The following is a 179,595-nucleotide window of genomic DNA, read 5'->3' on the forward strand; positions in this document are numbered from 1 at the left end:
CCCTAACCCTCCCCTCAAAGGGGAGGGAATTTAAAAGCGATCACTGTAATCAGCACCTTTCGGCACCGAAACGAACGCTTTTAGTCCCTCACCCTTTTAGGGGGGAGGTTAGGAGGGGGTGTACGGAATTTAAAAGCGATCACTGAAATCAGCACATTTCAGCACCCAAAACGAACATGCTTTTAGTCTCTCCCCTTCAAGGTAGACGAGAGCGCTTTTAGTCCCTCCCCCTTCTAGGGGGAGGTTAGGAGGGGGTGTACTACAAACTCACGCCAATGTTGCTCACGCCTTCGTCGCGTAGCTCTTGGCGTAGGTCTTTAATCAAATCAATATCTCGCTCTACGGCTTCACGCAGAGGGCGGAAAATAGCCCACTGCACATCCCATTCAGCGCAGACCGCTTCATTTTGTTTTTGATTGTCGTTGGTGATCTCTTCGCCCGTTTGCGCTTCTTCTAACTGCGCCACTGTCAGCACCGACACCTGACTGATTTTTTGCATGTTTTCATACAGATAATCGCGATCAAGCAGGCCGTGAAGTAGGTGAGACAAAGCCACACACGCATCAATTGCTGGGTACACAGCGTAAACATCAAAATCTTCTGAGCTTGGAATGATCTCTTCCAACTTCTCCAATTGGTTCTCGAAATTGATTTTGGCACTTTTTACCGTGAGCAATTCCCAAACACTGTCGAGAATATCTCGATATACTCGCGTGTGAGCAAATTCAGTATTGTCGCAAAACATGGCATAGTTCGGGTACATACGTTCACACAAACACGCCATAAAAGTAATTTGTTGCCAAGGTTCAAATTTCTCAAGACGAACCTGCAGAGGGTTTTGTAGCATAATCACTCAATCGCAGCAGAAAAAGACAGCGGAAGTGTACTTGATAACCAACAGGGAAAAAAGCAAAGCCGATGAACAATTTCACTCATAAACTCTATATTCTGACCGAACACAACGATATTTATCGACAAGCGATTGAACAGGCGCAGTTGAGCGGCTTAGCCATCACTGACGATCGCAGCGAAGCAACCATTTTGCTGGCCGCGCCACCACTGGCAGCAAAGTATTTGGACGATTTTCCGCAACTAGAATGGTTGCACTCGGAATATGCAGGCGTCGACACCTTAATGTCGACGCAACTTCGTCAAGATTATGAGCTCACCAACGTTAAAGGCATCTTCGGCCAGCAAATTGCTGAATACGTTCTGGGCAACCTGATTGCACACTTTCGCCACTTTGCTTGCTACGCACAGCAACAAGCGGCCAAACAGTGGCAGACCCACCCTTATCAATCGATTAATGATAAAACCATGGTGATCCTCGGCACAGGCTCGATTGGCAGCCATTTAGCGAAAGTAGCCAAAGCCTTTGGTTTGCACGTGATTGGCGTCAACCGCACTGGCATCCCAGCCAAAAACGGGGGTTTTGATAAAACCTATCACATTAACGAGCTTGCTACTGCCCTCGCCCACGCGGAGGTTGTGGTCAGTACGTTACCCAACACGCCGCACACCAAAGGCTTGCTCAATCAAAGTACGTTGAGCCATTGCCACAATGCATTGCTGTTTAATGTCGGGCGCGGTAAAAACCTTGTTGAGAGTGATTTGATTGCACTGATTGAAGAGGGGCACATTCAACACGCCTACCTCGATGTATTTGAAAAAGAGCCATTAAGCGAAGATCACCCGTTCTGGACGCACCCTGCCATTAGCCTTACCCCGCACATCGCGGCGGTGAGTTTTCCTGAACAAGTGGTGGAGATTTTCACCCGTAATTACGGCTTGTGGCGCGATGGGTTCCAACTTGAAAACAGAATTGATTTTGAAAAAGGCTATTAGGTCAAATAGCGGTTAATAATCGTCACTAAGCCTAGGGAAACCTTAACTCAATGTTACTATAGAGACGCAAACCACTTGCCATTGCTGTCGAGAATATACTGCCGCATCGAACACGGGTTAATGCGGTAAAACAGGAACGGTATCGCCTAATGACACAAGGAGCAAATCATGCCTTCAGCCATCACTTCGTGGCTACAATCACTGAACATTAATTTAGAACAACTGCTGCCGATTGCTGAAGCACTTGGGCTTATCGCGCTTATTTCTATCGTTATCCATTTAGTGTTGCACCGAGGGGTGAGCCTATGGTTACAGCGGCGTACAACCAACGCACAAGTTTTACAAAACATTCTGTTTAGCAAAAAGCTTTTCAGCCGCTTTGCCTTGTTAATTCAAGGGATTGTCATTTCAATCCAAACTCAGTTATGGCTTAGCCACGCCAGTGCGACTTACGAACTGCTGCATACATTGACCTTACTGTGGATTATTCTCTTTGGCCTGTTAAGCAGTTACGCCCTGCTCAACGTGGTGGAAACGCTACTTTATCGCAGCGCAACTAGCCGTAATATTCCGCTCAAAGGCATTATTCAAAGCATCAAAATCATCGCGTTTGTTATCGCCGCACTGTTCGCGACGTCGATTTTAATTGGCAAATCACCAGTGCTACTGCTGAGCGGTTTAGGTGCGATGACCGCGGTCATCATGCTGGTATTTAAAGACCCGATTTTAGGATTAGTGGCGGGAATTCAGCTTTCAGCGAACCAAATGCTAAGCGTCGGTGACTGGCTCGAAATGCCCAAATATGGCGCAGACGGTAACGTCATCGACATTAGCCTGACCACAGTCAAAGTGCAAAACTGGGATAAAACCATCACCACGATTCCGACTTATGCCTTGATCTCTGATTCGTTTAAAAACTGGAAAGGGATGCAAGAATCAGGCGGTCGACGCATTAAACGCAGCGTATTAATTGATGCCAATAGCATTCACTTTCTGACGCCAGAAGAGCAAAGCTACCTACGCAAAGCACAACTTTTAGAGCCCTACTTGGCCGAGAAAGAACAAGAGCTCAACGCCTATAATCAGATGAGCCAACTCGATTTAGCCTGCCGCATCAATGGCCGCCGCTTAACCAACATTGGCAGTTTTCGTGCCTATCTAGAACGTTACTTGCGTAACCATCCCCAAATTCACCAAGGCATGACATTAATGGTACGCCAACTGGCCCCCACGCACGATGGCGTCGCGCTGGAGATCTATTGTTTCACCAATACGGTCGTGTGGGTCGAATATGAAGGTATTCAGTCCGATATTTTTGACCACATTTATGCCGTACTTCCTGACTTCGGACTACGCGTGTCGCAAGCGCCAACTGGGAGTGACTTTCAAGCACTCGCAAGGTAAACATGATATTGCCTGAATTTCCTCCCCCTAATGGGGGAGGTTTAATCGTAAAGTGATCGAGAAGGGTTACAGTTTAAAGCGGTTAATTTCTTGTTGAAGCTCTTTAGATAAGCTAGAAAGCAATTCAGCTTGTTGGGAAGCTTCTTGCGCTTCTTTTGCCAGTTCATCAGACACGTCGCGTATACCTTGGGTATTACGAGTAATTTCCTCTGTGACTGACGCCTGTTCTTCTGCAGCGGTTGCAATTTGGGTTGCCATATCGCTGATCGTGCCGACCGCTTCACCAATTTTCACTAAGCTTTGCGCGGCCACGTTGGCATCTTCCACGCTACTTTCGGAAAGCTTGCTACTCTCAGTCATGATGTTCACGGCCTGAGTCGTAGTTTTCTGCAAGGTTTCAATCGTCTGTTGAATCTCTTGCGTCGAACTGTGCGTCCGTTGGCTGAGTACCCGAACTTCATCCGCTACCACCGCGAATCCACGCCCTTGCTCACCCGCCCTTGCCGCTTCAATCGCCGCATTCAGTGCCAGTAAGTTGGTTTGCTCAGCAATGCCCTGAATCGCTGACAAGATCGTATTAATGTTTTGTGCGTGCTGGTTCAAGTTCTCAATGACTTCTTTGGCTACCGTCATCTCTTTCGACAACTCACTGATCGACTGTTGAGTATTTTTCACCTGCTCAACGCCGTGGTTAGAAATTTTCACCGTATCCAAAGACGTGGCCGCTGTATTATCTGCATTGCCTGCAATCTCTTGCGTGGCGGCTGCCATTTCGTTAATCGCAGTGGCCACCATGTTGATTTCATCTTGTTGCACCATAATGCGTCGGGTACGCTCATGGGCTTGCGCTGCGGTGTTTTCTGCTTGCAGTGTTAACCCTTGGGACACTTCATGGAAACGCTTGATCATGCCGTGCATATTACCGACGAACTGATTAAAGTTATTCGCCAGTGCGCCTACTTCATCTTGATAACGTGGTTCAATGCGCTGCGTAAGGTCAGCATCACCATCTGCAATTTCCGCTAATGCTTGGGAAACTCGGCCCAAGTCACGCAGTAAGAACCCAACCAATGCCGAAAACACGATCACGACCAAAATTGTAATGGCGACTGATATCGAGGTTAACTGCATAAAGAGCGCGCCGATATTGGTGTACTCAACCTCTTTATCGAGCTCAATGCCGAGCACCCAGTCCGTCGAAGGAACGGCGGTAAAGAATAATAATTTTTCGACATCACCAACCATCACGGTTTGTATTTTATTCTCAGTCATTGAGCGGTCGATGACTTGCTGCGTTAGGTTAGGGCTATAAGAAGCTAACGGTTTGAGAATTAAATCTTTATTGCGGTGGGCAATAATTAACCCCGTATCACGGTTGACCAGCATAGCATTTGATTTTGCTCCTGCATCAATCGCAATGACATCTTTAATCAGTTGATCAATCAACACATCGGCACCGATAACGCCCCAAAACTGTCCGTTTTTCTTAATCGGCTCAGCGAGCGTCACCATCAAAGCACCCGTGATCGCATCAGCATAAGCGGCCGTCAGTATCGGGCCAGAGCTATTTTTCGCTTCTTGATACCATCCTCTTGTCCGAGGATCATAGCTTGCGTTATTTGCGCCTCGAGACGGGATAGAACGGTGCATGGTGCCTTGCTCAGTGCCGAAATAGAGTAAATCAAACTGTGCGCCTTGCTGAGCTTGCTGCAAAAAAGGCAGTGAATCTTCCTTCATCGTGTGAGGGATCACCGCGCTAATAACTTTGCTACGAACATCCAGCCACTGGGTAATCGAACTCGTTGCCGATTTCGAGATACCATGCACCCTTTCCTTGATGCCACTCTCCGTTTCATCTTTCAATAAATTTGCCGACAGTAGCGTCAACACCACCGCCATCACAATAACAACAAGCAAACTTGTCATTATCAACTTACCTTTTAACGATAGATTCACAACTCACCCCCATTGGTGAAATAGATTAGGTTTTGTTTGTAAGAATCGCCCACTACACATGTACACTTTGCACTCACACCGCGTCGTAATTAACCGACAAAAAGTCCAAGCCACAATCTAAGCCACAAAGCGTTATCGTTTAGTTGCTAATGGATACAAATCTTTTACACCTATTAAAAGTAAGTTACTGCTATTAACAATGCAATTAACACGGCAAAACATTGCGCTCAATCTATCACCTCATAACCTAAACTGCGCAACGTAACCGCAAAAGCTTGCTTTGTGGTGGGCTCTCCATGAATCAAATGAATTTGCTTAGGCTTAGTCGCAATGCCCTCAATAAAGCGCAACAAATCGGCTTGGTCGGCATGGGCAGAATAGCCCGACATACTGTGAACCTGTGCATTCACAAGTACGTCGTCACCATCGATCATCACCGAGTGATCGCCTTGCGCAATTGCTCGGCCCAGAGTGCCTTGAGCTTGGAAGCCCGCAAAGATCACATCGGTTCTTTTATCAGGCAACAGCGCTTTTAAATAGGCCATCACTCGGCCACCTTCACACATGCCAGACGCTGCCACCACAATCGCCGCTTCCCCTGTTGAGGCTAAACGGTTGACCAATGCTTGATGGCTTCGATAATCTTGAACGGTAATACACTGTTCAAACGCAAGCGGATGCCTTTGTGCATCCAAACGCTTTTTCGCCTCTTTTCCCCACAATTTTTTAAACTTTCGGTAAGATTTCGTCACCTGTTGCGCCATGGGTGAATCTAAAATAATCGGAATATTGCCATCGATTTCACCGCTGAAGATCAATTGTTCAATATCAAACAACAGCTCTTGTGTTCGGCCCACACTGAATGCTGGAATTAAAATGGTGCCACCGTCTTGCAAAGAACGGTTGATGATGTCCTTTAAGCGCTGCGCCCGCAGCTGCACATTGTCGTGGGTTTTGTTCGCGTAGGTTGATTCAATCAGCAGATAATCGGCGCGAGGCGGAGAGACTGGGTCTGGCAATAACGGTGTGTTGCTGGGGCCTAAATCCCCTGAAAACAGTACAATTTCATTATTTGGCAGTTTCACTTCAATAAACGCTGACCCTAAAATATGGCCCGCAGGCGTAAAGCGAAAATAAGTATTGTCTAAATCACGAGAAATACGCTGCCACACACCATAATTCACCGGCTTTATTTGTTTATTGAGCCTTTCTAATATTCTTGTACGCTGTGTTTGCCCTAAGCCAAGTTGAAGCTTTAACCCATCTTCTAACATTAATGGGAGTAATTCTGCGGTAGCAGGTGTGCAATAAATAGGCTGATGAAAACCAGCCGCTAATAACCAAGGTATACGGCCGATGTGATCAATATGCGAGTGAGTTAACAACAACGCCTGCAGATGAGTTAATGGAAAATCAATCGCCATTGGTCGGCTATCACGCCCTTGGAATAAGTCGCAATCAACCAAAACCCCTTTCTTCCCGAGCCTCAGCTCATGACAAGAGCCCGTGACGGTCTCTTTTCCACCGTGGTGAATAATATCCATATTCTTCTCCTGAATTTATGTTTGCTCGCATATTTTTAGGTTAAATAAACAACATAAAGTGGTGAATATTTCGACATAATATTTTTAAGTCAAACTAAAAACACGACGCAACCGTTAAATAAAAACAAAACAAATTACAATACTATTATTAGAGATTGTTTTTTAATCAAATAAACACAAACCCCTTGATGAAATATTCTGGTAAAAACAATAAAAAATATTAATGCGCATGACATCAATTAAAAAGATCGTCTATAATGCCGTCCGGCATAAGAAAAACCCTACATCGTAGGAATCTTCTTTCAAGAAATTAAGAAAAATAGTGATAAAATGCACCAATCAATTGACTTTCAAATCATGAAAACCTTTTAAATAAGGTTATTTTAATGTTTTGATTATCAATAAGCATATCGATATTTAGGATTATCCTTATAAAACAACAATAACAGCCAATTGTGACCTAAAAGCAAACTAGATATAGGCCGCATAAAAAACGTCACCAAGTGACAATACAAACAATAAGAACCTAATAAGCACATTTAAATTGTGATTATCGAATTTTCACGCAAAAAATAAGTATAAAAAGCACCATTACATTAAACAAAATAGAATACTGATGTCGCTCTCTCTACATTAGCTATTCATAATTTATAAGTTGGCTAAATAATGGCGATAGAACTATCATTTATTTTCTTCTCGTCCTTCACTACGCTTTTTGTCATGAGAAAAGTGGCGAAAAAAGTAGGACTGGTTGATAAACCTAATGCTCGCAAACAGCATGAAGGGCTAGTGCCACTGGTTGGTGGGCTCTCGATCTGTATTGTTTTACTACAGTATTTTCTGTTTAGGCAAGACATCATGCCCCACAGTAACCTTTACCTTCTTTCGATATTAGTGCTTACCATAGTCGGCGCATTGGATGATCGATTCGATTTAAGTGTTAAAACTCGCATGATTATTCAAGCGTTATTATCGCTACTCATGATACACCAGACGGGTATTTCTCTCGATAATCTAGGGAATATATTGGGCACTGGCACCATTCACCTTGGTTATTTTGGTATCGCTTTGACTGTCGTTGCCGTAATTGGGGCTATTAATGCCTTTAATATGGTGGATGGAATTGATGGTTTATTAGGCGGGTTATCCGTGGTCACATTCGGCGGCTTAGCCATTTTGCTGCATGTCGATAGCCAGCATGGCCTTGCGTACTTATGCTTAGTGATCACAGTGGCGATGGTTCCTTATATTTTTATGAACTTAGGAATATTCGGCAGAAAGCGCAAAGTTTTTATGGGTGATGCGGGAAGCATGCTAATTGGCTTCACGGTTATCTGGTTATTATTAGGTGTAAGCCAAACAACCGCCAAACCCTTAATGCGCCCCGTTACAGGTTTATGGTTAATTGCCATTCCATTAATGGATATGGCCGCAATTATGATCAGAAGAATTCGCCGTGGATCCTCTCCGTTCAAACCAGATAGAGAACATTTACACCATATTTTCCAGCGTTTAGGCTTAACTTCTCGCCAAACCTTGTGTGTTATTTGTTCATTTGCCTCTCTATTTGCTGCATTTGGTATTTATGGTGAAGCAAATCAGTGGCCTGAAAGCATTATGTTCTTCTCGTTTATTGTTTGTTTTTGCATTTACAGCACACTACTGAACTACGTTTGGCGCATTACGACTTATTTCAGAAAATTGCGTGGCATGCCAGAAAAAGTCTTTGAAACTCAAAGTAGCATTAAGTGATGAAATACTGAGCAAATTACAAAAGAGGTAGCTCTTAGCTCATTCTCGTTGAAAGCAATTCACGTTGAAAAAAAGATAATAAAAAAGGCCTATATCGAATAGGCCTTTTTATTGCAAGGTCGGTAACATTCCGGCCGCATAAACATCTGCACAGTGCCAATAATTATCACGATGTAGACCGCGCAGTGCAAGATCCGACGAAATCATTTGTCGGATTGATATCATTTGTCGGATTGATAAAGAAGTCGCAGGGTATCGGCATAGATGAATATACCTAATTGCTAGCACAAATTTTTATTTTCTTTCAAATGTGATTGAAATCATAAAACAAAACTTCATAACTGAGTCGCCAGAATGTTCGGCAGGCGGATTGATTTTGATCATATCCCTAGCACATTATTCAGGTGAACATATGTGTCCTGTCCCACATGTGTAGGTAATGTTATGAAAAACCCTGTTCAAACCGAGCGCAAGGTTACGCTGGGGTGCTACGTTGCACTGGCGTTTGCGGTCGTGTTCTTTTCTGGCCTCATGCAATCGAACGAATGGTATGGCGTATTTGATTTCACCACGTTGAATGGATCTTTCGGCAAGGTGGCTTATGGTGTCACCGAAACGGCTGACGGTGTACAAGTGGCAACAACGTCGCTTCGTGGTACTGGTGGTAGCGGTGCTCGTGACGGTTTCATTTTTGCACTGACTTTGATTCCTACCGTTATGTTCGCACTGGGTATGATCAATGTACTTGAGCACTATGGCGCACTAGAAGCGGCACGCAAACTACTAACGCCACTTCTTCGCCCAATGATGGACATTCCGGGAAACGCTGGCTTGGCTCTTATCGCTTCGCTGCAAAGTACCGACGCGGGCGCGGCGATGACTCGTCAGCTTAAAGATGAAGGTCACCTCACCAAACGCGAAACCGATGTGTTCACTATGTTCCAGTTCACCGCTGGTGCCACCATTGTTAACTTTTTCTCCTCAGGTGCGGTGCTGTTTACGCTGACGATGGCGGATGGCTCTCTTGCCGTAACGTCTTCTATTGGTTTAGCGGTTGTGGTGATGTTCTTGTTTAAAATCGTGGGTGCGAACTTATTCCGTCTCTACCTAAACATCACAGAAGGTAAAGAAGACAAGCAAGAGCAAAACAAATCTGAGAACTTAAAAGAGGAGACGGCGTAATGAGTGACGTAAAAATAAGTAAGCCGATGGTCACGGATATCTTCGTTGAAGGCGCTAAAAAAGGCTGGGTTATTGCGACAACATCAACCGTACCTAACGTTCTTATGGCGTTTGTCATCATTAAAGCGTTGCAGATTACTGGCACCCTGGATTTGATGGGCTCGGTATTTTCTCCAGTAATGGCGGTGTTTGGTTTGCCAGGTGAAGCGGCAGCAGTGCTGATTGGTGCTTGGATGTCGATGGGCGGCGCAGTTGGCGTGGTTATCACATTGTTTGACCAAGGCATCTTGAATGGCACACACATCGCGATTCTTGCACCTGCCATTTACCTAATGGGCTCACAGGTTCAGTACATGGGTCGTATTATGGGGCCAATCGGTACTGAAGGTCGTTACATCCCAATCATGATTGCGATTTCCGTATTGAACGCATTTGGCGCAATGCTCGTCATGAACTTGTTTGTTTAAGGGGCTATCATGCAGTTTTCTCTCAATGGATATCTCGAAGAACTTCGTCCTCTCATTAATGTCGATTGTGGCACGTACACCACTGATGGCATTGAGTTCATCGCTTCTCAATTTGAAGGGAAGTACCAAGCGATGCCAGGTTGGAGCGTAAAACGCATCGACTGTGGCGGCGCGGGCATCGGTCTTGAAGTTCGAAACAAGCCCGAAGCTGAGCAAATTGACGTAATGCTGATTGGTCACATGGATACCGTGTTCCCTGTCGGTACCGCTGAGTTACGTCCTATGTCTCAAGATGCTGAAAAAGCCTACGGCCCCGGTGTCTCGGACATGAAATCTGGCTTGCTGAATATTGTGTACGCGCTGCGTAACCTCGACCAAGCAGTGTTAGATAAACTGTCGATTTGTATCTGTATGAACCCAGACGAAGAAACCGGATCGTTAGATTCGGTCGACTGGATTCAATCTGTTGCGAAGAACGCAAAGCACGTATTGGTGGCAGAAGCAGCACGCGCAGACGGCGGTTTAGTCAAAGCGCGCAAAGGCATGGCGCGTTACAAAATCACGTTTAACGGCGTGGCGGCACACGCTGGCAACGAGCCAGAAAATGGTCGCAGCGCAATCACTGAGATGGCGAATTGGATTCTGGCAGTCAATGCGATGACAAACTTTGAATCTGGTACCACGTTGAACGTCGGTATTGTGTCTGGCGGTAACGGTGCAAACATCGTCCCTGAACATGCAGAAGCGATTGTGGATGTGCGTTTTTGGCATAACAATAAGTACGATGAAGTGGATACTAAGTTGAACGGTTTAGTAGAAACACCATTTGTTGATGGCGTTAGCATCATGTTGGTTCGTGAAGCTTACAAACCTTCTATGGTTCCAAGTTCACAAACAGAGCGCTTAATGTCATTGGTGGAAGAAGCGGCAAATGAGCTGTCTATCGACATCAACTGGAAAGAAGTCGGCGGTGGCTCAGATGCTAATAATACCGCTATTCTGGGTATTCCTACGCTTGATGGTTTTGGCCCTATTGGTGCTGGCTTCCATAGCGATCAAGAGTACTTATTGCTTGAGTCTATCGAGCCACGTATAAAAATGCTGATGCGTGTACTCGAAAAGGTAGCTCAGTAGCGCACTCGACAACTTAGTTCCCTACATCACGATCCCCAAACTTCGGCTTGGGGATTTTTTATACCTGTTTAACTTGAAGATGCAGGTCTCAGAATCTGAACCATTATCCGTGTCAAAGACATGGGCATGTCAAACAAATACATGGGAACAAATACATGGTTGTTCTGTATTTTAATCTCGATTCCTCGAATTTGGTTGCGCTACACTTTTTCGGTTGCTGTTTTATCAATTTCGGCTTTATTGCCTTTCAAGTAGACGTTTTTATAACAATAGTTTGTCGCTTCGATGTAACCATCGACGCTTCCACAATCAAAACGCTTACCTTTAAACTTATACGCGATCACACAACCATTTTGGGCTTGTTGTAAAAGCGCATCTGTAATTTGGATTTCACCGCCTTTACCCGGCTGTGTTTGTTCTAGAATATCGAAAATATCTGGTGTTAATATATAACGCCCGATAATCGCAAGATTACTTGGTGCAGTACCTTGCTCGGGCTTTTCAACCATATCGGTAATGCGAATCAGGTCATCACTTAAGTGCTCACCGGCAATCACGCCGTACTTGTGCGTTTCAGATTCTGGTACTTCTTCTACCGCGACAATAGAGCAACGGAACTGGCGATACAAAGCGGCCATTTGTGCTAACACGCCTTTGTCATCATTAATGCAAAGGTCATCAGCCAGAACTACAGCAAATGGGTTATCACCTACCAGTTCTTTGCCTGTTAAAATAGCATGCCCTAACCCTTTCATTTCGCGTTGGCGAATAAACGTATACTGAGCCGAATCAATCAGAGAACGAATATCATCAAGTAAAGGCTCTTTGTTAGTATCTTGAATTTGATGCTCAAGTTCGTAGTTCTTATCAAAGTGATCCATTAATGAGCTTTTACCACGGCCAGTAACAACAGCCATGCTAGTCATGCCAGCTTGAATCGCCTCGTCTACACCGTATTCAATAAGTGGTTTATTCACGATAGGCATCATTTCTTTTGGCATGGATTTAGTCGCAGGTAAAAAGCGCGTGCCATAACCGGCTGCGGGGAATAAGCAGTGTTTAATCATGAGTAGTTTTCTTTATTAGTTTTAACTGACGAATATATAAAATATTGTGGATGATATTGAAGTGTTCATGCCGAAGAAAGGTGTCTCAAAAACTAAGATTAAGATGAGACACCATAGGCATCAGTGTGTAATTATTTATAGAGGCACTATGACTTATAGCAACCAAGTCGGTTCTATATTTGGACAGTAAAGCACTCTATTGGAGCTCTACTTGTTGTAAAACTCACGGTACCACTGAATAAACTCAGCGACACCTTCTTTCACCGATACTTTTGGCGTGTAGCCCGTAGCGGAAAATAAGTCTTGTGTGTCGGCATAGGTTTGATAAACGTCACCAGGTTGCATCTCGCGGAAGTTTTTCTTCGCTTCAATACCGAGTTCGTCTTCAATCGCCTTTACAAAATTCATCAGATTGATTGGCGAACCGTGACCTATGTTATACACCGCATAAGGCGCAGAGCTGGTTGCTGGTGAACCCGCTTCGACCGTCCAATCGTTATCACGCGTTGGTACTACATCTGCGATACGCACCACACCCTCAACAATGTCATTTACATGAGTAAAGTCACGCCACATATCACCATTGTTGTTGATATCAATGGTATCGCCATCAAGGATCTTTTTAGTGAAGATAAACGGAGCCATATCAGGGCGGCCCCACGAACCATACACCGTAAAGAAACGCAGGCCTGTGGTTGGAATGTCGTATAGGTGAGAGTAGCTGTGCGCCATCAATTCATTCGACTTTTTGGTCGCCGCATACAGTGAAACCGGGTGATCGACCGAATCTGACGTTGCAAATGGTGTTTTCGCATTCAACCCATAAACCGAACTTGAAGAGGCGTACACCAAGTGCTTCACTTTATTGTGACGACACCCTTCTAGAATGTTCAAATGACCAACTAAGTTCGAATCGGCGTAGGCATGTGGGTTTTCAATAGAATAACGAACCCCCGCTTGCGCAGCTAAGTGGATCACTTGGTCAAACTGCTCGGTTTCAAACAAGTTAGCCACACCATCGCGATCGGCAATGTCTAACTGAACCAATGTAAAGTTGTTATGTTGAATGCGCGCCAAACGCGCCTCTTTCAACGCCACATCGTAGTAGTCATTGAGGTTATCGACACCAACCACCGTGTGGCCTTTCGCCGTTAGCTGCTCTGCTACTGCACTGCCGATAAAACCCGCCGCGCCCGTTACTAAATACTTCATTTTTTGTTCCTTAATCTGAACCGAATAGATCGCGCGTGTACACTTTGTCTTTCACATCCGCCAGTTCTCGAGCCATGCGGTTTGAGACAATCACATCACAGCTTGATTTAAATTGATCAAAATCGGTGAGCACTAATGAACGGAAGAACTCTTTTTCTTTAAGTTCAGGCTCAAACACCACCACTTCAATGCCTTTCGCCTTCAAGCGCTTCATGATGCCTTGAATACTGGACGCACGAAAGTTATCAGAGCCTGACTTCATGACTAAACGATAAATACCCACACGCGTTGGGTTGCGCTTAATAATCGAGTCAGCAATAAAATCTTTACGTGTGGTATTCGAATCAACAATCGCACCGATAATATTGTTTGGCACATCAGAGTAGTTAGCACGCAACTGCTTGGTATCTTTTGGTAAGCAGTAACCGCCGTAACCAAACGAAGGGTTATTATAGTGCGAACCAATACGAGGGTCTAAGCAGACGCCATCAATGATTTGACGCGTATCTAACCCGTGTGACTCGGCGTAGGTGTCGAGTTCGTTAAAGTAAGCAACGCGCAGCGCTAAGTAAGTATTCGAGAACAGCTTAACCGCTTCGGCTTCGGTTGAATCGGTGTACAGGATTTCAACGTCTTTTTTTACCGCGCCTTGTAGCAACAGGTTGGCAAAGACTTGAGCACGTTCAGATCGCTCACCGACCACAATACGAGATGGGTGCAGGTTGTCGTATAACGCTTTGCCTTCACGCAAGAACTCTGGCGAGAACATCAGGTTTTCACACTCTAGTTCTTGTTTAATGCGCGCAGTATAGCCGACAGGCACGGTCGATTTGATCACCATCACTGCATTTGGGTTAATCGCCATTACGTCTTTAATTACCGCTTCAACGGATGAAGTATTGAAGTAATTGGTTTCAACATCGTAATCGGTCGGTGTGGCGATAATCACGAATTCCGCGTCTTGATACGCCGCTTTTTTATCTAAAGTTGCGGTGAAGTTTAACGGCTTATTTGCCAAGAAATCTTCAATTTCAGCATCGACGATAGGAGATACTCTGTCATTAAGTAATCTCACTTTCTCTTCGATAATATCGACCGCGATAACGTCATGATGCTGTGATAACAACATCGCATTTGATAAGCCTACATAGCCGGTACCGGCAATTGCAATTTTCATAAAATAAGCCAACTGTATAAGTAAAAATTTGATGTAATAGAATAGAAAGTATCAACAAACTATGTGTTCATATTAACCACACAAACCATGGAAACCGCATGAACATCACCGCCCGGTAAGGCTTTCGAGAACCTTACTTAGGTAGTTTTCGTCCATTGCGCAGTTCATCCGTTGGCGTTTAATGCCACCTTTAAAGGTGGTTTCACTCTTTAATAGGTTCAAACACATCTGCCTGATCCTTGCTAAAGCCTCTGCGCGATCATCGGCTCTAATACGAGAGTTGTCCTCACTAAATGCGGTATCAAGGGACCAATGCATGGCCTCTACGCCCCAATGAGAACGCGTCGCTTCAAGCAGCGTTTGGGCTTCTAATTCTTTAGAACATATATAGTAACGAATACTCACATCTTGCTCTGTTGCTACAGCCGATTCTTGGCGAATCGAAGCGACGATGCCCATTGATTTTAGCTCGGGCCATTCATGCTCAATATCACCTAAAACCGACAAATCACGGTTCACTAAAGCCACTCTCGTTTCCGTTCTTCCGTGACTTTTTTCTTGTGTACTGTAAGAACTGCCGTCAAAGTCTTGAAGCATGTCCATTCGAAAATAATCATCAAAGGCTTGCTCAAGCATTCCCTGATTACCTTTCACTGCTAACAAATAATCCGCTTCTTTATCGAGAATTTTTTGCTCTATTTTCTTTTGGCATCCCATTGCATCAATCGTAACCAAGCAGCCTTTTACCTCGAGCAAGTCAAGTAGCTTGGGGATCGCGGTAATTTCATTACTTTTACTATCAACCTTCTGTTGGCCGATACTCATTCCGTTTTCAGTAGCAAAAGCATTCACCATGTGAATCGTTCCTTTACCCTTCGAGCGGTCATAAGAGCCACGTAATGTTTTACCGTCGATAGCGATGACTTCTCCATCCGTCAGTGTATGGCAGTCCTTCATCCAAGCTATAAAGCTTCTTTGCAACGCTGCCGGATTCATCATGCCCATCACACGAGACAAAGTATCTGCCGATGAAATGCCTGCCTCAAAATGACCATATCGTTTTAGGAAATCTAAGCGAGCATTGCCAAAGTCAATAATGCCATCCCAACCGTCATGACCCGACAAGACGCCACAAATTGTCAGCAAAATAATGTCTGATAATTTGTGTGCTATTTTATTTTCCTGTCGATAATCTTTAATGATTTGAAAGTGCATAAATGGGTTGGTTAACTCGCTCATATTTAGGCTCCTATATTGTCTAGGAGCAATTAGAAAACAACGAAAATGATCTACAAGCAGATCTTTATTTTCATGTGGTTACATTCAATAGTTGGGATTAGTGATAGGTTTAAAGCGGAATCTTCGCATCTTTGCAGCGCTTATATATCAACGACTTTCATGCGGTTTCCCTGGTGTCCTGTATTTATTTTACTGTATTTATTTCTTATACATCATTACGAGTATTCTTCCTGAATAGATATAAAGCAAATACTAAAAACACGGTCAATGCTAACACCAAATATTCAAGCCTAACCACTCCCCTCAAATTATATTGCATGCCTCTAATTACTGGCATCAAATATATAAGATCAATAATTACTAAAGATGATAGTATTAATCTACTTTTACCAAAAGTTCTAATAACCCTATCTTTCAACAAACCACAGGATAACCCATGAAAGAAAAAAACAAACATCGTAGCAACAAAACCAATATGACCATATAACTGTGAAACAGCCGAATGCGGAATGGCTTTTCTAAATCGAGCCCATTGGTCAATCCCATCGATATCTAGCATAAAACCTGGCAAAGGGCTTATTGACATGGAAAAATATTTATAACTTAGCTCGTGAAAATATAAATATTCAGAAAACAATAGACTAGAATATGAAGATAAATAGTTAATTAAAAACAATGATATTGAGAATTCAATATTCCAATTTATAATATTTTCAAAAATTGGAATTATTCCTCTATGCTCTTCGAATCGAATTCCCATAACCGCAATAGAAACAATTGTGGCAATTACTATATTTAAAGCCACCATAAGTTTACTAGTGCCATTAATGAAATAATTAAACAACGGGTATGACAGAGCAACAACCATTGCAGATCTCGAACCTAAACCTACAAATACTAGAAGCAGTACTACGTGACTCAATAACATCAATGGCTTACTTTTAATGAACGGAATTGCAATAATTGCAATCCAAACTGTGATATCTGCAAACTTCCTAAAAGTTAAGTTTGCATCATCAACCACATAAGACGAGCGAAATAATAAATTATCAACGCCTATCGACATGACTACCAGAGAAGCTGCTAGGATTGGAAAAAGCACAAACATATTAGATTTATTACGAATCCAATCATTTTCATTGATATTTTTAAATTGATATTTTGATGGGCGAAATAATAAAGTTTGACCAAGAGAAAATGAAATAGCACAGGAGGAAAAAACAAAGATCGGCATTATTATCCACTTCTCATCTAAGCCTTGTCCTAAATCGAATGGTACTATATATCCAAAATCGAATATAACCATACTGACATATGAATAAATGGCACAAAATAGTATAAAGTAAGAAACTAGGGTTCTTTCTGAAAAATAAACGAATAAGAAAGATACAAATAAGTATAATCCTAGAAAATCGACCAAAATAAAACCCTAATTATTTATTACTTATTAGAAGAAACGATCGAAGATACTAATTCGATATATTTATTGAAAATTTCTTTTTGCTTTTCTTTGTTATTAAAAGAGTAATATCCATCTTTCTCATCTAATAATTCAGACGATTGTTCCAAAAATACTTTAGTTTTATCATTTCCATAAACACTTTTGAAACCCACACCAAATGAACACGCAGCAACGCCGACATGCAACTTGGTAGATGTTACACTTTTAGCTTTAGAAAGTTCAAAACTACTAAGAATAGGATCTTTATTTTCAAAGAATTGTATAAATGGTATGTGGGCTTCTGATTTAATTCCAGAATCTGAGTCGTGAGACTTAAAATAAATAGATTTAGCTAGTAAAGGCCAAAGCTTGATGTTTAACAATGACTTTAAAAAGTTCTTTTTTGAAAAGTTTATTACACTTCTATTATCAAGCATATTACTAGCATGTTCAATACTAAGGTCTAAATACTCTAGCATTAGTGGCGTAGTCAATATAATATCTTCTAAAAATATCACATCCTTAAAATCAAACTTTTTCAAATCAGTTTTAATTCTTACACTACCGCCAGAGAAATTACTACTTTCCATTATTTCTCTTCTTGGGGAAAACAATTGCTCGCTTGAGGCAACATTGTCCGAGCCGACAGAGATACAATACAATTTTTTATTATGTTTTTTAAGCTCTACACTTAATTCTCTGATATCACTATTTATCATAGGGTGAGTTTCATGTTCTTGCTTAAAAAACGCCCCCCCACCAATAACAATTATATCGCACCAATCTAATGCTTCTTTAACAGAATTAGTAGTTTTTATATTATACTTTTTACTTAAAGCTTCTGATAATCTATAACACTGAACTTTACAGCCCTGATTCTGAAATAACTTTGAAAACATGATCCCCATAAGATCATCGCCAAAGTTACCTTGGTTGTAACAACCCCAGACAAAAACATTCATAATTAATCTCCAAACTATATTGCTACTATACCACTTTTCTTCTTAAGAAAAAATACTAAAAGTATTCTTTGCATAAGAATATAAAGAGCACATGTAACAATAAATAAATTTCCATAAAAAAAACACAAAGCAAATATAGAGGGGATTAATAAGGCTAATCTTATCCTAATTAATTCTTTCTCATAGCCTAACGTTGCCATATACATGTTTACGGGACCAGATGAAATATTAAACGAGCAACATATCAAATAGAACAAAAAAGCTATTATATAATTCAACTCAAATAAGTCAGGGAAAACAGACCAGAGCGAGAATCCGGATGCAATGAGTAAACAAACTAGACTAACGTAATTATAGATAAATCTAGTCTTCTTTATATAAACATTTACTTTAGTACTACCACCTTCCGAGAAGTTCTTTATAACTTGAGGAATCGTATAAGAGGCGATTGGTGACAGTACAGCATTGAATATATATGAAGCTCTAATTATCAAGATGAATGAACTACTGTATCTTATATCTAAACTGATAGTAGCTAGATAAATAACACCCCATTGTTGCAAGTAATTAAGTATACTATTTATAAACAAGCTTGGTAAAGGAAACAAAAATCTTGAAACCAAATCTTTAACGTCATCAAGTTCTTTCATTTCGCACTCTTTACATATGATATAAACAACATAAACTAAAGAAATTAATGCAATAATAGTCCATAAGTAGCCAAGTATAATAATGGTATTTAACTCAATAAATACTAATACTGGCAGCGCCAATATCATTATCATTCCAGTATCACCCAAAAATGAGTAGTTTACTCTTTCGAAAGCTTTGAAGAATGACATTAAGCACAACGTGAAACTGATACTAAAAGAAATTAAAATACCAGATTTTACACTCAGAGTTTCAAAGGAAAAAAAACTACTGGCTAAAAGATAAAAAATTATTGAGCTTACTGCACACAGAATTGTAGAAAATGCTAAAAGATATAATAATTTTACTCTATCCTTCTCTTTGTATGAGATTGTTGCCAGCTTAAGAATTACAGCATCAGATCCAAATCTTATTAATATGGAAATGCCAATGAGAGATGATAGGTCTTTCATTAGCATCACATGATCATTATCTCCTAAACTATTAATTAGAAACCAGCTAAAAATAAAGCCACCGGATGTTTTTAATAGAACCAGCACTATGCTTATTAGATAAGTCAGGTTTATTTTTTTTACGACTTCTAGGTATAAAGAACTATTCATATCCTTGATTTCACATTTATTCCTTTGCTAATATATTTCACTTTCAAGAATCTTAACGCACTCTTCAGATGCCAATAGAAATGCTTGCTAAATATACGTCGATTCGAGTGGCGAGCTAAGTGTACAGCGGTTACCGAAGGAATATAGTTAAGGGCCACACCTAAAGTTGAAGAACGGTAACATATATCTATATCTTCACAGTACATGAAATACCCCTCATCGAACCCTCTTAAACTATGATACCACCCAGCCCTAAAGCAAAGAAAAGAGCCCGCAGCCCAATCTACAGTTGTGATTTTATTTAAATTAGACTTATCTATGACACTTGCATTTCCGAAGCCAAGAAAAGAAGATACAAAGTTTATCAAACTAGGAAACTTGCGTATTGACTGATCAAACTCTTTTGATTTGTCGTCTAGGAATAAATTGATGGTTGATAGATAAAATTTTTCAGAGGCTACAATATTTATGAAATTAAGTAGTTCTTCAGTATCAATCTTAACATCTGGGTTTAATACTAAGAATAGATCATTATCACTCATACCGATAGATCTACAGTACAAATAATTTACATTATTATTCTCGCCAAACCCTAAATTATATTCATGATCGATTAAATCTATCCTATTGACTCTGCAATAATTAATTAAAGAATTATCTTCAATGTTGTTTTTAACAACTACAGTGGAAACTTCATTAAGAAACCTTAAACAATCAATTTCGTTTATTAAATTTCCATGACCATGTGAAACTACAGATATATAAATTTTTCTCATAATTCTTCTACTATTTTTTTATAGTAATTACACCTAATCTCATGTAACCTTTCATAATGAAAATCTTCAGCTCTTTGGATATTTATTTCACTTAATTTTTTTAACAAGCCTTCATTACTAATAAACTCTCTCATTTTATCGGCAAGCTCTACTTTAGAGCTTACACTAACTAAGTTTTCATTATCTAATATTTCAACAAACCCAGGAAGATTGGTTGCAATTACTGGCAGACCTCTTGACATGGCCTCTATAGTTGCCCTAGGAATACCTTCAGTTATACTTGGCTGAATATAAACATCACTTTCATCTAATATTTTCACGATCTCATGTTTACTAAGAAGCCCATGAAATATAATATTATTTGAAATTTCTAATTCTTTTGCAATGAAGTTCCAGTCCCTATCCGCATGCCCACCAATAATGTTAACCACAAAGTTACCATTATATTTTTCTTTTAGTATCTTAACGGACTCGAATAATGTTTTTAGCCCTTTTCTTTTATTTAGACCGCCAATAAAAGTAATTTTAATGCCATTGCTAATATTAATAACTTTATTTTTAACCACAAAGTCAATATTTACATTACTAGATACTATTACTTTATTTTTGCAGATATATTTCTTTTTTAAATAATTAGATACATATGTCGCGCCTTTCGCTTTTTTAATAAAGTACTTCATTAAAGGATCCATTGTATAACTAATTAAAAAACCGAATTTTTTTGATGAAAATTGGTCATAATCTGCGGCAACTTCAACTGAGTATGGTGTTTTTGATATATCATTAATAAGCAAGCCAAACATCCCTAAAATACTTGGTATGTTTGCAACTAATAAATCATACTCTTTAAAAGCAATAATTAATCTCCACAATTTAATTGGGGAAAACATATCTAAATACCGACTAGGCGACAAGTTTGATATTTTTATTCGTTTGTTTTCAATTTCATGATAGCCTTGTGGCAATTCACTTTTGCATGACAAGTTTATTAATCGGCTAAATATAAAGACCTCGCAATCGGCTGCATCGAAGAATCTATCAAAATAAACATCTGGCATATTAGATGATGTATAATATGTCTCACCGTGACAGTAAAAATGCAAGTCATGAATATATAGTATTTTTTTCATTTCTACATTCTATTTATAAATTGTTTAAAAGTTAAAGCATTTGTATCTTTCATCGATGTAATAGGGCTGACTGTACTAGGCCATTGGATATTCAAAGATATGTCATTCCAATAAATCGATATTTCTGCCTTTGGGTTATAATAATCTGTACATTTGTAAACGAACTCCGCCTCGTCACTCGTCACATAAAAGCCATGAGCAAAACCTTCCGGTATCCACAATTGACATTTGTTTTCAGCAGACAGATATTCACCAACCCACTGACCAAAGGTCGGGGAGCCTTTACGAATATCGACTGCCACATCAAACACTTCACCAGAAACTACACGTACCAGTTTGCCTTGGGTGTTTTCAGTTTGGTAATGCAGGCCGCGTAAGATACCTTTTTTAGACTTAGAGTGGTTATCTTGCACAAATTGAGTCGGCTTTCCTGTTACTAGCTCTTCAAATTGCTTTTGATTCCAGGTTTCCATAAAGAAACCACGCTCATCACCAAATACACTTGGCTCTATGATTTTTACATCAGGAATACGAGTATCGATTACTTTCATTTTATTATTCCGTATACGCTTGAATATTATTTAGTGCAGCCTTCCAATCACTCGCTTTCACAGAAAAACCTTGAGTGATTTTCTCGGTACTTAATCGAGAATTACTTGGGCGCTTAGCTGGTGTTGGATATTGGTCAGTGGTAATACTCGTTAAGCTTGGCTTATTTGCAAGAACTCCTTGTTCAACCGCAACATCAAAAATGGCATCAGCAAAGTCAAACCAACTGACGTGAGGCAAACCCGAGTAATGGTAAACACCGTACTCAACTGCATCACCTTTGGTGATGCGCTGCGCGATTTGAATCAGTGTATTAGCAATATCACCGGCATAGGTAGGCCCACCAAATTGGTCTCCAACGATACTTAGTTCATTTCGAGTTGCACCTAAACGCAACATGGTTTTCACGAAGTTATTTCCGTTTTCACCAAACACCCAAGCAGTACGAAGGATAATGTGTTTATCACACGCCTCGGCAACGGCGATTTCACCAGCGAGCTTACTTTTACCGTAAACCCCTTGCGGGTTTGTAGCATCCGTTTCTGCATACTCCCCCATTTTATTGCCTTCAAAGACATAATCGGTCGAGATATGTAAAATTGCCGCGCCAACACTTTGTGCTGCTTGTGCTAAGTAATTTGGACCGTCGCGGTTTATCGCGTAAGAAAGTTCAACTTCCTCTTCAGCCTTATCAACAGCTGTGTGAGCTGCGGCATTGATAATGATAGTAGGTTGAAATTCAGCAACCGCAGCATTGACGGCATCTTGATTAGTAATATCAAGGTGCTCTCTATCAAGCGCTAATACTTCAGCATTCTCATCGTTAGCGAGTTGTTCAGTTAAACTTGAACCCACTTGACCATAGCAACCCGTAATTAAGATACGCATTAAGCCTCTGCCTTCTTTTGGTTTTCATTAACTAAACGGGTCAAATACTGGCCGTATTCGTTTTTCATCATTGGTTTCGCTAGTGCCAGAACTTGTTCGTTACTTAACCAACCATTACGCCACGCAATTTCTTCTAAACAAGCGACTTTCAAGCCCTGTACGTTCTCAATCGTTTGAACAAAAGAAGAGGCTTCGTGCAAACTTTCATGCGTGCCGGTATCTAGCCATGCAAAACCACGGCCTAATAACTCCACATTCAGCGAGCCATCATTAAGGTACATTTCATTAAGCGTGGTAATTTCTAGCTCACCACGATGAGATGGCTTCACTTGCTTGGCCATTTCCACCACTCGGTTATCGTAGAAATACAAACCCGTCACCGCATAGTTAGATTTTGGCGTTTCAGGCTTTTCTTCAATCGAAATAGCCTTCATCTCTTTATCAAACTCAACTACACCAAAGCGCTCCGGGTCTTTCACTTGATAGCCAAATACCGTCGCGCCAGATTCTCTTGAAGCCGCACTTTGTAACATTTTAGAAAAAGACTGACCATAAAATATGTTATCACCCAGCACCAAGCACACGCTGTCATCGCCAATGAACTCTTCACCAATGATGAAGGCCTGAGCTAGGCCATCTGGGCTTGGCTGAATTGCATATTCAATATTGATACCAAAATCAGAACCATCACCCAGCAGGCGTTGAAAACCTGCATTATCTTCCGGTGTGGTGATAATCAGTATATCTTTAATGCCCGCCAACATTAACGTCGAAATTGGGTAAAACACCATCGGCTTATCATAGATAGGCAGTAGCTGTTTTGACACGCCACGAGTCAATGGATATAAGCGTGTTCCGGAGCCACCCGCAAGAACAATACCTTTCATTCTTTAGTTACCTTTTCGTTTTTGTAGCAAGCTCAGAAGACACACCTAAACGCTCACCCGTATAAGAGCCATCTAATACGCGGGACCACCATTGTTTGTTATCTAAATACCATTCAAGCGTCTTACGAATACCAGATTCAAAAGTTTCTTGTGGCTTCCAGCCCAGCTCACGTTCAATTTTTGCTGCATCAATCGCGTAGCGAACATCATGCCCAGGGCGATCAGTGACATAGGTAATCAAATCAAGATATTGATTTACACCTTTCGGCTTATTAGGAACCAACTCTTCTAGCAATGAACAAATGGTTTTTACGACATCAATGTTTGCTTTTTCATTGTGACCACCGATGTTATAGGTTTCACCCACAACCCCTTCCGTAACCACTTTGTACAAAGCACGTGCATGATCTTCGACAAACAACCAATCACGAATTTGCATACCATTGCCATAAACAGGTAATGGTTTACCGTCTAAGGCATTCAAAATCATCAGTGGGATAAGTTTTTCTGGGAAATGGTAAGGACCGTAGTTATTCGAACAGTTGGTCACTATGGTTGGTAAACCATAGGTGCGTAACCATGCGCGGACTAGGTGGTCAGAAGATGCTTTTGAAGCTGAATATGGGCTTGAAGGTTCATACGACGTGGTTTCTGTGAATAAGTCATCCGTACCTTCTAAATCACCATACACTTCATCGGTAGAGATATGGTGGAAACGAAAAACTGCTTTATCAGTTTCAGGTAATTCATTCCAATAAGACCGAGTGGCTTCAAGCAGTGTGTAAGTACCGACGATGTTGGTTTCAATAAAGGCCGCAGGGCCATCGATTGAACGGTCTACATGAGACTCCGCTGCAAGGTGCATTACCGCATCTGGTTTGTGCTCAGCAAAAACACGATCAAGCTCTGCTCGGTTGCAGATATCCACTGGTTCAAATGCATAGCGTTCGCTTGAATCCACTTCAACAAGAGATTCTAAATTGCCTGCGTAAGTGAGTTTATCAAGGTTGACGACGCTATCCGAGGTATTATTGATAATATGACGAATGACTGCTGAGCCGATAAAGCCAGCACCGCCTGTGACGAGGATTTTCATAATTTTCTCTATTCTTTTTGAACACACTCACGAACGTGAAGATGCATTAAATTTTTAGGAACCTATTTTAACAAAAAAATCTCAATCCGTTCTTTGGTATTGAGGCTCTTTTCATTGAGTTTGAAACAGCCAATGCTCAAATAGCTTGTTAACTATTTTTTATCGCTTGAATAAGCATAGTTATAATACCCATACCCGTATGAACTAGATGCTTTCTTCTCTACCGCATTAAAGATCACACCTTTCACTTCAATACCCGCTTGTTCAAAACGGTTTCTGGCGACATCAATCTCTTTGGCGGTATTTAGGCCAAAGCGTGCCACCATTAACGTCGTGCCAGCGTGGGCACCCACAATGCTTGGGTCAGTCACCGCAAGTACCGGTGGGGTATCAATAATCACTAGGTCATAATTTTGTGAAGCCCACTCAACCAAAGCTTTAAAACGTTGGTGCATAAGCAGTTCTGAAGGATTGGGTGGCACTTGGCCGCGCGTCATAATGTCTAAGTTATCGAGTTGGGTGGTTTTGATCGCTTGCGCGTAATCAATTTTGCCACTGAGCAGGTCTGAAAGGCCGTTTTCCCAGGTTACGCCGAAAGGTTGCTGTAAGTAGCCTTTGCGCATGTCGGCATCAATCAGCAGCACTTTTTGCCCAGTTTTGGCTACAACCGCAGCAAAGTTGGTGGAAACAAACGATTTACCAATGCCCGGCGCAGGGCCAGAAATCATCACCACGTTGTTTTTGGCTTCTAACATTGCGAAGTGCAAACTGGTCCGCAGGCCACGTAGTGCTTCAATAGAAAGGTCCGCCGGGTTACTTTCCGCCAGCAACATCATCTCTTGCAGGGATTTACGCTTTTTATTGATTTTTTCTGCAAATTCCAACTGCAGAATCGACTTAGGTACACTGGCGTAAACCGAAAGGCCAAGCTGTTCAATATCGTCTGGGTTTTCTACGCCGCGGTGCAGCGCCGCTTTCACCAATACTCCGCCAACGCTGAGCATGCCGCCAAGCAGTGTCGCTAACACGACTATCAGTGATTTTTTCGGTTTCACAGTTTGAGCATAGGTGGCTGCGCTGTCTAAAATGCGCACATTGCCGACCGTTCCGGCTTTAATGATGTTCAGCTCTTGCACTTTGTTCAGTAATTGAATGTAAATTTGCTGGTTCACTTGCACGTCACGCGTCATGCGTAAAATTTCGCGCTGAGTTTTAGGCAGCTTTTGTACTTGTTGATTTAAGCGCTCTTTTTCACCAAGCAAGATTTGGCGTTTATCCAATAGTGATTTGTACGCTGGGTGGTCAGTGGTGAAACGCTGGCTCACTTCACTCTCTTTAAACGTGAGTTCGTTAAGCTGCGCTTCTAGCTTCACCATCACTTCTAAGGTGGATTTCGCTTCTAAGCTTAAATCAATCGAATCATTGGCTTGGCGGTAGCGGTTTAATACATCTTCCGCGCTATCTAATTCGGTTTTAATGGTTGGCAGGTGGCCTTTTAAGAAAGCTAAACTTTTTTCAGCTTCTGCCGAATTGCGCTGCACGTTCTGCAAAAAGTAGTTTTGGCTTATATCATCCAAAATGGCTTGAATTTGGCTAGGGTTTTCGCCGGTAAAAGAGAGCTCAACAATGCCGGTTTGTTTACCGCGTTCAGTCACTGATAAGTTATCTTTCAGCCATTTGATCGCATCTAACTCGCTTTGTTTACTGATGTTAAATGCAAAACCGCTATTGGCATCTAAATCGGCGACAAACAGTTGGTAATCATCACTTTTTGCCAGCTCGCCTACTTTACCGCTGAGCATTACGCGGCCATCTTCACGCACTAACTGGTAGGTTTTTTGTTCTGCATCCTGCACCACTATTTGGTGGCCCGTTTGCAATGCGTAACTTGGCATTTCAAAGCGGCTAACCTGAATGCGGTTTATTTGCCCGCGAAGGCGCGCAATGCCTTTACCAATAACGGGAAAGTAATCCGGCTCAACTAAGGTTGTTAGGTTAAATTTATGAACGGTGTCGCCTAAAATCATCCGTGATTTGATGATTTCAATTTCAGTGGTGGCGGATGATTCAGAAGAGAAGAGATCGCTCATTTCCCCGCCGACTAATGATGAAATACCGCCAGAGCCTTTTTGTTCGATTTGAATCAAAGCATCGGCTTTGTATATCGGTGTTGAGAGCAAGGCAAAGGCAATGCCAAAGATAGCAAAGAAAGTCGTCGTCGCGAGTATGATCCATTTGCCATCCAGCAGAAGGCCAAACAATTTACCGAGATCGATTTCGTCAGAAGTGGTGTCGACGCGTTGTTTAATCTGTTGTGCTGTCATTGTATTTAAAGTCCTAACGGCCTGTTTTGGCTTATGGTGATTACAGCTTTTTGGCCCAAGCTTGCGCGGCTTGGTCAATTAACTGGTAGGCATGGTCAAATGCTTCTTTGCTTTGGCGATATGGATCGGGGATGTCTTGCTGGCCTATCCATTGCCCAAATAACATGGCTTTGCCGCGTGCTTCAGGGGCTATCTCACTTAATACACTAATGTGCCCCTTTTCCATCACGAGAATTAAATCATACTGGCTGCAAAGCGCTGACGTGAGCTGCTGTGATGCATGACCAGCTAAATCAATGCCATGTTCGGCAGCAACTTGGCTAGCCATGGCATCGGCGGGTTTACCCTCAAGATGGCTTTTGGCGCTAGCAATACCAGCTGAAGCCACTTCTTTATTTGGCAATAGCTTTTGTAATACTCGCTCGCCTGTTGGTGAACGGCAGATGTTACCGACACACACCACTAATATTTTAGAAAACACGTTTTTTCTCTTATTTACTGTTCAGTTATGGCCAATTTTTCACCCGTAACGCACCTTCAGACAGCTCATTAAAGCCGTTGATGGTTGGCAACAATTGCCTGATCAAACGGTTCCAGCGCCCAACGGGCGTGGTGGTGACATACACCACATCATAAGGTTGCAGTTCAAACTCTGTGCCCATGACTAACGCCGTGGCATCTTGCATATTGAGCTGGTAAATATTGGCGATAGGGTCATCTTGGTTGGGCGCTGCGTGACTTAACACGGCTTGCTGTTGTTGCGCGCCGCGAATCACAAAAATACCCGTAGCATCGGCTTCGTATTCATTAATGCCGCCGACTGTGCTCAAGGCTTCGGTCAGGCTCATACCTGTACGGTCAATTTTCAGCATTTGTGGCTGTTTGACTTCGCCCATCACAAACACTTTTTGCCCGTCGTTACGTGGCACATGCACGATATCGCTATCGCGCAGTAAGCGGTTTTGCGTTAAATCGCCTTTCTGGATCAAAGCATAAAGAGAAAGAAGTTCCTCTTTACCATTACGAGTCAGCGTCACATTGCGCCAATCTGCATCCGTGGTAATACCACCAGCACGGTTAATGGCATCTAATAATGTTAAGGGAATATTTGAGATGGCTTGCTGACCCGGCGTTTTAACTTCACCAGTAATGTAGGATTTTTGCGAGCGAAAAGAAGCGACGTTGACATCTACCTGAGGCGATTCAATGTACTTAGCTAACTTTTCTGAAATCACTTGGCGGATTTCCGTTACGGTTTTGTCAGCCACACTCACTTCACCAATGTAAGGGTAAAAGATGGTGCCATCCGCATGGACCCAGTTACCCGCTTCTGCCGAACTGCGGTATGAACCGGCAGGAATGGTTAACTCCGGGTGATCCCAAATGGTGATATTAAGCACATCACCAGGGCCGATATAATATTCGTAGCGAGCAATTTCTTGTTCTAACGGAGCATTGGGTTGGGTAATAGGCTGATTTTTATATTTTTTCAGCTCTTTAATAAAAGCAGGAGTAAGGGGGTAGACATTCACTTGAGAAGATAAGGATTCGTTGCTTTCTGCTTCCCATGCGGCATTTTTTTCACCCGTAGGTAGGTGTGAACCCGGAATGGTGCACCCCGTTAAAACTACTGAGGCGATGATCAAAGGCAAATACTTTTTTGACACGCGAACGTTCCTGCTATTTCAATCACAGCCATGACCAAGGTGCTTATATGAAGCCAAGGCACATGAGTAATGTGTTTATATATCAATGTGCTAGAAGTCATACATAAAAAACTTGCTGGCACGCTACCGCCCTAGGGCGCTCCCTATGACGGTGTTAAATACGTTTAAGCCGATGATAATTGAAAATAGGTTATTCATTAAAATGCAGCACAGCACCCACTAATCAGACTTTCAAATTACAATATAATCAATAAAGGAGTAATGAAAATAAAATTTGATTTATCAATTTTTTGTACTATCAAAGGCTGCGGAATGATACATAGGTTACTATTGAATGTGAAGTAAGTATTTTCCTACCCTGTAAGTATTTTCCTTATTGATTTCGCTTTATTTACTATTAAGTTAGTTAATAGCTGATTATTTTTTAATCTCAATTAAAATAGTCGATTCGCCTAGAGTGCAACTTGTTTACATTGACATCAATAATGTTTATTGTTGCGACGCCCAATCTATATTGGGCATACATCGATGTAATTAAACTTCATGGGGAATACTATGAAAAAAACAGCAATCGCACTATTAGCATCTTTTGCTTTTGGTGGCGTAGCGATGGCTGCTGTTGAAGAGACAACAGCAGCGTCAACCACTGGCGGAGCCGCTGGCGGTACAGCAGCGACAACGGCAGCAGTAGGTACAGTAACGGCAACGTCTGTAGCTATCGGTGGCGCACTTGTAGCGGGTGTAGTAGTTGCAGCAAGCAATTCAGGTACTTCTACTACCACTACAGTAACCGCAGCGCAATAAGCGCCTGCTTAATTCACAACCGCCATTGGCGGTTGTTTTTTAAATATTCAAATGACGAATTTTTATTATTAAGCCCCTATTATGAAGTTTGCTATTCACTCGTTATTTATTTGTTGCGGTTTTTTAATTACAGGCTGTACACAAAACACTCAATATTTTACTGATTCTTTAAATCTTGCTCTATTTGGCCCTGAATCATTAAGTATCTCGCAAAATAAAATTAATGAGTTGCCCTACGCTAGTATTTATGTAAAGCAAGGTGATAACCCTCAAGCATTAATGATATTGGCTTGGGCCGAAAAAGAGTCTAGCCAATTTCAATCCAACCCGCTGGCTTTAAAATATTTATCCGCAAATCATGAGATGATCGTTACCTCTGCAGGGCGAATCACTAAAACCGTGAATTTGCTGGATGCGAATTTATCCAATATTCGATCGCAGCAGCCTGATCCTCTAGCGATTGGTTTGCATGACTCCAGCACCCCGCGCTACTGGGAATATGAGATCAGTTGGCAACCGGGCTATCACACCCAATATCACGCTCAATCTCGCTTTGTTGTACAAGGTGAGGAGCAAAAGCTATTGCCACAGGGCGCTAGAAATTTATTACATGTGGTGGAAAATGTGACGATTTTAGCGATTGACCAACATTACACGAATCACTATTGGCTTGAGCCAAGCAGTGGCGAAGTCGTCGCCAGCGAACAAACGCCAGCTCCCGGTATGGCGCGCTTTGAACTGATTGTTGCTAAACCTTTCTCAGGAGCGAATAAGTCATGATTCTATGGCCTAACTTAATACGCTACGTTTGGCTAGAAAAACGCACGTTACTGAGCGCATCAGTGCCAAAAGCTACATTAATAAAACCTACATTAATGAAGCATTTTCTGCTGGGCGTATTATGCGCACTGTCACCGGCGGCCTATAGTGCACCGGCTAGTGTGGTTGAAGTGAGAAGCGCAGAGAAACCTGCCCTCTCCCTCTCTTTTGCATCTGTGCCAAGAGTGGATGAGTTAGTCATCAATGCGCTAAATGCCAGTGCGCAGTTACCTGCCGATATCGATTGGTTAAGCAGCGCCTTGTTTGATGTGACCAGCCCGTATCAAAAAAAGCAGCAGGTTCTGCTTGCGATCACCCATCAAGAAAGTTTGGCCGCATCGGCTCACAAAAAGCGCTGGCGTCAGCTGAAAGAGCAGCTACGCGCGAATGCTTTTGCACTGCGTATTTTTACTCCACTTGATCCCGACATCACGCGCATCACGGCCAGTCAGAACCCGAAATTACAAGGTCAATGGCTGCTGTCACTCAATACGTTACCCACCACAGTATCAGTTTTGGGGAATGTTAAACAAGCTGGTGACATGGCTTGGAAACCACGCACCGATGCGGGTCATTATGTTCGCTCGGCAGGCCTTGCTGAGGCGGATATCTCGCAAGTATGGGTGATTCAACCCGATGGTCACGCCTCACTGCATGATATCGCCTATTGGAATCACGACTTTCAAGATATCGCGCCCGGAGCGACACTTTACGTGCCTTTCCCTATCGAAACGACGTCACTTTATCCTCAATATTCACTACACAATGTGAACGACATTGTCGTTGAACTGCTGCGAAATCAATTGCCATGATGAAACTGAGTTATCTTTCGTCTTCGACGATTCAACCACCTCGCGTCACTTGCATGGCGTGCTGCATTGCGTTTAGTTTGGCGTTACCGAGCCAAGCTGACGAATTCAGCTACCCAGCGCTGGTGCATTCTCAAACTGATTTTGGTGGTACAGGCTTAATACAGATGCCCAGTGCCCGCATGATGCCAGAAGGCCAATTCAGTTTAAGCGTCACAAACAACGATGATTACATTCATTACGTCAGTTCACTCCAACTCTTCCCATGGCTAGAAGCGACAATTCGTTACACGCAAGTGCATGAGCTACTTTACAGCGGCGATACCAGCTTTAGCGGTGATACGAAATACACGGATAAATCGATTGATGCCAAACTGCGTTTGCTAGAAGAGGGATATTGGCTGCCGGAAGTGTCGGTAGGGTTACGTGATGTTGGCGGTACAGGTTTGTTTGATGGCGAATTTATTGCAGCCAGTAAACGTTTTGGTCCATTGGATGTCACACTCGGTGTTGGCTGGGGTTATTTGGGTAACAACGCGAACTTAACGGGTGATAAATCCTCAACACCAGATTGCGGTCGCGATGGTAGTTACAGTGGTAAAGGCGGCCAATTTGATATTGGACGGATGTTCACGGGTTGTACGTCGCTGTTTGGTGGGGTTGAATACCAAACACCTTGGCAACCACTGCGTCTAAAAGTGGAATACGATGGCAATGATTACCGCAGTGATTTTCCCGTCACCCGTGGTGATGCAGTAATGCCCGTTTCAACACCGTGGAACTTTGGTGTGGTATACGCTCTTGCTGATTGGGCCGATTTACGCCTTAGCTATGAACGCGGTAATACCTTTACCGCAGGCATTACCTTGGGTACGAACTTGGCGACCATGCAACCAGTGTGGGTTGATGAACCCAAACCCAGTTATGCTCCGAAAGCGAAATCACATGAGTTAGACGATGCTGAATGGCAAACGTTACTTCATGACCTTGATGTAATCGCCGGTTATAAACAAGCGACTTTGTACCAAGATGATGCCACCCTCACGATTGAAGCTGAACAATATAAGTATCGCGATCGCAAAGAAGCGCATGAACGCGCCGCATTGCTGCTGGCAAATCAAGGCATTGATGCACAGACGTATCGCATCATCGAGACGGCCAATAATCAGCCTCTCACTGAAACCAGAATAAAAGCGAATGCGTTTGCCCGCGTTGCTGACCGTGATTACCCTAACGCTCACATCACCGATGCCAGTGCGCGTGGTAACCCTGTCGCGATCAATGGCGAAGTAAAAGCGCAGCAGTATGATGCGTGGCAATTTGGTTTAGCGCCTGTGTTGCAGCAGTCTTTTGGCGGCTCTGAAGACTTTTATTTGTACGCACTTGGTGTCAGTGCCAATGCCAGCGTACAAACACGAGATCATTGGCTACTCTCTGGCAGCCTTTATGGCAACCTTGCCGATAACTACGACAAATACAAGTACACCGTACCGCCAGATGGTACTGATTTGAAACGGGTTCGTACCTTGTCTCGACAATATTATGAAGATGCCGTTCGCCTTGATAGCCTGCAACTGACCTACTTTGATACATTCGGCCAAAGTTGGTTTGGTCAAAGCTACGCAGGGTATCTCGAAACCATGTTTGCTGGTGTCGGCGGTGAAATACTCTATCGTCCATTAGGCAAAAATTGGGCGGTTGGGATTGATGGGAACTATGTAAAACAGCGCGACCCTGACACCACTTTCGGTCTGTATAAAGAAGAAGTGCATTCTGATCCACAAACGGGTCGAAACTATCGAGTACAGACGGGCACAGTAACAGGCCATGCAACGCTCTATTGGCAGCCTAAGTTTTGGTCATTGATCGACAATACGTTACTCAAGGTCAGTGCGGGGCGTTACTTAACCGACGATATCGGTATGTCGGTCGATTTTTCTAAGCAGTTTGATAGTGGTGTGATTGCCGGGGCGTTTATTTCTAAAACGAACCTTTCTGCAGAAGAGTTTGGTGAAGGCAGTTTTACCAAGGGATTTTATGTTTCAATTCCTATGGACTTGATGACCATTCGGCCGAGTACACAGCGCGTGACCGTATCTTGGTTACCGATTCAACGTGATGGTGGGCAAATGCTGAACCGACAATATCGCTTGTACGATATGACGGATGCACGCTCCCCTTGGTATGGTCGCCCTATCACAAGCAACTAGCTTAGACTATTGTTACTAATAAAAAGAGAGCTCATTTATGGGCTCTCTTTTTAATGCCTGCCTAAAGAATATCCCTACTTTTCAACAAGAAACAGCCAACCCACTATTGATTAAAACATCCACTATAACTATTTTTTATGTGACACATGGCAATGTAATCCATTGCATCTATACTTCATTAGGTAAACACATTTGATCTAGATGCGCATCAAGATCTCGGTATTGTTGGCTTTGAATAGGAGGTTCTTATGTTCCTTCAGCCTGTTATCGGATCTCATTTCTGTCGGTTATCTCGTTACTCAATGTTAGTACTTGCTTTCATTTTAGTGGGTTGCGCAGGCTCTAACGGGCGAACCATGAAAGCGCAAAATCCCCCAGCGATTAATTATGAATTCACTGGCATTCCATTGCTGTATTTTGGTTATGGATCGAGTGTGCCCTTAACTCCAAATTTAAGCTTAACTGCAGCTCATGTGGCAAAAATGAATTATGCCAAAGTGGTGGCTTACCATCCCACTTGTGATGTGGCTTTGATCGAGTCAGACAACCAACATGTTGTACTTCCAGAATTAGGGCTAGTTTATCAAGGAGAAAAAATAGAGGCGTTTGGTGTGAGTGGCAGTGGTGATGTGGTGATGGGAAAAGGGACGTACCATTTGGATTTAAACTTCGTCAATAGCCGTTACTTCAGCCAATGCCCAGCCAGCATTACCGACGCCCCCATACGTTCGGGCATGAGTGGCGGTGGTGCATTCAATGCACAAGGCGAATTGGTCGGTATATTAGCGGCGATTGCCAATAAAGCAGATACGAGGCTTGTGAACGGAGAAGAATTAGATATCGAACGCTTAAGCATTTTTGTTTCGATCAATTTCATCCAACCGTGGTTGAAAACACAAGTGAACACTTACCACCACGGAGAATATCAATGGCCAAATGTAGAAACGAACGAAACAAGGTTAGCGCGAGCAGAGTAACATTGATAAAAAAGATAATTGCCAAGAATTTCATTGCGTCACAGTAAGGTCAAAAGATCTTTTGTGACGCAAACAGATTAAACCCTATCACCTGCGCCTTTGCCTAAGACGGTTTGAATAATACAGGTAAAATATAGCGTGAGTGACATGTTTTGAATCATCTTCAGATCCCAATCTGCCAACAGTTCAGGAGTTGACATATCGATCTCATTTACCTGTGCCAGACCGGTGATCCCTGGGCGAACATCAAACACTCCTTTCTCATCTCGGATCTGAATTAACTCTTGTTGGTTAAATAAGCATGGCCGAGGTCCAACTAAACTCATCTCACCTTTAACGACGTTAATCAGTTGAGGAAGCTCATCTAACTTCGTTTTACGCAAGATACTACCCAGCTTAGTTACTGAACTCGCACCCACCAAGTGAGTTGCAACCGATTGAGTATCGACTGGCATGGTTCGAAACTTGATTAATGTAAATGGCTTCTTGTGACGCCCAACTCGAGTTTGCATAAACACCGGTGAGCCAGTATCAAAATACCCTAATACGTAAACGATCAATAAAATCGGCCAAAGAATACATAACCCTAGCAAGGCAAAGACAAAATCTAAAATACGCAACATTAATGGTTCTCTACTTTTTATTGTGTAAGTAAGCACTTACGGTTTTTTGGATACCTTGTTGAAAGGTGTATAGCGGTGACCAGTTCAGAGTACGCTTAGTCTCACTGATATCGACGTGAAGATCACAACATAAACGTTGAGCCATCGATTTTTTGCCAGTAATGATGAATAACGTCTTAAGCACACGCTCAGGAATAGGCAATAAACGACTAGGTACAGCAAGCGAATTTGCGATGGTTTTTAGTATCTCAGTTGTTGATACATCAAGATCATCTGAGACAAGAAAAGTGTTACCTGGCGCGTTAGTGTGAGTACAGCAATTCATGATTAAATCCACTAAGTTCCCAAGATACACCAAACTGCGTTTGTTATGTATGAGTCCTAAGGGTAGAGGTATACCTTTTTCAACCCACTGGATCATGCTGAGGAAATTCGCTTTTACACCTTCACCATACACTAAGGGTGGCCGAATAATGACCACTTCCAAGCCCGTTTCATCGGCTAATTTCTTTAACCCTTGCTCGGCTTCATATTTACTTAGGCCATAAGGATCGTCAGGAATGAACGAAGTTTCAGGCCGAAAAGGCTGATCAGTTTTTGAATACTCACCATTCACTTTGATTGAACTGATGAAAATAAATCGTTTCACGCCCGCTTCCACCGCCTGACGAGCTAAATTCAAGGTACCCGCAGTATTAACATCACGATAAAGCGTCAGTGCATCCTGAGCTGAATCTTGCATTTGATGTACTCTAGCGGCGCAATGGATGACACAGTCCACACCATTGAGCGCTAAACGCCAATCCGTATTCGCCTCCAAAGAGGTAACAAAATCATGTTGAGAGTGGTTAGTGCGATTCAACGTGCGACGCTGCCCAATACACTCCCAACCGATACGTGATGCCTGTTCCATCACTTTAGAACCAACAAACCCAGAACTGCCTGTAACCAATATTTTCAAAATATGACCTTTAATTTAAAGCTAAGTGCATGCAAACTGTGCTCAGGGTTAAACTCCACCACTGAAAGAAATATTTGAACAATAATCGATATTCCAAGTTAGGGTAAAGGGTAGCCAATTTGCCTCAAGCAAACTACAATTCGAGCGATAACAATAATATCCATATCAACATCGTACGTACACCGCCGATGTGACTCATAAAGGCTTAGTAGCAAGTAATGTTCACACCTATTGAATTTCTTCTCAATGCACAAAGACAAAACAAACGCCTAATTACGATTTGCTATGACATTCTAGCGATTATTTGTTCTCTTTACCTCGCGATTGCACTGCGACTAGACACCTTTAGTTTTTATATGGGAGCAAAAGAGCTCGCCTGCTTAGCAACCACACTAGGTGTAACTATTTTTTGCTTTGTCCGGCTTGGAATGTACCGAGCGGTTCTACGTTATATGATGATGCCTGCAATCGGCTATATCTTCCTTTCCGTTTTCTTATCAGCACTTACGCTTGCCTTAAGTGGCTTCTTCTTTCAGGCCTTTATTCCTAGAAGTGTGCCCTTTATTTACGCTGGACTTGCTATTCTTAGCTTAGGTGGCCCAAGAATCCTTATCAGAACCATTTATTATCACTATTACAAAAGACAAAAACCAAACGTCTTTATCTACGGTGCTGGATCCACTGGGAGAGATCTAGCCTACGCCCTTATCCAAGGTGATGAATATCACCCTGTCATACTGCTTGATGATGATCCGATTAAAGCTGGCCAAATCATGTTTGGTATTCGTGTACATCACAGCGACCAATTTGAACGACTACAGTCACTTTATCAGCCAGTCAAATTGCTGCTCGCAATTAACAATATGAATAAAGGTGAGCGATTAAGACTGCTTGAAAGGCTCTCTCATTGGCCAATTGAAGTTCAATCTGTCCCTTCAGTGGAGGATATTGCCGCTGGTAGAGCGCAAGCCACAGATGTTCAGGACTTAGATATTTCAGATTTACTGGGTAGAGCACCAATAGCGCCGGATAAGGCGCTATTGAGCAGAAATATTACTGGGAAAAGTGTGATGGTGACAGGGGCTGGTGGCTCCATTGGTTCTGAACTGTGCCGTCAAATTATTGCCCAAAACCCCACAACGCTCGTTTTATTTGAACTCAATGAATACAATCTATATTCCATCGATCAAGAACTGCAAGCCATAAAACAAAATCTAAAATTAGAGACCAAAATTGTCGCGGCTCTTGGTTCAGTGCAAAAGGAAAACCGTTTACATAAACTAATGGTCGCTCATAAAGTTAACACTATTTACCATGCAGCGGCGTATAAGCATGTACCACTAGTAGAAGATAACGTCATCGAAGGTATTCGCAACAATGTATTTGGTACCCTAGCATGTGCTACGGCGGCTATCGAGGCTGGTGTCGAAAGTTTCACACTCATCTCAACCGATAAAGCGGTACGTCCTACGAATATTATGGGCACCAGTAAACGGATGGCAGAATTAGTTCTACAGGCACTGTCTGATAAAGGAACCAAAACTATTTTTACTATGGTGCGTTTTGGTAATGTGCTTGGTTCTTCAGGTTCTGTTGTACCCCTCTTTAAAAAACAGATAAAAGCGGGCGGCCCTGTTACCGTTACTCACCCTGACATTATCCGCTACTTTATGCTAATACCAGAAGCAGCCCAGTTGGTTATTCAGGCTGGAGCAATGGGGCATAATGGACAAGTCTTTGTGTTAGATATGGGCGAGCCAGTTAAAATTGTCGACCTAGCAAAACGGATGATCCACCTGATGGGTATGAAAGAGTACTTTGATGGCAATAGCAATGAGGGAGATATTGAAATTAAATTCACTGGTTTGAGACCCGGTGAAAAGCTCTACGAGGAATTATTGATTGGTGACAATGTCGAGGGCACAAGCCACCAAAAGATAATGACGGCTTGTGAAGATAAGCTCACTTGGAAAGAGATGCATCCCCTACTCCAAGAATTGGATATATGCTGCCATAACTTCGATGTAGAATGCATTAAGCGCCTTCTTTTGGAAGCGCCAACTGGTTATTCGCCTAAGAGCTCATGATATACCTGCAGAGTTTTCTCAAATACTATTTCTTGAGAAAACTCTTGTTCTACTTTTTTACGACCTTGAAGGCCAAACTCAAGAGCCTTTTTATCATTATCGAGTAAATAATCTAAGCAATTGGCAAGTGAAACAACATTTCCAGGTTGTGCTAACAAACCGTTGATATTATGAGATACGATTTCCCGACAACCAACAACATCGGTTGTGATGATTGCCCTTTGACAAGAAGCCGCCTCAATCAAGATACGAGGAACACCTTCACCGTATGTTGTAGGCAAACACACTATATCACTCTCTTTTATTAGAGTTGGCATATCTTTTATATTACCTAACCAATTAATATCACCGTTTTTTGCCCAATACTCTACCTGCTTTAGTGGAATAGCTGATGAAACATCATCATCAATAATCCCAGCAACATTTAATGTAAATACTATTCCTCGACTTTCTAGAAGCTGCTTGGCTTCGATTAAACAACTCAGTCCCTTATCCTTTAAAAGTCTAGCAGCAAATAACACAATTTTCTTTCCCGGTGGTAGGGAAGGCGAAAATCGTGTCAAATCGATTCCCGCCCCCTTAATTGTAATCCCATTATGATTTAAAATGCCCAAATGAGTAAATGTTTCAAGATCTTCTCCATTCTCAAATATAAACCTACAATTGGGTAGTGAGATAATATTGTAAAGTGAAACTACAATTTTTTTCAAAAAATAGAATTTATTTTTCTTGGATGAAAAGACCGCGCCCAAGCCAGTGATGCTATAAACTATTGGTTGATTAAGAAAAAATTTATTGATTAGACCAGAATAAATATTAGGCTTAATCGTAACTGCGTGAATTAAATCTGGCTTGATTTCTTTTAAAGCACTAAACAGAGAAACAATATAACCAAGTTCAAAAAATATATTTATAGAACTTCTAGCCATTGGAATTGACGTACAATGAAAACCAAAGCCCGACATTTTATCAATTAATCCAGACGTTTTAAAATCGGAGATAATGTAAACATGGTATCCATTTCTCTTAAAAAAAAGAGCTCTATCTAACCAATGTAAATTAAAATACCAATCAACGTTTATAACAAAGACAATTTTTTTCATAAACATACACTATAGCTTAGCTTGAGGTGTCATTTTTTAACATCATAACGAGAAAACACGCAAGCAAGTAACTTCATAATCACATTAAAATTACCTTTAATTGGACTAATTTTAGTTGGAGTTTTACCTGTTGCTGGATATTCTCTTGTTACGGGAATTTCTGTACAATTGAAACCAAATCTTGCAGCTTTTATAGCCAAGTAGTAATGCAACTCATAACCAGTAAAGATGTCTCGGAAAAGAGCGACTCTAGAATCAAGTAAAAACCTCTTACTATAAGCTCTAAACCCATTTGTTGTATCGGTATAAGAAAAACCAGATGCAAGCCTCATAACTGGCACATGTAATAACTTCAACCCTAAAAGCCTAGATTTTGGTGTGTTTATCGCGTGCCCACCAGGAATAAATCTAGAACCTTGGACATGATCTTTCCCTTGTTCTAACTGTTTTACAAATTCGGGGATATCTGACACGCTGTCTTTATTGTTACCATCAATTACAATGACGCCTTTATAACCTCTTTCTAAAGCCCAACCGTAAGCCATCCTCATTTGAGAACCCAATTTACCTTCTCCAGTCTTGACTAAAAGTGTGTTCACGCCTAGTGAAGAAAGTAACTCTTTTTCAGTACTACCATCACTGCTGCCACCATCAGCTACAACAATATCTGCATTTAGAGTAACCTGAGTCATTCTATTCAATTGTTTTATTAGTTTTTCACCTTCATTAATAACAAACAACACTACACAATATTCATACTTTTTGCTTTCAAATACAGTTTCAATAAATGTAGGAACTTGATTATACTCTAAATCTCTGAGAATCATTTGTTTCTCCCTGTTTTTACAGCGTTGAGATCTTGCGTTTCAGAATCATATAATACATTAAATCGTTCTTCTTCTAACATTACATTACTATTTTTTTCGTAAACAACACTATAACTACGGTGTTCACTACGGTCATTTAGCAACCTGGCCAAATACTCACCAAAAAACGCCAGCATTGTAAATAGAAGGAAAAACAAAACAGATGAAAACAATACAAGCGTAGTCCAACCTGGAGATATATTGTTATTAAATAAATTAACCAACAAGCTATATAATGCAAATGCAAATGCTAGCAAACTACCAAACACACCCAAACCACTCATCCAACGTAGTGGCTTAGTCGAATTAAATATCGTAAACTGAAGCGCATCTCGAATACCAGCCGTAACTGTTTTTCTATTCTCAATACATTTAGAATCATATCTATACTCTGTCATTTTATATCCAGTCCTAGCAATTCTAATATAGAGCTTATGATAGAATCGACCAGACTCTGTAACTGAGTTCACAGTTCTTCGGCTCAGGCACATAGTACCAGAAAAGTTTCGAGGAAAATCATAACCAACAGAATGAAGGATTTTACTAATGAAGGGCCTTACGAAACTATACAAGTAAGTCGATTTTTGTTCAGAAACACCTAAAACAATATCGTTTCCTGTGCGACACTCGTTAACTAGTGGGTCAATGATATCTATAGGATCCGAAGAAATATCTAAGTTGATAACAAAATCACCAATAGCATTTTCTATACCGGCGGCAACGGCAACATCTTTACTCACCTCATATGATAAGTATATATATCTAATAGATGGGTATTCTTTAAGTAAATCATCAATCTTATCGCTTGATATACTGCTAGATGATTGATCAATGATTACTATTTCATAATCGCTGTACCTTTGATGCAAGTAAGATGATAACTCTTTTACGTATTGTTCGAGAATGCTAAATTTGTCATTCACTTCAAGAATCACTGATACAAAGCTGTCCTGTTTTTTCATTATTTATCTAAACCTAAATTAATAATAACTTCAATTGCGTCATAAACATTATCTATTTTTCCACCCATAATACAATGAAATCCTTTCAAACCATAATTTGGCTTGAATAGTATTGGTCGAGAGTCATCAGATTCACTTCTTGGAAGCACTGTCTTAACTTCCCAAATTGATTCTTTATATTGGCATTCAGATAAAGATGGAATATACCTCTGAGCATCTTTTACCATTTTTACCCATTCACTTTTTTTATCAACATTTTGATAGTGCTTGTGAGCATTCCTATAAGAGTTTCTACAAGTATCATACCATTCATGATGAGGTGTATATCTTACATGGCTGAATGAATGAGCCCCCTTTGAAGGAAATGGCATCACAGAAAAGAAAGGCCCGCACATTACTGTTAGTCCAGTCTTTTTAAAATGATCTGGAACATCAACAATACACATTTCTGTCATTTCGTGTTTGAGAGGAATAAGCTCTAAACCTGATTTTTCCAAGACATTATTGATCATAGAATAAGTACAATTGAATACTTGGTTAGCACATTCAAAGAACACTCCATTATATCCACTAATTTCGACACTTAACGTTTCGGGATCTTTTTCACTAACTGATAATACTTCATGATCTATTAATATCTTGACGCCAAGGTTTTTAACGCGATCCCTCATGATAGTTTTCAACTTAACAGAGTCAAATGCATACTCTCTAGTACTAAACACTTTATCTATTAAGTTAGGATTAACCAACTTACGAATTGATTCAGGAGCTGGTTCACATGATGCTCCGATTCTATCACAAAATTTCTTGAACTGATGTCCGGTCACTTTGCCCAAAACATTCGCTGTAAGATAGTACTTATCAAAGTCACTAACAACGCAATCATGGAACTCGTCAACAAAACGCGGAAATGAAATGCGAGATCTAAGAGCAGTCAGAACACTACGAGGATAATGATAACCATTATGAACTCTAGCTTGGTTTACATACGATGCACGCTGCATTAAATCACTATCTTTTTCTACTATGACTACGTCCTTTCCAGACTTAGCCATAAACTCAGCAATGTAGAGACCAAAAAATCCACCACCAATAATAACTATTTTGTTTTTTAACACATCAATTCCTAACAGTTTTATATAATGACTCGCAACGAGTTTCTACAAAGCCAATATTATTAGCTTCTATACTCCCGCTATAGTCCAAGAAAAACAAGTGGGTGATATTATACATATCAATTAGTTCATTTACATTTACATCAGATAAATTTGTTGGCTGCATTACAGTTTTAGAACCGGATACTACAGATAATTCAGCCGATAGTACTCTGCTTAAATTTGCATGATCACTAATAATCAACAATGTATCAGTGCTTGAAATGCACTCCCCAATTAATTTAGTAAAATCTTCTTTCGGATTCACATAATTTACGTAAATTCTTGCCAGAGATAGCAACAACAGTAACGATGATGATAAATACAATGCCCAACGAGAAATCAACGAAGCAGTGTCTGAATTAATGTAATACTTTAAAAAATGTAAAATTAAAAAAAACAAAAATATTGTAAAATATCTTAGATCTTTATATCCGGTCATCATAATTAAAATCATTGACACATAAAGGAAAAAGCAAAATAAAAGAGAGAGCATTTCATTATCTTTATTTTTACGGCTTTTGTATAATAAAAATAAAACAATAGAAAAAGAAAAACTAATGACTCCCAATCTATTAAATATAGTAAATATAATTCCATAAACAGAATCAAAATCAGGCGCATCAAAATAAAGGACATCGACCACTGGAAGATTTTGGCTAAAAATAACAGAATTTTCCGTAATAAATAGATCACCAAAAAATGAAAAGCTGTATATAGGCCAAATTGAAGACAATAAAAGAAATGGTATATATTGAATTAACTGCTTATAACCACAATAAAAGAAAACAAATAGGACTAAGAGGAAAACAAATGGATAAGCGTCAAAACGATTTAGGCACAACAATCCCATAAAAAGTAATGTGAAGTTATATTTTGAACGAGTCAATGTTATATAAACACAGATTGTAAGAAATAATGCCAGAGGAATTGAACGACCTGAGATTACTTCATATAAAAAATCATAGTTAATAACTAAAACAAGAGACAATATGCCAAAATACTTCCTATCACCGAAATAATTATAAATAATGTAGAAAGACGAAAATAAAATCAATGTATTAACAATTAGTCCAGTATAAATCCCTAGGCCTAAAAAAGAAAAAATTAACAGGATGCCAGGATATAAAAATGGAAATGAGATGCTTCTATCAGAATCAACTGAATATTGCCTTATGATATTAGTATTATAATTACCATCACTTAATGATATCGAAAGCTCATGATATCCCCATGAGTCTGTACTGAAGCTAGGGTATATAATACCAACAACAACAAAAAAAACCATACATAATAAAAATGTAACAATGTTATTGTTTTCTATTTTTTTTGTTCGAAACATCATAAAACACGTTTTATCCAAAATAAAAATTCTAACATTTAATTTTAAGCTCGCTTAAAAAGAGAGTACTTATCAAAAAATAATTACCTCATTGAGCCATAATCCAAGAACATTTTGATAATACTATCTTGAGGTACATCTTCTTCTTGAAGAGTTATAGACTCAATACTTATATCAGAACTATTCAAAAAGTCTGAAGTTTCTAATAAGTCGAAAGTAACTTGTTCACGTCCTTTTACGACAACAGGAAACTGCCATACTTCCTCTGACCAAGGAATACTTGCAGGTAATGTTGTAACGCTAGCGGTACTTACCACAAAATAACGTGCTGATTTCCCCAATAAAGGTAACTTAAGAAGTGGATTATCTGTCTTGTATTTAAGTGTTGCTGTATAAAGCTTATACATATCGCTAGCTTCACTTCCCAAAGTCACTGTATATGGTAGGTTATTTGAATAAAATGGCTGGCTTTTATCCGAATACGTCGATTCCATTGATTTCATTCGCTTCCATAGAGCAAACTCATCTAAGTCAACTACAGATTCATAATTATGAATTATCTCTTTGAAAAATGTCCAATGCCAATTTAGCAACCAAGGGGTAAAACGCTCCGGCTTAGCAAATGAAACATAATCGGGTTTCGTTTTTTTAAACGAATCATAATAATTAGCACGCGTTTCTTTACCTAAAACATGAATTAACATTTCAACTGGTGCTGGGTTTTGCTTTCCATAATATAGATTGAGAATTGAACCAGGATAGATTTCCCAAATATTAAAATCATCAAAACTATCACGTTTTGTTGTATATTCATCTAGGGTTTCAACTTGGTCTTGCTGATTTTCATATGCTATCCTAGCATTCCCTCCATCTATCCATTCTTTAAATGGGGATATTTTTATCGTAGAATATACTTCGTTATAAACATCTTTCAACAATTCCAAGTTATCTTTTGATATAAAGTCTCGTGAAAAAATATTACATTCAGTTTTTTCGTCTAAAGATTCACATCTAGATGATTCTGATACATGCCTTTTGATTAAATCTAACAAATCGAATGTAACAACATTACCTTCAACACTTTTTGCAGATAACAACCACGGAGATTGCTCTACATTCAATTTACCATTATTCAAGAAACCATCAATATCTTTAACCTTGATACTATATAATCGATCTAGCCCAAATACATATTTCTTATCAGTCAAATTTGAAATTTTTAAAGAAAGAGTCCTTTCGGAAAAATTATTAGAAACATTGATAACGACAATGTTTTTCCTAGAATCAACATAGGGCTGATAATTTTCAGACCCAGTAATAGAAATCAAAAAGTCCTGCATTCCTAACGGTATAATATCATCAATATTAAATAACTTTCCGTTAATATTAATAGTTGCTTCACCTTGAATAAAATCACGAGAATCTTTTGCTGAAAAGGTTCTAACATATATATACGTACCTGAGTTTCCAGTAAACTGATTAACAAGCCCTCCTCTAACAAGACCCATTCGCTCAGAGTCAAGCAATGCTTCAAATGATTTAACACCTTTCTTTGCCGGAGGCAGCTGAATAGATTTGATGATTTCCCCCATAGGTAATGGCGCTCGAACTTCTACATACTGCTCTGTTACCTTTGAAACAAGTCCAACATAGTCGCTATTCGTACCTTTCAAGACTGCATAACGGCCGGCAAAGTATTGAAGGTAATCATGAGATACTGAAGATGATATCTTAAATCTAAATGTATGCTGAAGGCCTAGTATAAATTGGTTATCTATTTTAGAATCAAGGCTAGATACTTTAAAATCGCTCGAATTTACATTCGATAAGCTCGCTGTAAAATTATCACTTTCAAAAAATCGGGTGCCATGATCTAATGAAATAGATTTAGTAGCCGCCTCTAAATATGGTGCATACTGATGTTGGATGTTCCAGCTTCCCTCCACACCTTTATAACTGTGATATTTATTAAGTCTAACCGAATCAAATGTACTTTCTGAGTATAAACTTTTATCTAAATTAGACGACGCATATTGATAATAATTCAACCAATATAATGATGTTATTGTAGACAAGATAAAAACAAAAACTTCTTTATTGAAAATTTTTTTTATGGGTTTCATTTACTACTCTTCCAGTCTGTGCATATAAGTACAGCGAAAAAACCTATCAGAATATATATATATCTTACATTTAAAGCTGCTTGATGAGCCCCTATATAACCAACATTGGAAGCCCACGATAATAGAGAGCCAAAAAACAAAACTAACAATGATGTTAGAAAAACCACATGGCTATTATCTATTTTCTTTGTAATAACAAGAAGGAATGTCACAAATGTCACACCCAATGAAACTATTGCGGTGACTTGACTTGGAACACCATCAATTATATTAAAGCTAAAAACTTCCGACAAAGTATCATAAAACCTATTAGGATATACACCAAAAACCCAAGATTGGTCATTTGATATTGATTGGATTGCACTGATTGTAGCCAAGCTTCCAAATGCCATATAGTTAGACGCAATAAAACAAAATATAAAACTTGCGAAACACACTATTGATTTTGCAGCTGCACCTTTAAATGACTTAAATAATTCGTACATAAATATTGTAATAAGTGCACCACCTACAGCATAGAAACCTTGCTCAGCAGCCAGTAACACACACAAAGACCCAACAATTCCGAAGTATAAATAACACTTGTAGATTGGTTCTTTTGAAATAAATTGGTAAACTACCAATGCCATTATCAAATGAGGGCTAAAACGAACTCCCATTGGAGCTCCAAGAAAAAATGGCGATAAATATCCACCTATATATGGTATATAATTACTCAATGCTAAGAAAAACACTGTTAAAACTGAAGAAACTTGCTTATCAAATGCTTTCCGTAACAGTAAGTATAATGGGAATATTAAAAAAACCGTATTAATTATAAATGTTGATGTTAATGCAGACATCATTGTCGACATATTAAACACACTGTTAAAAATATAGTATAACGGGTAAATTATATACGGGATTCCATTCCCATGAAAATAAAAGTAGTCTCGACCTGGATAAAGTCCATTATCCATTTTCAATAATGGAAATAACGTTTGAAATGTTCCATCCCAAGGGGTGCGATTAAAGTAATATACTGATTGATAATAAAGTAAAGATATAACTACTAATGTAACCAACCAAGATAGTATTAATAGTGATTTATTGAAATTATTCATAACTAACTCTTACTCAAAGTAAATACACCAAGACAGATGATTAAACACCCTAATAATTTCGTGGTATTCACTGGCTCATTATATATAACATTCCCCATGACAACAACAAAAACAAAGCCAATTGAAATAAACGGATATGCATAACTAACATCAACTTTCCTAAGTACATATATCCATACTAGTAAAGCTATAACTTGAAAAATAACACCTAAAACTAAATAAAAATTACTTGCCATTTCAATTGTTAATTGGAAAACATCTTTTATAGTTATATCACTAGGGATTATCAGTGACTCGGCCCCCTTCTTTAAAAGTAACTGTGATGATGATGAAAAAAAAACGCTTAATATAATAATAAATGTAAACATCATCGGTATATCTCATATAATAAATCGACTGATTTAGCAAGGTCTTGGATAGGTTGATTACTTCGTTTCATTTCAAGAGACGCAACTTTATCATACCCATTATTGTACAGTGTTTTTGCGATCGTTTTATGATCAATATGCTCTAAAGATAAAGGTAGAAGATCTTGCTCGCTAATATGGAAATGAGATATCAAATCTTTGTTTAATTCTATAGAGTCTGCATAATGTTCTTTGGATAAAAACATTCCACCAGTATCGAAATGGGCACCTAATCCATTAAAGTTTGCAAATCTAACAAATTCACAAACCTCTTTTGTAGACGTCAAAAAGTCAGCACCATAGTAAGTTGGGTTGTTTTCTATACATATTATAGAACCACTCTCAGTAGCACGAAGCGCGAGAGGTTTAAAAAATTCAGCAGCGGCTTCAAATGCCAAGTCGTTACTAAGCTCTCCTCTTAATCTATTCTTAGGTGAGCCAAAAACCAGCTTTGAAACACCTAAATCAGCTCCCATGTCTAGCACTCTTAAAAGGTGACTTTGCAACAATGACTTTTCTTCATTACTTCCAAATAAATTACAGTTCGGGCCTCCAAACAATAACGCCTGCATAGAGTAAATAGAAAAACCATGCCGCTCACAATATTTTCTATACAATTTAACATCAGAAGATGAAAAATCATTCAAATCTTCAACAACTCTAGCTGGAGCAACTTCTAGTTTTGATATGCTATATCGACTCAATACTTCAAATGCTTGATATTCTTTCTCTTGGGGCCAGGCAATATTAGATACAGCAAAATCAAACATTTCTGTCAACTCCGGCTACAAAATCTCTCAGCATAGATAAACAGTCAGCTTTATTATAAAGGTAGCCTAGTTTTCCACTTTCCCAATGTTTAGAATAAATTGATTTAAAATCATACCTCACCAACGGTTTATTGATAACATTATCAAACCCAGGGATTCCACAACACTCAGCGACTTCCTTTACAGATAGAGCTTCAACTGAAACATTTAGTAATTTAATATTATTTTTTTTTGCCAATTCAATATCTTTAGACAATGTATTCAAACAATAAAATTGGAAAAAATTTCTAGATTCAATCGAATCAACCATATTTTTGTTAATAAAATCGAAAATTATGTTCTTTTTTAAACCATTTCCGAAAAGACCTGGTAATCTTAAAATATGAACATGAGAAAAATTATTTTCCACAAAACCTTCGAAATATAACCTATGTTTACCATAAGGTTGACATTCATTTATATCTATTAATGTTGATTCATCGACATTAATAGGGCTTGGGTATACGTCTACTGTAGATATCAATATCACTCTTTTTGCTTTAACTTCTCTAAGATTAGCAATCAAACTGTCAATATTGGATAAGTCTTTCTCTGGTTCTTTATTTGCCAGCCATTTGACAGCTGAAACGCCAGATATGAACAACTCATCAAACTCCATCCCTCTGATATCATTAATGTTTTTACTATTATAAAAATGATCAAACTTCATTTGCTCGCATAAATTACCACCAACAAATCCTGTATATCCTATAATACCTCTACTCACAACGCCCTCCTTAAATATGTTTCAATTTTTGATCTAGCAATAACTTCTTCCCAACATGGGACATTAATCTCTTGCTTAATGACACACTCGACATTTGTATTGAAAGTATCCATATTAAAATAAGAAAATGACACTTTGTTATTTTTTTGATATTTATCACACCAGCTATTTTTTGTTGTATAAACACCTAAACCACAAGCTAAGTACTCCAGAATCTTTGTCGATGTTTGAAAATTATATGGATATTTATCCTCAACAATATTAATTCCTATTCTAGCCTGTTTTAGATAATTAGGAACATCATCATATTTAACCTTACCTAAAAGGTTTATGTTACGTTGATTATACTTGTCATAATAATGATCAGGAATCGAACCCAAAACCAGTATTGTTTTATCCCCATCTATTAAAAACTTATCTAAAATCAGGTCCAGTCTTCGCTCTTTATCTATGGCACCGCAATATACAAAATCATACGTTTTTATTACTTCTTTATCAAAAAAGAATTTTTCTGATACTGCCATATCACGATACAGTGATGGAATATCATCATTAAAGCGCATTTCTTTTTCAACATCTATATTTTGAAATATTCTAACATCTGGTTTACAATTTAAAATCTTCTTCATATGGTTTTTCAGTCTAGCGAATCTTCCAACCGAAAGTGATGTATATTCATGAATGATTATTTCATCTTTTTTTCTGAATAAATTGAAACCCATAAAATACCAAACAATAATATTTTTATTATTTTTTATTTTTTTCGAAAGCCCACTTTCACAGATAAAACCTTTTGAAGAAAAATAATTTTTATAAGCTTTTATTTCTGGAAGAAGTGCTTTTTCGGACTCAACAAAAAATATGTGCATTTTTCTTATAACTCCCAAAGAAAACTATTAATGCAAATATTGAAGTTACTATTGATGAAATAAACATAACATCTAGAGTAGAAAAATTAATCTCATACAAGATAATAACCATTACCAACCTCAATGAGTTCTTAAAAAATTCTAGTTTTATTAAATTTATCTCTAACCCTCTCTTTATATATATACAAGTTAACGGTATAAGAATAACCTGAATAAAAGCCCAAGGTAGCAAAGACTGTAAGTATTGAAATGATATAGCCCAAGACTTTGAGAATATCAGTGTAAATACACTTTTAGGTATAGTCAGTATAATTGCACCTAAAAAAAATGAAAGAATCAATAGCTTGATTACCCAATACTTAAAAACAAGGCGAGGTGAAATAATACTATTTAGATCATTATATATAAGTCTAGCCACAACATTGTTCATGATAACAATTAATGTTAACACAAGCTTATCTGCTAATGAAAACAATCCAGCATCTAAAGGTGATGCATAGTTATAAACCAATATGAGTGGTATACTAGAGCCACTGCTACTAATTAAAGATATTAGAGTGTTCTTTAGCATAAATTTTCCATCTAAATTCTTAAATTTAATCTTCCTTGGAATAAAATTAAATGAATATATTACGACTTGACTAATCACAAGTCCGAAAATAAAACCAATAAAAAGACCATATTCAAGTTTATACAAGATTATTTGTATAATAACAACAATGACAACCCTTAATATATTAGACTTTGCTATTTCCTTATACTTTCCTTTCGATGATGAGTAATCCATATTTATTTCGAATATATTTAAAAACAACACGCTAAGAAAGTATAAAATGCTCAATTTGATGTTATTGTAAATAATTAGTGTTGAAGAAAAAACAACTATGGAAAAAATAAATGCTAACAGATAGCACGTGTTTTTTATCTCTTCGTTGCTCTCTACTAACTGTAGTTTTAGATTAAGTCTAAAACTTGCAATATAACCTAGAAAACTCAAAATCGCCATATGGTATGAATATATACCAAAAGCTTTCGGATCATAGAGATTTGTAATAACTGGCAATGCAAGCATAGTTATAATTTGAGAACCACCAAAACCAAAAAGTAATAGATATTTATTATTTATAGTCACTATTTTATCTGATTTATTTATGTTTAATTAGTATTCACACGGAAACCACGGAAAAATCATGAACACCCTCATTAATAAAGGCTCGAAAACACCTTTAAAAGGTACTCAGGATCCATCGCACACATTGCTCTTTTGTGTTTAATACTTGCTTTTAAAGTCGTTTCACTCTTCAGCATGTTTAAGCACATTTGTCTGATCCTTGCGAAGTTCTCTGCACTTTCTTCAGCCCTTTTTCGGCAAGCATCTTCGCCAAATTCAGTATCGAGTGTCCAATGCATCGACTCAACTAACCAGTGTGAACGCGTTGCATTTAACAATTCCTTAGCATTTAAATCTTTCGAGCTAATATAGTATCTCACCGTCACTTCCGACTCTTTCGCTACGGCTTCTTCTTGTCTCACAGAAACGACGATACCCATTGTTTTTAGCTCGGGCCAATCAAATTCTAAGTCACCTAAAACTCTCAAATCTGTGTTGGTTAAGGCCAACCTAGTCTCTTGTCTGCCTCGCGATTTTTCTTGCGTGCTATAAGAATCACCGTCGTGTTTTTGCAGCATACTCATATCAAAATAGTTATCGAACGCTTGCTCCAAACGACCTTGATTTCCTTTCACCGCTAGTAGGTAATCCGCGTTTTTGTTTAGTACTTTTTGAGCAATTTTCTTTTGGCATCCCATCGCATCAATACTGACCAAGCAACCAGATATATCAAGCAGTTCCAGCAACTCTGGGATGGCCGTAATCTCGTTACTTTTTTCGTAGACTTTATGCTGTCCAAGACTCACGCCATTTTCGGTCGCAAAAGCATTAACCATATGGATGGCGCCAAGCCCTCGAGAGTTATCATAAGAGCCCCTAACGGTTTTTCCATCAATAGCAATGACTTCACCTTTCGTTAGCTCACAGCAATCTTTCATCCATTCGATAAAGCATTTTTGTAGGCGAGTCGCATTAATCATGCCCATCGCCCTGGCTATCGTCGAGGTAGAGGGAACGCCATGACTAAAATCACCAAATCGCCTCAAGAAATCCAACCGAGCTTCGCCGTATAGGCTAATCGCTTTCCAGTCATCTTGACCAGAAAGCACAGCACAAATTGTTAACAAAATGATATCCGTTAACTTGTGTTCGACTTTACCTTTTTGGCGGTAATCTGGAATGACATCGAAATGCATAAATGGGTGCTGGTTACTCATCGTTGGACCTCCAATTTGTTTATGGAGGTATTAGAAAACACTGAAAATGATCGTCAAATTGATCATTGGTTAATTGTTTGTTGTGTGATGCCGCTATCCATCAGAACAAGAAAACTGTTAGCTCACCATGCTAAAAATCCTTTAAACATGGGCATGTTCATGATTTTCCCCTGGGTACGCTACCGCCCTTAGGTCTAACTCCTACAAGCGGCTATTCCATATAAACGAACTCATCCCTTATGAAATCGGTGCGATCTTATTGGGCAGAAATACTACATCAAAACCATAGATAGAGCGAGACTGTCGCTAGCCTAGATTAGATTTTGTGATTACAGCCACTAGCTAAGCCGCTATAATGCGCATAATTGTTCGTATTATAACCATAGGAATTTTGTATGATCATCGTAACGGGTGGCGCTGGCATGATTGGTAGCAACATTATCAAAGCGCTAAATGAACAAGGCATTACTGATATTCTTGTTGTCGATAATTTAAAAAATGGACGTAAATTCAAAAACCTAGTTGATCTGGACATTGCCGATTATATGGACCGAGATGATTTCTTGGTGCAGATCATGTCTGGTGAGGATTTTGGTCCTATCGAAGCCGTATTTCATGAGGGCGCTTGCTCTGCCACCACCGAATGGGATGGCAAGTATGTGATGCTTAATAACTATGAGTATTCTAAAGAGCTACTGCACTACTGTTTAGAGCGCGACATTCCATTTTTGTATGCTTCATCAGCCGCAACCTATGGCGATACTGATACCTTCATTGAAGAAAAAGAGTATGAAGGTGCGCTGAATGTATACGGCTTTTCCAAGCAGCAATTTGATAACTATGTGCGCCGCATTTGGCAAGAAGCACAAACACACGGTGAAACTCTTTCCCAAATTACCGGTTTTCGTTATTTCAATGTCTATGGCCCGCGTGAACAGCACAAAGGCTCAATGGCTTCTGTTGCTTTTCATTTAAATAATCAAATGAATGCGGGTGAAAACCCGAAACTGTTTGCAGGTAGTGAAACCTTCCAGCGTGATTTCGTTTATGTGGGTGACGTTGCGGCTGTGAATTTATGGTTTATGAACAGCGGAGTATCCGGTATTTATAACTTGGGTACTGGCAATGCAGAATCTTTCCAAGAAGTGGCCAAAGCCGTTATCAAGCACCATGGTAAAGGTGACGTTGAAACCATTCCATTCCCAGATCACTTAAAAGGTGCTTACCAAGAGTTCACCGAGGCCGATTTAACGAAATTGCGCGCCGCAGGTTGCCAGCATCAATTTAAGACGGTGGCTGAAGGTGTGGCTGAGTATATGGCGTTGATTAATAAGTAGTGATGGCTGTAATCACCCCTCCTAACCTCCCCCTAAAAGGGGGAGGAACTAGTAAACACCTCTCCCTAAAAGGCAGTAACGAATAGATCTCTCCTCTCAATGGAAGACTAATATGGAGTGACGATTGGAAGAGGGAGGAATGAAAAATTGAGCATGTTTCTTAGACATATAAAAAGCATTGGCTGCTAACTCGTGGAGTATTAATGAATATATTAATGGCCTTATCTCAACTTGAGGTCACTGGGGCGGAGGTGTACGCCACTACTGTTGGTGATGAACTGACAAAGCGTGGGCATAAAGTATTTTATGTTTCCGATACTCTAACAAAACCTCACCAAGGGCTATTTTATAAACTCCGTTTTAATAAACGCAGTATTCCTCGCCGCTTTTGGCATGTGGGTTATCTTATTTATCTGATTAAGAAACACCATATCCAACTAGTGCATGCTCACTCTCGCGCCTCCAGTTGGAGTTGTCACATTGCTTGCAAATTAACAAATACGCCTATGGTCACCACAGTACATGGTCGTCAGCCTGTACACGCATCTCGTAAAAAATTTCACGCCATGGGTGACAAAGCACTACCGGTTTGTGAGGCCATTGAACAACAACTCATGACTGAATTGAATGTTCCACAAAGCTCGCTCGTCGTAAGCCGAAACGGCATTGAAACGCAAGAATTCACTTGGCAAAACGCTCCTCAAAATAGCAAACCCGTGGTCAGTATTATTGGTAGGTTAACCGGCCCCAAAGGGGATCTTTGCTATCGGTTGCTCGATGAGTGTTTAGACTCAGCAAAATACCAGATTCAGGTCATATCTGGCTCTAAAATTGAAGCGCGTTTTGATAAGTTTACTTCTGACGTTCACTTTCTTGGTTATTCACAAGATGTCGTCTCGATACTTGCTCAATCAGATTTAGTCATTGGGGCTGGCAGAGTAGCAATGGAATCTTTGCTGTGTGGACGGCCTACACTGGCAATCGGTGAGGCAAGTGCAATTGGTATTGTCGATAACGATAATATCGCTGCGGCCATGGCAAGCAACTTCGGTGACATCGGGCCTAAAGATCTCGATATTGATTTTGCAAAAATTAGTCAATATGTAGAACAAGGGTTAAAAACGCCGTACTGTTCACCACAAGTCAGTGAGATAATTCAGCACAGCTACAGCTTAACTAATGTGGTCGATCAAATAGAAGATATTTATCAAACGGTTTATGTTGAAAAGCTGCGTAAAGAAATGCCGATTATTATGTATCATCGCTTTATTAAGGATGAAAGTGAAAAAGGCATACATGGAACCTATCTGCATATAGACATGCTTGAAAAGCACTTCAACCTGCTAAAAAAAATGGGGTTTGAAACGCTAACCTTTAAAGATTTAGCAGATAAAGGGCTTATTCACCGCCTTGAATCAGGCAAGCGCTATATCATCTTAACGGTTGATGACGGCTATCAAGATAACTACGAATTGATGTTGCCGCTATTACGAAAATACGGTTTTAAAGCGGTTGTCTATGTAGTAACCGGGGAGGATTTTAACCGTTGGGATGTTGAAGTACCGAGCAACCCAGAAAAACCAGTGCCTTTAATGTCTCGTCAGCAAGTCAAAGCATTACACGATTCAGGGCTAGTTGAAATTGGCGGCCATACAATGACTCATCCATTTCTCAGCAAACTCAGCGAATCTGGACAGCATAAAGAGATCTCACGCAATAAGCTTGAACTCGAAGAGCTACTAGGCGAACAACTGGTTTCTTTTGCATACCCCTATGGCGATCATGATGTGCTCTCAAAACAGATCGTGCATCAATGTGGCTATCAATTTGCGGTTGCTACTAACAGCGGCCCATTATTAATGCATCAAGATCCATATCAAATACGACGTATTGCTATATTCCCTAAAACCGATGTATTTGGCCTATGGCGTAAAGTGCGCGGTAATTATACATTCAGAAAATCGGCGAAATAATAAGAATGGAATCACGAATGAACAAACTTATTAACATGAATAGTTTTGCGCTATCATCATTATTCTTAGTTCCAGCACTACTTCTATCGACTAATAATTTTAGTGTTGTCATTGTCGCATTTATCGTTTTATTCTCCATTCACCACCTAGTTAAGAATAGAACTCATTGTGATTTTAATAAATATGACTTACTGATCACTTGCTGTCTTGGCGCCTATTTTTTCGCCAATTTACCAATCACAATAGCCGATGGTAGTACCTTCAGGTACTTTCAAGGCGGTAGTCGTTTATTGTTATGTATTCCTATTTATTTAATGTTCAGAAAAGCTTTCATCCTCCGCTCGGCACAAGCCTATAAATGGTTATCTCTTGGCGTCATAGTTGGTTCTTTTGGTGCGCTGGTTCTTGCTCTTTATCAGTTTGTTATACTCCATATGCCCCGTGTCGACGGTTTTCTCTTTAGTATCAACTTTGGTTATTTAGCCTGTTCATTGGCTTTTCTCGCCCTGTGCTTAAGTATAAAGTCTAAATATAAACACTTGTTATTGATCGCATTTATAGCATCAATTATTTCAACAGTATTAACTTTAACTCGTGGTGCTATTTTTTCTATTCCTATACTTCTAATATTTTGTGCCTTACTAAATTGGAAAAAATTAAACCTAAAATTAACATCAACATTCATTGTAGGTTTTATCGCTCTATCGTTAGGAACTTATTGGAATTCCGATTCAGTAAAACAGCGAATAGATTATACAGCTTATGAGGTGTCTCATATTATTTCCGGAGATGTAGAAGCGGCAACATCTACAGGCACTCGATTCTATTTATGGAGAGCTGCAACAGAAGCGTTTAAACAAAACCCATTCATTGGTTTACCTTATGATGAACGGGAAACTCTCAATAAGCAGCTTTATGCAGAAGGTAAAGTAAATGAATATACGCGGGATCTTAATCGCGGCCATGCCCATAGCCAATATTTCGAAATGCTGGCGAGTAATGGAATATTAGGTATCGTTGCCATTATTATGATGCTTGTAGTGCCTTTTGCGGTCTTTACTCAACACTACAGGAAAACCAGTAGCCTCTGGGGTTACACAGGTGCGGTATTTGTCGCTGGATTTATGCTCTTTTGCTTAACAGAAGCACCATTACAAGCTAACTTAATCAGCGCATTCTATGGCTTTATGCTTGCAACCTTCTTTGCTCTTATCCGTATAGAAAAGTACAATGCCGTTCAACAGCCAAACTGATGAGCAGCAGAACATGAAGATTCTGATTATCGGCCCTTCTTGGGTTGGCGACATGGTAATGTCGCAAAGCTTCTATACCACATTGAAGCGAAACTACCCCGTTGCGACGATTGATGTTTTCGCACCTGCGTGGTGTAAACCGATTTTAGAACGAATGCCAGAGATCAACTGTGCGATTGAAATGCCAATAGGGCACGGCGCATTCAACCTTGCAGGTCGATGGGCACTGGCTAAAGAATTAAAGCGCAATGGCTATACGCACGCATACGTTTTACCTAACTCGGCTAAGTCAGCTTTAATTCCTCTGTTTGCTGGCATTCCATCTCGTACGGGCTGGAAAGGTGAATTTCGTTATGGTTTGCTCAATGATCTTCGCCCAAATCGCAAAGTTTTTCAGTTTATGGTGGAGCGTTATGTGGCTCTTGCTTATTCTAAGGAAAGCATGCTTAGTGAAGTTCAGCTAGAAACCTGCCCTCGCCCTTCTCTATTAATCGATAACAAAGCTCAACAGTATGCAATGTCAAGATTAGGCTTATCGACCCTAAAACCGATTATCGGTTTATGCCCAGGAGCAGAATTTGGCCCAGCTAAAAGATGGCCAGATAAATACTATGCTGAAGTTGCGAAAGCTTTGATTGAAAAAGGCCAACAAATTTGGTTATTTGGTTCAGCCAAAGATAAAGTGGTGACAAGCGCTATCCGCAATGCGCTTCCGAAAGAATTACAAAATTCATGCTTTGATCTAGCCGGTGAAACCTCCTTAATTGAGGCAGTTGATTTGCTTGCAGCTTGCCATACTGTCGTCTGCAACGATTCTGGGCTGATGCATGTATCAGCCGCTGTTGGGTGTAATATTGTTGCAATATATGGCTCAAGCTCACCAAAATACACACCACCATTGGCAGATAATGTCGAAATTATACACACTGACATAGAATGCCGCCCTTGCTTTAAACGCGAGTGTCCACTTAAACACCTTGACTGTTTGAACAAGCTATCACCAGACTTAGTAATGGCTGCCGTAAACAAATTTATTGGATAAACTTGATGCAACATCTTTGGTTTGAACGCGGTGCTTATGCATCCAAGCAAGCAAAAAAATACTTAATTCATGAGTTTTCACCCGAGAAAGTGAAAAAAATTGCAATTTTTCGTCACGCTGCATTAGGTGATCAGGTCATTGTTCGACCCTTTCTTATTGAAGCGAGAAAATTTTTTCCGAACGCGAAAATCACGCTAGTGGGTGTCTCTAACTATCAATATGGAACACCTTCAGATCTCGCTGATGAAACCATTTTTATGATTGGTCGACACCGCAAGCATGAACTGAACTGGAAGCAGAAGATCCAGCAATTTACGCAATTAGAAGAGCAAGACATCATCTTTGATGTCGCAGGTACCAGCCGCTCTTACTGGATGACGTTGCTCAGCAAAGCCAAGCTGAAATTTGGTTTCCCATACAAACCTTATTTATGTGGAAGCTTGTACAATATTGCGGTATTTCGATCTGATTTTCAGCCAGAGCTTGAATGCATGCTCGATATGCTGAAAATGCTTGGACATAACCCACAAAGACCATTAGATTTTGGGTACCCAAGTCACCTGGAACTCTACGATAAAGAGCAAAGCAAACCTAACATTCTTTATTTTAATGGCGCATCAACTCAATCAAAAATTCTGACTCGAGAACAAATGAAGAGTTTCATTGAGCTCGCAATTACAACTTTTCCAAACCATCAACATGTCTATCTAGAAGGAAAAAATGATTTTGAAAAAGGTGATTTTCTTCGTCATTTGGAAGTTAACCATAATTTCACGATTCAGCCTTGTCTGTCATTAGATGAACTAGTCGAATACATTGCCAAGGCGCGCTTAGTGGTGGCTCCTGATACGGGAGTGAGAAATATTGCGGTGTCAACTCATACACCGACCGTTGGTATTTTCTACTCAACCGTGCCATTTAGATACACTCCATTAGAAGGTGATCACCGCATTGTCATGAATGCGAACGGTGAGATTCCTAGTAACGAACAAATTATTGCAGAGATGGCTACTGCATTAGAACAAAATAAAGAGACAGTATGAATAACTTCCCTATTATGGTTGCAAACCGCACCATCAAGTTGATTGGTAATATTTTTAAAGTGCTTTCATACCCATTCCACTTTGTTTTTCCTAAAGTACGATTCACTATTCCTGAATATTCTCCAGCCAAAATTCAAACAAAAAATAGCAGCGGTATACCTAAAGTTATTTGGCAAACCAACTATTCAAACCGTAGTAGTCTGCCTATCTATTTGAATTATCTATTCAATCGTCTAATGTCACTAAACTACGATTATCGCTATGTCACCACCGAAGCACGAGAAGAATATTTACGCGAAAATGCATCACAAGAAGTTTATGATGCGTATATGAAGCTGACCGATGGTGCTGCTCAAGCCGATTTATGGCGTGTGACAACTTTATATCAACAAGGCGGTGTCTATATGGATATTGATGCCACATTGGTTTGGCCGCTTAGTCGACTACTAAAAGGTATCAATGACGCGTTATATATCAAGATCAAAAATGGGACCGAAATTACTAATTATTTTTTAGCGACATCGCCACAAAACCCTCATTTCCAGAAAGTGATGGATACGATTGTGCATAACATCCAGAACTATGATGTTAAAAAAGGAGTTTACGGGACAACTGGGCCTGCGGTATTCAATGATGTTTTAAAAGATGAATCCATTCAATATCGTCGTCGCCGTCATGTTTGTATCCAAGGCACATTTACCAATGAGTATTTTCAATATTTAGACAAGCCTCGTGGTAAATGGACTCACCAGAAACCTGAAGATCTAATCAAGAAATAAACGAGGTCATTGTGCTCATTCGTTGGCTGTATACGCTCCTACTCACTATTGTTTCTCCATTTTTGATGTGGAGTCTGTACAGAAGACGAGATGGCAAGCCATCCGTGGGTGCTCGCTGGAAAGAACATTTTGGTTTCACACCGCCACTTGAAACTAATAAATCACCGATTTGGATCCATGCGGTATCGGTTGGAGAAACACTTTCCGTTTCTCCACTGATAAAAAAACTCAAATCACAATATCCTGATCAGCCGATCGTTATTACCACCACAACGCCTACTGGCGCAGAACAAGCGGCTAAATTACAAGGCATCGCCGAACATCGCTATATGCCATTTGACTTCTCTTTTGCCATTCGTGGTTTTTTAAATGCTATCAAGCCTAGCCAACTACTCATCATGGAAACTGAGCTTTGGCCGAATACGCTACATACTGTCGCAAGATCGGGTATTCCGATCACTGTTATTAATGCTCGTTTATCTGAGCGTTCATGCCAACGGTACGCAAAAGTTCGGCCAATATTTGACATGCTAGCGAAAAATTTAACTCGAGTACTATGTCAATATCCCGACGATGCACAGCGCTTTATGCGATTGGGTGTGGCAAAAGAAAAAATTTTTGTCACCGGATCAATTAAATTTGATATCGATATAGACCAAACAACCATACAAAAAGGCCAGCAGCTAAGATCTGATCTGGGGAGAAATCGTCCAGTTTGGATTGCGGCAAGCACCCATAAAGGTGAGGATGAACAGGTATTAGCAGCCCATGCTGAAATACTTAAAGAGCATCCTAACGCATTGCTTATTCTTGTCCCACGCCATCCAGAGCGATTTAATGCTGTTTTTGAGTTGTGTAAAACACAATTTATTAGTGTGCGACGAACTGAAACAGAGGCTGAACTTGATCCAGAAGTGCAGGTGTATCTAGGTGATACAATGGGGGAAATGCTGGTACTAATGGGTGCTGCTGACATTTGTTTTATGGGTGGAAGCTTGCTAGGGGACAAAGTTGGAGGACATAACGTTTTAGAACCAGCAGTATTAGGTAAACCAATACTAACTGGGCCAAGTTATTATAACTTCATGGATATTGTACAATTCATGCTAGAAAAAAAAGCCATAATAGTTACTGACTCAGCAACTAATATATCATTAAATATTAAAAATTTATTTAACAATAAGAAACACCGGAGAATCGTTCTAACTAATCAATTGGTAAATAACAATAAAGGTGCATTAAAAAAAACAATAGCACTATTATTACATAACACTTAAATTATAATTTAAGAACTTCTGGGTTATATTTTGAGATGGATAGCTGATTAATTTCAAAAAAATCAATAACATCTTTAATGTCAGCCTTAACATTTAAATTTTGAAACGTATTAATGTCATATTTCCACCATTGTAAAGATAATAGTTTTTTAATAATTTCGTCTGTAAAACGATACCGTATAATTTTAGCCGGACAACCTCCAACTATTGCATATGGTGGCACATCTTTTGTTACCAAAGCATTTGCTCCAATAACTGAACCATCCCCAATAACAACACCAGGTTTAATGCATACGCCCTCTCCTATCCATACGTCATTACCAATACACACTGGTTTTTTTGAATTATTAAATGGTTGACTAAATTTAAATTCCCAATAATTATTTTGATAAGTAACTAGAGAGCTAGTGAATCGATCTAAAGGATGATCAACTTCAATAATATGCACATTATGAGCGATCGAACAATATCTCCCAACAATAGTTGTTTCTGGTAACTCGCTATTACTATATGAGAATGAGCCCATACTCCATAATCTATAACCCTTAGGAAACACAGTAAATGGTTCTATACTAATAGTAGTATCAGGTAATCTAACACTTGAGTTCCATCTGACTTTCTCATAAGTAATATGGAACTTTCTCAGAAGTGATTGGCGAATCTGTTTTTTCCTACCCATCGGAATTAGTCTCTATCTAACATTAATAAATTCTTAACCCAAAAATCTAATCTATATTCTTTCTTTATATCATCAGGAACAGGAGAATAAGATGAATTTAGAAAACAATCATCAATTAAAAAATCATCAGACAATAATAAAATATTATTTTCATCATAAAAATCAGCATTCGTTATGTGAGGATTTGTAGTTATTAGTTTTTTATTCCACGCTAATGTTTCGAAAACTCTAAATGAAAACCCATTTTGACATCTATAACCAATGTCTAGCACACTTTTAGATTCAGAAATTATAGCTCTTAACTTATCATTTAATATAGGCTTTGTGATTACGTCTATCTTTTCATTTTTAATATATTTTCTCTTCCTCTCATTATCTATATAAATCATTATCTTATGGTTTACATTAGGATTGGCATTAATGAAACGATCTACTAATGGATATCTTTCTTTGCAAAAAGTCATAATTGAAAAAGTATCGTATTTATAATTTTCTTTATCATCCATTATTGGTTCGTTTCGATGGAAATAATTTGTTGTAGGTATGAAACCAAAATTTCCACAGTCAATAGGATCGAAACTTCTAACTATATCGAAAAATTTTATTTTTTGTTTATTCTTTGGCATCCGTTCTAAACTATCCCAAAGATTTAATATAAGTTTTCTGGCACCTTTTCGGAAAAGAGAAAAATGCACATCGTTAAATATGTCAGGATTTGTAAAAATGGCCAAATCATATTTATCCTTGCAATGTAAAAACCCCCTCAGAGAGAATTCTATTTGTTCCTCTGTTCTTAGGTGCTTATATTTTTTATTTGATAAAAAATTGAATGCCTTGGACTGAATTCGATCAATTTTATTGAAATATTTAAAGTCTGATAATACTGAGTGGTCTAAATAATCAACTTCATGTCCTTGCCTCTTTATTTCGTCAATAATGGGAGAAATAAGACCTGACCAATCTGTACTTACTATTAATATTCTCATAATATAATTCTCAAAATCTTAACTTTCAAATCACTCTCTTCAAATTGATTAACATCTCTTGGAGATATAATCACATTTGCAAAAACTGAATTAGGGTTCCAGTTTGAAAAATTCAATTTATCACTACTGTATATAGATAATTGTGGTTTATCCATTCCACTAGCAATATGTACAATCGAAGTATCTACAGAAACGACTAATTTAGCCTTTGCAACTATAGCAATGGCATCATAAATAGACTCGCTCTGATCAAAGTGATGAATAGTAGTAGTCGTAAGGGACATAGACTCTAAAAGCTCTCTTGTATCAGGGGAAGATAATAGAATGATTCTCAAGAACTTATCCCGCTCTTTGATTGCACTAATGATTTTATTTATCGAGTCCTTGTTCAGCTTCCTTTCGTTACCACTTCCAAATGGATTAATCAGAATAAATTCATTGATATTATTTTCACTCAAAAATTTTTGAGCTTTTTCTATAGAGGAGGGAACAAGAGGAACTATATAATTTTCAGCCGGCTCATCAATCCCTAACAGGCTTGAAATATAATCAAACTTATCTGCATAGTGCTTACATTCAATCTGTTTGGATATGTTGAGATTAACTAATGCTAAATCAGAGTCTAACCCAATGTTCACTTTTGACTTTAGCTGCTTGAGTAAATAAATATCCTTCATTTTCATATCAAGATTTAAAGATACTACTACATCGACCAATCCGACTTGCTCACAAACTTTCTTCATTTCACTGTATGACGGTCGCTTACTTAGATGCACGACTTGATCAACACCAAAATGTTCTTCGAACAGAGGGGCCATCGTAGAGGTAGTCAGCACTTTAATTTTTATTTCTGGACGGTACTTTTTAAGTTTCTTGAGCACCCCAGAAGAAACAATAGCATCGCCCAGTTTTGCATCATTACGAATAAATAGAATGCTTTTAGCATTAACCAAATCAAAATTGGTTACTTTCTTTTTATCAAATAGCCAAACACCTAGCTGTCTTCTAGCGACATCACGGAAGCGCTGCAAACGGCTAATAACAAATCTCATATCTGTCCTTTATATGTTGAAAATAAGGTAAGAAAATCACTCTGAGACCGATTAATCCCTCGCTTACGGAATTCTTTCTCAAACGATCGCTTCAATCTATCTAAATTTCCTTTCTTCCAGCTCTCGCCTTGTTGTTGTCTGCACTTATCAAAATCAATAATCCATACCTTCTCTTGGCCATCAATCAAGATGTTATGGATATTGAGATCGGTATGATTGACTTGTGCATCATGCATTTTGCGGATTTCTCGACCTATTTTTTCATACATTTCAGTCGGTAATGGACGTTCTTGTAAAATAGACACCAGATCGCGGGCATTCGGGATTTTTTCGCTGAGTAAATCGGCCTGATAACAAAAAGTGCGCTTTACTGCTCGCGCTGCAATCGGGCGTGGAACATTTACCCCAGACTCTCTCAGAGTATTGAGCAATTCAAATTCTTGGAAACTGCGCGTTTTCTGCCAACCAGAAAAAAAGTAGTGATCACTTACTAACTTACCGAACAATCCACCACGCTTATAGTGGCGTAGTGCTGCTTCTATTTTTTCAGCTTTTACAAACCATGTCGTGCCGCGTCCCGTTGCACTACCTGTGACGCTACCAGCCTGCAGCCAAAACTCAGGGTTAAAACAGCGGAGCGGATCTTCAACTAGTAAATGCTCGTCATACCAAATTGTTTGATTCTCTTTTTTCAGCGTTTTCATCGTTTCACTTTTTAATGACGAGATTGAATGTGCTTCATCATGCTTGTTTGGTATTTTACATTTATCGGCGCTATCTGCATAATTCTTACTAACTTTCTCTATACCGATGTCACTTATGGCTCTCTTTTCTTCTGCTCCACGCTCAATTTGTGTGTTGCGTCTGTCGGCGATTGGCGATGTGTGCAATGCAGTGGCCGCCGTGCAAGCAATTCAACACCAATGGCCTGAAACTCATATCACGTGGATCACTGGAAAACTGGAAGCGCAGTTACTCACTGATTTGCCTAATGTAAACGTGGTTATATTCGACAAAAAACAGGGATGGAAAGCATATCAAAAACTGTGGGCAGAACTTAAAGGGCAATCCTTCGATGCGCTTTTGCATATGCAGTATGCCTTTCGTGCCAGTATTGCCACACTGGGTATTAAGGCTAAATATAAACTCGGTTTTGATGCCGCCCGCAGCCAAGATTTCCAGCACCTATTTACCAATGTAAAAGTGATATCGCCTCAAGCACCTCATGTATTAGATGGCTTACTCGCGTTCGCAGAGTGCCTTGGAGTCAAAAAACAAGAACCTAAGTGGTCACTCACTTATTCAGATTCCGATCATCAATGGGCCAAGCAGCAGATTGCACATTCAAAGCGTAATTTAGTCGTGGTTCCTGCCGCGAGTAAAGCTTATAAAAATTGGACCGTTGAAGGTTATGTCGAAGTGATAACGCATGCTCAACAACTTGGTTGGCATATCATTTTGGCCGGTAGCCCTGCGCAAATTGAAGTTGATCTAGCAGCCGAAATAGCGAGTAAACTTACTCAGCCGGTACTCAATGTCGTTGGTAAAAGCCAGCTTAAAGAGATGTTGGCACTGCTCGACTTAGCCGATTTAGTGATAGCGCCAGATACAGGCCCAGCGCACATGGCCAATGCAATGAATACTCCCGTTATCGGTTTATACGCTCACCATAATCCGCAGCGCACAGGGCCTTATCAGTATCGTGATTATGTGGTGTCGGCTTATGAAGAAGCACTGTTTGCCGAAACAGGAAAAACGAAAGAGCAAGTCAGTTGGCGTACTCGCGTCAAAGATGAACAAGCGATGCAGCGCATTCAAGCAAGCCATGTTATCCAAATGTTTGATAAGATAACGGCTGATTTTCAGCTAAACCCAATATCCGAGGAATGAATGTGAGCAAACCTACTTTAGCCGTTGCGCTGATCGTTAAAAATGAAGCGCAACATCTGCAAGCTTGCTTGGAAACCGTTCACCAATGGGTCGATGAAATCGTCGTCTTAGATTCAGGTAGCAGTGATAATACCGAAGAGATTGCGCGCCGTTATACTGACAAGTTTTTTGTTAATTCGCAGTGGCCTGGGTTTGGCCCACAGCGCCGCTTAGCGCAGTCGTATGTCGAGTCTGATTATGTGTTGTGGCTAGATGCCGATGAACGCGTGACCAAAGAGTTAAAAGATAGCATTCAGCAAGCGGTCGCCGCTAATAAACCCAATACACTGTATCAATTTGCCCGTTTAAGTTGGGTTTTTGGCCGCTATATTCGCCACTGTGGTTGGTATCCTGATCGCGTGTTGCGCCTCTACCCAACTCAATTAACGCAATATAACGAGGCTTTGGTGCATGAAAAAGTCGAAGTCGCAGATGGCATGAAAGTCGAGAATCTTGCAGGTGATGCGATTCACTACACCTATAACGATATTCATCATTATTTAGTTAAATCCGCAGGTTATGCCAAGGCATGGGCAGAGCAACGAGAAAAACGTGGTAAAAAAAGCAGCATTAGCCAAGGTATTTTGCATGCGTTTGGCTGCTTTTTGAAAATGTACGTTTTAAAAGCAGGCTTTTTAGATGGTAAGCAAGGCTTCTTGCTTTCTTTATTATCGGCGCACTCAACCTTTGTTAAATACGCCGATTTATGGGTTAGAACCAGTACTGAGCCGCCCAAGGGTTAAGTTCAGCTAACACCGCATTAATATCAATGCGACTCATATCGGCCTGAGTTTCTTTGTCTTTTGCTTGTGGTGGACAAAAAGCGATATGGCGACCTTGTGAATTCAATGGTCGCCAACGCAGTGGCGTGGCTGAACGTTTGGCGGGGAAAAATCCAACTGTGGGCACATCAATCGCAGCGGCAATATGCAAAGGCCCGGTTGAACCTGCGATAAAAATATCAGCACAAGCAATCGAGCGTGAGAAATCAATAAGCCCTTCATTTTTATCATACAGTGCCGCTCGCCCGCCCTTTTCTTCAATCAAAGCTTTTAACTGCGCGGCTTTCACCTCTTCTCCCGGCCCAGCGGTGAGGATAATTTCTTGCTTGCTATCAATCCCCATCACTAACTGCGTGTATTGCTCTAGCGACAAATTATTCGCTGAGCCGCCGCTTCCGGCATGAACAAACACCCACGGTTTACTTGTATCGAGATGAAGTTGCGTAGCCAGTTTGCTTTTTTGTTCAACAAGCTTCGCTTGATCAAATTGTAGATAAGGTGCGCTCGGCTCGACAACCTCTTTGCCAATATCATGCAAAAAAGCGCGTACCAAATCTAAGTTATACTCATATTCTGGTTTGGCTGATTGAGAGCGTTTTTGCTTAATTCGTTTGTTGTAAAAAATTTGAGCGAATTTAGTCGCCGGCGCTAAACGATAAGGAATACGAGATTTCCAAACTAATAGTGCATTGTAAGTGGTCGAGAAGAGGTTGATCGAAGCATCAAAGTGTTGCTGTTTAATCGCTTGAATACATTGATTTTTCTTCGCAGAGGACGCGTTTTCCGTTGGGTCGACCATCACCGCATCAATCCACGGGCAAAGCTCGGCCAGCGCGACGGTATAGCTGGGGACTAACGCGGTAATATGGCAATCTGGCAACGAGGCTTTTAGCATCGCAAAACTTGGCCAAGCTAGCATGAAATCACCAATTTTATCGTTACGGATCACCAACAACTTCTTCATCGTCTCTTCTCTCACTCGCTAAGTGTCACAGTTTAATGCGGGCTACATCATACCGAGTTCAATAGGTAATTTTGAGTCTTTTTGTTAATATCAGTGCCAGTTAACCAATATGAGCCTTCCACTGTGAGCCAAAAAAGAATTTCGCGTGTGATTTATCCCGGCACTTTTGATCCCATCACCAATGGTCATTTGGATCTGATCGAACGCGCCGCCAATATGTTTGATGAAGTGATCATCGCCGTCGCCGCCAGCCCAAGCAAAAACACCATGTTTACTCTGCAAGAACGGGTCGCCTTTGCCAGCGCCGTCACTCAACATTTAGAGAATGTCACTGCCAAAGGATTTGCTGGGTTAATGGTCGATTTTGCGCGTGATGAAAAAGCCAATGTGCTGATCCGCGGTTTGCGTACTACGGTTGACTTCGAGTATGAATTTGGTTTGACCAACATGTACCGCCGTTTGATGCCGGGGCTGGAAAGTGTGTTTCTTACACCATCAGAGGAGCATGCATTTATCTCCTCCACCATTGTGCGTGAAGTGGCGATTCATGGTGGAGAAGTTGATCAATTTGTTCCTGACATTGTCGCTAACGCCTTGTATGGCAAGAAAATATAGCCTTTAGGACGTACCTTATTTTTGGCAAGCAGAGCAGAAAAAGGTGTTACGCTGACCAATTTTCAGCGCTTCAATCGCTTGCCCACACGCTGGGCAAGGCTGCTGTGCTTTGCCATACACATTAAGCTCTTGAGCAAAATATCCCGGTTTGCCATCCGCTTGTGCAAAATCTTTTAAGGTTGTGCCACCTTGTTGAATCGCCGTTGCTAAGACTGATTTGATTTCTCGCACGAGGCCATTCCACTCAGGCAGTGTCAGCGAATGAGCGGGCCGAGTGGGGAGAATTCGCGCATTAAACAGTGATTCACTCGCGTAGATATTGCCTACGCCAACCACCACTTTATTTTCCATAATAAACTGCTTAACGGCTATACGTTTGTTGCTCGCTTTTTGCGCAATGTAATCTGCATCAAAATCATCGGTTAATGGCTCAGGACCGATATTACTCAACACCGAGTGGCTTTCTCCTTGCTCGCACCATAACCAAGCACCAAATCGACGTGGATCGTGGTAGCGCAACACCTTGCCATTGGTTAATCGCAGATCAACGTGATCATGCTTACCTGCCGGAAAATCACACTCCAATACTCGCAATGAACCTGACATTCCCAAGTGAACAATCGCACTGCCAATATCGGTCTCTATCAATAAATATTTGGCTCGACGGGCAATATTGCGGATCACTTGCCCTTCTAACTGTTTCAGCTCTTGAGGGATGGCCCAACGTAATTTGGGCGTGCGAAATGTCAGTTGTTGGATCGTTTGCCCAACTAAATGCGGGCTAATCCCCATTTTACTTACTTCAACTTCGGGTAACTCAGGCATGATACATCTCGATTCTTCGTTCGTCGTTATTGGGTATTGGTTATTCGTTCTTGGTTTGTTCAACGCTCACGAGAAATAAAGGCTCAGTTCGGAAAAAGAAAAGCTTCTTCTACCGAAAGTGCCACCCATTTCTCTTGCCAATTTTTCAATAACCAAAACTGGGGGGTTTGGTAGTAGGTGATCCTTTGCGGCTCTTCGCGATCCTGATACCACACCTCCACGGTTTGTGGGTTGCGTAGTAGAGACGCAAGTGACTCGTAAGTGGCATCATCTACTTCTGTACCAACTAAACTCTGCCAGCGTTGTGCTAATATTTCAGGAGCAACTGAAATTGCTTTGCTTGATCGCCAACGGTTTTGATTCAGTTCAAGTGACCAGTCAGTAAAATGCAGTGCTTGCAGCTGTGCATTTGGATTAATCACATAAGGATAAGGGCTAGCAGGCGGTTCAATAAGATAAGTTTTGATGACTGTGGGTAAATTCAAAATGGCAATAAAAGCAATAACAGCCAAGATAAGAATATTATTCCAACGGCGGCGATTGATACGCATAAGTGATCCCTAAGAGTTTATCTTTGAGTAACTTAGCACATTATAGTGAGAGCTGACATTGCAGGGTACAAATTCCAGACAATAAAAAACCCAGCCAAAGCTGGGTCTTTCAATGCTTACAAAGCGTAAAATCAATTACTTGATTTTGCCTTCTTTGTAAAGAACGTGCTGGCGAACTACTGGATCAAATTTCTTGATCTCAAATTTGCCTGGCATGTTGCGTTTGTTCTTGTCAGTTGTGTAGAAGTGACCAGTACCTGCAGAAGATATTAGTCGAATTTTCTCACGAATGCCTTTAGCCATTGCTCAATTCCTCTTAAACGTTTTCGCCACGTGCACGGATATCAACAAGAACAGCATCAATGCCTTTCTTATCGATGATACGCATGCCTTTAGCAGTTAGACGTAGTTTAACAAAACGTTTTTCGCTCTCTACCCAGAAACGATGAGTTTGTAGGTTCGGCAGAAAACGACGCTTAGTAGCATTTCGTGCGTGTGAACGGTTGTTACCCGTTATTGGACGCTTACCAGTTACTTGGCATACTCGGGACATGAATGTCTTCTCCAAATCGTTTCAGCTCGATATCAACCTTGGTGGCCGAACCTCGTTCTCGATGTATTAAGAAGTTTGAGGTTAAAAACCGTTATGGAAAATCCATACAAGGCTATCAAAGGTCGCGTATTATACTAACTTGACATGCATTGCTCAAGACCCGAACAGATCCTTTTTACGGATTTGGCGATCTTTTTTTAAGCAGAGCTGATTTAGGTTGATAATTTAGTGCGCGAATCATACCAGAATAATCTTAAGTCACAACCTAAAATGTGATTCAAATCCACCCTCTTTCTGCAAAAGAAATTACCTCGCCGTCGCCCACCACAAAATGGTCCAAAATACGGATGTCCACTAACGCAAGCGCATCGGTTAATCGACGTGTGATTCTGCGATCGGCTTGGCTAGGCTCAGCAACGCCTGACGGATGATTATGGGCCAATATTAATGCCGCTGCATTATGGTGGAGTGCTCTTTTAACCACCTCACGAGGGTAAACGCTGGCCGCGTCAATCGTCCCCTCAAACAGCACTTCATCGCTGATCACTCGGTGTTGATTATCCAAAAACAGAATATAGAAGGCTTCTCGATGGCGATCGCGTAGCACACTCGATAAATAAAGCTTGGTTTGCTCTGGGCTAGTCAAAGCGCCACCTCGTTTGAGCGTTTCGGCCAAATAGCGCTGCGTCATTTCAAGCACCGCCTGCAATTGAACGTATTTGGCTTCGCCCAACCCTTTATGGCGGCAAAACTCTTGCTGGTTGGCCGAAAAAAGCGCTCGAAGTGATCCAAACTCGCGCAGCAGCAGATCCGAGAGAGCGAGCACATTCATTCCTTGAGTACCAGTACGAAGAAAAATCGCCAGCAGTTCAGCATCAGATAATGCCTGAGGACCGCGAGCAAGCAATTTTTCGCGTGGCATTGATTCTGTGGGCAGTGATTTGAGGCTCATTAAGCACTCCTAGGGCTAAAGGTACTCAGACAACATAGAGAAATAGCCAAGCCTGCAACTTTGCTTCTCTTTATTTAGGCTTGATTCATGGTTTTTTGTAATTGATAAGTGATGAAAGACGCAGAAACACTCGTCCAATATGAAAGGATTGAGCGGATCATAAGGTCACTCGATGCGAGAGTTGTGCTAACATAATGCGCAGAATTTTTGAGGAAAAGACAATGCAAACACTGGCAGGAAAAAAGATTCTGCTCGGCATTAGCGGCGGTATTGCTGCGTATAAATGTGCTGAGCTAACGCGTCGCTTGATTGAACGAGGCGCTCAAGTACAAGTGGTGATGACCCACGCGGCAAAAGAGTTTATAACGCCACTGACCATGCAAGCCGTCTCTGGCAGGCCAGTTTCAGATAGCTTATTAGACCCAGCCGCCGAAGCGTCTATGGGCCATATTGAACTTGCCAAATGGGCAGACTTAGTCCTACTGGCTCCCGCGACTGCGGATCTCATCGCGCGCGTCGCCGCAGGGATGGGTAATGATTTACTCACCACTTTGATTTTAGCCACCAATGCGCCAGTGGCCGTCTCGCCGGCAATGAATCAGCAGATGTATCGCAATATCGCCACACAAGAGAATATTGCCACGCTTAAACGTCGAAGCATGATGATTTGGGGCCCTGCAGCTGGTGAACAGGCGTGTGGCGATGTTGGCCCAGGCCGCATGCTTGAGCCAATGCAATTGGTTGAGCGCTGCGAGTTTTTTTTCCAAACAGAGGTGGCAAACAACACACTGCTCGCCGGTAAGTCACTGTTGATTAGCGCAGGCCCAACCCGTGAAGCACTCGATCCAGTCCGCTATATCAGTAACCACAGTTCAGGCAAAATGGGCTATGCGATTGCGCAGGCCGCCGCTCAATTGGGCGCGAAAGTGACTCTGATCAGTGGCCCGGTCAATTTGCTCACACCGCCACAAGTACAACGTATTGATGTGGAAAGTGCCTGCGATATGCATCAGCAAGTGATGGCGCAAGCGCAATCACATGATGTGTTCATCAGTTGCGCCGCCGTAGCCGACTATCGCCCTGAGATCGTCGCCGATCAAAAGATCAAAAAAACCGATGCGAGCGATCACATGCTCATCACCATGGTCAAAAATCCCGACATCGTCGCCAGCGTAGCTGCACTGAAAGAAAACCGCCCGTTCACGGTAGGCTTTGCTGCTGAAACGCAGCAAGTTGCAAAATATGCCCGCGCTAAACTGCTCAACAAAAAACTGGATATGATCTGCGCCAATGATGTTTCTGTTGCAGGCCAAGGCTTTAATAGTAACGACAATGCGCTGACCGTTTATTGGCAAGGCGGAGAGCAAGCATTACCTTTGAGTTCAAAATCTGCATTAGCTCACGCGCTGATGCAACTGATCGCGAGTCAACTGTAGGCTACAAACAGACGTTCTAAGCTTCTTTTAGGGTTCATAGCGTTTATTGGGTGGTAAAATCACCACCCAGTTCAATCATTTTCATTTTTACGCTACGCAGTCCGAAAACTGTCCGTTAAACTACTGCGCTTAATGGACAATACCCAAACCATCTGAAGGGTATAAATATTTGCTCACAAGCATGTGGTAACTAAAAGGAAATCGAGTCATGGCCGTCAATAAGAAAATCAATCGTCGTGAAGAGATTCTACAAGCACTCGCTGAAATGCTGGAATCTAACGATGGCGCATCACGCATCACCACAGCAAAGCTTGCTAAGCAAGTGGGCGTTTCTGAAGCGGCTTTGTACCGTCATTTTCCGAGTAAAGCACGGATGTTTGAAGGCTTGATTGAGTTTATTGAAGAGTCTTTAATGTCGCGGATTAATCGCATTTTGGATGAAGAGAAAGATACACTCAACCGCATCCGCTTAGTGCTACAACTTATCTTGGCTTTTTCGGAACGTAACCCGGGCTTGACACGAATTTTATCCGGCCATGCTCTAATGTTTGAAAATGAGCGACTGCGTGAACGGATCAACCAACTGTTCGAACGCATAGAAACGTCACTACGCCAGATCCTTCGCGAACGTAAACTGCGTGAAGGTAAATCCTTCCCCGTCGACGAAAGCATTTTAGCCGCTCAACTGCTTGGCCAAGTGGAAGGAAGCCTAAATCGCTTTGTGCGATCTGACTTTAAATACCAACCGACGGCAAATTTTGAAGAGTATTGGGCATTATTAAGCGCTCAGATTCAGTAAAAACAAACCACCACCGTCGTGACAAAGAATCATCATCAGTGAAAGAATCAAGAGTAATGAGCAAAGAAAAATACGGTAAACCTGAGTTTTCCCTCTCGCTACTGCACCCTAAATATTGGGGCGTGTGGCTTAGCTTTGGACTACTCGCTCTAATGGTCAACCTGCTTCCTTATTCTGCGTTACTAAAAATAGGACGCAGCATGGGCGCGTTTGGAATGCGCTTTGCTAACAAGCGAGTACACATTGCCACGCGTAATCTACAGCTATCTTTTCCAGAGAAAAGTGCAGGTGAGATTGAGCATATTGTTAACGAAAACTTTAAAAACACTGGCATGGCGCTGATAGAAACCGGAATTACTTGGTTTTGGCCGACTTGGCGTTTTGCTCGCCTGCTTGATGTGAAAGATGTCAGTGCCCTTTTGCAACTCAAACAAGAAAAACGTGGCGCACTGCTTTGTTGCGTACATGCGTTAAATTTAGAGATCACCGCTCGCGCTTTTGGTGTGATTGGTTTAGCTGGTTATGGCGCTTACCGCCCACACAGCAACCCTGCGTATGAATTTATTCAATATCGTGGTCGCACCCGCAATGGCAATAAACTTATCTACCGCACCGACATTAAACAGATGATCCGCGTACTCAAACAGGGCGAGCGCCTATTTTATCTACCCGATCAAGATTACGGCCATAACAAATCGGTGTTTGTTCCCTTCTTCGCAGTAGAGGATACTTGTACAACGACTGGCACCAGTATTCTTGCTTATACCAGTCAATGTGCGATTGTCCCAGGATCAGGGTTTAGAAACGCCAACGGAAAATACGAAATCATCGCCGATAAAACCATTGATGGCGACTATCCAAAAGATGACATGACCGCCGCCGCCGCTTACATGAATAAATACGTCGAAGAAGTGATTCTGCGCGCGCCGGAACAGTGGATGTGGCTGCATAAGCGTTTTAAATCTTTGCCAGATGAAACGTTAACTAACTCTCGCTATTTATAACTAGAAAAAGGTTTTGCTTGCCATGAGCAACAACGAAAACAGCACAGACAAACACTTGCACAACCCCACATTCCAATGGTCTTTTTTACACCCAAAACATTGGACAACTTGGATTGGGATCTTCTTTGCCGCTCTGTTCGCCTTTATGCCACCGGTATCGCGAGATAGGCTAGCGCGCAAATTATCCACCTTTGCGGTGCGTAAAAATGGCCGAGTAGTGCGACGAGCTCGCGTCAACTTAGCAAAATGTTTCCCCGAAAAATCAACACAAGAGCGCCAAGCTATTTTGGAAGAAACCTTTGCAACGGCGGCGCAATACATGCTTGGCTATTCTGAGCTTCTGGTTCGCTCAACCCAACATAACTTACAGCGTGGTAAGCTGATTGGTGAACATCATTTGCTGCCACTGCTCGACCAAGGTGAGCGGGTTATCTTGCTAGTACCTCACTCTTGGGCCATCGACTATGCTGCTGTTATGCTGGCTGCGCGAGGCTATAAAGTGGCCAACATCATGAAACCGCAGCGCAATCCAATCGGCGATTGGTTAATGCATGTACAACGAATGCAATATGGCGGACGCATTTTTACTCGTGAGGCGGGTATTAAACCGTTCCTACGTTCAGTGCAAAATGGTTATGTGGGATATTGGGTTCCAGACGAAGATCATGGTGCACCAAATTCAGTTTTTGTCCCTTTTTTTGGTACAGAAAAAGCCACACTGAAAGGCTTTGGGAAAATGGCAACATTATGTAAGGCGCATGTCGTACCATTGATGTCGGTATATAACAACACGACTCACCAGTACGAAGTGCATATCCTGCCTGCCTTAGAGAACTTTCCAACCGGCGATGAAGAACAAGATGCACGGGCGATGAATAAAGCGATTGAAGATTTAGTCACCCCACGTCCAGAACAGTACATGTGGAATTTATCACTGTTGAAAACCCAGCGTGATGGCTCGGAAATTTACGATAACTCGCATCATGGCGATCAAAGTTAATCGCTAGAATAACTAAACTAATAACAAATAAGCCCCGAGCGACAAACTCGGGGCTTTTACTTTTCAACAAGTGGCTCTACGATTCGCAAATAAGTTGATGCTTAAATTCCGTACTGCGCACGATACACTTTTACCGCCTCAAGGTGCTTAGCATCCGTCCCTTTCTCTTCAAGATAAGTAACCAGATCGGTCAGGCTAACAATTGAGATGATCGCGCAACCAAAATCACGCTCCACTTCTTGAATGGCAGAAAGCTCTCCTTTGCCTTTTTCTTGGCGATCAATTGCTACCAAAACACCGGCAAGATCCGCACCGTTAGCTTGAATGATTTCCATCGACTCACGAATGGCAGTACCCGCCGTAATGACATCATCCACCAGCATAATGCGCCCTTCTAATGCGCTACCGACCAAGTTACCGCCTTCACCGTGGTCTTTCGCTTCTTTACGGTTAAAGCAATACGGCGTATCAACATCATGATGATCAGCCAACGCTACTGCCGTTGTCGTCGCAATTGGGATCCCTTTGTACGCAGGTCCAAATAGCACATCAAACTCAATCCCAGAATCGACCAAAGCAGCGGCATAAAAACGCCCTAAGCGCGCTAAATCACGGCCAGTATTAAACAAGCCAGCGTTAAAGAAATAAGGGCTTTTTCGGCCAGACTTCAAAGTAAACTCGCCAAACTTCAACACTTCTTTTTCTAGTGCAAATTCAATAAATTCACGCTGGTATGCTTTCATGATTTTCTCTCTCTTAACTCATACACTTTGGTTTATTTCTCTTTCTCAACAAGAACAACCCCCTCCTAGCCTCCCCCTAAAAGGGGGAGGTACTAAAGTGGTGCTCACCTCCCCCGAAAAAGGAGAGGTGCTAAGATGCTGCTCGCCTCCCCGAAAAAAGAGAGGTACTAAGATAATGCTCGCCTCCCCTAAAAGGGGAAGTACTAAGATGATGAATTCCCTCCCCTCAAGGGCGATATTAGGAACACTTCCTTCATTCCCTCCCCTTATAGGGGAGGGTTAGGGTGGGGTCATCACGTACAACAATACAATGAATAAAACGGGCAAAAAAATAGCCCCCAACTGGGAGCTACTTGATCAATCTAATAACGATGCTTTCTGCGCTTCAACAATATCAGCGATGCCTTTCTTGGCAACGGCCAGTAAATCCATCAGCTCTTCATGGCTAAACGGTTCACCTTCTGCGGTGCCTTGAATTTCAATCATCTTACCGTTTTCAGTCATCACCACATTCATATCAGTATCAGCGGCAGAATCTTCCACGTATTCCAAATCACATAAAATGTTTTCACCCAAGATGCCTACTGAGACAGCAGCAACATGGCCTTTCATTGGATTCTTCTTCAATTTACCGCTAGCAACCAGATGAGCAAACGCATCCGCTAGTGCCACACTTGCGCCCGTAATTGATGCAGTGCGAGTACCGCCGTCTGCTTGAATAACGTCACAATCAACCGTGATCATCACCTCTGGCATTGCCTCTAAATCCACCACAGCACGTAAGCTGCGAGCGATGAGACGTTGGATCTCCATGGTGCGGCCACCTTGTTTACCGTTGGTCGCTTCACGACGAGTCCGTGAATGGGTTGCACGTGGCAGCATGCCGTATTCGGCAGTAACCCAACCTTTACCCTGACCTTTCAACCAGCGAGGAACACCCTCTTCGACAGTGGCATTACACAATACTTTGGTATTACCAAATTCCACCAATACTGACCCTTCAGCATAAGCAGTGTAGTTGCGAGTGATTTTAATTGGGCGAATTTGATCGGCCGCGCGGTCATTTGGACGCATAGTGCATCTACCTTTTATCGGGTGAGACGGAATCGATTGGGGCGAGATTATAGCGGATTAGCCGCCTTGACGCTAGGTTGGTCACCCTTTGCATTGGCGTGAACCTAGTACACGCGTGAAGCTAGTGCTAACATACCTCTCGTTTGATATTTCATCTTCGTGAGCAAAGGACAAATCAATGATTTACAGCATGACCGCGTACGCGCGTAAAGAAGTTAAAGGTGATTGGGGTACCGCGGTATGGGAAATTCGCTCGGTAAACCAACGTTATCTTGAAACCTACTTCCGCCTGCCGGAACAATTTCGTGGTCTTGAGCCTGTACTGCGTGAACGCTTTCGCCAACGTTTAGCGCGCGGCAAAGTAGAATGTCACTTACGTTATGAAGCAAACCCTGCGGCTAAAAGTGAGCTGAATATCAATGAAGCACTCGCCAATCAAGTGATTAAAGCCGCCAACCAAGTAATGCACATGACGGGCGAGCTAAGCCGCATTAATCCATTTCAAATCATGCAGTGGCCCGGCGTAATGGAAACGCCAGAACAAGACATGGACAGCATTAATAAAGCCTTATTAGCAGGCTTTGATGACGCAATCATTGAATTCATTGACGCACGTGGCCGTGAAGGTGACAACATGAAGGCGTTAATCGAACAACGCCTGACGGCGATCAGTGAAGAAGTGGTAAAAGTGCGCGCACGCATGCCAGAAATCCTGCAATGGCAACGTGAACGTCTACTAACTAAGTTTGAAGAAGCAAAGATTGAGCTTGATGCGACACGCGTCGAGCAAGAGCTGATTTTACTTGCACAAAAATCAGACGTTGCCGAAGAGTTAGACCGCCTCGATTCGCATGTCAAAGAAGCACGTAATGTGCTCAAAAAAGGCAGCTCATGCGGCCGTAAGCTCGATTTCATGATGCAAGAATTTAACCGCGAATCGAACACGTTAGCCTCGAAATCAATCAGCACCGACATCACGGCCTCCGGCGTCGAACTTAAGGTTCTGATTGAGCAAATGAGAGAGCAGATCCAAAATATCGAATAGTTTTTCAGCTTCGGCGATTCAGATTAAGTGGATGACGATGGATAAAAACACGGAAGGCACCATGGCCTTCCGTTATCTAGTTAACTCACAAAGTAACCATGCAGGCTACTTACTGACACTGATCATTTCGTTGAAGTACTCGACTTGCTGTTCCATGCTCAGACTTTGATTATTTGAACCCAACGCCCAGATAAAGAAACCACCGTAACCATTCTCTTTTTGCCACTTGGCACGGTTGAGGTTGTTTTCACGGCTCTCCACAAAATTGCCGTTTGGCCCCCACTGGCTATTGATCGTATTGCCCAAAACAATTTTCGACTTATCTCCAATGTATTGAGCGTAATTGGCCATCGCGACATCGTAGAGGAAGTTTTGGCCAGCGTCATAGGTCATGACGTTGAAGAAGTCGAAATCGTTCTTGGTTGCTTGTAACAGATCGATCACTTCACCATGGTGAGACGAGCGACCTGATGGCTCAACGTAAGAACAATTTTCAAACACACTTGAATCCATGCATGCCACAGGATCGGCACCGACATGGTATGTGGTTAGCGACAACACTTTATTGTCTCCCACTTTTTGGCGTATCAGCTTAATCAATGCAGTTAAGTCTTGGTTCTCTTTATCGGTAATGCGCGCTGCTTTCTCGAAGTCAAAGTCAAGACCATCGATTTGCACATAACCCGCTAATTGGTACTTGCTGTAATCACATTGGCCATCACCCCCCGTCGCAAGGCAGTCACCCACCACCTCTTCTGGTTTTAGGTTCTTCTTATAGACAGGGAAGGGTTTGTTGACCAATTCAACGAGGCCATTGGCCACCGCCTCCCGATTTGCATCGCTATCAATCGCAGACCAAATACTTTCATAAGTTTGACCACCAAACGCGACCATCATGGTGACATTGCTATTATCGTGTTTTAAGGTTGACCACGCTAAGTACTGAGATGGCATCCAATCTGGGTTGTAACTTGGTGGGGTTACCATGTCATCAGAAATCGTAATGTTGCCGCTAGCATCCCATTTACCGAACGATAATAAATAACCGTCACCTTCAGAATTAAACAGTTTTTCATAATCGTTTAATCCCCAAGAAGTGAGATAACTAATGGCACGGTCTGGGTTATCGGCAAGGCCACCACCACCGGTACTCTCTTTCACTGTAATATTCGATGGGGCTGACATTTGCTCTTGATTGGCACTGTTGAGCGCCTTTGCGTAAATAGCGTAGTTGCCTGCTTGCGCTCCAATCCACTCATATTCATAAGGTGCTTCGGTGTCTTGATTCAGTACCTTGCCGTTGGCAATAAACGTCACGGACGTCACCTCACCTTCATAGCTATTAGCATCAGCTTTGATTGAGATCGCTCGGCCTTCAAAGAAGCTTGAACCGTCTACAGGGGAAGAGAGTGACACCAGCAGATCTTTATCAGTAATGGCAATCGAAATCGGTGCAGTTTGAGCACTTGCACCTTGATCGTCATACGCGGCAACCGTGAGTGTGTATTGTCCTTCAACTTGAGCAGGCACAGTGATGGTGTAGAGGTCGCCCGAAGAAGAGGTGGATGTTGCAACGACTTCGCCATTCAATTGAACATCGACACGCGCCACTTGGGTATCGTCGGTCGCCTCAACGACCACCTCAAATGGCTGATTGGGTGCTATTTTTTGTCCATTTTCTGGCGATTGAACATGCACTTCAGGAACAGGGTTAGGATCGCACTCACCAACGTCATTCCATGCATCTTTCCATGCATCTGGATAATTTGGATGCCCAGTACCCGGTGTCCATACTGGGTTACCACACCAACCTGCGGTTTTACATGCGTAGATATGGCCAATATTGGTTACTTCATCTCCCACTTGATAGCTCACGCCATCTTGGTACTGTGCAACGTCACCGCAACTACCACTCACATCAGTAACCGTAATCGTCAGATTTTTTTGTGTTACATGCCGTTCATCATCTTGCGCTTCAACACGTAATGCAGCGCTTCCGGCCGTTTGAGGGGTCCAGTCACAAGAGAACACTTGCTCTGTTTTGGCATCGATACTGCAAACTTCGGTGTCATTAGCAAAAAATTTAACGGTAGCCAGATCATTATCAGCATCGGTCACTTCAGCAGAGATCGTCAAACTTGTGCCTTGTGGGTGGGATGATCCCACTTCTGGGGAAATGAACTCAACGACCGGAGGATTAGGCGCCGTCGATTCTGACTCGACAGAAACAGGCACGCTTTGCTCAGAGAGCTTATCGCCTTCCTCATTGAACGCGATAACTGAAATGGAAGCGGCTCCTATTTCTTTCGGTTGCCACACTTGCTGATACTCGGTGACACCTTGCTTCAATGATTGTTGAGCAATTTTGTCTTGGTTAGCCCAAAACTCAAGCTTACCGGCACTCTCACCATCAATACGAGCCATAATGCTGACGTCTGTGCCCGTGTATACCACTGAATTTGGCGCTGGAGAGAGAATATCTAGCGAAAAATCGGGCGGTGGTGTGATGCCCCCTTCCATTTTCACAATAACAGAATCTTCAAAAGCACTCAGGTTTTCCAATGAACCAGCAAAAGCGATCGTCAAGGAGAGTGATTCTGAGGCATTCAGAACGCTGTCAACCCAAGCACCTTCAGGGAATTTAAGCGCCACTGAATGGAGAATACCGCCCGCTTGAGCGGTATGAGATAGACTCCACGTAGGATGGGATAGCGCCGATGATTGCCAACCTATATCGTTAATCGCAACGGGTAATACAAATTCGATGACCGCATCGCGCATATCCGCTGACTCTGCTCCTGTATTTTTAATCGCTAAGGTGTAAGTGCTCCACCACTGCCCCTCTGACTCAGCTACCGCATCCGCGCTAAACTCAACAGCAATAGCCTGAGATATTGGGTTTAGCAATAGACCCGAAAAAAGCATGGTTAGGCCTAAGACCCGGTAATAGTTTTTGTCGGCCATTGAGACTGGCGTGTTTTTTTGATTAAACATTATTTTATACCCTCATATTAAATTTATAATATTCAGTATATTTATTAGCACCACCGTTAATAATTAACATCAACAATTTTAGTTTAAAATAATTTTTGGAATGACAATCAATATTTATTTAAAATCTAAATGATCGGCATGAATGCATTAAATTATATTGATTACATTTTAAGATAAATTAAAAACATGAAAAACCTGAAAAACCTGATTTTTTATTCTAATTAAATGTAAAAAAAATATTATATTATCTATATTTAAATAAGTGACATTAATCCAATAAAAATATAACAAAGTGATAAGTTTCATCATGAAAATGAGCCCCCAATAGGAGGCTCATTTTATTTTTAGATTGCAGAGGTAGTGCTGGGTAATATCTTAACACTCAGTCGTTTGTCTGCTTGTAAATATTGATTAGCAACATGACGCAGATCATTCGTACTCACCTGATTGATGGCGTGACGAACCTCCTGCCAACGACTATAGCGATGCGGATAAGTTTGAGTTAACGATGCGACATCAAGCCAAAATGCATTCTTTTCTGGCAGACTATCTAACCATTGTAGAAGCGGTTGTTTCGCTCGTTGCAACATATCAGCATCAATGCCATGATCAGCTTTCACTCGAGACAATACCGCATCGAAACTCTCTTCCACTAATTTAAGTTGCGTTGTGTCTGTCACACTGAACAGCCCCAAATAACCAAATCCTGTGGGAAGAAAATCATTGCTGCTAAATGGGTAAGGTGAGTAACTCGCGCCAGCCTTTTCTCTCACTTCTTCCGTCAACAAAATACTGAGAACCTCTTCAAGCAGCATCAGTTTTGCGTAGTGTTCGGCATTCACCTTATCAGTCGTTGGCCACAGCCAAGCCAATGCCGCGGCATTGGCTGAACCTTGATGCTCAACAATATGTGATGCAGGCACTGGTGGAAACTCAACGCGCTCAACTTGCAGCTCTTTTTCTGGATGACGCGGCAAAGCGCCCAGCGTTTTAGCAACCGATTGAATCGTTTTCTCTTCGTCAAGATCACCCACAATGGCAATTTCTAAAAGGCCTTTATCTACCGCCGAGGCAAACACTGGAACTAATTCTGAAAAATGACGCTTTAACAGTTCCTCGTCATGGCTACGAAATCGTGGGTCGTCAGGGTGCAATAATTCAGGTAACACCGACCAAAATGCCTCTTCTGGCGTCGTGTTCTGGCTGTTACTCGCTGCCAGTACTCGTTGACGAAATTGGTTCATCCCCTCTTCTCGCCAGCCCGGGCTCGTTAAAAATGCCGTTTGCAGTGCTAACTGTTGGTCAAGCGACGCTTGATTGGTGAAATCCTGACTCGCAAAACCAAGCGTTCCGACATTGAACCCCGTCGTCACATTGGCAGCAGAAAAGAGATGAATTAACTGCTGAAACGAATGCTGCTCTAACCCACCAGCAACAAAGCCATCATTAAACAGTGCCTGAATGCCCTCTTTTCTAGGTAACGGATATTCGCCAAAACCTAATGCAAGATTGAGGTAGATGACGTTTTTCTCTAACTCGGTTGGCTTGATGTTGAGCTTAACGCCATTGGCAAATTTCAACATCCGAATCCCCGTTTCGGGATCTCGCTTGTCGTGAACGAGCGTGCCCGCCTCACCAAATTCACGGTAGGCAAATGCCTCGACCGATGATATTTGATAAGGCTCTACTGGCTGTTTTTGGCTTTGTTCATATACATCGAGTAGCGTTTGATTGATTTTCTCAACCTTGTATGGCCCAGAAAGATAAATCCACGGCTTACCTTGCCAACATTCTGTAAGCAGGTCGTGCAATCGAGCTGCGGTGATTTGAGGTTGATAAGCTTCAAAAAGAGCAAGCGCGAACGTCGGTTCAATCGGGACAAATTGCTGAGCATCACTTGTCACTAGGCCTTGCGCAATCGAAAAACTATGCAAAGTATCGCTACTTGCTGCTCTTTGCTGATAATCAGCATGCATTGCCTTGATCGCTTGATCAATTTCGCTCTGATTAAAGCCGTATCGAATCGCTTGTCGCACCGTCTGTTCAAGTAATGTCAGCCCATGCCGCCACTGCTCGGGCAAGGTTACCAGTGACAATTCCATCCGTGATGCGATACCGAAATCTTGTTCAATATGAACAAAAGCATTCGTTATCCCCTCTTGGTCTATCAGATGGGGAAGTAACCGTTGGTAGAGTAAGTTAGACAATATTGATTCAAGGATCATTTCATGGCGACTTTCAACGCTATCTGCTTGTCGCTCTTGTGGTGCAATCACACCAAGCGAAATTTGGGTCGGCAAACGAGCATCAAAGAAAGCATCAGCTTGCAAGTATGTCCTTACTGCAGGCAACATCAAATGGTCAGCCCGTAGCGGTACTGCATCCCGGTGAGGTACCCAGTTAGAAAAAAGTCGTTTGATCTGCTCTTCGGCCTGAGCAACATCAAGGTCTCCCACCACAATGATCGTGGTACGTTCTGGCGTATAAAAACGTTGATAGAGTGAACGTAACTGCTCTGAACTAGCATGTTTTACTACATCGAGATCACCAATTGGCAAACGTTTTGACAAAGGGCTCCTCGGATATAAGAAACTAAGTTGTTGACGATAATTCTCAACATCAGCGGAATTTCTCTCTTTCCATTCCGCCACAACAACCGGTTTTTCTTGCTCCAACGCCTTTGGCTCAAGCTTAAGGCGATCCGCAATCTCTCTCATAAGCCACAAACCAGTTGCTACTTTTTGTGAGTCTCCTTGAGCAATATTGAACTCATACACGGTTTGATTGAATTGAGTCACCGCATTGGTATCGGATCCAAAACTTAGTCCTAAGCGTTCAAGTTGGCGAATCATCTCCCCTTCGGCTACAGAGTCCGAACCTTTAAACGCCATGTGTTCTAAAAGATGCATCAAGCCTTGTTCTTGATCTGACTCGACTAAAGAACCACCCGCAATGCGCATACGCATAATGACAGCATGAGCAGGTGTCGTGTTATGGACTAATTGGTACCTTAAGCCGTTTTCAAGCTGACCTTCGTGAATGCGATGACTTTTAGGTAACTCCGTCGATAGCGAACTGGCCGATATGACAAGCAGCAATAATAAGCTCAATGGGTGAAAAAATAGAATATTACGCAAATTAAGATTCTCAGTATGTATGGAACGACACTCATTCGAATTGAGCGCTTATTATCACCCATTTATTGAATTTATAAATACATCAAGACAATTCCATACAAAACAGTACAATATTTTCAACATCATGCAATGGTGATAAAACGCGTACCACGCCCCCTTGAATATCAGCTTGGCTGGCTTATATTGCTCTACAAAAACTTTGTGCAATAACGTAGCCAAATCACAAGAAAACACAGTATCATCACCCCTTATTCCACATACTTCGTGGAGATCATAAACGGAATAATTATGGAAAATATCGTCGAAAAACTACTCTATTCAGCACGCTGGATTATGGCCCCTATCTATTTGGGGTTAAGTTTAGTGCTGCTGGCATTAGGCATTAAATTTTTCCAAGAAGTGTTTCATCTGCTACCTAACATCTTGAGCACCGATGAAGTCAGCCTGATTTTAGTGACACTTTCTTTGATTGATATTTCATTGGTTGGTGGGTTGATTGTGATGGTAATGTTTTCAGGCTATGAGAATTTTGTCTCTAAAATTGATATCGCCGAAGAGGATGATAAGCTCGGCTGGCTCGGAAAATTAGACACAGGATCGTTGAAAAATAAGGTTTCGGCATCGATTGTCGCCATCTCCTCAATTCATTTGCTGAAAGTCTTCATGAACACTGAAAATATCGACAGTGAAAAAATCAAGTGGTACTTACTGCTGCACATTACCTTTGTCTTATCGGCCTTTGCGATGGGTTATTTAGATAAAATCACCAAAAAATAGCCGCAAGCCCTGTATTCACAGGGCTATTCGTTAACACTATCGATGCCAATGGTAAATAGACTGAGCTTATTTTGAACGATTGACCAACAGTAACAGCAAGAAATAGCTCCCACCGAGAATCGCCACGAGCGTGCCAGCCGCAATTTGCATCGGATAAACGATCACCTGTCCGAGCCAATCTGCCCACAACATTAATGATGCACCGACTAAACTTGCCACCAGCAGTTGGGTTTTACTTTGCTGTGCGCCTAGCATCATCGCCATGTGCGGCGCGATCAAACCCACAAACGACACTGGCCCCATCGTCGCCGTCACCAGCGCACATAACAGCGCCACAATGGTCAATAAAATCAAACTGGTGCTTTGCGCATTAACGCCGCGCGCACTGGCAAAACGACGACCAATGGAGATTAAAGTCAGCCAACGCGACAGTGCGATGGTGGCCGCGGCCAGCAACAGCACCAAAACGGCCAGCAATAGCGCTTGGTCAGGCGTAACGCGATAGGTTGAGCCTGCCAACCACTGTAAAATTCGATAGCTGTCTTCTGACCCTTTAGCCAAACAAAATTGCACTAAGGATTCAAGCAGTGCGGTGATGGCTATCCCGGTTAAAATCAAACTCGACGCGGCGTATTGATGGCGCTTACCCAGCACAACTAATGCCGCCAACACCAGCAAACTACCCAACAACGCTGTCACCCAATGGGCGGCTAACAAGCTTTGACCTAAAAAGAGATTGGCAAACACCAACGCAAACGTCGCCCCTGACGAGACCCCTAAAATATCTGGGCTGGCTAACGGGTTGTATATCAAACGTTGCAAAATGCTACCTGCTAGGGCAAGACCAATACCGGCACACAATGCGGTGAGCATGCGCGGCCAGCGTAATGACCACTGATAGCTGCTTGGCAGCGCCAATTGCCAACTGAGTTCGTTCATTTGAAACAACGTATGCAACCCAAGTGCTGCCAGCATCATTAGCAACAACCCCAATAGTGCGACACGGCTTAATGATGCGCGCGACTGAGGCAGTGAGATAGTCAAGGTATCTTGCGCCTTGAGCTGACGGCGACTAAACCAGATCAATGCGGGCGCGCCAATCGCCGCGGCTGTGATACCGCTGGCGATGACTTGCGTAGTCCATAGGCTCAAGCACATTGCGAGCATATCGGTTAATAAAAGCAGTAACGCGCCAAGCAGTAAGCTCGAATAGAGCTCTTGTTTGGGCGTTCTTGCCCCCATAGCACGCGCGATGTTTGGCGTGAGTAGCCCGATAAAACTGATGACACCCACCGCTGTAATCGAGGCTGAAACCAACCAAATCCCGAGCACCATTAAGATTAAAAATGCAGGAATAACAGGCAGACCACGAGCCGCAGCACCTTGATGACCTAAACGCAATAACGTCAGAACCCTTGGCGCAAACAGTAAAATCAATAAGGAGACCGATAACCGCGGCAGCAACCACTGCACCCAATCCCAGCCATTTTGCGCCAGATCGCCCGCGCCCCACATGAAGACGTTTTTGGCGTATTGTTCATTGAGTAGAATCAGTGCCGTCGCAATCGCGCCAAGTAGCAGGTTCACCACCATGCCTGCCACAATTAACGGCAAGCCCGTCATGTTACGCACACCAGCAATCACCACGATCAACGCAAATGCGAGCAAAGCACCACTCATTGCCGCCAACGCGCTGTAACTGGCAACTAGGCTTGGAAAACCAATGTTGAGAATAATCAGCGCCAGCCAAGCTCCAGATGAGGTGCCCAGCGTCAATGGTGAAGTGAGGTTATTCTGCGTCAGTTGTTGCATCACACTGCCGACCAAACCCAACATCGCGCCCACCAGCAACGTCATCACCAAACGGGGCAATTGACCATATAGGAAATTGAACTCCGCAAAAGAGCTCGCTTCACGTTGCGCCCACAACAGTTGCCATTGCGTGACTAGATCAACGCCATTGCCAATTTGCACACTGAGCATTGCCACAAGCAGCAGCGCACTACTCAGTGCGAGAAACAGTTTTCCGTTCATGACTTAGGCGCAACCTCAAGCAAACTGCGTGTCAGCGCTTCTGCAATGTATTGTAGTGACATCGCGCCGCCGTAGTTCCAGACACTCTCAACCGAGTTCACTCGCGCTTGACGCACAAACGGCATCGCTTGCCAAAGCATTGATTTTTCTAGCTGTGCTTGCTGGGCAAATGGCAAGAAATAGAGCACATAACCTTGCTCAACATACTGCAGATCCGTTAACCGATGTTGCACAATACCCCACTCTTTGGCGGGCTGAGGCAGCGCTTCATGCAAGCCCAATTGCTTCAGCACATAATGCGTGGTGGAGTTTTCACCGTAAAGGAACACCGAGGTTGGATTAGCAAAACGCATCGCCACCACCGCGGGTGTTTGATGAGAAAACGCGATGTCAATTTGTGCTTTTAACTGCGCAAAACGTTCCGTCATTGTGGTCAGTTTTTGCTCGGCGAGCGCTTGCTTGTCAAAGAGCTGCGCTAATTGGCGAAAATGGTCAATCGCGACTGCGCCACTGTCATCACTGGCTTGAAAATTAGAGAAATAGAGCACCGGAGCAATGCGCTCTAACGGTGTGATTAAATCTTGCTGCGGCGCAGCAGCGAGAATGAGATCTGGTTGCAGTGCAGCAATTTTTTCCAAATTGGGTTCAACGCGCGTGCCGATATCTTCAACCCCTTGCGGCACTTGCGGTTTGACAACCCAATCTTGATAACTGGCAAGCTCTGGCGCGCCAACGGGTATGATACCCAGTTCAATCACTTGCTCAAGTAAATCCCAATTGAGCACCACCACACGTTGTGGCCGCTGCTGTAGAGTTTGCTCTCCGCGGCTGTCGTGTACGGTCAATGGCGCGCTAAAAGCGACACTCGAAAAAACAGAGAGTAAGCCAGCAACCAGCCAGCGCTTTACAAGGTTTAAGCACATACAATCGCGACCTTATGCGTGTGAGAATCTGAATTGGACATTGGGTGATCCAGCAGTTGGATCGGCGTTTGATAAAGCGCCGATAAACGCGCTTCATCGGCCAATAAAGAGGCATCGCCTTCAAAAGCAACCTTGCCCTGCTTGAGCGCGACAATGTGGGTCGCGTAACGTAGCGCAAGGTTCAGATCATGCAAAATGACGATAATTCCACAGCCTTGTGTCTGGTTTAATTGCGCAAGCAGAGCCATTAACTGATATTGGTGCTGCACATCTAACGCTGAAGTTGGCTCATCTAAAATCAGCACCGGAGACTGCTGCGCCAACAGCATCGCCACCCAAGCGCGTTGCCTTTCACCGCCAGACAATTCATCTGCCAAGGTATAGGCAAATTCAGTGACGCCGGTTTGGGCGATCGCTTGATCGATGATCACTTCATCCTGATTTTGCCAGCGACCAAAAGGACCACGCCACGGAAAACGCCCAAGGCGCACTAACTCTCGTACCGTTAACCCCGCTGAAGTTGGCAATTTTTGTGGCAAAAACGCCACCGCTTTAGCCAGCGCTCTGGCGCTGAGCTCGGCAATCGGCTGCTGGTTAAGTAACACGTCGCCACGGTCAGGTGCTTGCTGACCAGAAATCAAACTCACCAGCGTGGATTTACCAGAGCCATTATGGCCGAGTACCACAGTTAACTCTGTGGTGGGAATATTCAGTGATTCAATGGATAAAATGCTTCGCCCACCGCGTACCACTTGAACATTTGATAAGGTAAACATCACTCTCCCCCAAAAATCGAACCACCTAAAACACACATCCCCGCCGGCGCGGGAATGTTCAAAAACCGTCAAACTCACCTTCAACGAAGGTGAGTTCATGCTGACTTACCAGCGGTAATTCACGCTTGCCACCATACGGCGTGATTCGCCGTAATAGCAGGTTCCGAAATCACAACCAGCAAGGGACTCGTCATCCAAAATATTATTGAGGTTAACCTGCACATCCCACTGTGTATTGATGGCGTAGCTTGCCATTGCATCCCACAGCATATAGGCAGGCACCTTTTTATCGAGCGAGGCATCCACAGACGTTCCGGTATAACGCACGCCAGAGCCCAACGTCAGCCCCTCAATCCCAAGGCCTGCAAAATCATAGCTCGCCCAACCTGTCGCTAAGTGGCGCGGAATCATCGACTTACGCTTCTGGCTCGTTCCTTCACCCGTATGAGCATCGAGATAGGTGTAGCTAGCATTCAGCATCAGATTTTCTGTCACAGCCATGCGAGCTTCCATTTCGAACCCTTGCGTATTGGTTTTTGTGCCCGATTGACTGGTGGTTAACGCGCCATTGCTGCCGACGGTAGAGGCGGTTGCGTTTTTCTGGTCGATATCAAACCACGCCAGATTGACATAGCCATCGAGCCAGCTTGGCATGTATTTCACACCCACCTCGGTTTGGTTGCTCTCAACGGGTTTGTAGAGTTTGTTGGTGGTGAAATCTAAGCTGCTGATCACATAGAAAGATTCAGAGTAGCTCACATAAGGTGACAAACCATTATCGGCTAAATAGATCAAACTGCTGTTTAATGACAGTTGGCCATCATCAAGCTCATCTTTATTCAAACCTTTACTTTCAACATCAATTTTGTCGTAGCGGCCACCTAAATTCAGAACCCATTTCTGTTGCCACTTCGTTTGATATTGCGCGTACACACCCAGTTGCTGTTTGACAATCTCATTGTCATACAAGCTGCTTGAGAGATCAGGCACATTGCCGTAGGTCGGATTAAGGCTGTTGATCACGCCCACCTGTGAACCAGTGCCATTACCCAGCCATTTATTTTGGTGATACTGAATGTCAAACCCGGTCAGTAAGCGGTGCTCAAATTGGCTACTTTGCCACTGTGCTTGGGCGTTGTTATCTAAGGTTACGCTGTGTGCATCACCATCATTGATCAAGGTATAACGTGCCAATGTGTATGGGTCGCTGTCTTGCCAAGCATTTTGATAGGCCGAAGAGCTTCGCAGGTACAGATCAACATAGGCGTAGTTGAAGTTTTGCTTGAAGCTCCAAGTGTCGTTCAGTTGATGAGAGAGTTGGTAGCCAAACGACAATTGTGTTTTATCGAAATCATCGTGATCCGGCTCGCCAAAGTTGCGGTTAGGCGCAATCGTCTCGCCATTGGGCAGCGCCACTAATGTGCCATCGCTTGGGAAGAAACCGTTTTGTGGCACGCCGTTATCTTTCAAGAAAGTGGCCATCAGCGTTAGCGTGGTTTGATCTGATAAATCGATAGCGTAGCTTGGCGCAACATAAACGCGCTGGCTCTCAATGCCATCCAATTCTCCCTCTTTTTGATTAACCATCGCCACGAGGCGGTAGCGCTGGCTGCCATCTTGGTTGGCCCAATCGGCAATATCGACACCCAACTGCTGGTAATTTTTATTCCCCACCGACAGAGATACGGAATGCTGCGCGCCATTAGTCGGCTTTTTCTGCACCACGTTGGCAATACCGCCCGGCATGGACTCACCATACAGCACCGAAGACGGGCCTTTCACCAATTCAACTCGCTCTAAACCAAAGGGGTCAACCGTCCAAGCAAAGAAACCTTCTTTATAAAGACGGTTACCATCGAGATAGACACTCGGTTCAAAACCACGCACAAACATCCATTCGGCGTCGTTATCCGCGCCATAAGGTGAGGTGTATCCCGGCGTATAGCGCAATGCTTCATCCAGTTTTTGTACGTTATGCTGGTCCAGTTCATCACGTTCAATGACAGTGACCGACTTTGCGGTTTCTTGTGTCGGGGTATCGACTTTCAATGCCGATGCCGTTACCACGATCGTGTCTAAAACTGGTGGCGGTGTTTGCTCAGCTTGCGCCGTAGCCGAAACCATGAACAGACAAGGTAATGCGCTGATTTTTAATATGTTGTGAATTGCTGTCCCCAGCAAGCTTGGGCGAATGAGATCCATTAAAGGATACCTCCTGCTTTAATTAGTTTGAGAAACGTTTTTATTATCATTATTATTGCTCATCATTTTACTGATAAATTCAATATTTAACAGATAAAAATAAGAATGAATCTCACTCGCACATCACCATAAGTTGATCACCTATGTTTCAATGGTTTGAAAATCTCACGGCGGCGTTTCCTAAAGAAGAGCCGCAACAACCGCCTAACACCTTATTGGCATTCTGCCGTCATTACACACGGGGCTTTGAAATACCGTTACTGGTCATGTCACTGCTCAGTGCTTGCGTGGCGATTGCCGAAGTCACCCTCATTCGCTATATGGGTGAATTGGTTGATATTCTTAGCGGCCAACAACGTGCCACATTCTGGGCCGATCAAAGTGACCGCTTGTGGGTAATGGCCGCGCTGGTGGTGGTCATTATGCCGCTGCTGGCTTTCTTCCACTCCATGATCATGCACCAAACGCTACTGGGTAATTACCCGATGTCGATACGTTGGATGATCCACCGCTACTTACTCAAACAGAGCGTCAGTTTTTTCCAACGCGATTTCGCGGGGCGAATTGCCACCAAAGTGATGCAAAGTTCACTGGCGGTGCGAGAAACAGTGATGAAACTGGTCGATGTACTGGTTTACATCGCGGTCTACTTCGTCTCGATGATTTGGATGATGGGCGAATCTGACCGCATCTTGATGATCCCAATTCTGATTTGGCTCGTGGCCTACATCATCATTCAGTTGTATTTCATTCCCAAGATGAAAAAAGTGGCGACCGATCAAGCGGATGCTCGCTCAACCATGACGGGCAGCATAGTCGACAGTTACACCAACATTGCCACCGTGAAACTGTTTTCCCATTCGCAGCGAGAAATGCAGTACGCCAAAAGCAGCATGAAACGGTTTTTGAACACCGTGTACCAACAGATGCGCATGGTAACGTGCTTGTTGTGGAGTGTTGATGCCATCAACTATTTACTGCTGTTTTCTATCGCCGCTTTATCGATCAATTTGTGGCTCGATGCCTCAGTGACTGTCGGTGTCATTGCGATTGCGATTAGCATTGCGCTGCGCGTACAAGGCATGTCGAAATGGATCATGTGGGAAGTGAGCGCGCTATTTGAAAATATCGGTACTGTGGTGGATGGAATGAATACCTTGTCGCAACCAGTGACCGTAACGGATGTAGCCAATGCGCCGCCGCTGCAAGTAACGCAAGGGCAAATCAGCTTCCATAACGTTCACTTTCACTATGGACAAGAGAACACTGTGTTCGAAGCGCTTAACTTTGAGTTAAAAGCAGGCGAAAAAGTGGGGTTAGTGGGTCGTTCGGGCGCGGGTAAATCAACACTGGTTAACTTGCTGCTGCGATTTTACGATTTGAATGGCGGCAAAATCTGCATTGATGGGCAAGATATTTCGCAGGTTAGCCAAGATTCACTGCGCCAACACATTGGTATGATCACGCAAGATACTTCTCTGTTGCACCGCTCAATCCGCGACAACATTCTGTATGGCAACCCAGATGCCGGGGAAGAGGCGCTGATAGAAGCAAGCCGTCAAGCGCATGCTCATGATTTTATCGCGCAGTTGCAGGATGAGAATGGCAACCTCGGCTACGATGTTCAAGTGGGAGAACGCGGTGTCAAACTCTCTGGCGGCCAACGCCAACGCATTGCGATTGCCAGAGTGCTATTAAAAAATGCGCCTATTCTGATCATGGATGAAGCCACCTCGGCCCTAGATTCAGAAGTGGAAACGGCTATTCAAGAAAATTTTGAAACGCTGATGGAAAACAAAACCGTGATCGCCATTGCGCACCGTTTATCAACCATTGCCGCTATGGATCGCTTAATTGTGCTGGATGAAGGACGAATCATTGAGCAAGGCTCACACCAAGAGTTGCTGCAACAACAAGGCGTTTATGCTCAGCTATGGGCACATCAAACGGGTGGGTTTATAGGCGAACTTGCGTAGTGGATGCTCTTTAGGCAAATAAAAGGCCTTTAGACACATCCAACAGAGAAAGAAGATGTGCTAAAGGCCGCGCTATTTCACCCAATACCCTCACTTCCGAGTTTAGGTATTTTGCATACTATTTTGCATACATAGGGGGGTGGTGAATTAGCTTAAATCGACATCTTTGCAGCCAAAAAAGTAGGTCGCGAGAAAGCCAACAGTGTAGGAGATTAAAAGACCGCCAACAAACACCATCATCCCAGCAAAAATTCCTTGCTCGGAAGTCATCAATGGAATGGCGACAATGCCTGACGGGCCAAACACCGTATTTAATCCTACTGGCAAACCAAGGTAAGAAACTAAGCCGACAAAGAAACCGCCCGCCGCCCCACCAATGCAAGCGGTGACAAACGGTTTAACCCGCGGCAAGGTCACGCCATAAATCAGTGGTTCGCCAATTCCCAAAATACCGGGAATGATCGCCCCTTTCACTTGCGTGCGCAGCAACGCATCTTTATTCGCTTTGAAATAGAGTGCCAGTGACGCACCCACTTGGCCGCCGCCCGCCATCGCCAAAATAGGAAATAGAGAGTTAAACCCTTGTACATCCATCAGCGCAAAATAGACTGGCACAAACCCTTGGTGAATACCAAACACCACCGAAATTAAGAACAAACCCGACAGTAACGCCGCGCCCAACGGGTTATCATTGAGGTTCAAAAACAACCATGACATACCTTTAAACAGCTCACCACCAATCGGCATGATCACCAAGAAAGTCACCGCGCCCATGATGAGTAACGTCACCACAGAGGTTAAGATCATATCCAAATCATCAGGCATGTATTGGCGCACTTTACGTTCTACTTGCGCGCCCAAAATAGAGGCCAATAGTACCCCGATGATGTTGCCGCGTGGGTCAATGGCGAAGCCAAAGAATTCACTCATACCCGAGTAGATACCCGTTGTCGCCTCTGGGTTATACCCCAGCACAAACAGCGAAGCTAAAATGGCACCATTAACACCCGAGCCACCGAAAGCTTGCTGCGCGTTATAACCAATTAAAATACTCAAGAAGGCAAATAGCCCTTTACCAAACACTTTCATATAAGTAATGAGATCGAGCATAAACTGGCTAGGCGATTGATCGATAACGAACATTTGCTCCAGCAAAGTGGCAAAACCAAGCAACAAACCCGCAGCAATGAAACCGGGGATCAGCGGCGTAAAAATGGTCGCAAATTTGCTTAAAAAACGTTGTACACCGCTGGTCTGCTTGCTCTTCATCTGCTTTTTCTGCTCAGCAGCAATCGCGGATAGATCGGCAGTTACGGCCACATCCGTCTCAGCACCGTCACCGTTGGCGATCATCTCATTCATCATATCGGCCGCCGTTTGCGCTTTGCCCGGGCCTAAAATGATCTGCAGTTGTTGGTCACTCTCCACCACGCCCATTACGCCGGGAAGGGTTTTCAGCAGAGCCTGATCGGCCAATGCCGTATTATTTAATGTTAAACGTAAGCGCGTCATGCAGTTGCCACACTTACCGATATTGCCACTACCACCGACTGCACTAAGCAGCTTGGCGATCATATTTGAGGTTATTTTTGCCATTGGGACATCCTTGGATAGATCCAGTCGGGTTATTGATCATTCAGTGCCGCGCGAATAAAACCATTATGCTTGGCCAGTTTTTGCGTCGCTTGCTCGGCGCTTAGCCCCGCAAGAATCATTACAATGGCGGTTTTACAGTGACGATGGCAGGCGCTCAGTGCTTGTTCTGCTTCCTCTTTGCTGCAACCTGTCGCTTCGACCACGATGTTATTTTGGCGCTGAATCAACTTAGCGTTGGTCGCCTCGACATCGACCATGAGGTTGCCAAACACTTTACCGAAACAAATCATCGCGCCGCTGGTTAACATGTTAAGCACCAGTTTTTGCGCCGTGCCCGCTTTCATACGTGAAGAGCCCGTGACTACTTCCGCGCCCACCACAGGCACAATGGCAATGTCAGCCGCGTGCTGCATCGCGCAATCTGGGTTGCACACTACTGCCACAACCGTTGCACCCAGTGATTTAGCGTAAGCCATGCCGCCTAGCGCATAGGGTGTGCGACCACTGGCGGCGATACCAACCACCACATCGTTGCGGGTCAAATTAATATTTTTCAGATCGCTTTGCCCAAGCTCAACATTGTCTTCGGCATTTTCAACCGCTTTAAGAATCGCTGGGTGTCCGCCCGCAATAAGCCCAACCACTTGTTTAGGATCAGAGCCGTAGGTGGGTGGGCACTCGCTAGCATCTAAAATCCCCAAGCGACCGGAGGTTCCCGCTCCCATGTAGATCAAACGTCCACCCGCTTGAAATGCCAAGGTAATGGCATCCACCGCTTGCGCTATCTGCGGTAAGGTTTTTTCAACCGCCAACGCGACCAGTTGATCTTCATGGTTAATGACTTGCAACATCTCTAAGGTGGAAAGAGTGTCAATGTCAGCACTGGCAGGGTTGCGGCTTTCGGTAACCAACTGGGTTAGGTCTAGGTTCATCGTCTATTTCTCGGTTTGAATTCGGAACTGAGGGCGATTCTATGGAATAAAATATTCCACTTTAGTGACAAAAATCACAACAAAGGTTATTCTTTGACCAGTCACTACATGGAATAATGGCCTACAATGCACCGATATCTTTTAAGTCTCCGAACAAAAGGCCAGTTAATACAAGCCACTACACTAATGTTCGTTATTTTAAATTTGGAATAATTTATTCTAAAAAATACAAGGATCGCGCATGTCTGTGATGCATAAAATCGTCAGCCGCCGCACTCAACTCTCTCGCAGTGAATTACAAATCGCCGATTGGATCATCGCTCATCCAGAAAAAGCCGCGCTCGCCACCAGCCAAGCATTGGCCGAACACGCAAAAGTCAGCCAGTCGAGCATTGTCAAATTTACCCAGAAAATTGGCTTTAGGGGCTACAGTGAGTTTAAGTTAGCGCTGGCCGAAGAGCTTGGCCGTAAATTGGCGTTTCAGACCACGCCACTGCACAGCAATATTCTGGCTGACGACCCACTGGCGGTGATCGCACAAAAATTGGTGCAAGCGAAAACAGAGGCGATGTTTCACACCACCAACGCGCTTTCATTTCCCCATTTCAACCAAGCAGTACAGTGGATAAACCTCGCCAACCGCGTGCAAATTATCGGTATCGGCGGCTCGGCGCTCACCGCAAAAGATTTGGCTTTTAAGCTCCTGAAATTAGGCATCACAGCGCTCACAGAACAAGATAGCCACGTACAAATCGCCACCGCACGCACGCTGGGTGCGCAAGATGTTCAAATTGTGATTTCATTTTCAGGAGAGAGAAAAGAGATTTTGATTGCCGCCGAAGCGGCCAAGCAGCAAGGAGCAAGCGTTATCGCGCTCACCTCTCCGAAGAAAAATCGATTACGCGAATTAGCCGATCTCTCTTTTGATACGATTGCCGATGAAAGTGAACATCGCAGCTCATCCATCGCCTCTCGCACCGCGCAGAACGTTCTAACCGACCTGTTGTTTATTACTCTTGTACAGCAAAGAGACGAGTCGGCACGTCAATTGATCCAAGACATTTCATCTGATATTCGTCAAATCTTTTAACGGAATTAATCGCTCTCTTCAATGCAGTGCATGCGATGAAAAACGCGATGAATGATCGGCGCAAATAGGGTGGCCAATGAAACAAAAAAGACCGTTTCGATAAATAAGCTGTAAAAGGCTAAAAAGAGATGCAAGCTCGGCGCAAGATGCAGATTGATTATCGGGTAGGGAAGCTCGAGACCACTGACCATCGAAAGCGCATTCAACCACGCTTGCGCCGCTGGGAGATCAGCTAGGTAGACAAAACCCACCACTCCGGGAATGAGGCCAGTCAACAGCAGTAACGCAGCGATCGCCGCATAGCGTAAGCAGCGCCATGTAAAACGCTCAACGGAGATAACTTCTTGATGAATCGATTCAAATTTCACGCCAGCCTCCTTGATGTTTGCCTCATCATAAGCAATGGCAGCTTAATAATGAAGGACCAAAAGGCGGATATGCAGAGTTGATCTACACGCTTAGAAACCTCGCGCGAATAATTGCGCGAGAAACGCCAACTCTTCTTGGCTCTCTTTGATGGCAAGTGCTTCAAGCCAAACCGACTCGCTGTAATGCTCGGCTTTGAGAAAAAGTAAGCAACCTTCAAAATCAATCAACCATGAGTGAATGTCCGCATCCCACTGTTTTTCTATCACTGTAGCCGAAAGCTGCTTGACCAAACGTTCGCCTAGTGCAGGAAAAGTATCGACATCAAAACGCGCTGTACTCAAGACGAGTCGCCCTTCATCTTGTAAATTGTGTGCTAAACCGAACTCAGCCATGGTGGGTTAAGTGCTCCTGAATCAGGTCTAAAAATGGGTCGGCGTATTTTTCAAGCTTGCGTTGCCCAACGCCGTTAACGGCCAGCATTTCTCCGTACGAAGTGGGCAATATTTCCGCCATATCAATTAGGGTCGCATCACTAAAGACCACGTAAGGCGGCAGGCCATCTTCATCAGCAATCGATTTACGCAATTTACGCAATTTGGCAAACAGTGGTTTGTCGTAGTTTTTGTTGGATAACTTATCTGATTTCGCCGCACGAGCGGCTGTGTCTAAGCGTGGAATAGCTAACTCTAATGGCATTTCTCCACGCAGCAGCGGCCGCGCCTCTTCCGTCAACTGCAAGGTCGAATTGCGAGTAATGTTTTGCTGCAATAACCCTTTATGGATCAACTGACGGAAAATACTCACCCAATAATCATGGCTATGATCGCGACCAATGCCGTAAGTCGTGAGCTTGTCGTGGCCATTTTCACGAATACGGATATTTTGCATACCGCGCATCACTTCCACCACATAACCAATACCGAAACTTTGGTTGACGCGATAAACGCACGATAATGCTTTTTGCGCCTCTTGCGTGGCATCGAAATGCTTGGGCGGATCAAGGCAGATATCGCAGTTGCCGCAAGGTTTGTCTCGATATTCACCAAAATAATTGAGCAACACTTGGCGGCGACAAGTTTGTGCTTCAGCAAAAGCGCTCATCGCGCCCAACTTATGGCTTTCCACCTGCTTTTGTGGCCCTTCCGGCTTCTCATCTAACATTCGACGCAGCCAACTGATGTCGGCCGGATCATAGAGCATCATCGCTTCGGCTGGCAAACCGTCTCGCCCTGCGCGCCCGGTCTCTTGATAGTAAGATTCAATGTTGCGCGGAATATCAAAATGCACCACAAAACGCACATTGGGTTTATTAATCCCCATTCCAAATGCGACGGTAGCAACCACTATCTGAATGTCATCACGCTGAAATGCTTCTTGCACATAAGCGCGCTCATCGGCGTCCATACCCGCATGGTAACTGGCTGCTCGTAAATGGTTGTTGCACAGTTTTTCTGTCAGCATTTCTACTTTTTTGCGACTGCCACAGTAAATGATACCGCAATGCCCTCTTTGCGTATCAAGATAGCGGATCACCTGTGAAACCGGTTTGTGCTTTTCGACCAAGGTATAGCGGATATTAGGGCGATCAAAGCTACCCAGATAGACATGCGGTTCTTGCAACTGCAAACGGTGCAAAATATCCACGCGCGTGGCGTCATCGGCCGTTGCCGTCAGTGCCATAAAAGGCACGTGTGAAAAATGCTGTTTGAGCTGGCCTAACGCCGCATACTCAGGGCGAAAATCGTGCCCCCATTGAGAAATACAGTGTGCTTCATCCACGGCAATCATCGCCAATGGCAACTGCTGCAAGCGTTCGATGAAATCGGGCATCAAAACGCGCTCAGGCGACGCGTAAATCAGCTTCAGTTGCCCTGCATTCATCCGGTTATACACCGACATCAGCATCTCACGTGACATACTTGAATTAATACACTCAGCCGCGACACCGTTGGCTTTGAGCTGATCCACTTGGTCTTTCATCAATGAAATGAGCGGCGATATGACTAAAGTGATGCCCTCTTTGACTAACGCAGGGATCTGATAACAGAGCGATTTCCCCCCACCCGTTGGCATGATAACTAAGCTATCTTGCCCCGCTAACGAAGCGTCAATCACCTCTTGCTGGCCGACACGAAACGACTGATAACCGAACACAGTCTGTAAAATACTGTGCGGTGTCTCAGGTTGAGGATCGGTTTGTTGAGCCATTAACGTTGCGGTCATGAAATTTCCAAGGGTGAACAAAAGGGGTAGAGCAACCGCTATACCGCAAAGCGTCTTATTGTAGTGGGGTTCGATGGTGAATAAAACCGCAAAATGTAGCTGTAAAGCGAATCACTTGATTCTCGGCCATTATTCGCCACTAAAACTCCCGAGTAGGCGGTTGATTAACAAAGCTGCAACTTACTTGAGGAACAGTATATACTGTCGAATCGTTTCGCTGGCTCAGCACTTCACTCCTTTGAGAATTCATCATGACCGCAGAAGAACAACAACGCTCCAGACAAGGCGTTTTACTCGCTATTGGTGCTTACACTATGTGGGGCATCGCACCGATCTATTTTAAAGCAATCAACAATGTTCCTGCACTTGAGATCCTCACTCACCGCGTAGTGTGGTCGTTTTTCTTGTTAGCAGCACTACTTCATTTTGGCCGCAACTGGCGTAGTGTACGCAGTGTGATTACTCATAAATCAAAGATGATCTATCTAATGACCACCGCTTGTCTGGTTGCGGTGAACTGGTTAATTTTCATCTGGGCAATCAATGCTAATCATATGTTAGATGCCAGTTTAGGTTATTACATTAACCCACTGCTCAATGTGGTGCTCGGCATGCTTTTTCTTGGTGAGCGATTACGCAAACTGCAGTGGGTCGCGGTGGCGCTAGCCACCATTGGTGTGGCCATTCAGTTAATTGTGTTTGGTTCGATTCCTGTGGTCGCCATCGCTTTGGCTACCACTTTTGGCTTGTATGGCTTACTGCGTAAAAAAGTGGCGGTTGATGCCCAAACAGGTTTGTTTATCGAAACCTTGGTAATGTTGCCCGCGGCGTTGATTTATCTGTTGTTTATCGCCAGCTCGCCAACTTCAGATATGGCGCTCAATCCGCTTAACCTCAACCTACTGCTGATCGCAGCTGGTGTCATCACGACCTTGCCTTTGCTTTGTTTCACAGGAGCAGCAACGCGTTTAAAACTTTCAACGCTGGGTTTCTTCCAATACATCGGCCCAAGCTTGATGTTTTTGCTCGCGGTCTTGGTTTACGGTGAAGCCTTCTCTAGTGATAAAGCCATTACTTTTGCCTTTATTTGGGCTGCATTGTTGCTGTTCAGTTTTGATGGTTTAAAAACAGGCCGAACCGCGCGACGCGCTCAACGGGCATCCGTTTAATTAGGATTGTTTATTCCCCTCGTTCGTCAAAGCGATCGAGGGCGCTGTGATCATTTTTTACAAGACAGTGGCGACATGGCTGGCTAAGCTTGCATTATTCAACCCTAAATTTTGGTCTCTATGGATAAAGTGAGCTACAGCCAAACGGCCTATCCTGCGATTGGTCTGATTGATGCAGACTATCGTCAGTTTGCGTTTGATCGCCACTACCATCTTGATATTCATATTGGCCTTATCACTCAAGGAACGCAGCGCTTCTACCACCAAGGCGCTTGGCATCAGGTACAACGGGGCGGCGTAGTTCTGATGTCGCCAGATGAACTGCACGATGGGCAAGCGCACAATAGCTCTGGCTACCAAGTGCAAGTGTTTGCTATTGAACCTACTTGGCTACAGCAAACCTTAGAAGCCAAGCAGATTGAACAAGTGCTGGGTTTTGAGCAGTTAATAGTCGATGACGCGCCACTTTTTTGCTCACTGCTGCAACTTCATCACACCATGAAGCAGGATAAGCTCAGTCAACTCGCTAAAGATTGCTTACCCTACCAAGGGTTCACACCTTTACTTGAACGCTATAGCCACTTGAAACTGCCGGAGGTTAAACCGCTTGGCCAGCGCAACCTCGCTACGCTGAAAGAGTGGGTACTCAGTCAACTCGACCAACCGATCCGCCTTGAACAACTCGCTCAGCTTTGCCAGCTTTCACCCACTCAGTTTCAGCGCCATTTCAAGGCGCAAACGGGCATCACACCTTATGCGTGGTTATTGCGTTTACGTTTAGAGCAAGCGATGAAATTGTTGAAAACCGGAGCCTCTAGCACTGAAGTCGCCTATCAAGTCGGTTTTTATGATCAAGCCCATTTCAGTAAGGCGTTCAAAGCAACCTTTGGCCTGTCACCCTCCGCCATCAATCGCACACTTTACTAACCAAACTGTCAGAAATTTACAAGGCAAGCACGTTTTCTCCACGCATACTCACCGTCAAACATGAGGAGAATACATGAACGAACTTTCCATATTGGCCACATTGGCTGGCGTACATTTTATGGCTTTATTAAGCCCGGGCCCAGATGTGGCGCTAGTGGTACAAAATGCTACCCGTTACGGCCGCAAAACCGGGGTTTTTATTGCTCTTGGGTTATCATGTGGCATTGTCATTCACTCACTGCTTAGCCTCACAGGGATAAGCTATTTGGTGCATCAACAACCCGCACTGTTTGCGATGGTGCAACTGGCCGGCGGGGGGTATTTATTCTATTTAGGCTTGGGCGCACTCAAATCCATCTACACCACCTGGCGATCGCCACAAGCTGTCGGAGTCAACAATGAGCGCGACAAGCTGATCGAAAATCAACGCCAAGCCTTTTCCCGCGGTTTTATCACCAATATTTTTAATCCAAAAGCTTTGGTCTTTTTTATCAGCTTAATGTCGAGTTTAGTGCCTGTGGGGATGTCCTTTTCAGGTAAAGGTATCGCCTTGCTGATTCTTTGGGGGCTCTCTTTTATGTGGTTCTCAACCTTGGCGTGGATGCTCTCCACCGCCCGCCTACAAAAACGTTTACAATCACTCACTGTGTATATTGATGCGGTATGTGGCATCATTTTTACGCTCATCGGTGGACTTATTTTATTGCAAGCGCTGCTTAGCCTTAGCCATTGATGCAGCGATTCGCGCCCATTTTTGTGCGAGATCTCTTACAAGCGAGTGAGCAAATATCGCTTTTTGAGTAGGAAAATCAACACCAAAAAACTTAACTGATTGATTTTAAATAAAATAATAACCAGATAGAGAAACCCTTTGCGAAAAAAGCGTTTCTCTAGCATTGCCGATAAATTAGAGATGGGTAATATGAACCTTGTCGGAAGGATTCTGACACGGAACAGGAAAGCACCACGGATTGGTCATCTTCAGGATGAAGAGACGACTGCTCAGGATGAATGGTCGGCACGGAAAGCAAATTGGACATTGAATGGACGCAATAGTAGCTAGGATGGTTACTACTAAGGAAAGACGATGGACACCTCTGGACGAGGCAAGGACTGAACATCAGGATGATGTAAAGGACACCGCTCAAGGAACAAGTGAAGCGCGCTAACGTGGATGGTTAGCAGACTAGGAAGTCACCAAGGACACCGCTAGGAAGGCGAAGAACGGATTAAGCTGACGGAATTCAGCCACTATCATGGATTTGATGCATGGAGCACTTTCGTAGCTGGATTGCTGCAAGTAAGACTATAACCCCGCAGGGCGCAAGCCCTCGGGGTTTTTCTTTTGGATCGGATAAGCATATGAGTTATCCAGCTTTCATATCTTGAACGGCTAGGTTAGGTTAGGTATTTGGTTTAAACAACGCCATAAACACCCCTCCCTGCCTCCCCCTCAAAGAGGGAGGAGAACAATCCAACCATCTCAGCAAAGAAAAGTACCCTTTCTTTGTACAAGGAAGATCATAGTTTCTCTAGCTTGGCATAAGCAGTCACTAGCCATTTAATGCCTTCACCGTTAAAAGCGACTTGCACTCGACTTTGCGGGCCACTGCCTTCGAAATTAATGATGGTGCCTTCACCAAAAATAGGGTGTTTTACGCGTGCGCCCAAGCTAAAACCCGTCTCGTTAAAGTTCTCTTTGACCGCTGTTTGACTAAAACGCCCGGCACTGCTTGGTCGGCTCACTTGCGCTTTCATACGCACTTCATCAAGGCAGTTTTCTGGCAGCTCACGGATAAAGCGTGACGGCTTATGGTATTTATCCTGACCGTATAAACGGCGAATTTCAGCGTAAGTAATGTAGAGCTTTTGCATGGCGCGCGTCATTCCGACGTAACACAAACGGCGCTCCTCTTCCAATCGCCCCGCTTCTTCGGCCGACATTTGGCTGGGGAACATACCCTCTTCAACGCCAACCATAAACACCAACGGGAACTCTAACCCTTTCGCGCTGTGCAGTGTCATTAACTGTACGGCATCATCAAACTCGTCAGCCTGCCCTTCGCCCGCTTCCAGCGCTGCGTGGGTTAAAAAGGCCGTCAACATGCTCATCTCATCCGCTTCTTCTGGCTTTTCAAATTGGCGTGTTGCGGTGACTAGCTCTTCCAAGTTTTCAATTCTGGCTTTAGACTTTTCACCCTTTTCAAGCTGATACATCTCAAACAAGCCAGAGGTTTTGATTACATGGTCGGTTTGACTGTGTAACGGCATCTCAGCGCTATCATCTTCAAGGGCATTGACCAGCTCAATAAACCGGCTTAATGCGCTTGCCGCACGTCCTGTGAGCACTTTTTCTTCCAACAGCACAAGGCTCGCTTGCCACAAGGTACAGCCGCGATCTCGCGCCGCAAAACGAATGGTTTCCAGCGTTTTATCACCCAAGCCACGCGGTGGCGTATTTACGACTCGCTCAAAGGCCGAATCATCATTGCGGTTAGACATCAAACGCAAGTAACTTAACGCATCTTTGATCTCTTGGCGCTCGAAGAAGCGCATGCCGCCGTAGATACGGTAGGGCAAGCCTGCTTGAATCAAGGCTTCTTCCAAAACACGAGATTGGGCGTTGTTGCGATAAAGCATCGCACAATCCTCTAATGCACCACCTTTATCTCGCCACTCTTTGATTTTATTGACGGTAAAACGCGCCTCATCAAGATCGTTGTAGGCCGAATAGATAGAAATTGGCTCGCCTTCGCTGCCATCTGTCCAGAGCTCTTTACCCATTCGCTCGGTGTTGTTCGCTATCAGTGCGTTCGAGGCTTGCAAAATGGTTTTGGTTGAACGGTAGTTTTGCTCTAAACGAATGGTATTAACGCTCGGAAATTCCTGCGTGAATTTTTCGAGATTTTCAATTTTGGCACCACGCCAGCCATAAATGGACTGATCATCATCACCGACGATCATCACGTGGCAATCGCGCCCAGCCATCATGCGCAGCCACGCGTATTGGATGTTATTGGTGTCTTGAAATTCGTCGACCAAGATGTGTTTAAAGCGCGCTTGATAATGTTCACGAATGTGCTGCTTATCACGCAACATCTCGTGGCAACGCAGCAAAATTTCGGCAAAATCAACCAAACCTGCGCGATCGCACGCCTCTTGGTACGCGGAATAAAGCTGCAAATAGGTTTGAGTCACGGGATCGCGGTACGCATCAATGTGCTTCGGACGAAGACCTTCATCTTTTTTACCGTTAATCCACCAGCACACTTGGCGCGTTGGCCACTGCTTCTCATCTAGGTTTTGTGCTTTGATTAAGCGACGCAGCAAACGCAGTTGATCTTCAGAATCGAGGATCTGAAAATCCTCAGGCAGGCGAGCGTCAAGATAGTGAGCGCGTAAAATACGGTGGCAAATACCGTGGAAGGTACCATTCCACATGCCCGATGCACTGCCCATCATCAACTCTTCAATTCGGCCACGCATTTCCGCCGCCGCTTTGTTGGTAAAAGTCACCGACATGACTGAAAAAGGCGAGGCGTTTTCAACCGAGATAAGCCAAGCAATGCGATGCACCAATACTCGGGTTTTACCACTCCCCGCTCCGGCAAGCACCAGCAAGTTTTCTAAAGGCGCGGCAACCGCTTCGCGCTGTTTATCGTTGAGACCGTCGAGTAAGAGAGAAGGATCCATCATGGCTAAGCTACTGGTTATTTATACATAATTGCCCAGATTATAACCTCAAATCGCGGCAAGATGCTCGTCTCTATCACATTTTTCTGGGCATTCAAAAATGAAAAGCCCACCGCAAAGGTGGGCTAATTCGAGCTTCATCGCATTTTAAGCGCGTGACTACGCGGCGATCCCCGCATGACGCAGCAACGCATCAATTTGCGGCTCGCGGCCTCTAAAGCGTTTAAATAGCTCCATCGGCTCTTCACTACCACCCATTTCAAGGATGTTATTCAAGAAACTTTGCCCAGTCTGTGGGTTAAAAATCCCCTCTTCCTCAAAGCGAGAAAACGCATCAGCCGAAAGCACTTCCGCCCATAAGTAGCTGTAATAACCTGCGCTGTAACCGCCAGCAAAGATGTGGCTAAAGCTGTGTGAGAAACGGTTCCACTCAAGGCTTGGTAACACGGCCACTTTCTTTTTCACTTGGGCGAGAGTTTCCAACACTTGCGGGCCTACTTCGGGATCGTAAGTGGTGTGCAAGGTGAAATCGAACAAACCAAATTCAAGTTGGCGCAAAATAAACATCGCTGACTGGAAGTTTTTCGCCGCGAGCATTTTATCGAGCATTTCTTTCGGTAGCGGTTCACCCGTTTCGTAATGACCTGAAATAAACGCTAACGCCTCTTCTTCCCAGCACCAATTTTCAAGGAACTGACTTGGCAGTTCAACCGCATCCCACGGTACACCATTGATGCCAGATACCGCACCCACTTCAACTTGAGTCAACATGTGGTGGATCCCGTGTCCAAACTCATGGAACAAAGTGACCACTTCATCATGAGTAAATAACGCAGGTTTATCACCGATTGGGCGATTAAAGTTACAGGTCAAATAAGCCACTGGGGTTTGTAGCTCGCCATTTTGAGTGATACGACGGCCACGGCAATCATCCATCCACGCGCCGCCACGCTTATGTTCGCGTGCATACAGGTCGAGATAGAAGCTGCCACGCAGTGATCCTTTCGCATCAAAAATATCGAAAAAACGCACCGATGGATGCCAAGTATCAACCCCAGAGCGCTCTTTGACGCTCATGCCAAATACGCGGTTGAGCACTTCAAATAGGCCGCTCACCACTTTCGACTCTGGGAAATAAGGGCGCAGCTCTTCATCTGAAATATCAAACAAGTGCTGTTTCTGTTTTTCGCTGTAGTAAGCGATATCCCACAACTCTAGCGTGGTCACGCCAAACTCTTGCTGCGCAAATTGACGCAACTCTTCTACTTCACGCTCACCTTGCGGTTTCACTTTAGTGGCTAAATCATTTAAAAACCCTAACACTTGATCGGGCGTTTGCGCCATTTTAGTCGCCAGTGATTTTTCACTGTAGGTATTAAAACCGAGCATACGGGCTATTTCATGACGTAGTTTGAGCTTCTCAGCGATGATTTCGCTGTTATCCCACTTGCCCGCATTTGGCCCGCGATCCGAGGCACGCGTGACATACGCTTCATAGAGCTCTTTGCGCAGAGCTTGGTTATCACAATAAGTCATCACTGGCAGATAAGAAGGAATGTCGAGCGTTAATAAATAACCATCGAGCTCTTTGGCTTGCGCCGCCGCTTGTGCAGCTGCTAACGCCGATTCTGGCATGCCCGCTAATTGATTGGCGTCGGTAATGTGCTTGGTCCAGCCCATCGTGGCATCCAGTACATTGTTAGAGAACTTAGAACCCAACTCAGATTGACGTTTACTGATCTCGCCGTACCGTTTTTGCTCTGCCAATGGCAAGCCGATACCCGATAGCTCAAAATCACGCAGTGCATCATTGATGGTTTTTTGCTGCGCTTGAGAGAGCGAGGAAAAAGTATCGCTGGCTTTCATGCTCTTATAGGCTTCAAACAGGCCTTTATGTTGCCCAACCCAAGTGCCGTATTCAGACAGCAGCGGCAAACAGCTTTCGTACGCATCACGCAGTTCCTCGCTATTGAGCACGGAATTAAGGTGGCTCACTGGCGACCAAATGCGGCTTAAGCGATCATCCACCTCTTCAATGGGTGCAATCAAGTTTTCCCATGTTGGGGTGCTATTGCCAGCAAGACGTTTTTCAATTTCGGTGCGGCAATCTTCTATCGCTTTCTCAACCGCAGGCTTCACATGCTCTGGCTTAATGGCGGAAAACGGCGGTAAATCCGTGAAAGTGAGAAGTGGATTAGACATAAAACATTCCTTTTAAGTTAAGACGCGCCTGCACGTTGATGCATTTCTCTGCAACAGTCACTGATTGTTTCACGGCAACCGTCGATTTTGTTTATCTGAAATAGTAAATATAGGTAGGTTCAGCAATTTTCAATAGTGGCGTATAATCAGCCAATACGTTTGATTGATGAAACACACTCCATTTGGGGTGTTTTGAGAGCCTATTTTGCTAAGTTATCGCCACAGTTTTCACGCGGGCAACCACGCGGATGTATTAAAGCATATCGTACAAAGCCTTATCCTCAATGCATTACAGCAAAAAGAGAAGCCTTTTGTTTATCATGACACCCACTCTGGCGTGGGCCGTTATGACTTGACCCATGAATGGTCAGAAAAAACCGGTGAATATAAACAAGGGATTGCTCGTATTTGGCAACAAAATGTAACGCCACCAGCCATTCAAAGCTACCTTGAGGCAGTAAAAGCACTCAATGAAAGCGAAGAGTTACGCTACTACCCCGGCTCACCGCGCGTAGCGCGTGCTCATCTACGCGCGCAGGATCGTATGGTGCTCACTGAATTGCATCCGAGCGATTACCCTTTGCTCGAGCAAGAGTTCCACCGAGATCGTCAGGTATCGATTTACAAAGAAGATGGTTTCCAACGCTTAATCGGTAGCCTGCCACCGAAAGAGCGTCGCGGCTTAGTGTTGATCGATCCCCCTTACGAATTGGCCAAAGAATACAGCGATGTCGTAAGAGCCATTGCCCAAAGTTATAAGCGCTGGGCGACGGGTATCTACGCCATTTGGTATCCCGTAGTGAATCGCGACACTATTGATGACTTGCTTGAAGGGCTGGCAAGCCTCGGTATTCGCAAAATCTTACAAATTGAATTGGGCGTATCGCCAGACACCCATGAACGTGGCATGACCGCTTCAGGCATGATAGTGATTAACCCACCGTGGACACTGGAAGGGCAAATGCAGGAAATTTTACCGTTTCTTCAGCAAGCGATTGCCCCGGTAACCGGTCATTTTAAAGTCGAATGGGTTGTACCAGAATAAACTGACCCAATCTATCAAAGAAGTAGAGAACCTTTTTCGCCTTGCTATGGTTGCCAACACCGTACAAAACCAAGGTCAAATAGGATGAAAAAAGAATAATGGAGAAAGTAATGACAACGCATTTTGATTATATCTGTATCGGTGGTGGCTCTGGTGGTATCGCTTCAGCGAACCGCGCGGCAATGTATGGTGCGAAAGTCGCACTGATTGAAGCCAAAGACCTTGGCGGCACTTGTGTCAACGTCGGTTGTGTTCCGAAAAAAGTGATGTGGCATGGCGCGCAAATTGCTGAAGCAATGCACCTTTATGCCAAAGATTACGGCTTCGATGTCGATGTCAAAGGATTAGATTGGTCAAAACTGATTGAGAGCCGCCAAGCGTATATTGGCCGTATTCATCAATCATACGACCGCGTATTGGGCAATAATAAAGTGGAAGTGATCCGCGGTTTCGCACGCTTTGTTGATGCAAAAACCGTAGAAGTAAACGGTAAACACTACACGGCAGATCATATCCTGATTGCCGTTGGCGGACGCCCAACGATTCCGGCGATCCCAGGGGCACAATACGGCATTGATTCCAATGGTTTCTTTGACTTGACCGAACAGCCTAAACGCGTCGCGGTTGTGGGCGCAGGTTATATTGCGGTTGAAATCGCGGGCGTACTCAACGCACTCGGCACTGAAACGCACCTTTACGTGCGCAAAGAATCACCACTGCGCAGCTTTGATCCCATGATCATCGAAACACTCACTGAAGTCATGGCAGCGGAAGGTCCAACATTACATACTCATTCAGTGCCAAAAGAAGTGATCAAAGAAGCCGATGGCAGCCTGACTCTACACCTTGAAAATGGCCAAAGCCAAAACGTTGATACGCTCATTTGGGCAATCGGCCGCCACCCAGCAACCGATGCGATAAACCTAGCAGCAACGGGTGTGGCAACTAATGCACAAGGCTATATTAAGGTTGATGAGTACCAGCAAACCAACGTCGCGGGCATCTACTGTGTCGGCGATATCATGGAAGGCGGTATCGAGCTCACACCAGTTGCCGTCAAAGCAGGCCGTCAACTTTCAGAGCGCCTGTTTAATGGCAAAACCAATGCGAAGATGGATTACAAACTGGTCCCGACCGTGGTCTTTAGCCATCCGCCAATCGGCACAATTGGCCTCACAACGCAAGAAGCCCAAGCGCAATATGGCGAAGATAACGTCAAAGTGTATACCTCTAGCTTCACGGCCATGTACACCGCCGTCACCTCTCACCGTCAACCATGCAAAATGAAACTAGTATGCGCTGGCCTTGAAGAAACCGTTGTTGGCCTACACGGCATCGGTTTTGCAGTTGATGAAATGATTCAAGGCTTTGGCGTAGCCATGAAAATGGGCGCAACCAAAGCCGATTTTGATTCAGTTGTGGCAATACACCCAACGGGTAGTGAAGAGTTTGTTACCATGCGATAGTCACCACCAAGTCAATTTATCTACAAAAAAAGGTCGACACATGTCGACCTTTTTTGTTTTAAATCAATATATTGAATGCAAAACAATCAAACAGTCTGTCATTTTATATAAATCCCACAAATAAGACAGTAGAATTCGCCAGCAAAGTTGCATAGAAACAGAACCAATATCACAATAACAATGAGATTTAAGATGAAAAGACTAAGTTTAATCGCAATGGCAGTGGCTACTGCGTTAGTAGGCTGTGGTGGTGATGACTCATCATCCAGTAGTAACACCAACAGTAACACAGCTCAAAAAGCAGAAAAACCAGTGATTGCGATTCCTGCACAAGGGAAATTTATCGATGCCACCATTGAAGGCCTTCACTATACCTCTGGCTCAAAACAGGGTTTTACCGATGCTTACGGTCAATACAAGATTGACACTAATATTGCTAATGTCACCTTTATTCTTGGTGGCGAAATTGATGGTGATGTCGACGGCTTAGTGATTGGTAATGTGTCATCACGCCACATCACCACGCCATTTGAAGCAGCGGGCACTTTCCAACGTTCAGTTAACCTAGCCCGACTCCTGCTGACCATTAATGACAATGCCAATGATCAATTGATCGTGATCCCAGATGCGATCAAATCTCCAGATGCCGCTATGGTTTCCGCACTGAAACGTATCACGTTGGACGATATCGATAATTCCTCAGCAACTTTGCTTGGGCTACTAGGAAAAACTGGAGCACTAGTCAGTGCAGAAAAAGCGCAACAGCATTTAGGCGAATCACTGAGCGAACTCAAGCGCGGTTCTACTGACAAACTGACCCACTGGTCAAAAGGCTCGAATTGGGCATTTGTTGAACGCTCAGCGGATCAACGCGTTAGAAATACAGCAGGTAGTGAGTTTCAATGGGTGATTCATGCAGATCGTACTTTAGGTGATGAAGTATTTACTAAGACGGTCGGTTTAGCCGCAACCACATTTACTGCAGCGAATAATCACCTGTTAGTACACAAAGGTTCAAACGATAGTGGAATTTCAGGTGCTTTTGCTGCCCAATACCTCACTTGTGTGAAAGAGAACGGAACATTCTCTTGGTCTGGGAGCGAAGATAACAAGAAGCCGCTATGTAATGATACCGAGATCGCAGTTGCTCCAGAGCTCAACGATGTAGCATCTGGAAGTGGCCATTATCAACTATCTGTTACCGACCCCTTAGAAGCATCAACTGTAGATAAGACTTGGCCTTGGACCGAAATGAAAGAAATGGGCGGCGCTTATGCCTGTATGGCAGACGCTAGCTGTAGTGAGCAAACGCTAACCAAGTTTGAAGTGGTTACACGTGATGACTCCGATGCACAAGATGGCTCACAAATGCAAAAAGAGACCATTTCAGGCAGTTATGACCCGATCACGGATGTGTATGTACAAACGCGCAGTAAAGAATACCTCAATGGGGAGTATATAGGCCGAGTCGAGGAAGCGATCAACTTCATCTACCCTGTTGAAGCAGTGGGCCAAGATCGCTATGTGGACTTTATTGGTACTTGGCGCTCAGTGATGACTCAACCAGGCTGTTCTGAAGTAGCCGTAGCGACTTATACCTTCGATGCCAAGGGTTTAACCACGACGGGTAAAGAGCTCAATGGCAATGGTAGTGGTTGCTCTCTTGCTGATTTGAATGAAACCGTTAGCTACCAAGAGCTCGCGAATATGGATTACTGGTGGTTTACCACCAAAGCAGTGGGCGCGTCAAAAGCAACATTGGATCAGCTCAACACCACCATCCGTTGGAATGACCGTGATGAAGGCGACACGGTAGATAACTTTAAGATCAACCGCTTTAGCTACATTCCAGCTGGCACAAACTGGGATCGCGGCGTATTAGTACGTGACACTCTAAATCGTGATGGCGATAAAGTGCATACTCAGACACTCAGAAAAATCAAGTAATAGTGTTTATTAGAAGTAGATCTATCGGACAAAAATACAATCCATTGATAAATTAATAATCAAGGGAAAATCCTATTACCTATAAATAAATAGAAGGTTTTGAGCTCACTCAAAACCTTCTATTTTCTAAAATCCCACTAAAGTAATTTTCCCTTGGGCTAACGCCCCCATTTGGCAGGAAAAATCGACCCGTTTATCCGCTTCTTTGGCAAATAGGGTTTCGAGCTTTTCAAACGATTGAGGGATAAAACTGATATTTTTTAACTTCAAGCTTTTGCGGGTTTGATTATCAAGAAACGCTAATGCGGAAGCACTTAATACTTTCTGGCAAGTATCGAGAATATCTTTACTGACCATTTTGCTGTGTACCGCTTGTTGTAGTTGCTCTTTGGTAATGCTGGGGTTGCCTTTAGCAAAGACACAAACGGCGTAGATATCAAGCAGTGCCACCGCGCGCGGCTTTTGCGTTTCGCCATCTTCATAGACTGCCATCAAACAGGGAATTTTGCTCTCATCAAACGATTGGCGACGAATATTATTCAGCACGATTTCAGCACCCACCGTTCTTTTTAGCAGCTTTTCTAGTTGCGAAAGCTTTGGTAAAGCCAACTCATCTTGCAGATCGATCATCTCATCTAATTCAATGCAGCTCTCTTCCGCTCCTTGCACTAAAGGAAGCAACTTTTGGTGTAGTTCACCATCGTCAAACGGTTTCGATAACACAAACGACGCTCCAGCTTCAAGCGCCTGTTTGATTTGTTGCTCATCGGCCACCGTGGTGAGCATCGCCACCTTTATCCCGAGCTTACGTTTGGTGATCGCTTGTGTTAGCTCCAACCCTGTCATGCCGGGCATATGCCAATCTGTTAAGACAATATCTGGCTGCCAACTGCCAATCAGCTTGAGTGCGGCTTTACCATTGTCTGCCTTTTGAATGGACAAACGTCGGTAACCAAACGCCTCTAAGGCTCGTCTGACTATTTCAAGTGTCGCTTTACTGTCATCAACAATGAGAATCTTCACAGCGCATTTTTCTATGACCTAACTTGTTCAAAGTATAGGCACATTTTTTTACAACAACTAAACTTACCTGAAAATACAGCAACAAAAGTGGGTTTATGTGATGCCAATACAAGAGTTCCTCACCGAAAAGGTTTTATCGCTCTTAGCGATCGATCTCGGGCTTATTATCTTGTTGGCTTGGTTTTTTATCCTACTGCTGATCCTGCGTGAATTTAGGAAATTTGCGCATGGTTTTACTCGTAATAAAAGTGATAGCGATGAAGACACACTTCATCTATGCCAACAATCGGTTGAAAATGCGTTGAACTACACCGCCGAGCATAGCTCGACTCTGAATGATTTAATCATCATTCAAAAAGCGCTCGAGCAACAGGTTTCTCTCATCAAAAATTCCTCTTCTCAGGGCATTAGTGCAGAAGATCAGGCTTCAATTGATGATCTCAATGAAAAATTGAGTAAATCACATAAGTTGATCCGCAAGCTGAAAGGCGATCTCGATAAAAGCGTGAAAGGGTTACGAATGACGCGTAAAAAACTCTTTGCTCAAACTGATACCGTTGACAGTTTGAAAGAAGAAAAAGCCACCATCGAAAAAGAGTTTGAACAGTTAGAAGCGGAATACATTAAGATCAGTAAAGCGGGTGATTTCTACGAAATAGCAAAAAATTATCAAGCCGAGAAAAAAGAGCTTCTAGAGACCATTGAGAAATACAAAGAGCAAGCCAAACAAGGAGGTACTTCTGCCGATGTCGAAGCGATAAAAAAACAATTGTATCACATCAGTAAAGAGAAAGATTTTATCGAACAACGCTATCTACAGTTACTTGAAGAGGGAAAGAAAGAGTAGCGCTGCCGCCATTTCTGACGGCAAACTGAGAGACTTATTTAACGCAAATCACATTGAGTAATGAGGAACCTTTCAGTTGGCTGACTTTGCCGTTGGTAAAAAGCCCTTTTTGCGACCATCCCCAATAAGGTAAGTGCATTGGCCATTGGTTACTGTCCATCTGTTTTGAATCCAAAAGGCGTTGCCACTCTTCTTCCGTTACCAAGCGCATCGCCATTTTTTGGCAGGTTTTTTCTGCCACCTCATAATTTAGGCGGCTCCATGCTAGACCATGTTCCATATAGAACTGTTCATCACTCGAACGTAAATGAGGCACCACAAACTGCAAACCGTTTGCGGTGGTGCTCAAACGAATTTCAACCGCTGGCGGAACATTAAGAGCTGGCGCTTTGGTTGATGGTTTCGTTGATAATGGCGAACTCGCCATTTCCACTGGTGGTTTCGGTAAAGACTTTTTGGTGATTTGTTTTGCGGCAGACGTTGCTTGAGCGGAAGTTGTCTTTTTTATCGGCGAGCTAGACTGTGGGCGCCCTTTGACAACCTCACGAATGAAAGCTTCTTTGTAACCGGGGATTTGCTGGATAAGAGGCAGTTCTTTTTTTACTTGCTCATAATCAGTATAAGGACCGATTAAGCAACGATACGTGTTCGCTTCTGGTTTTAGCCATACATCGGTAGAAATATGGGTATAAAACGCTTTGGCTTTCAGCAAAGATAATGGCTTATTTAACACACCACACTGAATCCAAAAAGTGGATGATTGCCCTTTGGGCTTTTTCTTTCCCCATAAACCTTGCCCTATTGGGCATGCTTTATCAAGAATGGGCAGCTGATCGACAGAAGCTTGAGTCGCATCACAAAGAAAATCGTCCGCCCAAGCGGGTTGAAATAAAGCCAGCGACGCCAACACCGTTAGGCTTGATGTCACACACAGGGTCGTTTTCCGCATCAGGGTCATCATATTGAGTCCATATACTTGCTTAATAGTAGTGACAACATTACCGATTCAATGTTCCCTAGTTCAATGGATTTGGATTGGGTATAACAAAAATACTAGCAAAAAAAGAGCCGCATTTGACGGCGGCTTTTAGTTTAGGGATTTTCTTTAGCAAAAATCAATTGCCACATCACCCTTTGTAAATTTTTGGGTTAAAAACATCGCGTAGCCAGTCACCCAACAGATTGATCACCAACACTAATGTGACGAGTACAAAACCAGGGAAAGCCGTAATCCACCAAGCGCCAGAGAAGATGTAGTTAAAGCCCATGCTAATCAAAGCACCCAATGATGGCTGATCGACTGGCAAACCTAAGCCTAGGAAAGAGAGTGCCGCTTCAGACATGATCGCATTGGCAATTTGTACAGTTGAGATAACCAAAATAGGCGATAAACAGTTAGGTAAAATATGGCGAAACATGATGCGTGGCGATTTAAAACCCATCACACGAGCCGCTTCCACATACTCTTTTTTCTTCTCGGCGAGCACTGACGCACGAATTGTCCGCGCGTATTGTGGCCACTCAGCCACGCCAATAATCACCACCAGCATCACAACCGCATACTGACTATAAAATTCACTCCCAAAACTGGCTTTGAAAATTGCCGAAACAATGATCGCCACCATCATGGTTGAAAACGATAGCTGTACATCGGCAAAGCGCATCAAAAAGCTATCAATACGCCCACCAAAGTAGCCAGCGGAAAGGCCAATCACGATACCAAGTAGCAACTGTAAACCGACCGCCAAAAAGCCAATCGTCAGTGATAGACGCGAACCATACAGTATGGTCGACAAAATATCGCGCCCTTGCTCATCCGTGCCGAGAACAAAGCGCTCATCAGCTCCGTCCATCCAAGAGGGAGGTAATTCTGCATCCATCAGATCAATCGATGATAGGTCGTACGGGTTACTGGGGGCAATGAGTGGCGCAGCGACAGACAAAGTTAAGAATACCAAAAAGATGACGAAGCTGGTCATCGCCACTTTATCACGCAAGAAATAGTACAAAAAATCAGACTGTTTAAAACGCTCCCAACGAGATGGAGCAGCAGCAAATTGGCTCATGATTAAGCTCCTTTTCCAGTAAGGTTCACAGTCGGGTTAATCAGACCGTATAACAGATCGACAATGGTGTTGGTGACAACGAAAATCAGGCCAACGAATATGACGTAAGCGGTGATCAGCGGAGTATCAACTCGGTTGATCGCTTCAAGGAAAAGAAAGCCCGTACCCGGCCACTGAAAAACAGTCTCGGTTAAGATGGTGTAGGCCACCATAGTCCCAATTTGTACACCGCCGACGGTTAGCACCGGTAACATGGTATTTTTAAGTGCATGTTGGTAGTAAATTTTGTTCAATGCCAAGCCCTTAGCTTTAGCAAATTTGATGTATTCCGAGCTCAGCACTTCCAACATTTCAGAACGCACTAAACGAATAAACAGCGGCAGCATGATCGACGCCAATGAAACACAAGGCAGCACCAAGTGTGCTAATCCATCAGCCGTGAAAAAGCCAGATTCCCAACCCAACCAATTGGCGGTTTCCCCTCGTCCATACGACGGTAACCAACCTAACGTGATCGAGAAAACGTACATCAACATAATCGCAGTTAAGAACACTGGGATAGAAATACCAATACTGCTGCCCGCCATCACCACTTTGGTAAAGAAGCTTTTGGGATGAATGGCTGTGTAAACCCCTAATGGAATGGAACAGACAATGATGATTACGGTCGCACCGAGCACAAGCTCTAACGTTGCGATTAATTTATCGAGAATAACGTCTACCGCAGGACGTTTGAAAAAGTAGGACGTGCCTAAATCACCCTGCACTGCGGCCGTAATAAAACGAGTATATTTGGCAATGAAAGGATCATTCAGTCCAAGTTCATCGCGCAGCGCTTGGCGCTCGCTTTCTGAAACAGACTGCCCAACAAGCTCACGCAATGGGTCGCCTAAGTTATCCTGAATGGCAAACGCCACTAGACTGATCACAAACATCACTATCAGTGCCTGAAACAGGCGCTTGACCAGAAACGAAAACATTCCTTGCCCCTTAAACTATCCATGATGGTTCTTTTTAAAATTGAATTAACTTTAATAGGAACGAAAAAATTCAGCCTAAAAAATGACACTCGACCCGACTGAAATAAAGCAAAGTGCAGAGATCTTAATAAGGCATCCAAGCGGATGCCTTGAGTGACTTAAGCGCCGCCCACATTACATGAGCGGCCAACTTAAGTAATTACTCGCTAACGACTAGGTCGCCGAAATAAGGGAATTCCATCGCGTTAACAATCGGTTTGATATCTAAAGTAGATTTCGCCCCCCACGCTAGGTTTTGCCAATGCAGTGGAACAAATGCTGCGTCGTTGTACAAAGTCACTTCGACTTTTTGCAGCATCTGTGCACGTTTCGCAGGATCGGTTTCTACGTTTGCCGCTTCAACCAACTTATCCACTTCTGGATTTGAGTAGTGACCACAGTTGTACTGGCCTTTACCACTCTCTTCGTTACGTGTCATGGTTAAGAACTCGGTGAAGTTTGCTGAGTCTTCAGTATCTGAGTGCCAGCCAATCATTAACAGATCCGCGGCGCACTTATCAAACTCAGGCCAATATTGCGCTTTTGGCATGGTTTTAAGATCAACCTTAATACCAATTTTCGACAACATCGCCGCTGCAGCTTGTGCAACTTTCGCATCGTTCACATAACGGTTGTTTGGCGCGATCATGGTGAGCGTCAGCCCTTTCTCATAACCAGCCTCTTTCATCAGCTCTTTCGCTTTTTTCAAATCAAAACGAGGCACAAGGTTCGCGTCATAACCAGAATAACCCGCTGGGCCTTGTTGGCCAGCTGCTGTCGCAAAACCTTTCATGATTTTGTCAACGATACCTTGGTTGTTGATGGCATGAACAATGGCTTGACGCACGCGAACATCTTTCAGTGCTTCATTGCTGTTTTGGTTCATTTGGAAAGTGATGATGCGCGTACCCGGCAAGGTCACAAGATCAATACCTTTGGCTTCTTCCACACGTTTATGATCGTTTGGCGCAACAGGTGCAATCATATCCACATCACCCGAAAGGAGCGCCGCAACACGAGTGGCATCTTCTTTAATCGGCACTAGGGTTAGTTTGTCTACGTTGCCTTTTGATGCGCTATCCCAATAATCTTTAAAGCGTTCAAATTCCACTTTTACGCCTTGTTCGCGGAAAGTCACTCTAAATGGGCCAGTACCAGAAACGTTGGTCGAAGCAAACGAGTTACCGTGCTTCACAATTTCAGATTTCTCTTTACCATCAGCCGCTTTGCCCGAATAGAACTTGCTGTCCATAGGGAAGATGTAGGTTGCGGTTTGCAGAACCAGCGGATAAGCGCCTTTGGATACGATCTCGACGGTGTAATCATCCACTTTGACCATCTTTTCATACGGTTCAAAAATAGCTTTGAAATCAGGAGAATCTTGTAAACGATCGAACGTCCAGACCACATCGTCTGCCGTCATTTCGTTACCTGAATGGAATTTCACCCCTTTACGCAGCGTAAAACGGAACGTTGTATCATTGACACGTTCCCATTTCTCAGCAAGGCGAGGTTCAAAATCAAATGTCTGGGTGTAACGAACGAGAGGATCAAACACCATGTGAGACATTTGTAGCGTACCACCAGATAGCTGCTCATGCGGGTCAAGTGACACTGGGTCAGCATCATAAGCGACGGTAATATTGGCCGCGCTAGCTGCAAAGCTTAAGCCTGCCGCCATCAAAGCTACTGTTAGTTTGCTTTTCATGGTTTTCATTGCATAACTCCTTATGCGGGAATCCAAATCCCTAGTTGTTGTAATTGCTTCTGTTTATTCATTCCAAGCACGCTTGGTCATGATATCTCTATCTGTAACTTTTTTGGCTTACGCCGTTACTACATCTTCTCTTAAGCCCGTAAACTCAGGCATTAAAGAAATCAAATGCTGGCTGTATTGGTGTTGAGGTGACTTAAACAACTGCTCTGTAGGGGCGACCTCCAGTAAGGTCCCCATTTGCATGACCCCGACACGATCGCACATTTGGCGGATCACAGGTAAATCATGGCTGATGAACAGCATGGTCAAATTGAGCTCATCTTGCAGATCTTTCAATAGGTTTAAGATCTGCGCTTGCACAGACACGTCGAGTGCGGACGTAGGTTCATCACAAATCAATAAGCGAGGACGCGTGGCGAGTGCGCGAGCAATCGAAATACGTTGACGTTGACCGCCGGAAAACTCGTGCGGATATTTCACTCCCGCCATCTTACCTAGGCCTACGTGCTCTAAAAGATCATGCACAATTTGCCGTGTTTCCGCTTCGCTACGGGTTAATTTATGAAAACGAATCGGCTCGGCAATGATATCGAAAATCTTCATTCTCGGATTCATTGAGGTATAAGGGTTTTGAAACACCATCTGCATCTGGCGGCGCATCGGACGGCGCTCGTTTTCCGATTTCAGCGCAGTAAGATCAATCCCTTCAAAACAGACTTTGCCTGAGTTTGGAGCGTACAGACCCGCAATCACGCGTGCGATGGTTGATTTACCGGAACCTGATTCCCCAACCAAACCAAAAGTTTCCCCTTCAAACACCTCAAAACTGACGTCATTTGAAGCTTGGACATATTCACGGCGACTTTCAAACAATGAGTCTTTGGTCGTAAAGCGTAAATTCACGTTTTCTACTGTCAGCAGTGGGCCTGTGTATTGGCGATTATCTTGGCTCTGACCTAACCAATGGTTTTTAACATCCAGTGGTTTTAACTCACTTGCCTCTTCGATATAGCTCACCAGCGGAAAGCGATCGAGTTTTTTATCTGAGCGAGGAACGGCGGAAATCAAACTGCGCGTATAGGAGTGATCCGGAGCGCCCAACACTTTAGCTGTCGGTCCAAATTCAACCAAGTCACCGCGATACATCACCGCGACGCGATCCGTCACATTCGAGACCACACCCATATCATGGGTGACCAGCATACAACCAACATTGTTTTTAATGCATAGCTCGCGGATGAGGCTCAAGATTTGATCTTGAATAGAAACGTCTAATGCAGTGGTCGGTTCATCGGCAATAATAAGATCAGGTTCACCCGCCAGCGCAATGGCAATCACAACACGTTGACGCATGCCACCAGAGAATTGGTGTGGGTACTGCTTCAAACGGTTTTCAGGCTGAGGAATACCCACTTGCTTCATCAAAGAAAGTGCACGCTGATACGCTTCTTCCTCAGTCACTTTCATATTGGCGTGGATGGTTTCTGTCAGTTGATGTTCAACCGTAAATAGTGGATTAAGCGACGTCATTGGGTCTTGAAAAATAAAACCAATTTTAGAGCCGCGAACTTGGCGCATCTGCTCAGGCGATAGGCCTGAAATCTTCTCACCATCTAAGAACACATCACCACTGGCAATGAGACCGGGTGGGCTCAATAAATCGATAACCGCATTACCTACGGTCGATTTTCCGGCGCCTGATTCTCCCACAACCCCAACAATTTCACCCCGCTCGATATTAAACGAAAGCGATTTCACAGCAACGTGAACACCATGACGCGATGGGTATTCAATACGCAGGTTTTTTACTTCTAAAAGTGACATCCCAGACCTCTACGACTTGGGCAGTGTTGTGCCCTGTCTGTAACTACCTTTGAACAACAAAGCGTTCAAAGCCAGTAAAAATGAATCCATTCATACCAGTACAATATTCTGGTAATTAACAAGGCCATCAATTTGGCAAATATTTCACAGAAAAGCAACATCGATAGGATAAAAAGTCGATATCAAATCAAACCAAAGCAGTAACATCGTATTTTTATGCACCAAATATGCATTAATCATTGGTATGACCAATATTCTAGCACGCAGTAATACACCCCAAAACATAGACGTTAAGCCTAAGAAAACGCCAATTTACCATGCATTCTAAAAAAGAATGCAGAATAAAATTTCAAATTATATTTCGGCATATCACGTAACACATTAGAAACAAAAACCAGAATAACCAACAAAATGCCAGACTAAAAACTAATGATAAAGCAGAAAAGCAGTGAATTCATCTGAACAGAAAATTTAGGGTTTAGCCTTTAAACATGATAATTCACTGACTTAATGAAATAGGAGTCAATAAGGGATCGAACATTGAATAGAGAGAATGGTCTTTCAACTGAGGCTTATTAAGATGGCCGGTGAAGAGCCCGGTTTTGAAGATCAGGCGAACCCTACTTTGGCTCTCATTACCTTGATTAAGGCTCCAAACATCAGATATTAAAAAGCCCCAGTCTTTCGACTGAGGCTTATTAAGGTGGTCGGTGAAGAGGGATTCGAACCCCCGACCCTCTGGTCCCAAACCAGATGCGCTACCAAGCTGCGCTATTCACCGATACAAATTCATTTTTTGGAATTAACGAGAGGAAACCCTCTGGTCCGCTATTCCTAACATCAGGATGCACTATCAAACTAGGTCATTCACCGATGTATCTTTCTTCTCGATTTTCACCAAGAACGGAAACCGAAGTTACCGAATAATGGGGTGGCTAACGAGACTTGAACTCGCGACAACCGGAATCACAATCCGGGGCTCTACCAACTGAGCTATAGCCACCATCAAACTTTGCAATAACCGCTTGCTTGCCGTTATTTTTCTTTTCATTTTTAACCAATGAGAAGAAAAGAAAAGTGGTCGGTGAAGAGGGATTCGAACCCCCGACCCTCTGGTCCCAAACCAGATGCGCTACCAAGCTGCGCTATTCACCGATACAAATTCATTTTTTGGAATAAACGAGAGAGAACTCTCTGCTCCGCTATTCCTAACATTATGATGCACTATCAAACTAGTCTATTCATCGATGTAAATCTTTTTTCTCGACTTTCACCAAGAAAGGAAACCGAAGTTACCAAATAATGGGGTGGCTAACGAGACTTGAACTCGCGACAACCGGAATCACAATCCGGGGCTCTACCAACTGAGCTATAGCCACCACTGTTTTGCCAATTTGCTACTTATTTACATAAGCATCCGGATGGCGCGCCCGAAAGGATTCGAACCTTCGACCTTTGGCTCCGGAGGCCAACGCTCTATCCAGCTGAGCTACGGGCGCATGCCCTATCGGCGGAGTGGAATAATACGGAGTTCACACTAGGGCGTCTAGTACTTTTTCAACTTTTTTTATCGTTTGACGCCTTTTTCATCAGATAACCATTATTACCTCTATAATAAGGATGTGACTCACCCCTTGAAGATCGCAACTTGTTGTTTATTGCAACAACTTATCGGGATATAATCACCCAATATTTACATTGATTTAACAGCTTGAATGGCTTTTAAATCAGCCACACTCTAAATCTAAGTATAAATAGGTAAGCATGAACTTACCTTTGGAATATAAAGTGAGTTTAATGGATATGTCTCGACGAATCATAAGCGTGTTATTCGCTGCTTTAACCTTTTCTAGTGTTGCATTGGCAACCAGCCAAGCTGAATACGATGCCATTGCTGATCGCATTAAACCTGTAGGTGATGTTTACTTAGCGGGTAGTGAACCCGTTGCGGCAGAGCCGACAGGCCCTCGTGATGGCGCGCAAGTTTATGGTACATTCTGTATCGCTTGCCACTCTACAGGCATCAGTGGCGCACCTAAAATTGGCAATGCCGAAGAGTGGGCTCCACGTATCGCCCAAGGTAAAGATGTATTGAAAAATCATGCACTGCAAGGCTTTAATGCCATGCCAGCTAAAGGAACCTGTATGGATTGCTCTGACGACGAAATCGTTGCCGCCATTGAGCATATGATTGCAGGTCTTTAATACATTAACCCCTATAAAACAAAGGATTGGCTTTAATTCCAAACCTTTGTTTTTATTATCTTTTAAGCACTATTTCTTAAACATGGCAGCGCGCAAATTAGCAATATGACTTTGTCCTTTCGCCATTCGCTCTTCTTGACTTACTGGCTTTTTACTCTGTTCCCACTCAACATCGTCAAAGGGTAATTCATCCAAAAAGCGACTTTGTGTGGGTTTAAGCAGTTCCCCGTATTGACGACGTTCTTTACACATAGTGAAAGTCAGTTCTCGCTGCGCGCGAGTTATCCCGACATACATCAAACGACGTTCTTCTTCGACGTTGTCCTCATCGATACTGGTTTGATGAGGAAGAATACCCTCTTCAGTGCCAATCAAATAAACGTAAGGAAATTCAAGGCCTTTCGATGCATGCAGTGTCATCAACTGAACGGCATCACTCTCATCCTCTTCTTCACTTCGCTCCATCATGTCGCGTAGGGTTAAGCGCTGTACAACTTCTTTGAGCGATTTTTCTTGTTGGTCATAGTTGTCACCTTCAAGGTCGGCCACAATCCAAGAATAGAGATCAGAGACGTTTTTCATACGCATTTCGGCCGCTTTGGGGCTGGAAGAGGTTTCATACAGCCAATCTTCATAATGAATATCTCGGACTAACGATCGCACTGCTTCAACGGTATTGCCTCGTTCAGCTTGATCTGAGATAGCTACTAACCATTGCGTAAACTGACGCAAGTTGTCGAGCCCTCTTCCAGACAAATGATGCTCTAAGCCAAGTTCAAAACTGGCCGAAAACAAGCTTTTGCCACGCATATTGGCGTAACTACCCAATTTCTCTAACGTGACTGGGCCAATTTCTCGTTTTGGCGTGTTCACAATGCGTAAAAAAGCATTGTCATCGTCAGGGTTCACCAACACTTTGAGGTAAGCCATGATGTCTTTAATTTCGGCTCTGGCAAAAAATGACGTTCCACCGGATAACTTATAAGGCACGCGGTTTTGCAGCAGCGATTTTTCAATTAAGCGTGACTGATGATTACCGCGGTACAATATCGCGTAATCACGATATTCGGTGCGATTGAGAAATTTATGCGCAATCAGTTCACCAGTGACCCGCTCCGCTTCATGATCTTCATTTTTCGCTAGCAAAACTTTGAGTTTTTCACCCTCAGGGATCTCAGAAAAAAGCGTTTTCTCATACACGTGTGGGTTGTTAGCAATCAGAATATTGGCCGCTCTCAAAATACGGCTGGTTGAACGGTAGTTCTGCTCAAGCTTAATCAGTTTAAGATTTGGGTAATCTTGCCCCAACAACACGAGGTTTTGCGGTTTCGCCCCTCGCCAAGAATAGATGGATTGATCATCATCACCCACCACGGTTAAACGGCCACGTTCTCCAACCAACAATTTCACTAACTCGTATTGACTAGTATTGGTATCTTGATATTCATCCACCAGCAAGTAGCGAATGCGGTTTTGCCAACGCTGACGAACTTCGGCGTTGTTTTGCAATAACAGCACCGGCATTAAAATAAGATCATCAAAATCGAGCGCGTTATACGCTTTCATTTGCTTTTGATAAAGATCGAAGCAGTAAGCGAACTGCTGTTGTTGTTCACCTTGAGCAAAACCTTTCACTTGCTCTGGCGTCAACATGTCGTTCTTCCAGTTGGAGATGGTGCTGAGCAATTGGCGCAGCAGATCTTTATCGCCCTCAAGCTGTTTCTCTGTCAACTCTTTGAGCAGCGCAAGCTGATCTTGGTCGTCAAACAGAGAGAACCCCGCTTTCAAGCCCAAAAATTTATATTCCCGACGGATAATATTGAGGCCTAAAGTATGAAATGTGGAAACGAGCAGCCCTTTTGACTCAGCTTTTCCAAGCGTTTGTGCTACCCGCGCCTTCATTTCTCGAGCGGCTTTGTTAGTAAATGTAACGGCAGCAATGTTGCGCGCTTTATAATCACACTGTTGAACCAAGTAAGCGATCTTGTTGGTAATTACGCGCGTTTTACCCGAGCCAGCCCCCGCCAATACTAGACATGGGCCCGATACATATTTGACGGCTTCGTCTTGTCTTGGATTCAGCTTCATGAGGTACTCGTATCACTTTTATTTGGGCCGTCTATGATAATGCCGCGCTTTACTGATTACTACGTCATTCACCATAAGATTTTTGTCATTTTACTACACTAGTGTATTGCATAAGGGGCTATAGTTTGGTCTATAATGAATGAACGTTCATTCACTGTGGGATGTCAGCATGTCTAACTGTATTCACGTGGATAAGTACCAGCAGATATTGGTGGCCGCTGAAAAGCTGATCGCTGAATCTGGATTTCAAGGCTTATCGATGCACAAATTAGCCAAAGAAGCCGGTGTCGCAACGGGAACAATTTACCGTTACTTTGATGACAAAGATCATCTTCTCGTGACCGTTCGCTTACACGTTTGTCAGCACATTGCTGACGCGGTGCAAGCCAATATTGATGATGAGATGCCTTTGAAAGAACGCTTTAAAATGATGTGGCTTAATATCTGGGAATTAGCACAATCAAGCAGTGCAACACTCAGCAACCGAGTTCAATATGAATCATTGCCAACAACAATCAGTTGCAATGTTAAGGAACTTGAGCGAAAAATGTTTGCCAAAGTGGATTTACTATTTGATCAAGGTAAAGAGCAGGGATTATTCAAGCCGTTGGATAACCAGATTTTGTCTGCTTTAAGCTTCGAAACAACGGTCGCCCTTGCCCGTAAAAAAGCGATGGAATGTTATCAACTGGATGACAGCGCACTCAGTGCCGTGATTGACGCCAGTTGGGATGCAATTACTCAACACTAACTTGGAGTTCTGACTAGAATGAAAAAGTGGACATTCTTTATGTTACTTATCGCCTTCCTACTGTTTGGTAGCGTGATAGGTTTTAATCTGTTTAAACAACAAAAAATTGCCGAGTTTATGGCCAACCGTCCTGAACCTGAATTTCCAGTGACAGTGACCGATGTAACTCCTGTTGATTGGATCCCAGTGATTGAAGCGATTGGTTTTATTGAACCCAATCAAGGCGTGACACTGACATCTGAAACCAGCGGCGTGATCGATAAGATTTCATTTGAATCAGGGACACAAGTTGAGGAAGACCAACCTTTAGTTTTGCTTGATTCTGCGGTTGAGAAAGCGAATTTAAAAAGCTCACAAGCTCGCCTACCTGCTGCAAAAGCGAAATACGAACGCTATAAAGGTCTATTTGCTAAAGGGTCGATTTCAAAAGAAGCTTATGATGAAGCCGAAGCAAACTACTACTCTTTGTCTGCAGATATTGAAAGTTTAAAAGCTTCCATTGATCGTCGTGAAATCAAAGCGCCCTTTGCTGGTGTGGTGGGTATCCGTAATGTGTATTTAGGCCAATACCTACAGCCAGGCACCGATATTGTTCGCTTGGAAGATACCAGTGTAATGCGTCTGCGCTTTACCGTTCCACAAACGGATATTTCACGTATTTCATTAGGCCAGCAAGTGGATATTTTTATCGATGCTTATCCTAATGCAGCGTTTACAGGATCCATCACTGCGATTGAGCCTGCCGTTAGCGTTCAAAGTGGTTTAATCCAAGTGCAAGCCGATATTCCAAATAGTGACGGTAAACTACGCAGCGGTATGTTTGCTCGTGCCAACATCATCCTGCCGAAATTAGAAAACCAAGTCACGCTTCCTCAAACCGCCATTACCTTCACCCTGTATGGTGATAATGTTTACGTGTTGAAAGAAGAAGATGGCGTTAAACGAGTAGAGCAGCGCGTTGTAAAAGTAGGTGAACGCAAAGGTGCTGTGGCGCATATTTTAGAGGGTGTACAAGATGGAGACATCGTGGTCACTTCAGGTCAAGTGCGCTTAAGTAACCATTCGAAAGTTCGGGTAGTCGAAAGTAATGCGACTACACCACCTGCTGAAACACCGATGCTGTAATTGGAGGAATCATGCGTTTTACTGATGTTTTTATAAAACGTCCAGTGCTCGCGGTATCGATCAGCTTTTTGATAGCTCTGCTTGGTTTTCAAGCTATTTTCAAAATGCAGGTTCGTGAATACCCTGAAATGACGAATACCGTTGTTACAGTGAGTACAGGCTATTACGGTGCAAGTGCCGACTTAATCCAAGGTTTTATCACTCAACCTTTGGAACAAGCAGTCGCACAAGCCGACAACATTGATTATATGACTTCTTCTTCGGTATTGGGTAAATCAACGATTACCGTAACGATGAAGCTCAATACCGATCCCAACGCTGCACTTTCAGATGTGTTAGCAAAAACGAACTCGGTACGCTCACAGCTTCCTAAAGAGGCCGAAGATCCGACGGTAACTATGTCTACCGGCTCAACCACCGCGGTGCTGTATATTGGTTTCACTAGTGATGAACTTAGTTCAAGCCAAATTACTGACTATCTTGAGCGTGTATTTAACCCTCAAATATTCACCGTCAACGGCGTCTCTAAGATTGACTTGTATGGTGGCATGAAATACGCCCTTCGTATTTGGCTTGATCCAGCAAAAATGGCAGGACTACAGCTCACTGCGGGCGATGTGATGAACGTGCTGAATGCCAACAACTATCAATCAGCAACAGGACAAGCCACTGGCGAATTCGTGCTGTATAACGGTAGTGCCGATACGCAAGTGTCAAATGTCGATGAGCTGAAAAACCTGGTGGTTAAAACGGGCGACGGCAATGTTATTCGCCTAGGTGATATTGCAAACGTCACGCTAGAAAAAAGCCATGATGTTTACCGCGCAAGTGCAAACGGCCGAGAAGCGGTTGTAGCAGCCATCAACGCAGCACCTAGCGCAAACCCAATCAACATTGCTCAAGATGTGCTGGATCTGTTACCGCAGTTAAAGCGTAATCTACCAAGTAACATCGAAATGAACGTGATGTATGACTCCACGGTGGCGATCAATGAATCGATCCACGAGGTCATAAAAACCATCGCTGAAGCCGCCTTGATCGTACTTGTCGTCATTACCCTATTCCTAGGCTCTTTACGGGCCGTTATCATCCCGATTGTTACCATTCCACTCTCCTTAGTTGGTGTTGCTATGGTAATGCAGGGAATGGGCTTCTCATGGAACTTGATGACACTGCTAGCGATGGTATTGGCTATCGGCCTTGTGGTGGATGATGCAATCGTTGTACTAGAAAACGTTGACCGCCACATTAAGCTGGGTGAATCACCATTTCGTGCCGCGATTATTGGTACTCGTGAAATCGCCGTTCCGGTAATTGCGATGACGCTGACACTGGGCGCCGTTTATGCACCGATAGCGATGATGGGTGGCATAACAGGCTCACTCTTTAAAGAGTTTGCACTCACACTGGCTGGTGCTGTATTTGTTTCAGGTATTGTTGCACTGACACTTTCACCCATGATGTGCTCTAAAATGCTTAAAGCGCACGAAGAGCCCAACAAGTTTGAACAAAAAGTGCATGGATTGCTTGATTCAATGAGTAACCGCTACGCGAAATTACTCGAGAAAGTAATGCAGCGCCGTCCTGTCGTGATTGCCTTTGCGGTGATCGTGTTTGCCAGCCTGCCTATGCTGTTCAAATTCATTCCAAGTGAGCTTGCCCCTTCTGAAGATAAAGGCGTGGTCATGTTAATTGGTACGGGTTCTTCGAATGCGAACTTGGACTATTTACAAAACACCATGAATGACGTGAATACGATTCTGTCTGAACAGCCAGAAGTTCAGTTTGCTCAAGTCTTTACCGGTGTTCCAAGCTCCAACCAAGCGTTTGGTATTGCCTCTATGGTGCCTTGGAGTGAACGCCAGGCAAGCCAAGCTGAGGTTGCCACTCGAGTCGGCACCTTAGTGCAAGATATCCCAGGCATGGCCGTGACGGCCTTCCAAATGCCTGAACTTCCCGGCGCAGGCTCTGGATTGCCAATTCAATTTGTCATCACTACACCCAATAGCTTTGAAAGTTTGTTTGCTATTGCCACTGAAGTGCTAACAGAAGTGAAAGCAAGCCCGATGTTTGTGTACTCCGATTTAGACCTCAATTACGATTCTGCGACGATGAAAATTAATATCGACAAAGATAAAGCTGGGGTTTATGGCATCACGATGAAGGATATTGGCACGACATTAGGGACCATGATGGCGGATGGCTATGTCAACCGCATCGATCTCAATGGCCGCTCTTATGAAGTGATCCCGCAGGTTGAACGTAAATATCGCCTCAACCCTGAATCGATGAATCACTACTTTGTGCGTGCCGTTGACGGAAAAATGATCCCATTAGGGAGCCTAATTACCATTGATGTGATTGCAGAGCCGCGCTCACTGCCGCACTTTAACCAGCTAAACTCGGCAACCGTCGGAAGTGTACCGGGCCCAGGAGTTGCAATGGGTGATGCGATTACGTGGTTTGAGGATGTTGCCGCGACTAAACTGCCCGCTGGCTACAACCACGATTATATGGGTGAAGCACGTCAATACGTGACTGAGGGAAGCGCACTCTACGCAACCTTTGGTTTGGCACTCGCCATCATCTTCTTGGTACTGGCGATTCAATTTGAGTCGTTAAAAGATCCATTGGTTATCATGGTATCTGTTCCTCTCGCCATTTGCGGAGCATTAATTGCACTAGCTTGGGGCGCAGCAACCATGAACATCTACTCGCAAGTAGGGTTGATTACACTGGTTGGTCTTATCACCAAGCACGGTATTCTTATTTGTGAAGTAGCGAAAGAAGAGCAGCTACACCATAACAAGTCTCGCATCGAAGCGGTGATGGAGGCAGCCAAAGTGCGTCTTCGCCCAATTCTAATGACGACAGCAGCGATGATTGCAGGTTTGATCCCGTTGATGTACGCAACGGGTGCAGGTGCAGCTCAGCGCTTTAGTATTGGTATTGTGATTGTGGCAGGTCTTGCGATTGGTACACTATTTACGCTATTCGTACTGCCTGTGATTTACAGCTATCTAGCCGAAAAACATAAGCCACTGCCTGTGTTTGTTGAGGATAAAGACCTCGAAAAGCTAGCCAGAGTTGACGAGGCCAAAGCAGCACAACGCCGACTCGCTGAAAATAAATAACACAATATAATTAAGACTGCTTCAAAAAAGGCCACCTCAGTGGCCTTTTTCTTACCTTGAATAACGACATTCTCAGCTCAATTGCTTAGAATGGAAACAAACTGACAGGAGTGTAAGCCGCTATGTTTGACCCTAAAAAACTTGAGCAAATTGCCAAACAAATTCACGATTCAATGCCTCAACCCGTAAAAGATTTGGGTGCCGACGTTGATCAAAAAATCCGCCAAGTGATCCAAGGCCAATTAAATAAATTGGACGTGGTAAGCCGTGAAGAATTTGATGTACAGACTCAAGTATTGATGCGTACTCGCCAAAAGCTCACTGAAATGGAGCAAAAATTGGCCGAGCTAGAAGCGAAAATCACCGCCAAATAATATTGCCCGGTTGAGATAAAAATTTCCCAGTAAAAAAGGCTTGGTCAACGGCGACCAAGCCTTTTGTTTTATATTGTGTTTGCTTTTGTATTTATTCTCTCCAGTTAGTCTGGAGCTTTACATCATCATTCTCGTCATTGAAAAGGGGCGAACTCTCGACCCCTTCTTAACCACCGGAAGGTGAATTAGCCTTTAGCCACCGACAGCAATGCGTTTCATATCTGTCATGTAACCGCGCAACTCTTCACCGATGTACTCAACCGGATGGTTGCGAAGAATTTCGTTAACTTCAATCAAGGTCGCGTTATCAACGAAATTCGAGCTTTCACCAAGGCCTTTACCAATCACATCAGTAGATACTTTTGGCATGAACTTTTCGCGCAGTAACGGTGTTGCGACATTGGCAAACAGGTAATTACCATACTCTGCCGTATCAGAAATAACCACGTTCATTTCATACAAACGCTTACGTGCTACTGTGTTGGCAATCAGTGGCAGCTCATGCAGGGATTCATAGTAAGCTGACTCTTCAACAATACCGGAAGCCGTCATAGCTTCAAATGCCAGCTCAACCCCAGCGCGAACCATGGCAATCATCAAAATACCTTTGTCGAAGTACTCTTGCTCAGTGATCTGTACATCAGACTGTGGGTAGTTTTCAAACGCAGTTTCACCGGTTTCAGCACGCCAGCCCAGCAAATCAGCATCATCGTTGGCCCAGTCAGCCATCATAGTGCTAGAGAAATGACCAGAAATAATGTCATCCATATGTTTGTTGTACAGTGGGCGCATCAAGTCTTTAAGCTCTTCAGATAACTCAAACGCTTTGATTTTTGCTGGGTTTGATAGGCGATCCATCATGTGAGTGATGCCACCAAATTTCAGCGCTTCAGTTACCGTTTCCCAACCGTATTGCAGTAGTTTACCTGCGTAACCTGGGTCAATACCTTCTGCTACCATCTTCTCATAGCACACAATCGAACCCGCTTGTAGCATGCCACACAAGATGGTTTGCTCGCCCATAAGGTCCGATTTTACTTCGGCAACGAAAGAGGATTCCAAACAGCCAGCACGATGACCGCCCGTTCCCGCCGCCCAAGCTTTTGCGATATCCCAACCTTCACCTTGAGGGTCATTTTCTGGGTGAACGGCAAGCAAAGTCGGCACGCCGAAACCACGCTTATACTCTTCACGCACTTCGGTTCCCGGGCACTTAGGCGCCACCATCACAACCGTGATGTCTTTACGGATCTGCATCCCCTCTTCAACCACGTTGAAGCCGTGAGAATACCCCAATGCTGCACCTTTTTTCATCAGCGGCATGATGGTTTCGACAACATTGCTGTGCTGTTTATCTGGCGTTAGGTTAATGACCAAGTCTGCTTGAGGGATGAGCGTTTCATAGCTACCTACTTCAAAACCGTTCTCTTTAGCATTTTTATAGGACTGACGCTGTTCGTCGATCGCCGCTTGACGCAATGCATAAGAGACATCAAGGCCAGAGTCTCGTAAATTTAGACCTTGGTTTAAACCTTGTGCACCACAACCGACAATCACCACTTTCTTACCTTTGAGGTACTCGGCTTCGCTTTCAAACTCAGAGCGATCCATAAAGCGGCAACGACCAAGTTGGTCAAGTTGTTGGCGTAGATTTAGGGTATTGAAATAGTTAGCCATGTTAGCGCTCTCCTTTAAAGATTCTTTCCATCAGGTCGGTTTCTAGAACCGAATAAACTGATACTAAAGCAGACATCAAGTTGCTTAAAGTGATATATTCACAATTAGTTATTGCAATTTATGCAACATGATGTGATTAACTTATGAACATTAAAAACCTGCAGATGTTTATCCATCTGTGTGAGAGTAAAAACTTCAGTAAGACCGCCGCCGCGATGCACATCAGCCCATCCGCGCTCAGCCGGCAGATCCAGAAGCTGGAAGAAGAAACTAGCCAAAGCTTATTTGTGCGTGATAATCGTAGCGTTGAGCTAACGCCAGCAGGCAGTAAACTGGTTCCTGTTGCACTCAAAATCATTACAGAGTGGCAGCAATATAACGTACAAATGAAAAACCAAAACAGCGTATTACAAGGGGAAATTCGCTTGTTTTGCTCAGTCACCGCCAGCTACAGCCACCTGCCTCAGTTACTGTCCGATTTTCGAGTTCGCCATCCGTATATTGAGTTCAAACTCTTGACTGGCGATCCTGCTCAAGCGATTGATAAGATTTTGAATGATGAAGCGGATATTGCCATTTCAGCCATGCCCGAACAGCTACCAGCTCGCGTTGAATTTGAAACGATTGGTGAAATACCCTTATCGGTGATCGCGCCGCTCGGGATCAGTAGCTTTATCGAACAACTGCAAAATGACACACCCGATTGGTCAGTTGTCCCTTTTATTGTTCCTGAAGCGGGAACGGCAAGAGATAGAGCCAATGCATGGTTTAAAAAAATGAAGATCAAACCCAATATTTACGCGCAGAGCTCAGGGCATGAAGCGATTGTCAGCATGGTCGCGCTCGGTTGCGGTATCGGCATTGCGCCGGATGTAGTGATCAACAATAGCCCGGTGAGAGATAAGATCCAGCGCCTTAAATTAGCGCCCGTGAAACCATTTCAGCTCGGTGTGTGCTGCAAACGCTCGCAGCTTGATAACCCATTAATCAAAGCATTGTGGGATGTTGCAGCGAATAAATACCTTACGCCATAACTCATCCCTCTTTTCAAAGAAAAAGCCACTGACAAGCAGTGGCTTTATGATTCATGGTAAGGGCGTTAAATTACCCGCGAAAATTGTTGCTGACGAGCACGAACACGTAAGTATTTATCAAAGCACATGCAGATGTTGCGGATCAACAACCGCCCGCGCAAAGTAACGCGGATCTCTTTTTCATCGACTTCCACTAACTCATCATCAATAAAAGTTTGTAGCAACTCAAGATCTTGCTTGAAGTAGTGATTAAACGTCACGTTAAACTGTGCTTCAATTTGGCTTTTATCCAGTTTGAAATTGCAGATAAGCTGCTTGATCACTTCGCGACGAAGTAAGTCATCACTATCCAGTGCTACCCCTTTCCAGAGTGCATGACGTAACTCATTAACTTGCTCATAGTATTTTTTCAGCTCTTTTTGGTTCTGCGCATACGCATCCCCAATCATTGAAATGGCTGAGACACCAAAGCCAACTAAGTCGCAGTTACCTTGCGTGGTATAACCTTGAAAGTTGCGATGTAAAATGCCTTCACGCTGCGCGACGGCCAACTCATCATTGGGCAGAGCAAAATGGTCCATGCCAATGAACTGATAACCAGCACCCGTTAAGGTCGCGATCGTGTCTTGTAATATGGCCAGTTTTTCTTCCGCCGTAGGTAGATCTTCATCTTTAATCTTACGCTGCGCAGCAAACAGCTGCGGCATGTGCGCGTAGTTAAATACCGACAATCGACCCGGCTTCATCTCCAACACTTGCGCTAATGTTTTAGCAAAAGAGCCTTTAGTCTGCTTAGGCAAGCCGTATATGAGATCAAGGTTGGTTGAGCGAAAACCCAGTTGTTTAGCTCGTTCCGCCATAGCAAAAATAAAGGTTTCATCTTGCTCGCGGTTCACCAGCTTTTGCACTTCTTTGTTGAAATCTTGTACGCCGATGCTCAGGCGGTTAAATCCTTCGCTGCGCAGGTGATCAAGCATCTCTAACTCGATTTCACGCGGATCAACTTCAATACTGATTTCTGCGTCATTTTCAAAGCGGAACTCACCACGCAAAATGGCCATTAAACGGCTAATTTGCAATTGAGTTAAAAAGGTTGGTGTGCCACCACCGAAATGCAGTTGTGTGACTCTACGGCCATGCAGCAAAGAGGCTCGTTGGCGAATCTCATGTTCGAGCACATCTAAATAGTCGTCAGCTTTATGCGAATGACGGGTAATCACCTTATTACAACCACAGTAGTAACAAAGTTTGTGACAAAACGGGATATGAATATAAAGCGAAAGTGGCCTGTCAGAGTATTGGGCACACGCCATATCATAATCGGCAATAGTAAATGCTTCATGGAATTCAAGTGCTGTAGGATAAGAGGTATAACGCGGGCCTGAATAGTTATACTTATCTAAAACAGCTTGATCCCATACGATCTGTTGGCTGGGTACGACTTGCGAAGACATGCTGTGCTTTCCGTTCGAAACTTTGACGGGCTATTTTGCCACATGACAATGATGGACGTCGGGTGACAAAACGAAATTTGTGTATAAATGTTCTAAACTGCTAACGCGATCACTCACTCGAAAGAGGCAGTCGAGCCATTACATCATTTGAATCGGAATTTGACTATTCAAAGGGGCAATGCGTTTTTGCAGAACTTTTAACTCTTCAACAATCGCATCCATTAAACGGGCCTCCGCCTTTTGGCGCACTAAGTTATGCTTCATTCGCTCTTGTTTAGCGAGTTGGCTGCGCTCTTCGCCACGCGGCATATCCTTCACTATATAATACAGTTCGGAAATAGCGGGATACGAACTATCAAAGTCGATTCTCTGTTCGCCTTGAACATAATCCATAATGCAGTAGACACGGATGCTGATCTCGGAGAGATCACATTGGCCTTGAATCCCAGCCATGCAAAGCGTATTTACGCTATCAAAAATATTTGCATTGCGTTTTTCAATGGCCAATGTTTGATGTTGAAGCTGCAAATCCTTTTGCTTTTTCAGTTGCAGCAGAAGGTAACCAGCGTAAGACGCTAAGCCGAGAATAATGATTCCACCAGCAATGGCTAACAAGGTTACATTCATGGCACTTTCTATCCTTTTAAATCATTTAGGTCGAAGCCTTCAAAATCTGATAATAAATCATCATCTGAACGTGATTTTTTGGCACTACCGCCAGTCACGATTGGCTCGAAAACATCTTCTTGCTCTTCAGCATACAGACCAAGTTGCTTCATCAGTGCTTCAATACGATCGAGTTTCTCATCAACGTATTTTTGTAAGCCGGCACCTAGGTTTTCGCCATTATCAATACGATCGAGCAACACGTTCAATTGCGCATCATTTTCTAGCATTTCGAGCTCTTGCTCAGCCGACAAACGACGCTCTTGCTTGGTCATTTTCTTCGCTGGCTCAACCACCAACGGAATTTTTTTCTTGCTGCCTAAACGCGGATCGCGCGCTTTAGCGGCTTCTCGTTGCTGGTGATCTGAACCATCGGAATGGCGGCTACCCGCTTTCAGACCTTTCTGTTTTTTAACTCGCTTACGCAAACGGCCTTCAACATCTGCCTCACTGCGATTACGCGTGACAATCACGTCGCCTTCACCGGCTGAACCCGGCTTTCTCGATTTTTTACTACGGCTCATTACTGGGGTTTCCTCAGTAAAATTACATCATTACCAATAAATTCAAGTTCAAGCTCATCCCGCTTGGCCAAGTACTGGAAGGTTTCACGACTAAAAAAGATCACATGTGTGAGATCATTTTTGTAGTGCCACCCAGCAAACGCCTCCACGTCTTTGACTAGTTTGGTCATTAACCCAATCCAGCCTCCTGGCTTAACTAAATTTAACCATTGCTGCCAAACTTGGTGCGGCTTATGTAAATGCTCAATCACTTCAGTGGCAGTCATAAAATCATAGGTCGCCTGCAACACCTTTTCATCTGGATGAAAAAAGATATCGTATAACGACATTGTGTGCCCAGCCTCTTCCAACATAATGGATAAGGTTGGCCCCGGCCCACAACCAAAATCTAACCCGTTAGATGCCGGAGAAAGCCTCTCCAACATCGGCGCACAAACGCGTGACAAAAACTGGCGATAACCCTTATCCTGCGGGTTATTTTCATGCAAATCATAAAATGCTTTTTCCGCTTTTTCGTCAAGACGATGTTCAGGGCTAACAAACACAAGTGCACAGTGTTGGCACTGCAGATAAGAGCGAACTTTATCGGCAAAATAAGGAACTATTTGTTCACTAAAACATAATGGGCAAATGTGCATGTAACATCCTCAAACAGGGATGCGCAACATACCAGAAAGTGGCATTAGAGTGGAGAGTCAGCGCGTATTTTTTCACCAGCTAGGCAAAAAAAGATAAAAAAAGCGATAGGTAAGCCGATCATTGAGCAAAAAATTACGTTTTCTTCAGCACAAAAGAAAACGCCCTAGCTCAGTGCTAAGGCGTTTTCAAACAACAGTGCTCGAACGGTGTAGGATTTAGTGAAGGCCGCCAACGTATTTAGAAAGTATTTCGATGTCAGTGTCGCTGAGCTTTTTCGCGACATCACGCATCATGGCATTCATATCATTATTACGAGCGTCATCGCGGAATTTTTGTAGTTGAGCTTTGATGTAGTCAGCATGCTGACCAGAAATTTTAGGGAAACCTGAAAGCTCAGTACCATTACCACGCGGGCCATGACACGCAATACAAGCGGTTAAACCACGCTCTGCATCACCTGCGCTATAAAGTGCTTTTCCTTTCACTGCAACGTCTTCAGGCGTTGAGTTCGCTGAAATAGTTTGTGATGCAAAATACGCTGCAAGATCAGCTATATCTTCGTCGCTAAGAGGCATCGCCATGGCACTCATTACGGGATCGTAACGACCTTGTTTGCCACCGCTTGTCATTCCCAGCTTGAGATCATGCAATTGCTTCTCTATGTATTTCTCATGCTGACCAGCAATTTTAGGATAAATTGTAAGTAGACTATTGCCATCAGCACTGTGACAGGCAACACACGTTTGGGATTTTGCTTTACCAGCTTCAATGCTGCCTTGGGCCCACACTGAGCAGCTGGCTAAAAGACTCAAGATTAGCGCTAATTTCTTCATGACATTCCATTTATAATTATCAAGCTTCCAGTACCACTTTGCAGTTGCTACTCACTCTCAGTGGCGACTCATGGTACAATAGGCGACCTTATGCCGAGCACGGTTATTTTACACAATTTCACAAAAAAGTAATCAATCGACTACACAAAGTCGAGATGGAGTTAACAGTGAGCGTAAAAATTCATTATCAAAACACGCATTTCATTACCAGTGCGCCTGACATTCGTCATCTACCTGATGATGAAGGGATCGAAATTGCGTTTGCAGGACGCTCCAATGCAGGTAAGTCGAGTTCGTTGAATCGCTTAACGAATCAGAAGAGCTTGGCTAAAACCAGTAAAACTCCGGGTCGAACCCAACTGATCAACCTATTTAAAGTCACTGAAGGTTGTCATATTGTGGATTTACCGGGCTATGGTTTTGCTCAAGTTCCTTTGGAACTGAAGAAAAAATGGCAAAAATCATTAGGTGAATACCTACAAAAGCGTAAGAGCTTAAAAGGGCTGGTTGTGCTAATGGACATTCGCCATCCGATGAAAGATCTCGACCAACAATTGATTTCTTGGGCTGTCGATTGCTACATCCCAGTACTAGTACTACTGACTAAAGCGGACAAGCTAAAAAGTGGCGCACGTAAAGCTCAAGTGTTAAAAATTCGTGAAGAGGCACGCTCTTTTGGCGGCGATGTCACTGTCGATGCTTTTTCATCATTGAAAGGCTTAGGCGTCGATGTGCTGCGTAATAAATTGGATACGTGGTTTGCACCCGCACTCGCACATTTAGCCGAGCAAGAAACAGTGGAAGAGATGGATGAGAGTGATTCAACTCACTTAGAAGAGATAGAAGAGAATCCAGACCATTCTGAAGAACACTAAACATCGTGACTCCAACAGAGCCCTACCTAATCGTGGGGCTTTTTTATAGGCTTTAAATCCAAATGCGAACGGCAAAGAGAAAAATCCCCACCATCCTGGTGGGGCAACGGGAGAGAAGTAGGAGGTAATTTATTATTGTTTTGCTAAGCATTCCTTAATCCCTCCAACTTTTCAATAGGTCAAAGAGTCATCAATTCACTCACCCACAGAACACTCCTCTGGCTCACCGCAATAAAATCAACATAACATAATGAATATTAATGAGATTTAAACATATTCATTGTGTTTGAGGCGAACTTGATTTCTCATTAGAAATAATCAAAGTGTGACTGTTAGCCAGTTACAGAATTGGGTGTTTATAAAAGAAACAAAGTAACTACTCAGCAATAGAATAGTGTGTTTTTATCACCTAAATTCTCGTAAAAAACAGTGATGAATATTTTCTTTGGCCCAATAAAAAACGCCCCAGTCAAATACTGACTGGGGCGGCTGAATCAGCCTAATCCAATAACGTGAAACAAAAGGTCTGAAAGATAGAACATCTTACCTCTGTACCCTACGAGAGTTAATGTATAACAAATGGTCAGAAATGAAAACTATTTTTGTAGTTTTTTTTCATGAAAATTTTATTAAACAACATAAAGTTTAAAATCAAGAACACTTGTTTCTAGGCCATAAAAAAGCCGACATTTGTGCGTCGGCTCATATAAATTAGCTAATTCTGCTCAAAAAACAACTAATGCGCCTGATCCCAGTTGTCTCCATGACCAGTATCCGCGACCAATGGCACCGCTAGTGTTGCTGCTGACTCCATCAATTGTTGTACTTTAATTTCAATTTCGGCTAAAGCCGTCTCTTGCACCTCAAACACCAGTTCATCGTGCACTTGCATCAAGAGTTTAACGCGTCCCTGTCCATGCTCCTCAATCCAAGCATCGACTAATAGCATCGCTTTTTTGATGATATCCGCAGCCGTACCTTGCATTGGAGCATTGATCGCAGCACGTTCAGCGGCTTTGCGGCGCATCCCATTACGCGATTTAATTTCAGGCAGATGCAAACGGCGACCAAATAAAGTTTCAACATAGCCAAGTTCACTAGCCGTAGAGCGTGTATCTTCCATGTATTGCATCACGCCAGGATAACGCTCAAAGTATTTATCCATATATTCTTGGGCTTCATAACGAGGAATACCGAGCTGCTTGGCTAAACCAAAGGCGCTCATCCCGTAAATCAAACCAAAGTTAACCGCTTTCGCACGGCGACGCTGCTCACTGCTGACTTGCTCAATACTCACTCCAAGAATTTCAGCCGCGGTCGCTGCATGGATATCTTTCCCTTGCTGGAATGCTTCAAGCAGCGCTTTATCGCCGGACAAGTGCGCCATAATGCGTAACTCAATTTGCGAGTAATCGATGGCCAGAATTTTCCAGCCATGAGGAGCGATAAAGGCTTGACGGATCCGGCGTCCTTCTTCGTTACGGATCGGAATGTTTTGCAAATTTGGATCGGTTGAAGACAAACGACCAGTGGCGGTTACAGCTTGGTGATACGAGGTATGCACTCGCCCTGTGGTTGGGTTGATCATTTTAGGCAGTTTATCGGTATAGGTTGATTTCAACTTAGCTAAACCACGATGTTCAATGATCACTTTAGGCAGAGGATAACCGTCGAGTGCCAACTCTTGCAGTACTTCTTCATTGGTGGAAGGTGTACCTGTTGGCGTTTTCTTAATCACCGGTAGCCCCATCTGTTCAAACAAAATGGTTTGCAGCTGTTTTGGTGAGCTTAGGTTGAAAGGTTGACTCGCGATATCAAACGCTTGTTGTTCTAGTTGCTCTAAACGAGCAGCGATTTCATGCGATTGCGCGCCAAGCAACATATCATCAATCATCACGCCAGTGCGTTCCATACGTGACAACACGGGAACAAGAGGTACTTCTATCTCTTGGTAGATGCGATTGAGCTTCTCATCTTGCTCAATATGACTCATCAAACGGTGATGAAGTCGCAAAGTCACATCAGCATCTTCCGCAGCGTACGGTGCCGCTTGCTCAAGTTCAATTTGGTTGAAGGTCAGCTGGTTTTTACCTTTGCCCGCCACCTGTTCAAATGAAATACAGCTGTGTTGCAAGAATCGTAGCGCCAAACTGTCCATATCATGTTTGCCACCGACGCTGTTGTACACATAAGATGCGAGCATCGTATCGTGCTTGATGCCTTTCATATTGATACCGTAACGCGCAACAATGCTGGCATCGTATTTTAGGTTCTGCCCCACTTTGGCTTGGCTTTCATCTTCTAAAATGGGTTTAAGTTGGGCGAGTACCCAATCACGGTCCAGTTGCTTTGGTGCATCAAGATAGTCATGCGCAACAGGTACATACGCTGCAACGCCCTCTTCGGTCGCAAAAGAGAGGCCAACTAAATTCGCTACCATATAATCGAGGCTGTCGGTTTCCGTATCAAACGCAAACACTTCTGCCGCTTTCAGTTTTTCTAACCAAGCATTAAATGTCTCTTCATCTAAAATGGTTTGATATTGGCTGCGATCAATCGTGGCGGCGGTTGTATCCATCTCCCTTGCTTGTGAAGAAGAAGTGTTTACCGCACCCACTTTTTCATCAGCGTCAATCACCCCATTACCACCATCCAGCAATTCTGTTAACCAAGATTTAAACGTGAGCTGACCATAAAGTTTAATCAACTCATCAATATTGGGCTGGGTTTTGCACAAGGTTTCTGGTTTCTCTTCCAAAGCGACATCCAGCTTGATGGTAGCTAATTGGTAAGAGAGAAAAGCGTTTTCACGGTTATCCGCCAGTTTTTGCGCCATGGTTTTAGAGCCGCGAAAACCCAATTGCGCAATTTTATCGAGGTTATCGTAAATTTGCTCTAGGCTGCCAATGCCTTGTAGTAACGCAATCGCTGTTTTCTCACCGACACCCGGTACACCAGGAATGTTATCGACTTTATCGCCCATCAAGGCCAGATAATCGATGATAAGCTCAGGAGGGATACCGAATTTTTCAATCACCCCTTCACGGTCAAGTACCACATTCGTCATGGTATTGATCAAGGTGACATTCTCGTCCACTAGCTGTGCCATGTCTTTATCACCAGTGCTGATCAGCACTGGCATGCCGGCTTGTGATGCTTGAGAGGCTAGCGTACCAATCACGTCATCGGCTTCGACACCTTCAATCGATATCAGCGGTAGCCCCATCGCACGGATGACATTGTGCAACGGCTCAATCTGACAACGTAGATCATCAGGCATTGGTGGACGGTTAGCTTTGTATTGTGGGTACATATCATCGCGGAAGGTTTTTCCTTTCGCGTCAAAAATAACCACCATACGCTCAGCGGAAAACTGGCGCATCATGCTACGGAGCATATTGACCACGCCATAGACAGCATTAGTTGGAATTTCGCCATTACTCATGGTGCCTGGGTAGGCATGAAATGCACGGTAAAGGTAAGAAGAGCCATCAATCAGAATGAACGGGTTGTCAGGTATGCGAGCCATAGTCTTTTGCAATCCAAAGCGAGTACGAAATGTAATGACTAAGGATGCCATGACTGTCTTGAGGATTCCACGCCAATGCACCTTGAGCAACGAAACATTTTGCTGATTTGTCCACCACCGCAAATGACATTCTGTGGATAACTCTGTTCATAGTTTTTATCCACTGGTTATTAAACAGTGATTAACGAGGAAAACAATGGTATTAACTTATTGTTTATAAATGAATAAAACAAAGATCGAACATTCCTATCATGATCTTTTTACGATCATTGATTGTGGAAAAGACTATCGATGGCCTTTTATTCACAACAAAAGCATCCTCTTGAAAATGAGCGATAAAAAAAGCGACACCCGAGGATGTCGCCTAGCAAAAACAGGTAAAACTAAGTGAAGTGATTCATTCAGCCTTACGATAAAGCTATAAATTACACTGGAAGCAATGTGAGCAATGTCGTGTCAAAAAGAACTTGCGCAAGTTCGTCGCCAATTTGTCTTGTTACTTTTAACACCTAGCAATTCGTTAATCGTAAACTCGACGTCCTTGTGAACTTCGCCATTCCCTAAGACACGGTTAATAATAATGATTCTCATTTAATTATCAACCCCTAAATGAGAAAAAATCTCATTTATTTTCTAATCATGCTAAAAACACCTACCCATCTATTTCATGAAATCTTTTTTTGATTTATTTTCAAATAGATAGAAAAATTCGCTCCCCTGTCTAAATTCACAACTTAGTTGTCTTGATGTAAATATTGTGCCGTTTTGGCGTTATCTTCTGCCAGCCACTGCGCAACGTCTTTAGCAAAATAGGTTAAAATGCCGTCTGCCCCAGCGCGTTTAAAGCACAATAATGACTCCATTACGGTTTCACGTTCTTTGAGCCAACCATTTAAAATGGCCGCTTTATGCATCGCATATTCGCCAGACACTTGATACGCAAACGTAGGAACTTGTAATTCAGATTTCACGCGGCGCACCACATCAAGGTATGGCATGCCGGGCTTCACCATCACCATGTCAGCCCCTTCATTGATATCCATCGCCACTTCGTGAATGGCTTCATCGCTGTTGGCCGGATCCATCTGATAGTTTTTCTTGTCTCCCCCTTTCAGGTTCGAAGAGGAACCAACCGCATCGCGGAATGGGCCGTAATAACATGACGCGTATTTCGCAGAGTAAGCCATGATCTGTGTATGAATAAAACCCGCCTCTTCAAGCGCTTCGCGGATCTTACCAATTCGTCCATCCATCATATCGGAAGGGGCAACCACATCGGCACCGGCTGCAGCGTGAGACAGCGCTTGTTTGATCAACACCTCGGTGGTCTCATCATTCATCACATAGCCACTTTCATCGATGATGCCATCTTGGCCATGGGTCGTGAAAGGATCCAGCGCGACGTCGGTAATGACACCCATTTGTGGTATATGCTCTTTTAATAATTTCACCGCACGTTGCACTAAGCCGTCAGGATTATGTGCTTCAGCAGCACACAAGCTTTTAGCATCTTGATTAACCACTGGAAAAAGTGCGATGGCTGGCACGCCGAGATTAGCCAAATACAGCGCTTCTTCGAGCATTAAGTCGATAGAGAGACGCTCAATACCGGGCATAGACTCCACTGGCTCGCGGCGATCTTTACCCATCAAAATAAACATGGGATAAATTAAATCATTAACCGATAACTGATTCTCAGCCATCAAACGGCGGCTAAAATCATGCTTGCGTAAGCGACGCATGCGACGCCCTGGGAACTGACCTTGAATGGATACTGACACTCTCTTCTCCTTGTTTATACGCGGTGTGAGAAAGCATTCTTTCTTCACTACCGCTATCGCTCAAGTGTGGCGAAATCATATCACTCTCGCTTTTTGACGCTAGCGCCAATCGACAAAAATCAGAAAAATGACCTCAGGCTCACACTTCCGTATACTGTTCTCCCATTCTCTGTTTATCGAGATACACCATGATTGACACTCACGCTCACATTTATGCCACTGAATTTGATCACGATCGAGATGAGGTCGTGCAACGCGCTAAGGCGCAAGGCATTGAGGCTATTTTGTTGCCCAATATCGATCTTGCCTCCATTGAGCCTATGCTTAAAACAGAAGCGGCTTACCCTGAACTTTGCCGATCGATGATGGGGCTGCACCCATGCTATGTAGATGGCAATGTGAAGCAAACGCTAGCGGTTATAGAATCTTGGCTCGATAAACACCCCTTTATCGCCATTGGTGAAATTGGCATTGATCTATATTGGGACAAAACCTTTCAGGCCGAACAAGAGATGGCTTTCGTCACTCAACTTAATTGGGCCAAAGAGCGCGATTTGCCTGTTGTCATCCACACCCGTGATTCCATCACTCAAACTCTACAACTGCTGGAAAAAGAGCAAGATGGCTCACTTAGCGGTGTATTCCACTGTTTTGGCGGCACGCTTGAAGAAGCTAAAGCAATTAATGAGCTAGGGTTTCATCTTGGGATTGGTGGTGTATCAACGTTTAAAAATGGCGGCATGGATAAAGTATTACCGCATCTCGATATGAACTTTGTTCTGCTAGAAACAGATTGTCCCTATTTAGCCCCTGTCCCTCACAGAGGTAAGCGCAACGAACCAGCTTACACAACGCTAGTTGCCAAACGCATCGCAGAACTCACCGAACTCTCGTTGGTTGAAGTGAATAACATTACAAACACTAATGCTAACTCACTGTTTAAATTATAATTTATAGAACTATAGATAGAATGATATACACATCAACATGATCTATATCACAAAAATAGTTATACAAACACTATAGTATGCGGCAAAATTTTAATACATAAACGTGGCTAATATGTGTGAACATGGTAATCACTTACAACGTCAACATCGAACCTTCTGGCAAAAACTTCTGGGCATCAAGGAAGTCTATCGATGCTCTCAGTGCGGTTATCTTTTGAAGATTAAATAGTCCACTATCATAGGTACAAAAAAGCGGCTATTCGCCGCTTTTTTCATGTATTAATGACTTTCATCTTCCGGTTCTTCCTCATCTTTGCGCACATAAAAACGAGCAAAGAAAAGTCCAACCTCAAACAATAAACACATCGGAATGGCGAGCAAGGTTTGCGACACCATATCAGGCGGCGTCAGTAACATACCCACCACAAATGCCCCAACCACGATATAAGGCCTTTTCTCACTCAAGGTTTTCGGCGTCGTCGCCCCCGTCCAACACAGTAAAATGATGGCGACGGGAACCTCAAAGGCGATACCAAAAGCGAAAAAGAGCGCAAGCACAAAATCGAGATAACTGGCAATGTCCGTTGCAAACTCAACACCGCCTAAAGAGATGGCCGTAAAAAAGCCAAACACCAGTGGAAATACCACAAAGTACGCAAACGCCACACCGCAATAGAACAACAATGAGCTTGAAAACATCAATGGCATGACTAAACGGCGTTCATGCTTATACAAACCTGGAGCGACAAAGGCCCAGATTTGATAAAGGATAAAAGGCACCGCGAGAAAAGCGGACGCGATTAAAGTAAGTTTGAGTGGCGTGAAAAAGGGCGAGGCAACATCGGTCGCAATCATCGTCGCCCCTTCAGGCAAACGCTCAACCAATGGTTTGGAGACAAAATCGTAGATGTCGCTAGAGAAATAGACTAAGCCGATAAAAATCACGATCACCGCAGCTATTGAACGCAATAAACGATCGCGTAGCTCTAGCAAGTGACTGATTAAAGGCTGTGTCTGCTCAACGGAAGACATATCGAACCTCGTATAAATAGAGCATAAGAGGAGGAGTTACAGTGGTAGCAATAACTCCTCCTACAGAGATGAGTCGGCTTTCTTATCGGCCGTTTCAGGCGACGAAATCGTTGTAGCGGGAATCACTTCAACGCTTTGTCCATCGTGCTCTGTTTTTGTTTCAGAGGGCGATGAGTTCGCATAAGGGCGTTGTACATCTTGCGCAGCCTGCTTGAGCTGATCCACAGAAGATTTCAGCTCTGGAGATAAATTTTCCATTCCCATTTGCTCTGCTTTACGCAAGTTTTCTTGCAGCTCTTGAATTTTGAGCTCATGTGCTAATTCATCTTTGACACTGTTCGCCATGTTCTTTGCTGTGCTAACAAATTTTGCCACACTGCGAATAGCATGAGGTAAACGCTCAGGGCCAAGAACGACCAACGCGACAACCGATATTAATACCAGCTCCCAAAAACCGATATCAAACACGTGTTAGGCCTGCTCTTTATCTTTTTTAGTCTCAGCAGTCGCTTCTGTCTTCTGCTGCTCTATATTTTTAGGTTCAAAATCTGCGTCTTTCTTGGCTGGCTCTTCATCGCTCATCGCCTTTTTGAACCCCTTAACCGCACCACCGAGATCGCTACCGATACCACGCAGTTTCTTGGTTCCAAATAGTAATACAACAATCACGGCAATAATTAGAAGTTGCCAAATACTGATACCACCCATTCTCTACACCTCAGGAATTTCTCAACAAATTGATTTCAAATAAAAGACCGCTTAACGACGGTAAGCACTCCAACTGAGTAGCCAAAATACAACACCTGCAATCGCACTGGTTATTGCAAACGGCTGATAAGCACTGGTCACTAATATCGCCGAGCATACGACCAAAGTGGCGCCAATACCAAATAAAAACTTTCCTGTTGCCTGTTGACGCTTACTGGCTCGATAACCTTGGTACAACTGATCCAACCTTTGGTTCATTGCTTTACCTTGTTTGAGGCTATCGTAAAGCAGCTCTGGCAATTCAGGTAATTTTTCAGCCCAAAGCGGAGCTCGCTCTTTCACTGCACGGATAAACGCTTGTGGCCCAACTTGGTTCATCATCCATTTTTCTAAAAATGGTTTAGCGGTTTGCCACAGGTCCAATTGAGGATAAAGCTGACGCCCTAACCCTTCGACATACAATAGCGTTTTTTGCAACAAGACCAATTGCGGCTGCACTTCCATATTGAAGCGACGAGCCGTGTTAAACAAGTTTAGCAACACATGACCAAATGAAATTTCGCACAATGGCTTGGCAAAAATTGGCTCACAGACCACGCGAATAGCAAACTCAAATTCATCGATGTTGGTTTCACGTGGAACCCAACCAGAATCAACGTGCAATTGTGCCACTCGGCGGTAATCTCGGTTGAAAAAAGCTAAGAAGTTTTCGGCTAAATAACGTTTATCTTCACTGTTTAAGGTACCGACAATACCACAATCTAAGCCAATCCATTGTGGATTGTCAGGATGCGCGGGATTAACAAAGACATTACCCGGGTGCATATCGGCATGGAAAAAACTGTCGCGGAACACTTGGGTAAAGAATACGCTCACCCCGCGTTCAGCAAGCAACTTCATATTAGTACCGTTGGCCGCTAAACCTTCAATATCAGAAACTTGAATGCCGTATATTCGCTCAGAAACCATGACCGTTTCATTACTAAAGTCAGGAATTATCTCTGGAATGTATAACTCTTCACTATTTTCAAAGTTACGACGCAGTTGAATGGCGTTGGCTGCTTCTCGGCGTAGATCGAGTTCAGCAAGCAGAGTTTTTTCGTATTCACGCACCACTTCAACGGGCTTCAGTCGCCTTGCTTCAGGTAATGCTTTGGCAACAATTTTCGCCATGCGATACATGAGTTTGATATCGGCATCAATCACTGGCCGAATATCTGGCCGAATCACCTTGAGTACGATTTCCCGGCCAGATGATTTGAGTTTGGCGGTATGGACTTGAGCAATCGATGCAGAAGCAAGTGGTTCAATATCAAATTCATCAAACCAAGTTTCTAAAGCGCCGCCCAACGCTTTTTCCATCTGAGTTTTAGCAAGTACACCATCAAACGGAGCGACTTTATCTTGCAGTAACGCAAGTTGGTCTGCGATGTGCGGTGGAAACAGGTCACGCCGCGTTGACATCATCTGACCAAACTTAATCCACACTGGACCAAGCTCTTGCAAGGCTAAGCGCAAGCGCTCACCTAATGGTTTGTCCGCATGCTGATTTTTAATCCAAAACAATCCTTTGCGCGCTAATATTGGCGCTTTAGTAAGTTGATGTTCTGGCAACAATTCATCTAGACCATATTCCAATTGTACCTTGATAATTCGGTACAACCGCTTGAGTTCAGTTGGCGTCATGCTTGCTCCAACAAGTGTTGAATTTTGGCTTCGATACGCGCCGCTTGGCTATTGAGATCATCCACTTGGTCACAAAAATAAGCCACCTCGAGCGAGCTGGGCAATAAACGCCACTCTTCCGTTAACACTTGGCTAAGATGGTTTTGATGCTTGCTTCGTTGTGATTGCAGCGCTTGGCCTATGTCTTTCACACCCTGCACTAAAGCGTGAGCCAGCACATCGCCCGTCAGGCGTGACAGCCACTCTTCAACATCCGGCTTGCAATCGGTGATCAACTGGGCAAATTTTTGAGCCAGTTGAATATCGCCCTCCAGCACCAACTTATCTTGTTTGATCAGTTGGGTGATGTTCGCTTGCTCGCGTAGCTCGGGCAAAATGGAAACATTGAGCGACAGGTAGCAATTCGACTCGCCTTCGTAAGCCGCTAACACATCAATTTGCTGGCTAAAAATGAAGGTCAGCATTTTATTGAACTCTTTGAGATGCACTTGGATGACTTGCCCTTTCAGGCGCGATAATCGGCGCACCAATTCAGGGTCGTCTTGAATTAAGGTGTTGAGTGTGGTCTCAATCGCGGCGGTAACTAAAGGCTCAAACGGCATGCTTAATCCTTAGAATTTGTAACCACGGTGCAGCGCAACAATACCGCCCGTTAAGTTGTAGTAACTCGTTTGCTCAAAACCAACCTGATCCATCATCCCTTTTAAGGTTTCTTGATCGGGATGCATGCGGATAGATTCCGCAAGATAGCGATAGCTGTCGGCATCATTGGCAATGATTTGGCCCATTTTCGGCAATAGATGGAACGAATACGCATCGTATACTTTGGATAATGGCTCAAGCACTGGCTTGGAGAACTCAAGCACCAACAAACGGCCACCCGGCTTTAAAACGCGGAACATCGAGCTCAGCGCTTTATCTTTGTCCGTCACATTACGCAGGCAAAAACTGATGGTGATGCAGTCGAAATAGTTATCTGGAAAAGGCAGCTCTTCGGCATTGGCTTGCACGTAATGTACGTTGCCAACCACACCCTTATCACGCAATTTATCGCGTCCGACATTGAGCATCGAGTTGTTGATATCAGCCAGAATAACATGACCTTTTTCGCCCACAATGCGTGAAAATTTGGCGGTTAGATCGCCCGTACCACCACCAAGATCCAAAATACGTTGGCCCGGGCGAGCGCCACTGCAATCAATGGTAAAACGCTTCCATAAGCGATGAATGCCACCAGACATCAGGTCATTCATCATGTCGTATTTGGCCGCAACCGAGTGAAAAACTTGCGCGACTTTGGCGACTTTTTCTTCTTTCGCTACGGTTTCAAAACCAAAGTGAGTGGTATTTTGTGTCTCTAATGCTGTTTTTGATTGCACGCTGGTATCCGTCATGAAGGTTCCTCTTGGGCAGCACTGTTTTGTTAAAGGCGACTGCGAGCGATCAGTTTACTTTATCCTCAGCGTGATGTCTTTCTACTAAAGGTGCATTTTCCACCGCACTGTCTGCCCATGCCTCATTTTGTGCTTGTTCGACCCATTCACTGTTTATGGAACGTTTTATCTCGACGCCAAGTTGTTTAAAACTTTCGGCTTGACGCAGTGCGTTGCCACGCCCTGTCGCGAGCTTATTCATCGCCCCTTGATAGTTTTGGTTTGCACGGTCTAACGCGCCGCCAAGCCCTTCCATATCCTCCATAAACAAGCGTAATTTATCGTACAATTTGCTTGCCCGCTCAGCGATCAACTTCGCGTTCTGGTTTTGTCGATCATTGCGCCATAAATTATCGATCGTACGCAGCGCAACCAACAAGGTGGTTGGGCTAACCAGCAAAATATTTTGCTCCATCGCCTCTTTTACCAAGCTGGGATCAGCTTGAATCGCCACTTGGAATGCAGGTTCGACGGGAATAAACATCAGCACGTAATCCAAACTTTGTAGCCCTTTGAGCTGATGATAATCTTTCTGACCGAGTCCTTTTATATGGGCGCGCAACGCAAGTAAATGCTCACTTAATGCGCGAGCACGTTCACTTTCAGTTTGAGCATGGAAATAACGCTCATAAGCCACCAGCGCCATTTTAGAGTCAATCACCACCTGTTTGTCGTGTGGCAAATTGACGATCACATCCGGTTGATAGCGCTTACCAGCCTCGTTTTGCAAACTGACTTGAGTGTGATATTCGTGCCCTTCACGCAGGCCCGATTCGGTCAGCACCCGCGCGAGAACCACTTCGCCCCAATTGCCTTGCTGTTTATTGTCGCCTTTCAGCGCTTGGGTCAAATTGAGTGCCTCTTGCGCCATCTGTTCATTGAGGCGTTGTAAGTTTTTCAATTCATGAACCAACGTATGGCGCTCTTTCGCTTCATGATTGAAGCTGTCATTGACCTGCTTTTTAAACCCTTCGAGCTGCTCTTTCAGTGGAGAAAGTAGCCCTTCCAAACTTTGACGGTTCTGCTGATCCACTTTCGCAGTTTTGACTTCAAATAACTGATTGGCTAGCTGCTCAAACTGCTGCTTTAGGCGTTCCTCAGCGTGTTCAAGTAACTGTAGTTTTTCTTGGCTCGATTGAATTTGCTGTTCATGCCGCGCTTCTTGCTCACGCAGTTGAGCCTCAAGTTGCGATTTCTGCTCACGCAGAGCGTGCGCATCTTCCATGCTCTGTTGCCGCTCTTGCTTAACCACTTCGAAATAGCGCAACTTTTCCATCGCGGCCATGAATTTCCCGTGCGATTGCTTAAGCTCAAATGCGGCTTTATCTCGTTCTTCATCCAGCTCATCCAACTCTTGTCGCGCCTGCTGCAAGGCTTGTTTGAGTTCGATTATCTGCTGCTGATGATGGGCTTGATAAGTCTCTAACTGCTGTTGTAATAGCTCACTTTTCAAATTGAGCTTCTGCTTAACCCACCAGCCAGCCACTGAGCCGCTCAGCACGGCGCTGCCTAACGTTGAAAGCACTAACGCTTGATTTTCGATAATCCATTGCATGATAACGGGTTAACTCATTTTATCAGTCATGGACAAATGGTATTTCGATACTGGATAAATGTCCAGTTTGTACAAGTTAACAGCAAACTATAGACTTGCGCCGCTGAACACTATTTCAACAATTATTCTAACGAGGATTCATGGAAGAACGACGCGCACTCGGCTTTGGCTTATCTGCCGTATTATTGTGGTCAACGGTTGCCACGGCTTTCAAACTTACGCTGGCTGAATTTACGCCGATCCAGATGCTGACGGTTGCGAGTACTGTCTCTGGGTGCGTACTGCTGGGCATTTGCGCGCTGCAAGGCAAGCTCAACCAAGTGGTGAGTACCTTTCTCGCTAACCCTTGGTATTACTTATTATTGGGCTTAATTAACCCTCTCGCATACTACCTCATTCTGTTTAAGGCCTACTCACTGCTGCCCGCCTCTCAAGCGCAAGCAATCAACTACAGTTGGGCCATCACCCTGACACTGATGGCCGCTGTATTTTTAGGACAAACCATCCGTAAACAAGATTGGATAGCGTGTGCACTGAGCTATTTTGGTGTAGTGGTTATCGCGACTAAGGGTGATATTTTAGCCATGCAGTTTGATAGCCCGCTGGGTGTTGGGCTGGCACTACTATCAACGCTTCTTTGGGCTGGCTACTGGATTCTTAATACCAAAAACACCGCCGACCCCGTGATTGGCGTTTTACTGGGGTTTTTGATCGCCATCCCTTTTGCGATTGGTTTAAGTTGTTATGAAGGTGCAAGCTGGCATCAGATTACGATTAAAGGATGGAGCGCGGTAACTTATGTCGGCTTGTTTGAAATGGGGATCACCTTCGTGCTGTGGTTGAGTGCATTAAAACTCACGGCCAACACCGCAAGGATCAGCAATCTCATTTTTGCTTCACCTTTCATCTCACTGCTGTTGCTGGCTACTATTATTGGCGAAACTATTCACCCCACCACTCTGATTGGTTTAGTGCTGATCATCACAGGGCTTGTCGTGCAGCAGTTTAAAACGCCTAAAACGATCACTCAATGACAGCGACCCAAATTGACGAAAAGCCCAAACGGACAGATTGCATAGGTTTACAAAGTAATTTGATCGCGGTAAATCTTAGGGCTCACACCGGCCTTACGTTTAAAAACACGAGAAAAATAGAGTGGGTCTGAATAGCCCACAATTCGACCAATGTGATTGACCGAGTAGTTAGACGTGACCAGTAATTGTTTGGCTCGGCTGATCCTTTGGTCGTCGCGCCATTGGGTTATGGTCATCTCCATTTCAGAACGAAATAGATGGCCTAAACGCGATGGTGATAAACAGATATGGGCCGAAACATCCTCGATAGTGAAGTCTTGATTGAGGTTTTGCGTCATATAATTCATCGCTTCCACCACCCTAGGGTCAAGCGGTTTGCTGACAACGTCCGGTTGCAGTGTCTTACATCTAATCAATAATTGTTCGAGCAAGTTAATCGACAAATCATTTCGATAAGGGACATCTTGTTTTGAAGTGTATTCAATATCGATAAACAGGTTTTCAATATATCGAATGGTATTCTCATCCAACCCTTGCGTTAAGTAGACGCCATTTTTTTGCTGTTGCCATGTTAGCCAGTCATGCCAAAAGGCTCGTGGCCGAAAATAAACCCAACGGTGAAACCAAGAAGCACAATCTTTTTTTCGATGATAATAGTGAGCCGCTGTTGGAGGGAAAAGAAGTAAGTCTCCAGGTTTCACGTGAAACTCATCTTCGCCATAAAAAATGGTTCCCTCGCCTTTGCTCGTAAAATTGACAATAAAACCTTTCATGCCATTAGGTCGATCAATCGTAAAATCCAGTTCATCTCCCTCAATAATTGGCGTTAGTCCAGCCACTAAATGAGCATTAAAGTTATATCCAGGTTTTAGAGGGTTATTCTGCATGGGGGCAATATTCACTGTAATTTACGTGTAGTGTAAGCAACCTCTTCGTTAAGTACGATTTTTCAGTTCACACTTTTCATCTAAGACTATCCATTGGGTCGCAGAAAAAGCCTCACAGAAGCCATGTCCTACGGGTTCGATTAAGTATTCACTGGGTTGGTCATTACGTTTTCTTTGCCAACCTTTAATCGAAGAGATGATGTCTTCAGGTTGCGTGGCCAGTTGGTGGCTAACGTCTGTTTGAGTAATGTGATGTCGAATATCAAGCCGAGTTGGGATGCTGTTTCGCGCAAGATAATCAATCACCAATGCACCTTGAAAAAAGGTGTAAGTCATACTCAATGAGAGTGTTTCGTTAAGCTGAATGTTGCACCACTGCTCTAAATGGTTTTGCTTAGATCTGAAATGCCAAACCACAGAGCGCATATCAATGATAAGCCCATTGTTGATCAGCTCAAGCTGCCCAACGAATACAGGTTTATCCTCACAACACAGCTGAAATTGATCGGGTGTATCGGCTTTTAATTCCAAATACCACTCTTTATAACGCAGTAATGGTAAGCCAGTGGATAAAGGAAGAGCATTCATGTTCACACCATAGCTTAATGAACACTCCCTCAGATGAGGGAGTGTTCAGCGAGTCTAAATACCTGAAGATAAACGGTAATAAACGCTGTTTGTTTTGAGTGCGGACTTGAATGGATACAAGGAGGTTTGGTTATCGATTAATACCATTTCGATCCCCGCCATTTCGGCATAATCAGCTAACATCTCAACGCTCACCGCTTGGCTGTATACGGTATGATGCGCGCCACCCGCATGGATCCATGCTGCGGCTGCCGTTTCAAGGTTGGGTTGCGGCGTCCATAACGCATGCGCCACGGGTAATTTAGGTAGCGATTGTGGTGGAGTTTGAGTATCGACCGTATTGACTATCATGCGAAAGCGATTTCCAAGATCAATCAAGGATACGTTTACCGCAGGCCCCGCTTTTCCGCTGAACATCATACGAGCAATATCGCATTTGCAGCCAATAGTGTGACGATGAATTTCAATCTTTGGCTTGTCTTGAGCAATAGAAGGGCAAACTTCCAGCATATGAGCGCCGAGCACTTGGCTTTGCTGACCAAAGTTGTAGGTGTAGTCTTCCATGAACGATGTTCCGCCCACTCGGCCTTGCCCCATCACTTTCATAATGCGAGTCATCGCTGCGGTCTTCCAATCCCCCTCACCGCCGTACCCGAAGCCTTTTTCCATCAAGCGTTGTGTGGCCAAGCCCGGCAGGTTCGAAATACCCGATAAATTTTCAAAGGTGTTGGTGAATGCCTTCGCACCCACGGAATCCAAGAAACGCAGCATACCCAATTCCAACTTCGCTTCTTGGGTTAGAATATTGATACTTGCGCTGTCTTTGAAAAGTTCAGGGCTCATGGTGTAGCAAGAAGCGTATTCATCCATTAAAGCCTTAGCATCACTGTCTGAAACTTGATTGACGCTCTCGCTCAGCTCACCCAAACCATAGCCATGAACTTCATAACCAAATTGAATTTGCGCAGAGACTTTGTTTCCTTCCGTCACCGCGACTTGACGCATGTTGTCGCCAAAACGCGCTACTTTAAGCGACTTCCCTTCATGAATAGCAATCGCTGCACGGCACCAATCATCCACCTGTTGGTGAACAATCGGGCTCTCCCAATGCCCCACGACTACTTTTCGATCAATCCCCAGTCGCGTGCCAATAAAACCAAACTCACGACAACCATGGGCACTTTGATTTAGGTTCATAAAGCCCATATCAATTTCATCCCAAGGCAGGGCCGCATTGAATTGAGTATGAAGATGCAAGAACGGCTTATTGAGCTGGCTTAACCCCGCAATCCACATTTTTGCAGGCGAGAATGTGTGCATCCAAAGCACGAGACCAATACATGAATCATCATTATTGGCTTGGCGACAAACCTCTAATATCTCATCTGGCGTCTTCACTGTACCTTTGTTCACCAAAGGAACTGAAATGGCTGGAGAGTGATTTAAACCATGGATAATTTCTTGGCTATTTTGCGCGACATTTTGTAATACTTGAGGTCCGTAAAGGTGCTGCGACCCAGTGACAAACCACACTTGTTGATTGGTAAACGTGTTCATTGTTATCCCTTATTTATTTTTTACATTACTTTGACCGTAATAAGCATTAGCTCCGTGTTTACGTAAGTAATGTTTATCCAGTAGGGCTTGATTGATGAATGTCACTTGAGGGTTGATCTGCAAAGTTTGCAGTGCCATTTTGGCGACAACCTCCATGACAACTGAGTTATGAACGGCGTGATCAGCATCCTTACCCCAGCTGAATGGGCCGTGTTCATTAACAATAACCCCAGGAATGGCCAACACTTCACCACCACTGATCGTTTCAATGATGACCTTGCCTGTATGGTGTTCGTAGTCGGTTGCGATTTCGGCATTGGTCAAGGGGCGAGTACAGGGAATGCTGCCGTAGAAATAGTCAGCATGAGTAGTACCCAATGCTGGAATGGCTTTACCTGCTTGAGCCCAAGAGGTGGCATGAGGAGAATGCGTGTGCACAATGCCGCCAAGTTCTGGGTAAGCGCGATATAAGGCCAAATGGGTAGCCGTGTCAGAAGAGGGTTTAAGATCGCCCTCGACAACTAAGCCATTCAGATCAACCACCACCATATTGCCGGCATTGAGTGCTTCGTATTCGACGCCACTTGGCTTAATCACAACTAACCCTGTTAAGCGGTCAATGCCTGATACATTGCCCCAAGTAAAGGTAACTAAACCGTGGGTCTGTAGCGCCATATTGGCTTGCCATACTTGCTGCCGAAGCTCACTCAGACGTTGCTTTGCTTGTGGGTCGCTTGCTAAATTGAAGCCTAGAGAAGTCTTAACACTCATCAGTACACTCCTGTGCCAACAAGAATTCAGAAAATTGTTCGATCTGCCGCCCTAACTGGCGATAAGCATGATAACGCCATTCGCTGGTCCCTTTGGTATCAGCATCTGGGTAGTAAACATCGCAGATTGGGCTCGCCATTTGAGTTTGAGCTTGCTCGGCATCGCTATAAACCCCGGCCGCAATAGCTGCAAAAATGGCCGCACCTAATGCACAACACTGCTCTGAAGCAACAACGGCGATTTCTCGCCCAATGACATTGGCACAGGTTTGCATCACAAATGGTGACTTCTGAGAAATTCCGCCAATGGCGATGACACGTTTCACTTCGACACCTTGCTCAACGAAACAATCGACGATTGATTTCGCGCCATGAGCCGTTGATTCCACCAGTGATGCAAAGATATCTGGTGCACTAGAGCCTAAATTCAGCCCCGTAATTGCGCCTTTGAGACGCTGATTGGCATAAGGCGTTCGCCGCCCGTTATGCCAATCTAAGGCAAGAGGCGTTTCCAGTTGCAGACGTTTTGACTGTGCTTCCGCCGTAAGTTGAGGAATTAACAAGGCCTCAGCGGCGTCCAGATCAACTCCTAATTGTGGGTTTTGCTTAGCCAGTTGTGCGATTGGCCACAACATCACACGTTTGTACCAAGCATAAATATCACCAAATGCTGATTGCCCAGCCTCCAGTGCCATTAAGTCTGGCATCGCACTACCCGCAACTTGGCCACATATTCCATGAATGGTTCGATCACCGATACTTTGTGCATCCACCATCAAAATATCGCATGTTGACGTACCAATAACTTTCACTAAATCATGTTCGCCAGCGCCAGCGCCCACCGCGCCCATATGGCAATCAAAAGCACCAATGGCAATGGCAATTCCCTCTGGTAAGCCTAACCGCTGCGCCCACTCCGCACTCAGATGCCCAGCTAATTGGTCTGAGGTGTATACCTCAGTAAACATTCGATCTCGCATGTCATCGAGCGTGGGAGAAATGGCCGATAAAAAATCTTGCGAAGGTAAACCGCCCCAGCTTTCATGCCACATCGCCTTATGCCCTGCAGCACAAATACCGCGGCGTAAATTTGTAGGATGCTGACACCCTGCAAGGAGAGCTGGAACCCAATCACACAACTCAACCCAGCTATGGATATAAGGAACAAGCCCTGCATCTTGTTCCGCTACCCACGCGGCTTTCGCCCAAAACCACTCCGATGAATACAATCCCCCGATGTATTTGGTGTAGTCTGGAAAAGTGTGTGAATGGGCCAGCTCATTAATGCGTTCCGCTTTGGTCACGGAAGTATGATCTTTCCATAAGATAAACATGGCGTTGGGGTTATGCTCAAACTCAGGAAGCAACGCCAACACATTGCCCTCTTTATCGATAGGGGCTGGAGTTGAACCCGTACTGTCCACGCCAATGCCAACAACAGATTGTGCGATCTCTGTGGAAACCTGCGCCAACGTTTCTCGGACAGCAATGGTCAGAGACTCAATATAATCAAGAGGATGATGACGAAATTGAGATTGGTTCGAGTCGCTGTATTGTCCTTTTACCCACCTTGGGTAGTTAGCCACGCCAGACGCAACCTCTTCACCATTGCGAGCATTCACCAATAAAGCTCGTACAGAATCAGAGCCAAAATCTAAGCCGATCACGTAAGGTGAATCTATATTCAAATTATTCATGGTCACTCCACATCAGACCGATTAACTGCCTATTTTTATAACGGTCTTACGTCAATATCACCATGAACCCAATAGCTAAAAATATGGATAAATTAGTCGACACACTCATTCTGTGCTAATGGTTTTAAAATCATCACTTCAGCTTTTCTCCAGAAAAAAAAGCGCATAAAAACGCCAAATAGCCGATGTACATATAAAATCAAACACATAAAACCATAAAAAGTGAGAGGTACTTCATGCCCTACCTCGCTACATGAATGGACAAAAACGCTACATTTTTCTGCTGTGATTTTCATCACTTCAAAGCTCGTCAACTTCCTTAAGTATGGAGATGAAACAACCCTACCAGTGGACGGACAAATAAGATGAAAAGCATAAAAACCACACTCGCTGCCGCAATACTCACCGGAACCGCATTATTCAGTATTTCTGCTAATGCCTTTTTCGGTAGCAACGATGAACTCAAATTAGGTTATTTGGTAAAACAACCTGAAGAGCCTTGGTTCCAAACAGAATGGAATTTTGCTGAGCAAGCAGGTAAGCAATATAACTTTGAAGTGATCAAAATGGCGGTGCCTGATGGAGAAAAAACACTGAACGCTATCGATACGCTAGCGGCAAGTGGCGCCAAAGGCTTTGTCATCTGCACACCTGACCCTAAGCTTGGGCCTGCAATTATGGCTAAAGCAAAAAGCTACGATTTGAAAGTCATCACGGTTGATGACCAGTTCCTTAATGCGAAAGGCGAACCGATGACAAACGTGCCTTTGGTGATGATGGCTGCCAGTGAAATTGGTTATCGCCAAGGTTCTGAACTGTACAAAGAGATGACAAAACGTAGCTGGGATACCGCAACAACGGGCGTTATGGCCATAACCGCAGACGAGCTGGATACCGCGCGTCGTCGTGTCGATGGTTCGATTAAGGCACTGAAAGAAGCGGGTTTCCCATCCAACCAGATTTACCGCGTACCAACCAAAGCAAATGACATCCCTGGCGCTCTGGATGCAGCAAACTCGCTACTGGTGCAATACCCAATGGTCAAGCAGTGGCTTATCGTCGGTATGAACGACAATACCGTTCTCGGCGGAGTTCGTGCGACAGAAGGACAAGGGTTTAACGCAAGTAATGTGATTGGTGTTGGCATTAATGGCGTCGATGCTGTCAGTGAATTAGCTAAATCGAAACCAACAGGGTTCTATGGTTCTCTTTTACCGAGCCCAGATGTACACGGCTTCAAAAGCATCGAATCACTTTATAAATGGGTGAAAGACGGTGTTGAACCACAAAAATTCGTTGAAGTGACGGACGTTGTCTTAATTACTCGCGACAACTACGAAGCAGAACTGGCGAAGAAAGGCCTGTAAGGCGTTCGTCGTCAATGGCTAAAAGCGGTACAGCTTCTTCGTACCGCTTTCGCGAAGTAAACAGGAGTACAGACTATGGCAGCTTCACACTCTTGCTTAGAGTTTTGCCAAATATCAAAACACTTTACGGGTGTTAAGGCACTGACCGACATTAGCTTTCGCGTTAACAGCGGTAGTGTTCATGCCTTAATGGGAGAGAATGGGGCCGGGAAATCGACTCTATTGAAAACGCTAAGCGGGCTGCATCAACCCACCCACGGCAAGCTGCTCATTGATGGGCATCCAGTAACATTTCAATCAACGGTTGACGCATTAGAGCAAGGTATCGCCATTATTTATCAAGAGCTTAATTTGGTTCCTGAACTCAGCGTGGCAGAAAACATTTTCTTAGGGCAACTTCCCACTAAACATGGCCGAGTCGATACCGAAACTCTCAATCGCAACGCACGTAAACAGTTATTGCGCTTGGGGGAAAATTTTGACCCCTCTCGCCCATTAAAAGAGTTTTCTATTGGCCAGTGGCAAATGGTTGAAATTGCCAAAGCGCTAAGTCGCAATGCACACATCATCGCTTTTGACGAACCAACCAGCAGCTTGTCTCAACGTGAAATTGAAAACCTATTTAAAGTGATCCGCGAATTGCGCGACGACGGCAAAATCATTCTTTACGTTTCTCATCGTATGGAAGAAATATTCGCTCTGTGTGATGCAATCACCATCTTCAAAGATGGTACTCATGTGCAAACCTGTTATGACCTTTCGACTCTCACTCATGACCGTTTGGTTGAGTTAATGGTTGGCCGGGAAATCAATGACATTTACAACTACCGCTCTCGTCCTCTTGGTCAAAGTGGATTAGCGATTAAAAACCTGATGGGCAGAGGGCTCACCGCTCCTCTATAGCTAGAAATAAAACAGGGAGAAATATTAGGTTTGTTTGGTCTGGTCGGTGCGGGCAGAACAGAACTTACCCGTTTGATTTTCGGAGCAGAAAAAGCCACCGCGGGCGATGTTTATCTTCACGGACAAAAAATACGGATTACTAAACCTGAAGATGCCATTCGGGCGGGCATTACCTTATGCCCTGAAGATCGCAAAGCAGACGGTATCGTGCCTATTTTATCGGTGCAAGAAAACACCAACATTAGCGCTCGTCCATGGCATCTAAAGCTTGGCGGGTTAATCAACTTCCAGTGGGAGTCGAGCAATGCCCTCAAACAAAACCTGTCATTAAACGTCAAAACCGCTTCGTTAGATCAACCCATTGGCGAGCTCTCCGGTGGCAATCAACAAAAAGTGATCCTTGGTCGTTGGTTATCTACCGATATGAGCGTCATTTTGCTAGATGAGCCGACGCGCGGCATTGATGTTGGCGCTAAGTCTGAGATATACGAGTTGATCTTCAAATTGGCAGAAAATGGCGTGACTGTCTTAGTTGTCTCTAGTGACATGCCTGAAGTGCTTGGTATCGCTGACCGATTACTGGTTATGAAAGATGGCAAAGTAACTGGTGAATTAACACGAACTGAATTTAACGAACAATCTGCGTTGCGTCTTGCCATGATTGGCAACGACGTCGCTGCGTAAAAAGGAATATCCTAATGGCTGTAACGAGTTCAACCAAAATAGACAATACCGAGAGCCCGACTCGCTCTTTTAAGTTCTCTTCCATCTGGGATAAGTTCGGCATGCTGATGGTCTTTGCTGGCCTATTTTTGCTTTGCAGTTTATTTGTCCCTTATTTTGCTACATTCATTAATATGAAAGGGCTCGGTCTGGCTATTTCCATGAGCGGCATGGTTGCGTGCGCAATGCTCTTTTGCCTAGCCTGCGGGGATTTAGATCTCTCGATTGCTTCGGTTATTGCCTGCTCTGGCGTAGTCACGGCGGTAGCGATTAACGCAACCAGCAGTGTGGTATTGGGTATCGGCGCAGGCTTACTTTCAGGTGTACTCTTTGGTTTGCTAAATGGCTTCGTTATTGCCAAATTGCAGATCAATGCGCTGATAACGACTCTCGCAACGATGCAAATAGCTCGTGGTCTTGGTTATATCATCTCTGACGGTAAGGCGGTTGGGATCACTGAAGAACATTTCTTCACCCTAGGTAACTCCTCTTTACTTGGTATCCCAACGCCAATTTGGTTAACCATAGTCACCTTCGCTATTTTTGCCTTTTTACTAAATCGTACGGTTTATGGGCGCAATACATTAGCGATTGGCGGTAATGAAGAAGCCGCACCATTAGCGGGTGTTAACGTCGTAAAAACTAAAATCATCATTTTCACTATCTCTGGCTTTATCTCTGCGCTCGCTGGGGTTATTTTAGCCGCGCGTATGACCAGCGGTCAGCCGATGACTTCCGTCGGTTTTGAGTTAGTGGTCATCTCTGCTTGTGTGCTCGGTGGGGTATCGCTCAAAGGCGGGATAGGTAAAGTATCTTACGTTATTGCGGGTGTGCTCATCCTCGGTACGGTAGAGAATGCGATGAATCTACTGAATATGTCACCTTTTTCTCAATACGTAGTGCGAGGAACTATTTTGCTCGCGGCGGTTATCTTTGACCGCTATAAACAAAATAAATCCAGCTAGAAGCAACTCATTGCCACACAACAAAAAAGAAGGGCTAACCTGTGCAGCTCTTCTTTTTTCTAAAAAACTATCCATTGGTTTGACAGTGCTCTTCAGTGGCATTTATCGTTGAGGATGGCTTTTTATCTCGAAACAGCTTACACCCATTGTCCGGCGACATAGCCGCTTGACCAACACCATTGGAAATTATAGCCGCCAAGCCAGCCCGTCACATCCATTACCTCACCAATAAAATAGAGGCCCGGAACCGATTTGCATTCCATGGTTTTCGATGAGAGGCAATCGGTGTCTACGCCACCTAATGTGACTTCGGCTGTGCGATAACCTTCAGTACCATTGGGAAGAATCGGCCAATGTTGTAAGTCGTGTGCGATAGCGGTTATTTCGTGTGGGTTTAACTGTTTGAGCGGTTTATCGACAAAAGCTTTGCGCTCAATCAGCACTTCAACCAAACGCTTAGGCAGTACTTTCGCGAGTGTGTTTTTTACACTTTGATTCGGGTGCGCTTCACGTGATTCATTTAATAGCCGCTCGATGTCTACTTCCGGCACTAAGTTGATACTGACCTTCTGCCCCGCTTTCCAGTAAGAAGAAATTTGCAACACCGCCGGCCCAGATAAACCACGATGAGTAAACAGCAGTGCTTCTTTAAACACTGTGCCATCTTCAGTAGTGATTTCAGTTGGAATGGCAATGCCGGCTAGTTCGGCGAAATCTTCTTTATCTTGTTTATGCAGTGTAAAAGGCACGAGCCCGGCCGTGGTTGGGATCACCGCCAGTCCAAACTGCTCTGCAATTTTGTAACCAAAAGGAGTCGCACCAAGCTTGGGCATCGACAAGCCACCCGTTGCGACCACCAGTGACTGGCACTCGATCGGCCCGTCATTGGTGGTGAGCTGAAAGCCGTTTGGCACCTTATCTATCGATTGAATCTCGACTTGATAACGCTGCTTGACCGTCGGTAAATCGCACTCTTTTAGCAACATATTGACGATGTCCTTCGCCGAATCAAGGCAAAAGAGCTGGCCATGATCGCGCTCTTCAAACGCAATATTGTATTTACTGACCAGCGAGATAAAGTCCCACTGGCTGTACTGCGATAACGCTGATTTAACGAAATGGGGATTGCGGCATAAGTAGTTAGCGGCCGATAGTTCATAATTGGTGAAATTACAGCGACCGCCACCTGAGATCAAAATTTTACGGCCAGGCTTTTTGGCATGATCGAGAACGCATACGCTGCGCCCGCGCAGGCCAGCTTGCGCGGCGCACATTAGCCCGGCGGCGCCAGCACCAATAACGACAACATCAAACGACTGACTCATGCTTTCACCTTCATTTAACTAGACGCATACGCACCTAATGACAAACAAAAAGGATGCAGCGCTAGTAGCGTACATCCTTATCAATGGGGGACATTTTAACGACTAATTGAGTGAAGACAAGGTTAATCCACCAGCGACGGTATTAGACGAGCTGCTCGGCAAGCTCGCGCCCTTTTCCGCGAACGGCGTCAATTGTTTCAGCAAATGTGGCAGATATTGCCAGTACACGAGCATCTGGGTGCTCAGCCAGAAATAAGCGTTTTTCTTTTTCGGTCAGGATGTCCCATTGATGGTGGATATCACGGGCAAAATGCAATACACGGGCAAGTTTTGGTGAAAGCTGCGCTTTTTCTGGCTGCGCAGAGTAGGCGATCGCATCGACCATCTCATCAGGAAACTTCCAAGCTTTGGCTAGCTTCGCCCCCAGTACATTCGCATCGGTATGGATGATTTGCTGTTGTGCTTCTAGTTCAACTTCACCAGCATCAACACAAAGGCGAATTTTCAACGCTTCTTGCGGCGCTAATGTGTGGATCATCAATTGGCCAATGTTGTGCAATATTCCGGTAGTAAAGACGCTATTAGCATCGAGTTTACAAGCGGCCCCCAGTTTGCTGGCGATAATGGCAATTTCAAAGGTATCGGACCAATATTGCTGCAGATCCAAGGTGTCAATTTTAGGAAAAGCACTGGATAATACCGATGCCACCACCATAGTTCTCACCGAGCCACTTCCGACACGAATCACCGCATCATTGATAGAGGCCACTGTGCGGCTTCCGCCAAAATGTGCCGAATTTGCAAGGCGAAGCAGCCGCGCACTCAACACTTGTTCCATGGCAATTTTTTTTGTGAGCGCACCAAAATCGACCTCTTCCTTATTAACCATTTCGAGTAGTTCTTGTAATACTTGTTGAATACGAGGTAACTCATTCAAACGTGCGAGCAGTGCTTTTTCATCCATTATTTTTCTCCTTTCGATTGCTCTTGCTAATAATAGTCGCCGCACAATGAAGATGCATAATAGTGAAGAAATAAGTCGATGACTTTATACAGACGATAAAAAAGGAGCACGATAGCTCCTTTAATCAATACAATGACTGGCTCAATTATACGATACAAGCCGCGAAGGTTGTCACCGCCAGCAATGACATCGACAAGATAAACAGCGCTCTAACGCGATCACACTTGCCCGTAAATAGGGGATCGTGGTGATGGTGATACTCTTTACCTTTCAAATAATGGAAAAGACGAACCTGCTTGGTGACATTACCGTGAGTGGTAAAAAAGCCACCGCCATCCACTTGTTGATAAAGCAATGGATGAGCTTCACGCATGATGTAAATAAGTGAGCGTAGCGCCGTAAGATACCTGACTAGGTTAACCCCAGTGACCAGCATTAGCGCAAATAAAATTGTATCCCCAGTGATCATCTTTTCCTCCCTACACCTTTGCATAGAACCCAAAGAAAAAGACGATCGCTTCATACTCTTTCTGCTGCGATTACACAGCTTGGGTATCCATTACAGAAGATGAGCCGGCTTTTGCCATTGCGGCTAGGTCTTTGTCGATGAAGAACAGCGCCTTACCATCATCACCCACAAGCTCTAGCTTATCTAAAATCCCTTTAAACAACTTCTCTTCTTCATGTTGCTCCGCAACGTACCACTGAAGGAAGTTAAACGTTGAGTAGTCTTGAGATGTGAACGCCGCATGAGCGAGTTTATTAATCTGCTGAGTAATCATCTGCTCATGTTGATAAGTTTCGCGAAACACTTCACCAAGGCTCGTAAACTTATGTTTTGGCGCTGCGATCGCACCAAGGATAGGCAGTGCACCCGTTTCACTCACGTAGGTGAATAAACGCTGCATGTGCTGCATTTCTTCTACGGCATGAGCGCGTAAAAACTCGGCAGCACCTTCAAATCCTTTATCTTCACACCAAGCACTCATTTGTAAGTATAGATTGGATGAAAAAAATTCCAGATTAATTTGTTCATTCAGTTTTTCAACCATAGCTTGTGACAACATGTCGACTCCTAGTTTATGTAACGATTTGAATTGACTATACCATGAACCTCACCATAACACTTTGAGCCAGGTATGCGGATATGAGATCACGACGACAAAAAACTCTCGGCCTCAGTGCTAATCTTTAATTAGTACCCCATCAGGAGATAATACAATGAGTTATCAACATATTTTGGTTGCCATTGATCTTTCAGAAGACAGTAAACTCTTAGTCGACAAAGCTGTTGCACTGGCAAAACCACTCGATGCTGACGTTTCTTTCATTCACATTGATGTCAACTATGCCGAGCTGTATACCGGACTCATTGATATCAATTTAGCAGAAACTCAACATCACGCGATGGAAGCGTCACAAAAGCAGCTGCAAGCCTTAGCGGAACACGCGCAATACCCTATCCGCCATACACTAGTAGGCAGCGGCGACCTCAGTAATGAGCTCTGCGAAACCATCGCTGAATTCAGTGTTGATTTGGTGGTCTGCGGTCATCATCAAGATTTTTGGAGCAAGTTACTCTCATCCACTCGGCAACTGATTAACTGTTCGCCAGTCGACATGCTTGTAATACCACTTCACGACTGACGACAAGCCAAAACTCGGTTAGACTGCGGGTTATTTACTGTTCAGTGTTGTTTGTTATGGCCTATCTCTCTGCAGTCACCCTACTTTGGGCATTTTCATTTAGCTTGATCGGCGTTTATCTCGCCGGTCAAGTTGATTCTTGGTTCGCGGTTTGGATGCGCGTTGCATTAGCGAGCTTAGTATTTCTGCCTTTGATCAGGTTTAAAACCGTTCCCGCTCCGTTGATCGCTAAGTTGATGACCATTGGTGGAATTCAACTGGGCCTGATGTACTGTTTCTACTATCAATCATTTTTACTGCTATCGGTTCCTGAAGTTTTGCTGTTTACGGTGTTTACACCTATCTACGTCACGCTGATCTACGATCTACTGAAAGGCCGCTTTTCTCCGTGGTACTTAGTGACGGCGGCCATTGCCGTAATCGGTGCCGTTTTTATTAAATTTGCAGCAATAAACGAGCACTTTTTGCTGGGTTTTTTGGTGGTGCAAGGGGCTAACCTCTGTTTTGCTATCGGCCAAGTGGCTTATAAATACGTCATGGAAAAAGAGACCATCACTTTAGCGCAACACAGCGTATTCGGTTATTTCTACTTAGGTGCATTGGTGGTGGCAAGCGTGGCATTTTTACTGTTTGGCAATAGTGAAAAACTGCCCACTACCTCTTTGCAATGGGGTATTTTGATCTACTTAGGGGTAATTGCTTCTGGGCTTGGTTACTTCGTGTGGAACAAAGGAGCCTGTTTAGTCAATGCAGGCGCATTAGCGATTATGAATAATGCGCTGGTTCCCGCCGGATTAGTGGTGAACATTCTGATTTGGAATCGCGACGTAGATTTAATCCGCCTTGCAATTGGCGGCGTGATCATTTTGTTCTCACTGTGGGTCAATGAAACTTGGGTAAAGCGCAAAGTCGCTGCCAGCCGTACTCACTGAATCAGGTTGAGCGTTAAAAACAACAAAGCCCGCAATCATCGCGGGCTTTGTTGTTGAAAAATAGGCTTAACGTGGCTCGGTTTAACTCACCATCTGTTTTCAGTAAACCATCTATTTTTAGTAAACTATCTGTTTTTAGTGAATCTGCCGTTGTAGTGAACGTTCACTAACCGCAGAAATTCGTTGATTCACATCGGCAAACTTTACTTGTAATGTCGGGTGTTTCTTTAACAGTTTTTGCTGCTGTTTCAGCACTTTTTCTAACTTATTCAGTACTTTTTTCTGTTTTTTTAACGCTTTCTTGCTCTGTTTTTCCGAACGCTTGGCGGCCTTTTTACCTTTGTCCGTCATGCCATTTGACGTACCAGAACGCCGTTGTTTCTTCCCTTCCGAAACAAGCTTTGTCGATGCACTCGGGATAACAGCAGGCTTACACAGCGTGTTTTTATCCGATGATGAGCGAGCACATGAGCGACAAAGAAATTTTGGCGCAGCCACAATCTGATGGATATCCCCAAGCTGGCTAGTAATATCGTGTCGGTTCAATTTGCATAAACGCTTATTCATGTACGCCTCGATCACGAATAGGAATAATTATTAGTTAGATATACAATTCCAAACACGATTAAGCAAGCACTAAATTACATCTATGGGCCACGAGATTTTCTCGCCAAAGCTAACGTATTGAATGCGTTAGATCATCGCCGCTTTCACATACACATCAAAACGATTTTTCTTGGTTTCAATCGCCATACTCGGCTTTTGTTTGTCTAACCAATCGGCATAGTCAGGACGCTTCACCACCACGCGTTTGGTCGCCAAACTCAAGGCTGGGTTTAATAATGCATCAGCATCCAAGTCAGCGCCCACCAGCGATTGAAAGACGCGCATCTCCTTTTTTACCAAAGCCGTTTGTTTTTTACTTTCCGGGTGCGGGTACATGGGGTCAAGATACACCACATCTGGCTTTACAAAATCTTCATCTTGCGCAAGTTTTTCGAGCGCATCATGACTCGAAGCGTGAAGTAACGACATTCGCTCGCTTACCCAGCCACCAATCTCCGCATCTTGCTTGGCACGCTCTAAACCATCATCGAGCAGCGCGGCCACAACGGGATGTCGCTCAACCATTTGCACTTTACAACCAAGCGAGGCCAATACAAAAGCATCACGACCTAACCCGGCCGTTGCATCTAACACGGTCGGTGTCGCTCCTTTGTTTAGTCCAGCAGCTTTGGCTATCGACTGACCTTTACCGCCACCAAATTTACGTCGGTGAGCAACCGCTCCCGTGACTAAATCGACATAAATAGCGCCGAGTTTAGGCTCATCCAGTTTACGCAACTCAAGACGATACTGAGTTAATACCAAGGCAAATGGGCTCTCAGCGCATGGTTTTAATCCCCAACGCGCGGCTAATGTATCCAAATGTGCTTGCTGAGCAGGAACTTCGCAAATCAGTTGTAGCTGCAAGTTAACTCCGAAACAAAGGAAATAATGAGGAGGCTTGAGTTTACCCAATTTTCACCGACGTGACTAAAGCTTATCGCTTTTCTTAAATGGCGGCTTACGAGAAACAACGACCAGTGATAAACTGAGCGAACCATTTCAATGATAAGGATGCTGTGATGCAAGCCACTACCGCTAAACTGGACGAACTCGACCGCGCCATTTTAAAAATTTTAATGGACGATGCACGTACGCCCTACGCAGAAATGGCCAAGCAGTTCAACGTTAGTCCTGCCACTATCCATGTTCGCATTGAAAAGATGAAATCGGCCGATATCATTCAGGGTACGGAAGTGATCGTCAATACCAAAAAATTGGGTTATGACGTGTGTTGTTTTATCGGTATCAATCTCAATGCCGCGCGAGACTACCATTCGGCGCTCGCCAAACTCAATGCGCTGGATGAAGTGGTGGAAGCCTATTACACCACAGGAGCCTATAATATTTTTGTGAAGTTAATGTGCCGCTCGATTGAGGAATTACAATTTGTGCTGATCGACAAATTACAGGCAATTGATGAAGTGCAATCCACAGAGACGCTTATTTCCTTGCAGAACCCGATTAACCGAAATGTGAATCCTTAATCACCAAAGCTGCAAACACCACGCAATAAAAAGCCCGAAACTAAATTCCGGGCTATGGCATCGGTACTGATAATAAATTATTTGTTCAGATAAGTTAAAAGCTCTTCAGCCGAAATACCCTGCTTTGCCAATTCCTTCGCCATGATTTCGACTTGCTCGCCTTTACGCGCTTCAATCACTTGTTGAAACTGAAAGACTAAATCACGCAGAACTGGTAATGGTACTTGTTTGGCGGCACTGCGAATACGCTCACTACTTTGGTTGCCTAATTCATTCAGCAATTTTCCGAACATGACCTTTTCTGGAGACTCGTCGAGTTGTTCCCAAATTCGAGCCATTTCATAGGTTGTCATTGACATTGTTGTTTCGTTTCCAAAGTGCAATTGAAATAATTAAGTGACTAAATATACACCCGTTAAAAAGAATATAAAACAGCAGGTGACAATTTATTAATTCACCACTAATTGATGCCAATAACGCCCTGCTTTAGAAAACAGGATAAACAACGCTGGCGCAATCAGCCACATTTGCAGTGCAATTAATATCTGAGGTTCTAACCCAACACGCTGCATGGTGCCAACTAACAGGCCTGCACCACTCATCTGAAACAAACCAAGCAGTGCTGCGGCGGTTCCCGCACGGTCACCAAATGGCGCCAGTGCTTTTCCTGCGGCCGCTCCCAGAATCCAAGCAAAACCGATTGATGACATAAAAATGGGCAGCATAAAGGCAATCGCCGTTTTCTGTTGTGCCAGCGCGACCATGGTAGTCCCCGCAACCAATAACGTGCCAATTCCAACCACCAGCGCCATATGGGTACCAAACCTATCCATAAATTTCGGCGCACTTAGGCAGGCAACGATATTAATGATGGCATTGAGTCCAAACCAGAAAGTAAATTCATTCATGGTTAATCCATAACCTTCCATCAATACCACTGGGGCAGAAGTTACATAGGCTAAAATAACCGCCATCGCTAACATACATAATGAAGCATGGAAGAGAAAAGATGGTGTTTTCAATACGGACCAGTAACGCGATAACTTAAAGAACGCTTGCTGTTCGGTGGCTTGCGGGTTGGTTTCTTTCATACCAATCACCATCATTAAACCCGCGACCACGGCAAAACCAGCCATAAAGCTGAAGTTACTGCGCCAGCCAAATTGCTGAGTTAACCAACTACCAAGGATTGGCGCTAATGCAGGAATAAAACAGATTGCACCATTTAAGTAGCTGATCATTTTGCCGCTACGTTGTGGGCCAAAAATATCGCGAACTGTTGCAAAAGCCGCTACCGATGTCGCGCACGCACCGAAGCCTTGTAGTAGCCGAGCCATCAGCATCCATTCAATACTTTGAGCGGCCCACGCCAAGCAAGCACTCAATGCATAAATACTGATCCCTCCTAATGCAACAGTTCGACGACCGAGTTTGTCCGCTAGCGGGCCAGCAAAGAGTTGACCGACTCCCATAGCAAACAGAAACCAAGTAATCGTATCTTGTGCATAAGCGTGTTCCACGTGAAACGTTTGAGAAATTTGCGGTAAAGCTGGTAGATAAATATCAATCGCTAACGGGCTAAACAGAACCAACAAAATCAGTAATGCCAATTGACGCTTACTATGCGCGTCAGAGGTTATTTGCTTCACGAAACACTCCAGTAATGAGAAAGAACACACTTTTACAACTCGGCTATAATAGAGCAATGATGATATGAATAGAAATGGCTTATACTCATCACAATTATTCCCAAATGGAAATACAGATGAATATAGAAAAATTAGCCAGAATCGATCTTAATTTGCTTGTTTGTCTGTCCGTACTGCTAGAAGAACTGAACGTAACGCGCGCCGCCCATCGCCTCTGTTTGAGTCAATCTGCCGTCAGTAAATCGCTTGCCAAGCTTCGTCAGCAGTTTAATGACCCGTTGTTTATTCGTAATTCACATGGCTTAAAGGCAACGCCGCAGGCGCTCTATCTCAAACCCAAACTCGACACTCTCATCAATCAGCTCGAGCTACTCACTCAACCACAACAATTTTCACCACAAAGCAGTGAATACCGTTTTCATATTGCGGCAGTAGAAAGCGTCTACCCATTAATTCTCCCTCATTTTTTGCCCGCTATTTTCAGCCAAGGTCCAAATCTCAACATCAACACTCACTCATGGAACGATCAAACCTTTAAGAAATTGCAGCTTGGTGAGTTGGATTTAGGCATTACCGGCAAGGACATTGATATCAACGATGCCAAATTAACGATGCTGCCACCCAGTGATATCTGTGAGCAAGAGATCTATCGAGATAGCCAAATGTGCGTGGTACGTAAAGACCACCCAGCATTGCGAGATAATTGGACGTTAGAGCGCTATTTGTCGCTACGTCACGTACAAGTACGCTGTGATGGTAATGATCGCTGGCTACTCGACTATCGCTTGGCGGATATCGGCCGAGAAAGGGACATCGCAATTACAGTACCGGATTTTAATAGTGCCGCCAGCCTTTGTACTTATACTGATTTTATCTTTACCGCGCCGAGCCACTTCACCCACCTAGTAGCCAAGCAGATGGATCTCGTCGTTTTGCCATTACCGATGGAATTTCCACCTATGGCTTATACGTTATTTTGGCACAGAGACAGAGAAAGTGACCCCGCATTGAGCTGGTTAAGGCAGATGATCCAAACCAAAACACTGCATCTCAGATGAAGCTGCGGTTTGCGCCAGTTCGATAAAAAGAGTAGCTTATTGAAGCTCGTCCCCATCGCCACAACCCCATAGACACAATAATAAAGTCAGGGTTTGCTATGGATTTGCACAGTTCCCTACACCTACAACGGACGGTTATGAGAAAGGATATAACACAGATGCATGATTCAATCGCACAACGCGTATCAGCCTTACGTGGCTGGCTCACACAACAAGGGCTTGATGCCATCATCATTCCACACGAAGATGAATATCTCGGGGAATATGTACCGCAACACAACGAACGCCTGCATTGGTTAACTGGTTTTACTGGCTCGGCAGGCGCGGCTGTGGTCACCCACGATAGCGCGGCTATTTTTGTGGATGGCCGCTATACCGTGCAAGTTCGTAAACAAGTGCCAGAGGCAACCTTTGAGTACCGTCACTTGATTGAAGAGCCCGTTCTCGATTGGCTCCAAAGCGCATTGGTCTCAGGTAGTAAAGTGGGATTTGATCCGCGCATGCATCGAGCAAGCTGGCTTAAAGCAGCACAGGCAAAATTGTCTGATGAGTTACAGCTTATTGCCGTCGGCAGTAACCCAATCGATGAATTATGGAAGGACCGTCCTAGCGCTGCAATTTCAGCAGTGCGCTTGATGGGTAATGAACTCGTCGGTATCAGTAGCCATTATAAGCGTGAGCAAATAGCTCATCAGCTGAGTAAGAAAAAGATTGATGCGGCGGTACTGACAGAACTTGATTCCATCTGCTGGCTGCTAAATATCCGTGGCCTTGATGTTTCCCGATTACCAGTATTACTTTCCCATGCCATTATTTATGCTGACTCCAACGTCGATTTCTTCCTTGACCCTGCTCGTCTTCCTGCGGAATTTGACAAGCATGTCGGTGGCGGCGTTCGCGTTCACCATCCAGATCAATTAGAAAAGCAGCTTAACTTACTCGCAGGTAAAAAGGTGATGATCGATCCTGCTACCAGTAATGCATGGTTTACGCTGACTTTACAAAATTCCGCTGCTGAAATCATTAATGACGCTGATCCGTGCTTACTGCTAAAAGCTGCAAAAAATGCAACCGAAGTCTCTGGAATGAAAGCGTGCCACGTGCGTGATGGTGTGGCGATGACGAAATTTCTTGCTTGGTTGGATAATGAAGTGACCAGCCAAAGACTGCACGACGAAGGTTATTTATCTGACCGCTTACAAGCATTTAGAGAGGAAGACCCAACTCTAGCCGATCTTAGTTTTGATACTATTTCAGCGGCAGGCAGTAATGCAGCTATGTGCCATTACAACCACATCAACCAAGTAAAACCAGGACAATTAGCTCAAGACTCACTTTATCTTGTCGATTCTGGCGGCCAATATTGTGATGGTACGACTGATATTACGCGTACCATTGCCATTGGTAACCCCAGTGAAGAGATGAAAAAACAGTTCACTTTAGTGCTGAAAGGTCATATTGCATTAGCCAGAGCACGCTTTCCAAAAGGTACCTGTGGTCATCAGCTTGATGTACTTGCCCGTCAGCACCTATGGGCTAATGGCTTCGATTATGATCATGGCACTGGTCATGGAGTCGGCCACTTTTTGAGTGTCCATGAAGGGCCACAACGCATCAGCAAAGTTTTCAACAACGTCGCACTGCTTCCGGGTATGGTACTGTCGAACGAGCCCGGTTATTACCGTGCCGATGCGTTTGGCATTCGTATAGAAAACTTAGAACTGGTAGTCGAAGTTGAAACACAAGGTGATTTCTCTGTGTTGGGGTTTGAGTCTCTCACGCGTTGCCCGATTGATAAGCGCGCGATCAACATCAATATGTTAACTCGACCAGAGCTCACATGGTTAAATGACTACCATCAAAAAGTATGGGATCAAGTTAGCCCACTCGTTGAGGGTGATAACAAAGCGTGGTTGCGCCAAGCGACACTGCCTATTGAGCATGATTAAACTTCAACATGATAAAACAAATGCGCTGTAGGTAGTCTCTGTGTAGTAACTTAACCTAGAAAGATGAAAGGCGACCTCGGGTCGCCTTTACTTTAACTTATGATTCTCTTAACTCGAATTCACCTTATTAGCCAAATCACCATACTTTAATGAATGCATCCATATGTTTCACGTGAAACGTGCAAGCCATGACCTCATCCAGAATAGGCAGCATGCCAATCTCGCCACACAACTTCAAAGCCTTGCCCTTTAACAGCGGCGGCAACTTGTGCGGCTGTACGTTCATCGCTAATCACAAATTGCTCAAGCTCGGCCTCTTGCATTGCATAACCTCCAGGCTGTGTTTTTGATCCCGCCGATATGCTGGTGATCCCCAGTGGAATGAGCTTATCCCTAAAGTGCGCCGATTCGCGGGTAGAAAGCGAGAGTTCCACTTCTGAATTGAGCAAGCGAAATGCACAGATGAGCTGAACCAGTTGCTTGTCAGACATAACCGATTTAGGTTGCAGCCCACCTTCACAAGGTCGCAAGCGAGGAAACGAAATTGAATAGCGCGTCTTCCAATATCTCTTTTCAAGATAATCCAGGTGAGCGGCCACGTAAAAACAATCGGCCCGCCAATCTTCCAAGCCAATCAAAGCGCCAAGACCAATCTTATCAATCCCCGCCCGGGCAAGTCGGTCCGGTGTTTCAAGGCGAAAGTTAAAATCCATTTTGTTGCCTCGCAAATGATGTAAAGCGTAAGTCGATGGATGATAAGTCTCTTGATATACCATTACCGCATCTAAACCTAAGCTCTTTAGCTCCGCATAGTGCGCTTGCTGAAGCGGTTGAACCTCCATAGCAACATAGCTGACTTGACGCTTTATCAACGGCAGTATCTGCCGGAAATAGTTCATGCCTACTTTGGTTTCATGCTCACCGGTTACCAGCAACACATTATCAAACTGCATCTGCTTGATAACCGCTAATTCACGTTCAACTTCATGCAAACTTAATGTACGCCGCTTGATGCGATTCTCCATCGAAAATCCACAATAAGTGCACGCATTGGCACACAAATTTGAAAGATAAAGCGGGATATAAAAAGAAAGAGTATTGCCAAAGCGTTGCCTCGTCAGTGAGTAAGAAAGTTGCGCTAACTGCTCGATATAAGGCTCAGCAGCAGGAGAGATTAATGCCTTAAAATCCTCCAAATCGCGCTTCTCTTTATGCAATGCTCGCTCGACATCTGACGCTGTTTTGGAACGGATTGATAACGCAATATCGTCCCAATCGAGTTGTTTGAAACGTTCTAAAAAGCTCATCGCTATTGATCCAAAAATGCAGTTAGAGGGCTGGATGCGATAGCATGATGAACCTGAGTTGCAAGCCCAGCCTCATAAGCCATTCGACCCGACTCCACCGCCAACTTAAATGCCAACGCCATTTGTATCGGATCGCGCGCGGCCGCAATTGCGGTGTTAACTAAGACTGCATCCGCGCCCAATTCCATCGCAAAAGCCGCATGCGATGGCGCGCCAATACCGGCATCAATAATCACGGGGACACGAGCTTGGTTGATGATGATTTCTAAAAAATCTCGTGAGAGCAGCCCCTTATTCGATCCAATTGGCGCACCTAATGGCATTACGGCCGCGCACCCCACCTCCTCTAAACGCTTACACAACACGGGGTCAGCATGGCAATAAGGTAATACGATAAATCCATCTTTCACTAATTGTTCCGCTGCCTTTAACGTTTCGATAGGGTCAGGCATCAGATACTTAGGATCGGGATGAATTTCTAGCTTCAGCCAAGATGTCGATAACGCTTCACGCGCTAAATGGGCTGCAAAAATCGCATCCTTCGCATTTTTCGCACCCGATGTGTTGGGTAAAAGATGGACGCCTGACTCGATAAGTGGCGCTAAAATATCATCATTTAGTTGATTAAGATCGACTCGCTTTAATGCCATTGTCGCCATTTGTGAACCAGATATGGCAATAGCTTTTGTCATTAACTCTCGGTTGGCAAATTTCCCCGTACCAGTGAACAGGCGAGATTCAAACTGTTTATTCGCTATCGTTAACATTTAGCCTCCTGCAATGGCTTGAAACAGCGATATTTGGTCGCCTTCACTTAATAGGGTCGTTGACCACGCACTACACGGCACTACGCTCTGATTCAGGGCAAACACGCAACCGGTAATAGCGATAGAAAGCAGTTTGGTGAGATCCGCAATACTGGTTCCCGCTGAAACTTGATGAAACTGCTGATTAATCTTGATGGTTATATCTGACATGTGGCTTCTCCCTTCATCTGATCAGTCTGTGGATACCCACACACCTCGCACTGAGGATCTTTAACAACATTTAAGGTTTGGAATTGAAACAAATGAGCATCAAACAGTGTCAGTTGGTTAGCATTACGCATCGTCTGTCGAGTCAATATCATGATGGCTTGTAAAGCTTGCAGGGTTCCGATGATTCCGACGACAGGCCCCAGAATACCGAATTCATTACAACGCTGCGCGGCAGGCAGTTCGCTATCAGGCACTAAACAGTGATAACAAGGTGACAACGGCAGTTGATCAAAAGCAATGACTTGCCCCTTCCATCCAATAGCCGAACCTGAAATCAATGGCTTAATTAGTTTGCGGCACAACTGGTTAATTTGCTGACGACTGTGGATGTTATCCGTGCAGTCAAGAACGACATCAGCATTAAGCACTTCCAGTTCGAGCTGAGTACCAATAAGGCGTTTAGATATCGCTCTTACTCTGCAATCAAGGTTGATGGCTTTAATTTGCTCTGCCATCGCATCGACTTTGGTTTGACCAATTTGCCTCTCTCGGTAGATCACCTGCCGAGGTAAGTTGCTGCTTTCAACTCGGTCATCATCCACTATTACCAGTTGTCCAATACCAGCACTCGCCAAATACAAAACAGCCGCAGACCCTAAACCACCACAACCAATAACCAGCACTCGGCTATCAAGTAAAGATTGCTGTCCATTCTCACCTATTTCAGGGAGCGCAAGTTGCCTTTGATAACGGATAAATTGCGCATCAGAAAGCATAATCACATACCTCCTCAGCACTACTTGGTAATCGGTTTTGTATGATTCGATTGAAACTATCAATGACCAACTGAGGTGATTTTGCTTCTGTCACTGCACGTACAACGGCCAAGCCTGATACATCGCACTGCCAAACTTGCAATGCGTTCTCTAGGTTAATTCCGCCAATTGCAACTGTGGGTATTTTTGCACTTACAACTTCATCTGAGTTGGCGGCACAACTTAAACTCTCAATTAGCTGCTGGTAAAGTTTCAACCTAACAAGCCCCTGTGGCTTAGAGGACATAATTTTGGTGGTGGTTGGGAATATGTGACCCAAAGCGATATAGCTGAGATTTAGTGAAGCGATGTTCAGAATCTCATAATAGCCGTGAGTTGAAATACCTAAACAGATCCCAGCTTGAGCAATTTGTGCTAAATCTGCATTGGTGAGATCTTCTTGTCCAAGATGAATGCCAAAAGCACCATGCTTTATCGCAAGCTGCCAATGATCATTAATAAAAACCTGTGCTTGATAGGCTTGTCCAAGCTCAATAGCGGCGATAATTTGTGATTCGAGATCAGGATGTGTTGAATCTTTTATTCGCAGTTGGATTGTCTTTACATCAAACTTCAATAACCGCTCGACCCACTCAGCGCTATCCACAACAGGGTAAAGGCCAATATTTTTGTCTATCTTTGGAAAACAGATATGATTTTGTTTATCGTCAGCAAAGATGCCAGCTACTGAATGTTGTAGCTGAGGAAAATATCGGCTATCCGTTGGCCATGTTTCACGTGAAACACTCATTGCCGCGCGAGCAACCACTAAAGCATCCTCTAGTGGAAAGTCGAGACACAACAATGATAGAACCCAAGCAAAGTGCTCACTCTTTGCATCAGCAACATGAGCATTCGTAGAATATCTTATACGACGCAGCTCTTCTCCGTGATACCACTCATCAACATAGTCGTGTGAGTCAGCAGCTGTAAGCCCTATCTTGACCAAACCAGTTTCTCGTTTCTGGGAGTGCTCAAATGGCATTTGAGCGCAAAAATTGACTTGGTATTGCAAGAATAAATTGGGCTTATCAGTTAAAACACTTAGCGCATCTTCGCACGAGGCTAAGCAATCGCTGCCAATCAAAGATGAGTATGAAGGCGTTACTAATTGACAATATAAAGTTGGGCTGGCACCCAAAAAAATATCATCGATATCAAAACCATGATGCTTGGCCAATAGCAAAACCTGTTGTACTTGAGCAGTCAACGCAATGTCATCACGGGGGATAAGTAATTGAATCATCTAATTACTCCTCGCTAACGACTGACCGTTGAGTAACAGCAGGATGATAAAGCTCTGATCCTGAGGCTTTAAACTCTTGTGATTTCTGTCTCATGCCTTGTAACGGGTCATCTAGCAGCGTAACGGAAATGAGCGCATCAGCAGCAACTTGCTTGGTATCTAGCGCATACTCTCGAACCTCTTGAGAGATTTTCATCGAGCAGAATTTCGGCCCGCACATAGAGCAAAAATGCGCAACTTTACCAGACTCTTGCGGAAGAGTTTCATCGTGAAAAGCACGCGCCGTAACTGGGTCTAATGCAAGATTGAATTGGTCTTCCCAACGAAACTCAAAACGTGCTTTCGATAACGCATTATCGCGCACTTGTGCTCCCGGGTGCCCTTTCGCAAGGTCTGCAGCATGTGCTGCCAATTTATAAGTAATTAAACCCGTTTTAACATCTTCTTTGTTTGGTAAACCAAGGTGCTCTTTCGGTGTTACATAGCAAAGCATCGCGCAGCCATACCAGCCAATCATCGCAGCACCAATACCGGAAGTGATGTGATCATATCCCGGAGCAATATCGGTAGTTAATGGGCCCAAAGTATAGAATGGCGCTTCATGGCAATGCTTTAATTGTTCATCCATATTCTCTTTAATCAAATGCATGGGGATATGGCCAGGGCCTTCAATAATGACCTGTACATCATATTCCCACGCTATTTTGGTCAACTCACCTAAAGTGCGCAGCTCTGCAAATTGTGCTTCATCGTTAGCATCGGCAATGGATCCTGGCCGTAGTCCATCCCCTAAGGAAAGGGCGACGTCATACTTGGCGCAAATTTCACAAATTTCACGGAAATGAGTGTAAAGAAAACTCTCAGTATGATGGGCTAAACACCATTTAGCGATAATAGAGCCGCCACGCGAAACGATGCCCGTAACACGTTTCGCGGTCATTGGCACATAACGAAGCAATAAACCAGCATGAATTGTAAAGTAATCAACACCTTGCTCCGCTTGCTCGAGTAAGGTATCGCGCATTACTTCCCATGATAAATCCTCCGCAATACCATTTACTTTTTCCAATGCTTGATACATGGGCACAGTGCCAATCGGTACGGGACTATTACGCAAAATCCATTCTCGAGTTTCGTGAATATTGCGCCCAGTAGAGAGATCCATCACGGTATCCCCACCCCAGCGGGTTGCCCATACCAATTTTTCAACCTCTTCTTCAATTGATGAAGAGACGGATGAGTTACCGATATTCGCATTCACTTTGACGAGAAAATTACGACCAATGATCATCGGCTCTGATTCCGGATGGTTAATATTCGACGGGATAATGGCTCGTCCTTCGGCAACTTCACGACGCACAAACTCAGGAGTTATTCGCTTTGGTAGATTAGCCCCCAAATGAATCCCTGCATGTTGCTGGCTCAGCTGTGCATCCATACACTCTCCCCGTCGCGTATTTTCGCGAATGGCAATGTATTCCATTTCGGGTGTGATAACACCTTGCCGCGCATAATGAAGTTGAGTAACGCACTTCCCTTTCTTTGCTCGGCGTATGGCTGGCAAGTTCCCATAACGTAGTTCGTCCAATGTATCATCAGATAAACGTTCTTTAGTGTAAGCAGAACTGACCTCATCAAGCCACTCGGTATCATCCCGCTCAGCGATCCATTTTTCCCTTAATTTAGGCAAACCTTGATATAAGTCGATAGTATGAGATGGGTCGGTATAGACACCTGAAGTGTCATAAACGCATATAGATTCATTCGGTTGATAAATCGGTGAGGACTTTGTGCCCCCGACCAAGCTGTCAGCTAGTTTAATCTCACGCATTGGCACGCGGATATCCGAACGTGAACCAGTAATATAGGTTTTAGAGGAATTTGGGTAGGGTTCGACAGACAATGTGTCAATGAATTGTTTGGCTTCCAGTCTCGCTTGTTTGCGACTCGACATAGCATCTTCCTTTTTGTACTAGGGATAAATGCTTGACGGATTAATGCACAAGAGTTGATCAAAATGGAATTTTAATCTTAAAGATATAACGCTAGATAGATCACCAGCAGGTTATATTCTCTTGTTCCCTTCGCAGGTATTAGCCTGATCAGGTTCAACGGATCCCGAAAATACGGTCTCAGCCTTATGGCACTCCGACAAGTTGAGTCACGATTATAGGGAAAGACTATCCATTAACCAAGATGAAATTGTAATTTCGTTAACTTCTCATCAACAACTGGAAACCTATCCAAGCCGCTGAGATACTTAGCACCACGTTTAATAAGACATTAACACCCATTTTCAGAAAGGCTCCTTGCTGCATCAGCAATACATTATCCATAGAGAATGTAGAAAATGTGGTTAATGCACCCAAGAAACCCAAACCAATAATCTGGCGCCATGGCTCAGTTGCAAGTAATTCACTCTCAAAAGCAGCGATCAATAATCCCATAATAAATGAGCCGACAACGTTAACGGTGAGCGTTCCATAAGGAAACCCGCGTCCTAACAAGAACACACATAGCTCGGTAACTAGATAACGTGCACATGCGCCAAATGCGCCACCTAATGCAATAAAACCTAAAATAGACAGCTGTCCCATAACGAATTCCTAAAAGTAACCGTCGTTATTTTAACCGCTAAGCATAATAAATCGAACCTAATTACTAAAATAATCAAGGAAAGTTATGCTGATAATCTAGTGCTTTTAAAAAGTTACATCCGTCACTTACTGAGTAAATGGATAAGCTAAACCGCTCTTAATGCCAATTGAAGTAACAATATGATCTAATTAAGGCTATTTCACGCTCGGGATCGCTTTCTTGGATACAGCTTGAGTACAGAGAGCTGGCCACAAAAATGTGCCGAAGGGATGAGGTAAACGGAATTAGTTAATTTTTCGGATTGCTATCTATAGAGGAAGTGAACAGATAGCAAAAAGCCTCAGCATTTCTGCGGAGGCTTGATAGATGGCAGGGGTGGAGAGATTCGAACTCCCAACACGCGGATTTGGAATCCGCTGCTCTGCCAGTTGGAGCTACACCCCTAAATAATTTATGCTTCTCATTGAAGAAAACCTCAACATAACTGCTGAGGCTCTTAATAAGTGGCGGAGCGGACGGGACTCGAACCCGCGACCCCCGGCGTGACAGGCCGGTATTCTAACCAACTGAACTACCGCTCCGCAGCGTGTCTGGTTAGACAATATTCAAAGCCTGGCGATGTCCTACTCTCACATGGGGAGACCCCACACTACCATCGGCGCTGTTGTGTTTCACTTCTGAGTTCGGCATGGAATCAGGTGGGTCCACAACGCTATGGTCGCCAAGCAAATTTCTTAATTCGGAAAGCTGCTTCGTTCTCATTCACACATTCAATGTTCTTTCATTGAG

155 protein-coding genes, 7 tRNA genes, 1 rRNA gene, 1 pseudogene and 1 riboswitch are annotated in these 179,595 nt (G+C 43.7%); of the genes and pseudogenes, 54 read left to right on the top strand and 110 right to left on the bottom strand.

Annotated elements, in window-relative coordinates; all coding sequences use genetic code 11:
- Window positions 1-259: 259 nt before the first annotated feature.
- Window positions 260-847, bottom strand: a complete 588-nt coding sequence (locus NB504_RS03465) for a YjaG family protein (RefSeq protein WP_026028258.1) — start codon at window positions 845-847, stop codon at window positions 260-262.
- Window positions 848-918: 71 nt separating this feature from the next.
- On the opposite strand from NB504_RS03465, the gene NB504_RS03470 reads away from it, so the two are divergent.
- Together NB504_RS03470 and NB504_RS03475 are read left to right on the top strand one after the other, a co-directional pair.
- Window positions 919-1,845, top strand: coding sequence for a D-2-hydroxyacid dehydrogenase (locus NB504_RS03470; protein WP_258428279.1), 927 nt, complete (start codon window positions 919-921; stop codon window positions 1,843-1,845).
- A gap of 168 nt (window positions 1,846-2,013) precedes the next feature.
- Window positions 2,014-3,249: a mechanosensitive ion channel family protein gene (locus tag NB504_RS03475; RefSeq protein WP_013855795.1), complete on the top strand. Its 1,236-nt coding sequence runs from the start codon at window positions 2,014-2,016 to the stop codon at window positions 3,247-3,249.
- 66 nt (window positions 3,250-3,315) lie between these two features.
- Here the strand turns inward: NB504_RS03475 and NB504_RS03480 are convergent, their stop codons facing one another.
- The gene (locus tag NB504_RS03480; protein ID WP_258428280.1) at window positions 3,316-5,205 is read right to left on the bottom strand and encodes a methyl-accepting chemotaxis protein; all 1,890 of its coding nucleotides are present in this window, start codon (window positions 5,203-5,205) and stop codon (window positions 3,316-3,318) included.
- A 227-nt stretch (window positions 5,206-5,432) separates the two neighbouring features.
- The gene (locus NB504_RS03485) at window positions 5,433-6,749 is read right to left on the bottom strand and encodes an MBL fold metallo-hydrolase RNA specificity domain-containing protein (RefSeq protein ID WP_258428281.1); all 1,317 of its coding nucleotides are present in this window, start codon (window positions 6,747-6,749) and stop codon (window positions 5,433-5,435) included.
- A gap of 666 nt (window positions 6,750-7,415) precedes the next feature.
- Between NB504_RS03485 and wecA the strand changes: the two genes are divergently transcribed.
- From wecA to NB504_RS03505, 4 genes are all read left to right on the top strand, one after another.
- A complete protein-coding gene (gene wecA / locus NB504_RS03490; protein ID WP_258428282.1) occupies window positions 7,416-8,501 on the top strand; it encodes a UDP-N-acetylglucosamine--undecaprenyl-phosphate N-acetylglucosaminephosphotransferase in 1,086 nt (361 codons plus the stop codon).
- 444 nt (window positions 8,502-8,945) lie between these two features.
- Window positions 8,946-9,683 carry a nucleoside recognition domain-containing protein gene (locus NB504_RS03495; protein ID WP_258428283.1) on the top strand — a complete coding sequence of 246 codons (738 nt, stop codon included), beginning with the start codon at window positions 8,946-8,948 and terminating at the stop codon, window positions 9,681-9,683.
- Window positions 9,683-10,150, top strand: coding sequence for a YjiG family protein (locus tag NB504_RS03500; protein ID WP_094500643.1), 468 nt, complete (start codon window positions 9,683-9,685; stop codon window positions 10,148-10,150). Before NB504_RS03495 ends, NB504_RS03500 begins: the two co-directional genes overlap by 1 nt.
- Before the next feature lie 9 nt (window positions 10,151-10,159).
- Window positions 10,160-11,284: a M20 family metallopeptidase gene (locus tag NB504_RS03505; RefSeq protein ID WP_258428284.1), complete on the top strand. Its 1,125-nt coding sequence runs from the start codon at window positions 10,160-10,162 to the stop codon at window positions 11,282-11,284.
- Between the two features lie 200 nt (window positions 11,285-11,484).
- Here NB504_RS03505 and galU read toward each other — a convergent pair whose 3' ends face one another.
- From galU to NB504_RS03585, 16 genes are all read right to left on the bottom strand, one after another.
- Window positions 11,485-12,351, bottom strand: coding sequence for a UTP--glucose-1-phosphate uridylyltransferase GalU (gene galU, locus NB504_RS03510; RefSeq protein WP_258428285.1), 867 nt, complete (start codon window positions 12,349-12,351; stop codon window positions 11,485-11,487).
- A 207-nt stretch (window positions 12,352-12,558) separates the two neighbouring features.
- On the bottom strand, window positions 12,559-13,563 hold the full coding sequence (locus NB504_RS03515) for an NAD-dependent epimerase (protein ID WP_258428286.1): 1,005 nt from the start codon (window positions 13,561-13,563) through the stop codon (window positions 12,559-12,561).
- 10 nt (window positions 13,564-13,573) lie between these two features.
- On the bottom strand, window positions 13,574-14,740 hold the full coding sequence (locus tag NB504_RS03520) for a nucleotide sugar dehydrogenase (RefSeq protein WP_258428287.1): 1,167 nt from the start codon (window positions 14,738-14,740) through the stop codon (window positions 13,574-13,576).
- A 105-nt stretch (window positions 14,741-14,845) separates the two neighbouring features.
- The gene (locus NB504_RS03525; protein WP_258428288.1) at window positions 14,846-15,979 is read right to left on the bottom strand and encodes an ISAs1-like element IS1358A family transposase; all 1,134 of its coding nucleotides are present in this window, start codon (window positions 15,977-15,979) and stop codon (window positions 14,846-14,848) included.
- A 205-nt stretch (window positions 15,980-16,184) separates the two neighbouring features.
- Window positions 16,185-17,285 (bottom strand): hypothetical protein, encoded by a 1,101-nt coding sequence (locus tag NB504_RS03530; RefSeq protein WP_258428289.1) that lies wholly within the window; start codon window positions 17,283-17,285, stop codon window positions 16,185-16,187.
- A gap of 134 nt (window positions 17,286-17,419) precedes the next feature.
- Window positions 17,420-18,382 (bottom strand): hypothetical protein, encoded by a 963-nt coding sequence (locus NB504_RS03535; protein ID WP_258428290.1) that lies wholly within the window; start codon window positions 18,380-18,382, stop codon window positions 17,420-17,422.
- 14 nt (window positions 18,383-18,396) lie between these two features.
- Window positions 18,397-19,635, bottom strand: a complete 1,239-nt coding sequence (locus NB504_RS03540; RefSeq protein ID WP_258428291.1) for a hypothetical protein — start codon at window positions 19,633-19,635, stop codon at window positions 18,397-18,399.
- On the bottom strand, window positions 19,632-20,411 hold the full coding sequence (locus NB504_RS03545; RefSeq protein ID WP_258428292.1) for a glycosyltransferase family 2 protein: 780 nt from the start codon (window positions 20,409-20,411) through the stop codon (window positions 19,632-19,634). Before NB504_RS03545 ends, NB504_RS03540 begins: the two co-directional genes overlap by 4 nt.
- The gene (locus NB504_RS03550; RefSeq protein WP_258428293.1) at window positions 20,408-21,541 is read right to left on the bottom strand and encodes a glycosyltransferase family 4 protein; all 1,134 of its coding nucleotides are present in this window, start codon (window positions 21,539-21,541) and stop codon (window positions 20,408-20,410) included. The genes NB504_RS03545 and NB504_RS03550 overlap by 4 nt, the downstream gene beginning before the upstream one ends.
- 2 nt (window positions 21,542-21,543) lie before the next feature.
- Entirely contained in the window at window positions 21,544-22,092 is a 549-nt protein-coding gene (gene rfbC / locus NB504_RS03555; RefSeq protein ID WP_258428294.1) for a dTDP-4-dehydrorhamnose 3,5-epimerase, read from the bottom strand.
- Window positions 22,093-22,096: 4 nt separating this feature from the next.
- Window positions 22,097-22,978 (bottom strand): dTDP-4-dehydrorhamnose reductase, encoded by an 882-nt coding sequence (gene rfbD / locus NB504_RS03560; protein WP_258428295.1) that lies wholly within the window; start codon window positions 22,976-22,978, stop codon window positions 22,097-22,099.
- Window positions 22,978-23,865 (bottom strand): glucose-1-phosphate thymidylyltransferase RfbA, encoded by an 888-nt coding sequence (gene rfbA / locus NB504_RS03565; RefSeq protein ID WP_258428296.1) that lies wholly within the window; start codon window positions 23,863-23,865, stop codon window positions 22,978-22,980. Before rfbA ends, rfbD begins: the two co-directional genes overlap by 1 nt.
- A 7-nt stretch (window positions 23,866-23,872) precedes the next feature.
- Window positions 23,873-24,961, bottom strand: a complete 1,089-nt coding sequence (gene rffG, locus NB504_RS03570; RefSeq protein WP_258428297.1) for a dTDP-glucose 4,6-dehydratase — start codon at window positions 24,959-24,961, stop codon at window positions 23,873-23,875.
- 152 nt (window positions 24,962-25,113) lie between these two features.
- Entirely contained in the window at window positions 25,114-27,285 is a 2,172-nt protein-coding gene (locus NB504_RS03575) for a polysaccharide biosynthesis tyrosine autokinase (protein ID WP_258428298.1), read from the bottom strand.
- Window positions 27,286-27,325: 40 nt separating this feature from the next.
- Window positions 27,326-27,766, bottom strand: coding sequence for a low molecular weight phosphotyrosine protein phosphatase (locus NB504_RS03580; RefSeq protein WP_258428299.1), 441 nt, complete (start codon window positions 27,764-27,766; stop codon window positions 27,326-27,328).
- A gap of 25 nt (window positions 27,767-27,791) precedes the next feature.
- Window positions 27,792-28,952: a polysaccharide export protein gene (locus tag NB504_RS03585; protein ID WP_017044357.1), complete on the bottom strand. Its 1,161-nt coding sequence runs from the start codon at window positions 28,950-28,952 to the stop codon at window positions 27,792-27,794.
- 555 nt (window positions 28,953-29,507) lie between these two features.
- On the opposite strand from NB504_RS03585, the gene NB504_RS03590 reads away from it, so the two are divergent.
- The 5 genes from NB504_RS03590 to NB504_RS03610 all read left to right on the top strand — a co-directional run bounded on the left by NB504_RS03590 (window position 29,508) and on the right by NB504_RS03610 (window position 34,571).
- Complete coding sequence (locus tag NB504_RS03590; RefSeq protein WP_064626008.1) at window positions 29,508-29,756, top strand: hypothetical protein; 249 nt, start codon at window positions 29,508-29,510, stop codon at window positions 29,754-29,756.
- An 81-nt stretch (window positions 29,757-29,837) separates the two neighbouring features.
- Complete coding sequence (locus tag NB504_RS03595) at window positions 29,838-30,536, top strand: YjbF family lipoprotein (protein ID WP_258428300.1); 699 nt, start codon at window positions 29,838-29,840, stop codon at window positions 30,534-30,536.
- On the top strand, window positions 30,533-31,387 hold the full coding sequence (locus NB504_RS03600) for a capsule biosynthesis GfcC family protein (RefSeq protein WP_258428301.1): 855 nt from the start codon (window positions 30,533-30,535) through the stop codon (window positions 31,385-31,387). The genes NB504_RS03595 and NB504_RS03600 overlap by 4 nt, the downstream gene beginning before the upstream one ends.
- On the top strand, window positions 31,384-33,594 hold the full coding sequence (locus NB504_RS03605; protein ID WP_258428302.1) for a YjbH domain-containing protein: 2,211 nt from the start codon (window positions 31,384-31,386) through the stop codon (window positions 33,592-33,594). Before NB504_RS03600 ends, NB504_RS03605 begins: the two co-directional genes overlap by 4 nt.
- Before the next feature lie 248 nt (window positions 33,595-33,842).
- On the top strand, window positions 33,843-34,571 hold the full coding sequence (locus NB504_RS03610; RefSeq protein ID WP_258428303.1) for a serine protease: 729 nt from the start codon (window positions 33,843-33,845) through the stop codon (window positions 34,569-34,571).
- Window positions 34,572-34,648: 77 nt separating this feature from the next.
- Here NB504_RS03610 and NB504_RS03615 read toward each other — a convergent pair whose 3' ends face one another.
- Window positions 34,649-35,194 (bottom strand): sugar transferase, encoded by a 546-nt coding sequence (locus NB504_RS03615; RefSeq protein WP_026027265.1) that lies wholly within the window; start codon window positions 35,192-35,194, stop codon window positions 34,649-34,651.
- A 10-nt stretch (window positions 35,195-35,204) separates the two neighbouring features.
- Window positions 35,205-36,155, bottom strand: coding sequence for an SDR family oxidoreductase (locus NB504_RS03620; protein ID WP_258428304.1), 951 nt, complete (start codon window positions 36,153-36,155; stop codon window positions 35,205-35,207).
- 218 nt (window positions 36,156-36,373) lie between these two features.
- Here NB504_RS03620 and NB504_RS03625 point away from each other — a divergent pair, with 218 nt between their 5' ends.
- On the top strand, window positions 36,374-38,242 hold the full coding sequence (locus tag NB504_RS03625; protein WP_258428305.1) for a nucleoside-diphosphate sugar epimerase/dehydratase: 1,869 nt from the start codon (window positions 36,374-36,376) through the stop codon (window positions 38,240-38,242).
- Here NB504_RS03625 and NB504_RS03630 read toward each other — a convergent pair.
- From NB504_RS03630 to NB504_RS03690, 13 genes are all read right to left on the bottom strand, one after another.
- Window positions 38,221-39,345 carry a glycosyltransferase family 4 protein gene (locus NB504_RS03630; RefSeq protein ID WP_258428306.1) on the bottom strand — a complete coding sequence of 375 codons (1,125 nt, stop codon included), beginning with the start codon at window positions 39,343-39,345 and terminating at the stop codon, window positions 38,221-38,223. The two genes, NB504_RS03625 and NB504_RS03630, sit on opposite strands and share 22 nt — an antisense overlap.
- A gap of 29 nt (window positions 39,346-39,374) precedes the next feature.
- The gene (locus NB504_RS03635) at window positions 39,375-40,172 is read right to left on the bottom strand and encodes a glycosyltransferase family 2 protein (RefSeq protein ID WP_258428307.1); all 798 of its coding nucleotides are present in this window, start codon (window positions 40,170-40,172) and stop codon (window positions 39,375-39,377) included.
- The gene (locus NB504_RS03640) at window positions 40,169-41,173 is read right to left on the bottom strand and encodes a glycosyltransferase (RefSeq protein ID WP_258428308.1); all 1,005 of its coding nucleotides are present in this window, start codon (window positions 41,171-41,173) and stop codon (window positions 40,169-40,171) included. Before NB504_RS03640 ends, NB504_RS03635 begins: the two co-directional genes overlap by 4 nt.
- The gene (locus tag NB504_RS03645) at window positions 41,173-42,291 is read right to left on the bottom strand and encodes an FAD-dependent oxidoreductase (protein WP_258428309.1); all 1,119 of its coding nucleotides are present in this window, start codon (window positions 42,289-42,291) and stop codon (window positions 41,173-41,175) included. The genes NB504_RS03640 and NB504_RS03645 overlap by 1 nt, the downstream gene beginning before the upstream one ends.
- 1 nt (window position 42,292) lies before the next feature.
- Window positions 42,293-43,672: a hypothetical protein gene (locus tag NB504_RS03650; RefSeq protein WP_258428310.1), complete on the bottom strand. Its 1,380-nt coding sequence runs from the start codon at window positions 43,670-43,672 to the stop codon at window positions 42,293-42,295.
- 80 nt (window positions 43,673-43,752) lie between these two features.
- A complete protein-coding gene (locus NB504_RS03655) occupies window positions 43,753-45,792 on the bottom strand; it encodes a hypothetical protein (RefSeq protein ID WP_258428311.1) in 2,040 nt (679 codons plus the stop codon).
- A complete protein-coding gene (locus tag NB504_RS03660; protein WP_258428312.1) occupies window positions 45,789-46,895 on the bottom strand; it encodes a hypothetical protein in 1,107 nt (368 codons plus the stop codon). Before NB504_RS03660 ends, NB504_RS03655 begins: the two co-directional genes overlap by 4 nt.
- 2 nt (window positions 46,896-46,897) lie before the next feature.
- The gene (locus NB504_RS03665; protein ID WP_258428313.1) at window positions 46,898-47,266 is read right to left on the bottom strand and encodes an EamA family transporter; all 369 of its coding nucleotides are present in this window, start codon (window positions 47,264-47,266) and stop codon (window positions 46,898-46,900) included.
- Complete coding sequence (locus tag NB504_RS03670; RefSeq protein ID WP_258428314.1) at window positions 47,263-48,072, bottom strand: sugar phosphate isomerase/epimerase; 810 nt, start codon at window positions 48,070-48,072, stop codon at window positions 47,263-47,265. Before NB504_RS03670 ends, NB504_RS03665 begins: the two co-directional genes overlap by 4 nt.
- Window positions 48,065-48,838 carry a pyridine nucleotide transhydrogenase gene (locus NB504_RS03675; RefSeq protein WP_258428315.1) on the bottom strand — a complete coding sequence of 258 codons (774 nt, stop codon included), beginning with the start codon at window positions 48,836-48,838 and terminating at the stop codon, window positions 48,065-48,067. The genes NB504_RS03670 and NB504_RS03675 overlap by 8 nt, the downstream gene beginning before the upstream one ends.
- Window positions 48,835-49,707, bottom strand: coding sequence for a glycosyltransferase (locus NB504_RS03680; RefSeq protein WP_258428316.1), 873 nt, complete (start codon window positions 49,705-49,707; stop codon window positions 48,835-48,837). The genes NB504_RS03675 and NB504_RS03680 overlap by 4 nt, the downstream gene beginning before the upstream one ends.
- Window positions 49,688-50,839, bottom strand: coding sequence for a lipopolysaccharide biosynthesis protein (locus tag NB504_RS03685; protein ID WP_258428317.1), 1,152 nt, complete (start codon window positions 50,837-50,839; stop codon window positions 49,688-49,690). The genes NB504_RS03680 and NB504_RS03685 overlap by 20 nt, the downstream gene beginning before the upstream one ends.
- Window positions 50,840-50,910: 71 nt before the next feature.
- Window positions 50,911-52,035: an ISAs1 family transposase gene (locus NB504_RS03690; RefSeq protein ID WP_258428318.1), complete on the bottom strand. Its 1,125-nt coding sequence runs from the start codon at window positions 52,033-52,035 to the stop codon at window positions 50,911-50,913.
- A 395-nt stretch (window positions 52,036-52,430) separates the two neighbouring features.
- On the opposite strand from NB504_RS03690, the gene rfaD reads away from it, so the two are divergent.
- The 7 genes from rfaD to waaA all read left to right on the top strand — a co-directional run bounded on the left by rfaD (window position 52,431) and on the right by waaA (window position 60,739).
- Window positions 52,431-53,372, top strand: coding sequence for an ADP-glyceromanno-heptose 6-epimerase (gene rfaD, locus NB504_RS03695; protein WP_094165788.1), 942 nt, complete (start codon window positions 52,431-52,433; stop codon window positions 53,370-53,372).
- A gap of 203 nt (window positions 53,373-53,575) precedes the next feature.
- Entirely contained in the window at window positions 53,576-55,345 is a 1,770-nt protein-coding gene (locus NB504_RS03700) for a polysaccharide deacetylase family protein (RefSeq protein WP_258428319.1), read from the top strand.
- Between the two features lie 5 nt (window positions 55,346-55,350).
- On the top strand, window positions 55,351-56,598 hold the full coding sequence (locus tag NB504_RS03705) for an O-antigen ligase (protein ID WP_258428320.1): 1,248 nt from the start codon (window positions 55,351-55,353) through the stop codon (window positions 56,596-56,598).
- Between the two features lie 13 nt (window positions 56,599-56,611).
- The gene (gene waaF, locus NB504_RS03710; protein ID WP_258428321.1) at window positions 56,612-57,640 is read left to right on the top strand and encodes a lipopolysaccharide heptosyltransferase II; all 1,029 of its coding nucleotides are present in this window, start codon (window positions 56,612-56,614) and stop codon (window positions 57,638-57,640) included.
- 5 nt (window positions 57,641-57,645) lie between these two features.
- On the top strand, window positions 57,646-58,683 hold the full coding sequence (locus NB504_RS03715; RefSeq protein WP_258428322.1) for a glycosyltransferase family 9 protein: 1,038 nt from the start codon (window positions 57,646-57,648) through the stop codon (window positions 58,681-58,683).
- Window positions 58,680-59,462, top strand: a complete 783-nt coding sequence (locus NB504_RS03720; protein WP_258428323.1) for a glycosyltransferase family 32 protein — start codon at window positions 58,680-58,682, stop codon at window positions 59,460-59,462. Before NB504_RS03715 ends, NB504_RS03720 begins: the two co-directional genes overlap by 4 nt.
- A gap of 11 nt (window positions 59,463-59,473) precedes the next feature.
- Complete coding sequence (gene waaA, locus NB504_RS03725; protein WP_258428324.1) at window positions 59,474-60,739, top strand: lipid IV(A) 3-deoxy-D-manno-octulosonic acid transferase; 1,266 nt, start codon at window positions 59,474-59,476, stop codon at window positions 60,737-60,739.
- Window position 60,740: 1 nt separating this feature from the next.
- On the opposite strand, the gene NB504_RS18465 is transcribed toward waaA, so the two are convergent.
- Genes NB504_RS18465 through NB504_RS03745 form a run of 4 tightly spaced genes read right to left on the bottom strand, consistent with a single transcriptional unit; the run spans window position 60,741 to window position 64,160 of the window.
- Entirely contained in the window at window positions 60,741-61,418 is a 678-nt protein-coding gene (locus NB504_RS18465) for a CatB-related O-acetyltransferase (protein WP_309303437.1), read from the bottom strand.
- A 5-nt stretch (window positions 61,419-61,423) separates the two neighbouring features.
- On the bottom strand, window positions 61,424-62,404 hold the full coding sequence (locus tag NB504_RS03735; protein WP_258428325.1) for a hypothetical protein: 981 nt from the start codon (window positions 62,402-62,404) through the stop codon (window positions 61,424-61,426).
- Window positions 62,401-63,456 carry a glycosyltransferase family 9 protein gene (locus tag NB504_RS03740; RefSeq protein WP_258428326.1) on the bottom strand — a complete coding sequence of 352 codons (1,056 nt, stop codon included), beginning with the start codon at window positions 63,454-63,456 and terminating at the stop codon, window positions 62,401-62,403. The genes NB504_RS03735 and NB504_RS03740 overlap by 4 nt, the downstream gene beginning before the upstream one ends.
- Window positions 63,453-64,160, bottom strand: coding sequence for a 3-deoxy-D-manno-octulosonic acid kinase (locus tag NB504_RS03745; protein ID WP_258428327.1), 708 nt, complete (start codon window positions 64,158-64,160; stop codon window positions 63,453-63,455). Before NB504_RS03745 ends, NB504_RS03740 begins: the two co-directional genes overlap by 4 nt.
- Before the next feature lie 115 nt (window positions 64,161-64,275).
- Between NB504_RS03745 and NB504_RS03750 the strand changes: the two genes are divergently transcribed.
- Window positions 64,276-65,346, top strand: coding sequence for a glycosyltransferase family 9 protein (locus NB504_RS03750; protein WP_258428328.1), 1,071 nt, complete (start codon window positions 64,276-64,278; stop codon window positions 65,344-65,346).
- Window positions 65,343-66,128 carry a glycosyltransferase family 2 protein gene (locus NB504_RS03755; RefSeq protein WP_258428329.1) on the top strand — a complete coding sequence of 262 codons (786 nt, stop codon included), beginning with the start codon at window positions 65,343-65,345 and terminating at the stop codon, window positions 66,126-66,128. The genes NB504_RS03750 and NB504_RS03755 overlap by 4 nt, the downstream gene beginning before the upstream one ends.
- Here NB504_RS03755 and NB504_RS03760 read toward each other — a convergent pair.
- Window positions 66,097-67,131 (bottom strand): glycosyltransferase family 9 protein, encoded by a 1,035-nt coding sequence (locus NB504_RS03760; RefSeq protein WP_258428330.1) that lies wholly within the window; start codon window positions 67,129-67,131, stop codon window positions 66,097-66,099. The genes NB504_RS03755 and NB504_RS03760 overlap by 32 nt on opposite strands.
- A gap of 123 nt (window positions 67,132-67,254) precedes the next feature.
- Here NB504_RS03760 and coaD point away from each other — a divergent pair, with 123 nt between their 5' ends.
- Window positions 67,255-67,746 carry a pantetheine-phosphate adenylyltransferase gene (coaD, locus tag NB504_RS03765; protein ID WP_258428331.1) on the top strand — a complete coding sequence of 164 codons (492 nt, stop codon included), beginning with the start codon at window positions 67,255-67,257 and terminating at the stop codon, window positions 67,744-67,746.
- Window positions 67,747-67,761: 15 nt separating this feature from the next.
- On the opposite strand, the gene mutM is transcribed toward coaD, so the two are convergent.
- From mutM to radC, 5 genes are all read right to left on the bottom strand, one after another.
- Window positions 67,762-68,571 (bottom strand): bifunctional DNA-formamidopyrimidine glycosylase/DNA-(apurinic or apyrimidinic site) lyase, encoded by an 810-nt coding sequence (gene mutM, locus NB504_RS03770; RefSeq protein WP_258428332.1) that lies wholly within the window; start codon window positions 68,569-68,571, stop codon window positions 67,762-67,764.
- An 83-nt stretch (window positions 68,572-68,654) separates the two neighbouring features.
- On the bottom strand, window positions 68,655-69,122 hold the full coding sequence (locus tag NB504_RS03775; protein WP_013855728.1) for a hypothetical protein: 468 nt from the start codon (window positions 69,120-69,122) through the stop codon (window positions 68,655-68,657).
- A 135-nt stretch (window positions 69,123-69,257) separates the two neighbouring features.
- Window positions 69,258-69,425: a 50S ribosomal protein L33 gene (gene rpmG / locus NB504_RS03780; RefSeq protein WP_010318992.1), complete on the bottom strand. Its 168-nt coding sequence runs from the start codon at window positions 69,423-69,425 to the stop codon at window positions 69,258-69,260.
- Between the two features lie 13 nt (window positions 69,426-69,438).
- Entirely contained in the window at window positions 69,439-69,675 is a 237-nt protein-coding gene (gene rpmB / locus NB504_RS03785) for a 50S ribosomal protein L28 (RefSeq protein ID WP_004397476.1), read from the bottom strand.
- Window positions 69,676-69,952: 277 nt separating this feature from the next.
- Window positions 69,953-70,627, bottom strand: coding sequence for a DNA repair protein RadC (gene radC / locus NB504_RS03790; protein ID WP_010318993.1), 675 nt, complete (start codon window positions 70,625-70,627; stop codon window positions 69,953-69,955).
- Window positions 70,628-70,848: 221 nt separating this feature from the next.
- Here radC and coaBC point away from each other — a divergent pair, with 221 nt between their 5' ends.
- The 4 genes from coaBC to lpxM all read left to right on the top strand — a co-directional run bounded on the left by coaBC (window position 70,849) and on the right by lpxM (window position 74,866).
- The gene (gene coaBC, locus NB504_RS03795) at window positions 70,849-72,063 is read left to right on the top strand and encodes a bifunctional phosphopantothenoylcysteine decarboxylase/phosphopantothenate--cysteine ligase CoaBC (protein WP_258428333.1); all 1,215 of its coding nucleotides are present in this window, start codon (window positions 70,849-70,851) and stop codon (window positions 72,061-72,063) included.
- Window positions 72,064-72,271: 208 nt separating this feature from the next.
- Window positions 72,272-72,862 carry a nucleoid occlusion factor SlmA gene (slmA, locus tag NB504_RS03800; RefSeq protein WP_013855724.1) on the top strand — a complete coding sequence of 197 codons (591 nt, stop codon included), beginning with the start codon at window positions 72,272-72,274 and terminating at the stop codon, window positions 72,860-72,862.
- 56 nt (window positions 72,863-72,918) lie between these two features.
- Complete coding sequence (gene lpxL / locus NB504_RS03805; protein WP_258428334.1) at window positions 72,919-73,866, top strand: LpxL/LpxP family Kdo(2)-lipid IV(A) lauroyl/palmitoleoyl acyltransferase; 948 nt, start codon at window positions 72,919-72,921, stop codon at window positions 73,864-73,866.
- Between the two features lie 22 nt (window positions 73,867-73,888).
- Window positions 73,889-74,866: a lauroyl-Kdo(2)-lipid IV(A) myristoyltransferase gene (gene lpxM / locus NB504_RS03810; RefSeq protein WP_258428335.1), complete on the top strand. Its 978-nt coding sequence runs from the start codon at window positions 73,889-73,891 to the stop codon at window positions 74,864-74,866.
- 101 nt (window positions 74,867-74,967) lie between these two features.
- Here the strand turns inward: lpxM and pyrE are convergent, their stop codons facing one another.
- The gene (gene pyrE, locus NB504_RS03815; protein WP_222715835.1) at window positions 74,968-75,609 is read right to left on the bottom strand and encodes an orotate phosphoribosyltransferase; all 642 of its coding nucleotides are present in this window, start codon (window positions 75,607-75,609) and stop codon (window positions 74,968-74,970) included.
- A gap of 357 nt (window positions 75,610-75,966) precedes the next feature.
- Entirely contained in the window at window positions 75,967-76,683 is a 717-nt protein-coding gene (gene rph / locus NB504_RS03820) for a ribonuclease PH (RefSeq protein WP_017042236.1), read from the bottom strand.
- A gap of 178 nt (window positions 76,684-76,861) precedes the next feature.
- Here rph and NB504_RS03825 point away from each other — a divergent pair, with 178 nt between their 5' ends.
- Window positions 76,862-77,728: a YicC/YloC family endoribonuclease gene (locus tag NB504_RS03825; RefSeq protein ID WP_258428336.1), complete on the top strand. Its 867-nt coding sequence runs from the start codon at window positions 76,862-76,864 to the stop codon at window positions 77,726-77,728.
- Between the two features lie 105 nt (window positions 77,729-77,833).
- Here NB504_RS03825 and NB504_RS03830 read toward each other — a convergent pair whose 3' ends face one another.
- Window positions 77,834-80,722 carry an Ig-like domain-containing protein gene (locus tag NB504_RS03830; RefSeq protein ID WP_258428337.1) on the bottom strand — a complete coding sequence of 963 codons (2,889 nt, stop codon included), beginning with the start codon at window positions 80,720-80,722 and terminating at the stop codon, window positions 77,834-77,836.
- A gap of 344 nt (window positions 80,723-81,066) precedes the next feature.
- The gene (locus tag NB504_RS03835) at window positions 81,067-83,859 is read right to left on the bottom strand and encodes a pitrilysin family protein (protein ID WP_258428338.1); all 2,793 of its coding nucleotides are present in this window, start codon (window positions 83,857-83,859) and stop codon (window positions 81,067-81,069) included.
- Between the two features lie 288 nt (window positions 83,860-84,147).
- Between NB504_RS03835 and NB504_RS03840 the strand changes: the two genes are divergently transcribed.
- Complete coding sequence (locus NB504_RS03840) at window positions 84,148-84,636, top strand: TIGR00645 family protein (RefSeq protein ID WP_017045929.1); 489 nt, start codon at window positions 84,148-84,150, stop codon at window positions 84,634-84,636.
- Window positions 84,637-84,702: 66 nt separating this feature from the next.
- On the opposite strand, the gene fhuB is transcribed toward NB504_RS03840, so the two are convergent.
- From fhuB to NB504_RS03860, 4 genes are all read right to left on the bottom strand, one after another.
- Window positions 84,703-86,670, bottom strand: a complete 1,968-nt coding sequence (gene fhuB / locus NB504_RS03845) for a Fe(3+)-hydroxamate ABC transporter permease FhuB (RefSeq protein WP_258428339.1) — start codon at window positions 86,668-86,670, stop codon at window positions 84,703-84,705.
- A complete protein-coding gene (locus NB504_RS03850; protein WP_258428340.1) occupies window positions 86,667-87,593 on the bottom strand; it encodes an iron-siderophore ABC transporter substrate-binding protein in 927 nt (308 codons plus the stop codon). Before NB504_RS03850 ends, fhuB begins: the two co-directional genes overlap by 4 nt.
- The gene (locus tag NB504_RS03855; protein WP_026028190.1) at window positions 87,584-88,369 is read right to left on the bottom strand and encodes an ABC transporter ATP-binding protein; all 786 of its coding nucleotides are present in this window, start codon (window positions 88,367-88,369) and stop codon (window positions 87,584-87,586) included. The genes NB504_RS03850 and NB504_RS03855 overlap by 10 nt, the downstream gene beginning before the upstream one ends.
- A 105-nt stretch (window positions 88,370-88,474) precedes the next feature.
- On the bottom strand, window positions 88,475-90,571 hold the full coding sequence (locus NB504_RS03860; protein WP_258428341.1) for a TonB-dependent siderophore receptor: 2,097 nt from the start codon (window positions 90,569-90,571) through the stop codon (window positions 88,475-88,477).
- Window positions 90,572-90,714: 143 nt separating this feature from the next.
- On the opposite strand from NB504_RS03860, the gene NB504_RS03865 reads away from it, so the two are divergent.
- The gene (locus NB504_RS03865; RefSeq protein WP_258428342.1) at window positions 90,715-92,547 is read left to right on the top strand and encodes an ABC transporter ATP-binding protein; all 1,833 of its coding nucleotides are present in this window, start codon (window positions 90,715-90,717) and stop codon (window positions 92,545-92,547) included.
- Window positions 92,548-92,694: 147 nt separating this feature from the next.
- On the opposite strand, the gene murP is transcribed toward NB504_RS03865, so the two are convergent.
- Together murP and murQ are read right to left on the bottom strand one after the other, a co-directional pair.
- Window positions 92,695-94,143: a PTS N-acetylmuramic acid transporter subunit IIBC gene (murP, locus tag NB504_RS03870; protein ID WP_088721413.1), complete on the bottom strand. Its 1,449-nt coding sequence runs from the start codon at window positions 94,141-94,143 to the stop codon at window positions 92,695-92,697.
- Window positions 94,144-94,172: 29 nt separating this feature from the next.
- Entirely contained in the window at window positions 94,173-95,075 is a 903-nt protein-coding gene (gene murQ, locus NB504_RS03875; protein ID WP_258428343.1) for an N-acetylmuramic acid 6-phosphate etherase, read from the bottom strand.
- 241 nt (window positions 95,076-95,316) lie between these two features.
- On the opposite strand from murQ, the gene NB504_RS03880 reads away from it, so the two are divergent.
- On the top strand, window positions 95,317-96,165 hold the full coding sequence (locus tag NB504_RS03880) for a MurR/RpiR family transcriptional regulator (protein ID WP_013855695.1): 849 nt from the start codon (window positions 95,317-95,319) through the stop codon (window positions 96,163-96,165).
- 5 nt (window positions 96,166-96,170) lie between these two features.
- Here NB504_RS03880 and NB504_RS03885 read toward each other — a convergent pair whose 3' ends face one another.
- From NB504_RS03885 to recQ, 3 genes are all read right to left on the bottom strand, one after another.
- Window positions 96,171-96,533 (bottom strand): hypothetical protein, encoded by a 363-nt coding sequence (locus tag NB504_RS03885; protein WP_017043038.1) that lies wholly within the window; start codon window positions 96,531-96,533, stop codon window positions 96,171-96,173.
- A gap of 90 nt (window positions 96,534-96,623) precedes the next feature.
- Window positions 96,624-96,926, bottom strand: a complete 303-nt coding sequence (locus tag NB504_RS03890) for a DUF3630 family protein (RefSeq protein WP_094500712.1) — start codon at window positions 96,924-96,926, stop codon at window positions 96,624-96,626.
- Complete coding sequence (recQ, locus tag NB504_RS03895) at window positions 96,919-98,757, bottom strand: ATP-dependent DNA helicase RecQ (protein ID WP_064626057.1); 1,839 nt, start codon at window positions 98,755-98,757, stop codon at window positions 96,919-96,921. The genes NB504_RS03890 and recQ overlap by 8 nt, the downstream gene beginning before the upstream one ends.
- Before the next feature lie 251 nt (window positions 98,758-99,008).
- On the opposite strand from recQ, the gene rarD reads away from it, so the two are divergent.
- The 3 genes from rarD to NB504_RS03910 all read left to right on the top strand — a co-directional run bounded on the left by rarD (window position 99,009) and on the right by NB504_RS03910 (window position 101,586).
- Window positions 99,009-99,926 (top strand): EamA family transporter RarD, encoded by a 918-nt coding sequence (rarD, locus tag NB504_RS03900; RefSeq protein WP_013855691.1) that lies wholly within the window; start codon window positions 99,009-99,011, stop codon window positions 99,924-99,926.
- Between the two features lie 120 nt (window positions 99,927-100,046).
- Entirely contained in the window at window positions 100,047-100,853 is an 807-nt protein-coding gene (locus NB504_RS03905; protein WP_258428344.1) for an AraC family transcriptional regulator, read from the top strand.
- A 118-nt stretch (window positions 100,854-100,971) separates the two neighbouring features.
- Window positions 100,972-101,586, top strand: a complete 615-nt coding sequence (locus NB504_RS03910) for a LysE family translocator (protein ID WP_405054802.1) — start codon at window positions 100,972-100,974, stop codon at window positions 101,584-101,586.
- A 788-nt stretch (window positions 101,587-102,374) separates the two neighbouring features.
- On the opposite strand, the gene uvrD is transcribed toward NB504_RS03910, so the two are convergent.
- Window positions 102,375-104,549, bottom strand: coding sequence for a DNA helicase II (gene uvrD, locus NB504_RS03915; RefSeq protein ID WP_013855687.1), 2,175 nt, complete (start codon window positions 104,547-104,549; stop codon window positions 102,375-102,377).
- A gap of 156 nt (window positions 104,550-104,705) precedes the next feature.
- The gene (gene prlC, locus NB504_RS03920; protein WP_258428345.1) at window positions 104,706-106,748 is read right to left on the bottom strand and encodes an oligopeptidase A; all 2,043 of its coding nucleotides are present in this window, start codon (window positions 106,746-106,748) and stop codon (window positions 104,706-104,708) included.
- A gap of 205 nt (window positions 106,749-106,953) precedes the next feature.
- On the opposite strand from prlC, the gene NB504_RS03925 reads away from it, so the two are divergent.
- From NB504_RS03925 to NB504_RS03935, 3 genes are all read left to right on the top strand, one after another.
- Window positions 106,954-107,793, top strand: coding sequence for a 23S rRNA (adenine(2030)-N(6))-methyltransferase RlmJ (locus NB504_RS03925; protein WP_013855685.1), 840 nt, complete (start codon window positions 106,954-106,956; stop codon window positions 107,791-107,793).
- 110 nt (window positions 107,794-107,903) lie between these two features.
- Window positions 107,904-109,259 (top strand): glutathione-disulfide reductase, encoded by a 1,356-nt coding sequence (gene gorA / locus NB504_RS03930; RefSeq protein WP_258428346.1) that lies wholly within the window; start codon window positions 107,904-107,906, stop codon window positions 109,257-109,259.
- Between the two features lie 192 nt (window positions 109,260-109,451).
- Window positions 109,452-111,206 (top strand): chromosome partitioning protein ParA, encoded by a 1,755-nt coding sequence (locus tag NB504_RS03935; RefSeq protein ID WP_258428347.1) that lies wholly within the window; start codon window positions 109,452-109,454, stop codon window positions 111,204-111,206.
- Window positions 111,207-111,332: 126 nt separating this feature from the next.
- On the opposite strand, the gene NB504_RS03940 is transcribed toward NB504_RS03935, so the two are convergent.
- A complete protein-coding gene (locus NB504_RS03940) occupies window positions 111,333-112,229 on the bottom strand; it encodes a response regulator (protein ID WP_258428348.1) in 897 nt (298 codons plus the stop codon).
- A gap of 97 nt (window positions 112,230-112,326) precedes the next feature.
- Between NB504_RS03940 and NB504_RS03945 the strand changes: the two genes are divergently transcribed.
- Window positions 112,327-113,076, top strand: coding sequence for a chromosome partitioning protein ParA (locus NB504_RS03945; protein ID WP_258428349.1), 750 nt, complete (start codon window positions 112,327-112,329; stop codon window positions 113,074-113,076).
- A 34-nt stretch (window positions 113,077-113,110) separates the two neighbouring features.
- On the opposite strand, the gene NB504_RS03950 is transcribed toward NB504_RS03945, so the two are convergent.
- The 10 genes from NB504_RS03950 to NB504_RS03995 form a co-directional block, all read right to left on the bottom strand.
- Window positions 113,111-114,037: an SPOR domain-containing protein gene (locus NB504_RS03950; protein WP_258428350.1), complete on the bottom strand. Its 927-nt coding sequence runs from the start codon at window positions 114,035-114,037 to the stop codon at window positions 113,111-113,113.
- A 166-nt stretch (window positions 114,038-114,203) separates the two neighbouring features.
- Window positions 114,204-115,142 (bottom strand): ABC transporter permease, encoded by a 939-nt coding sequence (locus NB504_RS03955; protein ID WP_010319654.1) that lies wholly within the window; start codon window positions 115,140-115,142, stop codon window positions 114,204-114,206.
- 2 nt (window positions 115,143-115,144) lie between these two features.
- Window positions 115,145-116,122 carry an ABC transporter permease gene (locus NB504_RS03960; protein WP_013855660.1) on the bottom strand — a complete coding sequence of 326 codons (978 nt, stop codon included), beginning with the start codon at window positions 116,120-116,122 and terminating at the stop codon, window positions 115,145-115,147.
- A gap of 199 nt (window positions 116,123-116,321) precedes the next feature.
- Window positions 116,322-117,878, bottom strand: coding sequence for an ABC transporter substrate-binding protein (locus NB504_RS03965; protein ID WP_026027967.1), 1,557 nt, complete (start codon window positions 117,876-117,878; stop codon window positions 116,322-116,324).
- 108 nt (window positions 117,879-117,986) lie between these two features.
- The gene (locus tag NB504_RS03970; RefSeq protein WP_019281822.1) at window positions 117,987-119,702 is read right to left on the bottom strand and encodes an ABC transporter ATP-binding protein; all 1,716 of its coding nucleotides are present in this window, start codon (window positions 119,700-119,702) and stop codon (window positions 117,987-117,989) included.
- 704 nt (window positions 119,703-120,406) lie between these two features.
- Window positions 120,407-120,483: transfer RNA gene (locus NB504_RS03975), tRNA-Pro, on the bottom strand.
- Between the two features lie 146 nt (window positions 120,484-120,629).
- Window positions 120,630-120,705: transfer RNA gene (locus tag NB504_RS03980), tRNA-His, on the bottom strand.
- A gap of 75 nt (window positions 120,706-120,780) precedes the next feature.
- Window positions 120,781-120,857, bottom strand: a tRNA-Pro gene (locus NB504_RS03985).
- Window positions 120,858-121,005: 148 nt separating this feature from the next.
- Window positions 121,006-121,081 (bottom strand) — tRNA-His (locus NB504_RS03990).
- A gap of 43 nt (window positions 121,082-121,124) precedes the next feature.
- A tRNA-Arg gene (locus NB504_RS03995) sits at window positions 121,125-121,201 on the bottom strand.
- A 298-nt stretch (window positions 121,202-121,499) separates the two neighbouring features.
- On the opposite strand from NB504_RS03995, the gene NB504_RS04000 reads away from it, so the two are divergent.
- Window positions 121,500-121,907, top strand: coding sequence for a cytochrome c5 family protein (locus tag NB504_RS04000; RefSeq protein ID WP_088718017.1), 408 nt, complete (start codon window positions 121,500-121,502; stop codon window positions 121,905-121,907).
- Window positions 121,908-121,976: 69 nt separating this feature from the next.
- On the opposite strand, the gene rep is transcribed toward NB504_RS04000, so the two are convergent.
- The gene (gene rep / locus NB504_RS04005; protein WP_258428351.1) at window positions 121,977-123,995 is read right to left on the bottom strand and encodes a DNA helicase Rep; all 2,019 of its coding nucleotides are present in this window, start codon (window positions 123,993-123,995) and stop codon (window positions 121,977-121,979) included.
- A gap of 139 nt (window positions 123,996-124,134) precedes the next feature.
- On the opposite strand from rep, the gene NB504_RS04010 reads away from it, so the two are divergent.
- From NB504_RS04010 to NB504_RS04025, 4 genes are all read left to right on the top strand, one after another.
- A complete protein-coding gene (locus NB504_RS04010) occupies window positions 124,135-124,746 on the top strand; it encodes a TetR/AcrR family transcriptional regulator (protein ID WP_013855653.1) in 612 nt (203 codons plus the stop codon).
- An 18-nt stretch (window positions 124,747-124,764) separates the two neighbouring features.
- Window positions 124,765-125,871 (top strand): efflux RND transporter periplasmic adaptor subunit, encoded by a 1,107-nt coding sequence (locus NB504_RS04015; protein ID WP_017042454.1) that lies wholly within the window; start codon window positions 124,765-124,767, stop codon window positions 125,869-125,871.
- 11 nt (window positions 125,872-125,882) lie between these two features.
- Window positions 125,883-129,005: a multidrug efflux RND transporter permease subunit gene (locus NB504_RS04020; RefSeq protein ID WP_013855651.1), complete on the top strand. Its 3,123-nt coding sequence runs from the start codon at window positions 125,883-125,885 to the stop codon at window positions 129,003-129,005.
- A 122-nt stretch (window positions 129,006-129,127) separates the two neighbouring features.
- A complete protein-coding gene (locus NB504_RS04025) occupies window positions 129,128-129,379 on the top strand; it encodes a ubiquinone biosynthesis accessory factor UbiK (protein ID WP_010319855.1) in 252 nt (83 codons plus the stop codon).
- A 192-nt stretch (window positions 129,380-129,571) separates the two neighbouring features.
- Here the strand turns inward: NB504_RS04025 and ilvC are convergent, their stop codons facing one another.
- The gene (gene ilvC / locus NB504_RS04030) at window positions 129,572-131,056 is read right to left on the bottom strand and encodes a ketol-acid reductoisomerase (RefSeq protein WP_013855650.1); all 1,485 of its coding nucleotides are present in this window, start codon (window positions 131,054-131,056) and stop codon (window positions 129,572-129,574) included.
- Window positions 131,057-131,199: 143 nt separating this feature from the next.
- Here ilvC and ilvY point away from each other — a divergent pair, with 143 nt between their 5' ends.
- Complete coding sequence (gene ilvY / locus NB504_RS04035) at window positions 131,200-132,090, top strand: HTH-type transcriptional activator IlvY (RefSeq protein ID WP_013855649.1); 891 nt, start codon at window positions 131,200-131,202, stop codon at window positions 132,088-132,090.
- Between the two features lie 65 nt (window positions 132,091-132,155).
- On the opposite strand, the gene hemN is transcribed toward ilvY, so the two are convergent.
- The 5 genes from hemN to NB504_RS04060 form a co-directional block, all read right to left on the bottom strand.
- Entirely contained in the window at window positions 132,156-133,544 is a 1,389-nt protein-coding gene (hemN, locus tag NB504_RS04040) for an oxygen-independent coproporphyrinogen III oxidase (protein ID WP_096036752.1), read from the bottom strand.
- 138 nt (window positions 133,545-133,682) lie between these two features.
- Window positions 133,683-134,171, bottom strand: coding sequence for a DUF2489 domain-containing protein (locus tag NB504_RS04045; protein ID WP_013855647.1), 489 nt, complete (start codon window positions 134,169-134,171; stop codon window positions 133,683-133,685).
- 8 nt (window positions 134,172-134,179) lie between these two features.
- Entirely contained in the window at window positions 134,180-134,734 is a 555-nt protein-coding gene (yihI, locus tag NB504_RS04050) for a Der GTPase-activating protein YihI (protein WP_094166291.1), read from the bottom strand.
- Complete coding sequence (locus tag NB504_RS04055; protein WP_258428352.1) at window positions 134,734-135,372, bottom strand: class I SAM-dependent methyltransferase; 639 nt, start codon at window positions 135,370-135,372, stop codon at window positions 134,734-134,736. The genes yihI and NB504_RS04055 overlap by 1 nt, the downstream gene beginning before the upstream one ends.
- A 216-nt stretch (window positions 135,373-135,588) precedes the next feature.
- Window positions 135,589-136,206: a cytochrome c gene (locus NB504_RS04060; protein WP_013855644.1), complete on the bottom strand. Its 618-nt coding sequence runs from the start codon at window positions 136,204-136,206 to the stop codon at window positions 135,589-135,591.
- 167 nt (window positions 136,207-136,373) lie between these two features.
- Here NB504_RS04060 and yihA point away from each other — a divergent pair, with 167 nt between their 5' ends.
- Complete coding sequence (gene yihA, locus NB504_RS04065; protein ID WP_194566411.1) at window positions 136,374-137,081, top strand: ribosome biogenesis GTP-binding protein YihA/YsxC; 708 nt, start codon at window positions 136,374-136,376, stop codon at window positions 137,079-137,081.
- Between the two features lie 736 nt (window positions 137,082-137,817).
- Here the strand turns inward: yihA and polA are convergent.
- The 3 genes from polA to hemB all read right to left on the bottom strand — a co-directional run bounded on the left by polA (window position 137,818) and on the right by hemB (window position 142,391).
- Window positions 137,818-140,610 carry a DNA polymerase I gene (polA, locus tag NB504_RS04070; protein WP_258428353.1) on the bottom strand — a complete coding sequence of 931 codons (2,793 nt, stop codon included), beginning with the start codon at window positions 140,608-140,610 and terminating at the stop codon, window positions 137,818-137,820.
- Window positions 140,594-140,761, bottom strand: a complete 168-nt coding sequence (locus NB504_RS04075) for a hypothetical protein (protein ID WP_156117117.1) — start codon at window positions 140,759-140,761, stop codon at window positions 140,594-140,596. The genes polA and NB504_RS04075 overlap by 17 nt, the downstream gene beginning before the upstream one ends.
- A gap of 583 nt (window positions 140,762-141,344) precedes the next feature.
- Window positions 141,345-142,391 carry a porphobilinogen synthase gene (gene hemB, locus NB504_RS04080; protein WP_026028265.1) on the bottom strand — a complete coding sequence of 349 codons (1,047 nt, stop codon included), beginning with the start codon at window positions 142,389-142,391 and terminating at the stop codon, window positions 141,345-141,347.
- Window positions 142,392-142,579: 188 nt separating this feature from the next.
- Between hemB and NB504_RS04085 the strand changes: the two genes are divergently transcribed.
- Window positions 142,580-143,341: a TatD family hydrolase gene (locus tag NB504_RS04085; protein ID WP_105977175.1), complete on the top strand. Its 762-nt coding sequence runs from the start codon at window positions 142,580-142,582 to the stop codon at window positions 143,339-143,341.
- 279 nt (window positions 143,342-143,620) lie between these two features.
- On the opposite strand, the gene tatC is transcribed toward NB504_RS04085, so the two are convergent.
- The 7 genes from tatC to rmuC are packed head-to-tail and all read right to left on the bottom strand — an operon-like array spanning window position 143,621 to window position 149,755.
- Entirely contained in the window at window positions 143,621-144,373 is a 753-nt protein-coding gene (gene tatC / locus NB504_RS04090; protein ID WP_010319843.1) for a twin-arginine translocase subunit TatC, read from the bottom strand.
- A 60-nt stretch (window positions 144,374-144,433) separates the two neighbouring features.
- Window positions 144,434-144,841, bottom strand: a complete 408-nt coding sequence (gene tatB / locus NB504_RS04095) for a Sec-independent protein translocase protein TatB (protein ID WP_017050163.1) — start codon at window positions 144,839-144,841, stop codon at window positions 144,434-144,436.
- Between the two features lie 3 nt (window positions 144,842-144,844).
- Window positions 144,845-145,081: a Sec-independent protein translocase subunit TatA gene (gene tatA, locus NB504_RS04100; protein ID WP_010319841.1), complete on the bottom strand. Its 237-nt coding sequence runs from the start codon at window positions 145,079-145,081 to the stop codon at window positions 144,845-144,847.
- A gap of 51 nt (window positions 145,082-145,132) precedes the next feature.
- Complete coding sequence (gene ubiB, locus NB504_RS04105; protein ID WP_013855638.1) at window positions 145,133-146,767, bottom strand: ubiquinone biosynthesis regulatory protein kinase UbiB; 1,635 nt, start codon at window positions 146,765-146,767, stop codon at window positions 145,133-145,135.
- The gene (locus NB504_RS04110; RefSeq protein ID WP_258428354.1) at window positions 146,764-147,369 is read right to left on the bottom strand and encodes an SCP2 domain-containing protein; all 606 of its coding nucleotides are present in this window, start codon (window positions 147,367-147,369) and stop codon (window positions 146,764-146,766) included. Before NB504_RS04110 ends, ubiB begins: the two co-directional genes overlap by 4 nt.
- A gap of 9 nt (window positions 147,370-147,378) precedes the next feature.
- Window positions 147,379-148,161: a bifunctional demethylmenaquinone methyltransferase/2-methoxy-6-polyprenyl-1,4-benzoquinol methylase UbiE gene (ubiE, locus tag NB504_RS04115; protein ID WP_010319838.1), complete on the bottom strand. Its 783-nt coding sequence runs from the start codon at window positions 148,159-148,161 to the stop codon at window positions 147,379-147,381.
- 49 nt (window positions 148,162-148,210) lie between these two features.
- On the bottom strand, window positions 148,211-149,755 hold the full coding sequence (gene rmuC / locus NB504_RS04120) for a DNA recombination protein RmuC (protein WP_258428355.1): 1,545 nt from the start codon (window positions 149,753-149,755) through the stop codon (window positions 148,211-148,213).
- A gap of 140 nt (window positions 149,756-149,895) precedes the next feature.
- On the opposite strand from rmuC, the gene NB504_RS04125 reads away from it, so the two are divergent.
- Window positions 149,896-150,789, top strand: coding sequence for a DMT family transporter (locus NB504_RS04125; RefSeq protein WP_258428356.1), 894 nt, complete (start codon window positions 149,896-149,898; stop codon window positions 150,787-150,789).
- Window positions 150,790-150,836: 47 nt separating this feature from the next.
- On the opposite strand, the gene araC is transcribed toward NB504_RS04125, so the two are convergent.
- From araC to NB504_RS04150, 5 genes are read right to left on the bottom strand one after another with little or no spacing between them, the layout of a single operon-like run.
- Entirely contained in the window at window positions 150,837-151,676 is an 840-nt protein-coding gene (gene araC, locus NB504_RS04130) for an arabinose operon transcriptional regulator AraC (RefSeq protein ID WP_029189931.1), read from the bottom strand.
- 48 nt (window positions 151,677-151,724) lie between these two features.
- Window positions 151,725-152,264 carry a hypothetical protein gene (locus tag NB504_RS04135; protein WP_017044513.1) on the bottom strand — a complete coding sequence of 180 codons (540 nt, stop codon included), beginning with the start codon at window positions 152,262-152,264 and terminating at the stop codon, window positions 151,725-151,727.
- Between the two features lie 54 nt (window positions 152,265-152,318).
- Window positions 152,319-153,821 carry an L-arabinose isomerase gene (araA, locus tag NB504_RS04140; RefSeq protein ID WP_094133386.1) on the bottom strand — a complete coding sequence of 501 codons (1,503 nt, stop codon included), beginning with the start codon at window positions 153,819-153,821 and terminating at the stop codon, window positions 152,319-152,321.
- Between the two features lie 9 nt (window positions 153,822-153,830).
- A complete protein-coding gene (locus NB504_RS04145) occupies window positions 153,831-154,592 on the bottom strand; it encodes an L-ribulose-5-phosphate 4-epimerase (protein ID WP_013855631.1) in 762 nt (253 codons plus the stop codon).
- The gene (locus NB504_RS04150; RefSeq protein WP_172859033.1) at window positions 154,582-156,288 is read right to left on the bottom strand and encodes a ribulokinase; all 1,707 of its coding nucleotides are present in this window, start codon (window positions 156,286-156,288) and stop codon (window positions 154,582-154,584) included. Before NB504_RS04150 ends, NB504_RS04145 begins: the two co-directional genes overlap by 11 nt.
- 365 nt (window positions 156,289-156,653) lie before the next feature.
- On the opposite strand from NB504_RS04150, the gene NB504_RS04155 reads away from it, so the two are divergent.
- The 3 genes and pseudogenes from NB504_RS04155 to araH all read left to right on the top strand — a co-directional run bounded on the left by NB504_RS04155 (window position 156,654) and on the right by araH (window position 160,246).
- Window positions 156,654-157,655 (top strand): arabinose ABC transporter substrate-binding protein, encoded by a 1,002-nt coding sequence (locus tag NB504_RS04155; RefSeq protein WP_172859034.1) that lies wholly within the window; start codon window positions 156,654-156,656, stop codon window positions 157,653-157,655.
- Window positions 157,656-157,730: 75 nt separating this feature from the next.
- Window positions 157,731-159,242 (top strand): annotated as a pseudogene (gene araG / locus NB504_RS04160) (L-arabinose ABC transporter ATP-binding protein AraG).
- A gap of 14 nt (window positions 159,243-159,256) precedes the next feature.
- On the top strand, window positions 159,257-160,246 hold the full coding sequence (gene araH / locus NB504_RS04165) for an L-arabinose ABC transporter permease AraH (RefSeq protein WP_258428357.1): 990 nt from the start codon (window positions 159,257-159,259) through the stop codon (window positions 160,244-160,246).
- 137 nt (window positions 160,247-160,383) lie between these two features.
- Here araH and NB504_RS04170 read toward each other — a convergent pair whose 3' ends face one another.
- The 4 genes from NB504_RS04170 to ftnA form a co-directional block, all read right to left on the bottom strand.
- Window positions 160,384-161,571 carry an NAD(P)/FAD-dependent oxidoreductase gene (locus tag NB504_RS04170; protein WP_258428358.1) on the bottom strand — a complete coding sequence of 396 codons (1,188 nt, stop codon included), beginning with the start codon at window positions 161,569-161,571 and terminating at the stop codon, window positions 160,384-160,386.
- Between the two features lie 142 nt (window positions 161,572-161,713).
- Window positions 161,714-162,535 carry an HDOD domain-containing protein gene (locus NB504_RS04175; RefSeq protein ID WP_019282127.1) on the bottom strand — a complete coding sequence of 274 codons (822 nt, stop codon included), beginning with the start codon at window positions 162,533-162,535 and terminating at the stop codon, window positions 161,714-161,716.
- Window positions 162,536-162,680: 145 nt separating this feature from the next.
- Window positions 162,681-163,004 (bottom strand): universal stress protein UspB, encoded by a 324-nt coding sequence (gene uspB, locus NB504_RS04180; protein ID WP_010319583.1) that lies wholly within the window; start codon window positions 163,002-163,004, stop codon window positions 162,681-162,683.
- Between the two features lie 70 nt (window positions 163,005-163,074).
- Complete coding sequence (gene ftnA, locus NB504_RS04185; protein ID WP_013855622.1) at window positions 163,075-163,602, bottom strand: non-heme ferritin; 528 nt, start codon at window positions 163,600-163,602, stop codon at window positions 163,075-163,077.
- A gap of 154 nt (window positions 163,603-163,756) precedes the next feature.
- Here ftnA and NB504_RS04190 point away from each other — a divergent pair, with 154 nt between their 5' ends.
- Window positions 163,757-164,182 (top strand): universal stress protein, encoded by a 426-nt coding sequence (locus NB504_RS04190; RefSeq protein ID WP_010319581.1) that lies wholly within the window; start codon window positions 163,757-163,759, stop codon window positions 164,180-164,182.
- Window positions 164,183-164,238: 56 nt separating this feature from the next.
- Window positions 164,239-165,114, top strand: a complete 876-nt coding sequence (locus NB504_RS04195) for a carboxylate/amino acid/amine transporter (protein WP_088721460.1) — start codon at window positions 164,239-164,241, stop codon at window positions 165,112-165,114.
- 135 nt (window positions 165,115-165,249) lie between these two features.
- On the opposite strand, the gene NB504_RS04200 is transcribed toward NB504_RS04195, so the two are convergent.
- Window positions 165,250-165,696: a hypothetical protein gene (locus NB504_RS04200; RefSeq protein WP_258428359.1), complete on the bottom strand. Its 447-nt coding sequence runs from the start codon at window positions 165,694-165,696 to the stop codon at window positions 165,250-165,252.
- Window positions 165,697-165,807: 111 nt separating this feature from the next.
- On the bottom strand, window positions 165,808-166,587 hold the full coding sequence (locus NB504_RS04205) for a class I SAM-dependent methyltransferase (protein ID WP_010319578.1): 780 nt from the start codon (window positions 166,585-166,587) through the stop codon (window positions 165,808-165,810).
- A gap of 155 nt (window positions 166,588-166,742) precedes the next feature.
- Between NB504_RS04205 and asnC the strand changes: the two genes are divergently transcribed.
- The gene (gene asnC, locus NB504_RS04210) at window positions 166,743-167,207 is read left to right on the top strand and encodes a transcriptional regulator AsnC (RefSeq protein WP_010319577.1); all 465 of its coding nucleotides are present in this window, start codon (window positions 166,743-166,745) and stop codon (window positions 167,205-167,207) included.
- Window positions 167,208-167,284: 77 nt separating this feature from the next.
- Here asnC and NB504_RS04215 read toward each other — a convergent pair whose 3' ends face one another.
- Together NB504_RS04215 and NB504_RS04220 are read right to left on the bottom strand one after the other, a co-directional pair.
- Window positions 167,285-167,566, bottom strand: coding sequence for a hypothetical protein (locus NB504_RS04215; RefSeq protein ID WP_017044523.1), 282 nt, complete (start codon window positions 167,564-167,566; stop codon window positions 167,285-167,287).
- A gap of 90 nt (window positions 167,567-167,656) precedes the next feature.
- Entirely contained in the window at window positions 167,657-168,856 is a 1,200-nt protein-coding gene (locus tag NB504_RS04220) for a multidrug effflux MFS transporter (protein WP_010319414.1), read from the bottom strand.
- A 116-nt stretch (window positions 168,857-168,972) separates the two neighbouring features.
- Here NB504_RS04220 and NB504_RS04225 point away from each other — a divergent pair, with 116 nt between their 5' ends.
- Window positions 168,973-169,914 carry a LysR family transcriptional regulator gene (locus NB504_RS04225; RefSeq protein WP_026027502.1) on the top strand — a complete coding sequence of 314 codons (942 nt, stop codon included), beginning with the start codon at window positions 168,973-168,975 and terminating at the stop codon, window positions 169,912-169,914.
- A gap of 158 nt (window positions 169,915-170,072) precedes the next feature.
- Window positions 170,073-171,863 (top strand): aminopeptidase P family protein, encoded by a 1,791-nt coding sequence (locus tag NB504_RS04230; protein WP_258428360.1) that lies wholly within the window; start codon window positions 170,073-170,075, stop codon window positions 171,861-171,863.
- 194 nt (window positions 171,864-172,057) lie between these two features.
- On the opposite strand, the gene thiH is transcribed toward NB504_RS04230, so the two are convergent.
- The 10 genes from thiH to rrf form a co-directional block, all read right to left on the bottom strand.
- Window positions 172,058-173,170, bottom strand: coding sequence for a 2-iminoacetate synthase ThiH (gene thiH / locus NB504_RS04235; RefSeq protein WP_258428361.1), 1,113 nt, complete (start codon window positions 173,168-173,170; stop codon window positions 172,058-172,060).
- A gap of 2 nt (window positions 173,171-173,172) precedes the next feature.
- Window positions 173,173-173,937, bottom strand: coding sequence for a thiazole synthase (locus NB504_RS04240; protein WP_258428362.1), 765 nt, complete (start codon window positions 173,935-173,937; stop codon window positions 173,173-173,175).
- Window positions 173,938-174,147, bottom strand: coding sequence for a sulfur carrier protein ThiS (thiS, locus tag NB504_RS04245; RefSeq protein WP_258428363.1), 210 nt, complete (start codon window positions 174,145-174,147; stop codon window positions 173,938-173,940).
- Entirely contained in the window at window positions 174,135-174,923 is a 789-nt protein-coding gene (locus NB504_RS04250) for a HesA/MoeB/ThiF family protein (protein ID WP_017050822.1), read from the bottom strand. The genes thiS and NB504_RS04250 overlap by 13 nt, the downstream gene beginning before the upstream one ends.
- Complete coding sequence (gene thiE / locus NB504_RS04255; RefSeq protein WP_258428364.1) at window positions 174,913-176,208, bottom strand: thiamine phosphate synthase; 1,296 nt, start codon at window positions 176,206-176,208, stop codon at window positions 174,913-174,915. The genes NB504_RS04250 and thiE overlap by 11 nt, the downstream gene beginning before the upstream one ends.
- 4 nt (window positions 176,209-176,212) lie before the next feature.
- The gene (thiC, locus tag NB504_RS04260; RefSeq protein WP_258428365.1) at window positions 176,213-178,162 is read right to left on the bottom strand and encodes a phosphomethylpyrimidine synthase ThiC; all 1,950 of its coding nucleotides are present in this window, start codon (window positions 178,160-178,162) and stop codon (window positions 176,213-176,215) included.
- Between the two features lie 108 nt (window positions 178,163-178,270).
- Window positions 178,271-178,369: riboswitch (TPP riboswitch) on the bottom strand.
- Between the two features lie 52 nt (window positions 178,370-178,421).
- On the bottom strand, window positions 178,422-178,805 hold the full coding sequence (gene crcB / locus NB504_RS04265; RefSeq protein ID WP_013855606.1) for a fluoride efflux transporter CrcB: 384 nt from the start codon (window positions 178,803-178,805) through the stop codon (window positions 178,422-178,424).
- Between the two features lie 368 nt (window positions 178,806-179,173).
- Window positions 179,174-179,250: transfer RNA gene (locus NB504_RS04270), tRNA-Trp, on the bottom strand.
- Between the two features lie 60 nt (window positions 179,251-179,310).
- A tRNA-Asp gene (locus NB504_RS04275) sits at window positions 179,311-179,387 on the bottom strand.
- Window positions 179,388-179,416: 29 nt separating this feature from the next.
- Window positions 179,417-179,532, bottom strand: a 5S ribosomal RNA gene (gene rrf / locus NB504_RS04280).
- Window positions 179,533-179,595 lie beyond the last annotated feature (63 nt).

Source organism: Vibrio sp. RM-69-4 (genome assembly GCF_024743775.1).
Classification (GTDB): Bacteria; Pseudomonadota; Gammaproteobacteria; order Enterobacterales; family Vibrionaceae; genus Vibrio; species Vibrio anguillarum.

Coding starts and splice junctions, on each gene's coding strand:
- NB504_RS03465 (WP_026028258.1), bottom strand. CDS start 847: ATGCTACAAAACCCTCTGCAGGTTCGTCTTGAGAAATTTGAACCTTGG.
- NB504_RS03470 (WP_258428279.1), top strand. CDS start 919: ATGAACAATTTCACTCATAAACTCTATATTCTGACCGAACACAACGAT.
- NB504_RS03475 (WP_013855795.1), top strand. CDS start 2,014: ATGCCTTCAGCCATCACTTCGTGGCTACAATCACTGAACATTAATTTA.
- NB504_RS03485 (WP_258428281.1), bottom strand. CDS start 6,749: ATGGATATTATTCACCACGGTGGAAAAGAGACCGTCACGGGCTCTTGT.
- wecA (WP_258428282.1), top strand. CDS start 7,416: ATGGCGATAGAACTATCATTTATTTTCTTCTCGTCCTTCACTACGCTT.
- NB504_RS03495 (WP_258428283.1), top strand. CDS start 8,946: ATGAAAAACCCTGTTCAAACCGAGCGCAAGGTTACGCTGGGGTGCTAC.
- NB504_RS03500 (WP_094500643.1), top strand. CDS start 9,683: ATGAGTGACGTAAAAATAAGTAAGCCGATGGTCACGGATATCTTCGTT.
- NB504_RS03505 (WP_258428284.1), top strand. CDS start 10,160: ATGCAGTTTTCTCTCAATGGATATCTCGAAGAACTTCGTCCTCTCATT.
- galU (WP_258428285.1), bottom strand. CDS start 12,351: ATGATTAAACACTGCTTATTCCCCGCAGCCGGTTATGGCACGCGCTTT.
- NB504_RS03515 (WP_258428286.1), bottom strand. CDS start 13,563: ATGAAGTATTTAGTAACGGGCGCGGCGGGTTTTATCGGCAGTGCAGTA.
- NB504_RS03520 (WP_258428287.1), bottom strand. CDS start 14,740: ATGAAAATTGCAATTGCCGGTACCGGCTATGTAGGCTTATCAAATGCG.
- NB504_RS03525 (WP_258428288.1), bottom strand. CDS start 15,979: ATGAGCGAGTTAACCAACCCATTTATGCACTTTCAAATCATTAAAGAT.
- NB504_RS03530 (WP_258428289.1), bottom strand. CDS start 17,285: ATGGTTATATTCGATTTTGGATATATAGTACCATTCGATTTAGGACAA.
- NB504_RS03535 (WP_258428290.1), bottom strand. CDS start 18,382: ATGAATGTTTTTGTCTGGGGTTGTTACAACCAAGGTAACTTTGGCGAT.
- NB504_RS03540 (WP_258428291.1), bottom strand. CDS start 19,635: ATGAATAGTTCTTTATACCTAGAAGTCGTAAAAAAAATAAACCTGACT.
- NB504_RS03545 (WP_258428292.1), bottom strand. CDS start 20,411: ATGAGAAAAATTTATATATCTGTAGTTTCACATGGTCATGGAAATTTA.
- NB504_RS03550 (WP_258428293.1), bottom strand. CDS start 21,541: ATGAAAAAAATACTATATATTCATGACTTGCATTTTTACTGTCACGGT.
- rfbC (WP_258428294.1), bottom strand. CDS start 22,092: ATGAAAGTAATCGATACTCGTATTCCTGATGTAAAAATCATAGAGCCA.
- rfbD (WP_258428295.1), bottom strand. CDS start 22,978: ATGCGTATCTTAATTACGGGTTGCTATGGTCAAGTGGGTTCAAGTTTA.
- rfbA (WP_258428296.1), bottom strand. CDS start 23,865: ATGAAAGGTATTGTTCTTGCGGGTGGCTCCGGAACACGCTTATATCCA.
- rffG (WP_258428297.1), bottom strand. CDS start 24,961: ATGAAAATCCTCGTCACAGGCGGTGCTGGCTTTATCGGCTCAGCAGTC.
- NB504_RS03575 (WP_258428298.1), bottom strand. CDS start 27,285: ATGACAGCACAACAGATTAAACAACGCGTCGACACCACTTCTGACGAA.
- NB504_RS03590 (WP_064626008.1), top strand. CDS start 29,508: ATGAAAAAAACAGCAATCGCACTATTAGCATCTTTTGCTTTTGGTGGC.
- NB504_RS03595 (WP_258428300.1), top strand. CDS start 29,838: ATGAAGTTTGCTATTCACTCGTTATTTATTTGTTGCGGTTTTTTAATT.
- NB504_RS03600 (WP_258428301.1), top strand. CDS start 30,533: ATGATTCTATGGCCTAACTTAATACGCTACGTTTGGCTAGAAAAACGC.
- NB504_RS03605 (WP_258428302.1), top strand. CDS start 31,384: ATGATGAAACTGAGTTATCTTTCGTCTTCGACGATTCAACCACCTCGC.
- NB504_RS03610 (WP_258428303.1), top strand. CDS start 33,843: ATGTTCCTTCAGCCTGTTATCGGATCTCATTTCTGTCGGTTATCTCGT.
- NB504_RS03615 (WP_026027265.1), bottom strand. CDS start 35,194: ATGTTGCGTATTTTAGATTTTGTCTTTGCCTTGCTAGGGTTATGTATT.
- NB504_RS03625 (WP_258428305.1), top strand. CDS start 36,374: ATGTTCACACCTATTGAATTTCTTCTCAATGCACAAAGACAAAACAAA.
- NB504_RS03630 (WP_258428306.1), bottom strand. CDS start 39,345: ATGAAAAAAATTGTCTTTGTTATAAACGTTGATTGGTATTTTAATTTA.
- NB504_RS03635 (WP_258428307.1), bottom strand. CDS start 40,172: ATGATTCTCAGAGATTTAGAGTATAATCAAGTTCCTACATTTATTGAA.
- NB504_RS03640 (WP_258428308.1), bottom strand. CDS start 41,173: ATGAAAAAACAGGACAGCTTTGTATCAGTGATTCTTGAAGTGAATGAC.
- NB504_RS03650 (WP_258428310.1), bottom strand. CDS start 43,672: ATGATGTTTCGAACAAAAAAAATAGAAAACAATAACATTGTTACATTT.
- NB504_RS03655 (WP_258428311.1), bottom strand. CDS start 45,792: ATGAAACCCATAAAAAAAATTTTCAATAAAGAAGTTTTTGTTTTTATC.
- NB504_RS03660 (WP_258428312.1), bottom strand. CDS start 46,895: ATGAATAATTTCAATAAATCACTATTAATACTATCTTGGTTGGTTACA.
- NB504_RS03665 (WP_258428313.1), bottom strand. CDS start 47,266: ATGATGTTTACATTTATTATTATATTAAGCGTTTTTTTTTCATCATCA.
- NB504_RS03670 (WP_258428314.1), bottom strand. CDS start 48,072: ATGTTTGATTTTGCTGTATCTAATATTGCCTGGCCCCAAGAGAAAGAA.
- NB504_RS03680 (WP_258428316.1), bottom strand. CDS start 49,707: ATGCACATATTTTTTGTTGAGTCCGAAAAAGCACTTCTTCCAGAAATA.
- NB504_RS03690 (WP_258428318.1), bottom strand. CDS start 52,035: ATGAGTAACCAGCACCCATTTATGCATTTCGATGTCATTCCAGATTAC.
- rfaD (WP_094165788.1), top strand. CDS start 52,431: ATGATCATCGTAACGGGTGGCGCTGGCATGATTGGTAGCAACATTATC.
- NB504_RS03700 (WP_258428319.1), top strand. CDS start 53,576: ATGAATATATTAATGGCCTTATCTCAACTTGAGGTCACTGGGGCGGAG.
- NB504_RS03705 (WP_258428320.1), top strand. CDS start 55,351: ATGGAATCACGAATGAACAAACTTATTAACATGAATAGTTTTGCGCTA.
- waaF (WP_258428321.1), top strand. CDS start 56,612: ATGAAGATTCTGATTATCGGCCCTTCTTGGGTTGGCGACATGGTAATG.
- NB504_RS03715 (WP_258428322.1), top strand. CDS start 57,646: ATGCAACATCTTTGGTTTGAACGCGGTGCTTATGCATCCAAGCAAGCA.
- NB504_RS03720 (WP_258428323.1), top strand. CDS start 58,680: ATGAATAACTTCCCTATTATGGTTGCAAACCGCACCATCAAGTTGATT.
- NB504_RS18465 (WP_309303437.1), bottom strand. CDS start 61,418: ATGGGTAGGAAAAAACAGATTCGCCAATCACTTCTGAGAAAGTTCCAT.
- NB504_RS03735 (WP_258428325.1), bottom strand. CDS start 62,404: ATGAGAATATTAATAGTAAGTACAGATTGGTCAGGTCTTATTTCTCCC.
- NB504_RS03740 (WP_258428326.1), bottom strand. CDS start 63,456: ATGAGATTTGTTATTAGCCGTTTGCAGCGCTTCCGTGATGTCGCTAGA.
- NB504_RS03745 (WP_258428327.1), bottom strand. CDS start 64,160: ATGAAAACGCTGAAAAAAGAGAATCAAACAATTTGGTATGACGAGCAT.
- NB504_RS03750 (WP_258428328.1), top strand. CDS start 64,276: ATGGCTCTCTTTTCTTCTGCTCCACGCTCAATTTGTGTGTTGCGTCTG.
- NB504_RS03755 (WP_258428329.1), top strand. CDS start 65,343: ATGAATGTGAGCAAACCTACTTTAGCCGTTGCGCTGATCGTTAAAAAT.
- NB504_RS03760 (WP_258428330.1), bottom strand. CDS start 67,131: ATGAAGAAGTTGTTGGTGATCCGTAACGATAAAATTGGTGATTTCATG.
- mutM (WP_258428332.1), bottom strand. CDS start 68,571: ATGCCTGAGTTACCCGAAGTTGAAGTAAGTAAAATGGGGATTAGCCCG.
- NB504_RS03775 (WP_013855728.1), bottom strand. CDS start 69,122: ATGCGTATCAATCGCCGCCGTTGGAATAATATTCTTATCTTGGCTGTT.
- rpmG (WP_010318992.1), bottom strand. CDS start 69,425: ATGGCTAAAGGCATTCGTGAGAAAATTCGACTAATATCTTCTGCAGGT.
- rpmB (WP_004397476.1), bottom strand. CDS start 69,675: ATGTCCCGAGTATGCCAAGTAACTGGTAAGCGTCCAATAACGGGTAAC.
- radC (WP_010318993.1), bottom strand. CDS start 70,627: ATGAGCCTCAAATCACTGCCCACAGAATCAATGCCACGCGAAAAATTG.
- coaBC (WP_258428333.1), top strand. CDS start 70,849: ATGCAAACACTGGCAGGAAAAAAGATTCTGCTCGGCATTAGCGGCGGT.
- slmA (WP_013855724.1), top strand. CDS start 72,272: ATGGCCGTCAATAAGAAAATCAATCGTCGTGAAGAGATTCTACAAGCA.
- lpxL (WP_258428334.1), top strand. CDS start 72,919: ATGAGCAAAGAAAAATACGGTAAACCTGAGTTTTCCCTCTCGCTACTG.
- lpxM (WP_258428335.1), top strand. CDS start 73,889: ATGAGCAACAACGAAAACAGCACAGACAAACACTTGCACAACCCCACA.
- pyrE (WP_222715835.1), bottom strand. CDS start 75,609: ATGAAAGCATACCAGCGTGAATTTATTGAATTTGCACTAGAAAAAGAA.
- rph (WP_017042236.1), bottom strand. CDS start 76,683: ATGCGTCCAAATGACCGCGCGGCCGATCAAATTCGCCCAATTAAAATC.
- NB504_RS03825 (WP_258428336.1), top strand. CDS start 76,862: ATGATTTACAGCATGACCGCGTACGCGCGTAAAGAAGTTAAAGGTGAT.
- NB504_RS03830 (WP_258428337.1), bottom strand. CDS start 80,722: ATGTTTAATCAAAAAAACACGCCAGTCTCAATGGCCGACAAAAACTAT.
- NB504_RS03840 (WP_017045929.1), top strand. CDS start 84,148: ATGGAAAATATCGTCGAAAAACTACTCTATTCAGCACGCTGGATTATG.
- fhuB (WP_258428339.1), bottom strand. CDS start 86,670: ATGAACGGAAAACTGTTTCTCGCACTGAGTAGTGCGCTGCTGCTTGTG.
- NB504_RS03850 (WP_258428340.1), bottom strand. CDS start 87,593: ATGTGCTTAAACCTTGTAAAGCGCTGGCTGGTTGCTGGCTTACTCTCT.
- NB504_RS03855 (WP_026028190.1), bottom strand. CDS start 88,369: ATGTTTACCTTATCAAATGTTCAAGTGGTACGCGGTGGGCGAAGCATT.
- NB504_RS03860 (WP_258428341.1), bottom strand. CDS start 90,571: ATGGATCTCATTCGCCCAAGCTTGCTGGGGACAGCAATTCACAACATA.
- NB504_RS03865 (WP_258428342.1), top strand. CDS start 90,715: ATGTTTCAATGGTTTGAAAATCTCACGGCGGCGTTTCCTAAAGAAGAG.
- murP (WP_088721413.1), bottom strand. CDS start 94,143: ATGGCAAAAATAACCTCAAATATGATCGCCAAGCTGCTTAGTGCAGTC.
- murQ (WP_258428343.1), bottom strand. CDS start 95,075: ATGAACCTAGACCTAACCCAGTTGGTTACCGAAAGCCGCAACCCTGCC.
- NB504_RS03880 (WP_013855695.1), top strand. CDS start 95,317: ATGTCTGTGATGCATAAAATCGTCAGCCGCCGCACTCAACTCTCTCGC.
- NB504_RS03890 (WP_094500712.1), bottom strand. CDS start 96,926: ATGGCTGAGTTCGGTTTAGCACACAATTTACAAGATGAAGGGCGACTC.
- recQ (WP_064626057.1), bottom strand. CDS start 98,757: ATGACCGCAACGTTAATGGCTCAACAAACCGATCCTCAACCTGAGACA.
- rarD (WP_013855691.1), top strand. CDS start 99,009: ATGACCGCAGAAGAACAACAACGCTCCAGACAAGGCGTTTTACTCGCT.
- NB504_RS03905 (WP_258428344.1), top strand. CDS start 100,047: ATGGATAAAGTGAGCTACAGCCAAACGGCCTATCCTGCGATTGGTCTG.
- NB504_RS03910 (WP_405054802.1), top strand. CDS start 100,972: ATGGCTTTATTAAGCCCGGGCCCAGATGTGGCGCTAGTGGTACAAAAT.
- uvrD (WP_013855687.1), bottom strand. CDS start 104,549: ATGATGGATCCTTCTCTCTTACTCGACGGTCTCAACGATAAACAGCGC.
- prlC (WP_258428345.1), bottom strand. CDS start 106,748: ATGTCTAATCCACTTCTCACTTTCACGGATTTACCGCCGTTTTCCGCC.
- gorA (WP_258428346.1), top strand. CDS start 107,904: ATGACAACGCATTTTGATTATATCTGTATCGGTGGTGGCTCTGGTGGT.
- NB504_RS03935 (WP_258428347.1), top strand. CDS start 109,452: ATGAAAAGACTAAGTTTAATCGCAATGGCAGTGGCTACTGCGTTAGTA.
- NB504_RS03950 (WP_258428350.1), bottom strand. CDS start 114,037: ATGATGACCCTGATGCGGAAAACGACCCTGTGTGTGACATCAAGCCTA.
- NB504_RS03955 (WP_010319654.1), bottom strand. CDS start 115,142: ATGAGCCAATTTGCTGCTGCTCCATCTCGTTGGGAGCGTTTTAAACAG.
- NB504_RS03960 (WP_013855660.1), bottom strand. CDS start 116,122: ATGTTTTCGTTTCTGGTCAAGCGCCTGTTTCAGGCACTGATAGTGATG.
- NB504_RS03965 (WP_026027967.1), bottom strand. CDS start 117,878: ATGAAAACCATGAAAAGCAAACTAACAGTAGCTTTGATGGCGGCAGGC.
- NB504_RS03970 (WP_019281822.1), bottom strand. CDS start 119,702: ATGTCACTTTTAGAAGTAAAAAACCTGCGTATTGAATACCCATCGCGT.
- NB504_RS04000 (WP_088718017.1), top strand. CDS start 121,500: ATGGATATGTCTCGACGAATCATAAGCGTGTTATTCGCTGCTTTAACC.
- rep (WP_258428351.1), bottom strand. CDS start 123,995: ATGAAGCTGAATCCAAGACAAGACGAAGCCGTCAAATATGTATCGGGC.
- NB504_RS04010 (WP_013855653.1), top strand. CDS start 124,135: ATGAACGTTCATTCACTGTGGGATGTCAGCATGTCTAACTGTATTCAC.
- NB504_RS04015 (WP_017042454.1), top strand. CDS start 124,765: ATGAAAAAGTGGACATTCTTTATGTTACTTATCGCCTTCCTACTGTTT.
- NB504_RS04020 (WP_013855651.1), top strand. CDS start 125,883: ATGCGTTTTACTGATGTTTTTATAAAACGTCCAGTGCTCGCGGTATCG.
- NB504_RS04025 (WP_010319855.1), top strand. CDS start 129,128: ATGTTTGACCCTAAAAAACTTGAGCAAATTGCCAAACAAATTCACGAT.
- ilvC (WP_013855650.1), bottom strand. CDS start 131,056: ATGGCTAACTATTTCAATACCCTAAATCTACGCCAACAACTTGACCAA.
- ilvY (WP_013855649.1), top strand. CDS start 131,200: ATGAACATTAAAAACCTGCAGATGTTTATCCATCTGTGTGAGAGTAAA.
- hemN (WP_096036752.1), bottom strand. CDS start 133,544: ATGTCTTCGCAAGTCGTACCCAGCCAACAGATCGTATGGGATCAAGCT.
- NB504_RS04045 (WP_013855647.1), bottom strand. CDS start 134,171: ATGAATGTAACCTTGTTAGCCATTGCTGGTGGAATCATTATTCTCGGC.
- yihI (WP_094166291.1), bottom strand. CDS start 134,734: ATGAGCCGTAGTAAAAAATCGAGAAAGCCGGGTTCAGCCGGTGAAGGC.
- NB504_RS04055 (WP_258428352.1), bottom strand. CDS start 135,372: ATGCACATTTGCCCATTATGTTTTAGTGAACAAATAGTTCCTTATTTT.
- NB504_RS04060 (WP_013855644.1), bottom strand. CDS start 136,206: ATGAAGAAATTAGCGCTAATCTTGAGTCTTTTAGCCAGCTGCTCAGTG.
- polA (WP_258428353.1), bottom strand. CDS start 140,610: ATGGCTCGCATACCTGACAACCCGTTCATTCTGATTGATGGCTCTTCT.
- NB504_RS04075 (WP_156117117.1), bottom strand. CDS start 140,761: ATGAACAGAGTTATCCACAGAATGTCATTTGCGGTGGTGGACAAATCA.
- NB504_RS04085 (WP_105977175.1), top strand. CDS start 142,580: ATGATTGACACTCACGCTCACATTTATGCCACTGAATTTGATCACGAT.
- tatC (WP_010319843.1), bottom strand. CDS start 144,373: ATGTCTTCCGTTGAGCAGACACAGCCTTTAATCAGTCACTTGCTAGAG.
- tatA (WP_010319841.1), bottom strand. CDS start 145,081: ATGGGTGGTATCAGTATTTGGCAACTTCTAATTATTGCCGTGATTGTT.
- ubiB (WP_013855638.1), bottom strand. CDS start 146,767: ATGACGCCAACTGAACTCAAGCGGTTGTACCGAATTATCAAGGTACAA.
- NB504_RS04110 (WP_258428354.1), bottom strand. CDS start 147,369: ATGCCGTTTGAGCCTTTAGTTACCGCCGCGATTGAGACCACACTCAAC.
- ubiE (WP_010319838.1), bottom strand. CDS start 148,161: ATGACGGATACCAGCGTGCAATCAAAAACAGCATTAGAGACACAAAAT.
- rmuC (WP_258428355.1), bottom strand. CDS start 149,755: ATGCAATGGATTATCGAAAATCAAGCGTTAGTGCTTTCAACGTTAGGC.
- NB504_RS04125 (WP_258428356.1), top strand. CDS start 149,896: ATGGAAGAACGACGCGCACTCGGCTTTGGCTTATCTGCCGTATTATTG.
- araC (WP_029189931.1), bottom strand. CDS start 151,676: ATGCAGAATAACCCTCTAAAACCTGGATATAACTTTAATGCTCATTTA.
- NB504_RS04135 (WP_017044513.1), bottom strand. CDS start 152,264: ATGAATGCTCTTCCTTTATCCACTGGCTTACCATTACTGCGTTATAAA.
- araA (WP_094133386.1), bottom strand. CDS start 153,821: ATGAACACGTTTACCAATCAACAAGTGTGGTTTGTCACTGGGTCGCAG.
- NB504_RS04145 (WP_013855631.1), bottom strand. CDS start 154,592: ATGAGTGTTAAGACTTCTCTAGGCTTCAATTTAGCAAGCGACCCACAA.
- NB504_RS04150 (WP_172859033.1), bottom strand. CDS start 156,288: ATGAATAATTTGAATATAGATTCACCTTACGTGATCGGCTTAGATTTT.
- NB504_RS04155 (WP_172859034.1), top strand. CDS start 156,654: ATGAAAAGCATAAAAACCACACTCGCTGCCGCAATACTCACCGGAACC.
- araH (WP_258428357.1), top strand. CDS start 159,257: ATGGCTGTAACGAGTTCAACCAAAATAGACAATACCGAGAGCCCGACT.
- NB504_RS04170 (WP_258428358.1), bottom strand. CDS start 161,571: ATGAGTCAGTCGTTTGATGTTGTCGTTATTGGTGCTGGCGCCGCCGGG.
- NB504_RS04175 (WP_019282127.1), bottom strand. CDS start 162,535: ATGGATGAAAAAGCACTGCTCGCACGTTTGAATGAGTTACCTCGTATT.
- uspB (WP_010319583.1), bottom strand. CDS start 163,004: ATGATCACTGGGGATACAATTTTATTTGCGCTAATGCTGGTCACTGGG.
- ftnA (WP_013855622.1), bottom strand. CDS start 163,602: ATGTTGTCACAAGCTATGGTTGAAAAACTGAATGAACAAATTAATCTG.
- NB504_RS04190 (WP_010319581.1), top strand. CDS start 163,757: ATGAGTTATCAACATATTTTGGTTGCCATTGATCTTTCAGAAGACAGT.
- NB504_RS04195 (WP_088721460.1), top strand. CDS start 164,239: ATGGCCTATCTCTCTGCAGTCACCCTACTTTGGGCATTTTCATTTAGC.
- asnC (WP_010319577.1), top strand. CDS start 166,743: ATGCAAGCCACTACCGCTAAACTGGACGAACTCGACCGCGCCATTTTA.
- NB504_RS04215 (WP_017044523.1), bottom strand. CDS start 167,566: ATGTCAATGACAACCTATGAAATGGCTCGAATTTGGGAACAACTCGAC.
- NB504_RS04225 (WP_026027502.1), top strand. CDS start 168,973: ATGAATATAGAAAAATTAGCCAGAATCGATCTTAATTTGCTTGTTTGT.
- NB504_RS04230 (WP_258428360.1), top strand. CDS start 170,073: ATGCATGATTCAATCGCACAACGCGTATCAGCCTTACGTGGCTGGCTC.
- thiH (WP_258428361.1), bottom strand. CDS start 173,170: ATGAGCTTTTTAGAACGTTTCAAACAACTCGATTGGGACGATATTGCG.
- NB504_RS04240 (WP_258428362.1), bottom strand. CDS start 173,937: ATGTTAACGATAGCGAATAAACAGTTTGAATCTCGCCTGTTCACTGGT.
- thiS (WP_258428363.1), bottom strand. CDS start 174,147: ATGTCAGATATAACCATCAAGATTAATCAGCAGTTTCATCAAGTTTCA.
- NB504_RS04250 (WP_017050822.1), bottom strand. CDS start 174,923: ATGCTTTCTGATGCGCAATTTATCCGTTATCAAAGGCAACTTGCGCTC.
- thiE (WP_258428364.1), bottom strand. CDS start 176,208: ATGATTCAATTACTTATCCCCCGTGATGACATTGCGTTGACTGCTCAA.
- thiC (WP_258428365.1), bottom strand. CDS start 178,162: ATGTCGAGTCGCAAACAAGCGAGACTGGAAGCCAAACAATTCATTGAC.
- crcB (WP_013855606.1), bottom strand. CDS start 178,805: ATGGGACAGCTGTCTATTTTAGGTTTTATTGCATTAGGTGGCGCATTT.